Source organism: uncultured Brevundimonas sp. (genome assembly GCF_963977465.1).
GTDB lineage: Bacteria > Pseudomonadota > Alphaproteobacteria > Caulobacterales > Caulobacteraceae > Brevundimonas.
In genome coordinates this window covers 1-221545 of the sequence record NZ_CAXBOQ010000006.1, presented here as the reverse complement: position 1 = coordinate 221545, position 221545 = coordinate 1, and the positions used below count along the sequence as shown (strand labels likewise).

The window sequence follows — 221545 nt, the reverse complement described above, 5'->3', positions numbered from 1 at the left end:
GGAGCGCTGGCCCTGGTCGAAGATCTGCACATGGCCGGGGCAGTTCATCGGCTTGAGGCTCAGGGTTTCGCCCTCGACCGTTTCGCACACGAACATATTGGGCCGGTACTTGTCCCAATGACCGGACTTCTCCCAGAAGGTGCGGTCCAGCACCTGGGGCGTCTTGACCTCGACATAGCCGGCGGCATCGAGGCGGCGGCGCATATAGTCCTCCAGCACCCGCCACAGCACCCAGCCCTTGGGATGCCAGAAGACCATGCCCCGGCCCTCTTCCTGCATGTGGAACAGTTCCATCTGCCGGCCGATCTTGCGGTGGTCGCGCTTCTCCGCCTCCTCGACGCGCAGCAGATAGGCGTCGAGGTCGGCCTGCGAGGCCCAGGCCGTCGCATAGATGCGCTGCAGCTGCGGATTGCGATGGTCGCCGCGCCAGTAGGCCCCGGCCAGCTTGGTCAGTTTGAAGGCCTTGCCGACGAATTTGGTCGAGGGGAAATGCGGCCCGCGGCACAGGTCCTTCCAGTCGCCCTGGAAATAGACGCTGATGTCCTCGCCCTCGGGCAGGTCGCGGATGATCTCGGCCTTGTAGGTCTCGCCGATCGACTCGAAATGCTGGATCGCCTCGTCGCGCGGCCAGACCTCGCGGCGGATCTTCTGATCGCGGTCGACGATCTCGGCCATCTTCTTCTCGATCCGCGCAAAGTCGTCGGTCGAGAACGGCTCATCGCGGGCGAAGTCGTAATAGAAGCCGTCCTCGATGGCCGGGCCGATCGTGACCTGGGTGCCGGGGAACAGGGCCTGGACCGCCTCGGCCATCACATGGCTGGCATCGTGACGCAGGGTGTCCAGCGCCTCAGGCGCGTCGCGCATGATGATGCGCAGGGCCCCGGACCCGCCGACCGGGGCGTCGAGGTCCAGCAGTTTGCCGTCCAGCTCGATCAATGCGGCCTTCTTGGCCAGCGACGGCGAGATCGAGGTGGCGACGTCACGGCCCGTGGCGTCGTCGGGATACTGGCGCACGGCACCGTCGGGGAATTTCAGATCGATCATGGCTCAGTCTTCAACTGGTGGAACCGGGTCGTAACCCGATTGTCCGAAAGGATGGCATTTGCACAGGCGTTTGACGGTCAGCCAGCCGCCCCGTGCAGGTCCGTGTTGGATCAGGGCCTGGGCCGCATAGTCCGAACAGGTCGGCATGAAGCGGCACGATTGCCCGATCAGCGGGGACAGCGTCAGCTTGTAGCCCCGATGGGCCGCGCGGACACTGCGTTCGTAAAGGGTTTTGCCGGGGGCCATGTCGGACTGCTTATCCCCCGCGCAGGGGGATCGGGCAACCGACGTCAGGCCGCACCGGCGAGACTAGTTCGGGTGTCGGGGGCCTTGCGGGCCACGGCGGCATGAACCGCCTCCAGCGTGGCTTCGATCGCCACCAGGGTCGAGGCGTGCCGGGCCGGATAGTCGGCCACCTGTTTGAGGGCACGCAGGCCCTCGAACCGGCCGGAAGGACCCTCGCCGCCGGCCTTGAGCATGGTCAGCATGGCGTCCCGGGCGGCTTCGATGTCTGCGGCACCGGCCCCGATCACGGATTCGCCCAGCACCCCGGCCGCGGCCTGGCCGAGGGCGCAGGCCTTGATGTCCTGGGCGAAGGCGACGATGCGGTCCTGATCGTCCAGAACCACGTCGACCACGGCCTTCGAACCGCACAGCTTGGCCACCCGCTCGCCCGTGCCGTCGGGCGTGGGCAGGCGTCCGGCGTGGGGCAGGTTGGCCGCCAGTCTGAGGATATGGGCACTGTAGAGCGCGTCGATCATGCCACCCATATAGGCGATCAGGAGCCCTGGAGCGAGGTCCAGGTGCGGGCGGTCGTTGAGGCCGGTGTGACCCCGCCGGTGCGACTGCGCAGCCAGGCGATGTTGCGGTCGGCCTGCTCCGGCGGCAGGTCGCGGCGCAGCATCTGTTCGGCCTCGGCGATCTTGTTCTGCAGACCCATGGCCATGGCCAGGTTGAGTCGAACCTGCAGGCTGGCCCCCGGCTGGGCCACGGCCCGGCGCAGCAGGGTCTCGGCCGCGGCCGGATCCCCGGCGGTCAGCCAGCCGATGGCGACATTGTTGAGAATGTCGGGATTGTCGGGCGACAGGCGCAGGCCCTCGTTCCAGGCGATACGGGCGTCCTCGGGACGGCGCACTTGCTGGTAGGCGGCCCCCAGCAGCGACAGTGGCCGCCAGTCATCGGGGCGGATGGCGCGGGCCTGCTCCAGCGCGGCGATGCCGTAAAAGGCCTGGCCGCGGGCGATATGCGCCCGGCCCAGCTCCAGCAGGGCGTCATAGTTGGCCGGCTGGGCCACCAGCGTCCTGGATGCCGCCTCGGCGGCCTGGTCGTAGCGACCCAATTCCCGCAGGGCCTGGGCCGCTCTGGGACCAGCCACGGGGTCGGCGGGATTGATCTCCATCTCGCCGGTCCAGAACAGCGACCGGGCCAGCGGATCCATCCGCTCATAGCCGGCGCGGACCGCGGCCGAGGCAGGTGCGCGGACAGCCGGAGCGGCCTGCGCCTGTGGCGTAGCCGACGGGTCACCGGCAAGGGCCGGTACGACGCCGAGAGTCAGCGCCAGAATGGCGGAGACAGTTGCGGCCTTGGCGAGGGTGGGCGACATGAGAGTCATCCGTGAAAATTCCGGGCGAGCTCTCAAGACTCGCGCGTTCACGTCAACCTTTGGTTAATCGGCCCGACGACGGGCCGGAAAGGCGTCGCTGATGTCCGTCCTTCATCCCGAATTGCTGGTGGCCGGAGCCGCCGGGAGCCTGCCGGTGCATATCGTCCTCAAGGACGGGCCGCTGGACGGGCTCGGCGGTGCAGCGACCGCCGCCTGGGCCGGAGCCCACGAATTCACCGGCAAGACCGGTCAACTGCTGATCCTGCCGGGGCCGGACGGGGCAGTGGCCGGGGCCCTGTTCGGGGCCGGGGAGTCCTTCGACCCGAACTCGGCCCGCGCGCTGGCGGCGCGCCTGCCGGCCGGTCTGTGGCGGCTGGAAGGGGTGAATGGCACCGAGGCCGAGGCGGCGGCTCTGGCCTTTGCCCTGGGCGGCTACCGCTTCGATCGTTACCGGGCCCGGCCGGGGGGCGAACGGTCCCAGCTGGTCGCACCCAAGGGCATGGATGTGGCCGCCGCCCTGCGCATCGCCGCCGCATGCGCCCTGGCCCGCGAGATGGTCGACACCCCGGCCGCCGACATGGGGCCACTGCAGATCGAAACCATCGCCCGCGAGATCGCCAGTGAGAGCAAGGCGACCATCGCCGTGACCGAGGGTGAGGCCCTGCTGGAGGCCAACTATCCGGCCATCCATGCGGTCGGCCGGGCCGCCTCGCCGGCGCGCCAGCCCCGCATCATCGAGATCGGCTGGAACCTCGACCGAACCGACTTGCCGCTGGTGGCCCTGGTCGGCAAGGGGGTGGTGTTCGATTCCGGCGGCCTGAACATCAAGGGCGGGGCCGGGATGCGCAACATGAAGAAGGACATGGGCGGCGCGGCCCACGCCCTGGCCTTGGGGCGGCTGGTGATGCAGTCGAAGCTGCCGGTGCGGCTGGTGGTGCTGGTGGCGGCGGTCGAGAACGCCATTTCGGCCGACGCCTTCCGGCCCGGCGATGTGCTGAACAGTCGCAAGGGCCTGACCATCGAGATTGGCAATACCGATGCCGAAGGCCGGCTGATTCTGGCCGACGCCCTGTGCCGGGCAGGCGAGCATAAGCCGGACCTGACGCTGGACTTCGCCACCCTGACCGGCGCGGCGCGAATCGCCCTGGGGCCGGACCTGCCGCCGCTCTATACCGAGGACGACACGCTGGCGGACGAACTGCTGGAGGCCGGACGGGCGGTGCACGACCCGTTGTGGCGGATGCCGTTGTGGTCGGGCTATCGCGCGTCGATCGACAGCGAACTGGCTGATGTCCGCAACGATTCGGCGGCCTGGGCCCAGGCCGGATCGGTTACCGCCGCCCTGTTCCTGCAACGCTTCGCGCCCGAGACCGGAGTCTGGGCTCATATGGACATCTTCGCCTGGAACCCCCGGGCCCGGCCCGGCTGGCCCGAGGGCGGCGCGGCCCAGGCGATACGGGCCTGTCATGCCATGCTGGCGCGACGCTATTCCGCAGCGCGTTAACGGGGTTTTCGGTTTCCTGAGTCAATACAAGGGTTCAACAGTACGGACTTCGGTTTGACCGTTTTCGCTGCCGCCTCGGATCCTCGCACAACGCTCGCCCGGCCCGATCTGGCCGAGCAGGCGCTGGAAGGCCTCGTGCGCGCTGCAGCCTACCGGCCGGTGACCCCGATGCAGTGCGTCGTCGCCGTCACCCCGATACGAGCCACAGCCGGTGCGGACGGCGAACAGACAGATCAACTGGTGTTCGGCGAAGGCTTCGACTGCCTGGATCGCCAGCACGGCCATGTCTGGGGCCGCGCCCGTCGCGACGGCGTCGTCGGCTGGGTCGATGTCGAGACCCTGTCGGAGACAGTGACCTCCCCGACCCACCGCATCTGCACCCTGATCAGTCCGGTCTACGCCGCTGCGACCTCCGCCGACAGTGTCGCGTCCCTGCCGCTCAACGCCCTGGTCACGACCGGCGAGTCCGCTCACGGCCGCGTCGAGGTGCCGGGCGTCGGCTGGATCGCCGTCCGTCATCTGGCCCCTCTGGACCGGTTTGATGCCGATCCGGGCGAGGCGGCCGAGCGATTCGTCGGCACCCCCTTCATGCCGGGCGGCCGGACCGCCCTGGGCACCAACTGTTCCGGCCTGGTGCAACAGGCGCTGTATGCTTGTGGCCTGGGCGGACCGCGTTTTCGCGACGGTCAGTCCGATCTGGGCCGCCCGGTCGAGGCGGCGGCCCTGCGTCGTGGTGATCTGGTGGTCTGGGCTGACCATTCCGGTGTGATGATCGACGGCGAGCGGATCGTCCACGCGACCCGCCATCATGGTGGTGTGACGGTCGAAGCCCTGGCCGAGGCCGACGGCCGCGAACGGGCAGCCGGTTCGGATGCCCCCCTGTTTCGGCGGGTCACCCTCTAGAACAATAAAAAAGGCGGCCCGTGAGGACCGCCTTCCTGAAGTTTGAACCCTGAATGAAGTCAGGGTGCGACGGGCGTTGCCTGGACCGCAGCCGTGTCGGCGATACTGTCGGTTGGCGCTTCGGCTCCATCGGCCGGACCCGCAGTGGGCTCTTCCGCACCGGGGACCGGCGGCTGGCGTGCGGGGTCGGGTGCGGGAATCGGGAAGCCGGCCGAGCCCTGTGAACGCAGATAGGCGATCAGATTGACCCGGGTCGTCGTGTCCCGCAGGCCGGCGAACGACATCTTGGTGCCGGGAACGTAGCGTCCCGGGGCGGTGATGAAATGGTCCAGCGCGTCCAGCGACCAGGTCGGATCGACCGAGGTGTGCCCTGTCATCGCATCGGAATAGGCGAACCCGGCATGGCTGGCGACGGCGCGACCGACGACGCCGTAAAGATTCGGTCCGACGCCGTTGGCGCCGCCGGCGTTGATGGTGTGGCAGGCCTGGCACCGAGCGAAGGCGGCTTCACCGGCGGCGAGGTCGGCGGTCGGCAGGATCGTGCCCCAGTCCGGCGGCAACACCACCTCAGCAGGACCGCCGGCGGCCTCTTCCGGCGCGTCGACGAAATACCCCATTTTTTCAGGGGCATCGGTCTTATAGACCATACCGGCGACCTGCTGGACCACGAGGATGGCAAACACCGTCCCCAGGCCCGCGCCGAAAATCTTGTTCCACTTCAGATCGCCGCTCATAGCGTCGTCGCATCCCGTTTCTGGGCCCCTCCGGAAGATCGGTCACTGGCCGGTCCTGGGGGCTTATCCTTGCGTGGCCGTCTCTTACACGGTAGCGCGGCCTGCGCAAATGGCCCGAGCCTGTCCGGGCGTCGCAGGGTGAAAACAACCCCATGAACCCTCTGGTCCTGATCCCCGCACGGATGGCCGCGACCCGGCTGCCGGACAAGCCACTGGCCGATATCGGCGGGGTGCCGATGATCGTCCGGGCCTGGCGGCAGGCGGTCGCCTCGGGCCTGCCGGTCGCCGTGGCCGCAGGCGATCCCGAGATCGTCGCGGTGATTGAAGCCGCCGGAGGACGGGCCGTGCTGACCGATCCGAACCTGCCGTCGGGCTCGGACCGGATCCGCGCCGCGCTGGAGGCAATCGATCCCGAGGGCCGCCACGATGCGGTGATCAATCTGCAGGGCGACATGCCGTTCGCGGATCCGGGTCTGGCCACGGCCTGCGCCGCCCTGTTGCATGGGCAGCCAGACTGCGACATCGCGACGCTGATCGCGCCCGAGGCCGAGGTCGCGGACCGGTCGAACCCCGATGTGATCAAGGCCGTGGTCGCCCTGACCGAGGGAGAGAATCACGGGCGCGCCCTGTATTTCACCCGGTCGACCCTGTTCGGGGACGGACCCGTATGGCGTCATATCGGCCTGTACGGCTATCGGCGCGAGGCGCTGATGCGGTTCTGCGCCGCGCCGCCGTCGCCGCTGGAACGCCGCGAGAAGCTGGAGCAACTGCGGGCGCTGGAGATGGGATTATCGATCTGGGCTGCCGTCATCGCTGAGGCACCGCTGTCGGTCGATAATGCCGACGACCTGGCTGCGGCCCGGGCACTGGCCGCAGTGACCTAGATGTCGAAGCCGTCGATCCAGGCCTGCAGCAGGGTCCGGGCGATAGCCACGCGCGGCGGGGCCTTGATCGCCGGATGGGTGCCGGCCAGGACGGCGCGGGCTTCGTCGCGGGTCAGCCAGGCTACGGCTTCCAGTTCGGTCTGGTCGGGCGCGGCATTGTCGTCGGACACCTCGGCGATCAGGCCGATCATCAGCTGTGACGGAAACGGCCAGGGCTGGCTGGAATGGTAGCGGACCGCGGTCACCGTCAGGCCCGCCTCCTCCTCGATCTCGCGCGCACAGGCCTCCTCGATCGATTCGCCGGGTTCGAGGAATCCGGCCAGGGCCGACATCCGGCCCTCGGGCCAGGCGGCCTGACGGCCCAGCAGGCAGCGGTCGCCCTCGGGCGATTTGAACACCGGCAGCATGATGGTGACCGGGTCGACGCGCGGGAAATGTTCGACCCCGCAGGCCGGGCAAATGCGTTTCCAGCCGCCACAGGCGGTTTCCGATTCGATGCCGCAGGCGGCGCAGAAGCCGTGCCGACGACGCCAGTCGAACAGGGACTTGGCCACCCCGGCCATGGCGGCGTCGGCCTCGCTGAGCAATCCGCCTGCCTCGCGCATTTCATGAAAGGCCCCCAGACCGGCCACCGGGCCGGTGGCCGGGTCGATCGAGCCCTCGAACTCGACCGCAAACACCGGGGCCTGCTTCCACAGGCCGAGGAAAACGTCGCGGTCGGGGATCATGTCGCGCGCGTGTTTCAGGGACAACCAGACCAGGCGGGGGCCGTCGGCGTGATCCTCGATCAGCGGCCGCCCCTCCCACAGAACGAGGGCGATGGCCTCGGGATCAGCCTCCCGTCCGGCCAGCCAGTCGGGATCGTTGCGGAGATCGCCGGCCCGGTCGAGGGGATTGCCGGCGAAGGTGTTCAGGGCGGTAAGAGGCATGACCGCCTTCATAGCCTCAAGCGGTTGTTGGGGGGAGGTGTCTTGATTCTGGCCGCATGAACCGCGATATAGGCCTCGGAGATCGCGGGCGAAGGTTTCGCCAATCTGGTCAGGGCCGGAAGGCAGCAGCCACAACGAATTCCCCTTCGGGTCGCGGTCTCCACCTCCTCTCATTTTTGGGCGCTATCGGATGCGACGTGGTCGCGGGCTGATTGAGCGCGGTTTCGTGACCTGCGGCTCGGCGCGAGGGCCACCGGGTGGCCAGCCTCCTGGCAGGCCAGGACTGAATTCCAGTGCCTGCGGAACCGACAGGCGCATCGCCCGCTTCGTCTGCTCAACGGTTCCGGAGCGACACCATGAGTATTCTCGGCAAGATTATCGGCGGCATCTGGGATCGGGCGAAGGGCGGCCCGGGCTACAAGCCGGAAAAACCGGCCGACAACGCAGCGGCGGGAACGGTTACCGCGCCCTCGACACCGCCGCCGCCGGTCGACGCCGGCATGGCCACGTCCCCGCAGCCCCATACCGCGCAGACCGTCGACGTCGACGGCATCCTCGATTTCATGAACCAGCAGCGCGACCAGAAGCTGAACTGGCGCACCTCGATCGTCGATCTGATGAAGCTGACCGGCATGGACAGCTCGCTGTCCGAGCGCAAGGATCTGGCCCAGGAGCTCGGCTATACCGGCGACATGTCCGATAGTGCCTCGATGAACATCTGGCTGCACAAGCAGGTGATCCAGAAAATTCGCGACAATGGCGGCCAGATTCGCGATCTGACCGACTGATCCCCGGTCACGACAGCGGGAGGGGGTGCGCGAGCGCCGTCTCTCGCTGTATGACCTAGGCATGACCGACGTCGACGCGAATCCCGATGGCCCTCCGTGGGAGGAGGACGCTCCCGAGCGGGACGACAATACCGACGACATGTTCGGAGCCCCGGCGGCTGCACCGGCGGCCGAGCCGGCCACGGCGGCGATTCGGGTCACGGCACCCGTGTCCGACGACGGACTGGCCGCCCATGTTGACGACGGGGCCGCCTATACCGTGCTGGCGCGCAAATACCGACCGCGCACCTTTGAGGACCTGATTGGCCAGGAAGCGATGGTTCGCACCCTGACCAATGCCTTCTCCAGCGGACGGATTGCCCACGCCTTCATGCTGACCGGGGTGCGGGGGGTCGGCAAGACGACCACCGCCCGCCTGCTGGCCCGGGCCCTGAACAACCAGAACGACACCATTGACCGCCCGTCCCTGGCCCTGAGTGCTGACGGGCGGCACGACGCGGCCATCATGGCCGGGCAGCATATGGATGTGATGGAGCTGGACGCGGCCTCGCATACCGGTGTGAACGACATTCGCGACATCCTGGAGAGCGTGCGCTACGGGCCGGTCGAGGCGCGCTACAAGGTCTATGTGCTGGACGAAGTGCACATGCTGTCGAACCAGGCCTTCAACGCCCTGCTGAAGACGCTGGAAGAGCCGCCACCGCACGCCAAATTCATCTTCGCCACCACCGAGATCCGCAAGGTGCCGGTGACCATCCTCAGCCGCTGCCAGCGTTTCGACCTGCGCCGGGTCGAGCCCGAGGTGCTGGTCGGTCATCTGGAGCGAATTTCCGGGCGCGAGGGCATGACGATCGAATCCGACGCCCTGGCCCTGATCGCCCGCGCCGCCGAGGGCTCGGTGCGCGACGGCCTGTCACTGCTGGACCAGGCCCTGGTGCAGGGCGAACGTGGCGAGACGGTCAGGACCGAAACCGTGCGCGACATGCTGGGTCTGGCCGACCGCAGCCAGACCATCGCCCTGTTCGAGAGCATCATGGGCGGACGCACGCCCGAGGCGCTGGAGAATTTCCGCACCCTGTACGGCTATGGGGCCGATCCGGTGCAGGTGACCAACGACCTGCTGGAGCATTGCCACGCCGCCTCGGTGGCCAAGATGCTGGGCCCGAACGCCACCCGCCTGCCCAATGACCAGGCCCAGAAGCTGGCGGCCTTGGGCGCGGCGCTGTCGGCCGGGACCCTGGCCCGGGTCTGGCAGATGCTGCTCAAGGCTCTGGACGAGGTCAGACGCGCGCCCAGTCCGGCCGATGCGGTCGAGATGGCCATTGTGCGGCTGGCCTATGCCGCTGACCTGCCCGGACCGGAGGAGGCGCTGAAAGCGCTGCGTGACGGCGACCCGACGGCCGGTGGCGGGGGCGCGAGCCCGCGCGGCGGCGGCGGTGGTGGCGGTGGCGGGGCTTCGGCCCAGATGGCGGTGCGTCAGGCCGTGGCCCCGGCCTTGCCCGATCCGCAGACCTTTGAGGCTACGGTGGCCCTGATCGGCGAGAAGCGCGAGATCAGCCTGCAGATGGACGTGCAACGCTACGTCAAGCCGGTGGCTTTCAAGCCGGGAGCCATCACCTATGAGAGCGGTCCCGGGGCCCCGTTCGACCTGGCGCGACGTCTGGCCAGTCGGCTGAAGGAATGGACCGGGCGGACGTGGCTGATCGCCGCCAACGGCCAGGGCGGTGGCGAGACGTTGATCGAGGGCGAGAAGCGCGGCCGGGCCGAGGAACGGGCCGCGGTCGAATCCGATCCGTTCGTGATGGCGGTGCTGGAAACCTTCCCCGGTTCGGTTCTGGGTGAGATCAAGACCCTGGCCCCGGCGGTCGAGATGCCGGCCATCCCCGACGACGGGGAGAGCGACGAGGACTGACCCCGTCGTCTCCCCAATCGCGGTTCGGGGCTCAGATGATTTTCGCGGCGCTGTCGAAAGCCAGGCGCGGCGAGCGCGGGAACAGATTCTCGTCGGTGCCGTAACCGAGACTGAGTACGAAATTCGGTTCGATCGTGCTGTCCGGGAAGAAGGCGGCCTTGACCCCGGCCGGGTCGAACCCGGACATCGGCCCCGCGTCGAGGCCCAGCGCCCGCGCAGCCAGGATCATATAGCCGCCTTGCAGCGTGCTGTTGCGGAAGGAAGCTTCCCGGCGACCGGCGTCGTCGTTGAACATGGCCGCGACGCCCGGGGCGTGCGGGAACAGTTCGGTCAGGCTGTCCTGGAATTCGACCTCATAGCCGATGATTACATTGACCGGGGCCGCGGCGGTCTTGGCGCGATTGCCCTCGCTCATCAACGGCACGAGCCGGTCGCGGGCCTCGGGCGAGGTGACGAACACAAACCGGGCCGTGCTCATGTTCAGCGAGGTCGGCCCGAATTTGGTCAGGTCGTACAGCTGGTGAATCAGGGATTCCGGAACGGGTCGGTCACTCCAGCCGTTGCGGGTGCGCGCCCCGGTAAAGACTTGGTCCAGAACATTGACGGACACGGGTTGGTCACGCAGCGGGGAAGCATCATAGGCCATCGAAGCCCTCTCCTTATAAGTAACAGTACTAGATACAGATAGGAGCGGCTGTTTCGGGTGCAAGGGGGCACCGCGAAATTCCTTCCCGATTGGTCCACCGTGCCCTGTTGTCAGACAACCGAAGGGCCTATCTTGGGGCCATGACCGATTTGAATGCCCTGATGCAGCAGGCCCAGGCGATGCAGCAAAAGCTGCAGGACGCCCAGGCGAAAATGACTGAAACCACCGCCAGCGGGACCAGCGGCGGCGGTCTGGTGATCGTCGACCTGAAGGGGCCCGGCGACATCACCTCGGTGATCATCGACGACAGTCTGATGGTGGCGGGCGAGAGTGAGATCCTGGCCGATCTGGTCATGGCGGCCCACGCCGACGCCAAGCGCAAGCTGGATGAGGCCAACAGCGCCCTGATGCGCGAGGCCGCCGGGCCGATGGCCGGGATGAACATCCCCGGCATGCCGAAACTGTTCTGACTTGGCCGCCTCGGCCGGGCCGGAAATCGAACGACTGATCAGCCTGCTGGCCAAGCTGCCGGGGCTGGGTCCGCGTTCGGCCCGCCGCGCGGCCCTGGCCCTGCTGAAACGACGCGAACAGCTGCTGGTGCCGCTGGCGGCGGCGCTGCAGGAGACGGCCGACAAGGTCACTTCCTGCTCGGTGTGCGGCGCGCCCGATACCCGCGATCCCTGTTCCATCTGTTCCGACGGCGCGCGCGACAACGCGCTAATCTGCGTGGTCGAGGAGGCCGGGGCCCTGTGGGCCATGGAGCGGTCCGGGGCCTTTCGCGGCAAATATCATGTGCTGGGCGGCCTGCTGTCGGCGCTGGACGGGGTCGGTCCCGAGGCCCTGCGTATCGCCGAACTGAGCGGCCGGGTGCGCGGCGGCGAGGTGCGCGAGGTGGTGCTGGCCCTGCCGGCCACCGTCGATGGCCAGACCACGGCCCACTATATCGCCGAGCGGCTGACCGGGACCGGCAACCAGGTGGCGGTGACGTCCCTGGCCCGCGGTGTGCCGGTCGGCGGCGATCTGGACTGGCTCGACGACGGCACGATCGTCCAGGCGATGCGGGCACGACGGCCGGCCTAGGCTTTCACCGACTCCGGACTCGGGATTGCCAGTGGCACCGCGGAATGCGGACTCGCGGAACGTCTGCTTTGGGGGGAAAGCGGACGTTCTCCCTAGGTCGGTGGGGTGGGGGAGAGGGCGGCGGGTGGAGAAGCGGTCGTCGGGCCGACAGCCAGCACGCCGTCATATGCACCATCCTTCACGGGTCCGAGGATGACACCCCGCGCCTGCGGGTCATCAACGCCCCTCGTCCTCTTTAGACCGCATTCGGCCTCGCAGCCCCAACTCTCGCCGCCCTGCTGGGCAAAATGCAGGGTGAGAGTGTCCGTCGCGTGCAGATGTCCGGCTGCGGGGAGGCCGACATCAGGCCACGGAGTAAACGGAGTCTTGCGGGCATGAAGGTCGCCCACGAGGATCAATACCCGTGCATTAGGGCGGACGACCAGAGCGCGGCTCATGCCATAGGCCATCTCCAACTCCCCCCACGCTTGATCACGCCCCGAAATGCGAGACAACAGCGGCTGGAAGGGGTGGAGGGCGATGTCGTTGCCTTCGGCTCGAAGCCGCCAAAAGCCCAACATCATGTCCATCATAGCCTGACTGTTTCGTCCGTCGTCCCTGTCGGCGCGTCCGAAGTCCCCATATCGGAGTAGCCGCGCTGCGCTGGCGACATCGGGGGCCGCCATGACCCGGTCAAACAAGGGCCGGTCCGCCTCGGACATCTCCAACCCCACGGTGACGGGACCCCGTTGTGCAGCCTCGCAGACGATGCCTAGGAACGCTGCCGGTGCCTCCACCGTGCCGTGTGTTTCCCCGACGACGATAATCCGTTGAGGCTGCTCCAGCAGAACATCCGTCCCCACCGGAGACGCACAGGCTGGCGAAGCACCTGTTAACAAAGCGGCGGCGAGTAAAGCGATCATCTGTCTCTCCGATACGGGTCCCAACCCGGACGCTACAGAACCGCTAGAATGTCCGCTATGGGTCGAAAGCCGACCGTCGCCAAAGGGTGGTTAGGAGGCACTCGAAATGAACCCCTGAAGATCACGGAGGACGGCTGGATGGGGATTCAAGATCGCCGACAAGTGGTTGCCGCCTGTCGAGACGAAGGGGATGCCGTGAAGGCTTGCGAAATGCCTCATCGGTCGATGGTAGGGATCGTCTTCCGCCGCCCACAATAGGACCGGAGCTTTCAAGTCTATTACGGCTGAGCGCGCGCCATCCAACTCACTCAGGGTGTCGAAGCAGGCTCGCACAGCGGGTTCGTCTTCGGCCCTTACGGTGTTGGCAAGTGACGGTGCGGCTTGACGTGCAAACCCCATGAACTGATCGAATGTCAGTGGGCCAGTTGGGCCGTGCGGCAGGCCGTTTTCAATATCCCATCCGCCGACAGCCAATGAAGAGAGCCGGTGCGGGTAGTGCTTCGCCATGCCGACGGCGGCCCATCCCCCCATCGAATACCCGATGATGTGCGCGCGCTCGCTATCTATGGCATCGAGAACCGCCACCACATCGGCTGTGCGCTCGCTTTGCACATAGAGGCTCGGATTATCAGGCTTGTCGCTTCGACCCTCCCCAAGGGAGTCGATGCAGACGACTCGGTAGTCAGCCGCAAGAGCCGGTGCGATCCCTCCAGCTTGCCACCCGTCCGCCATCAGAAGTCCGTGCAGCAGAACGACCGTGGGGCCGGTTCCTTCGACCGAGTAATGAACGCGGTGACCACGACGTGTAACGTTGGGCATGGGTCTTTCCCCTCGGTCAGTTCACCCTCACCATAAGCTGAAGGCATACCGCCATGACAATGTCTGCAATGGGTCGGAAGGGGACCTTCGCCCAGGGGTGAGAAGCGGACGTTTCGCTACGGTCGAATTGGTAACCGCCACGCCGCGACCAAGGCCGCAGCTTTCCGCACTATGTCCAGTCGATGTTCGTCGCTGGTCTGGAACGCGATCCGATCTCGCTCGATCTCAGCGAGATATTCGATGACCTCGACATCTGACGACCCCGTTCGCACCAACTCCCAGAAGCGCGGTAGGTAGGCTCGATATTCGTCGTCAGGCCCATCGAGGTCATAGACGCCAATCGGGTCCCACTGCCGGAACAGCAAGCGGTCCAAGGCCTCATAGGCCCCGGCATCCTCGGCACTGAGTTTGGTCCCCATCAGACCAGTTTGCGTTTTGTCTCGAAGGTCCGCAATGGGTCGAAAGCGGACGGACGGTTTAGGCTGGGAAGCGGACCTTGGTCTGATACGGTCTCGCGATGGGACCCATAAATTCCTCGGCGGCATCCATCGGCTTCTACGGTGATGACCTTGATCCGTCGGAGGTCACGCATTGCCTCGGCGGTGAACCAACCATGGGCATCGCCAAGGGGGCGAGTTGGACTACCAAACTCGGCACTGAAGCGACCGCCAAAACTGGCTCTTGGCGGTTGGTGGCAGAAAGGTCCGCGCCTGCGGACCTCGACGGGCAGATCAAGCAACTGCTTTCCAGCCTCAACGATGATCTCGTGGCATGGAGATCTCTGGCGGGGCGTTATCGGGGGCGGGTCTTTTGTGGGCTTTTTCTGGCTTCGTTGAATGAGGGACTGACACTCCAGCCCGACACTCTGCTGTTGATCGGCGAGCGCGGACTTGTCCTCGATCTCGACATCCACGAGCAGACACAACCGGATTGAACGTCCGCAACGGGTCGAAAAAGTCGGTCCACGCCCGAACCTGACGCACCGGCGGCCTACACTCCGCCCGCCGCACCCCGCGGCAGCCTGTGCAAAGACCCCCGTGACCCCGTCTCACCGTCCCCGTCGATCCGCCCCCGCCCACCCCGCCCCGCCGGCCAATGTGGACCCGGTGGACTCAGTGGACCCTGTTTTTCAGTTCACCCCCGCCGGCGACTCCCGGTAAGGAACGGAGCATGAACGCCAATCTGATCCTTGCCGCCGCCGCCGCGGTTGTCGCCGTCATCGCCCTGTTCTGGGCCCTGATGGAGCGGCGTCGCGCCACGGCGGCCGAGACCCGGGCCTGGGAGCTGCGCGAACGCTATGCCGAGACCGAGGCCCGCATGCGCCTGTTCGAGGACCAGGCCGCGACCTCGACCGAACTGCTGCGCGCCCAGGCCGCCCAGTCCGCCAATACCGTGGCCGAGGAACTGCTGAAGCGCACCGACGAGACCTTCCGCAATCGCGAACTGATGGCGCAGCAGCGGATGGAGGCCCAGCTCAAGCCGGTGGCCGAAACGCTGAAGAAATTCCAGGACCATGTGACGGCGCTGGAGAAGACCCGCAATGAGGAGACCGGCGGGCTGAAGGAACAGCTTGCCCTGCTGATGACCGCCTCGACGGCGACGCGCGACGAGGCGCGGCGGCTGACCGAGGCCCTGCGCGGCAATACCGGGCGGCGCGGGCGCTGGGGCGAACAGACCTGTCGCAATGTGCTGGAGGCCGCGGGCATGGCCGGGCGGTTCGATTTCGAGGAACAGACCTCATCCGCCAACGAGGAAGGGCGGCAGTCGCGGCCCGACTTCATCGTGCGCCTGCCCGGTGGCGGCATGTTCGTGATCGACGCCAAGGTGTCGCTGGCCTTCGTCGATGAGGCCGATGGCGACGACGAGGCCCAGCGGACCGCCGCCTCGCTCCGCACGGCGACCAGTATGAAGACCCATGTGCGGCAGCTGTCGTCCAAGGCCTATCAGGACCAGTTCAAGCCCAGCCCCGATTTTGTGGTCATGTTCGTGCCGGGCGACGCCTTTCTGGCCGCAGCGCTGGATCACGAGCCCGATCTGATGACCACGGCGATGAGCTCGCGGGTGGTGATCGTGACCCCGACCACATTGTTCGCCCTGTGCAAGGCGGTCGCCTATGGCTGGCGTGCTGACGAGCAGGCCAGGAACGCCGAGGAAGTCGCGAAACTGGGCAAGGAGCTCTACAAACGCCTGTCGGTCATGGGCAGCCATGCCGCCGCTGTCGGCCGCGCGCTCGACACCGCCGTGGGCAAGTACAACCAGTTCGTCGGCTCGCTGGAGAGCCAGGTGATGGTCTCGGCCCGTCGGTTCGAGGATCTGCAGGTGGATCACGAGGGCAAGGAGATGCCGGTCCTGCCGGCGCTGGACCAGACTCCGCGCAGCCTGAGTCGACCCGAACTGCTGGCCGGGGCCGCTGATTCCAAGCCGATCGGGCAGGGCCTGAAACAGGACTGATCACGACGGGTTTGCTGCGCGGCTGGACATTTGTTTGTCGTTTAGCTAAATAACGACACATGAGTATCGTCGTTCCTTTCAACGCCCGGCCTGACCGATGTCTGGTGGTCAATTTGTCAAGCGAGCTTGCTTTTGTGACAAGGGTGCTTGACCTGATCGGTGGTTGGTGTAAAACACCCTTGTCAAATAGACGCGGGAACTTGTCATGAAAATTTCAACGGCCCTGGCTCGCCGGCCGGCCATTCGATACCTCGCCGCCGTCGCGCTGTGTGCGGCCGGTGGTGGTGTCGGTGGTGTGCTGGCAGGCACTTTCGGGTCAGCCAGTCCGGTCGGCGTCCTGATCGCGGCAGCCGGCGGCACTTTCGCCATGCTGATCGTTGCGGGTTCATCTGTCCTCTGGTGGAACACCCTCGATGAGGCGGCCCGCGAAGCGCACAAATGGGCCTGGTGGTGGGGCAGCACCGGCGGCCTTGCCGTCGGCGGCGTTGCCGTGATCACCCTGGTCGGCAGCGCCGGAAGCGACGCGGTTGTTGCGGCTCTGGGGTCCGATCCGGTCGACATCCTACTGGCCGGAGGGCTTGCCTGCGCCCTGTTCCAGATCATCGGCTACGCCCTCGCCTGGGCCGGCTGGTGGCTGGTCCGGCGATAGGGGTGGGCCATGAACAACCGCCTTAAGGTTCTGCGCGCCGAACGCAACTGGAGCCAGGCCGATTTGGCCGAACAGCTCGGGGTTTCGCGTCAGACCGTCAATGCGCTGGAGACCGGTCGCTACGACCCGTCCCTGCCGCTCGCCTTCAGGATCGCCCGGGTCTTCGATCAGACGATCGAGTCCATCTTTTCCGAATAATCCCGACTCTCAACCGGCTTTTCGCCATCAACTTCGAACAGGATTTCGCCATGACCTTCATGACCCGTCTCAAGACCTCCGCCAGTGATCTGGCCCGCCACGCCGTGGGTGCTGCCTTCGGTGTCGCGCTGACCGCCGCCCTGGTCGGCAGCCTGCCGACGACCGCCCTGGCCCAGACTCCGGCTGCCACCGTCAGCACGCCGGCCCCGCGGGCCGAGGGTGCCGGCCCGGCGCTGTGGGCTATCCGTGACGCCGACTCGACCCTGTATCTGTACGGCACGGTGCATGTGTTGCGGCCGACCACGGCCTGGGGATCGGATCACGTCGACGCGGCTTTCGACAGCGCCACACGGTTGATTCTCGAGGTCTCCAACCCGGATGATCAGGCGGCGGCCATGCCCCTGATCCAGCAGTACGGCATCTCGCCGGAAACCCCGCTGTCGAGTCTGCTGACTGTGGATGAGCTGGAAGCGCTCGATGTCGCCGCCCGGTCAATGGGGCTCACCGCCGCCCAGCTCGACCCGATGCGGCCGTGGCTGGTGGCTCTGACCCTGTCGGTCGCTCCGTTGACCAAGGCCGGTTACGATCCGCAATCGGGCGTCGACCTGCTGCTGAAGGCGCGCGCCGAGGCCGCGGGCAAGACGGTCACCGGCTTCGAGACCATCGACGAGCAGATCCGCATCCTGGCGGGCTTCCCCGAGGCTGGACAGCTGGACTTCCTGCGCAGCACGCTCGAGGATTTCGAGGATGCGACGGTCGAGCTGGACAAGCTGGTCACGGCCTGGGCTGACGGTGACGTCGAGGCCATCGAGACCATCGGGGTCGAACCGATGCGCGACGCGAGCGAGCTGATGTACCAGTCGCTGCTGGTCAACCGGAACGCCAACTGGGCCGGGCAGATCGAGACCCTGCTCGAGGGTTCGGGCACGGTGTTCATCGCCGTGGGAGCCGCCCACCTGGCCGGCGATGACAGCGTCCAGTCGATGCTGGCCGCACGCGGCGTCACGGTCGAACGTGTACTGAACTAACGCCCAGCTACCGCTAATACCGAGGACCCGGTCGCCGCATGGCGACCGGGTTTTTCGTCCGGCATGGGGTGTCGACAGGAGTGAGGTCGCCCGACGGACGGAACCGGCCGCGTCGCTTCCCGTTTTTGGTCCTAGGGATGCTACAGAGACTGAGTGACATCAGACAGGAGCACGACTATCCCCAGCGCCTCCATGGATCCCGCGCGAGATAGGGCTGCCGAGGGCGTGCGCGCAGCCCTTGCGGATGCGGCCCGAAGTCCGATCGTCACCTCGTTCTTCGATGAAGCCACCTTCACGATCAGCCATGTGGTGCGTGATTCCGGATCGAGCGCCTGTGCCATCATCGACAGCGTGCTCGATTATGACGCCGCGTCCGGGCGAACCTCGACGGGTTCCGCCGACACCCTGATCGCCCATGTTCGCGCCGAAGGGTTGACGGTCGAATGGCTGCTGGAAACCCATGCCCACGCCGACCACCTGTCGGCCGCCCCCTATCTGCAGGCCGCTCTTGGCGGGAAGATGGCGATCGGGCGGGAGATCGTTCAGGTGCAGCAGGCCTTCGGCGAGATTTTCAACGAGGACGCCGCCTTCCATCGCGACGGCAGCCAGTTCGACCGCCTGTTCCGCGACGGCGACAGTTTCGCCATCGGCGGGCTGGAGGCGACGGTGCTACATGTGCCGGGCCATACGCCGGCCTGCCTGGCCTATGTCATCGGCGACGCGGTCTTTCCCGGCGACACCCTGTTCATGCCGGACTATGGCACGGCGCGTTGCGACTTTCCCGGCGGCGACGCGCGGACCCTGTACCGGTCGATCCATCGGCTGACATCCCTGCCCGACGCCGCGCGCGTGTTCCTGTGCCATGACTACATGGCCCCGCCCGGGCGCACGACCTACGCCTGGGAGACCACCATTGGGGCCGAGCGGACTGGCAATATTCATATCCGCGACAGCGTCAGCGAGGACGAGTTTGTCGCCATGCGCACGGCCCGGGACGCCACCCTGTCGATGCCCAAGCTGATCCTGCCGTCGGTGCAGGTGAACATGAACGGCGGCCAGTTGCCGCCGCCCGAGGACAATGGCGTGCGCTATCTGAAAGTGCCGCTCAACCTGTTGTGACGCTCCGGTCAACCCGGGCCTGATGACCAGAAGGAAGACGCTATGGATATTCGCAAGATCGACGACCGGCTGGATGCCTCGCCCCAGATCATGCTCGAGGACATGAAGGCCCTCGCCGACCTGGGTTATCGCTCGGTGATTTCGAACCGGCCCGACGGCGAGGAGCCGGGGCAGCCCGATGCCGCGCAGGTGAAGGCCGCGGCCGAGGCCGAGGGGCTGACGTTCCGGCACATCCCGGTCACCGGAGCGAGCATGGGCCCTGAAGCCGTGGCTGCCATGCGCGCCGCCCTCGATGAACTGCCCGGACCGGTGCTGGGCTTCTGTCGCAGCGGGACCCGCACCACCTGCCTGTGGGGCCTGGCCAACGCCGGAACCCGTCCGGCGCAGGAGCTGATCGAGACGGCCCGCGCCGCCGGTTATGACCTGTCACCGCTGAAGCCGCGACTCGAGAGCTGACGCAAACGGCACCTTCCAGCCTACGCGGGGCATGTTCGGGGGCGGGCCCGGCGGCGCAATTCTAAACTGATGGTGCGGGCGGCCGGGGTCGAACCGGCACTCCTTTCGGAACTGGATTTTGAATCCAGCGCGTCTACCAATTCCACCACGCCCGCAGCGTCCGCGCGCGATTGCGCCGAACTCCGGCGGTGGTAGCCCGGTGAGTCCGATCCCGTCAACGCAGGATTGGCGGTTGCACCCGGCGCGTCTGACCAAAGCTTAATCCGGCTGTTGCATCCGTATGGCACCGCCGGGGCCTCTTTCGGGTATCGCAGTCAACACCGGAAGGCCGACATGTCCCGCAAATCTCCGCTCACCGCCCTGGCCATCCTGATGGTCGTGGCCTCGTGCGCCGGGCCGACGCTGGTCATGGCACAGGACCGGTTGCGGCCTGATCACTCAGTCGCTGGCGGCGGAGCGGGGCGCGTGGCGAGTCCGGCGGGCTCCATATCCGTCCATCGCGAAATTGACGCGGAAACTGACGTAACGGGGCGGGACCACAGCGTCCGGGTCGGCCGTCACCCCCAGCCGGGCGCGGCGCGTGCCACTTAGTGCCGCCTCACCGAAATGGCCGCCCTGCGGGTGTTCGGCTTCGACCACGCAGGACCGCAGGGTACCGTCCGGATTGGTCAGGCAGGTCAGGACGGCGAAGCCCCGGGCGAATTGGGTGTCCGGATAACGTACCTGCGGTCGCCGCACCCACTCCACGCCGCCCGGGAGGCCGTTGCGGCCGATGTCCTGGATCTCGGCATCCCGCGGGTCCACCAAGGGCCGGTCGCAAGCGGTCAGGGTTTCGTCGATAGCCGCGCTTGAGGCTGGCAGTTCGAGAACGTACAGCAGGTTTCGCCCCCCCTCTGCGGCCCCCGGAACGCGGACCTTCAGAGTTCCGCCCTCCCGCAGTTTACGGGCGAATTCGGCGGGGCGGCTGCTGACCGCGACGCGTGACTCCATGGCCACATTCCAAGTCTGCTCCCGGAGTTCACGATCGCCAAAGGCAACGTCCAGTGGCCGGGTTTCGTACTCGGTTGGGGGCAGGCCCGTGATCAGGGCTTCATAGGAGCGGTTGATGCATCGGACAGCGATTCCGAGGCCATTGTCGAACGGGGTGTAGGCCATAATGACCCGCTGGGCCGGATCGCGCAGGATGTCCCAGTCGCGAGCCTGTTGGGCCATCACGGGTTGGGCAAAGGCTGCGATTAGCCCCGCCAAAAGCATCACACGCATCAAACTGGTCTCCGGAACGGAGAACAACCCTTAGGTGAGTTTGTCGCGACGTCAACGCGAAAATCGGCGAGCCTGAGGCCCCCGCCGCGCTGCTTCAGCCCAGCGGGGCGACCGTCTGTTCGATGGCTCCGAAGATCGAGTGGTGGGTGTCGTCCAGCATCTCGATCCGCACGGTGTCGCCGTGCTTGAGGAAGGGGGTCTCGGCCTCGCCGCGCAGGATGGTCTCGACGGTGCGGACCTCGGCGATGCAGGAATAGCCCTGGCCGCCGTCGGTGATCGGCTTGCCGGGGCCGCCGTCGGTGTCGCGGTTGGACACCGTACCCGAGCCGATGATGGTGCCGGCGCACAGCGACCGCGTCTTGGCCAGATGAGCGATCAGGGTGCCGAAATCGAAGGTCATGTCGACACCGGCGTCGGCCTTGCCGAACGCCTTGCCGTTCAGCTGGACCGACAGGGTGCCGTGCAGCTTGCCGCCGTTCCAGCGCGGGCCCAGTTCGTCGGGGGTGACGAACACGGGCGACAGGGCGGAAGCCGGCTTGGACTGGACGAAGCCGAAGCCTTTTGACAGTTCGCCGGGGATCAGGTTGCGCAGCGACACGTCGTTGACCAAACCGATCAGACGGACATGGGTCAGGGCCGCCTCGGACGAAACGCCCTGGGGCACGTCACCGGTTACGACCACGACCTCGGCCTCGAGATCGCAGCCCCAGGACTCGTCGGCCAGCGGGATGGGGTCGCGCGGCCCCAGCATCGAGTCGGAGGCACCCTGGTACATCAGGGGGTCGGTCCAGAAGCTGTCCGGCATTTCGGCGTTGCGGGCCTGCCGCACCAAGGCGACGTGGTTCACATAGGCCGAGCCGTCGGCCCACTGATAGGCGCGGGGCAGGGGGGCGGCGGCCTCCCGTTCGTGGAAGCGGCCGCGCGGCACCGCCTCATGCTCAAGGCTCTCGGCCAGAACCCGCAGCTGGGGTTCGCAGCGCGCCCAGTCATCGAGCGCCGCCTGCAGGGTCGGGGCGATCAGGAAGGCGTCCGTGAACCAGTTCAGGTCCCGCGAAACAACGACGAGGCGGCCGTCCCGGCCGTGCTTGAGAGAGGCGAGTTTCATGCCTCTGGCTTAGGCGGTTTTGGACCGGGAGGGAACCGTTCGATGTCAGTGATGCGCGGGTCGTTCGACCGGGGCCGTGTGGCACAAGGTGTGGCGCGCCTTGCGGAGCTCGCCGAGACGCAGGGTCTTGTCGGACCAGTGGTCGTGGAAGGCCCCGATGGCGCTGCGCAGGGCGCTGGCCCGCTCGGCGTCGGTCATATCCCGGACGGTCGCGGGCGGCGAAGATCGCGCCGATCCGGTGGCAGGGTCACCGGCGCTGTCACCCTTGAGGACAATCCGGCTGTTCTGAAGCACGGTCAGGTGGGGGGCGCAGCTTCCGCCGGTCGTCGTTGTCGCGCGCTCATCCTGGGACTTGCCCTTGATGGCCTTGTCGAGGGCGGTCAGCGGCTTGTTGAGACCGTCTGTCAGGGTCAGGACGGGTCCCAGCCGGGCGTTGATGGCCTCGCGCAGGGCCTTAGCCCGGGCCAGCAGCTGATCACTGTTGGCTGCCATGGCCGACTGGCAGGCCGCACTGATTGCGGTCCAGATATCGTCGGCCGCATCGGGGTCCTTGCGGCCGAACAGGTCGCGGGCGAACCAGGTCAGGACGATGGCCAGGGCCAGCAGCAGCAGGAAGGCGGCCAGCAGCATCGGCGGCAGGCTGAAAAAAACGTCCGGCGTGACCGGGTCGAACCCCCCGCCGTTCTGAAACTCTGACGGATATTGCGTCATGCAGCTGATGCCCCCAGTTGTGCGACCGCATGTTGCCGCCGTCAGACTGAATGGCAATCGAAAAGGTTAACGCGGGTCGGTGAACGGCGTCAGTCGGGTGGCGTGATCAGGGCCCGCGCCTCGGCCGTCTGCTGCCCCCCGGCCACCCGGACCTCGATCTCGACGGCAATCGCGCCCTGCGGTTCATGGGACCAGAGGTAGCGGCGCTCGATCTCGACCTCGCGGCCGGAGGGGGCGAAGCCGGTGAAGGTGTCGCCCCAGGGGGTGATGCGCTTCAGCTCCGGCCATTTGAGCGCGCAGGCAGCGTCCAGTTCCTCGATGGCCATGCTGGACAGTTCGTCATCGGCAACAAAGGCGGTCACAGCCACCTCCTGACCCGGTCACAATAGGCCTGGTAGTCCGCGCCGAATTTGGCGCTCAGATAGCGTTCCTCGCGGGCGATGACAAAGCGGTCGACGGCCAGCAGGCAGGGGAACAGCAGGCCCAGGGCGAACCAGCTGTCCATGGCCACCGCCAGGCCGACATAGGTGATGGCGAAGCCGACGTAGATCGGGTTGCGGCTGAAGCGGAAGGGCCCGTCGGTGACCAGGGTGGTCGACGGTTTCCACGGCTCTACGGCCGTGTTGCGGCGGCGGAACAGGCCCGCGGCCATGCCGTCGAGCAGCAGGCCGACGATGATCAGGCCGATAGCGAGGCCGCGTCGGACTTCGAGCGGCAGACCGAGATCCGGGCCGTTCAGCCAGACGTGCAGGCCCCAGCCCATGGCGAGGAAACCGAAATAGATCAGAGGCGGCGGCACGGCGACGCCGGGATGGTCGCGTTGGGTCACGGGCGCAGGGCCTCGTCACCGTAGATGGCGACCCGGGCCGGATGTTCGGACGAGATGGCACCGCGATACATGCCCGAGGTATTCATCGCGAAGCCGGGTACACCGTCCCGGGCCATGACCACCACGCCGCCGTCGCCGCCGATGGTGCCGACGTCCGCGATCTCGGCCTCGCCCGCCACCTGGGCCGAGGCTCCGGCTGCGGTGCGGGTGCAGATGTCGCGGGCCACGGTCGAACGGATGAAATACTCGCCGGTGCCAGTGGCCGAGACGGCGCAGCCGTCGGCGTTGGAGGCATAGGTGCCCGCGCCGATTATCGGGGCGTCACCGACCCGACCCCATTGTTTGGCATTGGTGCCGCCGGTCGAGGTGCCCGCGGCCAGATTTCCCTGCCGGTCGAGAGCCACGGCCCCGACCGTGCCGAATTTACGCTCGTTCAGCGGCGGCATGCCGGGCTGGTCGGTCAGGGCGGCTCCCTGGTCCGACGGGACGGGTACACCCTCGGGTCGGGCCGGGATCGGCAGGCTCTGGTCGCGCAGGCTGCGCAGCAGCCCTTGCCAGCGCCGCTCGGTGAAAAACCAGCTGGACGGAGCCTGTTCCAGACCGTCGGAGGCGGCGAAGGTATCGGCTCCGTCCCCAGCCAGCATCACATGGGGCGACCGTTCCATCACCGCGCGGGCGGCGGCGATCGGGTGGCGGGTATGGGTCAGGCCGGCCACGGACCCGGCGTCGAGGTCGGTGCCGGTCATGATGGAGGCGTCCATCTCGTTGCGTCCGGCAGCGGTGAAGACCGCACCGCGACCGGCGTTGAACAGCGGATTGTCCTCCATCGTCTCGATCGCGGCCTGAACCGCATCGAGGGCCGAGCCACCGTCAGCCAGCACCTTGCCGCCGGCCTCGAGTGCGACTTTGAGGGCAGCACGGTAGTCGGCGTCCTGACTCGGCGACAGATTGGCGCGTTCGATCACGCCGGCTCCGCCGTGGATGGCGAAGGACCAGGCGGGGGCCTCGTGGGCCGTGGCGGTACCGGCGAGCCCGGCGGCCAGACAGAAGGCGAGGATGGCGGACTTCATGACGGGCCCCTCCCGGGCAGGACTGGTATGGCGGCGTATAGGGGGATCGTAGCGGCCTGTTGCGGCCGTTACGATCCCCCAACTCTGTTCCTAGGCGTCGACCTTGATGACGCCGCGCCGGATCTGATCCAGCTCGATGGAGTCGAACAGGGCCTGGAAATTGCCCTCGCCAAAGGCCTGGTTGCCCTTGCGCTGGATGATCTCGAAGAAGATCGGGCCGAAGGTGTCCTGGGTGAAGATCTGCAGCAGCAGGCCGTCCTCGTCGGAGCCGTCGATCAGGATGCGGTTCAGACGCATGCGGGCGACGTCCTCGCCGTGACCGGGCAGGCGTTTGTCGATCAGGTCGAAATAGGTCTCGATGGTGTCCTGGAAGGGGATGCCGCGCCGCTTCATCTCCTCGACGGTCTCGAAGATGTTGTCGGTGTGCAGGGCGATGTGCTGGATGCCCTCGCCGTTGTAGCGACGCAGGAATTCCTCGATCTGGGAGTTGTCGTCCTGGCTCTCGTTGAGGGGGATGCGGATGGCCCGGTCGGGAGCGATCATGGCCTGGGACAGCAGGCCGGTGGCCTGGCCCTTGATGTTGAAATATTTCTGCTCCTCGAAGGCGAAGACGTCGCCGTAGAAGCCCGACCAGGTGCGCATCTGGCCGCGATTGACGTTGTGGGTCAGGTGGTCGAGGCAATACAGGCCGACGTTGTTCTTGCGCTCGGCCTCTTCCCAGCCCTCGATCTCGTCCCAGCCGTCATACAGCGAGCCGGCGTCGCCATACTGGTCGACGATGTAGAGCAACGAGCCGCCGATGCCCTGCAGGATGTAGGGATAGCCGCCGCCCAGCGCGCCGCCGTCGGTGCCTTCGGCTGGCTTGGCACCGCGCGACACCGCGCCTTCATAGGCCGCCTTGGCGTCGTTGACCCGGAAGGCCATGCCGTTGGCCGAGGGGCCGTGGTCCCGGGCGAAGTCGGCGGCCTGGCCCTTGGGCGTGGCGTTGACCAGCATGGTGATGTCGCCCTGTTTCAGGCGGACGGCACCGGTGGCCGGGTTCACATGGGTGCGGGTGAAGCCCATCAGCTCCAGCCGGGACAGCATGGCCTCGGGCTCGGGGCCGGTGAATTCGACGAACTCGAAACCGTCGACACCGAGAGGGTTTTCCTGGTCGAGGCGGACGGCGGCATCGGATTGGGGCGCATCATGCATGGGAGCGTCTCCTGAAGGGGGTAGCGGCGCGGCACCGCTGTGTGGCGCGGAACCTAGTCATCCGCGCCGCCTTCGCCAACCCGCCAGCCGAACACGATCTGGAGCGTGCGTCCGTCGGCAACGCCTGCTAGAGGCGGAGTGACCACCCGAAAGGACCCCATGCTTCGCAAGATGTACGACTGGGTTTTCGCCCTTGCGCGAAGCCGACACGCGACTCCGGCCCTGGCGGTCGTTTCGTTCGCCGAGAGTTCCTTCTTCCCGATTCCGCCGGATGTGATGCTGTGCCCGATGATCCTGGCGCGGCCGGAGCGAGCCTATTTCTATGCCGGGGTCTGTACCGCAGCCTCGGTGCTGGGCGGCATCCTCGGCTATGCCATCGGCTATTACCTGAACGACGTCGGGCTGTGGGTGCTGAGCCTGATGGGTCACGCCGACGGACTGGAGCATTTCAAGAGCTGGTTCGCCGACTGGGGGCTGTGGGTCATCCTGATCAAAGGTCTGACCCCGATACCCTATAAGCTGGTGACGATCGCCTCGGGTCTGGCGGCCTTCAGCTTCCCGGTCTTCATGGCGGCCTCGGTGGTGACGCGCGGCGGACGGTTCTTCCTCGAGGCCTGGATTCTCAAGAAATTCGGCCCGGCGATGCTGGCGGTGGTGGAGAAGCGGCTGGCCCTGTTCTCGATCATCGGCGTGATCCTGCTGGTCGCGTTGATCGCTGCGGTCAAGCTGCTGTAGTGCTCCATCGACGGACCCCGCGCGGGCGTCTATGAAAAGGCCGATGACCGAACTTTTTCGTCTCCTGACCCGCTGGTGGACCGCGTTCGCGCTCGGCATATCGTTGGCGATGCTGGCGGCGGCTCATGCGTTTGAGCGGTTTGCCGGCCTGTCGCCGTGCAATCTGTGTCTGCGGCAGCGCGAGGTGCTGTGGGGTGCGGTGACTATCGCCCTGGCCGCCACCCTGTGGGCCCTGGTCAGTCGGGCCAGCCGCGGCACGCCAAGGATCGCGTCCTTTCTGCTGTTTCTCGTTTTCCTGACCGGTACGGTCACGGCGGTCTTCCATGCAGGCGGCGAGTTGCACTGGTGGGCGCTGCCGGCGACCTGCACGGCCGGGGCTGGTGGACTCGATCTCGAGGCGGCCCTGAACTCCCTCGCGCTGGGCAACGGGCCCGTGGCCCGGGTGGCCATGTGCGACGCCGTGGCATGGAGCTGGCTGGGCCTGTCCATGGCAGGCTGGAATGCGCTGATTTCGGCGGTCCTCGCCCTTATCAGCCTGCTGGCCGCCAAGCGGCCCAAGGATGCCCGTGGCCCCGCAAACTAACGCCGATGATCGCCGCATTCCCCTGCCCCGTCCGGGCCGGGGGGCGAGTCGCGCGCGTCGGGCCGAGATCCTGAGGGTCGACCACGCCGGGGAATACGCCGCCGTACACATCTATCGGGCCCAGCAGGCCGTGTTTCAGGGTCGTGCCGGGCACGAGGCCGTGGCCGCCGACATGGGCGAGATGGGCGAGCAGGAAGCGGTGCATCTGGCCCGGTTCGACGCCCTGCTGAACGCCGAACGGGTGCGACCGACGATCATGACGCCGGTCTGGCGGCTGGCCGCCCTGGGACTCGGTGCCGGCACTGCCCTGTTGGGCGAGAAGGCCGCCCACGCCTGCACCGAGGCGGTCGAGAGCGTGATCGAGCAGCACTATGCCGATCAGATCGCCGAACTGGCCGACCGGGATCCGGCCCTGGCCGCCGAACTGACCCAGTTCCGCGACGAGGAGCTGGCCCATCACGACCATGCGGTCGAACAGGGCAGCCGCGATGCCCCCGGTCACCGGCTGCTGAGCGCCGTGATCAAGGCCGGCTGCCGGGTGGCGATCAAGGTCAGCGAACGCGTCTGACCGGCCCGCATGCCGATGATCAGGGTCGGGCGGTGTCCAGATCGAAGGCCAGCAGCAGGGTCCGCTGTTTGTCGCTGAAATTGTCGTCGGACAGCAGATAGAGCCTGACCCCGGCGGGTGTGGCCACGGCGGCGATACCCTCGAAATTATCGACCGTGCCGGGGTGTTTCAGCTCGATCAGAACGGGACCGAGGCTGCCGTCCATGGCCATGCGGCGCACGCGAGCCCGCACGTCGGCGGGCGGACGGAAACTGCGCTCGACCGCGAACCAGCCATCACCGGCCGGGTCCCGGTCCAGGCCGGTGATGCGGTAGTCAGCATCGACCAGCAGGACATCAGGCGGGGCGACCACGAAGCGGCAGCCCGTGGGGGAACAGTCCCAGACGCCGCCGGACTCCCCGGTGGCGCGCCAGCCGCCCGGCGCGGCGCTGAGCCCCTCCATCCCGTCATTGGCTGGAAATCCATAGTCGGGTGCGGCGACGGGGACGGGGTCTCCACCCAGCCGGGTGAGGGGCCCATAGTTCCAGATGCGGTGGTCGCGCTCGAAACTGATCAGCAGGTCGCCGGTGGCGGTGATGACCAGGCCCTCGGCGTCGCCATCGACCTTGTCGGTGATCGAGCGGCCGTTGGTCAGTGTCAGTCGGCGCACGCGGGGCTGGTCCAGACCGGTCAGGCGGCCGCGTCGATCCAGCCGCAGCCGGGCCCGGACCAGGTCTCCGGCATCGGACACGCTGATCAGGTCGCCGTCGACGATCTTCAGATCCGACAGGCCGTGCAGGGGTGTGGTTTCGGGACTGATGACGACGATGCCGCCGGCAAACCGGACCCCTGCCGCCAGATGGGCCCCGGGCAGCAGGCCGAGGCCGACCGGGCGGGTCTGTGCGGCGACCGGGGTCCAGCCGTCGGCGGGCGTCGCGAGCCAAGGGGCGGCCGGAACCGCGGCGCAGGCGGCCAGGGTCAGGGCCGCAGCCAGGGCCCCGAAGCGACTGAACAGGTTCATGCCGCTCGCCGGGCGCGAGACCGGCCGGTGCGGCGTTCGACCGTCTTCGGTTTGGCGTCGAACAGTTCGGCCAGTTTTTCGATGATGACCCCGGCCAGCTGTTCGACATCGACGATGGTCACGGCGCGGCGGTACCAGCGGGTCACGTCATGGCCGATGCCGATGGCGATCAATTCGACCGGCGAGCGGGTCTCGATCTCCTCGATGACCTGACGCAGGTGCTTGTCCAGATAGAGGGCGGCGTTGGCCGACTGCGTCGAGTCGTCGACCGGCGAGCCGTCGGAGATGACCATCAGGATGCGGCGCGACTCTGGCCGGGCCGTCAACCGGTCGTGGGCCCAGGTCAGGGCCTCGCCGTCGATGTTCTCCTTGAGCAGCCCTTCGCGCATCATCAGGCCGAGGTTCTTGCGGGACCGGCGCCAGGGCGAATCGGCGGCCTTGTAGATGATGTGGCGCAGGTCGTTGAGACGGCCGGGCATGGGCGGCTTGCCGGCGCTGATCCAGGCCTCGCGCGACTGGCCGCCCTTCCACGCGCGGGTGGTGAAGCCGAGAATCTCGACCTTGACGCCGCAACGCTCCAGCGTTCGGGCCATGATGTCGGCGCACACGGCCGCGACCATGATCGGCCGGCCGCGCATCGACCCAGAATTGTCGAGCAGCAGGGTGACGACGGTGTCGCGGAACGGGCTCTCGCTCTCGGCCTTGAAGGTCAGGGGGGCGGTCGGATCAGTGATGATTCGGGTCAGGCGGGCGGTATCCAGCACCCCTTCCTCGAGATCGAAGGACCAGCTGCGGTTCTGCTGGGCCATCAGGCGGCGCTGCAGCTTGTTGGCGAGGCGGGAGACGATGCTGCTGAGGGCCGTCAGCTGCTGGTCCAGCAGGGCACGCAGCCGATCCAGTTCCATCGGATCGCACAGGTCGGCGGCGTCGATAACCTCATCATAGGCGGTGGTGAACACCTTGTAGGCGTCGATCACCCGGCCGTCGTCGCCGGTTTGCTGCCGATTGGGCATTGAGCCGTCGTCCAGTTCCGGCCCGTCCTCGGACGCGTCGCCGTCGGGATCGGCCGGGCTGCCGTCGGGGCGGGCATCGCGATCCTCTTCGGCCGACTGGTCGTCGGCGGTGCCCTCCATCGACTGGCCACCTTCGCCACCGGAGTCCTCCTCGTCGTCCTGATCGTCGGCGGCGTCCGGGTCCTGGGGATCGGGCTCCTCGTCGCCCTGGTCCTCGGACGCATCGTCACCGCGACCGTCGCCGGGATCCATGTCCAGTGCCCGCAGCACGTCGCGCAGTTTCAGGGCGAAGGCTTCCTGATCGTCGGCGCTGATCGCCAGGGCGTCCAGCTGGTCACCGGCGCGGGATTCGATATCGGTGCGGACCAGATCGACCATGGCCCGGGCCCCGTCGGGGGCGGGCAGACCCGTCAGGCGTTCGCGCACCAGCAGGGCCAGGGCCTCGGGCACGGAAACCTGTTCGGCGTCAGCAGCGCGCAGGGCCCCGCTCTTTTCCAGCCGGGTCAGCAGGGCGGCACCCATATTGGCACGCACCCCGGCGAGGGAGTGGGAACCGACGGCTTCGACCCGGGCCTGTTCGACGGCCTCGAATACCTCGGCAGCGCGGCTGTCGGCGGGGCGCAGGCGGCTGTGCAGGCCCTCGTCGTGATTGGCCAGGCGCAGCGCCAGCCGGTCGGCCTGGCCTCGCAGGGTGGCGCTGTCGGGCCCGGATGGGTCGCGGGGCGGATGCGGCAGGGTCAGGACACCGTTGGCCAGGCGCGGGCCGTCGGAGCCGAAGGTCACCTCCAGCTCGGACTGCTCCGCCAGCGCGCGCGCCGCATGGGCGAGCGCCCGCTTGAAAGTCTCGGCAGGAGTGTCGGCAGCGGCCATGGGCTTCGTTAGCGTGTCCTGCACAAGGGGTGAAGACATGGACGTCGTGGGCGAAGGCTTATTCTTGTCCGGCGCGGTGTTTGGCAGGGTTTTGGAAAAGCGGGGTGCCAACCCTGCCAACCTGCCATGGCATCCGGAAAGGCCGGTCGCACAGTCGAATGCCACCCGCGCAATTTACCACACCGGACGAGGGTGCCAGGTTCAGGACGGGATATTTTATGAAAACCCTGTGAAATCAGATAGTTGTGGCGGTGCAAAATGCTGGAAACAGGCCCGTTCGCCGGCCGCGCCGGATCAGGCGGCGTTGGCCTCGATGGCGGCTTTCAGCTTGTCTTGGTGGGCGCGCATGCCCGTGACGATCAGCTCGGCGGCCTCGCCGGCGTCGCCCCAACCCTTGACCTTGGTTTCCTTGTTCTTCTCCAGGTCCTTGTAGCGGGTGAAGAAGTGCTGGATCTGCTCGACCATAATGTTGGGCAACTGCCGGTAGCTGGCGATGTCGGTGTAATAGGGGTGCAGCGCGTCGACCGGGACAGCGAGGATTTTCTCGTCCATGCCCTTTTCGTCTTCCATGATCAGCACGCCGATCGGGCGCGAGCGGATGACGCAGCCGGGCACGACCGGGGTCGGGTTCAGCACGATCACGTCGCAGGGGTCGCCATCATCCGACAGGGTGTGCGGCACAAAGCCGTAGTTGCCCGGATAATACATGGCGGTGTGCAGGAAGCGGTCGACGAACAGCGCGCCCGACTCCTTGTCCATCTCATATTTGACCGGGAGACCGCCTTGCGGGATCTCAATGATCACATTCAGGTCCCAAGGCGGATTGGGGCCGACGGGGATGGCGTCGATGTTCATGGTTGAACCGTATTGTGCAACTGCGAAAGAGAGGCGGGCGTGATAGTCCGGGTCGAGCCGGGGAGCAAGGCTGACTTGCTCCTGAACGCATCGAGCGGCAGGACAATGGCGAAGCGCGACGCAAGGTGTGGACGATGACGATTCCGGATATCGCGGCCCTGAGCCTCTTCATGGTGTGCTGGCTCGGTTACGGGCCGCTGCTCAATGTGCTGGCGCGACGCAGCGGGACACTGAACGACGACATGGTTCTGGTCCGGCGCGCCTGGATGCGGGTCATGGTCCACCGCGAGGTGCGGATCGTCGACAGCCAGCTGATGGGCCATACGATCAATTCGGCCTCGTTCTTCGCCTCGACCAACCTGCTGCTGATCGCGGCGGTCGGCGGCATATTGTTCGGCGGGGAAGGCGCTCTGCGGGGCGTGGCCGCTGTCGGGGCGGAGGCGGTGCCCCTGCCTCTGCTGGAGGGCAAGCTGGCGCTGATTCTGGTCTGTCTGGCGCGGGGCCTGCTGGATTTCATCTGGTCGATCCGGCAGCTCAACTACACCCTGGCCTTGATCGGCGCGGCCCCGGAGCTTGGGGACGAAGGCGATCGCCTCGCCCTGGGCGAGGCAGCGGCGGCCCTGCTCAACCCGGCCCTGAGCGCCTTCAGCCAGGGGGTGCGCGGCTATTATTTCGCCCTCGCCTCGGCGGCCTGGCTGTTCGGGCCATGGTGGCTGGCGGCGGGGGTGGCATCAGCCTTCGCCCTGCTGATCTGGCGCCAGGCCGGTTCCCCGGCGGCGCGGGCAGTGCGCACCGCCCGGCGGCTGTTGGAGTTGAAATAAGCCTTGCCGGGCGGGCTGACGTCGAGCGGTCAAGACCGGGCGCGCGAGTCGTAACCTGCTGTGATCGCAGGTGCGAGAAGTCCTCTTGACGTATTGTGCGCTGCAACCTAACTTTCTTGACGACGCCTCCGGGCGTCATGCCCTTTCTGGGCGTTTCCTCCCTATAGACTTCAATGCCGCGCCCTCGGGTGCGGCATTTTTTTATGCGATGTCGGCACACAGACCGGCGATGACCCGTTGCAGGCCGCTGACGCAGCGCGACCAGCCCGGCCCCGGTTCACGGGTCGATTCGTTGAAATAGAGACCACGGTTCAGTTCGATCTGGATGGCGTGGTAGCCGTCGTCAGGCCGACCCCAGATCCGGGTTGAATAGCCGCCGGGATAGGGCTGGTTCAGTGCCACCCGCCAGCCCAGTCGCTCGAAAGCGGAGCGCAGATCCCGGGTCAGGCTGGTGGTGCAACTGGTGCCGTAGCGGTCGCCCAGCACCACGTCAGGGCCTGTCGCGCCGCCGTTGACCCGCGCCGGCATCGAATGCCAGTCGATCAGGACGGCGCGGCCGTGACGGGCGTGGGCCGCCTGCATCAGGTCCGCCAGGGCCGCGTGATAGGGCGTGTGAATGCGCGCGATCCGGTCCCGGGCCTCGTGCAGCGGCAGGATGCGGTCATACAGGGGCAGGCCATCGCCGCCGAGGCGTGGCAGGACACCGAAACCCGCCGAGACCTTGGCCGACAAGGGGCCGTCAGGGACATCGGCGATCAGCCGAGGGTCCAATTCGGCCGGGTCGCGGTTCAGGTCCAGATAGGCGCGGCCGATCTGGCCGGCGATGATCACGGCCCCATGGTCAGATCCGGCCTCAATCAGGCGGTCCACGAGGGCGTCCTCGGTGCCATGGAGGGCGTCAGGTGCCAGCGCCGCCCGGGCCCGGAGGTCCGCCGGGCAGAACCGGCCGGAGTGGGGTGAGGCGAAGACGAAGGGGCCGGGCGCGGTACCGGGCGGCGTGATGCGAAAGCCGCCGGCCAGGTTCGATTCGACGGCATCGCCGGCCGCGGCTGTCATCTCTGGGTTCATTGACGGCATGTGTGCATCATTCCCCGGACCGTACACAGATGGCATTCAGGGATATTGCTGTTTTTCATGGCCGGTTTACCGTTCGGGGCCTAGCGTCCGGGTTAAAGATCAAGGGACGACCGGGGTATGGCGCGAATTCTGCTGGCTGAAGACGATGGTTCGCTGCGGGGTTTCCTGACGCGGGCGCTGGAACGAGCCGGCCATTCGGTGGTCGATTGCGAGAACGGCGACGACGCCATCGACGCGCTGGACCAGGGGCCGTGGGACCTGTTGCTGACTGATATCGTCATGCCGGGAGCCGACGGGATCGAGGTCGCGCGTGTTGCCGCCGCCCGCCAGCCCGGCATCCGCATCATGTTCATCACCGGCTTTGCCGCCGTGGCCCTGACGGCCGCCCAGGCCTCGCCCCAGGCCAAGGTTCTGTCCAAGCCCGTGCATCTGCGGGACCTGGTGACCGAAGTCGAACGGATGGTCGCCGCCTAGATCTGTCCGGGGTTGGGTCCGGCGGACGCTCAAATTCTTTTGTAGGCGGATGCGGCGTGTTGGCTCTTGCAGTGCGCGAGGCGACCGGGTTATAGACCGCTCCTTCCCGTTCCGGACCTGTCCGGAACCGCTTTGGCGGATGCGTAGCTCAGCGGGAGAGCACCTCGTTGACATCGAGGGGGTCACAGGTTCAATCCCTGTCGCGTCCACCATTCCTTCCCTTCACATTGCAAGCGTTGAAGATGTGGCGTCCCCTGCCGGATGCTGGCCAGCCCGCGCCTGACGCACGCTCGCGACGTGCTGGCTAGTAGACCGGGGCCATGGTCCGGGGGATCAGGGCCGTAGCGGCACGCATGGTGCTGGCGACCAGGTGGCGACGATCCAGAAATTTGGTGTCCATTATCCGGCAGCGCTCGTGGGCAATCGGGTCGTCGCTGACGAAGATCGTATAACTCTGCTTGCTCCGCACGGCGTTGAAGGCGGCAGCGATCCGGTCCAGTTCGTCCGGCGTTGCCTTGGCGTGTGGAACACGAATATCGAATATCCAGTCCCAGGCCCCCACCTCGGCGCGTTGTTCGAGGAGGCTGATGACCGTGTCGGCGACCGTTGTGGTCCGGGGCTGCGGCAGGACGGTTACGATAATTCGTTTCCGCCCCTCGTCTAATTTGAATCTTGTGGACATGGGAACGGATTGCCATTGCGGCAGGCAAGAAAGGCTTAAGGCCGACGTACGCAATTTCCTGAACGGGCGATCTGGTCGGTACTTCAGAGAAGGACGTCGGTCGCCTGTTCCGTGTCGCCTTCCAATGGGCCCGGAGACAGCCCTGCTGGACCCTGGGATCCAGACAGGGACTCAGCGAGGCGCTCGTATTCCTGCGCCAGTCGAAGGTCGGCCGCCCGGGCCCCGGCATCGTGCCGTTCGGCGGCACGCTGTCTCCAGACGGCGGCCCGATCCCTGTATTCGTCCGCGTTCACTCGAAACCTCACGACGACGGCAAAGCTGCCTTCGGAGGTCCAACGACTCAACGGAACGGATTCATCCCACGGGCGGCGTCAGGGCTCGCTCCAACCGGCGGCCAGCAGGTCCGCTTCGGCGGCGGCGTCGAGGGTCTGGCCGCTGATCAGGGCGTCGACCTCGGCCAGGATGGCCGCAGGGGTTTCGGCCGAGGCCGTGCGCAGGGCGGTGTCGGGCGCGACCCAGGGGGTGATCACCCGGGCCTGCCAGTGGCCATTCTTGCGACAGGCCAGACCCGCGACGCCGTCGGCGTCGGCGGCAAAGGTCCGGCACCATTCGCCGTCGACGGTTCTGAAGGTCAGATTCACCCGGCGACCGGAGGCATCGACGCCGTCGCCGGCCATGCGTGTGTCCAGTACCCGGGTCAGGGCCCCGTCGGCGATCTGCGCGCCGGGTTGCAGGACGAGCCCGTCGGGCGCTGGGCCGGGGGCGAGCCAGCCGACGCCGATGCCGGCCGCGAAACCGGCTACGGCCAGACCGGCCCACAGGGCCGGGCGGCGCAGTCGCGGGGCGAACAGGTGCGCCGGCGTGAACCGTCGGGTCGCCGTCCCCGTCTTGCTGGAGCGGATGTGGGCCGCGAGGGCAGTATCGAGGGGGTCAACGACGATCGGAAAGGCTTCGCGTGCCACGCAACGGGCCCCGCGCAGGGCTTCGGCCCGGGCCTGCAGGGCGGGGTCCAGTGCCAGGGCGGTCGTGACCCGTTCGTGCTCGGCAGCGGTCAGTTCGCCGTCGACAAAGGCCATCAGGGTCAGGTCATCGACGGTCATGGGTTCACTCCCTGGGCGGCGAGGGTCTGGATCAGGGTCTGGCGGGCCCTGACCAGTCGGCTGGTCAGGGTTCCGGCGGGGACGCCCGCGACGTCTGCCGCCTCGGCGTAGGACAGGCCGTCGATCAGCACGAGGGCCACCGCCAGTTGCTGGTCGCGCGGCAGGGCGTGGATGGCGGTGCGTACGGCCATGGCATCGGCGCGCAGCGTTTCGCCGGCCATGCTGGCGTCGGCCACGGCTTCGGTCGCCTCGGTGGCCGGTGTGACCACCCGGCCCCAACGGGTGCGCGATCGCCCCTGATCGATGAACAGGCGTCTCATGATAGTGAAGGTCCAGCTGTCGAGACGCGTGCCGGGGCGGAATCCCGACCGTTTCGCCAGGGCGCGCTCGACAGTGTCCTGAACCAGATCATTGGCATCGACCTCGGAGCGGGCCAGGGCGCGGGCAAGCCGGCGCAGGCGCGGCAGCAGTGCAACAAGGCCTTCCTGAAACTCATCCAATGGCGATCCCGGGTCATAATGGATAGAACGGCGTCGGCCGGACGTTTCATCCATATCGGCCGTGCGACCAAGATTTTTCTGACACGGCCCGGCCGAACGGAGGCGCAAATGATCCGAACAGTCATGGTGGTGATCGCCCTGGTATTGTTGGGAACGGGCTCGCCCGCCCTGGCCCAGATCGGCCTGCCGTCGATGCCGGGACCCACACTGCCGACGGGTCGGATCGAGACCCTGCCCGGACGAGTGGTCGGACGCGTGGACGCCCTCGAGCGACAGGTTGACGCCGTGGTCGAGACGGTCCCGTCCCACCTGACCCGCCTGATCCGTCAGTCACGTGGGGCGCTGGAGGCCGATCCCCAGGGCTGGCCGGTCGTGCGCGGCGAGATCCTCGCCACCGATCCAGCGCCGGCCGTGCTTGAGCGGGCCCGGGCGAATGGCTTCTTTGTGCTGCGGGAAACCCGGCTGGAGGGGCTGGATCTGACGGTCGTGGTCCTGACCCCGCCGCGGGGTATGGCGCTGCGGGACGGGGTCGAACGCCTGGCGGACATGGATCCGCAGGGCAGCTACACCTTCAATCACATTCACGGCCCGGCCGGGGGTGTCGTCGCGGTCGCCGGGCGCGCGGCGGTGCCGAATCCGGGGCCGCCGTCCGGCCGACGGGTCGGGTTGATTGATACCGGCGTGGAGGGGGGCCATCCCAGCCTGTCGTCGGTGACCCTGACCCAGCAGGGCTTCGCCGGGCCCGTGCGGCCCGCGGCCCACGGTACCGCTGTCGCCTCGCTGCTCGCAGGTCGGGGGGCGGGGTTCGCCGGGGCGGCACCCGGCGCGGACCTGTTTGCCGCCGACGTCTACGGCGGGGCGGTGACCGGCGGTTCGGCCGAGGCCCTGGCCCGGGCGCTGGCCTGGATGGCGGTCCGCGACGTCAGGGTAATCAACATCAGTCTGGTCGGCCCCCGAAACCCGTTGGTCGAGGTGGTGGTTGGTCGACTGGTCGGACGCGGCTATCTGCTGGTCGCGGCGGTCGGTAATGACGGTCCGGCCGCGCCGCCGCTTTATCCGGCCGCCTATTCCGGCGTGATCGGTGTCACGGCGGTGAGCGGCCGCGATCGGGTGCTGCCCGAGGCCGGGCGCGGCGCGCAGGTGGATTTTGCCGCCCCTGGGGCAGACATGGCCGCCGCAACGCTCGGTGGGGGCTATGCCACGGTGCGCGGGGCCTCGTTCGCCGCACCGATCGTCGCCGGCCTGCTGGCAGAGCGTATGGAGGCCGGTGGTGCCGACCGGGCTGTGGCGGCGCTGACGCGCGAGGCCCGCGATCTGGGGACCGCCGGGGACGATCCGGTCTACGGCCGGGGACTGGTCGGGGCTGATCTCCGCGTCGCCCCCCGTGCTGTCGGTGCGCGCGGACGACTGACGCGCTGAAAGACATTCAAGCGACGGATGAAAACCGCATGGCCCGTCGTTGGGCTCAGTGAGGGCAACGTCTGCCTTCATTGAGTTTCAGGAGAATGCACCATGCGTAAGATCCTATTGCTGACGGCGAGCGCGACGTTTGCCTTGGTTATGGCCGGCGGAGTCCAGGCCCAGGTGGTCGGCGGCGCGACCGGCGGAATCACCGGAAGTGGCGGCGGTAGCCTCGGCGGTCTGGGCAGCATAACCGGGCAGGCCGCCGGTTCCGGCAGCGGCGCGTTCGGCGGCTCGATCGATCGTGGCATCGTCAGCGACCGTCTGGGCGACACCACCAGCCTGGCCGAACGGGCCCGCGCCCGGGCCGAGGCCCGGGCTGAACGGACCCGCGCGCGGGCCTCAGCCGCCGCGGCGCGCGCTGAACGGGCGGCTGCCGCTACTCGTGACCAGGCCCGCGACACCACATCCTCGGCCGCTGCCCGCGGGCAGGCGGCCGGTGCCGGGGCGCTGAATCGTGCCCGTTCGACCGATCTGTCGGGTGCCGTCGCAGGCTCGGGCTCGGGTCAGGTCGGCTCGGATACCGGTGTCGAAGCCGACGGTGGCCTGATGTCGGGTGTCGGGTCGGACACGGGCAACAGCTCGGCGCGCGGTGGCGCTTCGTCCTCCGGTTCGGCCTCGGCCAATCGTGGTGGCGTCTCAGTGTCGGCCAGCGGCAACGCTAATGCCTCGGGATCGACCGGCCCGGAATAGTCGACCGCCTCCCTTAAGGCGGATAGGCCCCGTCGCGCGAGCGGCGGGGCCTTTCCGTGCGCGGACTGCGGACGGCCCGGACTGGACGCACGGCGGGTGCGCGCGCCATAGAGGCGCAGGTTTTTCGCTGGAGTCCCCATGTCCGAACTGTTCGTCCGGCCGACCCGTGCCCAATGGGAGGCCCAGGCCGGCAAGGCCCTGAAGGGGCGTGCGCTGTCCGAGCTGACGCGAACGGATGCCGACGGCCTGGGGGTCGCCCCCCTGTATGCAGCCGACGATGCGGTCACCCCGGTGTTCGCGCCGCGCGCTGTGGATGCCGACGGCCGGGCCTGGGACTTGCGCACCCTGATCGAGGGGGACGCTCCCGAGTCGGTGAATGCCGCCGTGCTGGCGGATCTGGAGGGCGGAGCGGCCTCGGTGATCCTGTCGGGGGCCATTCTGTCGGACAGCGATCCGCTGGCGCGGGCGCTGGACGGTGTGGCGCTGGAGCTGGCGGCCGTCGGGCTGGACGCCGGACTGGACGGCCCGGTCGCGGCCGACGCGCTGGCGGTGGTGGGCAAGGGCTCGCCGCGGGCGAAGCTGCGCTTTCATCTGGATCCGGTTTCGGCCTTTGCCGCCGCCGGGGCCGCGCCGCGACCGATCGATGAACATCTGACCCTGGCGGCCAATACGGCGGCCCGGCACGCGGGGGCCTATCCCGAGGCCAGCTTCTTTCTGGCCAGCGGTCGGGTGGTGCATGAGGCCGGTGGCTCGGCCGGGCAGGAACTGGGCTTTGCCGCAGCCTCGGCCGTGGCCAGCCTCAAGGCCGGGGTCGCGGCGGGACTCAGCCTGGAGCGGGCGGCGCGGGGCACGGTTCTGGGCGTGTCGGTCGACGCTGAATATTTTGACGCCCTGGCCCGGGTGCGAGCGCTGCGGTTGATCTGGGGTTCGCTGGTCAAGGCTCTGGGGCTGGACGTGCCGGCGACGATCGAGGCGCGCTCGTCGCGGCGCATGCTGTCGGCGCGTGATCCCTGGCCCAATCTGCTGCGTCTGACGTCGGCGGGGTTCGCGGGGGCAGTCGGCGGGGCGGATGCGGTGGTGCTGGACGGATTCAGCCGCGCCTCGGGACGCCCGGATGCCCTTGCCCGGCGACTGGCGCGCAATACCCAGCTGGTGCTGATGGAGGAGGCCAACCTGGGGCGGGTCGACGATCCGGCCGCGGGGTCATGGTTCCTCGACGCCCGTACGCGCGATCTGGCCGAGGCAGGTTGGGCCGAATTCCAGCGGATTGAGGCCGAGGGCGGGGTGATCGCGGCCCTGAAGGCCGGTACGATACAGGCGCGGGTGGCCAGGGCGCGGGCCCTGCGCGAGGCCGATCTGGCCGAGGGTCGGGCCCAGCTGATCGGGGTCACGAAATTCGTCAATGCGGAGACGCGCGCGGCCCCGGTCGAGGCGGAGCCGGAGGCGACAGTGTCCAGGGGCGGTGACACTTGTTCGGCCCTGACCCCGGTGCGGTTCGCCGCGCCCTTTGAGACCACGCTCGCGGAGGCAGCCCGATGAGCGGCTTTCCCGACTTCACCCGCATCGATCTTGACCCCGGCACCGTCGGGCCGACACCGACCCGTGTGGACTGGGAGACCCCCGAGGGGATCGTCGTCGCGCCGGCCTATGGCCCGGACGCGGTCGAGGGACTGGACTTCACCGACGGTCTGCCCGGCTTCGCCCCCTATGTGCGCGGCCCCTATCCGACCATGTATGCGTCCAACCCCTGGACCATCCGGCAATACGCCGGCTTCTCGACCGCCGAGGAATCCAACGCCTTCTACCGGCGCAATCTGGCGGCGGGGCAGAAGGGGCTGTCGATCGCCTTCGATCTGGCGACGCACCGGGGCTATGACTCAGACCATCCGCGGGTCGCAGGCGATGTCGGCATGGCTGGGGTGGCGATCGATTCCATCCTCGACATGCGCACCCTGTTCGACGGCATTCCGCTGGACACGATGAGCGTGTCGATGACGATGAACGGGGCGGTGCTGCCGATTCTGGCCCTCTATGTCGTGGCGGCGGAGGAGCAGGGCGTGCCGCACAGCGCCCTGACCGGGACCATCCAGAACGACATCCTCAAGGAGTTCATGGTCCGCAACACCTACATCTATCCGCCCGGGCCCTCGATGCGGATCGTGTCGGACATCTTCGCCTGGACCGCGGCGGAAGCGCCCCGGTTCAACTCGATCTCGATCAGCGGCTATCACATGCAGGAGGCCGGGGCCTCGGCCGATCTGGAGCTGGCCTATACGCTGGCCGACGGCATCGACTATATCCGCGCCGGGGTGGCGTCGGGCATGGATGTCGACACCTTCGCGCCGCGGCTCAGCTTCTTCTGGGCCATCGGCATGAACTATTTCATGGAGGTGGCCAAGATGCGCGCGGCCCGCCTGCTGTGGGCCGAGCTGGTGCAGGCCGAGTTTGCGCCGAAGGACCCGAAATCTCTTTCGCTGCGGGCCCATTGCCAGACCTCCGGGTGGTCGCTGGCGGCGCAGGACGTGTTCAACAATGTGCCGCGCACCGTGATCGAGGCCATGGCCGCCGCCGGGGGACAGACCCAGAGCCTGCACACCAATTCGCTGGACGAGGCTCTGGCCCTGCCGACCGATTTTTCGGCCCGGATCGCGCGCAACACCCAGCTGTTCCTGCAGATGGAGACCGGCCTGACCGGGACCATCGACCCGTGGGGCGGCAGTTTCTACGTCGAACGGCTGACGGCCGATCTGGTCACCCGGGCCCGGGCCCACATCGCCGAGATCGCCGCCCTGGGCGGCATGGCCAAGGCCATTGAGGCCGGGGTGCCCAAGCTGCGTATCGAGGAGGCCTCGGCCCGGACCCAGGCGCGCATCGACACCGGCCAGCAGACGCTGGTGGGGGTCAATCGCTATCTAAACGCCGTTGCCGACGACATTCCGGTTCTGAAGGTCGACAATGCCGAGGTGCGGGCGCGTCAGATCGAGAAGCTGCAGAAGCTGCGGGCAGAACGCGACGAACCGGCGGTGCAGACGGCGCTGGCGGCCCTGACCGAGGGGGCCCGCGGCGACGGCAACCTGCTGGAACTGTCCGTGCGCGCGGCCCGGGCCTATGCCACGGTCGGCGAGATTTCCGACGCCCTGGAGGCGGCCTTCGGGCGGCATGTGGCCACGGTGAAGACCGTCACCGGCGTCTATGCCAAGGCCGCAGGCAAGGACCCGAAGATCAGCCGGGCCCGCGACATGGTCGCCACCTTCATCGAGAACGACGGCGGGCCACCGCGCATCCTGATCGCCAAGCTCGGTCAGGACGGTCATGACCGGGGCCAGAAGGTTATCGCTACCGGCTATGGCGATCTGGGACTGGAGGCCACGGCCGGATCCCTGTTCCAGACCCCGGCCGAGGCAGCGCGGGACGCGGTCGAGAAGAACGTGCACGCGGTCGGGGCCTCCTCATTGGCGGCCGGACATCTGACGTTGGTGCCCGAACTGAAGGCCGAGCTGGAGCGGCTGGGTCGGTCGGACATCATGATCGTAGTCGGCGGAGTGATCCCGCCATCCGACGTCCAGACCCTGATCGACATGGGCGCGGCGGCGGTCTACCCGCCCGGCTCGGTCATCGCTGACACGGCCATCGACCTGATCGACCGCCTTAACGTCCGGCTGGGGTATGCCCAGAAGTCCTGACGACGGATCGTCAGGGACGCTGCGACCCTAGGGGCGGTAGCGGTCCGGCAGGGCGGCGGCCTCTTCGGCCGTCAGCCGGCGCACAATCTCGACCCGACACGGTGCCGTGGGCGAAATCGAGGCCGAGACTGAAATCTGCGCATGGTCCCCGACGCACAGGCGCTGTGCCGGTCCGGGCATGGGGGTGAAAGCCAAGGCGTCTGCGGTGTCCAGATCCCTGCAATGGGCCGACGCTCTCAGTTCGAAGATGTCAGCACCGACCGCCCGGACATACAGCGACTGACTTTCGCCGGGGCGGAAGCTGATGACCTCATCCTGATAGAAGCACACCCGGTTGGAGGCCGCGTCCGGCAGGCGTGTGCCCGGTCCCGGGGCACAGGCCGACGGGACGACGATCAGGATGGCGGTGGTGATCGCGAGTATCAGGCGGGCCATGGGACTCTCCGGAGATCAGGGTCGCTGGTTGTCGGGCAGGGCGGCGATCTCGTCCGCAGTCAGGCGGCGATCCACGCGGGCGCGGCAGCTGGCCGGTTCGCCGCCCAGGCCGCGCATGGTGATGCGGGCGTTATCGCCGACACAGAGGCGACCGACACTGCTGTATTCGGACTGGATGGCCACGCTGCTGGCAAGATCGAGCTCCTGGCAGCGTTCGCGCGTACTGACCTCGAACACCTGATCAGAGCGGTCGCGGACGTAGAGGCTGCCGTGGTCGCCCTGGCGGAAATTGGACAGGGACGAGGCCCAGAAACACTGGCGCTGGCTGGCGGCTCCCGATGGATCGGTGCTCTGCTGGCCGGGCGCGCAGGTCGCCAGCGACGTCAGGGCGAAGGCCAGGGCCAGGGTCCGGGCCATGGGGATCGAGACGGTGGGCATGCACGTTCCTCGCAGCGGGTGTCGGAATTCAAACAAGCGCGTCCGGGCGGGGTTCTGCAAGGGGCTGGGTGCGGACCAGTCGTGCGGGGTCCACCTGTGTGGCCAGGGCCGCGGGCAGGGGCGAGGGCTGGGCGAGGACAAGGGCCGCGACATGTTCGGCCAGAAGCGGCGCGAAGGTGAAGGCGCGCGACCCCATACCTGTCAGCAGAAACAGGCCCTCGCGCCCGGGCAGGGCCCCGGCCAGGGGCAGGCGGTCCGGCGTGGTGGCTCGAACGGCGGCGTGTGCCTGAACGGGCCCTGCCGCCGCGATCCGTGTGGCGAGGCCGGGCAGACGCGCGCGCAGGGTTTCAAGATTGCGATGGTTGTCGTCATCACGAACGTCGGTGCCGGTGTCTCCGCGATCATGGGTGGCCCCGTACAGGACACCGTCGTTCGTCGGGATGGCATAGCCGCCCCAGGCGACCGCCGGGGTCGTCGGGCCGTCGGTCCAGTTCGCCTGACCCCGAACCGGCGCAAGCACAGGATGGTTCGGGCCCAGCAGCGCCGCCGATCCCCAGCCCGCCGCGATGATCACCGTGTCCACCGTCATTATCGGGCGTCCGTCAGCGGCCATCAGGCGCCAGCCGCCTGCGACGGGTTCGATGTGGTCGACGGCGGTGCCGGTCTGGACGGTATCGGCCAGCCAGGCGTTGAGAACACGCGCCGGGGCCACGGCCATGGCCGTGCGCATGTCCAGCCCCCCGGCAGGCACGGCCTCGCCCAGTCGGACGGTCGCGGTCGCCGCGGACAGGAGAGTCATCGCACCGTCCGGCCATAAAGGCTGCGCGGCGACCTTGGCAAAGCGCCGGGCATCCTTGGGGCCCTGTTCCAGTTGCAGCACGCCGCGGGTCAGAACGGCCCCGGGAATTGTGGCGTAGAGACTGGTGGCACGATGGAGGGCCTGGGCCCCCAGGGCGGCAATTACCGGATCACCGGCGTCGAGGCGGGGGGTGACCAGTGCGGCTGGAAAGCCGGACCCGCCGGCTCCGGGAGCGGATGTTTCGACCACCGTGGCGGCGACCCCCAGCACGGCCAGGGCCCGGACGAGGGCCGCCCCGCCGATGCCGGCTCCGATGACGGCGATGGAAGGCGGGGCTGGATCGGGCAGCGGGGCCGTCGGCAGGGTCGCTTCCAGCCGTTCGCGCTTGCGGCCGTGTCCCGGGCATTTGGCGACCGCGAAACCACGTTCGGACAGACCGCGCCGCACCGCGCCGGCGACGGTGAAGGTCGCCAGACGGGCTCCGGGCGCGGACCGGGCGACGATCGCGTCGAGCACGGCCGGTGACCACATGTCGGGATTGGTGGCCGGAGAGAAGCCGTCGAGGAACCAGGCATCGGCGCGCCCGCTCCAGGCGTCCAGCGCCCAGTCGACCTCACCCACGGCCAGATCCAGAGTAGCGCGACAGGCGGGCAGGTCGATGCGGTGAAAGCCGGGCGTGGCATCGGGCCAGGTCTCCAGCAGAGGCATGGTCACGCTCTCGAGTTCAGGCCAGGTGGCCAGGGCGCGTCGGGCTTCATCCGCCCGGAGCGGATAGCCCTCGATCGAGAAGATGTGCAGGTGGGCAGTCGGCGGGGCGGTGCGCTGCCACAGATCGAGCAGGGCGGCGATGTTCAGTCCGGTGCCGAAGCCGAGTTCGCCAACCGTGAACCGGGTCCGCCCGGCCCAGGCCTCCGGCAGACCACAACCGGCCAGAAAGACCGCCCGGCTTTCGGCGAGACCGTCCTGCTGCGAAAAATAGACATCGTCGAAGCGGCCGGATCGCGGCGACCCGTCTTCGGCCCAGATCAGACGGGGCGACAGGTCCGGGGTCGGGTCGTCATGCGGCATGGTCGCGCCTTACACCGCGGGGCAGGTCGCGCGCACGAAAAAAGGGGCCGCCGAGGCGACCCCTTTTCCGTTCCGGGCCCGAAGACCCGAAATGATTGCCTGTAAGCGTAAAGCTTAGTGGGCAGCCGGAGCCATGGCGGCGTCGGCCGCCGGAGCAGCTTCGGTCGTGGCAGCAGCTTCGCCGGCGGCGACAGCGGCGTCGGTGGCGGCGGCGTCGGCGGTGACGGCGGCGTCGGCGGCGGTGTCGGCAGCGGCCGTGGCGTCGGCAGCGGCGTCTTCAGCCTTGTCGGCGGCGGCCGGCTGGCAAGCCGAGACGGTGAAAGCGAAAGCGGCGGCGGCCGAAACGGCCAGCAGTTGACGGATGGTCATGTGGAATTCCTTCAGGACAGGGTCAAGCGAGGGCATGAATCCCCGCAGGAGGGAGATAACGGGTTTGTGAGCAGCTCCGCAAGCGAAATCTCACGCGTTCGTGATCACTTCTGGTCGGGCAAGAAAAAAGGGGCCGCCTGATGGGCGACCCCTTAAATCCGGTCCGGAGGTTGCCCTCCGAAATCGAGCAGAAAGCTTAGTGAGCAGCTTCAGCCGGGGCAGCTTCGGTCGGAGCGGCTTCGGTGGCGGCGGCAGCAGCAGCAGCGGAATCCGTGGCGGCAGCGGCGTCCATGGCGGCCGAATCGGCGGCAACGGCGGCGGTGTCGGCGGCGGCGGCGGCGGCGGTGTCAGCCGATTCAGCGGCCGGCTCGGCGGCAGGCTGGCAGGCGGCGACGGTCAGAGCGAAGGTGGCGGCAGCCGAAACGGCCAGCAGTTGACGGATGGTCATGATGTTACCCCTGAGTTGGAATCAAACGGGGGCAATCCCCGCTGTCCTTTCGGTAACGCGTTTGTGAGGTCGTACGCAAGCCCCCATTCAGCTCAGGGACTCTCCAGCGGCGCGGGCCACCGTGGTCGGATGAACAGCCGGAATCGGGCCGACGTCGGATCAGGCCGCGTCGGCGGGCATGTTGGACAGGGTCTCTTCCATCTCGAGGAACGACGGCTGTGACGGGGACGGAATATCGCCCCGGCCGATCTCCACCGAGATCTGGGCGGCATTGCCGTGCAGGTGGGCGACGAGGACCGAGCGGATGATCTTGTAGTAGCTGGAGTCTTCTTCGACGATCGATTGCAGACGCGCTGCGAATGGCCCGACCAGACCGTAGGCCAGGAAGACGCCGAGGAAGGTGCCGACCAGGGCCCCGCCGATCATCCCGCCCAGAACCTCGGGCGGCTCGGTGATCGAGCCCATGGTCTTGATGACGCCCAGCACGGCGGCGACGATCCCCAGAGCCGGCAAGGCGTCGGCCAGGCCCTGCAAGGCATGGGGGGCGTTGAGCGCCTCGTGGTGATGCTTTTCGAGCTGTTTTTCCATGGCGTCCTCGATCTGGTGAGGATCCTCGAGGTTCATGGTCATCATGCGCAGGGTGTCGCAGATGAAGTCCGTGGCGAAATGGTCCTTCAGGACCTTCGGATATTTCTGGAAAATCGGGCTCTCGGCCGGCTTTTCGATGTGACTTTCGAGGGCAATGACGCCCTTGGACTTCATCGTCTTGGTCAGCTGGAACAGCAGGCTCAGCAGGTCCTTGTAGTCCTGCCTCTTCCATTTCGGGCCGGCGAACGCCTTGCCCAGTCCCGACAGGGAGCTCTTGATCGTGGGGACGCTGTTGGAGATCATGAAGGCGGCGATACCGGCACCGCCGATCGCCATCATCTCGTGAGGCAGGGCGTGCAGGATCACGCCGAACTTGCCACCCGAAATAATGTAGCTGCCGAACACAAGGCCGAACAGCAGCACGATGCCGATAATCTGGAACATGGGGCGGTCCGGACGTCCTGGGACGGAAAGACCTGCACAATCGCCGTTAATGCTTAAGGGGCGGTTTCGATTCCCGGTAGATCAGAGCCGGGTTTCACCGCGCATGATCGCCGCATAGCCGTCGGCGGTCAGCTTGGTGTAGCCGGCCTTACCGCCACGCACATAGAGCTGGGCCGAGACCCTGGACGGGTCGAAGCCCTCCTCGACCAGATCAATCTTGCGATATTTGAAGGTTCCTGTGGTTTCGGCGCTCTTGAGCAGACGCACGAACACAGGGCGGGCGTAGGACGGCAGTTCCGCGTCGACCCATTCGGCAAAGGCGCGGGCGCTGAACCGACCCTCGACAATCAGGGCGACCATGCCGGCCTTGCCGTCCTGATCCGGCACAGAAACGCCATAGGCGATGACTTCCTGGACACCGGCGGCCTCGGACAGACGTTCCTCGATCTCGGTGGTGGAAACGTTCTCGCCCTTCCAGCGGAAGGTGTCCCCGATCCGGTCGACGAAATAGTAGTATCCGTCCGAGTCCCGACGCATCAGGTCGCCGGTCCGGAACCAGCGATCGCCGCGCTGGAAGACATCGGTCAGAACCTTCTTTTCCGAGGCGGCCTTGTCGGCATAGCCCGAGAAATTGTGCTGGATATCGTTGCCGATCATGCCAATGGCCTCGCCGGCCTCGCCCGGGCCGGTGAGCTGACAGAAGCCGTCGGCACCGCGCATCGGTTCCTCGGTCTCGATGTCGAAACGCACCAGACGGATGTTGATCCGGTTTTTCACGAAATTGGGGACCCGGCCGATCGCACCGGGCTTGCCGTCGAAATTGAACAGGGAGACGTTGCCTTCGGTCGAGCCGTAGAACTCCAGGATGTCCGGGATGGCGAACCGTTGCTGGAACTCTTCCCAGACATCGGGGCGCAGGCCGTTGCCGTACGCGAGCCGGAGCTTGTGGTCGCGCTCGTCCGGATGCTCGGGACAGTTGACCAGATAGCGGCACAGCTCGCCGATATAGACGAAGATTGTCGCGCCGGACGCCTTCACGTCGGGCCAGAAGGTCGTGGCGGAGAATTTCCGGCGCAGGATCAACCGACCGCCGTTCAGCAGGGCCGGCCCCACCCCGACCAGGCCGCCGGTCGAATGATACAGGGGCAGCACGTTGAAGGTGCGGTCCGAGGCGGTTGCTGCGGTAGCACCGGCGAAGGCACGCATATAGGTCCGGGCGCGCGAGTGGGGCATACGTGCGGCCTTGGGCAGGCCGGTGGTTCCCGAGGTGTAGATGTACAGGGCCGTGTCCCGATTGGTCAGGCCGGCGCGGATAGATCGGTTGGGTCGGACCGACGAACCCCCGCGCAACGGCTTGTCGAGACCACGCCGGTTGTCGGCCTCGGCCTCATCCTTCAGATCGATTACCCAGAGCATCAGGTTACGGTTGACGAAGGGCCGGGCCTCCTCGACCTGGGGCCAGCTTTCATTGTCGGTGACGATCTGGGACGCCCCGGAAATCTCCAGACAATGCGCCAGGGCGTGACCGGTCAGATTGGTATTGATCAGCGCCGTGGCCACGCCGATCTTGGAAAAGCCGATCCAGGCCGCCAGATATTCGGCACGGTTCAGCATCATCAGGGCGACGACGTCGCCCCGGTGCAGGCGGCGGCTCTGACCCCAGTGCCCGAAGCGGTTGGCGAGGGCGTCCAGCTCCCGATAGGTCAGGGTGCGGTAGTCGTCCTCGACGGCGATATTGTCCGGGAACCTGTCCACCGCCTCCTCGAAATCGTCACAGACGAGATCGGGACTGTCGAGCTGTATCGGCTTGATGCGCTGAAGCAGGCGACGCAAACCCTTTGCGAACTTCAGGTCGCGCCGGATGTTGGCCATCAGCTTCATGGTCGCGTCTGCCTCTTTGAATTGGATCGTCAGACGCCCGTGATGGACACCCGACCTGCTCGGGTCAACTGCGGGGGGAATTCCGTCGGTGATTCCCTGTGGCCCGGCACAAGATTATTGCGCGCCGTGGCGCCGTTGCGCCGGTGACGTCGGGTCAATCCGGTCCCTCGGGGGCTGCCGGTCCTGCAAACGGGAGGCGGTGGTGCGGCGCGTCGCAGATCGGTCGCCGCCGGCAGGCTGACGCCCGATCATCGGAGACATGAAGCCAGTCTGCTGAACCTCAGCAGCTTTCGGGCTCTCCAAGACATGGGCACGTAATCGTCAAGTTGATGGCCTGCCTTAACTGTGTCCGCAACGGTATTTCTTTGTGTCATCGGCAAAAAATCGGAACTCATGCCCGAGGTTCCGGTTCTTCATAGCGTACTATGGAGAATAACCATGTCAATTACATACCCTGATCACATCGTCGCCGACCGGCCTGTCGCAGGTAACGCTACCGCTGGTACGGCCCCCGTCGCCGAGAGCGCCCCCTACACGCCGGTCTACGCCCGCAGCGGCAAGGCCCGGAATGGACGCAAGGCAGTTAAAACCTGGATGATCCTGGCCCCGGTCGGTGCCTTGGTGCTGATCGGCGGTGGCGTGGCCATGGCCATCGGCGGCAACACTTCCGAACCGCTCGTCGCGCCTGTGCCGATTGAATCGATGCCTGCCGCTGCGCCGGTGGTGGCTGAAACCGCGCCGTCGGCCGTTGCGACCCCCGCTCCGGCCCAGGCTATTGCGCAGACTGCGCCGGCACCGGTCGCCAGACAGGCCGCCGAGCCGCGTAACCGTGCGCCAGCGGTTCGTCCGCGGGTCGAGGCTGCCCCCGTCGTGGCTCCGGTCGAGACCGTTGCGCCGCCCGCTGGTCCGCAGCCCTATCTGAGCGCCGCGGAGCCCGCCGCCGCTGCGCCGGCACCACCGACGCCGGTGCTGCCGCCGGAAACGGTGACCGGTCCGCCGATCGACTGAATGACCGGCAACTGAACAGCTTGAAGGCCCCGTCGATTCGCATCGACGGGGCCTTTGTCGTTTGGACGATGTCAGGGGCGGGCGGGAGACACGCGCCAGATCACATTGCCGACGTCATCGGCCACCAGCAGAGCTCCGGTTGCATCGGTCTGGACGCCGACCGGGCGCCCCATGGCCTCGCCGTCAGTATTGAGAAAACCGGTCAATATGTCCCGGGGCAGGCCGACCGGGCGGCCATCGACGAAGGTGACCGAAACCACCTTGTAGCCGCTGCGGGGTTCGCGGTTCCATGATCCGTGCTGGCCGATGATCGCCGCGTTGCGCCATGCCGGTACCAGCGCGCCTTCGTAGAAGGTCAGGCCGAGCGAGGCTGTATGGGCACCCAGGGCATAGTCGGGCTTGAGGGCGCGGGCGACCCTGTCGGGATTGCGCGGCTCGACGCGACTATCGACAATCTGGCCGTAATAGCTCCACGGCCAGCCGTAGAAGCCGCCGGGGGTGACCGAGGTCATATAGTCGGGCACCAGGTCGTCCCCCAGCTCGTCGCGTTCATTGACGGCCACCCAGAGTTTGCCGCTCTCGGGGTTCCAGGCCATGCCGACCGGATTGCGCAGGCCCGAGGCAAAGACCCGCCGCGTGCCGGTGGCGGGGTCGATCTCGAGGATGGCGGCGCGGTCGACCTCTTCATTGAGGCCATTCTCGCCAATGTTGGAGTTGGAGCCGACCCCGACGTACAGGCGCGAACCGTCGGCGCTGGCGACCAGACTCTTGGTCCAGTGATGGTTGCGACCGGCCGGCAGTTCGGCGACCGTCACCGGAGCCGTGGTGATCGACGTCTCGCCGGTACGGTAGGGGAAGGCGACGACAGAATCGGCATTGGCGACATAGAGCCGGTCACCGACCAGGGCCATGCCGAAGGGAGAGCTCAGGTTCTCGAGGAAGACGGTCCTGAGCTCGGCCGTGCCGTCACCGTCGGCGTCGCGCAGCAGGGTAATCCGGTTGGCGCTCGGCACCCGGGCTCCCGCCCGCTTCATCACCAGACCCTGGATCCAGTCGCGCAGGCCGCGGGTCTTTTTGGCCATCCGGGCAGGGGCGTTGGTTTCGGCGACCAGAATGTCACCATTGGGCAGTCGGTAGAGCCAGCGCGGGTGATCCAGGTCGTCGGCGAAGGGCGTGACCTGGAATCCACTGGCCGCGATCGGGGTCTGTCCGGCGGGCCAGCCTGTGGCCGGGGCGATGTTGACGGTCGGTAGCAGGGTGGTGCGGGGTGCCGGGAGGGTCGGGTTCGGACCGAACTGTTCCGCCTCAGGCACCCGGGCGCTGTCGGCGCAGGCTCCGGTCGCGAGGACGAGGGCTGCCACGATGACAAGGGGATAGCGGGACATGGAGGAACTCCTGCGGCGCTGCCGATACGGTGGGGTTCTACCCCGACGGCCGATGTTCCGCACGGTTCTTTCGCGCAACGGGTTGAGCCGGCGGTGATTGACGCCATATTCGACGCGGGAGCGGACAGGTGCCGCGAGGGGACGCTCAGACAGATGCAGCCGGTCATTGCCATCGAAGGTCTGACCAAGACCTATGCCTCGGGCCTGCAGGCTCTGAAACGCATCGACCTGGAGATAAGCAAGGGCGAGATTTTCGCCCTGCTGGGTCCGAACGGGGCCGGCAAGACCACGCTGATCAGCGTGGTCTGCGGCATCGTCACGCCGTCGACCGGCACCGTCCTGGCCGAAGGGTTCGATATCCAGAAGGACTACCGCAAAGCCCGGTCCAGGATCGGCCTGGTTCCCCAGGAACTGACCACTGACGCCTTTGAAACCGTGCTGGCGACCGTCACCTTCAGCCGCGGCCTGTTCGGCAAGGCCCCCAACCCAGCCTTTATCGAACAGGTGCTGCGCGACCTCAGCCTGTGGGACAAGAAGGACGCCAAGCTGCGCACCCTGTCCGGCGGGATGAAGCGGCGGGTGATGATCGCCAAGGCGCTCAGCCACGAGCCCGACATCCTGTTCCTCGATGAGCCGACGGCCGGGGTCGATGTCGAACTGCGCCGCGATATGTGGAACCTGGTACGAGGGCTTCGTGATCGTGGCGTCACCATCATCCTGACGACCCACTACATCGAGGAGGCCGAGGAGATGGCCGATCGGGTCGGGGTCATCCTCGCCGGTGAGCTGATCCTGGTCGAGGACAAGACGGCGCTGATGAAAAAGCTCGGCAAGAAAACGCTGACGCTGAATCTGCAGGAACCGATGACGGTAGTCCCGGTCGAGCTGGCGGACTGGTCGCCGACGCTGAAGGCGGACGGGCATGAGCTGGAATATGTGTTCGACTCCAACGCCGAGCGGACCGGTGTCCCCTCGTTGTTGCGCCGGCTCAGCGAACTGGGCGTGGCCTTCAAGGACCTGAACACCAGCCAGAGCTCGCTGGAGGACATCTTTGTCACCCTTGTCCATCAGGACCGGACGGAGACCGCGGCATGACCATCAACGGTTACGGCATCTGGGCCATCTACCGGTTTGAAATGGCGCGGGCCCTGCGCACCGTGTGGCAGTCGATCGTCACGCCGGTGATCACGACGGCGCTCTATTTCGTGGTGTTCGGATCGGCGATCGGCAGCCGCATGACCGAGATCGACGGCGTGCCCTACGGGGCCTTCATAGTGCCCGGGTTGATCATGCTGAGCCTGTTCACTCAATCGATCTTCAACGCCAGTTTCGGCATCTATTTCCCGAAATTCACAGGCACTATCTACGAAATCCTGTCCGCACCGGTGTCGCCGCTGGAGATCGTCGCGGCCTATGTCGGGGCGGCGGCGACCAAGTCCGCCATTCTGGGCCTGATCATCCTGGCGACGGCGACCCTGTTCGTGCCGCTGCACATATTGCACCCGGTGTGGATGCTGGCCTTTCTGGTGCTGATCTCGGTGACCTTCAGCCTGTTCGGTTTCATCATCGGCATCTGGGCCGACGGCTTCGAACAGTTGCAGATGATCCCGATGCTGGTGGTCACCCCTCTTACCTTCCTGGGCGGGTCCTTTTATTCGATCGACATGCTACCCCCGATGTGGCGCACGGTGACCCTGTTCAATCCGGTCGTCTATCTGATCTCGGGTTTCCGCTGGGCCTTCTTCGGCACCAGTGACGTGGGGGTGGTGATCAGCATGTCAGCGACGCTGGGGTTCTTTTTCACCTGCCTGGCGGTGGTCGGCTGGATGTTCAAGACCGGCTACCGGCTCAAGAGCTGACCGTTCTGCGGACACGTCCGGGTCACGAAACCGACCAACTCCGACGGCACCGTCAAGGGTGACTGTATTCATGACGCGCGCCGGTTGCTGGCGCGGGAGTAATCATGCCGACCCCAACCGATGACAAGGCCAGACCGACCGGGCGCCATTTCGTCCAGTGGGGAAGACCCCCGCAGACGGTGTTTCGGGTGGGACCCCTGCCGGGGCAGGGCCCGTCCGCGCGGCCGCCGGTCGATCCGGTTGCCGCCAGACCCCCGGCCAGCATCCTCAACGGATCATTGATCCCGCAACGTCGACCCGCCACCGACATGGCCTTGCCTCCGGTGGCCGCGAGGGTGGAGCCGCGTATCGATCCCGCGCCGCCCGTTCCCCCGTCGGTCGCGCCCGTCGAAGCGGGTCCGGTTGCGGCGACGGTCGCCACGTCCCCGCGCCGGTCAACCGGCCGTAGAGGAGTTTATCTGGCACTCGGGGCGGTCGCCGTTTCGGCCGTAACGATTTCCGCGGCGACCTGGCTGTTCACGCGGCCGGATCTGGCCCCTGAAGCCCCGCGACCGGAGAGCCGGGAGGCGGTCGTTATTTCGGTGCCGTCAGCGGTTGCGCCCGAGGTGCCGACGGTGATTGTGCCGGTACCGGACGCCAGTCCCGCCCCGGTCGCCCGGGCCCCGGAACCGGCAGGATCGGCGGAACCTGCGCGGCCTGCGCCGGAGGTCACGACGAGCCGGCCCTCGGCGGCAGGCACGGAGCCGTTGACGCCCGCCGCTGCGAGTCCGGCGCCGGTCGGCCCGCCGACCAGTCCGCCCGTGATAATTGCCGAGCCCATCGTTCCACCCCCGACGGTAGCGCAACGGCCATCGAACGATCCGGACGGACCGATCATCACCCGGCCGCAGACATTGGATTCAGTGGAGCCGCCGGTCAGCGAATAGTCAGATAGCCGCGCTCGACCATGCGGCGCATGGCTTCATAGGCCTCGGCCAGTTCCTCGTAGGCGGTGCGGTGCGCGGTCAGGCGGGCGGTCTGGTCCGGTGTCACCGGCGAACCGGATTCGGACAGACGCAGCGCCTCGGCGGCCCATTTCCCGCGCGCGGTGGCCGTCATCACCGCGAGGCGCTGGAAGGTGCCGGCGTCGACGCCGACCAACATCTGGCCGATGACCTCGCGATTGGAGACGAAGGCGGCATAGTCGATCTTCTCCAGCAGCCCGCGAACGCGGCGCTGTTCCTGGGGATCGGCATCCTGGGGCTCGAAATGATCGCGAGCCCGGCGATAACTGGTCGTTTGAACGGTCGACATGGCCCTACTCCTGGACGTCAGGAAGCAGGCTGCGCCACACGGGTTAACGGGTGGTTGCGGTTCCGGTCGGGGCCAGACGGATTTTTCGGCGGTCGGACGGGCCCGTGCCCCGCGGGCAGGCTATGGGGGCGTAGATCGTAGAATAGCAGAGGCGAACCTCGCGCAGCCAGTCGTCGTCGGCCAGGACCACGGTAACGGCGCTGCGCGGCAGGCCGGGGTTGGACCGGGCGAAGGCGTCACGGACGCTGCCGGCGGTCAGCCGTCCGGCCGGGATGGCTTCCAGATCGGGACGGTTCAGGCCGTTCCAGAGCGTCGCCGCCTGATCGAAATAAGCCTCGGGACTGGACCAGCCGCAGGTGCCGTGGGCGGCCCATTCATGCTGCATCAGGCGTGGCGACGGGGTCATGCAGAAATTGGCGCGCACGGTCGCGGGCTGCAGAGCCGGGGCAGGTCCGCAGTAGCGCGGATGACGGCGGGCCGGACCGTTGGGCCACAGGCCGTGCAGGGTCAGGCCGAAGCGATTGTCGCGGCACTGCAGGTCCGGGTCGGGATAGTCCTTGCCGCTGCGACAGGCCTGGGCCGACCAGCTGATGGCCAGCAGATAGTAGGCGGTGGCGACGTCGCGGACGATCTCGTCGGCGGGCGGCGCATAGGGGCGGGCCGGGGTCAGGCCGGGTGGAATTTCGCACCGGTCATCGCCGACGGTGACGGGGGCGGCCGGGGGCAGCGGGACCGCCCGCTCGCAGGCGGCGAGTCCCAGCAGCAGGGCGAGGGCGGCGGCGCGGGACAGCAGACGGATCATGGCTGTCCCGCGCGACCGGTCAGGCGGTGGGCTTGGGTCCGCGCGCCTCGGCCAGGCCGGCGACGACGCGGTCGAAGGTCTCGGCCACCTCGCCGGTCGGGGCCTTGCCCATCAGGCTGACCACGACGATGGCGATGAAGCTGAGCACGAAGCCGGGCACGATCTCGTAGATCAGGCTGCCGAGCACGGCCCCGTCGACCAGCACCGGCGCATAGGTCCAGAACAGAACCGTGGCGGCACCGACGATCATGCCGGCCAGCGCCCCGTTGCGGGTCATTCGCTTCCACGTCAGCGACAGGATCACCAGCGGCCCGAAGGCGGCACCGAATCCGGCCCAGGCCTGGGACACCAGTCCCAGAACGCTGTTGGAGGGGTTCCAGGCGAGGATGCCGGCGGCCACGGCCACGGCCAGCACGGTCAGTCGCCCGACCAGAACCAGCTCCTTCTGCGAGGCGTTCTTGCGCAGGAAAATGCCGTAGAAGTCTTCGGTCAGGGAGCTGGACGAGACCAGCAGTTGCGACGAGATGGTGCTCATGATGGCGGCGAGGATGGCGGCCAGCAGGAAGCCGGTGATCAGCGGGTTGAACAGCACGTCGGACAGCAGGATGAAGATGGTCTCGGGGTCGTCGACCACCAGGCCGGTGCGGCTGGCGTAGGCGAGGCCGGCCAGGCCGGTGCCCAGCGCACCGATCAGGGTGACCAGCATCCAGCTCATGCCGATATTACGCATGGTCGCGACCGAGCGCACCGAGCGGACGGCCATGAAGCGGACGATGATGTGCGGCTGGCCGAAATAGCCGAGGCCCCAGGCCATGGCCGAGATGACGCTGATCAGGGTGGCGTCCTTGAACAGATCCAGCAGACCGGGATCGATGCCGCGGATGGTCTCGGTCATGCCCTCGACGCCGCCGACATGGGTCAGGGCGACGAAGGGCACCAGGATCAGGGCCACGAACATGATGCAGCCCTGGACGAAGTCGGTCAGGCTGACGGCCATGAAGCCGCCCAGCAGGGTGTAGGCCATGACCACGCCGGCGGTGATGAACAGGCCCCAGCTGTAGTCGAGGCCGAAGGCGCTCTCGAACAGCTTGCCGCCGGCGACCAGGCCGGACGAGGTGTAGAGCGTGAAAAAGACGATGATGACGATCGACGAGATGACCCGCAGCAGGCGGGTGCGGTCGAGGAAGCGTTTGTCGAAATAGTCGGGGATGGTCAGGGCGTCGCGGGCCAGCTCGGTGTAGAGCCGCAGGCGCGGGGCGACGATCAGGTAGTTGGCGAAGGCGCCGATGAACAGGCCGATGGCGATCCACATCGACGAAAGGCCGCTGAGGTACATCGCGCCGGGCAGGCCGAGCAGCATCCAGCCGCTCATGTCCGAGGCTCCGGCCGAGAGCGCGGCCACGGCCGGGCCCAGCTTGCGTCCGCCGAGGATGTAGCCCGACACGTCGCTGGTCGATTCGCGATAGGCGTAGAGCCCGATCGCCAGCATCAGGACGAAATACAGGCCGAGGGTGATGAAGGTTCCGGTTTCCATGTACTAGGCGTAGCAGCGTTGCGGCAATGGGGACAACCCGGGGTGTTTCCTACCCCGCCGGCAGGCGCAGGGTGAAACAGGTCTCCCGCTCGTCGGAGGTGACCGACAGGCCAACGGGCCGCGCCGGGTCATGGCGGCGGTATGGAAGGGCGGGCGGAGCGCCGGGCCTTCGCCCGGAGAAATAAAAAAGTACCGTTTCGACGAAGTCCGACGCTCCGCGTGGAGAGTTTTCAGAAGCTTGCGTCGGGTGGCGATGTTTAGCGCCTTACCGCAGCGCCCCTGACGGGCGGGCCGTGCTCGCGACACGGTCCCCGGACCGGATGCGTATCCCCCGCATCCCTGACATCCAATCATCCCGATCAGACCCCGGGCGTCGCCTGCCTTGCGATGGCAGACCGGAACCGGGCCCCCGCTTCTCCACTCCCGCCGCACACCAGGTCGCAGGCCAGGCGGCCCTTCCTTGCGACGGGACACGGGGATTATGGCGCAGGTTGGAAGGGGGGCGGGAAATTTGCGGGTGGAATTCAGCAAAGGATTGATCGGGTTGAGGTTTGAGTAGCGTCGATAGGGGGATTCTTCGCCAACACCGCGCATCGCTTCCCTCTCCCGTCGGGAGAGGGCTTGAGCCTCCGCGAGCGCAGCGATCGGTCAGGCGAAAGGGTGAGGGGTTACGGTGCGCCGCCGGGACCACCGTACGCCCACACCCCAACCCCTCTCCCCCGGGAGAGGGGCTTGAGAAGGGCCGCACCGCTCGTGCCTGAACCGATCGCGCTATCGCGCGCCGCTGGGTCCCCCGGTCTGCGCCGCGAAGGCGCGGCTTGCCGGAGGATGACGACAGCACTGGGTCCCCGCCTTTGCGGGGATGAGCGGAAATTTGGGCGATGACCGGTGTCAGCCCCTACCGGAAGATGCAGGAGACGCCGGCCCAGAGGGCGGTGACGCGGGCAGAGGCGGTGGTGCCGGTCAGGATGCCGAAGATGTCGGTCGTGGCGAATTCGGGGCCGACGGTGTCGTTGATGACCTCGACGCCGGGCCAGGCGGCGCGGACCTCGGCCAGGGTCGAGCCGACGTGGATGTCGTGGACGGTGCTGAAGCCGGCCGGGGCGCGCTCGCCGGCCCACCAGCCGACGAATTTGCCGTTCTGGAAGGCCAGGGTGAAATCGTCGTCCCAGCGGGCGAATTTGAGGGGCCCGGCGCCGCATTCGTCATTGCCGTCGAGGGTGGGGGCGGTGCCGTCGTGCAGGCCGGTCATATAGCTGATCACCGTGTCCCGGGGCGCGCCGAAGCTGAGCTTGAGCCCGGTGCCGCCGCCGCCGGGATTGGCCGGCATGAAGCCGTTACCCTCGAGCAGGATGGCCGTCACGCCCGCGCCCGCCGGGTCGGCAGGGTCGGTGGCGGGGGCGGGGGCAGGATCGGCCAAGATCGGCGCGGCCGGAGCCTCGGCCGGGGCCTCGCCGCCGGGGCCGCAGGCTGTCAGGCCGAGGGCGAGCATCAGGGCGAGGGTGGACGTCGGGGCTGAAATGTTCATGGGGACGCAGCCTAGGCCGCCGGGGACGGTTTGTGAACCGGCGGTACGTGAGGGGTGCCTTCTCCCGGCGGGAGAGGGCTTGAGCGCACCCGAGCGTCAGCGAGGTTCTGGCACGAAAGGGTGAGGGGCTGGACCGGGGGCGATCCGCACCAGCCGACCCTCATCCGCCCCTTCGGGGCACCTTCTCCCAACGGGAGAAGGATGGAGGCGCGCACTGGCCTCTGCCCGTCCGGCACCTATATGCGGTCTCCCCCCAACGGAGCGCCGTCATGACCCAGACCCTGAAGATCGATTTTGTTTCGGACGTCGTCTGCCCCTGGTGTGTGGTCGGACTGGGCGGGCTGGAGGGGGCGCTGGAGACGTTGAAGGGCGAAGGAATTGAGGCGGAGGTGCGGATCCAGCCGTTCCTGCTGAACCCGGACATGGTCCCCGAGGGCGAGAACATCGTCGAGCATATCGGCAAGAAATACGGCTCGACCCCCGAACAGTCGGCCCAGTCGCGGCAGATGATCCATGAGCGGGCGGCCGAGGTCGGCTTCACCATGAACACCGGCCCCGACAGCCGCATCTGGAACACCTTCGACAGCCACCGGCTGCTGCACTGGGCCGGGGCCACGGCACCGGACAAACAGGGCGCGCTGAAGAAGGCGTTGTTCGAGACCCATTTCACCGACGGGCGCAATCTGACCGACCCGGAGGTGCTGGCCGATGCGGCGGCCAAGGCCGGGCTGGACCGGGCCGGGGCGGCGGCGGTGCTGGCCGAGGGGCGCTATGCCGACGAGGTGCGGGCCGAGACGGCGCTGTGGGTGTCGCGCGGCATCAATTCGGTGCCGGCGGTGGTGATCGAGGGGAAGTACCTGATTTCCGGGGGGCAGCCGGTGGCGGTGTTTGAAGAGGCGCTGCGGAAGATCGCGGGCGAGGTCGCGGCGGAAAGCTGATCCTTCTCCCCTTGTGGGAGAAGGTGCCCCCGTGAGGGGGCGGATGAGGGGTGAGACGCCGCTTCATCCGACAGGCTGCTGGTCGGCACGCACCGCAGATGCGGCACCAGCCCCCTCATCCGTCTCGCTCCGCGAGCCACCTTCTCCCACGAGGGGAGAAGGGCGCGGTGGCGCGGAGCCTTTGCCGTTCCGGGGGATTGAACGGGCCTGATTTCTCTGACCGGGACCGTCGATGTCGCACCACCGCCTGCACGATCTGTTTCGACGGCTGACGCGTCGGCCGAAGCTGTCGGACAAGGTGATCGAGGGGCTGGCGCGGGTCGGCTATGGGGCGCGGGGGTTTGTCTATCTGTCGGCTGGGGTGCTGACCCTGCTGGCGGCGACCGATGACGTCGACGAGGCGGCGGGATCGCGCGAGGCGATCGGCTGGCTGGCGCAGCAGCCGTTTGGAAAATTGTGGCTGGTGCTGCTGGGGCTGGGCCTGATGGCCTTCGTCGCCTGGAGTCTGGTGCAGTCGCTGTTGGACGCCGACCGGGAGGGCAACGACCTGCGCGGCCTGGCGGTGCGGCTGGGCCAGTTCAGCAACGCCGTGTTCCACGCCGTGCTGGCCTTCACCGTGTTCCAGTATCTGCACGCGTTCGGCGGGGCCGCCGCCGAGGCCGCCGAGCATGCGGCGCAGAACCGCGACAGGGTCGAGAGGCTGCTGGCCCTGCCGATGGGGCAATGGCTGCTGGTCGGGGCCGGGCTGACCATTCTGGCCGTGGGGGTGACCAATATGGTGCGGGCGGCGCGCGACGATTTCACCGGCTGCCTGGCCTGTTCCGACCGCCTGTGCCGCCGCCTGGCCCCGCTGGCGCGGGTCGGTTATGCGGCGCTGGGGTTCGCCTATCTGCCGCTGGCGGCGTTTGTGGTGCTGGCCGGACTGCGGGCCCGGCCCGGGGCCGTGACCAGTCTGGGCGAGGCGCTGGATGCGCTGGAAAAACAGCCCGGTGGCAGCTGGATGCTGGGCCTGACGGCGGTGGGGCTGATGGCGTTCGGGGCGTTCGCGTTCGTCGAGGCGCGGTGGCGGAAGATCAGGGCACCGAGGGGGTAGGTGGGCAGACCGGTCGCGCAGCGATGGGAAAGTGGCCGGGCGAGGCTGGGCTTCGCTTTGCATCTTAGTACAACCCAGGCCGCTCCATACAAAGTTCACGAATTCTGCGCTGTGCGCGATCGAGGCTTGGGGATTGTCTCGCTGCTACTTGGGCACGCCATCTAGTTCTAAGAAACTCATCCAAACGTTGGTTGTACGCAGGGCCAACCCGGGCAGCGGCGTGCGGAAGTGGGCACATATCGTCGCGAACTCGACTGCTACGGGAAAGACGCGCGAGGTTCACTAATGCTTCCTTGGCGTCCTGCAGTGTGTCTGGGTTCTGCGGAATGCGATTGACGGGAATCTCGAGAAATTCTGCGAGTCGATCTCGGTCGGCGATTATCCAAGCCTCGGTCTCCATTTCCGCCAATCGGACGACCAGATTGAGGTGCTGCGGTCCCCCGATCCATTCCTGGATCATTTGAATGGGACAGTTTTCCGCTCTGTCTCGGTCTGCAATTACGAGAATGCGCATACCTCGTGCGGCTTCATTCAATGCGCGGAGCCTATGCGCAATGAAACCGATTCCTTGTTTGCCAAGGCGGTTTGTAATCGTTGCTTCCGGATCGACATAACGGACGATCAGTTCGGCGAGTAATTCGGACGGAGCATCCTCAGAGACAATCGTCAGAGAGCCGGGCATTATTCGAGGCTGCTTAGAAGATCGAGTTGCTGCGGCCGAGTCCTTGGAAGTGCTACCTGTCCCACAGTTAGTCCGGCTCTAATCAATCGCGCCATATCGACATCGTCCGAAACCAACGTCGCAGATGTTCCTTCGTGACTCGCCTCTAGCAAGAGCACTTCAGATGCATCCACGCCTGGATCGGACAGTAGGTCCATGCTGTGCGTACTAATCAGGACTTGACGTTTTCGCTGCCTCTGCATGCGATAAATTAAGGGTGCCAACTTGGATACGATTGCCGAGTTTAATGACAACTCTGGTTCCTCCAATAGGAGGAGTGAATCGCCTTCAAGAAGAGACCAGAGAAGCCCAATCAGCCGCAGTGTTCCATCGGAAAACTGATCTTCCCTTTGCCATCCCGCATTATGCCTCCAGTGGGAATATAGAGCCGCCAAATGAGGTCGGCCTGTTTCCTCATCGCGTTCAAACTTGAGCTGCTGTAGCTGGGGAACCGCTATCTTGAGCGCAGATTCGATTCTCAAGAGTCGAGACTTTTGGCTGCGACCCGGCGTTCGAGCGACGCTTTCTAGAAAGCCTTGCCCAAATGGGTCCGATTCAATTCGCCCCTGAAGAAGCTCCGAATACCTGAGCAACTGGGGTACGAGGTGGAGATATGTGGTCCCCTCGAAGAACCTCACAATTTCTCGGAACGCGGCGTTCTCGTTGACTTGTTCGAGAAATGTTTGGGTGAGCCTTACCGGGTCCGCCACGTCCTTACGGTCAGGCCTTTCAAGAATAACCTTTCCATTCTTCCAGACTGTTTCCTCAGAGACGATTGGCTGCCGATATCCCCGGGTTTCCTGCCGGATAACCAAGCGATAGCGCCAAATGGTCGGAGCATCTGCCTCTTCAGCCAAGCTTACATCAATCGCGATTTCGGGGTCACGTCGTGCCGAAAGCGCGCGAAGTTTAGAAAGGCCGCCGCGATCCTTCACAGCCTTCTGTAAGCCGCCGCCTTCTGGCTTTGCGACATCTCTCAGAAAACGAAACGCATCAAGGAAGTTCGATTTTCCCGCAGCGTTTGGCCCGACTATGAATTGCCGGTCTCGGAGGGCTACATCCGCCTCCCGAAAGTTGCGCCAATTACGCAGTCTTATGCGATTTACGATCACGAACCCAGTTCCTAGCTTCACTCACCAATATGCTGGCGAGAGATCAGAAACCATAGCCAGTGATTGCGAGCGCTTCGCCATAACCTGTCGAGGTCCGATCTGCGTGAAAGAGTAGACGGCTCTAGGCTGTTGTCGCGAGATAACGCGGAAGGGAAAACTCGGTGTCTCCTCCGGCCAGTAATAAGTTCACTTGTCGGAGTCGAAACGACGATCCGTGACCTCGTTTATCGCAGTCGAAATGTCTCGCATTCTCGCAGGTCCTTCATGCGCAGCGATGTCGCGGGTGCGCCTTAGCTCTCCGAGCGACATTCTTGCCAACGCCATCAAGACCGGACGAAACGCAGAAGTTCGATCTTTGAATAATGACGGCCGAGCACCGTGCATAATCAAGAATTCCCGAGCGTCCGAGGGCGAACTAATGAATTGCTTCCTATCCATAAAGCCCGCGATTTCTCGCACCAGTATCGTGCGCTCGGGGTCAGAAATTTTTAGCTCTCCGAAAATTTCTGATGCGCTGCGTCGCACCCGACGCTTGGCCTGTGATTTGCGAAGCTCCTTCGGGTCGGGCGATTCCCCCAAAGCTGCGAGTTCATCCCTCACACGTGCAGAACCCCACCTTTCGATGAGAAGTGCGAGTGTGACGCGAAGAAGGTCCTCGTTAGTGCTGGGCATCACAAACCTAGAGAGTTCAGAATTTCCAGCGCTACCGCCGGAAAATATGAGGCGTTTCCAGCATAATTGTTGTCACCCCTCATCAGCTTCGGATAGCCCCTCGAATGCAGCATCTGGTTCGTATAAATCGGCCATCCGTTAGCACATGCCTCGGCATCAATCTCAGCCATTGCCCTTGCCTTTTCCGGTCCCCCATCATTACCGCCATCGTAAAATGCGTTGTTGATGACAACCCCACAGACGTTGATTTTGTGCCCTTTGTTTGATCGTTTGAAGTTGGAAATTGACTGCTTCAATAGCGGGAAACCGATGGTGGCAAAATATTCCGGCTTGACCGGTACAAGCACATTTCCACTAGCGTGATATGCTGCTGTCGTAAAAACAGATTCCGTCGGAGAGCAATCAATAATGACGAGATCTTTATGAGAGTAATTTGCGGATAGAAATTTTGCTAGGTTTTTAGGGTCTATCTTCACCGCACCAAGCAAATTGTCGGAAAAATCAAATCTGGAAGCGATCAATTCAAGCGATCGATTTGCCGCAGTTCCAATGATTTGAGTGACGCCGGTGGGAGGAAGGGGCGAAGGGCTGGAGGTAGTTGCGGACGGCGGCAGATAGCCAGCAAAAACCTCTACGATCGACGGCTTCTGTTGTTTGATGAAATCGGCGTACGTGTAGGGCATTAGTCCTTGACTAAGGTTGGCTTGTGGATCGAGGTCGATTGCTAAGACATCCAAGCCACGCCTTGAGTACGCAAAGCGGGCGAGAAGGGCCGATATCGTCGATTTTCCTACGCCCCCCTTGAGGTTGATCACACAAAGCGTTGTCGGCAGCTTAGACATCGTTTCCCTCCGCAAAAGTTCGCAACCATCATCACGAGGGCGGCGGGAAATACAACCTGTTATTGTGCCGTGTTCGACCTCTTCAGGACGGCGTCGCTTCTTCGCTTGCAGCTCTCGGATACGGACAGCTTTTACGTAACCCTCAAACCTTCACCTCCACCACACTCCCGCCCGCGCGGAATTTGGCGCTCATCTCCGCCATCCCCTTCTCCGCCTCATCCGCAAGCGACCCCCCCGCATCATTCTGCGCCTGGGCGTCCCTGCGGATGTCCTGGCTGATCTTCATGCTGCAGAATTTGGGGCCGCACATCGAGCAGAAATGGGCGGTCTTGTGCGCTTCCTTGGGCAGGGTGGCGTCGTGGTATTTGCGCGCCGTCTCGGGGTCGAGGCCGAGGTTGAACTGGTCTTCCCAGCGGAACTCGAAGCGGGCGCGGCTGAGGGCGTCGTCGTGCATCCGGGCGGCGGGGTGGCCCTTGGCCAGGTCGGCGGCATGGGCGGCGATCTTGTAGGTGATGACGCCGTCCTTGACGTCCTGACGGTCGGGCAGGCCGAGGTGTTCCTTGGGCGTGACGTAGCAGAGCATGGCCGTGCCGAACCAGCCGATCATGGCCGCGCCGATGGCGCTGGTGATGTGGTCATAGCCGGGGGCGATGTCGGTGGTCAGCGGGCCCAAGGTGTAGAAGGGGGCCTCGTGGCAGTGCTTGAGCTGCTCATCCATATTGGCCTTGATCTTGTGCATCGGCACATGGCCGGGACCCTCGATCATCACCTGGCAGCCCTTGGCCCAGGCGATTTTGGTCAGTTCACCGAGGGTGCGCAGCTCGGCGAATTGCGCCTCGTCATTGGCGTCGGCGATGCTGCCGGGGCGCAGGCCGTCGCCGAGGCTGAATGACACGTCATAGGCGCGCATGATGTCGCAGATGTCCTCGAAATGCTCATAGAGGAAGGACTCGCGGTGATGGCTGAGGCACCATTTGGCCATGATCGAGCCGCCGCGTGAGACGATGCCGGTGACGCGCTTGGCGGTCATCGGCACGAACGGCAGGCGCACGCCGGCGTGGATGGTGAAATAGTCGACGCCCTGTTCGGCCTGTTCGATCAGGGTGTCGCGATAGACCTCCCAGGTCAGGTCCTCGGCCACGCCGTTGACCTTCTCCAGCGCCTGATAGATCGGCACGGTACCGATCGGGACCGAGCTGTTGCGCACGATCCAGTCGCGGATGTTGTGGATGTTGCGGCCGGTCGACAGGTCCATGACGTTGTCGGCCCCCCAGCGGGTGGCCCAGACCAGTTTGTCGACCTCGTCATCGACGGAGGACAGGACGGCGCTGTTGCCGATGTTGGCGTTGATCTTCACCAGGAAGTTGCGGCCGATGATCATCGGCTCGACCTCGGGGTGGTTGATGTTGTGGGGAATAATCGCGCGGCCGCGGGCGATCTCCTGACGCACGAACTCCGGGGTCACGAAATCGGGGATCGAGGCGCCGAAGGATTCGCCGTCCCGGGTGTGGGGTGTGGGGGATGGGGTGTGGGCGACGGGGATGGTCGAACCGTCGGCGAGGGTGACGCTCTCACCGGGACCGCGGGCCGTCAGGCCCGCCTGTGCGTCAGGCGCGTCTGAAGACGCGCGGTCCTGACGGCGCAGATTCTCGCGGATGGCGACGTATTCCATCTCGGGCGTGATGATGCCGGCGTTGGCGTATTCATACTGGGTGACCGGGCGGCCCTCGACCCCCTTGAACACCTTGTGGTTGGAGGTGTCGAAGCGCGGGGCCAGGTTCTTGCCGCTGGCGTGGCCGTTGTCCTCGGGCTTGACCTCACGCGGGTTGAGCACGGGGGCGATGTCGCCGCGATCCAGCTGCCACGACGACTTGACCAGGGGCAGGCCCTTCTTGATGTCGATGGTCACCGTCGGGTCGGTATAGGGGCCGGACGGGTCATAAATGGTCAGCGGCGGCTCATTGGCCGACGGGTGCAGGGCCACCTCGCGGAACGGCACGCGGATGTCGGGGAACAGCTCGCCCGAGGCATAGACCTTGTGCGACCCGGCGCGCTCACCGGTCGGGATGGTGCCGGTCTCGCGCATGACTTCGTCACGGGCGTCTTTAAGCGGGAGGCTATCGCTCGCGACGCGGTCGCTCGCTGCTTGAGCCTCGTGAGCCTCGGACGATTTGGGGTGTGTGACGACGATGTTCATGGCGGCCTCTCTATGGAGGTCTGCCGGCGCCAGACGGGCCAGGCCGAAACCTGGGTCCCCGCCTGCGCGGGGATGAGCGGAATTTGGAGTCCGCCCGCGTTTCCCATCCCTTCGCCGGCATGACCCGGATCAGGTTCGACGGGTCAGGCGCATACGCCAATCTCAGCCGCTGACCTGCGACCCCCCGGAGAACTTCCCAGCCATACGCCGGAGCCGGGAGCAGTTCAACGGGGCCGGTTCATTCGCCGGGGCTGCCGGGGAAGCGCAGGGACTCGAACACGTCCCCGGATCCGGCCGGAGACGGGGTTCCGGCGAGGCGGCCCTTGGCGTCGTCATTGTAGCTGCCGAACGGCAGGCACAGCAGCCGGATCGCGAACACGGCGGCGGCCAGCAGGGCGAGGATGCCGAGACCCCAGGCGAGGGCACCCGATTCCAGCGCGGCCAGCATGACCCCCAGGGCCACCAGCAGGGCCCCGCCCATGAAGGCTAGATCCCTGAGCGCCACCCGCATCAGCTGTTTGCGCATGGTGGGGGTGACCGCCTTGCATTTGGGGCAGGGCACGATCAGGCCGCGGTCGAAGATGCGGTCCAGCTGGGCCTGGGCCAGCGCGCGCTGATCGCCGGAGCTGCGGTCCTTGCCGCTGAGGCTGAGGTCCTCGACCTCGGCGGTGGCCGTCTGGTCATAGTCATAGGCGGTGCCGCAGCGCCCGCAGGTCACGTGCTGGATGGCGCTCTCGTTCAGGGTGAATTTACTCATGGTCAGTCCCCTCCGGTCGAGGTCTGACACTGCCAACAACCGCGCGATCTGGCAAACCGCCGGTACGGCGGGTGTGGGGGCGGGTGAGGATTTCAGGGGAGAGAGAAGGGCGGCCCGGCCTGCGTCGGGGGGGCGTTGACAAAGCCGGGCCGCGGGGTCTCTCGGGAACAGGATCATCCGGGAGGTCCACCCCATAAACCGCCGTCGTCAGGATTGGTTCCCGAGCCGATATACAGGTTTTTTGACCCCTGACGGCCCGGCTGTGCGGGGCTCTCGGCCCCGTCGCCTACCTCCGCCCTTCATCGCCGGGCGGATCGGGTCTACGGACGGGGAACACCCCAGGAGCCCGCCATGCATCTCGCCCGTTTTCCCCGTATCCGTCTGGCCCATCTGCCGACCCCGCTGGAGCCGTTGCCGCGACTGAGTGAGGTGCTGGGCGTCGAACTGTGGATCAAGCGCGATGACTGCACCGGTCTGGCCGGGGGCGGCAACAAGACGCGCAAGCTGGAGTTCCTGCTGGGCGACGCCTTCGAGCAGGAGGCCGACACCCTGGTGACCCAGGGTGCGGTTCAGTCCAACCATGTGCGCCAGACGGCGGCGGCGGCGGCGGCCCAGGGGCTGAAATGCGAGGTCATCCTCGAGGCGCGCACCGGCTCGACGGCGTTGGACTATACCGGCAACGGCAATGTGCTGCTGGACCGGCTGTTCGGGGCCGGCATCCGCACCGTGCCGGGCGGATCGGACATGGTCGCCGAACTGGAAAAGACGGCGGCCGAGGTGCGGGCCCGCGGCGGCAAGCCCTATATCATCCCGGGCGGCGGCTCGAACCCGATCGGGGCGCTGGGCTATGTCGACTGCGCCCGCGAGATCGTGGTCCAGGCCGATGAGCTGGACATGCCGATCGACCGCATCATCACCGCGACCGGCAGTGCCGGGACCCACGCCGGACTGGTCGCCGGGCTGGCGGTGATGGGGGCCGACATCCCGGTGCTGGGCATCGGCGTGCGCGCACCCAGGGCGAAGCAGGAAGAGAATGTGCTGAAGCTGGCCCAGGCGACGGCGGCCCTGCTGGGGCGGCCCGACGCGGTGACGGCGGACATGGTGGTGGCCGACTGTGACTATGTCGGCGCGGGTTACGGCCTGATTGATGACGCGGTGATCGACGCGCTGAAACTGGCGGCGCGCACCGACGGCATCGTGCTGGACCCGGTCTATACCGGCAAGGCGATGAAGGGGCTGATCGCCCTGGCCGGGGCGGGCCGGTTCGAGAACGAGACCGTGGTCTTCCTGCACACCGGCGGGGCCCAGGGCCTGTTCGGCTATCAGGGCGAGATCGAAGGGGCGCTTTAATTCAGCGTCATTGGGCAGGGCCGAACGCAACCTGATTCCCGCTCATCCCCGCGAAGGCGGGGACCCAGGCTTTTGGGCGATCCGGTGCCGTCAGATTTCACCCGGCCGCTGACCTCGTCCATCCAGCCTCACGAAAGGACTGGGTCCCCGCCTTCGCGGGGATGAGCGGATTTTTTGGGCCCTACCCCGCCCCCGCCGCGATCTGCATCATCACCAGTCCGGTGAACCAGGCCGCGGCTGTGCCGACGATATAGCCGACCACGGCCAGCAGGACGCCGACCGGGGCCAGCGAGGGGTGGAAGGCGGCGGCGGCGACCGGGGCGCTGGCGGCCCCGCCGATATTGGCCATCGAGCCGACGCCGAGGAAGAAGCTGGGCGCGCGAATCAGGAAGGCCATGCCGACCATCAGCAGCACATGCACCAGCATCCACACCGCACCGATGACGAAATAGGCGGGCGAGTCGAGGATGGCCCCGATGTTCATGTTCAGACCGACGGTGGCGATCAGCACATAGACCAGCAGCGAACCGACCTTGGATGCGCCGGCTCCCTGCAGCTTGCGCGCGGCGGTGAAGGACAGGGCGACGCCGATGGCGGTGGCGGTCAGCACCAGCCAGAAGAAGCTGGAATCCAGCGACAGGCGTTTGGCGATCTCGAAATTGGCCCCGAACCAGCCGGACAGCGGGTCGGCCACGGCGTGGGCCAGGCCGACGGCGGCGAAACCGACGCCGAAGATGAAGACCAGATCCTTGAGCGCGGGGATGCGGGCGTGGGCCAGCTCATAGGCCTCGGCCTTGTCGCGGACCCGGTCGACGGCCGAGCTGTCGGCGCGCAACAGGCGGTCGACGCGGCGCTGATTGGCGGCGATCCACAGCACCACGGCCATCCAGATATTGGCGACGATGACGTCGACCGCGATCCAGATCGAGAAGGTGTCACGGCCCGCACCGTAGATTTCATACAGGGCGGTCTGGTTGGCGGAGCCGCCGATCCAGCTGCCGGCCACGGTGGCCATGCCGCGCCAGATGGCCTCGGGCCCGGCACCGCCCATCAGGTCGGGGGCGACCAGACTGGTCAGGAACAGGGCGATCGGGCCGCCGATCATCACGCCGATGGTGCCGGTGGCGAACATGATCAGCGCCTTGGGCCCGAGGCCGATGACGGCGGGCAGGTCGGCCGAGACGGTCAGCAGCACCAGGGCCGCGGGCAGCAGGAAGCGCGAGGCGATGAAATAGAGCCGCGAGGTCTCGGGATCGACCACGCCGAAGGTGGTCAGCAGCGAAGGCAGGAAATAGCACAGCAGAATGGGCGGAAAGATCGCGTAGAATCGCCGGACCGCACCGTTCTTCAGGTCGGCGCTCCAGAACACCAGGGCGAGGATGGCGGCCAGCAGGCCGAGCACGACAGCGTCGTTGGTGATCAGGGCTGTAGGCCCGGCGGGATCAATAGCCATACTTTTCTCCGGTCTTCTGGGGCATAAGGACAACCTCGCGGCATTTCGGCAAGTCGCGACGAGGAGAATTGACGATGCGGGTACTGGGTGTTCTGGGCGGTATGGGTCCGGCGGCGACCGTCGCCTTTCTGGCGCGGGTGCAGGCGCTGACTCCGGCCGAGGGCGATCTGGATCACATCCGCATGCTGGTCGACATCAACCCGCAGGTGCCCGATCGCAATCGTGCGCCCGAGGCGGCGGACCACATGCTGGGCGAGATGGCAGCGCGACTGCGCGAGGCCGGAGCCCAGATTCTGGCCATGCCGTGCAACACGGCCCACGCCCAGTCCACCAGTCTGCGGGCCATCGGCCTGCCGTTCATCGACATGATCGCCGAGACCACGGCGGCGGCCACCGCCGGCGGGGCCAAGAAGGTCGGCGTGCTGGCCACCCCGGGCGGCGAGGCCCTGTACACCACGGCCCTGGCCGGACAGGGTTCCAAGATCGTGCGTCTGGGCGGGGCCAACCGGCAGGCCTTCATGGCCTGTATTATGGCGGTCAAGCGCGGCGACACCGGCAAGGCCCCCAAGGCCGAGATGCGCCGGCTGGCCGCGGCCCTGGTGTCCGGGGGCGCGGAGGTGGTGATTTCCGGCTGTACCGAGGTGCCGCTGCTGCTGGGCCCCAAGGATGTGTCGGTGCCGCTGGTCGACTCCGCCGAGGTTCTGGCCAAGGCCTGTGTGAAGGCCTGCACCTGACCGTGCAGGTCGGTGCCCTGCTGGAACCGGGCGAGCATCTGGTGTGGTCAGGAGCCCCCGGAGCCCGGCTGTTCCTGTCGCGCCGTCAGGCCGTCACGATGGTCCTTCTCGGCCTGCACGGGATTCTCGCCCTTCTTTTGGTGCTGACGGTTCAGGGCCTGTTCGGTTTCGGGCCGGTTACGGTCGGGGCGCTGGCGCTGGCGGGCCTGTCGCTTCTCGTTCAGGGTTGGCGGTTCTGGAGCTGGTGGAGCCGACGCTACGGGGAACACTATGTGCTGACCGACAGCCGCCTTCTGGTGATCGACCGCGACGGTTCGCTGCGTTCGGAAACCAGCCTGCTGAAGGCCCATCTGTTTCGGCTGAGCGCTTCGTTCGGGGGCGGTTCGACCGTCGTCCTGGGCCAGGATGAGCCGCTGTGGACACCCACGTCGAGCCGGTCGCTGAACCTGAAGCCTTCCGCGGACGCGCCGCGACTGTCGGGCCTGGACGACGGCGGCAAGGTCTTCGCCCTGATCCGCAAGACGGCCGAGGCACGGGAAAAGATATGGACGGCGTCGGCGAATGTGGCCGACACCTGATTTCCCGGCTTGCGGCGTGTGACCGGTGCGCCCGATAAGGTTTGGGTGAAAACGCAAAGCCTGATCATCGATTGTGACCCCGGTGTCGACGACGCCCTGGGTCTGTTTCTGGCCTTCGGATCGCCCGGACTGGAGCTGCTGGCGGTGACCACTGTCGGCGGCAACGTTCCCGGGATTATCACCGCGCGCAACGCCCGGATCATGCGGCAGCTGGCCGGGCGCGAGGACGTACCGGTCCACGCCGGGGCCGACCGGCCGCTGGTGCGCGAGCCGGTGGCGGCGGCGGAGTTCCACGGCGAGGGCGGTATCGGCGACATGGTCCCGTTCGAGCCGCGTCTGGGCAATGCCCCCGGGGCGGCGGCGCAGGCCATCGTCGATCTGGTGATGGCGCGACCGGCGGGATCGGTGGCGCTGGCGGTGATGGGGCCGATGACCAATATCGCGCTGGCGCTGCGGCTGGAACCGAAGCTGGCGGCGCATCTGGGTCCGGTCTCGGTGATGGGCGGCGCACGGTCGGAGGGCGGCAACATCACCCCTTCGGCCGAGTTCAACATCTATGCCGATCCCGACGCGGCGGCCGAGGTGTTTGCCTCGGGCTGTGACCTGATCCTGTTCGGTCTGGACGCGACGCATCAGGTGCGGGCGACCGAGGCGCGGATCGCGGCGATCGAGGCGCTGGACGGCGCGGCGGCGCGGGCGGCGGGCGAGCTGCTGCGCTTCTCGCAGCGGGTCGAGCGCGAGATCGTCGGCTGGGACGCCGGGCCGCTGCATGATCCGTGCACCGTGGCCTGGCTGCTGGACCCCACGCTGTTCGAGCTGAAGCCGTGCCGGATCGATGTGGAGACGGTCAGCGACCTGACCCGCGGCCATACGGCGGTTGAGTTCCGGATCGACGCGGCCACGGCCCAGCATCGCTGGGCGGTCAGGGCCGACGGTCAGGGCGTGTTCGATCTGATCACCGAAAGTCTGGAGCGTCTGCCATGAGGATCACCGTCGTCGGCTCGATCAATCTGGACCATGTGGCCAGCGCCCCGCGCCTGCCGGGGCCGGGCGAGACGGTGACCGGGGCGACGCTGGCGCGGCATCCGGGCGGCAAGGGGGCCAACCAGGCGCTGGCCGCGGCGCGGCTGGGGGCCGAGGTGACGATGATCGGCCGGGTCGGCCGCGACGGTATGGCCGGTGAGGCGCTGGCCCTGCTGCTGGAGGCCGATATCGATGTGGCCGGGGTCATCACCGACGCTGAGGCCGCGACCGGGGTGGCGCTGATCGCGGTCGATCCGTCGGGCGAAAACCAGATTGTGGTGGCGGCGGGGGCCAACCATCGGGTGACGCCCGAACAGCTGCCGCAACGGATCGAGGGGCCGCTGATCCTGCAGCTGGAACTGCCGGTCGAGACGGTCGAGGCGGCGGTCGGGCGGGCGGTGGACTTCGTCTGCGTCAACCTGGCCCCGGCCGCGCCGGTGTCGGAGGCGCTTCTGCGGCGGGCTGATCTGATCGTCGTCAACGAGACCGAGGCGGCCTATTACGGCGATCTGCTGCACAGCGGCGGCGGCCGGGTGGTGGTGACCCTGGGGGCGCGCGGGGCCCGGCTGTTCCAGCGCGGCGGCCTGATCGCCGAGGCCAGCCCGCCCGAGGTCACGGCGGTCGACGCCACCGGGGCCGGCGACACCTTCGTCGGGGCCATCACCGTGGCCCTGCTGGAAGGGATGGAACCGGAGGCGGCGCTGAGGTTCGCGTGTGCCGCGGGGGCGATTGCGGCGACGCGGCCGGGGGCCCAGCCGTCGTTGCCGATGCGCGATGAGGTCGAGGCGATCCTGGAGGGTTGAGGGGGGTGACCGACACGCTGGACGTTACGCCCATCTACGGATGGGGTTGGGTTTTGGACGAGGCAACCTCGATCCCCGAGGTGCCCGCCCCGTTCACGATTCTTGCAGCCTCGTCCGGCGAGCGGATTTGGGAGGGTGTGGTCACGACTCCCGGTCACCCGTTCGAGGGCCATCAGGTCCTGCTGTCAAAGCGCCATGTCGAATGGGACGGTAACGTAAACGTCAAGGTCCGGGAGGTGCTTTCGGGTCGTGTTCTGGCCTCGGGATTTGCCCTTGTCGCGGAGTAGGACCCGCGATGAAGTCGAGGCGATTCCGGAGAGGCGAGGGTCCTCTTTTACTCACGTCATCCTCGGGCTTGTCCCGAGGACCCATCGTTGAGCGGGCTCCGGCCTTGGGTCAGTGGGTATTCTGGACGAGTGGCGAGGCTCCAACCGCCCGTGCGTCGGCGGAATGGGTCCTCGGGACAAGCCCGAGGATGACGGGGAGCGGGGTCGACAGTTGCTCGCCGTCGCGATTTGAATGTCTGGATTGCGGTGCCGATGCTGATGACCGGGCAAGACACGTTGGGACATTCCACCTTAAACCGAAGTGTATCGTTCGATTTCAGCCGGACAGGACCACGACAATGACCAGCATCGCCGAACTTACTCTCGACGCGGTCCGCGCTGATGGGGAAGCGTTCGATCTTCACATCTCGGTCGGCGCACCATTCGCAAGCGAACGGTTCGATGGCTGGGAATGCTCATTGACGTTGCACCCTCTTTTCGAGGCTCCGCTGGACGTCGCGGGCGAGGATTCGCTTCAGGCTTTAGCCCTTGCCCTGCGCACGGCCAGAGACTTGCTGGAGGACTTTACCGACAAGGGCGGAAGACTACTCATAGATGGCGAGGTTTTCCCGATAAACGCCTGGTTCGGCATGCCAGAGCGCACCGCCTGATAGCGGCGAGGTCTCGACCCTTCGTGCGTCGGAGGCATGGGTCCTCGGGACAGGCCCGAGGATGACGGGGGGAGGGGGCGGGTGGCTAGAACTCCACCACCAGCCGCACGACCTCGCCGTCGGCGAGACGGTCGAAGCCGGCGTTGATGTCGTCCAGCCCTATGGTGCCGCTCATCAGGCGGTCGACGGGCAGGCGGCCGGCGCGATAGAGGGCGAGGTAGCGGGGCAGGTCGCGGGACGGGACGCAGGTGCCGATATAGCTGCCCTTCAGGGTGCGTTCCCCGGCGACCAGATCGACGACATTGACGGCCAGGGCGGCTTCGGGCGGGGGCAGGCCGGCGGTGACGGTGGTACCGCCGCGGCGGGTCATCTGCCAGGCGGACTCCAGGGCCCGGACCGAACCGGCCATCTCGAACACGACATCCGCGCCGCCGTTCGTCAGGGCGCGGACCTGGTCGACGGCGTCGGGGTCGGCGGCATTGACCGTCAGGACCGGGCCGAGGCTGCGGGCCAGGGCCAGCTTGTCTTCCGACAGGTCGACGGCGACAACCGGGGAGGCCCCGCTGGCCAGCGCGCCGAGCACACTGGCCAGGCCGACGCCGCCGAGACCGACCACGGCGACCGACTGGCCGGCCCGGACGCCGGCGGTGTTCACCACGGCCCCGACCCCGGTCAGGACGGCGCAACCGAACAGGGCCGCCTCGGCGAAGGGCAGGTCGGCATCGACCTTGACCAGCGAGCGACGCGAGACCACGGCGCGTTCGGCGAAGGCCGAACAGCCGAGGTGGTGGTTGAGGTCGCCGTCGGTGCCGTGCAGCCGCGTGCCGCCGCCCAGCAACTCGCCCTTGCCGTTGGCGGCGGCGCCCGGTTCGCACAGGGCCGGACGGCCGCCGGCGCAGGGGGTGCAGTGGCCGCAGCTGGGCATGAAGACCATGACCACATGATCGCCGACGGCCAGGTCGGTGACGCCCTCGCCCAGGGCCTCGACCACCCCGGCGGCTTCATGGCCCAGCGCCATGGGCAGGGGGCGGGGGCGGTCGCCGTTGATGACACTGAGATCCGAATGGCACAGGCCCGCGGCCTTGATCGCCACCAGCACCTCGTCGCGGCCGGGCGGGTCCAGCGTCACGGTCTCGATCACCAGCGGTCGGCTGTCGGCATAGGGACGGGGCGCACCCAGGGTGCGGAGGACGGCGGCGCGGGTTTTCATGGACCGACGCTAGGCGCTTGACGCCGCCTTCGCCAAGCCCGAGCGTCTGGGCAATGAAGCGCGCCAATGCGCTCAGCCAGCGAGGCACCGCGTGCCGAGCGTTAGCGCACAAACATCAGGGGAGAATTCATGACGGGCACGATCGAGCGGACGAAGCGGAGCGACTACCGGCGTTTTCAGGCGATCTCGACGCGGTGGATGGACAATGACGTCTACGGCCACGTCAACAATGTCGTCTATTATTCGTGGTTCGACACGGCGGTGAACCGGCTGCTGGTGGTGGCCGGGCAGATCGACATTCACAAGGGCGAGGTCATCGGCCTGGTGGCCGAGACCGGCTGTCGCTATTTCGCGCCGACGGCCTTTCCCGACCAGATCGAGGCCGGGGTGCGGGTCGCCCATGTCGGTTCGTCGTCGGTGCGCTATGAGATCGGCCTGTTCCGCAACGCCGAGGACGAGGCCGCGGCGGTCGGCTATTTCGTCCATGTGTACGTCGACCGCGAGACCAAGAAGGCGGTGCCGCTGACGGAGGCGATGCGCGGGTTTCTGGAGAGTCTGAAGGTATGAGAGCGTCGGGTTGGGCTCTGTTGTTCGGCGTTTGCATGCTCAGCGTCGGCTGCGGCGAACTCGATCCGCGCGCCCGGGACGCGGCGCTGGCCGAGCAGTTTGAAATGGATCGAACCGGCTTTCAGGATGCCGTGGATCTGATGACAACCGAGCCGGTTATGCAGCGCGTGGATCGACGTTCGGACGGTTCCGTCTCCGCACAACCACTTGGCGCCGACCCGGCCCGCGTCGGAGCTCTGGCCGGTTTCATGGAGAAGCATGAAATCCTGACCGTCGAAGGGGGGCCGCCGAACACTTCAACCGTGGCATTCCGTATGTACAGTTCGGGTATTGCGGTCTCAGGCCAGCTCAAATCTATCCTGTACAGCCAGACCCCACCGGACGGACCCGTCGTGCAGGACACCGACGTGGAGATAGCCCAACCGAGCGACCAGTGGCGCGTCGTTTACCGCCGTTTGGCCGACGACTGGTACATTAAGAACAGCTGCTGCTGATCAGTCGTCCAGCCGGTCGCGCAGGGCCAGCACGGCGACCGTGGTCAGGACGCCGAGGGCGAAGGCGGCGAGCAGGCTGCCGCCGGCGACCTCGGCCCGGATGCTGAGGGCGCGGGCCACGGCGTGGTCGACGCGGTCGTCGCCATCGAGATCGTCATACTGGAAATTAGCGGCGTCGTAGAGAACGCCCTCGACCGTGCGGGTCTCGGCGGGATCGTCGATCGGGGGGACGGTCATTGGGCAACTCCGACAGGGGTAGACAGATAATCGATCGCAAGCTTGACGGTTCCCGGTAACGGGCCGTGGTGACAAATGGCCCGGTCCGGGCTAGATGCCCGCCTCACATTTTAGCCATATCAGACGACGGACTCATGGCCGGCCATTCCAAATACAAGAACATCATGCACCGCAAGGGGCGCGCTGACGCGGTGCGATCCAAGCTGTTCTCGAAATTGTCGCGCGACATCACCGTGGCGGCCAAGTCGGGCATGCCCGATATCGCCCTGAACCCGCGTCTGCGCCTGGCGGTCAACAACGCCAAGGCCGAGAGCCTGCCCAAGGACGTGATCGACCGGGCCATCAAGAAGGCGGCCGGTGGTGACATCGATACGATGGAGGAGGTCCGCTACGAGGGCCGCGGCCCCGGCGGGGTCGGTATCATCGTCGAGGCCCTGACCGACAACCGCAATCGCGCCAACTCCAACATCGGCACGGCGTTCAAGAAGAACGGCGGGGCGCTGAGCGAGATGAACTCGGTCGCCTTCATGTGGGACAAGGTCGGGCGGATCCACTATCCGGCCGAGGCCGGGACCGAGGACGCGGTGATGGAAGCCGCGATCGAGGCGGGGGCCCAGGACGTCGAGAGCGATCTGGTCAAGCCCGATATCTATGAGGACGCGCCGGGTCACGTCATCTGGACGGCCTTCGAGGATCTGAACGAGGTGGCGGAGGCCATGTCCAAGATCCTGGGTGACGCCAAGTCGACGGCCATCGTCTGGAAGCCGCAGTCCGAGGTGCCGGTCACCGGCGAGGCGGTCGGCACACTGATGAAGCTGCTCGACGCGCTGGACGCCGAGGACGACGTTTCGGTGGTGTTCTCGAACGAGGACATCTCCGACGAAGACATGGCGACCTACGGGGGCTAGGGGAACGGCCGCTACGGGGAGGGGTTAGGAAGCGAACTGCAACGCTTTCCCGGAGCCGTCCCCATGGACATCACCCAACTGATCCTCGACGACCACGCCGAGCAGCGGCGGTTGTTCTCGATCCTCGAACAGATCGACGCCGGGGATACGGCGGCGCTGACCGCGGTGTGGGGCCGGCTGTCGGCCTTCCTCGAGGCCCATGCCGAGGCCGAGGAGCGGTTCTTCTATCCGGAACTGCTGAAAGTCGGCGAGGCCGCCAACGATGCCGAGGGCGATGACGCCGGTCCCGAAACCGTCGATGCCATTGAGGATCACAACAAGCTGCGCGATGCAGTTCGGGCCGTGGCCGGCCACCGCGTCGGGACGAAGGCCTGGGTCGAGGCGGTCGGCAAGGCCAATGTGGTCAACTCGAAGCATATGGGTGAGGAGGAACGGCAGGGGCTGACCGACTTTCGCCGCAACGCCCCGCTGGAGACGCGTCACGCGCTGGGTGTGCGGTTCGCCGCCTTTGCCGCTGACCACATCACCGGGGTCAAGCCGGTCAACAAGGACCCCGAGACCTATGTCGAGAAACACGGCTGATCGCGGCTGCGGTCCCGGTTCGGTGCGGAAATCCAGCGGTGGATGAATCCCGTCCACTCTCGACAGAAGTCGCGAGTCTCATTAACCCTTGGTCAATGATTGGGAAGGCGCTGCCGGAGCATTGATGCCGGCACCTGCACTCGCTCGGGTCGACCCGGTCAGTTGGATGTCGAGGAGCGACCATGATGCTTTTGTCCAGAATTGATCGGGCCCTTTCAGGTGCAGCCGGCAAAGGCGACCGCGGTCGGCCGGCCCTGGTGTCAGAACAGCCGGGTCCCGCCGCGACCGAGGCCGCCTCGGGCATGATCGGTGAACGCTTTGAAACCATCCTCGGCAGTCTGGACCAGCTCGGCGAGCTGGCCGAACAGTTCCGGGCCTTTGAATCCCTTCTGGGCGAGGTGCGTGAGCCCCTGACCGAGGAATTCACCGCCCGACGCGACGCCCATATCGAATTGATCAACCTGCGCACGTCCCAGGTGGAAATGGCCGAGCGGGTTGAGGTCGTCACGGCCGAAAACCGTGCCCTGGTCACCGCGACGGCCGAGGCCGAGACCCGGATCGAGGAACTGCAGGCCTATGGCGACGAGCACGCCACCGGCCTGCAGGAGGCGCGGCTGGAGCTGGACCGCCTGCGGACCAACCTGTCGCAGTCGACGGCGCAGCTGGAGGCGCTGCAGGCGTCGGAGCGCAACAGCTCACAGCGGATCGTCGAACTGGAACATGATCAGGACGCCCTGCGCACGCAGCTGGCGACGGTCGATTCGGCGCGGGTCGAGGCCGATTCGGCCCGGGCCCTGGCCAGCCGCGATTACCGGCTGTCGGCGGATGAGAACGAAGCGCTGAAGCGGCGCATGGAAGAGGTCGTCGGCGAGGTGGCCAGCCTGGCGCGCGCCGCCGCGACCGTCGAGGCACAGCTGACGGCGGAACGTTCGCGTGCCGCCGCCGAACAGGCCGAGAGCGCCCGCGTGCTGCGGGCCATGGAAAACCAGGCCGAGAGCGCCCGGTCCGAATCGGCCGCCACCTTGGCGCGTCTGGACACGGCGACCGCCCGTTCGCTGCGGCTGGAGACGCTGAACGCCGACCAGGCCACGCGCCTGGCCGAGCTGCAGGCCACGTCGCAGACCGCAGAACGCCGCGGCGAGGAGCTGCAGACCAGTCTCGATCGGGCTCTTGAACGCATCCGCGGGCTGGAAGTCGTGGTCTATGAGGCGCGCGAGCGTCACGCCGCCATGGACAGCGCCCGCCACGCCGCCGTGGATCGCGCCGAATCCCTGACCAAGGCCGCCGCCGTCCACGAGAAGGCGCTGTCACGCAGCGAGGACCGGCTGACCAAGCTGCAGGCCAAGCTGAGCGCGGTCCAGTCGGCCAATGAGGCGGAGGTCGCGACCCTGAACGAACAGATCGCCACCCTGCGGGGTGAGCTTGAAGCCGCCCACGCCGATTCGGCCATGACCTCGGCCGCGCTGGACACCGCGCGCCGCGACCGCAGTGGCCGCGAGCGTGTGGGCCCGGACAGTGGTGGTTCAATCCAGGCCATCGCCAGCTAGGCGATGGCGTGGGTGCCCGAGCCTTAGGGGGAGGGCGGCGTGCGAGGCTGACTCAGACCACGCCGGGGCTTTCGTTCTGACGGGGGTTCCGGCGAGAGGCGGTAGCGTCGAGCCGCGAGGGCCGCCGCGTCTGAACCTGACGATCAAGGGCTTCAGTCAGATCGGAGAGTTGGGCGTCTGACAACTCTGTTCCTGTGCGCAGGATTTCGCTGCGCAGCGCATCATAGTGGCGCGGATGCAGGCCGTGGCCGGCCGGCCGAAATTCGGTCGTATTCGCCATAACGTCGATCTCCGATACGGTAGTCAATGCGCGGCCGTTGTGTCCGGTTCCGGACATAGGGAATTGTCCCTATCAAGCCTGCTGACGGCGGATGGCGTTGTTCGAGCCGCCGGGTCCGCGCCTGACGCAGGGGAACAGACCGCAGTCCTTGATCGATGCGCGCGGCCGGCGCTAGGCTGAAGATTCGTCAGCTGTCGGAGCGAATTCATGATCGATATGGGGCTGGTCTGGCCAGTGCTGGCGGCGATGACGGCCGGGGGGCTGATCGGGGTCGAGCGGACCTATCACGGCCATCCGGCCGGCTTTCGCACCCATATCCTGGTCTGTATGGCGTCGTGCCTGCTGATGCTGGCCGCGATGCACCAGAGCCAGTGGGCCTTTACCGCCCTGCCCGGACAGACGGTGGTCATCGATCCGACCCGGATGGCGCACGGCCTGCTGACCGGCATCGGCTTCCTGTGCGCGGGGGTGATCTTTCGCGAGGGGTTTTCGGTCAAGGGACTGACCACGGCGGCGTCGCTGTGGATGACCTCGGCCCTCGGCGTGCTGTTCGGCGTCGGCATGCTGCAGCTGGCCCTGATCGGGTCGGTGGCGACGCTGGCGGTGCTGGCCATCCTGCGCCTTCTGGATGCGCAGCTGCCGCATATCGGCGTGCTGGACGTGCATCTGCGCTGGAGCCGCGGCAGCGCGCCGGATGAGGTCGCCCTGCGGGCCATGTTGCGCGAGAACCAACTGAAATGCGTACAGATCGGCCATGTGCTGAGCCCTGACGGCCAGTTGCACGAGCAGCACATCAAGGCGCGTGGGCAGATGCCGCTGGACATCGATGCCCTGGTCCGGCGGCTGTCGGACACCGTGGGACTGGCCGGTTTCTCGGTGATTCCGCGCGACAATTGAGGCGGCGGCAGCGCTGGTCATTGTTCGGTAACCGCGTTTGGGGCATGAATGGAACGAATGACGAACGTTCCGATTCCTGCTGCGACCCGAATCCTGGGTCTGGACCCCGGTCTGCGCCGTACCGGCTGGGGCGTGGTGGTGGCCGAGGGGTCGCGGCTGCGCTGGGTGGCGCACGGGGTGGTCAGCCCGCCCGAGGGGGCACCGTTCAGCGAACGACTGCTGCATCTGCTGGAGGCGGTGGGTGAGGTCTGTGCCACGCACGGCTGTGACGAGGCGGCGATCGAGGAGGTGTTCGTCAACATGAATCCGGCCTCGACCCTGAAACTGGGCCATGCGCGGGCGGCGGTGATGCTGGCTCCGGCGCGGCACGGTCTGAGCGTGGCCGAATATGCGCCGAACCTGATCAAGAAGGCGGTGGTCGGGGCCGGTCACGCCGACAAGAGCCAGATCGCCTTCATGGTCAAACGCCTGTTGCCCGCTGCCGGAGACGTGAAGGCCGACGCGGCCGACGCCCTGGCCGTGGCCATCACCCATGCCCAGCTGCGGCGGATGAAGCTGCTGCCGATCCGGGGGGCGGCATGATCGGCCGTCTCAGAGGCATGCTGGCCGAGGTCGAGGAAGGGCATTGCCTGATCGACTGCGCCGGGGTGGGCTATGTCGTGGCCTGCGGGGCGCGGACGTTGCAGCGGCTGCCGGCCCCGGGCGACGAGGCGGTGCTGCATATCGAATCCAGCTGGTCGGCCGAGAACGGGCCGCGGCTGTACGGTTTCCTGACCCGCGACGAACGGCGCGCCTTCACGACGCTGACCGGCATCCAGGGGGTGGGGCCCAAGGCGGCCCTGAGCGTGCTGGACGTCCTGCCGCCCGCCGAGCTGGCGGCGGCGGTGGCCCGCGACGACAAGGCGGCGGTGGCCCGGGCAAACGGCGTCGGCCCCAAGCTGGCGCTACGCATCGTCCTTGAACTGAAGGGCAAGTCGCTGGGCGAGGTCAACTTCACGCCCGACAGCGCGGGTGGGCATGCCGAGGTCGTGGCCCCGGTGCCCAGCGTCACGGGCGAGGCGGTTTCGGCCCTGCTGGGTCTGGGCGTGGCCGAGGTCAATGCGCGCCGGTCTGTCGATCACGCCCTGACCCGTCTGGGCGAGGAGGCCGATCTGTCGGCGGTGATCCGCGCGGCCCTGCAGGAGCTGGGGCGGTGAGTTCCCTATTCCGTTCATCCCCGCGAAGGCGGGGACCCAGGTTTGAGCGGTGGCACCGTGCGTCGGGCTGCCATCCATCTGAAATCGGCACCGCTGATCACCCAAAGAACTGGGTCCCCGCCTGCGCGGGGATGAGCGGTTATTTGCATGACTGACGAGCGCATCATTTCGGCCGAACCGGCCCCCGGCGAGCCCCATGACCGGGCCATGCGGCCGCAGGTGCTGGCGGATTTCGTCGGTCAGGAACAGGCCAAGGGCAATCTGAAGGTGTTCATCGAGGCGGCGCGCGGGCGCGGCGAGGCGATGGATCATGTGCTGCTGTTCGGACCGCCGGGGCTGGGCAAGACCACCCTGGCCCAGATCGTGGCGCGCGAGCTGGGGGTCGGCTTCCGCACCACCTCGGGGCCGATCCTGGCCAAGGCCGGGGATCTGGCGGCGATCCTGACCAATCTGGAACCGCGCGACGTGCTGTTCATCGACGAGATTCACCGGCTGGCCCCGACGGTCGAGGAAATCCTCTATCCGGCGATGGAGGACCATGTGCTGGACCTGATCATCGGCGAGGGGCCGTCGGCGCGGTCGGTGCGGATCGACCTGGCCCCGTTCACGCTGGTCGGGGCGACGACGCGGGCCGGGCTGCTGGCCACGCCTTTGCGCGATCGGTTCGGCATTCCGTTGCGGCTGGAATTCTATACGGCCGAGGAACTGATGCGGGTCATCAGCGGGGCGGCGCGCAAGCTGGGCGTGGGCATGACCGATGACGGCGCGCGCGAGATCGCCGGTCGGTCACGTGGCACGCCGCGGGTGGCCGGGCGGCTGCTGCGGCGGGTGCGCGATTTCGCCGGGGCCGAGGGCGCGTCAATCATTGACGGGCTGGTGGCGGCGCGGGCCCTGGCGCGGCTGGAAGTCGACGAAGCGGGGCTGGATTCGCTGGACCGGCGCTTCCTGCGAGCCCTGATCGAGAACTATGGCGGCGGCCCGGTCGGCATGGACACGCTGGCCGCAGCCATCGCCGAGGCGCGTGACGCGGTCGAGGATGTGATCGAACCCTATCTGCTGCAGCAGGGCTTCATCCAGCGCACGCCACGCGGACGGATGGCCTGCGCCCGCGCCTATGAGCATCTGGGTCTGACCGCGCCGCCCAAGCCGCCCGTCGCAGGTGCAGGAGATTTGTTTGAATGACCCGCGCAGTCGTTGACCGGTTGAGGACACGGTCGGCCCTGATCGTTCAGGCCCTCGTGACCGCGGTCGTCAGCCTTGTGGCCATTCGCGTGGCGGGTGGGGCGGTACCGGCAATCACGGTGCAGGCCGCGTCGTTGGGTCTCGGTGCCCTGCTGGCGGCCGCGTTCGCCTTCACCTCCTGGCGACCCGGCCGGATCGGCACGCCCGCGATCCTGGCCCTGTCGTTGATTGCCCTTCTGGCGACCCTGAACGGCAGCGCCGGCGGAGAGGTCAGTCGCTGGCTCGTCCTCGGACCGGTGATGATCCAGCCGGCGTCGATCCTGCTGCCGCTGGTCGTCTGGATGATGGCGGAGCGGACCGCTGACTGGATGGCAGGCGGTTTGACCGCAGCTCTCGCCCTGATGCTGGCGGTCCAGCCCGACGCCGCCTCCGCCACCGGCCTGCTGCTGGCGCTCGTCGGCATCGTGGTTGCCCGGCGCAGGCTGTCCTCGCCTGAGGGGGCGGCCATCCTGTGCGCGTTCGGTGCCTGTGTCTGGGCGTGGACGCGGGTCGATCTCCTGCCGGCCGTCCCGACGGTCGAGCGGATCGTGGTCACTGCCCTTGTCGCCCAACCGGCCGTCGGGGTTCTGGCCGGGCTGTTGCTGGTCCTGCTGCCGCTGCCCTTCGCCGTGCGGGCTTTTGCCGGGGTTCACCCGAAGAGCGTGACGGCCATCGCCCTGTTCGGTCTGTGGATCGGTCTGGTCGGGGCCAATTTCGTCGGAAACTATCCGGCGCCGGTGATCGGGTATGGCGCATCGCTGGTGCTGGGCTGGCTGATGTCTCTGGGTATCGTGGCCCGACGGCAGCTCGCGCAGGCGATCCCCTCCTGACCCCTTCACCCGACCGGCAAAGCCGGTCATGCTGACGTTTCAGACGGAGGCGGCATGCGGCGAGGCGCGATACGGTTCGACAGGGTGATCGCGGTGCTGGGCGTCGCCGTTCTGGTGCTGGGTGGGGTATTGTTGTGGCTGGCCACCCATGGTCAGGTCCCCGGCGTTGTGCGTGAGCCGGTGTCGGAACGGGTGCTGCGTCAGGCGCGCGAGCAGCTGGGCCCCCAGGCCGAAGTTCAGTTGATCGAGGCCGGTAGCGGCCGGGTGGTGTGCGGCTACCTGGCGGCCGAACCGCGTGGCGCGGCGGTGGGCTTCGTCTCCCGGCCCAACCGGATGCTGCTGAGCCACGATCCGCTAAGTACGGAGTTCCGTGCCATGCTGGCCGCCGACTGCCCGAACTTTCCAAAACCGGCGAACCCGCGGGCCATCCCATGACCGACACCCCGACCGCCGGCCGTTTTGACGGACGCGATCATCTGCTGCCCGTGCGGGTCTATTACGAGGACACCGACTTCACCGGTCTGGTCTATCACGCCAACTATGTCCGCTATCTGGAGCGGGGGCGGTCGGACTGTCTGCGGCTGATGGGAATCGGTCACGCCGACCTGCTGGACGGCGACCAGCCGATGGCCTTCGTCGTCTCGACGCTGGAGCTGAAATTCCTCAAGCCTGCCCGCATCGATAACGCGCTGGTGGTGCGCACCACCTATCAGGCGATCAAGGGACCGCGGCTGCTGATCGCGCAGGCGGTGGAACGGGGCGGTGATGTCCTGTGCCGGGCCGAGGTGGTGGCGGTGTGTATTCATCTGGATGGACGGCCGTGCCGCCCGACCCGGGCCCTGGTCGAGAAGGTCCGGCCGTGGCTGTCGCCGCAAGCTTGACGGTTCATGAACGTGTCAGGTGTAAGCAGGTGACGGAATCGCCCGTCCCCGCTAGACCCCGGGGACGATGCCACACAAAGGTCACGCCAGCCCGCAGGATAGGGTCGCAGACCGTGCCGAGGATTGAACCATGACCGTGCCCGCCGACGCCTCGATGATCAATCCCGTGGCGCTGTTCATGACCGCCGACTGGGTGGTGAAGGTCGTGATGGTCGGCCTCGGCGTCGCCTCGCTGTGGTCGTGGACGGTCATCATCGACAAGGCGGTCCGGTTCGCCAGTCTGAACCGGCAGGCCGCGGCCTTCGAGCGTGAGGTGGCCTCGGGTCGCCCGCTGGAGGAGATCGCCAATCGCGCCGGTCCCGAGCCGGCCCACGCCCTGCCGCGCATGCTGGTGATCGCCATCACCGACTGGCGCGAGGCGCGCAAGGGCGGAACCCTGACCGAGAGTCAGGGCAATATGCTGATGGCCCGGATCGACCGGGCGCTGGATGCGACCATCGCCCGCGAAGGCCAGCGGATCGAGGAAGGTCTGGGCGTGCTGTCGGTGGTGGCGACCTCGTCGCCGTTCATCGGCCTGTTCGGCACGGTCTGGGGCATCATGAACGCCTTCGACGCCATCGCCACGGCCGGGAACACCAATCTCACCACCGTGGCCCCGGCCATCGCCGAGGCCCTGTTCGCCACGGCCATCGGTCTGGCGGCGGCCATTCCGGCCTATATCGCCTACAATAAATTCTCGATCGACGCGGGCAAGTTCACCGGCCGGCTGGAGAGTTTCGCCGACGATCTGCAGGCCGCCGTGGCCCGTCGTCTGGGCGGCCCCACCTCGCCTGCGCCGGCACCGACGCCCACCGTCGACACCAGCTTCAACCGGGGCGTCTGACCCATGGCGATGGGTGGAGCCGGCGGCGGCGGACATGTGCGGGGACGGCGACGGGCGCGCAAGCGGCCGCTGAGCGAGATCAACGTCACGCCGCTGGTCGATGTGATGCTGGTGCTGCTGATCATCTTCATGATCTCGGCCCCGCTGCTGACGGTCGGCGTGCCGGTCGACCTGCCCAAGACCGAGGCCGGGGCGGTGGAGCAGAGCCGCGATCCGGTCAGTATCTCGATCGACCGCAACGGCAACATCTTCGTCGGCGAGAGCGAGACCCGCTGGGAGCAGCTGATCCTGCGCGTCGCCGAATCGGCGGGTGAGGCGGGTCGCGAGACGCCGGTGTTCATCCGCGCCGACGGCGCGGCCCCCTATCAGGCCGTGGCCCGGGTGATGGCGCGGCTCAGCGCCTCGGGTTTTTCCAAGCTGAACCTGATTACCGACACGGCTCCCCAGGCCAGCGCCGCGACCGATCCGGAGGGCTGATCCCTTGCGCCGGCCCAGTCCCGCGATTCTCGGTTCCATCGCCCTGCACGCGGGGGTGGTCGCGCTTGCCTTCGTGACCTTCGAACATCGCGACGAGCTGAAGCCGATGATCACGTCGGTGCCGGTGACCATCGTGTCGGACATGGTCATCGCCGCCGCGGCCGCAGACAATCCGGCCGAGACCCCGAGTGACGAGGACGCCTCGACCGCCCCGGTCGCCGAGGTCGAGCCGCTGCCGACCCCGACCGAGCCGGTTCCGCCCGTGCCGACGCCCACTCCGACGCCGCGCCCGGCCGAGCGCACGCCACCGCGCGCAACCCCGACGCCGCCCCGGCCGACGCCAACGCCACCGCGTCCGGCACCGCGCCGGGAAGAGCCGACCCTCGACCTCGATGCGCTGGCCGGTGCGCCGCGCACCACGCCCAACCGTGGCCGGGCCCCGGCGACAGGCCAGCAGGGCAGCGGCTCCGCCTCGCAGGCGACCGGGCCGCAGTCGACGGCCTTCTTCAACCAGATCTACCCCAACTGGATCCTGCCCTGTGACATCCCGGGGGCCAATGAACTGCGGATCCAGATCGATGTGACCCTGTCCAGCGACGGACGGATCACCTCGGGCCCGACATTGGTGTCGCCGCGCTCCGATGCGGTCTATCGCGCCGCTGCCGACGGGGCGATCCGGGCGCTGCGCCAGACTGCGCCGTTCGATGTGCCGTCCGGCTTCGAGGGCGGGGCGTTCAGACCCATCTTCAACACCGAACGCGCCTGCCGCGGCCGCTAGCGGCGGGAATTCGGCCGGGTGGTGCCGCCGTCCTCAAAGTCGCCCCATTCGGGCCGATGACTGGTCATTCGGGCCCGGTCTGGCGATAAGGGCGGGTCGAACTGAATCTGCCGGAGTGAACCATGCGTCTCAATCGTCTTCTCGCAACGGTCGCGGTCCTGGCGATGGCGGTGCCGTGGGCAGCCCAGACCCAGGCCCAGACACCGGCACGGCCGGGCCAGCCCGTTGAGGTCGAGATCGATCAGGGCGTCCTGCGGCCGCTGCAGATCGCCATCGCGCCCTTCGCCGGCCAGAACGGGGCCGAGCTGGCGGGCGTGGTCCGGGGTGACCTGCGCCGGTCGGGCTATTTCGAACCGCTGGATCCGGCCAGTTTCGTCGAGACCGGCCTGACCCTGGCCAATGCCCCCAACTTCCCGCAGTGGACGGCGATCGGGGCCCAGGCCGTGCTGTACGGCAGCGTCACGGCCCGTCCGGACGGGCGCAACGACGTCGGCTTCCGGCTGTATGACCCGTACCGCCAGTGCCAGTTGGTCAGCTATCAGTTCACCGCCACGCCCGAGCAGTGGCGCCGGATTGCCCACAAGATCGCCGACGTCGTCTATCAGCGGATGACCGGGGAATCCGGCTTCTTCGACAGCCGGGTTATCTTCGTGGCCGAGAGCGGCACCCAGCTGAACAAGCTGAGCCGCCTGACCATCTCGGACCAGGACGGCTACAATCCGGTGTTCCTGACCCAGGGCGACGAGGTGATCATGTCGCCGCGCTTCTCGACCTCGAACCCGGACGAGATCACCTATGTGGCGCTGGGCCGGGACTACAGCCGGATCTATATCTACAACCTGTCGACCGGCCGGCGCGAAAGCCTGGGCGAGTTCGACGGCCAGGTGCTGGCCCCGCGCTTCTCCAACGACGGGACGCGCATCGCCTTCTCGATCATCAAGGGCGGCAATACCGACGTCTGGGTTATCAATCTGCGGACCCGGCAGTTGTCGCGCCTGACCTCGGACCCCGGCATCGACACCTCGCCCTCGTTCAGCCCGGACGGGTCGCAGATCGTGTTCAACTCTGACCGGACCGGCACGCCGCGCCTGTATGTGATGCGGTCGGACGGCTCGGGCCAGCGCCCGATCTCGCGCGGTGGTGGCCTCTATACCTCGCCGGCGTGGAGCCCGCGTGGTGACATGATCGCCTTTACCAAACAGTCAGGCGGACGGTTCTCGACCGGGGTGATGAATACCGACGGCTCGGGCGAGCGTCTGCTGTCGTCGAGCTATTTCGAGGAGGGGCCGTCCTGGGCCCCCAATGGCCGCTATGTGATGTTCGCGCGCTCGGCTCCCGGCGGTGACGCCCGGCTGTGGACCGTTGATCTGAGCGGGCGGGTCGTGTCCCAGGCGGGCTATTCCGGACGCGGTTCGGATCCGGCCTGGTCACCCCTGCTGGACGGTCCGCCCTCCAACATCGGCTTCAACCAGAGCCCGGACAGCTGTCCGAATTGATCAGGGTTGTCGGGGCGGAGCCCACGCCTGCTCAACAGTTCGTTATCGCGGGATCGCTGCGGGTGAATTGGCTGGATCGCCGTTCGTAGTCCACTATAGCCGAGCTTAAGTGCCAATTTTCAGAACCATGCCAGGAGACGACCGGATGAAAACCTCGACCCTTTTGCGGCTCGCCCTCGTCGGCGTCGCCGTCACCGCCATGGCCGCCTGTGCGCCGCGCCGTCCGGTTGAGGGCGCCGTTCCGGCGGCCCCGGCCGGTCCGCAATATCCGACCGCCCCGACCGGGCCGGTGACCGGTGCACCGGTCGGTTCCGTCATGCCCGGCTCGGAGCAGGACTTCGTCGTCAACATCGGCGACCGGGTCTATTTCGATCTGAACATGTACCAGATCCGCCCTGAGGCCTTCGCCCGTCTCGACGCCCAGGCCCAGTGGCTGCAGCGTTACCCGCAGGTGACGATCCGGATCGAGGGCAATGCCGACGAGCGCGGCACCCGCGAGTACAATCTGGCCCTGGCCGCCCGTCGCGCCGAGTCGGTCCGCAACTATCTGGTCGACCGCGGCATTCCCGCCGGCCGGATCGACACCATCAGCTACGGCAAGGAGCGTCCGATCGCCGAGGGATCGAACGAGGCCGCCTGGGCGCGCAACCGCAACGCCCACACCGCCATCGTCTCCGGCGCGCCGCGCTGACGCCAAACCTCCTCCCTGCCGCGGTGCGGCGGGGAGGAGTCGCCTTGCGGGTGCCGCAAAACGGTGGGACCGTTGATCCATGACGCTTAAACCTGACCTGTTCCGCTCGAAGAAGGCCGTGCTGACGGCCATCGGCCTGGCGCTGATTGCCGGGACGACCGTCGCCCAGACCGTGACCAACGAGCCGATCCAGTGGGACAAGCGCCGGCTGGAGCAGCTGGAACGCACCGTGCGTCGCGTCGACCGGGCCCTGAACCAGGCCAATGCGGCCGGTGAGCCCTTCATTCTGCAAACCGACCCCGAGGTTCTGGCCGTGCAGGGGCGGGTCTCGACCCTGGATCGCCGGGTCGATGACCTCGAGGCGACCCTGCAGCGGGTCAATGGCGACGTCGAGCGCCTGACCTTTCAGCTGGAAGAGGCGTCGCGAGACAATTCTGCCCTGCGGACGCGCCTGAACGATTTCGAGCGGCGGGTGAAGGCCATCGAGGATGCCGCCCGGGCCGACGCCGAGCTGAACGGGCCGGTTGTGGCCAATTCGCCGACCGGGAACGCCGCCGGAGATCTGGCTGCAGCCGTGCGTCTGGTCACCGCCGAGCCGGCCCGTGGCGGCCGTGCACTGGAGACGGTCGTGGTGACCTGGCCCGACACCCCCCAGGCGCGCGAAGCCAATGTGGCCCTGGGCGACATGCGGGTCGCGGCCCGTGATCAGGCCGGTGCGGTCCAGGCCTTTGCCGCCGCGCTGAGCGGCTGGCCGCGGACCCCCTGGGCCGCGGAGACGACCCTGAAACTGGCCTCGGCGCTGGAAGCCAGCGATCGCGACACCCAGGCCTGTGGCGCGCTGGGTGAGTTCACCCGTCGCTATGCCGAGGGCGCGACCCCGGCCCTGCGCACCCGTGCCACCCAGTTGAAAACCCGCGCCGGGTGCAGCTGACGCCGACCGGGGCCGACGCGACGACTCCGGCCGCGGGCCTGGCGTCGCGGGTCTTCGACCGGCTGGATGCCCGTCTCGAATTCAATGTTGAGCGGCCGGTGGTCCTGGCCCTGTCGGGCGGCGGTGACTCCATGGCGCTGCTGGACCTGGCGGCCCTGTGGGCGGCGCGACGCGGACGTCGCCTGCTGGCCGTCACCGTCGATCATGGACTGAACCCGGACAGCGGGCGCTGGAATGCCATCGCCGCCCGGGCCGCGGCCGCGGTCGGGGTCGAGTGGCGTGGCATCCGCTGGGAGGGCCCCCGGCCGTCGACCGGTCTGCCGGCGGCCGCGCGCGCCGCGCGGCATGCGCTGATCGCCGATGTCGCGCGCGAGGCCGGCGCGCGGGTCATGCTGTTTGCCCATACGTCGTCCGATGTGGCCGAGGCCGACTGGATGCGCGCCCGTGGCTCGAGCCTGGGCCGTATCCGCGCCTGGGCCCCGTCCCCGGCCTGGCCGCAGGGGCGGGGGCTGATGCTGCTGCGCCCCCTGCTGCCCGAGAGCCGCGAACGGGTGCGAACCTATCTGGCGGAGCGCGGGCTGGGCTGGGTCGAGGATCCCGGCAATGTCGATCCACGCTATGCCCGCAGCCGGGCCCGCCAGGATCTGGCGGCTGTCGGCGCGGTCCCGGTACCGCCCCCCCAACCCCGGGCCATTCGAGGACCGGCCCCGAAGGTTTCGGCGATCGGCATTGTCCAGCTGTCGCGGGCGGCCAGCGCCAGAACCCTGGCCACGGCCGCGGTCTGCGCCGGAGGCGGCAGCCGTCCGCCGCGCGGCGAACGATTGACCCGGCTGCTGGTACGGCTGGCGGCGGGTGAGGATTTCACCGCGGCGATGTGCGGCGCGCGGATCGAGGCGCTGGGGCCCCGGGTGACCCTGATGCGTGAGGCGGGGGAGTTCGTGCGGTTTCCGCCGACGCCACAGGTGGCCAAGGCGGGCGGCCGGCTGATCTGGGACGGACGGTTCGAACTGGCGACGCTGGCGGCGGGGACCCGGGTGGTGGCCGCCGCGGGTCGACTGGCGCAACTTTCGCCCCAGGATCGCCTGAGCCTGACCCGCCTGCCGGCCGCCGTCCGGCCGACCCTGCCTGTCCTGATCCGGGAAGGGTCGACTGCACCGGTTCTTGCAGGGCGGGCCGGTGACGCACGGTGTCTGGTCGGCGAGCGCCTGGCCCTGGCGTTGGACGAAACGACGCATGAGACGGGCCTTGGCGACGCGCTGCATGGCGCAAAGCCTCCGGACCCCCTATTTTCTCTCTGAACCATCCCAGACCGGCCCGGCACCTTCGCCGAACCGGCTTGCAAGACAAGCGACCGAGGACCGAATGAACCTTCGCAACATGGCCATTTTCAGCGCCATTCTCCTGATGCTGCTGGCCGCGACCCTGCTGTTCGACCGGGAAGGCGGCCTGACGCCCGGGGCCGGAGGCGCGGCCGCGGCCAAGCCGGAGGTCATCAACTATTCGCAGCTGGTCACCGCCGTGCAGGGCGAACAGATCACCGATGCGGTGGTCAAGGGTGACGAGATCACCGGCACGCTGAAGGACGACAGCAAATTTACCACCATCACCCCCTATCCCAATCTGGAACTGGTTGAGTCGATCCGGGCCTCCGGTGCGCAGGTCGACGTCAAGACGACCAAGTCGCCGTGGTGGATGGGCGCGCTCAGCCTGCTGCTGCCGGTCGGTCTGATCATCGTCTTCTGGCTTTTCATCATGAACCGGATGCAGGGCGGCGCACGCGGGGCCATGGGCTTCGGCAAGTCCAAGGCCAAGCTGCTGACCGAGCACAAGGGGCGCAAGACCTTTGAGGACGTCGCCGGGGTCGATGAGGCCAAGGAGGAGCTGTCCGAGGTCGTCGAATTCCTGAAGGACCCGGGCAAGTTCCAGCGTCTTGGCGGCAAGATTCCCAAGGGGGCGCTGCTGGTCGGACCTCCCGGTACCGGCAAGACCCTGCTGGCCCGTGCCGTGGCCGGGGAGGCGGGCGTGCCCTTCTTCTCGATCTCCGGCTCGGACTTCGTCGAGATGTTCGTCGGCGTCGGTGCCAGCCGCGTGCGTGACATGTTCGAACAGGCCAAGAAGAATGCGCCCTGCATCATCTTCATCGACGAGATCGATGCGGTCGGTCGTCATCGCGGCGCCGGTGTCGGTGGCGGCAATGACGAGCGCGAACAGACGCTGAACCAGCTGCTGGTCGAGATGGACGGCTTCGAAGCCAATGAAGGCATCATCCTGATCGCCGCCACCAACCGGCCTGACGTGCTGGACCCGGCTCTGCTGCGTCCCGGTCGCTTCGACCGCCAGGTGGTGGTGCCCAATCCCGACGTCGGCGGTCGCGAGAAGATCCTGCGCGTCCACATGAAGGATGTGCCGCTGGCCGCGGACGTCAACGTCAAGACCATCGCGCGCGGTACGCCCGGCTTCTCCGGGGCCGATCTGGCCAATCTGGTCAATGAGGCGGCGCTGATGGCGGCGCGCAAGGATCGCCGCATGGTCACCCATCGCGATTTCGAGGACGCCAAGGACCGGGTGCTGATGGGGGCCGAACGCAAATCCATGGCCATGAGCGACGAAGAGAAGCGGATGACCGCCTATCACGAGGGCGGCCACGCCATCGTCGCCATCAACGTCAAGATGGCCGACCCGGTGCACAAGGCCACCATCGTGCCGCGCGGTCAGGCCCTGGGCATGGTCATGCAGCTGCCGGAAGGTGATCGCTATTCGCTGAAATACCAGCAGATGATCGACACCATCGCCATTATGGCCGGCGGCCGGGTGGCCGAGGAGCTGATCTTCGGCAAGTCCAACATCACCTCGGGCGCCTCGTCCGACATCCGTCAGGCGACCAAGCTGGCGCGCCGGATGGTGACCCAGTGGGGCTTCTCCGACGTGCTGGGCACGGTGGCCTATGGCGACAATGAGCAGGAGGTCTTCCTCGGCCATTCCGTGGCCCGCAGTCAGAATGTCTCCGAGGAGACGGCACGGATCATCGACGCCGAGGTCAAGCGACTGGTCACCGACGGCTGGAACGAGGCGCGCAAGATCCTGAAGAAGAAGGCCGGCGATCTCGAGAAGCTGGCCCAGGCCCTGCTGGAATACGAGACCCTGTCGGGTGACGAGATCCGCGACCTGCTGGAGAAGGGCATCGCCCCCGAACGGGACGAGGCCAAATTCCCCGTCAGCGGCCCGTCGGTCTCGGTGCCGATCACGCCGGCCGCGGAACCGGCAGTGGAGACCGTGCCGACCGTTCACTGATACGGGGCGTTGTTCCCGGAGAGGCGCATGGTTCGACTATGCGCCTCTCATTTTGACGAACCAGTTTGTATTACAAACAGGTCTATGCAATATCCCAACCGTCGATGTACGGAGGGAGCGACATGACACAGGTTGAAATTCCGGCGGGAGACCGTCTGCACGGGCTCGATGCCCTGCGCGGCACGGCCCTGTTGCTGGGGGTCGTGCTGCACGCGGCCCTGGCCTATTTCCCGGTCACGATCTGGATCGTGCCGGACACGGACAACTCGCCGGTCGCCAGCGTCCTGTTCTTCGCCATCCATCTGTTCCGGATGACCAGCTTTTTCCTGATCGCCGGTCTGTTCGCCCATATGACGCTGCACCGGCGCGGGACCCTCGGTTTCATCAGAGATCGGCTGAGCCGAATCGCGGGGCCGCTGTTGGTCCTGTGGGCCCCGATCTTCGCGTCGTTTGTCGCGGTGCTGATCTGGATGGCGGCGATCCGCAACGGCGGGGTGATCCCGACCGACGGTCCGCCGCCGCCGGCGATGACGGTCGGTAACTTTCCCCTGACCCATCTGTGGTTCCTGTGGGTGCTGCTGATTTTCTACGGTGCGATGACGGTGCTGCGCGCGCCGTTCGCCGCTCTGGATCGTGGCGGCGGCTGGGGACGGGTCGTCGACCGCGTCACCGGAGCCCTGATCGGTCCGTGGACCCCGGCCCTGATGGCCGCGCCGCTGGCGGTTGCCTTCTGGCTGACACCGGACTGGATTCCATTCTTTGGCATTCCGACGCCGGACACCGGACTGGTTCCCAACCCTGTGGCGCTGACGGCCTTCGGCACCGCCTTTGGTCTCGGCATTCTGCTGGACCGCCGCCGCGATCTGCTGGGCCGCATCGAGCGGCTGTGGCCGGTGTTCACCGTGGTGGCGCTGGGAGTCGGAACCGGGGCTCTGGTGCTGGCGGGCGGACCGGTGCCGCAACTGGAGCCCGTGACCGATCCGGACCTTAAGGCCGGGCTGGCGGTGGTCATGGCCCTGGCCGTGTTCGCCTCGACCTTCGCCGTCCTGTCCCTGGCCCTGCGCTTCGCCTCGGGCCGCAGCGCCGTCCGCCGCTATCTGGCCGACGCCTCCTACTGGATCTATCTCATCCATCTGCCTCTGGTCATGGTCGGACAAGTGCTGCTGGTGAATGCGGTCCTGCCGTGGTTCGTCAAGTTCGGTCTGGTGATCGGCGGCACGATGGTCGTCAGCCTGCTGACCTACGAACTGCTGATCCGCCACAGCTTCATGGGCCGCTGGCTGAACGGTCGACGTGTCCCGTGGCGTCGGGTGCCCGAAGCCGCGCCCGTCCCCGCCGAATAGCTTGCCAATATCGGCTGGCTCGTTCACCTCCGGGTGGCGAGCCGGTCCCGGAGAATCGCCCATGCCGACCAAGTCCGCCAAACCCCGCCCGCATTCGCCCGAAGACGATCTGGCCTTCATGCGTTCGATTGTCGAAGGCGGCTGGCGTCCACCCCTGACCCTGGCCATCTGCTACCTGGCCGGCGGCCTGCTCTACGGCCTGCAGTGCCTGTTCCATATCGGTCAGGCGACCGGGTTGATCGACTGGCCCGATCTCGCCAATCTGGCCTTTGTCGTCGGGATCACTGTCAGCTTCCTGTTGGTCCTGACCTGGGCCATCCTCAGAGACCGCCGGGAGGGCCCCGCCAATCGCGGACCGCTGGCCGCCCGCACGCTCAGCGCGGCCTTCAGCGCCACCGGCATGGCCAACGCCGCCGTGCTCATCGTCTTCGGCGTGGGGGCTGTGCGGGATCAGGATTTCGCCATCTGGCTCTACTACGCCTCCATCGTCTTCGCCCTGCAGGCGGCGGCCTGGTACATGGCGTGGACGCTGAAGCGGAAGGGCTGGATGCTGGCCACGGCGCTGGGCGGCTGGGCCACGGCGGTGGCGCTGGGCGTGCTGGTGCGCGAGCCCTTGTGGTATCTCGGGGTCTGCACCGTCGCTCTGTTCCTGCTGTTCGCCCTGCCGGGCTGGATCATGTTCCGCGACGCCCGCGCCGCGTCGACGGCCGGCTGAATCCGCCATGGGAGTCGGCGACCTCGGCAAGATTGATGACGTCATCCACGGCCGCATGCGGCTGGGGGTCATGGTCTATCTGGCGGACGCCGAGAGCGCGGAATTCACCGAGCTGAAGACGGCGCTGGAGGCGACCCAGGGCAATCTGTCCGTCCATCTGAAGAAGCTGGAAGAGGCGGGCTATGTCGCCATCGACAAGAGTTTTCATAACAACAAGCCCCTGACCCGGGTGACGATCACCCGGGCCGGGCGGACCGCGTTCGGGGCCTATCTCGAAGCGCTGGCCGGGCTGATCGGCGGAGGCAGCACATGAGCCGGCCGCAGGTCATGGGCATCGTCAATGTCACGCCGGACAGCTTCTCGGACGGCGGGCGGCTAGCCACGGTCGAGGCGGCGGTGGCGCACGGCCTGCGGCTGGTGAAACAGGGGGCCGACAGTCTCGACATCGGCGGCGAGAGCACCCGTCCGGGGGCGGCACCTGTCAATGCCGCCGAGGAGATGGCCCGGGTCCTGCCGGTGATCGCCGGGCTGCGTGCTCGCTGGGCCGGAACGATCAGTATCGACACCATGAAGCCCGAGGTGGCGCGGGCGGCGATCGGGGCCGGGGCGTCGATCTGGAACGATGTGACGGCTCTGGGCGGCGCGCCGGACAGCGCCGCCGTGGCCGCCGAGCTCGGCTGCACGGTGGTGTTGATACATATGCAGGGCGAACCGCGCACCATGCAGGCCAACCCTCACTATACCGACGTGCTGACCGAGGTGACGGACTGGCTGACCGACCGGGCGGAGGCGGCGATGGCGGCCGGGGTGGCGCGCGGGCGGATATGGCTGGATCCGGGCATCGGCTTCGGCAAGACCGCGGCGCACAATCTGGCGCTGACGGCCGGGCTGGACCGGCTGGTCGCGACCGGGTTTCCGGTGCTGTACGGGGCCAGCCGCAAGCGGACGATCCAGTCGATTGATCCGTCGGCGGTCGAGGCCGGGGACCGGCTGGGCGGGTCACTGGCCCTGGCGCTGGAGGCGGCGCGGCGCGGCGCGGCGGTGATCCGGGTCCACGACGTGCGCGAGACGGTGCAGGCCCTCGCGGTTCAGGGGGCCGTCTGCGCGTCGATGAACTGATACAGCATGATCAGATTGCCGCAGGTATCGTTCAGTGTCGCCCCGCGGACCTCGCCCATGTCCTGCGGCGGACCGCGGAATTCGACACCCAAGCCGGTCAGGCGCCCATAGTCCGCGTCGATATCGGCGACTTCGAAGCCCGTCCACGGAATGCCCTGTTCGACCATCCAGGCCTGAAACGCCGCGAACTCGGGCCGCTGGCTGCCGGGCTCGATCGACAACTCGGTCCCGTCCGGTTCGGCGGGCGAGACCACGGTCAGATAGCGGACCGGTCCCATCGGGATGTTGCGCTTCACCTGGAAGCCCAGTTTGTCGACATAGAAGCGCTCGGCCGCATCCTGATCGGGCACGCCAATGCTGGTCAGTTTTATCCGGATCATGCGTCAGTCTCCCCCGTGCCCGGCCGATTGTCGAGGCGAACAGGGTCAATTACCAGGGCAGGGTCCGTCCAGATGTACCGCCGGGGAGGCGGGAAGTCCTTGCGGGCGCGCACAATCCATCTTGCCGAAACGGCGCGGATTGGCCATCCAGCCCGGATGACCCTGCCCCTCGGACGTGTCCTGATCATTGCCGGCTCCGATTCCGGCGGCGGGGCGGGCCTGCAGGCCGACATCAAGGCCGTGACCATGCTGGGCGGTTATGCGGCCACGGCCGTCACCGCCATCACCGTGCAGAACACCCTGGGGGTCCACGGCGTACATCCGTTGCCGCTGGACCTGATCGAGGCCCAGGCGCGGGCGGTTCTGGACGACATCGGGGCCGATGCGATCAAGACCGGCATGCTGGGCACGGTCGAGGTGGTCGAGCGGGTCGCGGCCATTCTCGACAGCTCGGACGCGCCGGTGGTGGTTGATCCGGTGATGATCGCCAAGGGCGGCGCGCCGCTGCTGCAGGCGGCGGGCATCGCCGCGGTCCGGTCGTTGATGGTGCCGCGCGCGGCCCTGCTGACGCCCAATGCGCCCGAGGCCGAGGCCCTGACCGGGATCACCGTCGCTGATCTGGACGGCCAGCGCCGGGCGGGCGCGGCCCTGCTGGCCCTCGGGGCGAGGGCGGTGCTGATGAAGGGTGGCCATGTGCCCGGCGACACGGTCATCGATCTGCTGCTGACGGCTGACGGCGAAACCCGGATGGAGGGGCCGCGGCTCGACACCCGCCACACCCACGGCACCGGCTGCACCCTGGCCAGCGCCTGCGCCGCCGGGATCGCGCGGGGTCTGCCGCTGGACACCGCCGTGGCCGAGGCCCGCGTCTATGTGTTCGAGGCCATCCGCCGCGCGCCCGGGCTCGGCGGCGGGCACGGGCCGCTGGATCACGGCTGGCCGCTGAGGGACCGGAAATGAGCGATCCTGAGACGAAGCTGGCGGCCATCGTCCGCAACAATCCGCAGCTGATGCAGGTGCTGACGACAGTGCGGGGGCTGGACCTGCCGGACTGGCGGGTGTTCTCCGGGGCGGTCTATCAGGCGGTCTGGAACGCGCAGACCGGTCGGCCGGTCGGCTATGGCATCAAGGACTATGACCTGGGCTATTTCGACCCGGACACCAGCTGGGACGCGGAGGACGTCGTGATCAAACGGGTCGCCGCCGCCTTCGAGTCGCCGCTGCGGGATCTGGTCGAGGTGCGCAATCAGGCGCGGGTGCATCTGTGGTTTGAGGAGAGGTTCGGCGAGTCCTACGAGCCGCTGACCGGCACCGACGAGGCCCTGTCGCGCTTCGTCGCCCCGGCCTTCGCCGTCGGGGTGCGGCTGGAGGCCGATGACACGGTCAGCGTCGCCGCCCCGTTCGGGCTGGAGGATGTGTTTTCGATGACCCTGCGGCCCAATCCGGTGCGAGGTGTGGCGCGCGGCTGGCAGCGCACGGTGGAGAATGCGCGGGGTCGCTGGCCGGAGTTGACGGTCGTCGAGCCGTAACGTTTCCCGTATTCCCGAACATCGGGAGGGAGGGGGTTGCCTATTCCTGGCGCGGTGCCAGCCGCAGATAGATCCCCCGATCGACCTTCTCCATATGCCTGAGTGGGTCGGCGGACTCGAATCCGTGTTGTTCGTAAAGCCCATGGGCGTCTGCCGTGGCCAGACCCCAACGGCGCAGGTCCCGCAGACGGGGTTCGGCCATGACGGCGTCCATCAGGGTCTTGCCCAGACCCCGACCGCGCGCCCCGGCGTCGATGAAAACATCGCACAGCCAGGCGAAGGTGGCCCCGTCGGTCACCACCCGGGCGAAGCCGATCAGTCGATCCGACTCAAACAGGCCGAAACAGATCGAACTCTGGCAGGCACGCTCGAATGTCGGCCACGGGATGGACGCGCCCCAATAGCTCTCCTCGGCAATCCAGCGCCAGGCGATGCGCAGGTCGTCTTCGGTCAGTTCGGTGCGCAGTTCGGGCATGGGTCCGCCTTTTCGGAGTGTCTGCCGTAGCGTATCTGAAGCGTCATGCGCCAGTGGACCGTCGATGCCTTCGCCTCCGCCCCGTTCCGGGGCAATCCGGCCTGTGTGGTCGAACCGTTCGAGGTCTGGCCCGAGGCCGGCTGGATGCAGGCGCTGGCGATGGAGAACAACCAGGCCGAGACTGCCTTCCTGCGACGCACGGCGGATCCGGCGCGGTTCGACCTGCGCTGGTTCACCCCGGCGACCGAGGTCGACCTGTGCGGTCACGCGACCCTGGGCGCAGCCCATGTGCTGGTGGCCGAGCTGGGATTGATGGCGGTGCGGCTGACCTTTGATACCCGTTCGGGACCGCTGCTCGTTCGCCGGTTGGACGACCGCTATGAGATGGATTTTCCCGCCGATCCGCCGCGCCGCACGCCGGTGCCCGAGGGACTGGTCGAGGCGTTGGGCGTCGTGCCGGTCGAGGTGCGGGCCGGGCGTTATCTGGTGGCGGTGCTGGCCGATGCCGCGGCCGTGCGGGCGGTGAGCCCGGACTTCCGGCGGCTGGCGACGATCCGGGGCGAGGCGGGCGAGGCCGGCCATGTGATCGTCTGTGCTCCGGCCGACGCGGCCGACGGAGTCGATGTGATCGACCGTTTCTTCGCTCCCGGCTGCGGGGTGGATGAAGACCCGGCCACCGGCTCGGCCCACTGTCTGCTGGGACCGATGTACGGCGAGATCCTGGGGCGGTCGGTCGTTCGCTTCCTGCAGGCCTTCCCCGGGCGCGGTGGGGATATCGAGACAGAGGCCGCCGGCGAGCGCGTGCTGATCCGGGGGCAGGCCGTGACCGTGCTGGACAGCGTGATCCGGGCCTGACCACGGAAAAGGGCGCGACCCTTGCGGATCGCGCCCTCTACATCCGGGGAGGATGGTCGGCGTTTAGTGGCGGCGACCGTTCCGGTCGTTGCGGTCGTACCGGTCATGCCGGTCATGCCGGTCATTACGGTCGTAACGACTATTGCGGGTCTGACGGTCGTTACGCTCGATGCGGATCTGCCTCGACAGGCGATCGAAGCGGCGATCCAGGTCGGCCATTTCGCGACGGGTCAGGCCGTTACGACGGTACTGCGACTCGAGGCGAGCGATGTTGTTGAACTCGCGGCGCAGGCTGACAGCCTCGCGGCGGGTCAGCGACCCGTTGCGGACACCGAGGTCGATGCGACGGTCAAGGGTGGCCTGACGACGGTTGATCGCCTGCCAGCCCGACTGGTTGTAGCTGCGGTTGTAACCGGAGTTGTAACCGTAGGCGGGGCTCGTACCGAAGCTGATGGTCAGGCCGGACTGGCGCGCCGGGCCGTACGACTGGGCCATGGCGGGCACGGCGACCGAGGCGGCGGCCAGGACGAGGGCGGGGAGAAATACTGTCTTGATCATCGGGTCTGTCCTTCCGTAGGTCGCAGACCGGGGGGACTGCGTTGGATTGAACAGTACGCCCTGGCCGCTGAGCCTGGCCTGAACGGCGCGGGTCATCTGAAGTTCATGTTCCCGAGCCGGTACAGATGACGGTCGCCGTTTGCGTGAACGGACTGCCCATGACGATCAATTCTGCCTAGGGTGGACGTTCAGCCGCCGTTCAGAGGCTGAGGCCTAGACCCGTATTCATGACCCGCATCCGTGTTCTTATCCTCGCTGTCCTGATGACCGCCGCGCCAATGGCCGATGCGGTCGCGCGGGACTTTGACCAGTCGCGTGGCCAGCGCGAGGAGTCGCGACAGCGCCAGGCCGAGCCTGAACGCGAGCAGCGCATCAGCCTGGCGGAGGCGGAACGCAGTGTGCGCGCCGGCCGCCCCGGGCGGTATCTGAACGCCAGCGACCGCGGCAATGTCATTGTCGTGCGCTGGGCCTATCCGGACGGCCGGATCGCCGACATTACCGTGGACGCGCGCAGCGGCCGCATTATTGGAGAACGCTGAATGCGCGTGCTGCTCGTCGAAGATGACGTTGATCTGTCCCGTCAGCTGAAGGGCGCGCTGGGCGATGCCGGCTATGCGGTGGATCACGCCGCCGACGGCGAGGAGGCGCATTTTCTCGGCGATACCGAACCCTATGATGTGGTGGTGCTGGATCTCGGCCTGCCCAAGATCGACGGCGTGTCGGTGCTGGAGCGCTGGCGGCGCGACGGCAAGACCACGCCGGTGCTGATCCTGACCGCCCGTGGGGCCTGGTCCGACAAGGTGGCCGGCTTCGATGCCGGGGCCGACGATTATCTGACCAAGCCGTTCCATACGGAAGAGCTGCTGGCGCGACTGCGGGCCCTGCTGCGGCGCTCGGCCGGCATCGCCTCGGCCACCCTGGCCTGCGGTGACCTGAGACTGGATCCGCGCGCGGCCCGGGCCAGCGTCGGCGGCGAACCGCTGCGTCTGACCTCTCTCGAATACAGGCTGCTGCACTATCTGATGATGCATCAGGGCCGGGTCATCAGCCGGACGGAGCTGGTCGAGCACCTGTATGATCAGGATTTCGACCGCGATTCCAATACCATCGAGGTTTTCGTCGGTCGTCTGCGCAAGAAGATCGGGGCCGATCGCATCGAGACGGTGCGCGGGCTGGGCTACAGGTTGACGCCGCTGGCCGGCGAGTCGGTCGCGGACTGATCGCGTCGCCATGACCGGCAGCACGGACGTTGAACCGGACGCGCCGGCGGTAAAGGAGTCCTGGGGGCGTTGGTTTGGACGTCCGGGCCGGTCCCTGACCCGCCGCCTGATCTGGCTGGCGTCGGCCTGGATTGTGATCGCCCTGGTGGTGACGGGCCTTGTCCTGACCTCCCTGTTCCAGGAATCCGGCCTGCGCCGGTTGGGCAATACGCTCAGCGACACCATCGACGAGGTGGTGGTGGCCTCGAACGTCAGCGGCGACACGGTCGTCACCTCGGAAATCAAGGATGCACGTTCGCTGCGACCGCTGTCCGGGAAATACTGGGCCGTGGCCGAGCCTGTCGCCGACGGGCGGCTGCGGATGCTGGTCCGCTCGGACTCCCTGGCCGGGGCTGACCTGATCGTTCCGGTCGATCTGCCGCCGCGGCTGAGCGCCGCCTTCGGTCAGACCATCACCTATGACGCAGCCGGTCCGCGCGGAGAGCCGCTGCGGGTCGCGGCCAGTATGAAACAGATGCCCGGCCGAACCCGGCCGGTGGTGTTTATGGCCGGGATCGATCGGTCGGATGTCGAGAATGATACGCGGCAGTTCGCCACCGTAACCTGGGTGGTGCTGCTGGTGATGGGCTTCGGTCTGGCGGCCGCGGTGCTGATCCAGGTCCAGATCGGCCTGCGGCCGCTGTATTCATTGCGCAACGAGATCGCTGATGTCCGCAAGGGCAAGACGGCGCGGATCGTCAACCGCTACCCCCTCGAGATCCAGCCGCTGGCCGACCAGGTCAACCGGTTGCTGACCCACAACCAGGAGACGGTCGAACGCCAGCGCACCCATGTCGGCAATCTGGCTCATGCGCTGAAGACGCCGCTGTCGGTGATGCTGGCCGAGGCCGGAACCGCCGAGGGGGCGCTGCCCGACATGGTGCGTCGCCAGTCCGATATCATGAAGGCTCAGGTTGATCACCACCTGCGTCGGGCGCGTGCGGCGGCCCGGGCCCAGCTGATCGGCGAGCGGACCCCGATCGCCGGGGTTATCGACGAGATGGCGGTGATGCTGGAGCAGGTGTTCGAATCCAAGGGCGTCGAGATCGACTGGCGGGCCCCCGACGAACTGGATTTCCGCGGCGAGCGGCAGGACCTGCAGGAAATCCTCGGCAACCTGATCGAGAACGCCTGTAAATGGTCGACGCGGCGGGTGCGGGTCGTGGCGACGCCGTCCGGCCCGGGGCAGATGACGGTGGTGGTCGAGGACGACGGTCCGGGCCTGCCCGAGGACCAGCGTGACGAGGTGCTGAAGCGCGGCTCCCGGCTGGACGAGAGCGCGCCCGGCTCGGGTCTGGGTCTGTCGATCGTCGATGAACTGGTTCGGGCCTATGAGGGGCGGCTGACGCTGGCGTCCAGTGCCATGGGCGGGCTCAAGGTCATCGCCGAACTGCCCGCCGCCGAGACCTGAATTGGACGGTGCCGACCTCGGGATTTGGGAAGCAGATATTAACCCTATACCGGCAGATTGACGCACCCGGAGCTGATTCCGGTCCTGGGAAGTCGGCATGGCCGAACAGGCGTCCATCAATCGGATCATGGCCCCGCTGCTCGAGCGATGCGCTGACCCCATGCTCAAGCAGCTGCAGAAGGCTGTCTCGGCCATGCCGGGTGAGCGCGCCCGTCAGCTGGAAGGTCTGCTGATGGATGAAGTGGTCGACCGCCAGCGGCGCGCGTTGGTGCTCGGCCCCATAATGTCGATGTTCCGTCCCCGGTCCGACGGCATCGAGGGCGTCGTCTTTCCGGCCGGGGTCCTGCCACGACTGTGGAAGCTGGCCAGCGCCAGGGAACCGGCCCTGTTGCCGCGTCTGGACAAGGAGGGGCCTCATGCGATCCGGGTGGCTGACCGAATCTGCCTCGCCGCTGCCGCTGCCGTACGCGACCAGCCCGAGGCTGTCTGGCCCGAGTCGCTGTCGTCACCGGCGGAGCGAAGCCGTGGCCTGATTGATCTGGCAGCGAGTCTCGACCTGATCCATCTGGCCCGAAAGGGCCTGTCGTCCCTGGACACCTGGCTGAAGCGGCCGGACGGGGATCAGGTGGCGGAGCTGCGCCTGATGATCCGCGACAGCGCGGAAATCGTTACCGACGGGGCGCAACGGGTCCTTGAAATCCTGTTCTCCCATCTGGACGACGCCGTCCTGATCCTGAGAATTCTGACCCAGGCCTCGGGTTCGGCCGGGCGGGAATCCTTTCTGAGCGCATCGGAACTCGCCGGCTTCGTCGATCGCCTTATCGCCGGGGTGATCGGGCGCGTCGAACGGGTCGGGGCTTTCAAGTCGGGCGCGGCACCGATCGAGCCCGTGATCGAGGATATTGCCTGGTGTTCAGCGGTTCTCGCCGAACTGGAGGCGAACCTGCAGCTTCAGCCAGACAGCGCATGGGGCCGCTCGGCGCGGAGCGCCCGGGTGGCGATCTCCAAACGGCTTTGCACCCTGCTACGGACCAGTGAGAAACTGCTGGATGGTGCCCTGCCGCTGGTGCGCGTGCGCATTGCCGGCGGCATGAGCCGTGAGGCTCCGGATCTCGAGGCCCCGTCGGAAGGCGAAGAGGTCGACGCGGCCCGCGAACTGATGCGGCTGGTTGGAGCCGTGCGCGGCCCTGCCGGCGTGTTCGGTTGTGAGTCGGAGCGCAAGCAGGTCGTTGAAATTCTATCCCAGAAGCTGAGCCGCTACGCGGAGGAAGCGATCGGAGCCGTGAATACCGGCGAGCTCGCCAACCCTCGGCACGCGCTGGATCTGGTCAGCCTTTCGGCTGATTTCCTGACCCTGCTCGACGAGGAGGAGGCGGCCCGCACCATACGGCGGCGCGCGGCAATCGCGAGCCGACCCAAGAGGCCCTCGGGTGCCGCCAGGGCGGTCGCCTGACCGGCTGCGACCTTGTCACCCGGCCAATGTCGGGTGAAACACTTTCCCTCCTGCCCCCCGGCCTCTAGACCATCCGGCCATGACGGTATTCTGGATCCTGACCGGACTGCTCACCGCGCTCGCCGGCCTTCTTGTGCTGGGCGGTGCCCGTCGCGGTGTCGGCGGCGAGTCCACGGGCATGGCGGACCTTGCACGCCGCGAGTTGGACGAGCTGGACAGGCTCAAGACGCGCGGGCTGTTGAATCCCGAGGCCTGGGCGGCGGCGCGGGCCGAGGCCGGACGGCGCTGGCTGACCGGCCGGCCCGATGTCGTGTCCGCCAGCCCCCGATCTTCGGACCCCCGCGCGGTTCTGGTCGGACTGGTCGTGGCGGGCACCTGTGCGCTTGGTCTGTATGTGCTGACCGGTGCGCCGGGGCAGGCGGATCAACCCTTTCAACGGCGCGTCGATCAGTGGGCCGCCAACCTCGAGTCGCTGGAACCGCCGCAACTGGCTGCCGTCGTGGCCCGGGTGGTTCGGGATCATCCTGATGACCATCAGGCCCTGGTCATGCTGGGCACGGCCCGTTTCGAGGCGGGCGACCCGATCGGTGCGGCCTCGGCCTTTCGCCGGGCGCTGGAGATCCGGCCTGAGGATGCTCAAAGCTGGGCACGACTGGGCGAGAGCCTGGTGCGGGCCCAGGAGGGGGTGGTCGGCGGTGACGCCGAAGCCGCCTTCCGAGAGGCGCTGAAGCGCGATCCCGGACAGCTGGGCGCGCGGTATTTCCTGGGTGAGGCGGCGCTGGCCCGGGGCGACCGTGAGGCTGTCCGGACCCTGTGGGAACCGTTGATCGCCGCGCTCGACCCGGCCGATCCGCGCCGGATCGACCTGGAGGCCCGTCTGCCGCTGGCCGGTGCCGGAGCGGCCCGATGACGCGTTGGACCCGGCCGGACCGGACGCTATACGTCGGCGGCTGTTTCCCCCGACACGGGCCCTTCCGACCATGAGCTGGCTTCCCAAGTCCCCGAAGGCGCGGCGTCGCCTCTGGGTGGTCGCTACTGTCGCGCCGATCCTCGCCCTGGCCGTCGGCCTGTCGCTGTGGGCCATGCGCGACACGGTGACCTTCTTCTTCTCGCCGTCCGAGGCCACGCCCGAAAAGGCCCCGGCCGGGCGGGTGGTGCGTCTGGGCGGGTTGGTGGTCATCGACAGCGTCCGCCACGAGCCGGACGGGGCCGTGGTGTTCGTGGTCACCGACAACGCGGCTGATACCCGGGTGACCTATCACGGCAATCTGCCGGACCTGTTCCGTGAGGGGCAGGGCATCGTCGCCCAGGGGGCTTTCGCACCCGATCGCAGCTTCCGCGCCACCCAGGTGCTGGCCAAGCATGACGAGACCTATATGCCGCGCGAAGTGGCCGACAGCCTGAAGGCCAACGGTGAATGGCGTCCCGCGCCCGGAGCCGCCACGCAATGATCGTTGAATTCGGGGCCTTTGCCCTGATCCTTGCCCTGTGCCTTGCCGCCCTGCAGACGGGATTGTCTATCGCCGGGCGGATCCGGCGCAGTCCGGTGCTGGCCGGCGCGGCGCAGGGCGCGGCGCTGGCGTGCGCAGGCACAGTCGCCGTGGCGTTTGCCGTGCTGATCCACGCCTTTGTCGTCAGCGATTTCTCGGTAGCCAATGTCGCGGCCAACAGCCACACCGACAAGCCGATGCTCTACAAGGTCGCCGCCGCCTGGGGCAGCCACGAGAGCTCGCTGGTGCTGTGGTGTCTGGTGATGACCGGGTTCGGCGGAGCCCTGGCCCGGGCGCGCGGTCTGCCGTTCGGCCTGAAGACCTCGGCGGTCGGGGTGCAGGGCGCGTTGGGCACCTTGTTTCTGGCCTTTGCCGTATTCACCTCCAATCCCTTCGCGCGCCTCGACCCGGCTCCGTTTCAGGGGGCCTCCCTGAACCCGCTGCTGCAGGACCCGGCGCTCGCCTTCCATCCGCCGCTGCTCTACGCGGGCTATGTCGGTTTTTCGGTCTGCTTTTCCCTCGCGGTCGCCGCCCTGATCGAGGGGCGCGGGCAGGCCAGTTTCTGGCCCGCCTGGGGGCGCTGGGTCCGGCCCTGGGCCTTGGCCAGCTGGGGTCTGCTGACCGTCGGCATCACGCTCGGGGCCTTCTGGGCCTATTACGAGCTGGGCTGGGGCGGCTGGTGGTTCTGGGACCCGGTCGAGAACGCCTCCTTCATGCCGTGGCTGGCGGGTACGGCCCTGCTGCATTCGGCGGTGGTGACCGAGCGTCGGGGGGCTCTGGCCGGGTGGACCGTATTCCTCGCCCTGCTGGCCTTCACCTTCTCGATGCTGGGGGCCTTCCTCGTACGATCCGGCGTTCTGACCAGCGTTCATGCCTTCGCCGTCGATCCGGAGCGGGGCATGATGCTGCTGGCCATCCTCGGCCTGACAGCGGGGCTGGCCTTCGCCCTGTTCGCCTGGCGCGCGCCGCAGTTAAAGGGCGGCGGTCTGTTCGCCCCGATCAGCCGCGAGGGGGCGCTGGTCCTCAACAACCTGTTCCTGACGGCGGCGGCGGTGACCGTCCTGCTGGGGACCCTGTATCCGCTGATCCTCGAGGCGGCGACGGGGGCGACGATCTCGGTGGGGCCGCCGTGGTTCGCCATCACCTTCACGCCGCTGATGGTCATCGCCTTTCTGATCCTGCCGGCCGGGCCGTTGCTGGCGTGGAAGCGCGGCGATGCCCGGGGCGCGCTGCAGCGACTGGCGCTGGCGGCGGGGCTGGCCCTGCTGGCCGGTCTGGCGGGCTGGACCGCGTTCGAGCCGCGCAAGGCGCTGGCCGCCGCGGGTCTGGGCCTCGGGGCCTGGCTGATTCTGGGGTCACTGGCCGAGGTGGTCGAGCGGGTGCGCCTGTTCCGGGCCCCGCTGGCCGAGGTAGGTCGTCGCGCGCGGGGTCTGCCGCTGGGGGCCTGGGGCATGACCCTGGCCCATGCCGGTCTGGGGGTCTTCGTTATGGGGGCGGTGGTCGAGACCGGCTACCGGGTCGAGGCGGCGGCGGTCGTGGCTGTGGGCGGCGAGGTCGGGGCCGGCCCGTGGCGCGTCCGGTTGAACGGTGTCGAGGTGATCGAGGGTCCCAACTATCTGGCTGAACAGGGTCGACTGACCGTGACGCGACCCGACGGGTCCGCTGCCCGGAAAATCGTGGCCGAGCGGCGCTTCTTCCCGGCCGGCGGGCAGACCACGACCGAGGTCGGGCTGGATTTCCGCGGGCTGGACGACGTCTATGTGGTGATGGGTGAACGTCGGGCCACCCCCGCCGGGGAACCGGCCTGGACCGTGCGGGTCTGGTGGAATCCGTGGGCGCGGCTGATCTTCCTGGGGCCGGCGATCATGGCGCTGGGGGCGCTGTTGTCCTTGCTGGACCGGCGTTTGCGGGTCGGGATCGGCTCGCGGAGCAAAGGCCGATGAGGCGCGCGCTGCTGATCGCGCTAGCCGCGGTGGGTCTGATGGCCGCTGAACCGGCGGCGGCACCCGACCGGCCCTTGCCCGACGCCCGGCAGGAGGCCAGGGCCCGTGCCCTGTTCGCTGATATTCGCTGCGTCGTCTGCCAGCACGAGTCGATCGCCGACAGCCCTGCGGGCATCGCCGGGGATATGCGCCGGCTGGTGCGCGAGGAGATTGCCGAAGGTCACAGCGACGCGGCCATTCGCGAGGATCTGGTGCGGCGCTACGGCGATTTCGTCCTGTTCCAGCCGCCGGTGCGGCCGGGCACCTGGCTGTTGTGGTTCGGCCCCCTGACACTGCTGTTGCTGGCCGGCGTGGGCCTGATTTTCGCGGGGCGACGGCGACGTCCCGAGGTGACCGCGCTGTCCGCTGACGAAGAGCGGCGATTGGCCGAACTGATGCAGGATCAGGCTGTTTGCCCTGATCCTGACGCATCTTCGCCCAATGACGGGCACCAGGGCGGCCCAACCATCCAGCCTTGACGGTTTGGTTACAGGCCAGTCCGTCCTATATTCACCGATGAACGGGTGCGCGGCACCCGCCTGAAAGGATCCACGCCCGAGATGATGAAGCGTAAGGAGTTCATTCTGGGGGCCGCCGTCGGCCTGACCTTTGCTGCCGTTGCCACGGCCGGTGGTGTCATTCAGTGGCCTGGTGCCCATGCCGAGCCGGCCCGGATCGCCGGCCAGCTGGTCCCGTCCGCCGGTGCCGCGGGTCTGGCCTTCGCGCCGCCGCAGGGGGCACCGCTCAGTTTTGCCGACATTTTCCAGCAGGTCGCCCCGGCGGTCGTGCAGATCGACGTGAAGACGCGGGTGCCAAGCGGGCGTCGGGGGACGATCACCATTCCCGGCTTTGGCTCCGTGCCGATCCCCGGTGCCCCGCGCGGCAGCCAGGATCCGGACGCCGAAGACGAGGGCGCGACGGCTATGGGGGCCGGGTCCGGCTTCCTGATCTCGGCCGACGGTTTCATCGTCACCAACAACCACGTCATCGAAAATGCCGAAGAAATCACGGTCAAGCTGAGCGACGGCCGTGAGCTGCCGGCGCGTCTGATCGGGCGGGACGAAGCGACGGACCTGGCCGTGATCAAGGTGTCCGGCGGGGATCTGCCGTTCGTCACCTTCGAGGAAGAGGCCGAACCGCGCGTTGGTGACTGGGTTGTCGCCGTCGGCAATCCGTTCGGTCTGGGCGGCACGGCCACAGCCGGCATCGTCTCGGCCAAGTCGCGCGACATCGGTGGTACGGACAATCCCTATACCGACTTCCTGCAGATCGACGCCGCCATCAACCGTGGCAATTCCGGCGGCCCGACCTTCGACATCTACGGCCGCGTCATCGGCGTGAACTCGGCGATCTTTTCACCCACGGGCGGGTCGGTGGGTATCGGCTTCGCCATCCCGGCGTCGCTCGCCAAGCCGATCACCGACCGGTTGATGCGCGGCGAAACGATCGAGCGCGGCTATCTGGGCGTCGAGATCGGTGATCTGGATCCGTGGCGCGAGTCCATGGGTCTGCCCGACACCGCCCGCGGGGCCTTCGTCAACAGTGTTACGGCCGGCGGTCCGGCCGCCCGGGCCGGCCTGCAGGCCGGGGATATTGTCGTCGGCCTGAACGGCACGCCGATTGTCAGCTCCAGCGACCTGACCCGTCGTGTGGGTCGGGCCAAGGCCGGTGACACGCTGCGCATCGAAATCCTGCGCAACGATCGTCGCCAGACGCTGAATGTCCGCTCGGGCACGCGCCCGTCCGCGGCGGAACTGCGCGCCGGCAACGGTGCGGCCGAACCTGACGCACCGCCCGCGGCCGCGACCCCCAGTGGTCAGGTCGTGGCCGGTCTGACCCTGGCCCCGATGACCGCGGCCTTGCGCCAGCGCTACAATATCCCGGAGGCGGTCGACGGTGTCGTCGTGACCGGTGTGGCCGCCGGGGGTGACCGCCGCTTCGAGCCGGGCTTCGTCATCATGCGGGCCGGTACCGCACCGGTGCAGAGCGTCGCCGATGTTCAGGCCGCGGTGACCGCGTCGCGGCAAGCGGGCCGCGACAATGTCTTCCTGTTGATCCGCACGCCGCAGAGCAATGTTCCGGTCGCGCTTGAGCTACCGAAATCTGACTAAGCCGTAACTGACCAGATCGCCGCCGATGCGCTAGTGTCGGCGGCGAATCTGAATTCCGGGGGCTGATCGATGCGTATTCTGGTGGTTGAAGACGACGCCGAGGCGGCCACGGCGATGGTGCGCGGCCTGACCGAGGCCGGCAATGACGTGGTCCACGCGGTGGACGGGGCTTTCGGCCTGCTGGAAGCGCAGAAGGGCGGTTACGATGTCTATGTCGTCGACCGGATGATGCCTCGCCTCGACGGTATCGGCATGGTCGAGACCCTGCGCAAGGACGGCGACCAGACACCGGTGCTGTTCCTGTCGGCCATGGGCGAGGTTGAGGACCGCGTCGTCGGGCTCAAGGCCGGCGGCGACGACTATCTGGTCAAACCCTATGCCTTTGCCGAACTGATCGCCCGGGTCGACGCCCTGGCGCGACGGCGCGAGACCGGCGGGGTCCAGACCGTGCTCAAGGTCGGCGATCTGGAGATGAACCTGATCGCCCGCACCGTGCATCGCGGCGAGACCGAGATCGACCTGCAGCCGCGTGAGTTCCAGCTGCTGGAATTCCTGATGCGTCACGCCGGTCAGTCGGTCACCCGCACCATGTTGCTGGAGAAGGTCTGGGAATATCATTTCGACCCACAGACCAATGTCATCGATGTTCACATCAGCCGGCTGCGGGCAAAGATCGACAAGGGCTTCGACCGGGCGATGCTGCAGACCGTCCGTGGCGCGGGTTACCGGCTGGAAGCCTGACGGCCGGTGAAGGTCCCGTCGCTCTTTCGGCGGACGCCGTTCCGGCTGACGCTGCTGTTTCTGGCCCTGTTCGCGGCAGCGGCCAGCGCGGTGCTGGCCTATGTCTATTTCGCCTCGGCCGCCGAGGCCCAGGCCCGGGCCGAGGCCGATGTGCGGGCCGAGACCTCGGTGCTGACCGCCCTGTACCGGACCCGTGGCGTCGACGTGCTGAACCAGGCGCTGGTCGAGCGCGTCACCAAACGCAGCGCCTATCTGTATCTGCTGATGCGGGCCGACGGCAGCAAGATCACCGGCGACCTCAGCGTGACCGAACGCACCCCCGCCGGGAGCACGAACGCGCAGCCGACCAATGTCTCGCCGATCGAGAACTACCGCGGTGGCGAGCAGTGGGCGACCTTCCGCTTCACCGACACCGATGCGGCGGGCAATGTGGTGCGCAATCAGGCCCTGGGCGTCCAGGTGACCCTGTCGGGCGGTGAGATGCTGCTGGTTGCCCAGGATCTGGGCGACACCGAGAAATACCTGTCACGCCTGACCCAGGCCCTGTGGGCGGCGATGGGCATGGTGCTGCTGCTGGGTGCCGGTGGCGGACTGATCCTGAGCCGCAACGTCGAACAGGCCATGGGCCGATTGAACCGGGTCGTCACCGCCGTACAGGAGGGCGATCTCAAGGCCCGGGTCGAGGTCCGTCGCAGCGGCGACGAACTGGACGAACTGGGGGCCGGACTCAACGCCATGCTGGACCGGTTGCAGGCCTCGATGGCCTCGATCCGTCACGCCGGGGACGCGATCGCCCATGACCTGCGCTCGCCGCTGACCCGGATGCGGGCCAAGCTGGAGGTCGCCCTGATCGACGCCGAGGCCGGCAAGATCGACGGCGTCGACGCGCTGCAGCTGTCGCTGAGCGAGGCCGACGAACTGCTGAAGACCTTCAACACGGTGCTGGCCATCGCCCGGCTGCAGGCCGCGGCCGGACGCACGCCGGATCCCGAGAAATTTGACGCCGGATCCCTGGCGGCCGACATGGCCGAGCTGTACGAGCCGGCGGCCGAGGACAAGGGACTGGAGTTTTCGGCCGAGATCGAGACCGGGCTGATGATCGAGGCCAACCGGCCGTTCCTGGCCCAGGCCCTGGCCAATGTCATCGACAATGCCATCAAATACACTCCGGCCGGCGGGGCGGTCATGCTGCGGGCGCGCAGGCGCTCTTCCGGGGACATCGAATTCTCGATCACCGACACCGGCCCGGGCGTGCCGGACGTCGATCGTGACCGGGTGGTTGAGCGGTTCGTGCGTCTGGACAACAGCCGTTCCGAGCCGGGCTCGGGACTGGGTCTGTCACTGGTGGCGGCGGTGCTGGAGGCCCACGGTGGCCGCGTCCAGCTGGACGAGGGACCCGGTGAATACGGCGGCTTCGGCCCCGGCCTCCGCGTGGCGCTGATCCTGCCGGCAGCGGCGGCGTGACCGGACCCCTGGGACCGCGGCTGAAGCCCTGCGGTCCGGTGCGTGATGTCGAGGCGACGGCGCGCGTCCACGAGCGGCTGACAGAGGCCGCCGTCGCGGACGGCTGGAGCGGGACGCTGGAGGCGGCCTGGCCGGCGCTGGCCCCGGTGTTCGCGGCCTCACCCTATCTGCTGGGGCTCGCCCGACGCTGGCCGGCCCGGTTGCGCACCATTCTGGAGATCGATCCGGCCGCGCGGCTGGAGGCCATTCTGGCGGAGACGGTCGCGCTGGACGGGCCACCCGAGGGGCTAAAAGCTCCGCTGCGCCGGCTGAAGGCTGAACTGCATCTGCTGACCGCCCTCGCTGACCTCGGTGGGGTCTGGGATCTGGATCAGGTGACCGGTGCTGTGTCGCATTTCGCCGACGCTGCGGCGCAGGCAGCCCTGACCGCAGTGGCGTTCGAACAGCGCGAGGCGGGAAAGCTGCTCGCCGCGGCCGACGACCCGTGTGGTCCGGTCCCCGGCCTGTTCGGTCTGGCCATGGGCAAGCATGGGGCGTTCGAGCTCAACTATTCCAGCGATATCGACCTGTCGTTGTTTTACGAACCGACGGCGCTGGAAGCGGCCCTGGCCCCGGGTGTCGAGGCGCAGAAATTCGTCAACCGCGCGGCCCAGGTCCTGGCCGGCCTGCTGTCGGAGCGGACAGCGGACGGCTATGTGTTCCGCGTCGATCTGAGGTTGAGGCCGGACCCGTCCTCGACCCCGCCGGTGGTCGCCGCGCCGATGGCGCTGGCCTACTACGAGTCCGTCGGCCAGAACTGGGAGCGGGCGGCCTTTATCAAGGCCCGCGCCGTTCTGGGAGACGCCGGCGCAGCGGCCGAATTCCTGCAGGCTCTGACGCCGTTCGTCTGGCGCCGCAGTCTCGACTTTCCGGCCATTCTCGACATCCAGTCGATCAAGCGCCAGATCCACGTCCACAAGACCGGCGACGGTCTGGAAGCGGCCGGTGCCAATCTGAAACTGGGACGTGGCGGCATTCGTGAGATCGAGTTCTTCGTCCAGACCCAGCAGTTGATCCTGGGCGGGCGCGATCCTGTCCTGCGCGCGCCGCGCACCGTCGATGCCCTGAAGGCCCTGAGCGAGGCCGGACACATTGCCGCTGACGTCGCGGCCGAGCTGACGCAATCCTATGTCGAGTTGCGGGGCCTGGAGCATCGCGTGCAGATGCTGGAAGACGAGCAGACCCACAGTCTGCCGCAGGAATCTGCCGGTCGTACAGCTGTGGCGGCCTTGGCGGGTGAAGGCGATCTGGCTCGTTTCGATGCTGGCGTCGAACGTCTGTTGTTGGGGGTCAACCAGCGCTACGGCCAGTTGTTCGAGGGCGGCGAAGATCTGTCGTCGCCCTACGGCAGTCTGGTCTTCACCGGGATCGAAAACGACCCCGGCACGCTGGAGACCCTGGCCCGTATGGGGTTCAGCGAGCCGGTCATGGTGGCCGACACCATCCGCAGCTGGCACCACGGGCGGATTCCGGCGACCCGCAGCGCCCGGGGTCGCGAGCTGTTCACCCGTCTGGCCCCGCAACTGCTGACCGCCGTGGCGCGAACCGGAGCGGCCGACGCCGCCTTCCGGCGTTTCGCCGTCTTCTTTGCGGGTCTGAGCGCCGGGGTTCAGGTTCAGGCCCTGTTTCTGGCTCAGCCGCAGCTGTTCGAAATGGTGCTGGGCGTGCTGGCCTTCGCCCCGCGGCTGGCCCGGACCCTGGGCCGGTATCCGGCGGCGCTGGACAGTATTCTGGACGCCCGCTTCCTGCAGGACCTCGACGCCGAGTCCGGCCTGATGACGCATCTGATCGCCGAGGTCGCGGTCGCCGAGGATTTCGAGGCGGCGATGAATGTCGTGCGACGGGTCCATCGCGAGCAGATGTTCCGGATCGGTGTCCAGACCCTGACGGGCCGGGCCGGAGCGGCGGCGGCCGGGCGCGCCTATACGGCCCTGGCTGACGGGGCGATGCAGGCACTGGGTCCGGTGGCCATGGCCGAGGCGGTACGGATGGGCGGTGCGATGGCGGGAGGCGTGGCTGTCGTGGCCATGGGCAAGGCGGGCTCGCGCGAAATGACCGCGGCGTCGGACCTGGACCTGATCACCGTCTATGAGTCACCGCCCGAAGCGACCTCATCGGGTCGGGGCTGGAGCCCGGAGGTCTTCTACTCGAGGTTTACCCAGCGGCTGATCGCGGCCCTGTCGTCGCATACGGCCGAGGGCGGCCTGTATGAGGTCGACATGCGGCTGCGGCCGGGCGGCTCCAAGGGGCCGGTCTCGGTCCGTCTGGGCACGCTGGCGGACTACTACGCCAAGGACGCCGATACCTGGGAGTTCATGACCCTGACCCGGGCGCGGGTGGTCTGGGCCAGTGACGCGGCCTTTGGTGAGCAGGTCGCGGCGGCGATCGAGGCGGCCCTGCGCCGCGCTCGCCCCGACGCGGATGTGGCCGGTGATGTGCGGCGCATGCGTGACCGGATGGATCAGGGACGACCCGCGCGTGGGGAATGGGACCTCAAACTGGCGCGCGGCGGTCAGGTCGACGCTGAATTCGTGGCCCAGTACCGTCAGCTGATCCGCGCGGCGACCGGAGAGCCGCTAACCGTTTCGACGCTGGAGGCCCTCGCCGACGACCCGCAGTTGGCGGATGCCTGGCGCATGCAGCAACGTCTGGCCCAGGTGATCAGCTGCGCCTTCGAGGACCGGCCGGACCCGGAAACCGAGCCCGAAGGCTTCCGCCAACGCCTGGCCGAGGCGGCCGCGGAACCGGATTTCGAGACGCTGAAACACCGTCTGACCGAGGTTAGAGAGGCAGCGCGGGCGGCCTTTGAGACAGTTCTTCCGACTCCCGGCGACGGAACCTGAGCTGCGCAGCGTTAGACACTTCAGACGGGGAAAACTGCGACCGCCAGTTCTGCGGTCTCTGGAGACTGATCGTTATGAAGAAGACTTACATGCTGGGTGGCTTTGCTGCTCTGACTCTCGCGGCCGCCGGTGGTGTGGCCTTGGCGCAGCAGGCCCCGGCCGCTTCGCCGCAACGCCATGCCCGTGCCGACACCAACGCCGATGGCCGCATCAGCCAGGCTGAGTTCGTGCAACAGCGCGTCCAGCGCCTGACCGCGAGCGACGCCAACCGGGATGGCACGGTGACGGTCGAAGAACGCCAGGCCGCCATGCAGGCGCATCGCGCCGAACGGAACGGTGCGCGCTTTGCCCGCCTGGATTCCGACAGCAACGGTTCCATCAGCCGCAGTGAGTTCGACGGTGCCCATGCCGCGCGCGGCGAAGGGGCCCGGGACGGCGCACGCGGCGATCGCAGCCGCGGTCATCGGGGTGGGCGACAGGCCAACCGCGGTGGCGACATGGCGCACCAGGGTGGGCGTCACGGAGCGGACCGTGGTCCGGTCGTGATCGCCGAGGCGCAGGCCAAGGCAACCGAAGCCTTTGCCCGCCTCGACGCTAACAGCGACGGCTATGTCACGGCCGAAGAAGGCCGGGCCGGACGCCAGCAGATGCGCGAGCAGCGGCGCGAACGGATGGGCGAGCGGCGGGCGAACAGACAGGCATCGCCTGCGCCGTCCGCTTCGGAGTAGGATGATGTCGGGGAAGGCGGTTATCGACCGACCGGCCCTTTCGGTCAGAAACGAAAGAGTCCGGATTGGCTGGTATCGACGACCCCGACGAGGATCTGGTGCGCCGCGTGGGTCAGGGCGACCCCGCGGCCATTCAGACGATGGTGGCGCGCAAGCTGCCGCGTATGCTGGCGCTGGCGCAGCGCATGCTGGGCGACCCGGTCGAGGCCGAGGATGTGGCCCAGGAGGCGATGCTGCGGGCCTGGCGACAGGCCCCGCGCTGGACGCCGGGCAAGGCCAAATTCGATACCTGGTTGCACCGGGTGGCGCTCAACCTCTGCTACGACCGGCTGAGGCGACGGCGCGAGATTCCGACGGATACCCTGCCCGAGCGCGCCGACGATTCGGCATCGGCGGACCGGGGGCTGATGGCCGTGGAAACGGGCTTGAGGGTCGACGCTGCCCTCGCCCGGCTGCCCGAGCGGCAGCGCGAGGCCATTGTGCTGTGTCACTATCAGGAACTGACCAATATCGAGGCTGCGGCCTTGATGAAGGTCAGTGTGGATGCGCTCGAAAGCCTGCTTGCCCGCGGGCGACGGGCCTTGCGGGTGGCTCTGGCCGACCTGGCACCCGAGGGTGCCCAGGGCCGGATTGAGGGAGGACGATGATGACCCTGGACCGTTTGACTGTCCTGGCCGACGCCTGGGGCGGGGACCTGCGTCGCTGGCCTGTGGCTGAGCAGGCCGCGGCCGAGCGTCTGCTGGCTGTCGACCCGGCTGCGCGCGCCCTACTGGATGAGGCGACGGCATTCGACGGCCTGCTGTCGACCTCGCCGCAGCCTCGCGCCTCGGCCGTGCTGCGCGACCGGGTGATCGCCGCTGCAACCCATGCCGGTCTCAAGCCGCGTCCAGCCCGGCGGTTCTGGCTGGACCGGCTGGTGCTGGCATCCGGAGCCGGCTGGGCGGCGGCGGCCTGTGCCGGTGTCGTCGCCGGTCTGAGCCTGACAACCCACATCACGGCCGATGTTCAGGCCGATGCGGTCCTGTACCAGGCGACCCTGGCCGGGATCGATGACACGGAGTTTCTGGGGTGAGCCCGAAAGCATTGAAGATTGCCCTGGCCGCATCGGTCGCGCTGAACCTGTTCGCGGTTGCGGCCGGTGTGACGGTGATTGTCGGTCAGGCCCGGATCGAGAGCCGGGTCGAATCCCAGCACCGGGGAACGCGCGTTCCGTTCCGGACGATGCTCGAGTCGATGGACCCGAGCGTCCGTGACCGGGTCCGTCAGGAGCTGCGCGCGACGGCCATGGCCTCGCGTCCCGATTTCAACGAGGCCCGGACGGCCCGGCGTGCGGCCATAGCCGCTGCGGAGGCCGAGCGCTTTGACGCCGATGAGGTCAGCACCCTGCTGGAGCAATCGCGCACTGCAGAGCTGCGTGGTCGGTCCCGGCTGGAGGCCGGAGCCGTCACGGTGCTGGGCACGCTGGATATCGATGACCGGCGAGCGCTGTCGTCCATCCTGGCTCGCAACGGCGGACGAAGCGGGCGGCATGGCGGGGATCGCGGGGATCGACGCGAACCGCCGGCGGCACCGGTCGCGCCCTGAGGCGACGATCAGGCCGCGCGGGCCTGCGGGGCCTGCTGATGGTCCGGACGTTCGACCGGCAGGGCGAAGCTGACCGTTGTGCCCTTGCCCGGCTCGCTCTCGATCAGCAGTTCGCCGTGATGCAGCTCGATCAGTGACTTGGTCAGGGCCAGGCCGAGGCCGGTGCCCTGGGTGGTCTTGGAGTGCTGGCCCTCGACCTGTTCGAACGGGCGGGCCAGTCGGGCGACGTCCTCGGGGGCGATGCCGATGCCGGTGTCGGTCACGGCGACGCGGATACGGTTCCCCTCACTGCGCAGGGCCACGGTGATGTCGCCGCCCTCCGGGGTGAATTTCACGGCATTGGAAATCAGATTGAGCAGTACCTGTTTCAGCCCGCGGTGATCGGCATCGATCTCGGGCAGGTCGGGCGCGTCCAGATGGACGGTCAGGCCGCATTCCTGGACCTTGCCGCGCATCAGCCGGATGGCGTCCTCGCAGATCTCCTTCAGCGCCACCTTCTCATAGTGAAGCGTCAGCTTGCCGGCCTCGATCTTGGCCATGTCGAGAATGTCGTTGATCAGGCTCAGCAGGTGTTGGCCGGATTTGAGGATGTCCGTCGCATAGCCCTTGTAGCGCTGGTCCCCCAGCGGGCCGAACATCTCGGCCTCCATGATCTCCGAGAAGCCGTTGATCGCGTTCAGCGGCGTACGCAGCTCATGGCTCATATTGGCGAGGAACTCGGACTTGGCCAGGTTGGCGGCCTCGGCCCGGGTCATGGCGACTTCGTATTTGCGCGCCAGCTGCGACAGCTTTTCCTGGCTGGTCTCCAGCTCATCGACGGTCGCCTGCAGTTCGTCAGCGGCCTTCTTGCGTTCGGCTTCCTGGCGCTTGATCGCGGTGATGTCGGCGGCCGTGACGACAGAGCCGCCTTCGGAGGTGAACCGCTCTGAAAGCTGTAGCCAGCGCCCGTCGTGCAATTCGACTTCACGGGCACCGGCCCGGCCGCCGGGCGCGGGATGGTCGCCCTTGATGGCGAGCGCGGCGATACGGTTGAGATCGTCCTTCAGCGCGCCGCGCCGCACCACACCGGCCTCGAAGCCGAAGGCGTCCTGGAAAGCTTCGTTCCACAGGATCAGCCGGTTGTGCTTGTCGAACAGGACGAAAGCGTCCGAGACGCTCTCGATGCCGTCACGCAACCGGCTCTCGGCAGCCTGGGCCTGGGCCTTGGCGCGGCGGGCCTCGGTGATGTCGAGGGCGACGCCGAGGATGCTGGAGAAGCCGGCTTCGCCGCGCATGCCGCGCGACTGGCCACGGGCATCGATCCAGCGTGCGCGGCCCTGTTCGTCAGCGACGGGGAAGGTGACCTCGAAGGCCCCGAAGGTGGCGGCCTGGCGCAGGGCGTGGTCGACCGCCTCGCGGTAGCGGGGGTGGATGCGCTCGCGAACCGCCACCCCCGGGACAGGACCGGCCGTTTCGAAGCCCAGCAGCACGGCCATGAAGTCCGACAGATTGACCTCGTCCTCTTCCAGATCCCACTCCCAGACGCCGCAGCGGGCACCCTCGACGGCGACGCGGAAACGGCGTTCGGAGGCGGCCCATTCGCGGCTTGCCCGCGCCTGTCGACGCTGCATCATCAAGACCAGGCCGAGCACGGCCACGCCGAGGGCCAGGGGCGCGATCAGGATCCAGGCATCGCTGAGCAGGATATTGGCCCCGATGTCGACGGGGGCCGAGGCGACAGCGATCAGTCCGGTATCGCCGACCGCGGCGGCGGCGCGGATCACACTGCCGTCGTCAAGGCCGACGGGCACGACCTGACCGTCCGCCTGGATCGGTGCTGCGGTCAGACCGAGCCGGTCCTGGCCGGCGGCGGCCGCGGGATTGCCGGCGATCATGACGGACTCCGCGTTCGTCAGCAGCCACAGATCGACACCCATCCGGCTGGTCAGCGGCGGCAGGCTGACCCGGCCGACGATGGCCGAGCTGTTCGGACCGGGGGTCTGGATCAGCAGGGACTGGCCGTCCGCGGACAGCCGTGGCGTGTCGGACTCGTCGGTGGTGGTGCTGAAGGCGGCCGAGTCGGCGCCGGTCGCGGCCAGGACCCGTCCGTCAATATCGATGACGGCAAAGGCCGTGTCGGGCGCGATGGCGCGGGCCTGTTCGACGGCGTCGACGGGACGGTCGGGGCGCAGGTCGAGGACCTCGGCCGCAGACTCGATCCCGGTGCGGGCGGGACCCAGCCTCGCGTCGAGGTCATAGGCCAGCAGGCGGGCCTCATGAGTCACGGCCTGGGTCCGCAGGGTGTCGATTTCCTCGCCCGGGCGGGCGATCTCGCGGGCGAACAGCAGGACATAGGCCGCGACCGCCAGGGTCAGGGAGAGGATCAGCACACGGACCCACGCCGGCGCGCTGTCGCGTCCGTCAGAGGCCCTTCGCCCCTGATTGGTTATGCGGCGCTCATTGCCCCGCAAGGCGCTCTCCCGGACGATTCGACGACGAAGGCCCGAATCTAGGCTGCGTCGCGGATTCGTGTCGAGCCTTGGTTAACGCGGATCAGGCCGCTTGCGACGTCGCCGCCTCGTTTCCCTGGGGGGAGATCAGGGTATCGGTCACCGATTTGAGCAGATCGCGGGCCGTCTGGGCCAGGTTCCGGGACTCCGGCGGGGCGTCCTCGGGGGACTCATCGACGGCGGCCACCAGCTGTTCGGCCAGGGCCATCAGGGCGGGGGCCGCGGCGATCAGGCGAGCCTGGTACTCGATACGCTGGGGGTCACGGTCATACTCGGCCCCGGGCACGCGCCAGCCACCCCAGTCGGCAGAGTCCGTGACCACGACGGGATAGGTACCGGGGTGAGGGTGGTGAAGGCATTCATCGGCCTGCTGCCACTTGTTGCGCGCGCGCAACAGCCGCCAGTGTTCGTCGGCCTGGCCGGCAGCGGAGTCCTCAACCGGCAACATCAGCTCATGACCGAGGAATTCGCGGCCGAGCCCGACGTCATACGTGACCCGGACCGGTTCCTCGAAACCCTTGGCCCAGACAGGCTGAACCTGCTCGACCTGCGCCCATGCGCCGACACATTCGACCCAGACCTTCTGGCCCTTCTGGAATTGCGCGCGTGCCATGACCACTCCCTAATTCACCGCCGCACTATGCGTGCGGGCAGTGAACAGGGGGTTCCGGCGAATGGTGAATCGTCGGTGAAGGCCGGATCTTGCCAGCGTGCCTTACTGGCGCGAGATTTCTTCCAGGGCTTCGCCGGCGTATTTCTCCTTCACCCGGATCGACAGGTCGCCCAGCGACACCACACCGGCGATGCGACCGTTGTCGTCGACGACCGGAAGCCGGCGAATCTGTTTCGAGCCCATGGCCTCGAGCACCGACTTGGCGTCATCGTCCTCGCGCACCGTTTGCGGATCGCGACTGATGAACTGGAGGACCGGAGCGCTCGCAGATGCGCCGGTGGCAATGGCCCGGACCGCCATGTCACGGTCGGTGATCGTGCCAATCAGCTGATCGCCGTCGACGACCGGCATAAAGCCGAAATCGCCTGCCGCCATGCGGGAGGACACGGACTGGAGACTGTCGTCGGGACGGGCGATCTGGACGTCCCGGCTCATGAGGTCACGGATTTTCATCGGGGGCTCCTGTAATGGGTTCGGGGACAAAACCCTCCGGACTGGCACCGGTTCCGCTTTCGTCCGTCGGCCTGGAGCGTTAAGCGGGGCGGCAGAGACGGAGTATTTTCATGACCACCACCGCCAATGCCGCCAGCACCATTCTGACCCGGTTGGGCGTCCCGTCGTCTGTCTGGGATGGCACTCTGGCGGTGCGGTCGCCGATAGACGGCCTCGCGGCCGGGGCTGTGGTCGAGGCCGATGAGGCGGCGGTCGAGGCGGCCGTGGTGCGCGCCGGTCAGGCGTTCGACGCGTGGAAGCGGGTGCCGGCTCCGCGTCGCGGCGAGCTCGTCCGGTTGCTGGGCGAGGAACTGCGGGCGGCCAAGGACGATCTGGGGATGCTGGTCACGCTCGAAGCCGGCAAGGTGGTGTCGGAGGGTCTCGGTGAGGTCCAGGAGATGATCGACATCTGCGAATTCGCGGTCGGCCTGTCGCGACAACTGTACGGCCTGACCATGCCGTCCGAGCGCCCCGGTCACCATATGCGCGAGACCTGGCAGCCGATGGGCCCCGTGGTCGTGATCACCGCCTTCAACTTCCCGGTTGCGGTCTGGGCGTGGAATTCGGCGCTGGCGCTGGTGTGCGGTGACCCCGTTATCTGGAAACCGTCTGAGAAGACGCCGCTGACGGCTTTGGGGGTCCAGGCCGTGTTCGAACGCGCCGTGGCCCGTTTCGGCGATGCGCCCGAGGGGCTGGCGCAACTGCTGATCGGCGGCCGGGAGGTCGGTCAGGCGCTCGCGGGTGACGCCCGGGTCGCGCTGGTCTCGGCCACCGGCTCAACGCGGATGGGCAAGGCCGTGGCCCAGACCGTGGCCGGGCGGCTGGGTCGGTCGCTGCTGGAGCTGGGCGGCAACAACGCCATGATCCTGACGGCCAGTGCTGATCTGGAGCTGGCCGTGCGGGCCATCGCCTTCTCGGCGGTCGGCACCTGTGGCCAGCGCTGCACCAGCCTGCGCCGCCTGCTGGTGCATGAAGATGTGGCGGATGCCCTGATCGCCCGCCTCGCGAAAGCCTATGACACCTTGCCGGTCGGCGACCCACGCGACGACGGGGTGCTGGTCGGGCCGATGATCGACGAAGCGGCGGTGCAGGGTTTTGAGGCGGCCCTGGCCCAGGCCGTGGCCCAGGGCGGCGAAGTCGTCGCCGGCGGCACCCGGGTCGAGCGCGACGGCTTCTATGTGCGGCCCGCCATCGTGCGCATGCCGGCCCAGACCGAGATCGTGCGCCACGAGACCTTCGCCCCGATCCTCTATGTGATGACCTGGCGCGAATTCGACGAGGCGGTGGCGATGCAGAACGACGTGCCCCAGGGCCTGTCCAGCTGCGTCTTCACCGACAGCGTGCGCGAGGCCGAGCAATTCCTGTCGGCTTGGGGCTCAGACTGCGGCATCGCCAACGTCAACATCGGCCCGTCGGGTGCCGAGATCGGCGGGGCCTTCGGCGGCGAGAAGGAGACCGGCGGCGGGCGCGAGAGCGGTTCGGACGCGTGGAAAGCCTATATGCGCCGCCAGACCCAGACGGTGAATTTCTCCAGCGAACTGCCGCTCGCCCAGGGGGTCAAATTCGAGGTCTGACCCGCACGGCGGATGCGGTTTCTGCATTGCGAATGATAATGCGATTGACTCGCAATGACGGGTCTGCTGAAAGCGGCGTCTTGTTTCACCGACAGATCGCAGATCCCCGATGTTCAGACGTTTCGCCTGCGCCACCAGCGCCCTTGCCCTGTGTTCGGCCGCCTCCGGCACCGCCCTGGCCCAGTCCGCCCCGCAGGCGACCGCACTCGATGACGTCGTCGTCACCGCCGCCCGCACGGCCCTGCCGCGTTCCGCCCTGCCGGCCACCGTCGAGCTGATCGACCGAGCTGCGGTCGAGCAGCAGTCGGCGCTGGGCGCGTCGGCGGTGGAAACGGTGGCGGCGCTGATCCCGTCCTTCTCGCCGACGCGACAGAAGCTGTCCGGTTTTGGCGAAACGCTGCGCGGCCGGTCGCCGCTGTTCCTGGTTGACGGCATTCCGCAATCGACCCCGTTGCGCGACGACAGCCGGGACGGCTTCACCATCGACTCCTTCTTCATCGACCGGGTCGAGGTGATCTTCGGCTCCAATGCCATCCAGGGCATCGGCGCGACCGGTGGGGTGATCAACTATGTCACCGCCGCCACGCCGCGTGAGGCGGCCGGCTTCAGCGGTCGGGTCCAGGCGCTGACCACGTTTGATGCCGACACGTTCGGCGACAGTGCCGGCTACAAAGTGGCGGCCATCGGCGGTCAGGATTTCGGGCGTTTCGACCTGACCGTCGGCGCGGCCTATGAGGCACGCGGCGTGTACTACGACGGCGAGGGACGACGGATCGGTTTCGACGGTACCCAGGGTGAACTGCAGGACAGTGTCAGCTGGTCCCTGTTCGCCAAGGGCGGCGTCGATCTGGGCCCGAACCGCCGGCTCGAGGCGATGGTCAATCATTTCACGCTCGAGGGCGACGGCGACTATGTCACCGTGGCCGGCACCCGCGCCACCGGCCTGCCGACCTCGGCGGTGCGCGGGACCCCGCCGGGACTGCAGCCGTCCAACGAGGTCACGTCGGCGGTCCTGGCCTACAGCGACGCGGGTGTATTCGGCGGAACCCTGCGGGCCCAGCTGTTCGCGCATGACTACGCCGGTGTGTTCGGTGGCGGCACCTTCGGCACCTTCCAGGACCCGGCGATCGCGCCGGTCGGCACCTTGTTCGACCAGTCGGGCAACAACTCCGAAAAGCTGGGATTCAAGGTCGAGTGGGAGGGGCCGGTCGCGCCGGTCACCGGTTTGCGGGCCCTGGTCGGGCTCGACGGCCTGCGCGACACCACCAATCAGGAACTGGTCCTGACCGGCCGCGACTGGGTGCCGTTGACGCAGTACGAGAGCCTCGCGCCGTTCCTGCAGCTGAACCAGCGACTGGCCGACGGTCGGCTGCATCTTTCGGGCGGGCTGCGCTTCGAGAGCGTGACCCTGAGCGTCGATGACTTCCAGACCCTGTGGACCTACGGGCCGCAGCAGGTGGCCGGGGGATCGCCCGGCTTCGAAGAGCTGCTGGCCAACCTCGGCGCTACCTATGAACTGACGCCCGGCCTGCTGGTCTATGGGTCCTGGGCCCAGGGCTTCAATATGGCCGACGTCGGCCGGGTGCTGCGCGGCATCAACACGCCGGGACAGGACGTCGACACCTTCCTCGACATCGCTCCGGTGGTGACCGACAATTTCGAAGCGGGATTGGAATACACCCGCGGCGGCTTCGAGGGCTCGGCGGCAGTGTTCCGCTCGAACACGGACAAGGGCTCGCGGCTTGTGCTGGTCGGCGGCGTCTATGAGGTGGCGCGCGAGGCGACCGAGATCCAGGGGCTGGAACTGACGGCCCGCTATACGGTCAACGCCGACCTGCGCTTCGGGGGTGCCTATTCGCACCTTGAGGGACGCAGCGACACGGACGGGGACGGGGTGGTGGATCGGGATCTGGACGGAGCCAATATCTCGCCGGACCGGATGCTGCTTTGGGCCGAGGCCGATCATGGCGACCTGTCCCTGCGGGTCCAGGCCCAGCGGCTGTTCGCCCGTGATTTCGAAGGCCAGGTCGCCGAGAACAGCTTTGAGGGCTACGGCCTGATCGACGCCATCGGCGTCTGGCACGCCGGGTTCGGTGACGTCAGTGTCGGCGTGCAGAACCTGCTCGGCGAACAGTATGTGACCTATTATTCCGACGTGCAGAGGCCGGGCGACAACCTGTCCTACTACGCCGGCCGGGGGCGTACGGTGACGCTCGGCCTGACCCGGCGGTTCTGACCATGATGGGGGTGCTGCGCACGGTCCACGCCTGGGCGGGAGCGATCCTGTCGCTGCTGCTTCTGGTGCTGGGCCTGACCGGTACCCTGCTGGTGTTCGAGGACGACTGGCTGCGGCTGACCGTGCCGGAAGCCCGGGCCGAAGTCCTGCCCACGGCCGCCCGGCTCGGGGCCGTGGCCGAGCGGCTGGAGGCCGAGCACAGCGATCTGCGGTCCGTCAATTTCGCCGGGGCCGGGGTCGGTATCCAGCGCCTGTATATGCAGGAGCACCGCTATGGCTATGCGGATGAGTCAGGTGGAACCCTTGTCACGTGGCACGGCGCGGCCCGGCCCGAAGCCTTTGTGTTCGACCTGCATCATGAGCTGATGGCGGGCGAGACCGGTGAGCTGATCGGCGGCATCGCGGCGCTGGCGGCCGTGCTGCTGGTGCTGACCGGTCTGGTGGTCTGGGCCCCGGCCTGGCGGGCGACGCGGCTCAGGGTCTGGCCGCGGTCCAAACGGCGCGCGGACATGGTCTCCAGCCATCGCAATCTCGGCCTGATCACGGCGTTGCCGGCCCTGATCTTCTGCCTGACCGGGGCGGGACTGATCTTTTATGATCAGGCGCGCGCCATCCTGGCACCCGGTGCCCCGCCACCACCCGAGGCTCCGGTCGTCGGCAGCGGAGACATCGACTGGCCCGTCGCGCTGGCCGCGGCCCAGGCGCGGTTTCCCGCGGCCAAACTGCGCATGGCCGGCTGGCCGTCGGCCCCGGGCAAGCCGGCCTCGATCCGGCTGAAACAACCCGGGGAGTGGCATCCCAACGGCCGGACCACGATCCTGATCGATCCCGCCACCAGCCGGGTGGTGCAGGTCACCGACGCCCAGCAGCTTCAGTCCGGGCTGCGCGCGACCAATGCCCTGTATCCCATCCACGCCGCCTCGATCGGCGGCTGGCCCTATCGCATCGTGACGGCGCTCAGCGGCCTGGCCCTGGCCCTGTTGGGCGGGGTCGGGACCTGGTCATTTCTGGTCAAGCCGCGTCGCAAGCGGCGCGCGCCCCGGACGGATGTGACCTAGGGCCGGTTGCGTTCAGGCAGGCTCTCCGCCGCCCGCACCAGCCCGACGAATTCGGCCCGCTCGCCATAGGGGTCGTCACCCCGCGCGCCCAGCGCCTGTTCGACGATCGCGCTCCAGTCGTAGCCGGGAGCCATCCACGGGTCGTCACGCAACTTCTGGCCGAAGGCCGCCACGGCGATGGCCCAGCGGGTACTTTCAGGCGGCTGGGCACTGACGCGACCTGTCGCGTCGGCGTTGGAGATGACCCGCTGCATCAGACGGGACCCCGTTTCCCCCGGCAATTTGTAGCGCACCTGGACGAAGCCGACCTCGCCGTCCGGATCCCCGCCGCCGACGCTGATCGACCGGTTAGCGTCATAGCGGCGCTCGGGAATCTGGCTGGGCCCGCCGACCGGGGTGATCTCGTACAGGGCAGTGACGGCGGCCCCGGAGCCGACCTCGCCCGCGTCAACGCGATCGTTGGCGAAGTCTTCCTCGTTCAGAAGTCGGGTCTCATAGCCGATCAGCCGGTACTCGCTGACGCGGGCCGGGTTGAACTCGACCTGGATCTTGACGTCATCGGCGATGGGGAAGGCCCCCTGGTCGAAGCGCGGGCCGAACAGCCGGCGGGCCTCGTTCAGATCGTCAACATAGGCGGCGATGCCGTTGCCGGCCTGGGCGATGGCCTGCATCCGCGCGTCCTGATAGTTGCCGCGCCCGAAGCCGTAGACCGATAGATAGATGCCGTCGCCGCGGCGGTCGGCGACATAGTCCTCCAGCCGCTTGTCGTCGGTGACGCCGACGTTGAAATCGCCGTCGGTGAACATCAGGATGCGGTTGACCCGGTCTTCGGCGAAACCGGCCCGGGCCTGGTCATAGGCGTTGGTCATGCCGGTGGCCCCGGCGGTGCCGCCCGAGGCGAAAAGGCTGGCCACCGCACAGCGCAGCTTCAGCTGCCGGTCTCCCGGCGTCGGGGCCAGGGTCGTGCCCGCGCCCTCGGCATAATAGGTGACGGCGACACTGTCCTGGGGCCGCAGCCGGTCGATGACCAGATTCATCGATTTCTGCGCCAGCGCCAGCTTGTCAGCACTGCCCATCGAGCCGGACACGTCGACCAGGAAGGTCAGGTTCAGCGGACGACGCTCGCCTTCGGGCAGCTCATAGCCCTGCAGGCCGATGTGGATGATCTGGCGGCCCGGTGACCAGGGCGAGGCGGCGACGGCCGTGCTGATGGCAAAAGGCGTCGTCGCCGAGTCCGGCCGGGCGTAGCCATAGTCGAAATAGTTGACCAGTTCCTCGACCCGGACCGCGTCGCGGGGCGGGGCCACGCCGTCGTCGATGAAGCGGCGGACATTGGCATAGGCGGCGGTATCGACGTCGATCGAGAAGGTTGAGACCGGGGCGTCGGCGACGCGCTGCACCGGGTTGGGCGTGGCGTCCGGATAGCGTTCGGTGTCGACCGGTCGGGGCAGCGTGATCGGGGCGGGCGAGGTGACAGCGGCCGTCGCGCCGGGGGCGACCCGGGATCCGGTCACCACCACAACCTCCCTGGCTGAAGCGGCAGGTAGCGGTGGTGGCGGCGGCGGTGGTGGCGGTGGCGTTGCCATCGCGGCGGTCCCGGTGAACCCGCGAACCGGTCGTGCCGGCCCGCTTGTCGGCAGGGTGAAGCCGAAGGCGGCACAGGCCGCCGGGGACACGACGCCGTCGCCGGGCTTGTCGGCACCCGGCTCCGGGACCTGGGCGGTGACGGGCAGGGCGGGAACGGCGAGGCCGAGGCTGAGGGCGACGGCAAGAACCGGCTTGAGCGGGCGGGTGGTCATCGGGGCACTCCTGCAGCGTTCGTGCCCATGAGACACGGTTGGATCGGGCAAAACTGTGGCGCTTGGCCCGCCTTCGGTGGCGTTGGGCTGGCAGATCGGCGCAGACCGCCCCACTATTGGAACCAGCAAGGGACACGTGATGGAAGAGACGACGGGAATGGGACTGGGCCATGCGGTGGCCCTGCTGGCTGCGATGGTGGTGGCCGCCACCCTGTTCCGGCGTCTGGGGCTGGGGGCCGTGCTGGGCTATCTGGCCGCCGGGGTGCTGATCGGACCGTCGATGCTGGGCGTCGTGCGTGACCCCGAGTCCGTCCTCCATGTCGCCGAGTTTGGTGTCGTCATGTTCCTGTTCATCATCGGCCTGGAGATGCGACCGGCGCGTCTCTGGAACATGCGACGCGAGATTTTCGGAACCGGTGCGGTGCAGGTCGGCCTGTGCGCCCTGCTGCTGACCGGCGTGGCCATGGCGGCGGGTCTGGCCTGGTATGCGGCGTTGATCGCCGGCTTCGGCTTCGCCCTGTCCTCGACCGCGATCGTCATGCAGATGCTGGAAGAGCGGGGCGAGAATGCCGACCCCGCCGGGCAGCGGGTCGTCTCGGTCCTGTTGTTCGAGGACCTGGCCATCGTGCCGCTGCTGGCCATGGTGGCGGTGCTGGCGGGCGCGTTCGGCCGGACGGTCGAGACCGGCAATCCTGTCTGGTTGACGATTGCCCTGGCCTTCGGTGCTGTGGCCGTGGTGATCGTGGCGGGGCGATGGGTGGTCAATCCCTTCTTCCGTCTGCTGGCGCGCTACGGCGGTCGTGAAATCATGACCATGGGTGCGTTGTTCGTGGTGTTGGGGGCCGCCTACGCCATGCATCTGGGTGGGTTGTCGATGGCCATGGGGGCTTTCCTGGCCGGGGTGTTGCTGTCGGAATCGACCTTCCGGCACCAGCTGGAGGCCGATGTCGAGCCGTTCCGCGGCCTGCTGCTGGGCCTGTTCTTCCTCAGCGTCGGCATGTCGCTGGACCTGGGTGTGGTGATCGCCGACTGGCCACTGGTTCTGGGTGGTCTGGTCGCCTTCATGGGGGCCAAGGTGATCGCGGTCTATGTGGTGGCCCGGTGGCGTTCGGGTCACGGCGAGGGCCTGCTGCGTGCCGCCCTGATGGGCGAGGGGGGCGAGTTCGCCTTTGTCCTCTATGCCGCGGCCCTGGCGGCCGGCCTGTTCGATCCACGCACGGCGTCGATCCTGTCGGCTGTGGTCATCCTGTCGATGGCGGTGACGCCGCTGCGGGTGCTGATCGCCGACCGGCTGAGACCGCGGGACGCGGTCTCGACCGACGGGATCGACCATGCCGAGGACCTGCGCGAGCGCGTGTTGATCATCGGCTTCGGCCGCTTCGCCCAGGTCGTGTCACAGCCGTTGTTGGCCCGGGATGTCGATGTCTCGATCATTGAGATCGACGTCGAGATGATCCGGGCGGCCGGCAATTTCGGATTCAAGGTCTTCTATGGTGACGGCGCGCGGCTGGATGTACTGCGGGCCTCGGGGGCCGGGCAGGCCGAGACCATCCTGGTCTGTGTCGACAAGCCCGATGTGGCCGACCGGATCGTCGAACTGGTCAAGGCCGAGTTCCCGCTGACCAAACTGTTCGTGCGCGCCTATGACCGGGGCCATTCGCTGCGTCTGATCGAGGCCGGTGTCGACTTCCATATTCGCGAAATGTTCGAGTCCGCCCTCATCTTCGGCGAGCAGGTGCTGATTGATCTGGGGTTTTCGGACGAGGAGGTCAGCGAGACCATCGAGGACGTCCGCCGTCGCGATCAGGAACGGCTGGCGCTGCAGGTTGCAGGCGGGCTGACGGCGGGGCGGGCGCTGATGCGGGGCAATATGCCGACGCCGCAACCGGCCCCCTATGTCACCCCCCGCCGCGAGGGGCAGTTGCTCAACGAGCCCCCGGCGATCACGACCGAAGAGGCCGGGACCGAAGCCCAATGACAAAAGGGGCGGCCCCTTGCGGAGCCGCCCCTCAGGTCGATCAACAGATCAGGGCTTACTGGGTGCCCTGATTCCGCGCGTTGATCAGGGCGATGCGCGCCTGCAGGCTCTCGTCCTGCGACACCGCCGTCGAAATGGCGTTGAAGCGTTCAATGTCGAGGCCGGAGTTCTGGACGGCGGACGCCATCTCGGCCTGCTGCTCGGTCGTGGGGGCTCCGCCCTCGACCTGGGCGGCGACGGTCTGGACCACGGTCATGGCCGCGGCGAACTGGCCCAGCTCCTGATCATTGACGCCGGCGGCCACCGAACCCGGTGCGGGGGCGGGGGCCGTCACCACGGCGATACGCGCGCGCAGGGCCGGGTCCTGGGACACGGCGGTGGCGATGGTGTTGAACCGGTCGATGGCCAGGCCGGAGTTCTGCACCGCGGCGGCCATGGTGGCCTGCTGCTCGGCGGTGGGCGTTCCCTCGACAGCGGCGGCGACGGTCTGGACCTCGCCCATGGCGGCGGCGAAGGCGCGCAGATCGGCGTCGCTGATGCCGTCGGCAGCTTCCTGGGTCATGACGGCGGAGGCCGGAAGGGCCGGGGCCGCGACGGATTGGCCGGCGGCGGCGAGGGCGACGAACGAGACGGCGACGAGAAGGGTGTTACGCATGGAAATCCTGACTGTTGCTCACGAACCGACGGGGCTGACGTCCGACTTGCCGAACGGCGTTTCCATCGGCCTCTGATAGAATGTGATTTGAATACAAAGGTTAGTGGGGAGGTCCTTAGGGTAGCGGCAGCCCGCTTCAAGCGCAAATCAGGCCGAAGCTGGGCGCGGCGCGGCTGGAAAACCGTCACGATTTCGGGTCACTAGGGCCGCCGATAGTCGCACCGCCATGTTCCCGCCCTCGCTGAATCAGCTGCAGATCGCCGCGACGGAATCGGCCGGTCGCCCCGTTACAGATTGGACCTGGCAGTGCCGGGCTCGCCCCTCTCGCCGACACCGACCATGGAAAACCCGCCGCGATGATAGTCTCCTCCCTGTTGATGTACGGCGTCACTGCCGGTGCCTTGGCCGAAGCCGCCGCAGATCGGGATCAGGTGGTTCAGCCGCAGACCCCCCCCACCGCGACGGCTCCGGTAGATCCGGAAACCTATAATCTGAGTGATGTGGTCATCACGGGTCAACGGCAACGGGGGACCGTCCTCGGCGATATCGAGCCGGAACTGGTTCTGGATGCCCGCGACATCCGGGCTTACGGGGCCAATAACATCACCGATCTGCTGGACGCCCTGGCTCCGCAGACGGGCAGCGCCCGGGGGCGTGGCGGCGGTCGGCCGGTTGTCCTGCTGAACGGCAAGCGGATCTCCGGTTTCCGGGAAATTCGTGCCATTCCGACCGAGGCGATCGAACGCGTCGAAATCCTGCCGGAGGAGGTGGCCCTCACCTATGGCTATCCGGCCGATCAGCGGGTGGTGAATTTCGTTCTGCGTGAACGTTTCCGCGCCCTGACCACCGAGGCGGGCGTGTCTGCGGCCACCGCCGGTGACCGCACCACCAGCCAGATCGCCAGCAATGCCCTGCGTATCCGTGGCGACGAACGCTGGACCCTGGACATCCAGTACCAGCACGCCACGCCGCTGTACGAGAGCGACCGCGACATCGACCGGCCGCTGGGGAACACGCCCTATGACCGGATCGGCAATGTCGGCGGCATACCGGCGGGCGGCGAGATCGATCCGGCCCTGTCAGGTCTGGCGGGATCGCTGGTGACCGTGGCCGGGGTTCCCGGGGCGGCGACCACGGGCATCCCCACGCTGGCGGATTTCGCGGCCACGGCCAATACGCCGAACACCAATGATGACCAGGCCTTCCGCACCCTGTTGGCTCGCTCGGATTCCGGGTCGATCAACGGGGCAGTGACGCGCACCTTCGGTGACGTGATGGCCACGGTGAACGCCACGGTGGAGGCCAGTGACAGCCGCAGCTATCTGGGCCTGCCGACGGCGACCTTCGCCCTGCAGGCCGCCAATCCCTATTCGCCGTTCAGCAACGACGTCAGCCTCTATCGCTATATCGACACCCTCGGGGCGAAGGCGCGGGATTCCGAAAGCCTGTCGGGTCATCTGGGCGGCTCGGCCAACGGCAATCTGGGCGGCTGGCGCTGGACCGTCACCGGCAATCTGGATCAGACCCGCAGCGAAACCGTCACCCAGCGCGGGCTGGATGTCACCGCCCTTCAGAGCCGCATCACGGCGGGCGACCCCGGCTTCAATCCCTATGCCGCGCTGGCCGCGGCCGATCTGGTCCGGCTTCCGGACGACCTTTCGCGGTCAACGTCACGTACCGTTGATGCCGAGGCGGTGTTCAACGGAACCCTGTATGAGCTCGCCGCCGGGGATGTGAGCGCCACTTTCACGGGCGGCGTCGAGAGTATCTCCCTGGACTCGCGCAGCGAGCGTTCGGGCCTGGTTCAGGAGAGCGATGTCTCGCGTCAGACCGGCAATCTGCAGACCAGTCTCAACCTGCCGATCGCCAGCCGTCGCAATGAGGTGCTGGCCGCCCTGGGCGATCTGTCGGCCAATTTGAACCTGCAATACGAGGACCTGTCGGACTTCGGAGGCCTGACCACGATCGGCTATGGCGTGACCTGGTCGCCGGTCGAGCCGGTCCGCTTTATCGTCAGCTATACCGACGAGGACGGGGCCCCGACGGTGCAGCAGCTGAATGATCCGACGATCTTCACCCCGGGCATCGCCACCTATGACTATGCCACTGGCCAGACCGTCGACGTGATCCGGGTCACGGGCGGCAACAGCGCCCTGACTGCCGACAACCGCCGCGTCCTGAAGCTGGGCGTGAACTGGAAACCGCTCGAGGAGACCGACCTGCGGGTGTCGGCCGACTATGTGCGCAGCAACACCCGCGATCAGGTATCGGCCTTCCCGTCGCTGAACCCGGACATCGAGGCGGCCTTCCCCGATCGCTTCACCCGTGACATCGACGGCCGGCTGACGTCCATTGATGCTCGCGCGGTGAATTTCGCGCGCGCCGACCGTCAGGAAATCCGCTGGGGCTTCAACTATTCGCGGGCCATCCGCGACTCCAGCCCGCCGCCGGAGATCACGCCCGAAATGCGCGCCCGCTTCCAGGAGGAGCGGAGCCGTCGCATCGCCGCGCGAGACCGCGAGGAAGGCCGCCAACCCCAGGCTGCGGCCGGTGATCAGCCGGCCCGGCCGGCAGACGCGGCCGGTGCGGACGGCGCGCCGCCCGCGGGTGACGGCGGCCCGCGCGGTCGCGGCGAAGGCGGCCAGTTCCGCGGGCCCGGCGGCGGTGGGCCGGGTGGTGGTGGTGGTGGCGGCGGTGGCGGTGGCGGCTTCGGCGGTCGCGGTGGTGGTGCGCGCGAGGGGCGACTGCAGCTGGCCGTCTATCATACCTGGCGGTTCCAGGATGAGATCCTGATCCGTGACGGCCTGCCGGTCCTCGATCTGCTGGACGGCGCGGCCGTCGGCAGCCGCGGCGGCCAGCCCCGGCACGAGGTCGAGCTTCGGGCGGGCTATTCGCTGAACGGACTCGGCGCTCGCGTGAACGTCGACTGGAAGGCCGCGACTGACGTCAACGGCACCCTGTCGTCCGGCGACCTGCACTATTCGGACCAGGCGACGGTGGGCTTGAGATTCTTCGCCGACCTGTCGGCCCGACCCGAGCTGATCAACCGCTTCTTCTGGCTGCGCGGTTCGCGGATCAGCCTGGACATCGACAATCTGTTCGACAGCCGTCTCGAGGTGCGGGACTCGCTCGGCAATACGCCGGTCGGCTATCAGCCCGACTATCTCGACCCGACCGGCCGGACGATCAAGATCAGCTTCCGCAAGCTGCTGTTCTAGGGCGTAAACGCTGGACGGCGAAATTCCTTCCATAGTTCGCTATGAGGGGGATAGCGCCGTCCCGCCCTGATCCTGAACACCCGAGACCATGTCGCCATTTCCCGCCCACAGACTGTCGGTTGCGCCGATGATGGACTGGACCGACCGGCATTGCCGGGCGTTCCATCGTGCCCTGACCGGCCGGGCCCTGCTCTATACCGAGATGGTCACGGCCCCGGCCATCCTGCATGGCGATGTCGAGCGGCTGCTGGGCTTTGACGCGGTCGAACATCCGGTGGCGCTGCAGCTGGGCGGGTCCGATCCGGCGCAACTGGCCGAGGCGGCCCGCATCGGCGCGACGTATGGCTATGACGAGATCAATCTGAATGTCGGCTGCCCGTCGGACCGGGTCCAGTCGGGCCGGTTCGGGGCCTGTCTGATGCGCGAGCCGTCGCTGGTGGCCGAGTGCATGACGGCGATCCGCGAGGCGGTCGACGTTCCGGCCACGGTCAAATGCCGCATCGGCGTCGATGATCAGGACCCCGCCGTCAGCCTGTTCGAGACCGTCGACGCCTGTGCCGCCGTGGGTATCACCACCTTCATCGTCCATGCGCGCATGGCCTGGCTGAAGGGCTTGTCACCCAAGGAGAACCGCGATGTGCCGCCGCTGGACTATGATCTGGTGCGGCGACTGAAGCGCGAACGGCCGTCCCTGACCGTCTGCATCAACGGCGGCATCCCGTCGCTGGATGCGGCCGAGGCCCATCTGGATTCCAGTGATGGCGTGGCTCTGGACGGGGTCATGCTGGGCCGAGCCGCCTATCACGAGCCGGCCATTCTGGGCCAGGTCGACCGCCGCCTGTTCGGCGAGGCCGTCACCGACGTCGACGCCTTCGCCGCCATCGACCGCTATCGCCCCTATCTGGCGGCGCGGCTGGACGAGGGCGTGCATCTGGCCGCCATGGCGCGCCACATGCTGGGGGTGATGCACGGCCGGCCCGGTGCGCGGGCGTTCCGGCGCATCCTGACGGTCGAGGCGATCGCACCGGGGGCCGGGCTCGAAGTTGTCGATCGCGCGGTCGAGGCTGTACGCGAGGCCGAGGCCCGGCGTGATCGCGCCGACGAGGCCGCGTGACGACCCTGCCGCTCAATGACATTCTGATGCTGCTGGCGGCCCTGACCGGGGCCGGTCTGGTCGGCGGACTGATCGCCGGCCTGTTCGGCGTCGGTGGCGGCACGGTGATCGTGCCCGCCCTCTTCTATGCCTTCTCGATGCTGGGTCTGGGCGGCGAGGCCAACCTGCATACCGCCATCGGCACCTCCCTGCTGACCATCGTCGCCACCTCGTGGCGGTCGCTGCGGGCCCATCGCAGCCACGGCGCGGTGGACGAGGTCGTGCTGCGCACCTGGACGCCCTGGGTGGCGGCCGGCGGACTGGTCGGGGCCGCCATCGCCGGGATCACCTCGATGGAGGGGCTGGCCATTGTCTATGGCGTCTGCGTGCTGGTGGTGGCGGTCCAGATGGGGCTGCTGCCGGAGCGGTTCGTGCTGCGCCCGGACCTGCCGACCGGCTGGGGGCGACGCATCGTCGCCACCGTGATCGGCCTGCTGTCCGCCATGATGGGCATCGGCGGCGGCAGCTTCGGCGGCATGACCATGGCGCTGTGCGGGCGGCCCATCCACCAGGCAGTGGCGACGGCCTCGGGCTTCGGCCTGGCCATCGGGGCGGCGGCCAGTGTGGGCTTTGTCGTGTTCGGCTGGGACGCGCCGGGGCGACCGCCCTGGTCACTGGGCTACGTCAATGTGCCGGCGGCGCTGGTGATGGGGCTGCTGACTACGCTCGTGGCCCCCTATGGGGCGCGACTGGCGCACCGGCTCGACAAAGGCGTGCTGCGCAGGGCCTTTGCCGTCTACCTGCTGGTGACCGCCGCCTCGGTGATGCTCAAGGCGCTTTAAGGCTGCAGGGTCAGGGTCGCGGGCGTGGCCTGGAAGCCCGACAGGCGGCCCAGATAGCTCATGCCCAGCAGCGAGTTGGGAAGACCGGACTCGACGACGAGGGCGGCGACCCGTTCGACCCGCGCACCGGCGACCGAAACGCTCTTGAGCTCGACGGCGGCAGCGCGCGCCGGACCCGAGGCGGTGGTGACCGTGGTGCTGAAATCCGCAGGTTTCAGGCTCAGACCCAGGCGCAGCGCGTCCTCACGGGTCAGGGCCACGACGCTGGCTCCGGTATCGACCAGGACGCGGATGGCATGCCCGTCGATATTGGCCTGGGTCCAGTAATGACCGTCGGCGGCCCGCACGATCTGGGCGGCGTCTCCGGAGGCCGACGGGGCTAGGGCGACATAGGCCGAGGCGGCCTGGGCCTCGCCGTTGTCATCGAGATGATTCAGCCAGAAGGCCGCGCTCAGGGACGAGGCGACTGCCAGGGCGACGACGGCGACAGAGGAGAAATCGAAGCGGACCATGCAGAACTCACGCGACAGAACCGCTTCTGCGGCCGTCCTCACCATGGAGACGGCGGGTTGGGATGGCGTGAATCGATGTGGCTGATCATTGGTTAAGATCGGCCGGAACCAGCGCTCAGGACGGAATCAGCTTGGCCGGGTCGATTCGGGCGCGGCGTTCGGGCAGTTCGGCGGTGACGGCGGCGCGCTGTTCGTCGCTCATCGCGCTCCAGCCCCCGATCTCGCCCAGGGTCCGGAAGCAGCCGAGGCAGAGGCTGGACGCCCCGTCAACGATGCAGACCTTGATGCACGGGGTGGCGATGGAGGGGGGCGGTTGGGTCACGTTAGATGACGGCCTTGCGAATATTGCTCTGGAGACGGAACATAAAACTTGAAATTTACGCCGTTCCTGCTACGGTTGTCGTGACGCGAAACGACTATGACGGTGAGATTCCCGATCAGCACGACGCGTCTCTTTTCATCTTACTGCGAAAGGAGACGCCAAGATGAACAATAAGGAGCGCAACCTCCAGCACGCCTTGATGTCCTTTGCCCTGATGGGCGGGATGCTGGTGAACACGAAGAACAACAACGGTGCCGGCGACCGCGTGGTCAGCCATCCGTCCAACTTCGTACCGATCAAACTCAAGGGTGCGCGCAGCTAGCTGCGACGAACCTTCGATTGACAGAGCCCCGGACCGCAAGGCCGGGGCTTTGCAATTGGGGCTCTGACCGCTAGCCCTGCGCGTCAGCGCAAGGAGCGGACATGGGCGATCTGATCAGACAGGAACGACACGGACCGGTGATGGTCTGGACCCTGAACCGCGCGGACCGGCTCAATTCCCTGCCGGACCTCGGTGACGGTGAAGCCTTCGCCTCGGCCTGTGAGGCGGTTAATGCCGATCTGTCGGTGCGCTGTGTCGTGCTGACAGGGGCAGGGCGGGCCTTTTCGGCGGGCGGTGACCTGAAGGCGATGCGCGACCGGCGCGACATGTTCGCCGGCTCAGGCGCTGAGATACGCGAGCGCTATCGTCGGGTGGTGCACCGTATCGTGCGCTCGCTGTACGGACTGGAGGTCCCCCTGATCGCGGCCGTGAACGGACCGGCCATGGGGCTGGGCTGCGACATCGCCGGTCTGGCGGACATCCGCATCGCTTCGGACGCGGCCAGTTTCGGTGTGCCCTTCCTTAAGCTGGGCATCCTGCCCGGTGACGGCGGTGCGTGGCTGATGCCGCGCAACATCGGCTATGCCCGGGCGGCCGAGATGCTGTTCACCAGCCGGGTGCTGGACGCGGCGACCGCGCGGGAGTGGGGGCTGATTAACCGTGTCGTTCCGTCCGGCCGCCTGATGGATGAGGCGATGGCGACGGCCGGCGAGGTCGCGGCCCAGGCCCCCCAGGCGTTGCGTATGACCAAGGCCCTGCTGCGCCAGGGCCGCGACGCGACCTTCGATCAGATTCTGGAAATGACGGCAGCCATGCAGGCCCTGGCCCATTTGACCGATGACCATCTGGAAGGCGTCAACGCCGTGCTGGAAAGGCGCCCGGGGGCGTTTACCGGGGGCTAGGATTTAGGCCAAACGTCAGGGCGAACATGGCAATGCATACAAGGCTGGACAGGGTCAGGGCGGTACCCAGGGATGCGTCGAGCGCCAGAGCGTAACCTGCCGGCGCAACGGCCTGGAGATAGCGTGCGGGCGTCAGCAGCAGCGCCTGCCGGACCGCATAGCGCTCGGGTCCAAATACTTGCAGCGGCAGGACGCCCGATGCAACGGACAGCAAACCGTTCCCCGCGCCCTGTCCCACCGCCAGCAGCGGAGCCAGACGTACGCCGCCCAGCACGGCCAGTACCGCACCAGTCGGATGAAACATGCAGGCCCATCGTACGGTTGCGACCGGATGTGTCCGGTGCAGGACGATGAGATCAACCAGGCGCGCGCCGATGGCGCTGGCGGCCATTAATCCGGCGGCCCAGGCGGCCTGTTCGACTCCGAGTCCGAGTTGACCCAGCAGACGCGGCAGGTGTGCACCCATGGCGGTCGAGACCATCCAGCCGCCAGCGAAGACACCGGCGATCTGGACCATGCGGCGATCCCAGCGGATCGGGTCCGTCGATGCGGCGATCGACGCCTTGAAGGGACGAGCGCGAGGTAACCCAAAATAGGTCAGGGGCAGACACAGGACGAGGTGGCCGAGCGCCCACACGATGCAGGCAGCACGCCAGTCCCACGCTTCAGTTATAAGCCGGCTGAGCGGCCAGCCGAGACCGCCACCAAGTGCGCCGAGCAGGGAGACCGCAGTAATCGGCTTGCGTGCTGCCGTTCCGTGCAACTCCACCAGAAAGGCGAAGGCCGTGCCGTAAAGGCCCGTCGCCATACCCACGCCCAGGGCCGCGACACCGGTGAGAAGCACACTCGACGTACCGGCGACTGCCATCGTCAATAGCGCAGCCGGGAAGAACACATGCGCCCAGCACAGCACACGCCGCCCGCCATGACGCTCTATCAAGCGACCCGCACGGGGTGTCAGGACGGCCGAAATCAGGAAGGCAACTGACAGGGCGGTAAACAGACTCGTCGGGCGTAGACTAAGGTCCTGCGCCATAGGGTCGGCGAGGACGCCGAGCAAATAGTAGCTGGAAGCGAAGGCCACGATCTGGCCGAGGCCGAGAATGAGGACGATGAGATTCGCGCGAAGGAACATGCGCCGCAATGGGCGGATTGCCCTTGGGCCGAAAGCGACATATCGACCGCTGTATGTTCGGAAACCTCACACCGTCAACGGCGCTTCCGTCGCTGAATGCGTTGCGTGCATTTGAGGCTATGGGACGGACCGGCTCGGCGACGCTGGCGGCAGCCGAGCTGAATGTAACGCACAGCGCAATCAGCCGACAGGTGAAGGCTCTGGAGGCGGCGCTCGGCACACGATTGTTCGAGGGACCCCGGCACCAGTTGCGTCTGACAGAAAAGGGCAAGGCGCTGAGCTTGGGCCTGGGGACGGGCTTCGACGCACTGACCGAAGCCGTCCGCATCGTGCGCGACGTGGACGAGGTCCACGTCGCGATCCATCCCAGCCTGGCGGTCAAATGGTTGATCCCCCGTCTGGCGAGGTTCGAACAGGAATGCCCCGGCGTGACGCTTCATCTGTCAGATCTCGCGTCGGCGGCAACCCGGCAACGGGGAGCTGATCTGGTGGTGCGCTATCTGGACGGCCCGGCGTTGGAAGGAGAGACCGTTGAACACCTGACAGACAACCGGGTCGGACTGGTCTGCGCGCCCGCCGTGGCGGTCGGCGACCTTGGGGCTGCGCCCCGGTTAGCGGCGAGAACCCATATTCGAGGTTGGTCAGACTGGACGGTCGCAACGGGCCGGCTTGAACACAGCGGGCCTGTGCGCACCCTGACGCATCTGCATTTCGTTCAGGATGCAGCGTTGGCGGGCCTTGGCTTGGCCGTTCTGCCTGAAGTCGTCGTTGCAGACGATCTGGCAGCAGGCCGACTGGTCGCGCCGTACGGCTTCGCGCCGGATGGTGGGGCATTGGTCGCAATTCGGATGGATGCCGAAAGTCGCCGCGCGGCCCGACGAACGGTCCACTGGCTAAGAGAGCAGGTGCGCGCCACGGTGGCGCCGGCGCGGTGATCGGGCGATTTCACCGGGCGCTGACCCTGCTGGCAACAAAAGGGCCGGTCGGACGATATCCGGCCGGCCCTGATTGTCTCGCCGTGATCAACTGATCCTAGCGCGTCGGAGCCCGCATGGCGCGGTCGGCGGGCACGCCGATGCTCGGGGCGCGGGCCGCACCGGCGGTCTCGCCGGGCTTCATGAATTTGACCAGCACCCGTTGACCGATCAGCAGGGGAGCCTCCCCGGCGCTGACCACGACCTCGATCACCCGCTCATCGCTTCGCTGCGACGGATCGTCCGAAGCCAGCTTGCGGGCACCGAAGACTGCCGAGCGGCGCATCACCTCACCGATATAAATCTTGGTCGGATCACCCTCGGGGGTGATCTCGACGGCCTGGCCGACGGCGATGTTGGGGATGTCGCTCTCGACGATTTCGGCGCGGGCAATGCGCGGCGCGTCGGGTTCGAGATCGAACATGTTCGACACGTTCAACGTCGAGGCCCCCGCACCGGGATTGGCATAGCGGCGCACGATGCGGCCGCTCATCGGCGCGCGAATGATCGTCAGCTCCAGATTATAGGCAGCCTGGTCGCGACGGGCGCGGGCGGTCTGGACCGCGGCCTGCTGGCTGGCCAGTCGCGCCTGCGCCGTGGCGATGGCGTCCCGGGCCTGGTCCATGCGTGACGCCGCGACAAAATTGGATGCCACCAATTGTTGCAGGCGGTCGTGTTCGCGCTGGGCGGTCCGGATGTCGACCTGGATAAGGCGCAGCTGGCTCTCCGCCTGGGCGACATCAGCATTGGCGCTGCGCAGGGCCAGACGGGGCTCGTCGTCCTCTTGCCGGGCGAGAATCTGACCGGCGGCAACGCGGTCGCCCTCCTGGACCAACACGTCACGAACCACGCCGCCGCGGCGGGCCGCAATCTGGATGATGCCGCCCTCGACATCGACCTTGCCATTGGCGATGGCCGCATAGGGGCTTTCGACCTTGGTCGCCGCAGCCTGTTCTTCCTCGGCCTTCTTCGCCTTGCCGGCGCTCTGCATGAACAGGAAGCCGACGACGATGATGACGATCAGCACCAGGCCGATCCAGAGCCATTTTTTCTTCAGAAAGGCGGGCATGACGAAGTGTCCTTGAAGTCGGGATTCAGTGCGACGCCAGGGTGGCGTCGGGATTGGGGGTGCGGCGCTGGTCGTCGAGGATCTTGCCGTCTTCGATGTGAATGACCCGGTCCGCCCAGGCCTCGAGACGCGGGTCGTGGGTCACGCAGATGACGGCTGCGCCGTGGGCGGTGGCAGCACGGCGGAGCAGCTTGATAACCACCTGGCCGTTTTCGCCGTCGAGGGCCGATGTCGGTTCGTCGGCGAACAGAATCTGGGGGTCCTTGGCGAGCGCGCGGGCGATCGCCACGCGCTGCTTCTCGCCGCCGGACAGGGACGAGGGGCGTTGGTGCAGGCGCGGGCCCAGACCGACCTCCTCGAGTGCCTCCCTGGCCCGCTTGCGGGCAGCGCCGGGCGTCAGGCCCTGGTATTTCAGTACCACCTCAACCTGCTGCAGGGCCGTCAGGGCCGGGAACAGGTTGAAGCCCTGGAAGATGAAGCCGCAGTTATCGAGGCGGAATTTGTCGATCTTGCCGGCGTTCAGCTTCCACAGGTCGTCGACCCCGAGGGTGGCGACCTTGCCTTCCTCCGGCCGCAACAGCCCCGACAGGGCGGCAACCAGGGTCGACTTGCCGGAACCCGAGGGGCCCATGACCATGGTCAGGTCGCCGTGGCGGGCATCGAAATCCAGACCCTTCAACACCTCGACATAGGTGCGACCGGTCTTGAAGCGTTTGATCAGGCCCTTGGCCTCTATGGCAAAGTCGCCGTGCTTGCCGTGGGATTTGGTCGGGCTCATCGCAGCAAATCCGCCGGTTGGCTGTTTTTAAGAACGCCCATCGACAGCAGGCCGGAGCCCATGGCGATCAGGATCAGGCCGCCGCCGACGACCAGCAACAGGCCCATGGGCAGGGCGATGATGACGGCATTGGAGGCGGCGAACATCGCGACCAGCCACGTCAGGCCGATCGCCGCGGTGACGCCGAGAATGCCGACCCAGAAGCTCAGTTCGACGACGATCCGGCGCAGCGAGCCCATGCTGACGCCCAGGGCGCGCAGTGAGGCAAACTCCTTGATGTTGGCCATGATGGCCCCCTGCAGGGTCTGCCAGGTGATGGCCACGCCGATGATGGTGCCCAGCACCACACAGCCGCCGATGATGATGACAAGGATGCCTTCCTCGAACATCGCTCCGGCGTTGGCGTCGGCCAGTTCCTGGCGCGTCCACGCCTTCCACTGGCCGTTGCCCATGGTGTTGAGTTGGGCCGCGACGGATACGGCCCGGGCCGGGTCGCGCAGCTTGACCATCAGGGGGCCGACCCGCGGGCCGGTGTCGGCCTGACCCAGCATCCGCAGGGTGTCGCGCGACATGACGACGGTGGACTGCATCATGTTGGGATAGCCGCGCAGCACGGCGATCACGGTGACCGTCTGGCCATTGTAGAGGGCCTTGTCGCCCAGTTTGACGCCCAGTGGCTTCAGCGCGGTCTCATCGATCGCGACCGTATAGGGCTGGCGCAGGGCGTCGATCAGTTCCTGGGAATAGTCGGTCGGAATGGTCACCGCGTTCGGGGTGGTGTCGATGATGCTGGCCTGCACGAACTGTTGTTTGGGCGCGCCGCGACGGGCCCGCTCGGCCTGACTCATGGTCGGGTCGACGTTCTTGATCGACTGGAACGACCCGCCGGCCCCGTCGAGAGGCTGAACCTCGACCACATCGGGGTGATTGTAGGCGAGAGGGATGAAGCGGCGCGGCACACCCGAAGGGCCGCCGATCAGGCTCTTGGCACCCGGCTGCATGATGATGATGTCGGCGCTGGATCGTTCGATCGTGGCCGTGAATCCCTTACCGATGCCGATGAAGACACCGGTCATGGCCAGGACCAGCAGGCCGGACAGGGCCAGGGCCATGACGGCAGCCATGTAGCGGCGCCATTCGTACAGGAGCGTGGAAAGTGCAAGCGACATCGAACTGGATAAACCCCCGAGGTAGCCCGCTATGTGCAGGGGGACAGACCATGGGCCAAGTTAAATCGGGGTAACGCTCAGGTCGCACCCGCCCATGGTGAGGAAGGGTTGACCGTAGACGACCCGCATTCATCCGGCGTAATCAGGAGCGATGGTGCCGCGATACGACGCGCATCCAACGGGAGTCCGGATTCTGATGTCATTGCCCTCATTTCGCCTGACCGCTTCGCTTGCCGCCATCGGCGTCGCGTCGGCGATGGTTTCGACCCTGCCCACGTCTGCGCGGGCCGACGAGGGCATGTGGACCTTCGACAATTTCCCGATTCAGGTCGTCAACGACAAATACGGCACGCATATCGACCAGGCTTGGCTGGACCGGGTGCGCGGCGCGGCGGTGCGCATCCGCGGCTGTTCGGCCTCGTTCGTCTCGGGTGAAGGCCTGATCCTGACCAACTGGCACTGCGTGGTCGGCTGCGTGCAAGAATTGTCGAGCGCCGAAAACGACTACGTCAAGAATGGCTGGATGCCGGCGACCCGCGAGGAAGAGGTGACCTGCCCGGGTCAGACGGCCGAGGTTCTGACCGACATCATCGATGTGACCGACCGGGTGCTGGGCTCGGGCGAGGGCCTTGAGGGCGCGGAGTTCAACACCGCGCGCGCCGCCGAGACCCGGGCGATCCAGCAGGAAAACTGCGCCGAAGACGCCAAACTGACCTGTCAGGTGATCAGCTTCTACCGCGGCGGGCGCTACGCCCTGTACAAGTTCCGCAAGTATGACGATGTGCGTCTGGTGTTCGCACCCGAGAATCAGGCGGCCTTCTTCGGCGGCGATCCCGATAATTTCAACTTCCCGCGCTACGCCCTCGATGCCGGTTTCCTGCGCGCCTACGAAGACGGCAAGCCGGTCGAAACGCCCAACCATCTGGTCTGGAACCCGAACCCGCCGGCCGAGGGTGACGTCACCTTCGTGGCCGGCAATCCGGGCTCGACCTCGCGCCTGCTGACCCAGTCCCAGCTGGAACGCCTGCGTGACCAGCAGCTGCCGCTGCAACTGATCCAGACCTCCGAGCTGCGTGGCCGTTTGCTGCAGTATGCCGGCACCAGCGAGGAGGCTGGTCGGGTCTCGTTCGATCCGGTTTTCGGTCTCGAGAACCGCTTCAAGGTCTATTTCGGCCAGCAAGGCGCCCTGACCGATCCGGTCTTCATGGGCAAGAAGCGGGACGAAGAGGCCGAACTGCGCGAGATCGTCGCGGCCGACCCGGCCCTGCAACAACGGATCGGCGATCCGTGGGCCGAGCTGCAACAGGTCCAGAGCGTCGCCCGCGATCTGTTCGTTCCCTACTATCAGCTTGAGGCCCGCGCCGGCGGCGGTTCGACCCTCTACGACTATGCGCGCACCCTGGTGCGGGCGGCCAAGGATCAGGCCAAACCCGCCGACCAGCGCCGCATGAACGCCGCGGCCCTGGCCTCGCTCGGCAATCGCCTGGCGACCGAGGTGCCCATCTCGGCCGATCTGGAACAGATCTATCTGACCTTCTGGCTGTCCAAGACCCGCGAATACCTGACGGTCGACAATGCCCAGGTGAAGTCGCTGCTGGGCCGCGAAAGCCCCGAGGCCCTGGCCGAGCGGCTGGTGTCCGGTACGCGGCTGGGCGATCCGGACTATCGTCGCTGGGCGCTGAACCTGACCCCGGCCCAGATGGCCGAGGCCGATCCGCTGCTGGCCCTCGTCGTTGCCAATGATGACGCGGCCCAGGCGGTCGGTGACCAATGGGCCGCCGCCGTCAACGCCCCGACCGCCCGTGCCGCCGAACGCGTCGCCCAGGCCCGGTTCGCGGCCTATGGCTCCAACCAGTACCCGGACGCCACCTTCAGCCTGCGCCTCAGCTATGGTCAGGTGAAGGGCTGGACCTATCGCGGCGTGACCGTGCCGGCCTTCACCTACATGGGCGGCCTGTATGAGCGGGCCACCGGTGCGGTGCCGTTCAATGCGGCCCAGGCCTTTCTCGACAACAAGGCCGATGTGAACATGGACACCGTCTATGACTTCGTCTCGACCAATGACATCATCGGCGGCAACTCGGGCTCGCCGGTGATCAACGCCGACGGCGAGGTGATCGGTGCCGCTTTCGACGGCAACATCCACTCCCTTGGTGGTTCCTACGGCTACGACGGCGAGCTGAACCGTACCGTCACCGTTTCGACTGCGGCCATCACCGAGGCGCTGCGCAACATCTATCGCCAGCCGCACCTGCTGGAAGAGCTGGGCGTACGCTGACCTGTCTCCTCCCTGTTGGCGAAGCCAATGGGGAGGGGGACCGCGAAGTGGTGGAGGGGCTGGTTCCCCATCCACACTTCGTGGGCTAGCGTTAAATCCTGAACCAACCGGAGGGGCCCCGCCCGGCGTCGACCCCTCCACCCCTTCGTGGTCCCCCTCCCCGTCGCGGGCGATGGGGAGGAGACAAATCCATGCGTTACCTCGCCCCCTCCCTTGCCGTCCTCGCCCTGTCCCTCGCCGCCGCTGCGCCGGCGCAGGCCGAGGAAGGCATGTGGACCTTCGACAACTTCCCGATCGCTCGGGCCAATGCGACGCTGGGCACCAATATCGATCAGGCATGGCTGGACCGGGTCCGGCTGTCGTCTGCCAAGTTCGGCGGCTGTTCGGCGGGCATCGTCTCGGCCGAAGGCCTTGTGATGACCAACAACCACTGCGTCGCCAGCTGTGTCGCCAATCTGTCGACCCAGGCCATCAACTACGCCGAGACCGGCTTCACCCCGCGCTCGCGTGAGGAGGAACTCAAATGCCCCGGCGGCACGGCCGAGATCCTGACCGACATCGCCGATGTGACAGAGCGGATGCACAAGGCGGGCGAGGGCCTGTCGGGTCAGGCCTTCACCCAGGCGCGCGACGCCGAGAGCGGACGGATCGAACAGGAGGCCTGCGCCAGCGACACCGGTAAGCGTTGCCAGGTGGTCAGCCTGTACCGCGGCGGCCAGTTCAAGCTCTACACCTACAAGAAATACACCGACGTCCGTCTGGCCTTCGCGCCCGAGGACCGCGCCGCGACCTTCGGCGGTGACCTCGACAATTTCAGCTTCCCGCGTTTCGCCATCGATGCCGCCTTCATCCGTCTCTACGAAAACGGCCAGCCGGCGGTGACACCGACCCATTTCACCTGGAACGCCGCGACCCCGGTCGAGGGCACGCCGGTGTTCGTCTCGGGCAGCCCCGGCTCGACCCAGCGCCTGCTGACCCAGGACCAGCTGATGACCATCCGCGACGTGGTCCTGCCGATGGACCAGCTGCTGGCGTCGGAGCTGCGCGGCCGGATGATCCGGTTCTCCGAGGAGAGCGAGGAGAACGCCTTCATCGCCATGGACCCGATCTCCAGCGTCGAGAACAGCTACAAGCGTGGCCTCGGCCGCATGCGGGCCCTGATCGATCCGGCCTTCATGGCCGGACGGGCCGAGGCGGAGGCTGATTTCCGGGGCCGAGCTGCGGCCGGAGCTACGGCGGACGACCCCTGGGCCGATCTGGCGACGGTACAGCCGATCCAGCGCCAGCTCTACCCGGCCTACAGCCTGCTGGAAGCGCGCGCGGGCGGTGGCTCCAGCCTGTACGGCTATGCCGAGACCCTGGTCCGGGCCGCGGCGGAACGGGCCAAGCCGTCCGACCAGCGCCTGCCCGAGTTCGCCGACTCCCGTCTGTCGAGCGTCGAGTCCCGGCTGATGGCCGAACGCCCGGTCTATCCGTCGCTGGATCAGGTGCGGCTGGAATGGTGGCTGTCCAAGACGCGCGAATGGCTGACCGTCGATGACCCCCGCGTCCGCGTCCTGCTGGGGCAGGAGTCGCCCGAGGGGCTGTCGGCCCGGCTGGTCGAGGGGACGACCCTTGCCGACCCTGCGGTGCGCCGGGCGTTGTGGGACGGCGGGCTCGCCGCCGTGCGCGCCTCAAACGATCCTCTGATCCAGTACGCGCTCAAGGTCGATGATCAGGCCCGCGCCGTTCGCTCGGACTGGGAAACCCGGGTCGAGGCCCCGACCGCGCGCGCTTCGGAGCAACTGGCCGCGGCGCGGTTCGCCGCCTATGGCGACGCCGTCTATCCGGACGCCACCGGCACCCTGCGCCTGACCTACGGCCGGATCGAGGGTACGGACGTACCGGGCCAGCGCTTCGGGGCCTTCACCACCTTCAACGGCCTGTGGGACCGGGCCACCGGCGCGGCCCCGTTCGACGTGGCGCCGAAACTGCTCGCGGCGAAGGACCGGATCGACGGCGATACCGTGCTGAACATGGCGGTGTCGTCCGACACCATCGGTGGGTCGTCCGGCTCACCGGTCGTTAATGAAGCGGGCGAGATCGTCGGAGCCAATTTCGACTCGACCGTGCTGAGCCAGCGCAACGCCTATGGCTATGACCGCAACGTCAACCGCTCGGTCATTGTGACCACCGGCGCGGTGACCACGGCCCTGCGCGATGTCTACGGCATGCAGCGGTTGGTGGCGGAGCTGGGGGCCGACTGAGTAGGTAGGTTGTAGGGCTTAGGGCTTAGGGAGAACGTCTAAGCCTCAAGCCCTAATTCCTGCGACCTAGAGCTCAGCCATCTGCCGCTTGGCCGTGTCGAAATACTGCCAGCCGGTCCACAGGGTGACGATGGCGGCGGCCCAGATCAGCACATAGGCGAAGGTCTGGAAATGCGGTTGCCACTCGAGCGGGAAGCCGAAGCCGTCCCAGAGCAGGATCAACTGTTGCGCGCCCAGGGCCACCATCTGCAGGGTGGTCTTCCACTTGGCCAGCAGGGTCACCGGCAGATGGACCTTGCCGGCCATGGTCTCGCGCAGGGCCGAGACGGCAAATTCGCGAAACAGGATCAAACCGCAGGGAATGGCGATGAAGGTCAGGGAGCCCGAGGTCAGCAGGCCGAGGATCGCGCCCGTGACCAGGATCTTGTCGGCGATCGGGTCGAGAATCGCGCCCCAGCGGGTCGTCGAATTCCAGCGCCGGGCCAAATAGCCGTCGACCCAGTCGGTCGAGGCGGCGATCACGAAGATCCAGAACGCGGCCCGATAGAGCGCGAACTGGTCGTCCGGGCTCAGATAGGCTGACAGCACCGGAATACCGGTGGCCCCCGCCAGGATCAGGAACATGATCACCCCGGCAAACAGACGGATGCCCGTCAGGATGTTGGGGATCGGGTTGGCGTGGGTGCGGGTCATCTGCGTTTCCGGTCGGCTTGCGTCCGGTTTGCCATGCTTCGCGAAGACTGGCGAGGGTCGACTCAACCCAGCGGTTCGAACCGCGGCTGGTCCGTCAGGGCCGTGAGCACGCCGTCGGCGATGCCGAAATGCAGGCCCGTCAATTCCAGTTCTCCGGCCGCCTCGCGCTCGGCGATCCATGGGAAGGTGCGCAGATTGTCCAGCGACAGCCGGACCACCGCTTCTTCGGCAATCCGTTCAGCCTCAGCCGGGGTAGCGGATTTGGTCGCAGCGCGTACCGTATCGGCTCCCTGAGCGACCCAGGGGGCGACAAAGTCCTGGCAGTTGTCGGGTGCCCCGGTCCGCATCGCGTTGACGCCGCCGCAGTGGGCGTGGCCCATGACCACGATCCGCTTGACCTTCAATACCTTGACGCCGAACTCCAGCGCGGCCGAGACACCGTGTAGCTGGCCATCGGGCTCATAGGGCGGCACCAGGTTGGCGACGTTGCGAACCACGAACAATTCGCCCGGGGTTGCGTCGAAGATGGCGGCGGGATCGGCGCGGCTGTCGGAACAGGCGACGATCAGGGTGTGCGGTTCCTGACCTTCCTCGGCGAGGGCGATGAAGCGGGCCCGCTGCTCGGGCCAGGTCGTGTCGCGGAACCGGCGATAGCCGGCGGTCAGTTCGTCGGATGCTGCGGTCATGAATCGGCTTCTAGGGCAGCTTCAGGGTTTGCGGAAGTAGGCATGAATACGTTCGGCGAGCGGCTGGTTGATGCCGGGAATCTTTACAAGGTCGACGACAGCCGCCCGGGACACCCCCTTGGCAGAGCCGAACGCATGCAGCAGCGCCTTTTTGCGCCCGGGCCCGACCCCTTCGATGTCGTCGAGCGGGTTCTTCTTGATGTCCATCGAGCGACGGGTGCGATGGGCCCCGTTGGCAAAGCGGTGGGCCTCGTCGCGTAGCCGCTGAACATAATAGAGGGCCGGTGATTTCAGCGGCAGCATGAAGGGCGGCTTGCCCGGCATGAAGAACCGCTCCATCCCGGCGTCGCGATCCGGTCCCTTGGCGATACCGACCACGGCGATGTCCTCGACCCCCAGATCGGCCAGCACCGCCAGAACCTCGGCCAGTTGGCCCGCTCCGCCGTCGATCAGCAGCAGGTCGGGGCGGATCACGTCCTCGCCCGACGCCTCGTCCTTGACCAGTCGGCCGAACCGACGGCGCATCACCTCGCGCATCATGCCGTAGTCATCCCCGGGGGTCAGGTCCTCGCCGCGGATGTTGAACTTCCGGTATTGCGACTTCAGGAAGCCGTCGGGCCCGGCAACGATCATGCCGCCGACGGCGTTGGTCCCCTGGATATGGGCGTTGTCATAGACCTCGATCCGTTCCGGCCGGACCTCCAGGCCCAGAACTTCGCAAATCTCGTCAAGAATCTTGCCCTGGGCCGAGCTCTCGGCCATCCGCCGGCCCAGCGCCTCGCGGGCATTGGTCAGGGCGTGGTCGACCAAACCCAGCTTGTCGCCGCGCTGGGGGCGGGCGATTTCGACCTTGTGATCGGACTTGAGGCTGAAGGCCTCCTCCAGCAGCTCCAGTTCGTGCGGCCGGACATTGGACAGGATCAGGCGCGGGACCGGCTTGTCCTCGTAGAACTGACCCAGAAAGGCGGCGAGGATTTCCGGATCGGTGTCGCTGCGGTCAACGCGCGGGAAATAGGCGCGCCCGCCCCAGTTCTGACCGGCGCGGTAGAAGAAGACCTGGACGCAGGCCTGACCGCCCTCGCTGAACAGGGCGAAGACGTCGGCCTCGGCGATGCCGTCGGCGCTGACCGAATTCTCCATGGCGATGGTCGACAGCGCCCGGATACGGTCGCGGACACGGGCGGCCTGTTCGTAGTCCTGCACCTCGGCCGCCGCCGTCATCTCGTCCGACAGGCGCGTGATGACGGCGCGGGACCGCCCCTTCAGAAAGGCCGAGGCCTCGTCGACCAGCGCCCGATAGTCTTCCAGCGAGATCAGGCCGGTACAGGGGGCCGAACAGCGCTTGATCTGGTGCAGCATGCAGGGACGGGTGCGGCTCTCGTAGACGCTGTCGGAACAGGTGCGCAGCAGGAAGGCCCGCTGCAGGGTGGTCAGGGTGCGGTTGACCGCCCAGGTCGAGGCGAACGGGCCGAAATAATCGCCGGGCGTGGTGTGGGCCCCGCGATGCTTTTTCACCTGGGGCGCGCGGTGGTCCTTGCGGATCATCAGCTCGGCAAAGGATTTGTCGTCGCGCAGCAGCACGTTGAAGCGAGGCTTCAACCGTTTGATGAAGTTGGATTCGAGCAGCAGGGCCTCGGTCTCGGAGGCCGTGACCACCAGCTCCATCGACCGGGTCAGCGACACCATCAACCCAATGCGTTGGGTGTGGAACCGGCCCTGGGCGTACTGAAGAATGCGCTTCTTCAGACTGGCGGCCTTGCCGACATAAAGGCAGGTGCCGTCCTCGCCATACATCCGGTAGACGCCCGGCTTGTCCGGCGCGCGTCGAGCCTCGTCCCGGATCAGGTCGGCGGCGGTCAGCGCGGGCGCTTCGGCAGGCACATCGGTGATCGTCGGCTCGGTCATCCCGTCCGATATAGGCTCAGGAACGCCGCACCAGAAGGACACCGGCCAGAACCAGGGCGACTCCGGCGATACGGCTCAGGTTCAGCGGCTGTTTTGGCACCCCCATGACGCCGAAATGATCGAGCACGAGGCTGAGCAGCAACTGACCGGCGACCATCAGGGTGATGGTGGTGGCCACGCCCAGTCTGGGCACGCCCCAGGTCGCGGCAACGACGAAGATGGCCCCGTACAGGCCGCCGACCCAGGCATACCAGGGCAGGGCCCGCGAGGCGGCCATGTCCGGCCGGCTCTGCAGCATTACGGCCAGTATGCCCAGCGCGGCCGTGCCGACGGCGAAGGAGACGAAGGCTGCGTTCACCGGCGAACCGACGGCAGTCATCATCTTGGCGTTGGTCGGAGCCTGAAGGGCCGTGGCGGCCCCGCCGAAGACGACGGCGAGCATGGCGAAGAGCGTGGGGTTCATGGGTTTCGCTAGCGTTGAAAAGGGAAGGTTACCAGTCCGGATCGCTGGTTTCGCCGTTCAGCACCTCGGAGAGCCGGGTCCGACTGGCGCGATGCGTGTCGGCGGGCAGGGCGTCGGGGGCGAACCAGCCGGTCTCGGCGATCTCACCGTCGGGGGCGCGGTCGGTCAGACTGAAGCTGTCGATACGGTAGACCAGCACGTGGTCGCCGGGAAAGAACCGTTCGTTGGAATGGGCCGATATCAGCCGTGGGCGGCCCTCGACGATCAGGCCTGTCTCCTCGCGCATCTCGCGGATGACCGCCTGTTCCACGGTCTCGCCGCGGTCGACGCCCCCGCCGGGCAACCACCAGCCGTGCAGATAGGTGTGCCGCACCAGCAGGACCCGGCCCTCGCCGTCGACGGCCACGCCACGCACGCCCAGCGTCATACCCCGGCTGATCCGCGACCAGGCGAAGAACAGCGGACGGGTGAAGGGTTCGACGTGGGTTCGCCAATTGCTCATGCTGCCGCGAGGATAGGCCGCGCCGGTTGCGCTTGAACAGGCGGGCGGGGGGCTTTATTGCGGCGCACGAACAGGAGTGTTTTCATGCTGGCTCTCGGAATCATCTTCGGCTTCATCGCCGTCATCGCCATCATCAATTTCGTCGAGTTCGGCCGGATTGACTGACACTCGCGCCAGTCGCGGCGCGGCGCTGGTCACCGGCGGATCGAAACGGATCGGCCGGGCGATCTGCCTTGCGCTGGCCGCGGCCGGCTATGACGTGGCGATTCATCATCGCGATTCCGCGGCCGATGCTGAGACGGTGGCGGCCGCCGTGCGTGATCTGGGCCGGCGTGCGGTGCTTCTGGCCGCCGACCTGACCGACGAGACGGCGACCCGGGCCCTGGTGCCGGCAGCGGTCGCGGCGCTGGGACCGCTGACGGCGCTGGTCAACAATGCCTCGGTGTTCGAGGACGACCGGGTCGGGTCGCTGGACCGCGCCACCTGGGACCGTCATCTCGACACCAATCTGCGCGCCCCGATCGTGCTGGCCGAGGCCTTTGCCGCCCAGGCCCCGGACGGATCGGCCATCGTCAACCTGCTGGATCAGCGGGTGCTGAAGCCCGATCCGCGCTTCTTCTCCTACAGCCTGTCGCGCAATGCCCTGTGGTGGGCGACGCAGACCCTGGCCCAGGCCCTGGCCCCGACCATCCGCGTCAATGGCGTCGGCCCCGGTCCGACCCTGCCGTCGGTGCATCAGACCGCCGCCGATTTCGCGGCCGAGGCGGGGGCGACCCTGCTGCAGCGGCCGGGCAGCCCGGAAGCGGTGGCCGCCGCCGTGCGCTGGCTGCTGGACGCCGACATGGTCACCGGCCAGATGATCGCCGTGGACGGGGGGCAGCACCTGGCGTGGCGCACCCCCGACATTCTGGAGTAGCGTCGCATGAGCTCGTCCCCCACGGTCACGCCGTTTCCGCTCGGCGACGCCTTCCAGCGCGAGGGGCTGAGCGTGTTCGTGCGCGGCCTGCGTCTCGACGTCGGCATCGGCGTCTATGATCATGAACAGGGCCGGCTGCAGACCCTGGTCATTGACGTGACCCTGGAGATGGGCCCCGTCGTGGTCGAGCATCTGGCCGACACCATCAACTACGAGACCGTGGCGGCGGCGGCCCGAGCCATCGCGGCCGCGGGCCATGTCGGCCTGGTCGAGACCTTCGCCGAACGGCTGGCCGTGGCCTGCCTCGAGGATGCCCGGGTGCGGCGCGTGGCCGTCCGGATCGAGAAGCCCGGGGCCCTCGACGGGGCCGAGGCCGCCGGCTGCGCGCTCGCCTTCAGCCGCTGACGGTTGCGCGGCGCAGGCCGGAGCGGCATTGTCGGCCCCAGACCAGAGGACCAAGCCTTGGCCGAACCCGGCGACCCCCACCAGCCCGACCCAGACCCCGTCGTCACCCCCGAGCCGGAGCCGCAGGCCACGCCGCCGGTCGACGTCGAGATCACGGCCGGGTCAGACCCCGAACCGGCTCCCGAGCCGACCCCCGAGCCGGAACCCGAGCCCGAGCCCGAGCCCGAGCCCGAGCCCGAGCCCGAGCCTGTGAGCCCGCGCGCCGCGCTGCACGACGACGACGCCCATGTCGGCTTCGCCTCGGCGGCGTCGCTGGTCGGGCAGACCCGGCCGGCAGAGCCGCAGCCCGAGCCCGACCCCATGCCCGAACCTGAGCCTGAGCCTGAGCCCGAACCCGTCGTGGTCGCCCCGGCGGTCGACACCGGCTCGACCTTCGCCCTGTCCGAGTCGTTCACCCGACGGCGTCGGACGCCGGCGGACGTGCCCGGGAGCACAGGGCTGTTCACCATCTACGCCCTGATCCTGTTCGCCGTCCCGACCTTCGGCGTTGCCGCCCTGATCGGCCTGCTGGCGGTGACCGGGCGGCCGCTGCCGGACGACGCCGTGGCGCGCAGCCATCTGATCTTCCAGCAGCGCACCCTGTGGGCGGCGGCGGTGATCGCCGTGCTGGGGGCGATTCTGATCGTGGTCGGCGTCGGCGTCTTCATTCTGTTCGCCCTGGCGGTCTGGCTGCCGGTGCGTGGCGCGGTCGGCCTGTGGGATCTGAAAGCCGGCCGGGCCGTTTCCAATCCTCGCAGCTGGCTGATCTAGGAGCGACCATGTCCGCCGTCCCCCCCGAATCGCGTTTCACCGCCGATACCGCCAACGGCTCCGAGGGCAAGGTCGCCGCCCTGGCCGCCTGGGTGCTGTTCATCCTGTCGATCCCCAGCGCCAACATCCTGGTGCTGGTCGGTCTGGTCGTTGCCTATGCCGGGCGGGACAGCGCCACCGGCATCGGCCGCGCCCATATCGAGGCCCAGATCCAGCTGTTCTGGTCGGTGTTCTGGTGGACCATCGCCTGCTGGATCGCCATCGCCGTCAGCGCCGTGGCCTCGCTGGCCCTGATCGGCATCCCCTTCCTGTTCCTGTTCTTCCTGCTGTGGTTCCTGATCACCGTCTGGTTCACGGTCAAGAGCGTGTTCGGCCTGCTGCGCCTGCTGCAGGACAAGGCCCCCTGATGGCGGGCTCCAGCCTGATCGACCGGCCCGAGGCCATGCGCTTTGAACAGGCCGTCACCATGCCCGACGGCGGCACGGCGCTGGTCTGGGCCGACTATGCGGTGCAGGGCACGACGCGGTCCCTGCTGCATGTCGAGGCCGATGCGGCCCTGCGCGGCACCGGCGCGGCCGGGCGCTTCATGCAGGCCGTGGCCGATCACGCCCGGGCCGAAGGGCTGACCCTGGCCCCGCGCTGCAGCTATGCGGTCGCCTGGTTCAAACGCAACCCGGATCAGGGCGACGTGCTGGCGCAATAGCGCTCACTCCCTAGTGCAGCCGTTTCACAATGGCACGGATGGCCTCGGCCTTGGCCGGGAGGTCCGAGGCCAGACGCGAGGCCATTTCGCGGGTCCCGACCGGATAGGCGTCGCCGCCGTCGGCGATCTCGCGCGCCAGATCAGCCGCGTCCTGCAGGGCGGTTTCCAGCGCATGCACCTGATCCAGCGCCAGGGCGCGCGCTTCCTGTAACAGGCTGCGCACCCGGGCCGAGGTGCTCTGCTGAGCCCCGCCGGCACGGGATTTCAGGGCCGGAGGGGCCTCGACCGGGGCCGACGCCAGCACCGCGGCCTCGACGGCGGCGGCGCGATCGGCGCTGGCCTCGACGAGACGCAGGTCCGGCTTGGTCGACGCGATCTTGCGGGGCGTCGTGACCCGGGATGAGGCCGACTTGGCCATGGGAAGCTCCGTTCCTGACCGAGCCGGGGATCCGGCGGTCACCCCGGGTTCTGCAAGGGGTGTGCCGGACGGGGCGAATGTCCCCGCAAGGCCCGGTGCGCGGGGGAAAATAGTGTGGCGCGCGGTCGTCAGGGCGGCGCGAACCGGCCGGGAGGGGCGGTCACGGGCATTATAAATCAGGTTTGAGGGGTGCGAGGTTTTTGGGGGTGAAGTACGGATCCGGGCCCCGTTGTCCTTCTCCCACGAGGGGAGAAGGGAGGGTCTTGGACGCCGCTACTTCGTCCGGTTGACCACCGCCCGCAAGCTATCAGCGCGTTTGGGCAGGTCGTCGGCGAGGCGGGCGGCCATGTCGCGGGCCCCGACCGGATAGGCGTCGCCGCCGTCGGCGATGTCGCGGGCCAGGGCGGCGTCCAGCGCCTCGACCTGTTCCAGCGCCAGGGCGCGGGCCTCGGCCTGCAGACGCCGCACGCGCTCGGACGGCGTGGCGGCCGGCCGCATCAGGTCATAGACCTCGGACTCGGCCCCGACGAGGCGCAGGTCGGGCTTGGTGTCATTGGCAGTGCGGGGCAGGGGCATGGGTCTCTCCGTTGGAGATCATAACGGGACAGGTCCGGGGGCGTTCCCGGGGCGCAAACGCAGACCGGGGAGTGTGGCGGGGGAGTCACTGTGGGCGGTTGGTTCCGTCTTCTCTCTCGCCCGTCTTCCTTCTCCCCTCGTGGGAGAAGGTGGGCGGCGCAGCCGCTCGGATGAGGGGGTGTTTGAGATCGCTCACTGTCCGCCGTCGCGTTCCGGTCCGGCAGCCCCCTCATCCGTCTCGCTCCGCGAGCCACCTTCTCCCACGAGGGGAGAAGGGCGCGGTGGGTCGGGAGAAGGATCACAGGGACTACGGCCAGTCCGCCGCCACCCCGTCCGGCAGGCCGACATCGTCGCGCCAGGCGTCGCTGTTGGCCTCCAGCGTCACCGCGTCCAGCACATCCAGCTCGCGCAACCACCCCGCCGAATTCCAGAACCGCCCGGTCCAGCCATACCGGCGCGCCCAGTCGCGGTCGCGCGCCGCGGTCTCGTCGCCCAGATGCTCGGCCCGCCACGCCAGCACAAACCCCACATGCCACAGCGGCACCCCGTCCAGCGGCCGCCCCCGCATCGCCTCGGCCAGTTTCACCGCCACCGCCCGCGCCTCGTCCCGCCGCAGCTGAAAGGCCTCCATCCGCCCGCGCGCATACCGGTCCCAGCCCTCGGGCGGTTCCGGCACCGGGTCCGGCCCCCTGCGCCGTTCCCACCCCTCCGAGGCCCGCCGCCGCCACAGATTGGCCAGCCCCACATCAAACCGCCGCGCCAGCGAGGCCCCGGTCTCGCCCCGCTCCCACGCCCGCCGCACCTCATCCCAGGTGTCCCGGTCCCTGATTTTGGCCTGATACCATCTGCCCATATCGCCAGATTAGACCCCCGCTCCGTCAAGGTCGGACGCAGGGGTAGCGGGTAGAGCGTAGGGCTTAGGGCTTAGGCTTGGGGCACAGGGCGCGCGCGCGCCCACCGTCTCCTCCCCACGCAGTGGGGAGGGGGACCCCGAAGGGGTGGAGGGGAGATGACGCCGCACTGCCTCCCTCTCCCGGCGGGAGAGGGCTTGAGCGCACGACGGCGCGCGCCGTCGTCCTGGCGCTCAAGGGTGAGGGGCTCCCCCGCGCCCCATCCGCACGACCCGACCCTCATCCGACCCTTCGGGCCACCTTCTCCCACCGGGAGAAGGGACAGGGAGTCGGCCCCGAAAGCCCGGCCAGATCGTCGGCCCGGATCTTTGCCCGGACGGCGGGGGCGGTGCGGCACCAGGGGGAGGAAACGGCGGTGAGTTGTGGTCAGGCGGGAATCCAGCGCATCGTGCATCCCATGAGCGATGATGACGACGAGTTCGAAGAAGAAGTGTCCCGCGACGAGGTCGCGACCGGTCCCGGCGAAGCGGCAGACCCGGCTTGGCTGGTCGAGGCCAAGATGCCTGCTGACCTGCGTGCCAAGTATGAAATCTATAGCTATCGCAGTGCGGCGACCATTCTGGCGGAGAGCCACCCGACCGAGTTCCAGGAATTGTGTGAGGCGCTGCGCGAGTTTGAGATCACAAAGACCATGATCCGTACCGCCGGAGGCAATGAGTCCGACATTCCCAAGCTGCTGTCAGCAGCCCTGCGGCCAAAAGGCTGGCACGAAACGATCATCCGCGGCGATCTGCTGGTTAAGCTGATTTCGCGAGTCCAGGTCGGCGTTCAAAAGAACGGAAAGCCAAAGACCGAACAGCGGACGCGAACCATCCGTCGGGAGAAATATCTCGACGGCCACAAGGTCGATTATGTGAAGGGCCGTGTGGCCTTCGATCTTGAATGGAACAGCAAGGACCAGACGTTCGACCGTGATCTCTATGCCTTCAGCGCCTTTGCGCAGACCGGCGTGATTGACGTTGGCGTGTTGGTCACGCGCGGGGGCCAGGAAATGACCGAGTTTATCAAAAGCTTGGGCCAATCGCTCACCAAGGAAGGCGAACCGGAATTCACCAAACGGGGCGTGCCGCGCATGGTCGGGGCCAAGTATGGTGCCAGCACCACATGGATGGGCAAGCTGCTCTATCGCATGAATGCAGGCCGCAACGGTGCTTGTCCGGTCTTGGTGATCGGCATAACGCCCGCGTGTGTGGTCGACTAGGTTCCTATCCAAGGGTGCAGCCTCTGGAACAATACCAGAACTGTGCATAGGTTTGCCGTGGGTGATTCCGGGGCGTGGGGTTACCCTTAGGTACGTGGCGCCTGATTCGATCCGGGGCGCGGAGTCATCGATGGCCTACGACGCAGAACAACCCGATCCGAACGAAAACCTGCGGGCCTTCGCCAACGGTCGGAAATTTCGGACCATCCTCGCCGACCCGCCGTGGCAGTTCCAGAACCGCACCGGCAAGGTCGCGCCCGAGCACAAGCGGCTGAACCGCTATTCGACCATGGACCTGAAGGCGATCTGCGACCTGCCGGTGGGCGAGGTCGCGGCCGATACGGCGCATCTGTACATGTGGGTGCCGAATGCCCTGCTGCCCGAGGGATTGGAGGTCCTGAAGGCCTGGGGCTTCAACTACAAATCCAACCTGATCTGGCACAAGATCCGCAAGGACGGTGGCTCTGACGGGCGCGGCGTCGGCTTCTATTTCCGCAATGTCACCGAAATCCTGCTGTTCGGGACGCGCGGCAAGAATGCCCGAACCGAGGCCCCCGGCCGCAGCCAGGTCAACATGATCCAGACCCGCAAGCGCGAGCACAGCCGCAAGCCCGACGAACAGTATGAACTGATCGAGGCCTGCAGTGCGCCGGACTATCTGGAACTGTTCGCGCGCGGCGAGCGCCCGGGCTGGACCGTCTGGGGCAACCAGGCGGACGAGACCTATGCGCCGACGTGGAAGACGTATTCGTACAACTCGTCAGTGGCGGCGGAGTAGCTACTTTGTCGTCATCTGACCGGCCAGCTTTTTGTACGCGGCGCTGTGAGCAGGTGCTGTCGCTTCCACCAAGGAGCGAAACCGCGCGATAGCAGCCCGCACACGTTCCTGATTCTGGAGCCCGTATGTGAAGGCATCATCTAGATGGATGGAAAGGGGGGCGTTCTTGTCAACCACATCTTTCCAGAACTGCTGGGCCTTCGCGGGTGACGTCTTAAGCCCATAAGAAAGCTTAAACAAATTTGGTACGCGTTTTCCGTAGAATACTTCAACACTTGCTGCCAAAGCCGCCACAAACAGAAACGTTGACCCTCGGCGCCTGAAGAATGTCAGTTGAGCTTCCTCACCCTGGGTCAAGCCGCCGGCATCGTCGCGAGATTTCTGAACGAGCTCTAGTTTTTTGACCTCTACCGCCTTTAGAAGTGAGTAAGCAAAGACAATGTGCTGGGCTGTCGTCTGTTCATTGAAATAGCGCGCATAGAGAGTGTCGCTGCTCCAGATATCGCTTCTTTGATTATAGGCTACGGTTGCATCCCCGTGAACGGCTGCGAGGGCTTGGCCGACTGTGTACGAGGACAGCAAATTTGGACGTCGACGGATAGCATCGCTTGCCCCGCCGCGGCGACCTCCCTCATATTCTGCTTGAGGGATGTGTTGCATGTTTTCTTTTAGGCGTCTCTGAATCGGATCAGTACTTCGAAAGTCGGAGGCAGAGACCTTATTCTGGCTGTTGTTGAACCTGATGACGTCATAGACGAGCTCTTGATCGTCAGTTTTGATGAACCTTACGGCTACTTTTGCAGTCGGAGGCGGGGCCTTATCCAATGACGCCACCGCGCCAGTTGTCTGCGCGCCATTAACAATGGACATGCCAGAAAATTTAAATCGAACCTTACTATTTCTGAGTTTTACTCCTTGCTCGTAAGAATTGACTAGAATAGTCAGTCCATTGTTGAACACCCAAAAATTTTCAGGGTCATGCTCAGCGGTTTTTTTAATGCCGTGATTAATATTGGCATCCGATGTTATGGAGCCTAGGTAGTCTCTGACATTTGCCGAAAATAATTTAACGCCGTGTTGTTGATAGGCTCGCCGAACGAATTGCAGGGGCATGGCGGTAACGAACGCTGACCAGGAGTCTTCACGAATCTCAAAGCCGTTATCGACGACGATTGAAAAGTCATCATTCACCAGAATCGGTGATTTGGTGTCATTGTACCATTCCAGAAATTGATCTGATCCAACCTCTAAGACAGATACGTCTACTTTCTTGTGTGGGAACTGATGCCTGAGTGCTGCAGTAGCAGACGCTTCAACCGTACGAAGTTCATTAGCCACATTCGTAGACTGAGGTAGGTTATGAATGTACCAGAAATGTACCCTTCTAATCCCGCCATCTTCGATGCCCTTTCTTAAGTCCTCGGCAGACGGTTTGAGACGTTCGGGTAGTTCTTCCAAGTCTCTTTGAAGCAGCCAATTGGCCGCGGTATTCAGATCGCTGGCCTTGTTGGCCGGAGCCTCAGATTTCGGTCTACTTGACACATAGCACTGCGCAACAACCGCGTACTCGTTATCACGGTCGATAAAAACAATATCACATTTTTTATCGTCGCTTCCGTCGGTTATTGCATCTGCGGCTACGCTCAACAAATCTTCGATGTTAAATCGTAATCCCAACGCAAAGAGCCCCAATGCATTGTCGCCAAAAGCGGCCAGATCGCTCCGCGCCTGAAAAGCTGACAGCCAAGGCGGGGAATCTGTTGCTGCAGGTGTTCCCGATTTGGAAGCGGGCTTGGCGGGTTGTACCGGAGGTTTCGATCGCCGAAGAGTGAGCTTTGCCATGACGCTACTTTAGCGATAGTCGATGGGTTGTCACCCCTCCATATCCGCCCCCCGTAACCCCTCACCCTTGCGCGCCAGGACGACGGCTGAGCCGTCGTGCGCGCAAGCCCTCTCCCGCCGGGAGGGGGTGGGGCGGACGATGCCCCTCCACCCCTTCGGGGTCCCCCTCCCCATCGCGGGCGATGGGGAGGAGACGGGTCTCCCCCCTACAACCGTCCCTTCCGGAACCGCTCCTGCGCCTCGGCCTGCGCCTTCTTCCGCCACTTCTTCGGCGCCGACCGATCCACCGCTTCCCCGGCCCCGGTCATCACCTCATTGGCGAACTCCAGGTCGAGCATCTTCATGCGCTTGATCTCGTCGCGCAGGCGGGCGGCCTCCTCGAACTCGAGGTTTGAGGCGGCCTCGCGCATGCGGCCCTCGAGGTCGCGCAGGGCGGTCTGGAAATTGGCGCCGGTGAAGGGGCGGGCCTCTTCGGCCACCACGGTCGAGACCAGCACGCGGTCCTTCTCATAGGGGCTGGCCAGGATCTCCTTGATGTCGCGCTTGACGCTCTCGGGCGTGATGCCGTGTTCCAGATTGTAGGCGCTCTGGCGTTCGCGGCGGCGGTCGGTCTCGGCGATGGCGCGTTCCATACTGCCGGTGACGCGGTCGGCATAGAGGATGACGCGGCCGTCGATGTTGCGGGCGGCCCGGCCGATGGTCTGGATCAGGGCGGTCTCGGAGCGCAGGAAGCCCTCCTTGTCGGCGTCGAGGATGGCGACCAGGCCGCACTCGGGGATGTCGAGGCCCTCGCGCAGCAGGTTGATGCCGATCAGCACGTCGAAGGCCCCCAGCCGCAGGTCGCGGATGATCTCGATCCGCTCCAGGGTGTCGACGTCGGAGTGCATGTAGCGGACCCGCACCCCCTGTTCGTGCATGTATTCGGTCAGGTCCTCGGCCATCTTCTTGGTCAGGACGGTGACCAGGCTGCGATAGCCGGCGCGGGCCACGGCCTTGACCTCATCGATCACGTCATCGACCTGGTTGCGGGTCGCGCCCGTCACCGGGCGGATTTCCACGGGCGGGTCGATCAGGCCGGTGGGGCGGATCACCTGTTCGACGAAGACGCCGTCGGTGCGGTCCATCTCCCACGGGCCGGGGGTGGCGCTGACGAACACGCTCTGCGGGCGCATGGCGTCCCATTCCTCGAATTTGAGCGGCCGGTTGTCGATGCAGCTGGGCAGGCGGAAGCCGTATTCGGCCAGGGTCGATTTGCGGCGGTAGTCGCCGCGGAACATGCCGTTGATCTGGCCGATGGTGACATGGCTCTCGTCGACGAACAGCAGGGCGTCGTCGGGGATGTATTCGAAGAAGGTCGGCGGCGGCTCGCCCGGGGCGCGGCCTGTCAGCCAGCGGCTGTAGTTCTCGATGCCGGCGCACGAGCCGGTGGCCTCCATCATCTCCAGGTCGAAGCGGGTGCGCTGTTCCAGCCGCTGGGCCTCCAGCAGTTTGCCGTTCTCCAGCATCCAGTCGAGCGTCTCCTTCAGCTCGGCCTTGATGCCGTGGGTGGCCTGGTTCAGCGTCGGGCGCGGGGTGACATAGTGGCTGGCGGCATAGACGGTGATCTCGGTCAGGTCGGCGGTCTTGGCCCCGGTCAGGGGGTCGAACTCGTGGATCGACTCGATCTCGTCGCCGAACAGGCTGACGCGCCAGGCGCGGTCCTCCTGGTGGACGGGGAAGATCTCGATGGTGTCGCCGCGCTTGCGGAACATGCCGCGGTCGAAATTCAGGTCGTTGCGCTTGTACTGAAGGGCGATCAGGTCGGCGCGCAGCTTGGCCTCGTCGATCTGGCCGCCGACCTTGAGGCTGAAGGTCATGGCCGTATAGGTCTCGACCGAGCCGATGCCGTAGATGCAGCTGACGCTGGCCACCACGATCACGTCGTCCCGCTCCAGTATCGACCGCGTCGCCGAATGGCGCATGCGGTCGATCTGCTCGTTTATCGAGCTGTCCTTTTCGATGTAAGTATCTGTTCTGGGTACATAAGCTTCCGGTTGATAGTAGTCGTAGTAGCTGACGAAATACTCGACCGCATTGTCGGGGAAGAAGCTCTTGAACTCGGAATAGAGCTGGGCCGCCAAGGTCTTGTTGGGGGCCAGGATAAGCGCCGGGCGCTGGGTCGCCTCGATCACCTTGGCCATGGTGAAGGTCTTGCCCGAGCCGGTCACGCCCAGCAGCACCTGATCGCGGTCGCCGGCCTCGGCCTGGGCCACCAGTTCGGCGATGGCGGCGGGCTGGTCACCGGCGGGGGTGTACTGCGTCGCCAGCCGGAACGGGGTGCGGACGCGGGCCTCGGGCCGGGCCGGGCGGTGCGGGGCCCAGTCGCCGGGGCTGGACGGAGCCTCTTCCGGCGTCAGGCGCGGGCCGGTGACCGGGGCGAACATCGGCGCGGCCGCGGACTTTCTGGCCGGGGTGTGGACCGGCTTCTTCAGCGGCGCATCGCCGGAGCCGGGTCGGGGGCCGCCAGCCTTGGGGGTCGAGGAACGGTTCATGAACAGAACCTAGTGTCCCGCACGCGCCGGTGCCAGTGGGGGCGGTGGATCAGGCGGCGTCGGGCGTGTCGCCGTCCTCGCTCTCGGGCGGCAGCAGGTCGGACGGGTGCGACAGTTCTTCGGCCGCATCATTGGCGGAGGGATCGGCAGCGGCAGCCGGGCGCGGGGCGGCGCGCGGGCGTTTCAGCCCCATCGCCTCCAGCCCGTCGTCGCCGGACTGGCCGAACAGGCTGCGCACGCGCAGGTCGGTCTGGGGGAAGGGGATCTCGATGCCGGCCCCGTCCAGCGCGTCGGCGATGGCCCAGGTATAGGCCGCGTGCATGGCCGCCGGGCGTTTGACCGCGTCCAGTGTCGGCCAGACCAGCAGCTCGAAATTGAGGCTGGAGTCGCCGAAGCCGGTTAGCCAGACCTGACTCTTGCGGGTGTCGGTCTCAGGCAGGGTGAAGGGGCTGGCCCGGGCCGCGGCCAGCACGGCGTCGCGCACCGCCGCGCGGTCGGACTCATAGGCGACGCCGAACGGGATGTGGATGCGGCGGGTGTCGCCCTTCAGTGTCCAGTTGGTGACCGTGCCCTCGATCAGTTTCGAATTGGGCACGACCACGTCGATATTGTCGTTGTTGCGGATGCGGGTGGCGCGCGGGCCGATCTCGGCGATGATGCCGCGCACCCCCTCCAGTTCGACATAGTCACCGACCGAGACCATGCCGTCGAAGATGATGAACAGGCCCGAGACGAACTCCTTGACCACCCCCTGCAGGCCGAGGCCGATGCCGATGCCGATGGCCCCGGCGAACACCGCCAGCGACGACAGGTTCAGCCCCGCCGCCGACAGGCCGAACAGCACGCCGCTGACGACGATGCCGTAGCCGGCCAGCTTTTCCAGCAGATACAGGGCCCCGGTGGCGCGATGGGCCCGGACCCGCAGCCGGCGGATGCCGCGCGTCACCGCCCAGGCCAGCACCACGGCGGCCCCGATCATCACCGCGCCGGTGATCACACCGCCGAGGGTCAGCGAAATGTTGCCCAGCTTGAACAGCGGGGTCGCATCGAGGGCGGTCAGGTCAGGCAGCATCGCGCCACTGTGAGGCCCGCAGCGGGGGCGTCAAGGGCGGGCGGATACGCCCGGCGGCCGCCGGATCAGCGGCGCGCGCGATCGACCCGCACCTCCAGCTCGACCCAGCGGCGGCTCAGGTCGCGCAGCTCGTCGCGCAGGCGGTTGGCCTCGGTACGGCTGAGGCTGCCGTTGCGTTCGCCGGCGCTGATGCGGGCCTCGATCTGGGCCGCGCGCGGGTCGTTGCCGTAGCTGTCGCCATAGCCGCCGTCATAGCCGCCGCCGTCACCGACGCGGCGGTTCAGCTCGGCCAGGCGGGTGGTCAGGTCCTGTTGTTCGCGGTCGCTGAGGCCGTCGCGGCGATAGCCGTCCTCGACCCGCACCAGGGCGTCGAAATCGGCGCGCAGCCGCACCGCCTCATAGCGGCTCAGGCGGCGGTTGCGCTCGGCGGTGTCGACGCGGGCATGGAAGGCGCTGCGCTGCTCGACCAGCGGTTGCCAGCCCCAGGTCTGGCCGTCGCCGCGCTGATCGGCCACCCGCTGCGACAGGGCCTCATAGCGGCTGCGCAGGTCGTTGCGTTCGTTGGCGGTCAGGCGACCGTCGGCGGCATAGCGGTCTTCCAGCCGCACCAGCGCCTGATAGTCGGCCCGCAGCCGCGTCGCCTCGCCGCGATCCAGCGAGCCGTCGCGCACCCCGGCGTCGATGCGGGCGTCCAGCGCGGCGCTGCGCTCGGCCATCGGCCGGCGACCGCGGTTCCAGTCATCCTCCAGCCCCGGGCTCTGACCATAGTTGTCGCCGAACACCGCGCCCAGCAGCGCACCCAGCACGCCGCCCGAAGCGGTTGTCCCGCTGCTGTAGCCGTCCTGGGTATCGTCGGGATACAGCGGGCCGGTGCGCGCCGTCGCGCCGTAGCAGGTCAGCACCCCGTCGCGATTGGTGATGTCGCCGCGGCAGTCATCGGCGCGGATCGTGCTCCAGCGCCAGCCGCCGTCGGTGCGGCACTGGGCCGAGATATAGCCGTTCTCCAGGGGCTGCACATCGCGGCACGAACTGGTGAAACTGCCCGAGGGCGTGCCGTAGCGGGTGCTGCCGTAGGGGGTCTGGGCCGCGGCCGCGCCGGCGGCCGACAGGGCCAGGGCGCTGACGGCCAAGGTGGTCAGGGTGCGGGCGTAAACGGTCATGGCAAGGGTCTCCGGTGAACGGGGTTACCGGGAGAACGGGATGCGGCGGGGAAGGTTGCGGTGGGGGCGGACGCCCTTCCCCGGCGGGAGAGGGTGTCCCGTCGCTTTTCCGGTTCCCGTCTGGCCCGTGCCCCGCTAGCGTCGCGCCATGACCCAGACTCCTGTTCCGGTGCCGCCGCCGAACCGTATGCGCGCCCTGCTGTCGTCGCTGAGTGTGCGGGTGCTGGCGGCGCTGGCCCTGGGCCTTGCGGCGGGCGCGGCGGTGCAGGTCTGGGGCGTTCCGGGCGGGGCCGGGACCACGGGGATGATCGACGCGGTGGGGCAGCTGTGGCTGAACGCCCTGCGCATGACCATCGTGCCGTTGGTGTTCTCGCTGCTGGTGGTCGGCATCGCCACCATTTCCGACGCGGCCCATACCGGGCGGCTGGCGCGGCGGGCGCTGGTCTGGTTCGGCGTGCTGATCGCGGCGGCCAGTGTCTATGCGGTGCTGGCGGCCTACGGGCTGCTGGCGCTGTGGCCGATCGATGCCGAGGGCGGGGCGCGGCTGCTGGCGGGGATCCCGCCGGCCCCGGACAATATCGGCGCGGTCGCGCCGTTCTCGGAATTCGTCAAGACCATCGCCCCGGCCAATGTGGTGCGGGCCGCGGCCGAGGACGCCATCCTGGGGCTGGTCGTGTTCGCGGTGTTCTTCGGCTTTGCCCTGACGCGCCTGCCGGCGCGGCTGAAGGTGCCGCTGGTGACGCTGTTCGAGGCGGTCAGCGAGGCGATGATCATCGTCGTGCGCTGGGTGCTGCTGGCCGCGCCGGTCGGGGTGTTCGCCCTGGCCATGGGGGTGGGATTGAGCGCCGGGGTCTCGGCCGCCGGGACCCTGGCCCACTATGTGTCGATCGTGTCGCTGAGCGTGATCGGCATGATCCTGCTCTGCTATCCGCTGGCGGTGGTGGCCGGTCGGGTCGGCCTGGCCAAATTCGCCCGCGCCGTGGCCCCGGCCCAGGTGGTGGCGGTGTCGACCCAGTCGTCGCTGGCCAGCCTGCCGGTCATGGTCGAGCGCGCCGTCGATGAGCTGGACGTCAGCCGCCAGACCGCCGGTCTGGTGCTGCCGCTGGCCGTGGCCCTGTTCCGCATGACCAGCCCGGTCGCCAACCTGGCCGTGGTCATCTATTGCGCCCACCTGTTCGGGCTGGAGCCGTCGCTGGGCCAGATCGGCGCGGCCATGCTGACGGCCATATTGATCAGCATCGGCTCGGTCGGCCTGCCCGGCCAGATCAGCTTCTTCGCCAGTGTCGCCCCGATCTGCATCGCCATGGGGGTGCCGCTGGAGATGCTGCCGCTGCTGCTGGCGGTCGAGGTCATCCCCGACATCTTCCGCACTGTCGGCAATGTCACCGCCGACCTGACGGTGGCGCGCATCGTCAGCCAGGGCGAGGGGGTGGCGGTTTCGGTTGAGTGACGTCGCATTCGCCACTTGACCGCGTGTAACCTCTAGGTGATATGTAACCTCAGGGTGACACGGGGGCGCAGATGGCTGAACAGAGCGAAATGACACGGCGTGATCGGGCGCAGCGGTCGCGAGCGCGACAGTTGACCGGCCTGTCGGTCGGCATGGTGGGGATGGTGATGGTCGCGACGCTGGGCGTCTGGCGGTTGATGCACGGCACCGGCGACCGCTACGACCTGATGTTCCCTGCCATTGCGGCGCTGATGGCGTGGATGGTGCCGGCGGTCGTCATGGGCTGGGACGGCGGGTCGCGACGGGAGCGAAAATGGCTGGAAGACGAGCTGACCCGTGAGTGGCGCGGGCGGGCCATGGCGCTGGGCTTTCTGGTGCTGCTGGCCGGGATGAGCGGCCTGTATCTGGTCGGACTGTGGCGGCCCGATCTGGCGATGGTCGGCTTTCCCGCCGTGCTGATGGGCAGCGGCATGATCGTGGGCCTGCGTTTCGCCTGGCTGGACCATCAGGCGGAGGCGGACGATGCGTGAAGAAGCCGATCCGCTGGACGACCGGGCACTGGTCGGGGCCGAGCACGATCGCCAGCGGCGCTATGTTCTGGGCGTCGCCGGCCTGACGCTGGGGGCGGGTTTGGCGCTGGCGAGCGGTCTGGTGCTGGCGTTCGTCCCGGCGACGGAGGTGCCTTTGCCGCTCTGGGGCGTCTGGACGGGGCTGGTGCTGTCGGCGATCGCGCTGGCGGTGTCGATCCGGACGCTGCGCCGCGCGCAACCCGACGGGACGACCGACCGGCTCAGGGCCGGCGAAGCGCATGGCGACCGGCTGCAACGCGGGCGCAATCACGGCCTGCTGTACATGCTGTTGCCGATGGCACTGATGTTGATCATCGGGATGCCCGCCGCGTGGACATTGACGACCGGGCAGGTCGCGCCGGGAAACTGGATCCTCTGGTTCACGGCCCCGATGGCCGGTCTGCTGCCGATCGTTCCGGGTCTTACGCTCGCCGGCATCGGCACCCGGCTCAGTCCGAAGATGCGGCGTCATCTGGATGATGAACAGACGCAGATTCATCGCCGCAGGGCCCTGTCGCTGGGCTATCTGATCGTTCTGGGTGGGGCCACGGGTCTGTATCTGATCGGACTGTGGCGGGTCGAGATCGCCGTCACCCTGGTGCCGTTGATGCTGGCGGTCGGCGTTCAGGCCGCAGCGGTTCGTTTTGTTCTGCTGGAACGCAAGGCCGAACGCCATGGGTGATGCGCGGCTGGGCACACACCTGAAGGCGGCGCGGACGGCGGCCGGGCTGACGCAGGTCGAGCTGGCCGGACTGGCCGGGGTGTCGCGCAAGACCATCAACACGGTCGAGAATGGCGTGTTCGTGCCCTCGACGACGCTGGCCCTGTCGTTGGCCCGGGCCTTGGGAACGACCGTTGAGGCCCTGTTCTTCCTGACCGACTGAGGCGGCCCGGCCTTGCCGGTTCAGCTCTGACTTGACTCCCTCATACAGTATGTCGCATACACTGTGCGTCACACACTATGTGACGTGAGTGGAGAGTGGCGTGGCTGTCGATCCTGAGCTGTTTGAATCCATGCGGCTGGAGCTGCGGCGCGGGTCGCTGGTGCTGGCCGTGCTGGCCTGCCTCAGGACCGAACGGTACGGCTATACGCTGCGCCAGGCGCTGGCCGCCGACGGGCTGGAGATGGAGGAATCGACCCTCTATCCGCTGCTGCGCCGGCTGGAGAGCCAGGGGCTGCTGAGCAGCGAATGGCGCGAGGAGGAGAGGCGCAGGAAGCGCTTCTACGTCCTGTCGCCGATGGGCACGGCCATGCTGGCCGCCCTGACCGACGAGTGGCGCGGCATCAATGCCTCGCTGGACCGAATTCTGTGATCGAGAGGAGGGCACGATGACCCTGGTCGAAACCTATCTGCGGGCCGTCGCGGCCCAACTTCCGGCCGATACCCGGGACGACATCGTCGCCGAGCTGCGCGACGAACTGCTGACCCGGATGGAGGCGCGCGAGGCCGAGCTGGGCCGTCCTCTGAGCGAGGCCGAGCAGGAGGCGGTGCTGCGCGAGCTGGGGCATCCGCTGGCGGTCGCGGCCCGCTTCGGCAGTGGACCCCAGCAACTGGTCGGTCCCGAGCTGTTCCCGTGGTGGATGTTCGGGGTCCGGGCGGCCCTGACGGTGTTGGTGGTGATCAGCGTGATCGGCGTGGTGGTGCGGGTGCTGATCGGCGACGCCGATGCCGGCCAGGCCACGGCGCAGGCCTTCCATGGCCTGTTCACGGGCGCGATCACCGTGGTCGGGGTGGCCACGATCGTCGCCTGGATCATCGAGCGTCAGAGTGAAAAGCCGCGCTTCCTGACCCAATGGCGGGTGCGCGATCTCGGCGTGTTTGAGGTGGGCCTGTTCGGGCGGGACTGGAACGCCCGGACCGGGACCACGACCGGTGCCATGACGGGCTCCGGCACGATCGGCCGTTCGACGATGTCGCCCACGGCGCGGGCCATCGCCAGCGCGGCGGCCTGGAGCGTCTTCCTGCTGTGGTGGACCGGCGTGCTGGGCGGCGAATTCCGGCCCCAGGATCTGGGTGGTCTGGTTGTCGCGGACGGCGTCGACTACGGCCGGCTGGTCGCCGATCTGGTCGGGCAGGTCTATCCCTTCGTGGTCGCCTGGGTGGCAGCGATGATCGTCTTCCATCTGGCCCGGGCTGCCTTGCATCCCGGTCCGCGCACCACGGCGGCGGGTGATCTGGTGTTCGCCTGCGTGGGCCTGGGCTTCACCCTGTGGATCTGGCTGTATTCGCCGCTGGGCTCCGTGGTGGCGGTCGACAGCTTCGCGGAGGTCGAGAGCCGCGTCCGCCAAATGTTCCATACACGCGAACTGGTTGTGCCGACCGTGGTGATGATTGGCGTGGCCACCAGCATCGTCGGTGAGGCCTTCAACGTTCTGGGCGCGGCGCGGCGACTGGCGCTTGGCCGGTAAGGCAACGTATGAGGACGGCAGCGATTCCCCGGTTCAGGCGTTGAGTCCCGGCGGCAGGATCCGCGACCGTGGGGCAGACGCGTGACACTTCAACAGGGACTGGCCTTCGGGCTGGTGGGACTGACCATCGCCGGCTTCGTCTGGGGGCGGTTCCGCTATGATCTGATCGCGTTGGCGGCTCTGGTCGTCGGCATGGTCGTGGGCGTCATTCCGGCCGAGGCGGCCTTTGACGGCTTCCGCAACGACATCACCATCATCATCGCCGCCGCCCTGGTGGTGTCGGCGGCCTTTTCGCGCTCGGGCATCGTCGAACTGGCCTTGCGGCGACTGCTGCCCCTGCTGAAGACGGAAAAGAGCCAGGTACCGGTGCTGACCGGGGCGGTGACCCTGCTGTCGATGGTGACCAAGAATGTCGGGGCGCTGGCGATCCTGCTGCCGGTGGCCCTGTCGGTCAGTCGCAAGACCGGAAGTTCGCCGTCGCGCCTGCTGATGCCGATGGCTTTTGGGGCCATGGCCGGCGGCATGGTGACCCTGGTCGGGACCTCGCCGAACATCATCGTCGCCGGCGTGCGCGCCGACATGCTGGGCGAGCCATTCGCCATGTTCGACTATGCGCCGGTCGGCCTGGCCCTGACCGGCATCGCTCTGGCGTTTCTGGCCTTCGGTTACCGGTTGCTGCCGAAGGACCGGCAGGGCGCGGTCAACCTGTCGGACTCGCTGGCGGCCAACGCCTATACCACCGACCTGAGGGTGCCTGACGACTGGGCCCCGGGCTCGATGACGGTGAAGGCCCTGACCGCGGCGGGCGGCGGGGCGGTGCGCATCCTCACGGTCATCCGCGACGGGCGGCGCATCAACAAGCCGCGGGGCAATGTCGTGGTCCGCGCCAGCGATCTGGTCGTGCTGGAAGGCCGGGCGAGTGCGCTGGACGATTTCGTCGAACGATCGCAACTGCGCCTCAGCGGCGATCATCGGGAGATCGTGCGGGCGGAGCCGACCGAGGATATCCGGGTCATTGAGGCGGTGGTGGGCATGAACTCCCCCCTGCTGGGCCAGACCCTCGCCGCCTCGGACCTGCACGGTCAGTACGGCATCAATATGCTGGGCGTGTCGCGAAGCGGCTACCCCGTGACCCAGCGCCTGCGCAACACCCAACTGCGACAGGGCGATATTGTCTTGCTGCAGGGCAGCGAGAACAGCCTGCCCGAGGCGTTGGCGGATCTCGACCTTCTGCCGCTGGCCGAACGGAGCCTGGCGCTTGGCAGCGGGCGCAAGCGGTTCATGCCGGCCATCGTGCTGACCATCGCCATGCTGCTGGTCGGCTTCCAGATCGTGCCGGTGGCCGCCGCCTTTTTCGGCGCTGCGGTGCTCATTCTGGCCCTGGGTGGGCTGAAGATGAAGGAGGCCTATCGGGCGCTGGACGGACCCCTGCTGGTGCTGATCGCCGCCATGATCCCGGTGTCTGCGGCCATCCAGACCACCGGCGGGGCCGATCTGATCGCTAATGCCCTGGGCGGACTGTTCGAGGGCATCCCCGGACTGGCGGCGGTGGCGGCGCTGATGTTCGCGGCCATGGCGGTGACGCCGTTCCTGAACAATGCCGCGACCGTGCTGATCCTCGCGCCCATCGGGGCCACGCTGGCGACGCGGCTGGGCTATGTGCCGGACGCCTTCCTGATGGCCGTGGCGGTCGGGGCGGCGTGCGACTTCCTGACTCCGGTCGGACACCAGTGCAATACGCTGGTGATGCGGCCGGGCGGCTATCGCTTCGGCGACTATGCCCGGCTGGGGACGCCGCTCAGTCTGCTGGTGTTGCTGGCCGGGCCGCCGCTGATTCTGCTGTTCTGGCCATTGTAGATTGGGCCGCGGTCACAAGGCTCCGCCTTGTCGATCCGACGCGGCCTGACCCATTGATGTCCGAAAACCGCGAGACATCGGCGGGGCGAAGGTTCAGTCTGAGGTCATGGAAACGTCGCTGGATCAGGAGGCCTGCTATCGCGCCGTCGTCACGCGCGACGCCCGTTTTGACGGGCGTTTCTTCGGCTGTGTGAAGACGACCGGGATCTATTGCCGTCCGGTCTGTCCGGCGCGGACCCCGAAGCGCGGCAACATGCGTTTTGTCGCTACGGCGGCGGCGGCCGAGGAAGCCGGGTTCCGGGCCTGCCTGCGCTGCCGGCCCGAGACGGCCCCGGATCTGGGCGCGTGGCGCGGCACTTCCAACACCGTCAGCCGGGCCCTGGCCCTGATCGAGGCGGGGGCGCTGGACGAGGCCGATGTCGATGCCCTGGCCGGACGGCTGGGCGTGGGCGAACGCCAGCTACGGCGGCTGTTCCGCCAGCATCTGGGCGCGGCCCCGGTCAGTGTGGCCCAGACCCGGCGTGTGCTGCTGGCCAAGGCCCTGCTGCACGAGACCGACCTGACCATGGCCGAGGTGGCCCATGCCGCCGGTTTCGGCAGTGTGCGGCGCTTCAATGAGACCTTCCAGACCCTGTACGGACGCCCGCCTTCGGCCCTGCGCCGACGGGCCGAGCGGCCCTCGGACGGCGGGGTGCGGCTGAGTCTGGCTTATCGCGAGCCCTGTGACCTCGGGGCGCTGCTCGCGGCCCTGACGGCGCGCGGGGACACGGTGGTCGACGGACGCTGGACACGAGATCTGACGATGGCGGTCGACGGCACGAGCGGGACGGTCAGCGTCAGCCCCGGTGCGCCCGGGCGGCTGACGGTGGCGGTCGAGGCCGGCGACCTGAAGGCCCTGCCCGGGGTGCTGGCGCGGGTGCGGCGGGTGTTCGACCTGTCGGCAGACCCGCAGGCCATTGCCCGCGATCTGTCGGCCGATCCGCTGCTGGCCCCGCTGCTGGCAGCCCGGCCCGGTTTGCGGCTGCCGGGGGACTGGATCGACACCGGCGAGGACGCGCCCAGCGACCGGCTGGACGGAGCCGGCCCGGCCTTGATGCGACGGGCCGAAACCTGGCGGCCGTGGCGGGCCTATGGCGCGCTGTATCTGCACATGGCCGGCATCACCGAGACTGAACTGACATCCCTGGAGAGCGATCATGGCCGCCAAGCTGCCTGAACAATTGACCCTCGACCGGATCACCACCCCGGTCGGCGAACTGCTGCTGGTCACCGATGGGGACGGGGCCGTGCGGGCGCTGGATTTCGACGATTTCGAGGGCCGGCTGATGCAGTTGCTGACGCGCCATTACGGGCCGGTGGTGCTGACGCCGGGACGGGCACCGGCGACGGTGCGGGCGGCGATCGACGCCTATTTCGCCGGCGACCGCTCGGCGCTGGACGGGGTCGCGGTGCGCACCGGCGGCACGGCGTTCCAGCGTCAGGTCTGGGCCGCCTTGCGCGCGATCCCGGCGGGCGAGACGCGCAGCTATGGCCAGCTGGCCGCGGCCATCGACCGGCCGAAGGCGGTGCGGGCCGTGGGTCTGGCCAACGGGGCCAATCCGGTCGGGATCATCGTCCCCTGCCACCGGGTGATCGGGGCCAACGGCACGCTGACCGGCTATGCGGGCGGGCTGGCGCGCAAGAAATGGCTGCTGGCCCATGAGGGCGCGACGCTGATCTGAACCGCCCCCTTGCATTCACCTCCTACAGGACTACATTGTACCTGCTTATGCTAACTTTGAGCATAAGCCCCGCAAGGAGGCGGATATGGCTGACGGCCACGACACCCGGATGTTCGGACTCTCGGATTCCACGGCGCGCGAAACCGCGCCGGTCTGGGACAAGGTCAAGGATTTCGTCACCCCGATGGAGTGGCCGGCCCAGGCCGAGTTGATCGTCGAGATCAACCGGCTCAAGCGCGAGCGCGACGCCGTCATCCTGGCCCACAACTATATGACGCCGGAAATCTTCCACGGGGTCGGCGACTATGTCGGCGACAGTCTGGGGCTGGCCAAGGAGGCGGCGCGGTCGAAGGCGAAGGTGATCGTCCAGGCGGGCGTGCATTTCATGGCCGAGACCTCGAAGATCCTGAGCCCCGAAAAGACGGTACTGATCCCCGACCTGCGCGCCGGCTGTTCGCTGGCGGCCTCGATCACCGGGGCTGATGTGCGGCTGATCAAGCAGCGCTATCCGGGCCTGCCGGTGGTCACCTATGTGAACACCACGGCCGATGTGAAGGCCGAGACCGATATCTGCTGCACCAGCGCCAATGCCGTGCAGGTGGTAGAGTGGGCGGCGAAGGAATGGGGTGTCGATCGCGTCATCCTGATCCCCGACGAATTTCTGGCCAGGAATGTCGCGGCGCAGACGAACATCGGCATCATCGCCTGGAAGGGCCGCTGCGAAGTGCATGAGCGTTTCACAGGGGCCGACATCGCCGAGATGCGGGCGGCCTATCCCGACGCCGAGATCCTGGCCCATCCGGAATGCCCGGAGGATGTGCTGGCCGCCTCGGACTTCGCCGGCTCGACCGCAGCCCTGATCGACCACGTCACGGCGCGCCGCCCCAGACAGGTGGTGTTGCTGACCGAATGTTCGATGGCCGCCAATGTCGCCGGCGAGGTCGAGGGCGTCCAGTTCATCGGCCCGTGCAACCTGTGCCCGCACATGAAGCGGATCACGCTGGAGAACATCCGCGACTGCCTGCTGAACATGCAGTTCGAGGTCACGGTGCCCGAGGCGATGATCGCTCCGGCTCGACAGGCAGTGCAGCGGATGGTCGACCTGCCGCCGCCGCTGGTTCCGGCGCGCTATGACATGATCAAGGCCCGTCACCATGTCGCTGTGGAGCTGATCTGATGCACTATGTGCCCCCCGTCAGCGCCGTGGCGTCGATCGACCCCCGCAGCCTGCGGCTTCTCGCCCTGCTGGCCTTGTGGCTGCGCTCGGAAAAGGCCACGTCCCCGGGATGACAGATAACAACACGCGCCGCCCCGGTCCCTGGGATCCCAAGCCGGAGCCCGCCGGTGCCGCGCCCGGCGCAACGACGACGGCCCGCACGCCTGCGGGCGTGGCGGGTCCGCCGGCGGTTCAGGGCCAGTCGCTGGTCTGGGCCCTGATCTCGACGGCCCTGCTGGCGGGCCTCCTCTGGTATTTCACCCGCAGCTGGGTGGTGGCCGTGGCCGCCATCTGGGGCCTGCTGGTGCATGAGTACGGCCATGTGCTGGCGATGAATCGCTACGGCATGGGGCCGGCCAAGATCTACATCATCCCCTTCCTCGGCGGCATGGCCCGGGGCCAGCGTATGCCCGAGAGTGAATGGGAAGGGGTCAAGGTGTCGCTGGCTGGCCCCCTCTTCGGTCTGTTGGCGGCCATCCCGTTCTTCATCCTGTTCCTCGTGCTGGGCGGCAAGGTCTGGCTGCTGGGTGCCGTGGTGATCGCGGCGATCAATCTGATCAATCTGGCTCCGGCCCCGCCGCTGGACGGGTCGCGAGCCCTGGGGCCGGTGCTGGCCCGCATCCATCCGATGGTCGAGAAGGGGGCGATGATCGCCATGGGCGCGCTGGTCGTGTTGTGGGGCATCTCCAACGGCAGCTATATCTTCGCCGCCTTCCTGGCCCTGGCGCTGTTCGGCCATCTGAGGCGCGGGGCCTGGCGTCCCGAGGGACGGCCGCTGAGCGGGGCCGAGGCCGGCTACAGCGTCGGCCTGTTCGTGCTGGCCGCGGTGGCCTGTGCCGGGGTGACGATGGCGGCCCTGATTCCGCTGACCGACGGCACGGTGACGGGGGCCCTGACCATCGCCGGCAACTATCTGGGTTTCGGCCGGTGAGCCGCATCCATCACGACGGTCCCGTGATCGTCGGCGGGGGACTGGCCGGGTTGTCGGCGGCGTTGGAGGCTGCCCCGCGCAAGGTGCTGGTGATCACACCCGCGCCCCTGCTGGAGGCCTGTTCCTCGGCCTGGGCCCAGGGCGGTGTGGCCGCGGCCCTGTCGGCTGATGACGCCCCGGCCCTGCATGCGGCCGATACCACGGCGGCGGGGGCGGGTTTGGTCGAGGCCGAGGCGACCCGGACCCTGACCGGCGACGGGCGGGCCACGGTGGAATGGCTGGCCCGGCTGGGCGCGCCGTTCGATCGCGATGCGGGCGGCGGGTTTGAGGTCAGTCTGGAAGCCGCGCATTCGCGGGCCCGGGTGGCCCGGGTCGGCGGCGACGGGGCCGGACGCGCCATCCTGTCGGCCCTGGTCACGGCGGTGCGTGCCGCCGACCATATCGAGGTCTGGGAGGACGGACACCTCCAGGCGTTGATCCAGGACGCCACCGGCCGGGTGCGGGGCGTGCTGATCGCGCGCGGCGACCGGTCGGTCGAGGTGCTGGCCCCGGCCGTGGTGTTGGCCACCGGCGGGTCGGGCGGGCTGTTTGCGGCCACGACCACCCCGGCTGCCCTGCTGGGTGAGGGTATGGCCCTGGCCTGGCGCGCGGGCGCCGAAATCCTCGACCCCGAGTTCGTGCAATTCCATCCGACGGCCATGGATGTCGGCCTTGATCCGATGCCGCTGGCCACCGAGGCCCTGCGCGGCGAGGGCGCGCGGCTGATCGATGGTGAGGGCCGGTTCCTGCTGGGCGATGACCCGGCGGCCGACCTGCAGTCGCGTGACATCGTGGCCCGGGCCGTCCATGCGGCGCGTGTGGCGGGGCGGGGGGCCTTTCTCGACTGCCGGACCGCGGTCGGTTCGAAATTCCCCCATGAATTCCCGGCCGTGTTCGCCGCCTGTATGCGATCCGGGCTGGACCCGCGCGAGACGCCGATCCCGGTCGCCGCGGCGGCCCATTATCATATGGGCGGGATCGCCGCCGGATCGGACGGACGCACCAGCCTGCCGGGTCTCTATGCCGTGGGTGAGTGCGCGGCGACGGGCGTGCACGGGGCCAACCGTCTGGCCTCCAACTCGCTGCTGGAGGCGGCCGCCTTTGGACGGCGCACCGGTCAGGCTGCGGCGAGCGAATTCGGCGGGCAGGGGGCACTGCTGCCGGTGCGGGCGGGAGCTGACCTGCCGGAATCGGCCCTGGCCGAGCTGCGCCGCGGCATGAGCGATTGGGCCGGGGTGGTGCGCGATACAGCGGGCCTTACCGCCCTGATCGCCCTGATCGACCGACTGGACGCCAAATGGCCCGGGGCCGCGCCGGTGACGGCGGCACGCCTGATCGCCGAGGCCGCCCTGGCCCGGCGCGAAAGCCGCGGCGGCCACTGGCGCTCGGACTATCCGCAGACCGAAACCCGGGCCCGCCATACGCGCGTCCAGCGTGAACAGGCGGCCATGGCTCCGCACCAGATCGAGCTCGTACAATGATCCGCCGGCTTCCCGACCTGTTGATCGAACCCGTCGTGCGCATGGCCCTGGCCGAGGACCTGGGCCGGGGTGGTGACGTCACCGCCCAGGCCTGTATTCCAGAGGATGCGCGGATGAAGGCCGTATTCGCCGCGCGCAAGCCAGGCGTGCTGGCCGGGATCGACTGTGTGCGGCTGGCGGTGCTGGCCATGGACCCGCAAGCGACGATCGTCCTGAAGATGCGCGACGGTGAGGCGTTCGCCGCCGGAGCGGTGCTGGCCGAGGTCGAGGCCGACGCCCGCGCCTTCCTGGCGGCCGAGCGCACGGCGTTGAACCTGCTGGGACGGCTGTGCGGCATCGCCACCCTGACCCGGGCCTATGTCGAGGCGATCAAGGGGACGCGCGCGCGCATCGTCGACACACGCAAGACCACGCCGGGGCTACGGGCGCTGGAGAAGCACGCCGTGGTCTGTGGCGGCGGAGCCAACCACCGCTTCGGTCTGGATGACGCCATCCTGATCAAGGACAACCACATCGCCGTGTGCGGCGGGGTGTCGGCGGCGGTGCGCCGGGCCCGGGCCGCGGTCGGCCATCTGATGAAGATCGAGGTCGAGGTCGACAGTCTGGACCAGCTGGATCAGGCCCTGGCCGAAACGCCCGACGTGATCATGCTGGACAACTTCAGTATCGAGGACCTGACCGAGGCGGTGCGGCGGCGCAAGACCAGCCCGTTCGGGGCAGTGATCCTCGAGGCCTCGGGTGGCGTCAATCTGGACACAGTGGCGGGGATCGCCCGCACCGGCGTCGATGTGATCTCGGTCGGGGCGCTGACCCACTCGGCTCCGGCACTGGATATCGGCCTGGACATCGGCTGACCGGCTGAAGGTGGCCCGAATCCGGGGCCCGAACGATCAGGCGGTGGGCTGAGCCGGGGTCGCGGTCGTTGCGGCCGGGGTGGTCGGCACGGTGGCGGCCGGGCGCGGGGCAGGGGTGTTCGCGGCCGAGGCACCGGTCTGGGCCGGGCGGGCGGCGGGTGTGGCGACCGGCGGCGTGGCGACGGCAACCGGTGCCGGCGTCGGACGGGTAGCCGGGGCGGCCTCGGCGCGCTCGGCGGCGGGTGCCAGACCTTCCTGGGCCAGGACCAGGGTGTAGGCCACGGCCTGACCGGCCTGACGGACCGACTCGGTCGGATCAATGCTGGCCTGGATCAGGCGCGGCTGGTCATCGTTGGACGACGGGCGGGTGGTGTAGTTGAAGGCCGCGCTGGAACCCGAACGCCCGCCGAAGCGATAGAACAGGTGGCTGCCGACCTGATTGACCCGGATCAACGAGTTGCGCCAGCCGGGCGAGACGCCGGTGGTGTGGAAATGGGTCGCGTTGCCGACGCTGGCGAAGACGCTGCCGGACAGGGCCTTGGAGGCGACGTCACGGGCCCTGTTCCACGCGACCGGATTGACGCCACGGCGCATCGAACCGTTGCAGGTGAAGCTGAACTGGCAACCCGAGCGGCGCGCGGCCCCCTGGAAGACGACGCCACAAACACTGTTGGGGAAGGCTTTATGGCGGGCCCGGTTGAGCACGACCTGGGCCACGGCCTTCATGCCGTCGCGGCCTTCGCCGCGGGCTTCATAATAGACGGCCTGGGTCAGGCACTCGAGATCACGCGATTCGTCGAGGGCATTGCCGAGGCGGAAAGGACGGGCGGCCGAGACGGCCGAGGTCAGGCTGACCTGGCGCAGGCCCGAGCCGGGCTGGGTGCGGAGCTGTTCGAGCCGGGCGGTGAGCAGTTGGGCCTGACGATCGCGCTGGGCCCCGCCGGCGACCGTATAGGGATCATGGCGACGCGCGATGGACAGGGCGCTGGCATCAAGGCCCCCGGCCGCGGCCGACAGGGCTTCTTCGGTGAATCCGGCGGCCGTGGCCCCCTCGATACGCTCCGCCTGGGCGCGTACCGTCGTCGCTCTGGCCGCCGAGCCGCCCACATAGGCGCCGCCGACTGTCAGTCCCACCAGTGCACCAAAGGCCACTGCTGCCGTCACGGGCCGAATACGGGCTGCGCGATCGGCGTGCAAGGACACACGCTGGTGCGAGGGATGCGACAAAGGCTCTATCCTGTTCCGCAGGGCGCAATGCCGCCCCTGAAATTCTCAATTCGGTACTGGTCGACCCACCTGAGCAAGTCGTGGTCCAGCGCCGGATACCGACAGTTATCGAAAGGTAAACCGTCGGGGACGCGCCTTAAGCCAGCCGTTTATGGCCTCAATGTGTTCGATTCGCAAGTTTTGGGTGCGGTGCAACATCGCGGCACTCCCCCGTGAGTTGAGTCGTGCAAATCTCCCCCCGGGCGGACTCCGGGGCGAAGTGAACGATACCAATACTGTATCAGGTTGAACGGATCTGCTCAGCTTGAGCTCAACGGAGCCCGCATGGAGATGCTGCGTTGCACGCTTTGTTGCCAAACGTGACTTTCATGTACGGCTGCGGCGCGATGAATTCTGTGGATTGGAACCCTGCGGGCCGCCGATACGTTGCAGCGGCACTGATTCACAGGAAGACCGTCATGATTCGACTGACCGCCGCCGCTGCCCCTCTCGTCGCGCTTGCCGCCCTTGGCTTGGCCGTGTCCGGCTGCGGGACCACGATGGAACAGAAGGCCGCCACCGGTGCCGTGGCCGGTGCCGTGGTCGCCGGGCCGGTCGGTGCCGCCGTCGGCGGCGTGGCCGGTGCCATCATGGCCAAGGACGACAAGTCGGAATAGCTCGCCTGCGCCGCCCCCTGGAATTGGCCCCGAATCGGCATCTCGAGTGGGCGAAACGGTACGGTGACGGGGTGGATTCTTTTGCCCCAACCTTGATTTTTGCTGTGGTTTCCGCTTAGGCACGCCGCCGGGCTGAGCATCGCTCGCCCGTTCGCGGCCATTTTGCCGCCTGTCACTATTTTGGGATTTACCGACCTCCGCATGAGAGATCTGAAACAGACCGCCTTCACCGACCGGATTGCCACCCAGCAGGAAGCCAAGAAGGCCCTGCTCGCTCGCTTCAAGCCCAAGGCGGCGGCTCCGGACCCTGAATTCGACAAGCTGGCCGCCAAACGTGCTGCCGAGAAGGAAGCCCTGCGCCAGCAGCACGAGCTGGAAAAGGCTGAGCAGCGACGCGAGCGCGCCGAAAAGGAGGCTGTCCGCCTGGCCACCGAGCGTGAAGCCGAAGAGGCAGTCGAGGCTGAGAAGCGCGGGGCCCGCAAGGAACGCAAGGCCGTGTCCAAGGCCGACCAGAAGGCCGCCCGCGACGCTCGCTACGCTGCCCGCAAGGCTCGTCAGCGCTAATCATCGTCCGGGGGCGCGTGCCCCCGCGACCGACTCAGCCGGTTGAGGCGGCGTCGACCGGTGTCAGGTCGCCGAGGATCCGCCCCAGCTGGTCGACCGAATAAGGTTTGCGCAGGAACGGCCAGGGCGCGTCCGTCAGGGCCGCGTCCACAGCTCCGCCGGCATAGCCCGAGGTCAGGACGATCCGCATGTCGGGATGGTTGCGGGTACAGGTCCGGGCCAGTTCGACCCCCGTCATGCCGCCCGGCATCACCACATCGCTGAGCATGATGTCGAACCGCTCGGTCTCAAGCACCGCCAGCGCCTCGGGCCCGGTCTCGACGGCCTGGACCTCCAGGCCCAGCCCTTTCAGCAGCTCCATCGCCACATCGGCCACGCCGACGTCGTCCTCGACCAGCAGCAGCCGGCGCCCGGCCGCCACCGGCCGGGTCGGGCTCATCATGGGTGCATCAACGGCAGGGCTGTCGACGGCCAGCGGCGGCAGGTAGATGCAGATTTCCGTACCCTCGCCGACGGTCGAGGTGATCCTGGCCCCGCCGCCACTCTGGCGAGCGAAACCATAGACCTGGCTCAGGCCGAGGCCGGTACCCTTGCCGACCGCCTTGGTGGTGAAGAAGGGTTCGAACACCCGGTCGATGACGTCGGGGGCCATGCCGGTGCCGGTGTCCGATACGGTGACACAGACGTATTCGCCGGGTGGCAGCTCATGGACCTCCCCGGCGGCAACCTTGCGGATCCGGGTCTGGATCACAACCTCGCCGCTATCGCCGAGAGCGTCGCGGGCGTTGACCACAAGATTGAGCAGGGCGGCCTCGAACTGGCCGGGGTCGACACTGACCCGGACGCCGCCGCGGCGCAGTTTCAGCTTGAACTCGATCGCCTCGCCGACGGCGCGGCGCAGCAGCGGGTCACTCTGGCGGATCAGGGCGTTGAGATCGGTCGGTTCCGGCCGCAGCGTCTGGCGGCGTGAAAAGGCCAGCAGCTGGTGGGTCAGGCCTTCGCCGCGTCGGGCGGCGGCCAGGGCGGCCTCGCCCAGCTTCTTGCGCTTGGCCGCATCGTCGGGCGAACGCAGGATGATGTCGAGCGCCCCGATCACCACGGTCAGCAGATTGTTGAAGTCGTGGGCCACACCGCCGGTCAGACGACCGACCGCCTCCATGCGCTGGGCGTGCATCAGATTGGCCTCGGCCTCAGCCTTTTCGGCCAGGGCCGCGCCGACGCGTTCTTCCAGCAGTTCATTGATGCGTTTCAGGTCGTCCTCGGCGCGTTTGGCGTCGGTGACGTCGAGGCTGGCCCCGACATAACCCTGGAACTCGCCGGTGGCGTCGAAACGGGGAATGCTCTCGCAGCGAAGCCAGCGCAGGCCGAGGTCGCCGTGATCGATACGCAGCAGGCCCTCGAACCGGGCGCGCGACTTCATGGCCTTGATGAAGGCCTCGGAGAAGGAATCGATATCGTCCGGATGCGCCAGCTTCTTCCAGCGGGCCCCCATCAGTTCGCCGGTATCGACGCCGAAGACCCTCCGGTAGTGGCGGTTGGCGAAGGTGATGCGGGTTTCCGGATCGGTCATCCAGATAAACACCGGGGCACTGTCGGCAACGGTGCGGAAACGGGCCTCGGACTCGGTCAGGCGGTTTTCAGCCTGAACCCGCGCCGTTTCGTCCCGGAGCGTCAGAACGGCCCCGATACGGGCACCGTCAAGGCCGGTCACGGGGCGGGCATTGCCGACGGCGACCACTTCGGTGCCGTCCGGACGGCGAATGCGCCAGCGGGCGTCGGTTACGGTCTCGCCGTCACGCACGGCCCGGGTCAGAGGCAGTTGCTCCGTTGGATAGGGGTGGCCGTCCTCGGTGAACAGCTGAAACGTCCGGGTGTAGTCGTCTGGACCGCTGCCCAGGACCTTGATCCCGTGCTGCCGCTGTGCCGCTTCGTTGATGAAGACGATCCGGCCCTCAGGGTCGGTGACGATGACGCCCTCGGCCAGCTGGCCCAGGATGGCGTCCCGTTCGGCGGCACTGGCGGCGAGCCGGGCGTTCGATTCGCGGATGTCGGTCACGTCGACATTGACCCCGATCATCCCCTGGAAGTCGCCGTTGCTGCGGTGGTAGGGGCGGGCCTCGGTCCGAAGGACGCGCCATTCGCCGTCATGACGGCGAATGCGGACCTCTACCTCGAACGGGATCTGGCGACGGTGGGCGTCACCCGCCACGCTCCGCAGCCGGTCGCGGTCATCAGGATGGGTGGCCTCCAGGACGTCGAAGTTCTCGACCTTGCCGGTGACGCCCCAGAACGCACGCTGCACGCGGTTCAGATGAGTGCAGCCGCCCGTCGGGTCGCTCATCCACAGCATCACCGGGGCGTGCTCATTGATCATTTCCAGCCGTCGTTCGCCGTCGTCGAGACGGGCGTCCGAGGCGCGCAGGGCTTCGATCGAGTGGTCGAGGCGCAGCAACGTCCGGCGCAGGGCCGCGGCGACCACCGTCGCGAAGATGCCGACGAGGATGAAATTGACGGTGGCGACCCGTGCCAGGGGGCTGGTCATGTCCACGCCGGCCCCGTTCGGACCGACCAGCAGCCAGCCGCCCGCCAGGGCTGTGGCCGTGGCAGCGAACCCCGCCGTGCGCCCGCCGGCCAGGGCCGCCAGGATGACGGCCGGCAACAGGATCATGAAGCCGGTGATGTTGCCGTAGAAGGCCGAGAAGGCCCAGCGCACCGCGAGCAACGCAAGCGCGGCGGCGATGCCGATCAGAATGTTGAGGCCGAACGATTTCGGGCGCACCCGGGCCAGCCACACCATGGCGGCGTCCGTGTCCGTTACGCGTTTGAACAACGCAACTGCGTTCATCCGGCCCCCGCCCGTCGCCCAAGCGACGCTATACAACGCCTGAGACAGCCCGGTGTTCCCGGGCCCGAAATTTGCCTTCAGACGCTTGGCGTTCAGCGCGTGAGACACCACCTGAAGGGCTGCAATATCGACTTATAAAGCCACGGGAGCAAAACATGGCGACGACCATCGACACGGGCCTGACCAAGACCGAGCGGACCGACGTGGCACGTGAGCTGACGAAGGTTCTGGCGGACAGCTATGCCGTCTATCTGAAGACGCACGGTTATCACTGGAACATTCGCGGCCCGGAATTCTTCGCCCTGCACACGCTGCTGGAAACCCAGTATCGCGAAATCTGGGAAGCCCTGGATATCATCGCCGAGCGCATCCGGGCGCTGGGCGAGTTCGCCCCCCAGGGCTATGCGACCTTCGCCAATCTGACCGCGATCAAGGACGGTGATCCCGAGAAGGACGCCCAGGCCATGCTCAAGGAGCTGATGGTCGACCACGAGACCCTGATCGCCACCACCCGCGCCGCGCTGAAATCGGCGGATTCGGACGGCGACGATGTGTCGGTCGACCTGCTCACGACCCGCCTCGCCGCCCATGAAAAGGCCGCCTGGATGTTGCGCTCGACACTCGGAAGTCGCTGACCGGGGGGCGGTCAGCCGGTGCCTTTCGCCCGAAAAGCGCCGTCAAATCCTGTCAGTCTGGTATCTTGCGCAGGACGACCCCTGTCACGGATTCCAACTTGGCTGACATCGACTGGACATCGACGTTGAAAGTGACGCGCCGCATGGCCGCGGCGATTCCGGCTGCCCTGGCCGTGTTCGGCGTGGCCATGGCCGCCGGCTCCACGCCCCGCCCCGATGACGTCCAACGCGCTGAAGCTCTGGCGAGGCTGGCCGGCGGCGGCCCGGGCGAGGCCGGGCTCGACCCGGCCACCCTCGCCGTCGCGATCCGCCACGATCCGAACAATCCCGATGGTCCGCCTCAGGATTTGCCCACCGCGACCCTGACCAGCAAGCTATCCCTGATGCTTGGTCCGGCAGAACTGCGGGCGCAGCAGATCAACGCCGCGATCCCGGCCGACGTCGGGCTGCTGCGGGCCGTGCGCCCCTTCCGGTTTCGGTCCGCCAGTGACGAGGACCGCAGCCGTGCCCTGCGTTGTCTTACCCAGGCAGTCTATTACGAGGCGGCGCTGGAGTCTGAGGTCGGACAGGCGGCTGTGGCCCAGGTGGTGCTGAACCGCGTGCGGGATCGCAACTATGCCAACACCGTTTGCGGTGTGGTGTACGAAGGGGCCGAGCGGGTGACCGGCTGCCAGTTCAGCTTCACCTGTGACGGCGCTCTGGCGCGAACGCCGATTGCCGGCATCTGGACCCGCGCGCGGGCTGTGGCCGAGCGGGCGCTGGATGGCCATGTCGCGACCAATGTCGGCACGGCGACCCACTATCATGCCAACTATGTCCACCCGTGGTGGGCCCCGTCGCTGAACAAGCTGGCCACGGTCGGGACGCACATCTTCTATCGCTGGAAGGGTTTTTCCGGCGAGCCGTCAGCCTTCCGTCAGGCCTATGCCGGGCGTGAACCGAAGATCGATGAGGCCCGGTTCGCCCGCCCGCGCCTGCTGACGGTGAGCGACGAGGCTGGCGAAGTTGCGATCCTGCCCGAAGCTCCGACCACGGTGATGGTTGACGGTCATCCCCGCGTCGTCGGCATTGCCTCGCTGGGGGGGCGACGTCAGCCGGACAAGGACGAGATCGCCGCCATTAATGCCCGGCTGGCCGCGTTCGAAGCCCCCGCCCCGGAGGTCACACCTCCGCCGCCCGGCGTGACGGCGATGGCCGTGGAAGAAGTGGGCCGACCCGTTCGCTGATTGATGTCCGGCCCGGTCTCGCTGCAACGGTTGGGGCCACTCTGCATTATCTCTCATCCCCTCGGCGCTGCGCGCCTCTTCAAGGCCCACCGGTGTCGACAGACAAAGTGACGATCAGACAGTCCTGGACCGAGGCGGCCCGCATGGCGGCGCTGCACGCCTATGACGTGCTGGACACCGAGGCCGAGGCTGAATTCGATGATCTCGCCACCCTGGCCGCGCGGATCTGTGACGCGCCGACGGCCCTGGTCAGTCTGGTCGCGGAGGGCCGGCAGTGGTTCAAGGCCCGCGTCGGGCTGGAGGCCCGCGAGACCGGACGTGACGTTTCCTTCTGTGCCCACGCCATGCTCGGGAACGAGGTCATGGTCGTCGCCGATACGGCGACCGATCCGGTGTTCAGCGACAATGACCTGGTCACCGGTCCGCCCCACATCCGCTTCTATGCCGGGGCACCGCTGGTTACCGCCGAGGGCCTGCCGCTGGGCACCCTGTGTGTGCTGGACAGCGAGCCCCGACCGCAGGGTCTGACGGCGTTCCAGACCCAGTCGCTGGAGGTGCTGGCGCGCCAGGTAATGAACCTGCTGGAGCTGCGCCGCGCCCTGAAGGCCCGCGACGAGAGCGAACAGACGACCCGCCGCGCCCTGGCGGCCTCGGAATATGTCGGGGCCTGGGACTGGGATGTGGCCTCAAACCGGATCGTGGCCGATGAACGCTTTTGCGAGATGTACGGCGTCGACCCGGTCGCCGGTCAAGCGGGAGTCCCGCTCGAGGTCTTCACCCGCGCCCTGCACGCCGACGACGCCGACCGGGTCGGTGCCGAAATCGAAGCCACGCTGGAGAGCGGCAATCTGTACGTCAGCGAATACCGGCTGACGGTGCCGGGACGGCCGCTGCGCTGGGTGATCGTGCGCGGACAGGTCTATCGCGACCATGACGGCACCCCGAACCGCTTTCCCGGCGTAGTGGTCGACATCACTGACCGAAAGGCGCGCGAGGCCGAGCTGGCCGATGCCGTGACGGCCCTGGCCCGAAGCGAGGCGCGCTTCCGGGCCATCGCCGACTCCATGCCCCAGATGGTGTGGTCGACCCGGCCGGACGGCTTCCACGATTATTATAATGCTCGTTGGTACGAGTTCACCGGCATGGAGTCCGGGTCGACCGACGGCGAGGCCTGGAACGGCATGTTCCATCCCGGGGACCAGGACCGCGCCTGGGAACTTTGGCGGCACTCGCTGGAGACTGGCGAGCCCTATGAGATCGAATACCGGCTGCGCCGCCACGATGGCGTCTATCGCTGGACGCTGGGCCGGGCCATGCCGATCCGCGACGAGGCGGGCGAGATTGTGCGCTGGTTCGGCACCTGCACCGACATCGACGACCTGAAGCGGATGGACCAGGCCAAGGAGCTGCTGAGCCAGGAGCTTAGCCACCGCATCAAGAACATCTTCGCCGTGGTCTCGGCCCTTGTCGCCCTGTCGGCGCGGCAGTTCCCCGAGGCCAGGGAATTTGCCGCCTCACTGCGGACGCGCATCAACGCCCTGGCCCGGGCCCATGAGTTCGTACGCCCGCATACCGAAACGTCGCGACCCACGGTCGGCAGCATGACCCTGCACGCCTTCCTGCAGTCGCTGTTCCAAGCCTACGCCGACGCTACCGGCGCAGCGCGCATCCGCATCTCGGGCGATGACGCGACCTTCGACGATCAAGCTGCAACCTCGGTGGCCCTGCTGTTCCACGAGCTGGCGACCAATGCCGCCAAATACGGGGCCCTGTCGCTTGAAGGCGGCCATGTCGACCTGGTGACGCGCGCCGCTGACGACCGGTTCATCCTGACCTGGACCGAGCACGGGGGGCCGCCGGTCAAGGGCGTGCCCGAGCGCGCCGGGTTCGGCTCGTCGCTGGCGACCCTGTCGGTCGAGGGACAGTTGGGCGGGCGGCTGGAACGGGACTGGGCTGCGGCCGGATTGCGAATGACCGTGGACCTGCCCGCCACGGCCCTGTCACGCCGACGTGCGGCACAGAATGTCGCATCCGCAACTTAACGCGAAACCCGGCATATGTTTCGGCGTTGATGAAGCAGTGAAAGTTTTTGAATCCCCGCAGAGTTTTAAAACCAGGCCCATGTCCGCCCGTATCCTGATCATTGAGGATGAAGCCCTTGTGGCCATGGAACTCCGCTTCGTGCTGGAGGATCTGGGTCATGAGGTCGTCGGCACGGCCGCAGACGCCGAAAGTGCCCGTGAGCTGGCGCAGGCCGTCGATATCGATCTGGCCCTGGTCGACATCCATCTGTCGGACGGGCCGACGGGCATGGCCCTGGGTCGCGAGCTGGCGCAGGCCATGGGCATCACCGTCCTGTTCGTCACCGCCAACCCGGGCATGGTGCGTGAGGGTGTGGCCGGGGCCATCGGCGTGCTGTCCAAGCCGGTCGACGAACGCGCGGTGCAGTCGGCCGTGTCCTATGCGCTGAGCCGCCGGGCCGGCCGTGTCGCCGAATACCTGCCGCCCGACCTGCGCCTGTTCGCCTGAGCCTCGCTACCAGACGCCGATCTTCTCGGCCTCGTGGTGGCTGATCGGTTTGTGGGCCGCCTTGTGATCCTCCTCGGCGAGGAAACGCACCGCCTCCAGTGCTGCCATACAGCCCATGCCCGCGGCCGTAACCGCCTGGCGATAGATGTCGTCAGTCACGTCGCCGGCGGCATAAACGCCTTCGATGGCCGTGGCCGTGCTGCCTGGCTTGACCACCAGATAGCCGCCGGTCTTGGTTTCCAGCTGGCCGGTGAACAGCTCCGATGACGGGGCATGACCGATGGCGATGAACACGCCGTCGGCGGCGACCTCGCGAGTTTCACCCGTCTTGGCGTGCTTCAGCCGGACGCCGGTGACATTGCTGCCGCCGTCGGCGGTGACTCCCAGAATTTCGTCGATCTGGTGGTCCCAGATAACCTCGACCTTGGGATTGGCGAACAGCCGGTCCTGCAGGATGCGTTCGGCCCGGAACTCGTTCTTGCGGTGGACCACGGTCACCTTGGCGGCGAAATTGGTCAGGAACAGCGCCTCCTCGACCGCGGTATTGCCACCGCCGACGACGATCACGTCCTTGCCGCGATAGAAGAAGCCGTCGCAGGTCGCGCAGGCCGAGACGCCGAAGCCCTGATAGGTCTGCTCGCTTTCCAGTCCCAGCCATTTGGCCTGGGCCCCGGTCGAGATAATCACGGTTTCGGCCAACATCTCGGTGCCGGAATCCAGCTTCAGCCGGAACGGGCGCGACGACAGGTCGGCCGAGACGACGATATCCTCGATCACCTCGGTGCCGACGTGTTCGGCCTGGGCCTTCATCTGCTCCATAAGCCACGGTCCCTGAATCACCTCGGCGAAGCCGGGATAGTTCTCGACATCGGTGGTGATGGTCAGCTGGCCGCCGGGCTGCAGGCCGGCGATGATCACCGGCTCCAGCATGGCGCGGGCGGCATAGATGGCGGCGGTCCAGCCGGCGGGGCCGGAACCGATGATGGCGACGCGGACGGTACGAGGAGTGTTCATGCCCTCCATTTAGGCGCTGATTCCCCCGCGCGCGATGGTATGGTGACAACGAAGTCGCATTCGAGCGGAGATTGTCATGCCGGAACGTAGTTTTCTCGGGGTCGCCCTGGCCATCGGCACCGGAGTCGGCGTCGCCCTCGGCTCGGTCCTCGGCAATATGGCGCTGGGGATCGGCGTCGGAATCGCCCTTGGTCTGCTGATCGGACTTGCGCTGGACTGGCGCGACGCGCGGCGTCGGAAAGGCGACGGCAGCCACTGACGCCAGCGCGACATTCATGACGAAGCCCGGCTCCCCCAAACCGACCAACAGCGATGCCGGGATGCGCGATATGCGCGGCCTGGTGCGCCGGGCGCTGGCCCTGTCGCGTCGCGGCGTCGATCACAAGGGTGTGGCCGCCAACGTCTATGAAAACGGCGGCATGAGTGGCCGCTATCTGATCATGACGGTGATCTCGGCGGCCATCGCCACCCTCGGCCTGATGCTGGGCTCTCCGGCCGTGGTCATCGGGGCCATGCTGGTGTCGCCGATGATGGGGCCGATCGTAGCCCTGGGATTTTCGCTGACCCTGCTGGACTGGGATGAGCTGAAACGGGCACTGTTCGCGGTCGGCATCGGCTTCTTCGTGGCGCTGGTGGTGGCCCTGCTGCTGACCTGGGTGTCGCCGCTGAAAGAGCCGACGGCCGAGATTCTGGCGCGCACCCGCCCCAATTTCTTCGACCTGCTGATCGCCGTGTTCTCGGGTGTGGCCGGAGCCTATGCCGTGGTGCGCCAGCGGGGCGAGACCATCATCGGCGTGGCCATCGCCACCGCCCTGATGCCGCCTATCGCCACCATCGGCTTCGGCCTGGGGACCGCCGACTGGCGCGTCGCCGGCGGGGCCTTCTTCCTGTTCATGACCAACCTGGTGGCGATCGCCCTGGCCGCGACCCTGACGGCGGGTTTCTTCGGCTTCCGGCCCCGGCTCGGGGAACGTCCAGCCCCGTGGCGGGGACTGGCCGTGCTGCTGGTTTTTGCTGTGCTGGCCGCCCCGCTGGTGGTGTCGCTGCGGTCGATCGGGCTGGAGAGCAAGGCCACGGCCGAGACCCGAATCGCGGTGGCTGAAATCTTCAGCGGCGCGGATTCGCGGGTCACCCTGCTGGACGTCCGCAGCGACCATAGCGAGACCACGGTCTCGGCCCTGATCAGCACCCGGACCCTGATCCCCGACGCCCAGTCACGCCTACAGGCGCGCCTGAATGCCGCGCTGCATACCCCGGTCAAGGTCACGCTGGACCAGATCGTCGTCGCCGACCCGCGGGCGGCGTCCCGGGCGGTCCAGGCCAGTCCGGTGTCGACCCCCACGGCCGCCCAGACGCTGCGAGCCCGGCTGACCGACGCGGTGCCCTTTGCCACCGATGCAGTGATGACCGACGATTCCGGTACCAAGGCCATCGTGCTTTTGCGGCCCGACGCGGGCCTCGACCTGGCCAGCGCCTATGCGCTGGAAAAGGGTCTTCAGGGGCGGTTCGACGGGGTTGCCGTTTGGGTCACGCCACCGCTGGCGGCGCTGGATACGGTCGATCTGGGCGATCCCGATGCCGTACAACTGGCCGCCTGGGCTCTCGGGCGCTGGCGGGCCCGGCCGCGGGTCAGCTTCTGCCGTCCCGAGCCGGCTCCCGAAGTGGACGAAGGGGCGATCGCCCCGCCGGGGGCCCAGGCCCGATTCGTCGCCGCCCTGACCACCATGGGGGTGGCCCTGGCCGAGGCCGACGGCCCGGCCTGTAACCGCAGTGACCGCAACCTGGCCCGGATCGCCCTGGGCTAGAGCGAAACCGGTTCAGTTGGACCAAGCCCCGTCCGGCTCGGATTTCGCTTCAGCTTGAGGCTGGGTCATTTGTTGGATTCGGGTCGCTTCGACCCGAAACACCAATGGTCTAGCGCGCCGCCATGGCATCGAGGACGGCGCGGGCGGCCAGATCGGTCTCGGCCAGCGGCTCATAGGTCCAGACCGGCAGGGTGGCCCCGAACGGCCGGGTCGCGCCCCGGTCTTCCAAATCGGCGTGCAGCCGGGCGAACTTGCCGCCCGGCTTGCGCGGCACCATCGGCAGGATGTGTACGGGTCGTCCGGTGGCGGCGGCCTCGGCGGCCATGTTGGCGCTGTCCTCGGTGACCAGCACATGATCGGCCGCGCCGAGGAAGGCGAAATAGGGGTTGGGGCCGTGCTCGTCCCAGATCAGGCCGGGCAGTTTGTCGAGCCGGTCGATCATCACCGCCCGGGCCGGGGTCGGGGTGCGGCGCGAGAAGGTCAGCAGCAGCGAGCCGCCGGCGGCGCGGATCGCGCGGGCAATCCGGTCGGCCAGATCGGCGGCGTGAGCCTCGGTCAGGTCAAAGGCGGCCGAACGCCCGCCGACCAGTACCGCGACGTGCGGGCGGGGCAGGGGGCTGAGAGTGTCGGCCATTTCGGCGGCGGCGGCGGCGACGCGGGCCGGGGTGACGCGGTGGGGCGAGCCGGTGATGCGGAAGACATTGTCCCCCGCCAGCTCATCATGCGCCGGGGCCACGACCATGTCGAAGCGTGACGGTGACAGGCGCGGGTCCTGAGTTTGGACCACGAAGGTGCGACCGCCGGAGCGGCGACGGACGGCGAGGCTGAGCGGCAGGGTGGCGCGGCCGGTGGCGATCCACAGATCGGGCCAGCTCTCGTCGGGGCCGGGAACGACGGAGTCCGACGACGGGTCCAGCAGGGCCGGGGTCTTCAGCAAGACCGGCAATTTGTCGGCCCGGGGCCGCCAGTGGATGCGTTTGATCGTGATGACGGCCGGGGTCAGGCGCTGGACGGCTTCCGCCAGTCCCAGCGCCTGATTCTCGATGCCGGCCCGGCCGTCGGAGACGACCCAGACCGTGAGCGGTCGCGCGGGTGCGCCTATTTCCACTCGACCTTGAGGATTTCGTAGGCCTTGACGCCGCCGGGGGTGTTGACCTCGACCACGTCGCCGACCTCTTTCGAGATCATGGCGCGGGCGATCGGCGAGGAGACGGAGATCCGGCCCTGTTTCACATCGGCCTCGTGTTCGCCGACGATCTGGTAGCGGCCCTCTTCCTCGGTGTCCTCGTCGACCACGGTGACCGTGGCGCCGAATTTCACCTGATCACCGGACAGTTTTGACACGTCGATGACCTGGGCGCGGCTGATCTTGTCCTCGATGTCGGCGATCTGCCCCTCGATCCACCCTTGCCGCTCCTTGGCGGCATGGTATTCGGCGTTTTCGGACAGGTCGCCGTGCGCACGCGCCTCGGAAATTGCCGCGATGACGCTCGGCCGTTCGACCGACTTCAATTGTCGGAGTTGATCGTCGAGGACACGGTAGCCCTCGCCCGTCATAGGCACTTTTTCCATAGTGTCGTGAGTTTCTTGTTTCGCCCGACTGAGAGACTTACTCGGCACAGATAGTCGCTGGGCGCTAGCGACCGGCCAAAGAGGGTAGGGCACCCCGCGCCAAGACTCAAGCCACCGGATTGCGGGTCCGCGACCGGACCTGACGAATCAGGCTCCAGGCCAGCCAGGCGATGGCCGCCAGCCCCAGCCCCATGAACAGGGTCGAGACGATCAGGATGCCCGCGGCCATGAAGGCCAGGCAGAAGGCGAGCGCGGCGAGCAGGGCCGCGACGATCTGTGGGATTTGCACGCGCATGGCCGGTTAACGCCGGGCCCGCTCCCCGGTTGCAGATCACCGGTCGGTCAGCCGTAGCTGTAGGGCCCGCCGCGCTCCAGCGCCCGCTGCCAGGCGGGGCGGGCGTGGATCGTCTTGAGGAAGGCCGTGATGCGCGGCTTGTCCGGCCCGAACGGCACCCGGCTGCCGGCGGCCTCCAGCGGGAAACTCATCATGATGTCGGCGGCGCTGAACGCGTCGCCGGCGAACCATTCAGACCGGCCCAGTTCCGCCTCCCAGTAGCCGATGTGGCTGACGATCTGCGGATCGATGAAGCTCTGTTGCACCTTGCCCGCCACGGCCTTGACCACGCCGCGGATCAGCAGGGGCGAACGCTTCGGCAGTTGGCTGAACACCAGTTTCAGCAACAGGGGCGTCATGGCCGAGCCCTCGGCATAGTGCAGCCAGTAGGTGAAGCGGCGCGCCGCGTCCGTGCCGGACGCCGGTTTCAGCCGCCCGTTGCCGTGGACCTCCAGCAGATAGTCGATGATCGCCCCGGTCTCGGCCACGCGAACGTCGCCATCCTCGATCACCGGCGACTTGCCCAGCGGATGGATGGCCTTCAGCGCCGCCGGGGCCAGGCTGGTCTTCGCATCGCGCTGGTAGCGTTTCACCTCATAGGGCAGGCCCAGCTCCTCGAGCAGCCACAGCACCCGCTGCGAGCGGGAGTCGTTCAGGTGATGGACGATGATCATGACGGCGCTCCGGAAGGTTGCGTCACCATGGGCGGGTGACGCAACGTCCGGCAAGCGTCTTCACCTCTTCGGCATAAGGCTTTCGGCCGCGACGACCATGGCCTCGACCCCGGCGGTGACCGACGGCTCGGGCACGATCCGGAACAGCGGCGAATGGTGGCCGGCGGCGGTGTCCAGTTCGGCTTCGGGCGTACCGCCGACGCTGAAATAGACCCCTTTCACCCCGCTCTCGGGCGTGACGAAATAGGCAAAGTCCTCGGCCCCCATGCCCTTGCGCGGCTCATCGATCATCCGGGCCTCGCCCATGGCCCCGGCGATGGCGGCGCGGACCCGGGTGGCGGTCGGGGTGTCGTTGATGGTCGGCGGGGTGGTCTCGGTGGTCGAGCGCACCACGACCGGCATCCGGTCCTCGGGTACGCCCAGGGCGACGGCCGTGCCGCGGGCGACGCGGTCGATGCCGTCCAGCAGCAGGGTGCGCACCTCGGGACTGTCGGCCCGGACGGTCAGCTGCATGTCGACCCGCTCGGAGATGATGTTGTGCTTGATGCCGCCGTGGATGGCCCCGACCGTGACAACGGCTCCCTCCAGCGGGTTGACGGTGCGGCTGCGCAGTGACTGCAGATTGACGACGATGGTCGAGGCGACCAGCACCGGATCGACGCCCAGATTGGGATAGGCCCCGTGGGTGCCGACGCCGTGCACGGCGATGTCGACGCTGTCCGAGCTGGACGCGGTGATGGCCAGCGGCACCGAGATGCGCCCGGCGGGCACACCGGCGGCGACGTGAAAGGCCAGGGCGTAGTCCGGCTTGGGAAAGCGGGTGTAGAGGCCGTCCTCAACCATGGCCCGGGCCCCGAAGATCCGCTCCTCGGCCGGCTGGGCGATCAGCACCAGGGTGCCGGACCAGTCGGTGCGACGGGCCATCAGCTGGCGGGCGGTGCCGATCAGGGCGGTGATGTGCACATCGTGGCCGCAGGCGCGCATGTGCTTCTCACCACGGGGTTGTCTTTTTGCCGAATTGCAAGTGAAAGCTGCTTTCGTCGCGCTGAGATTCCAGCGATATGTTTAGGCGAGCCCGGTTCGACGTCCGCTATTGGAAAAATACCCAAGGTCCGCTTTCGACCGAGGCTGTATAAAAATGCGGCGAACTGAATTTAGAGCAAGGGGTGTGAAATCTCTACGGTTGTACGATGATGAGTATTGGTCTGTGGGGGACGGAAAATGTGGATCGTAATCGCTGTCGTTGTGGCCGTCGTCGGGTGGATCGCCTTGACGATAGGGAAAACCGCATCGCTCAACAATGACCCCGTTCAGAAGGAACTGTGCCACCTCATTCTTGAGATGATGGCCAACGGCGCGACGTCCGACGCGCAGATGATTTTTGTGGTCAGTCAGGCACGTTGTCTCATGACGGCGTTCGTTGATCCGAGCCAGCATCAGACGCGCTTGGCTCACGCTCTCTCGATGGCGAAGCCCTTGCTGAATGAAGAAGGGTTCCAACTTGCGCGAAACATCGTGCGCGGCATTGCCTGACGGGCACGGCTCGAAAGTAGCAAGCAACCGAAACGGAGAGTGGCGGTGGGTGATGGTGGACCACGCGGATGCCTTTACGTCGTGATTGGCGTTGTGGTCGTTTTCGCCATCGCGAAATGTACGGCTGACCAACAAGGACCGGCAACGGGAGCCTCCTGTTTGGAACGTCTGGAAAAGATGGAGAGACGCTTCGACAGCGCGGAATTTGAGCGCATCCAGCGTGATTGCCGACCAGAACGAAACTACCCGCGATGACATAATCCGAAATGGCAACAGCCCGTGGCGACTGGAAAGACGTGTTAGGAAAGGCATCCATAATCATCACCGCACCCCACCCCTCGCGCGTACGCGGAAGCGTCAGCAGTTCTGCCATAGGCGATTGTTCGCTTCCCACGGTGGGTTCAGAAGTGAAAAGCACAAACAGTCACGTTACGCAGGCGTGCATGACCGGCTTCTCGACCCCGTCACTGTCGACCTGATGCACGGTCGAGGCATTGGCCAGGCCACTGGCCTCCTGTAGCGGCAGACCGTCCATGTCGGCGCGGATCATGACCGTGGGACCCTCGCCGTTGCGCAGCACCGCGACCACGCCGGTACCGCCGACGCCGGTGGTGACGTCATAGCCGAGGGCGCTCAGCTGGGCCGCCATGATGCCTGCGGTGCGGACCTCCATCCCGGACAGTTCGGGATGACGGTGGAAGTCGTCGAACAGGGCGGCGAGGTTGGCGGCGTAGTCCTGCTGCACCGCGGCCTTCAGCCTGCTGTCCTGGGCCGAGGCGGGCAGGGCGGTGGCCAGGGCAAACACGGCGGTCGCCGCCGCCAGAGTGGTCCGCAATCGCATGGTCTAAGCCCCCGCCAGTGAATGTCCGGCCACCGTTGCCCATCGCCGGGCGGGGGTCAAACCGCGTCGGGCTTTGGTGCCGGGCCCGGGTCGGCTATGGCTGCAGCCATGAGCACCCCCGAACCCCGACTGACCTCCTTGGCCCATGGTGGCGGCTGCGGCTGCAAGCTGGCCCCGGCCGTGCTGCGCGACATCCTGTCGGGCATGCCGCAGGCGGCGGTGTTCGCCAATCTGATGGTCGGGACCGAGACCAGCGACGACGCCGCGGTGTGGCGGCTGAATGACCAGCAAGCCCTGGTGGCGACCACGGACTTCTTCATGCCGGTGGTCGACGACCCGTTCGACTTCGGCCGCATCGCCGCCACCAATGCCCTGTCCGACGTCTATGCGATGGGGGCGACGCCGATCTTCGCCCTGGCCCTGGTCGGCATGCCGGTGGCCACCCTGTCGACGGCGACCATCGGGCAGATCCTCGCCGGCGGAGCCAGTGTCTGCGCCGCCGCGGGTATTCCGGTGGCGGGTGGCCATTCGATCGACAGTGTCGAGCCGATCTACGGCCTCGTCGCCCTGGGGCTGGTGCATCCCCATCAGGTCCTGACCAATCGCGGGGCCCGGGCCGGGGACGTACTGATCCTGACCAAGGGTCTGGGCGTCGGCATCCTCAGCGCCGCCTTCAAACAGGAAAAGCTGGCTGATGCCGGCTATGCCGCCCTGATCGGCTCGACCACGCAGCTGAACACCCCGGGCGCGAAGCTGGCCGGGAGGACCGGGGTTCATGCCGTCACCGACGTCACCGGCTTCGGTCTGCTGGGCCACGGGCTGGAGATGGCACGCGGCTCAAACCTGACGGTCGAGATCGAGGCCGCTGCCGCCCCGCTGCTGGACGGGGTCGAGGTCATGGCCCGCGACGGCATGCGCACCGGGGCCTCGGGCCGCAACTGGGCCAGCTATGGAGAGGGCGTGGTCCTGCCCGAGGGCTTTGACGCCTGGCAGCGCGACCTGCTGACTGACCCCCAGACCAGCGGCGGCCTGCTGATCGCCGTGGCGGCGGATCAGGCCGGGGCGGTGCTGGATCTGGTGCGGGCCGACGGCTTTGACCGGGCGGCGGTGGTCGGGCGCGTCATCGAAGGCCCGGCCGTGGTCCGGGTCATCGGCTGAATGATCCGGTGCACCACCGACCTGGGTCCGGCCGCGCGCGACGGCTTTGACGCCATCATCGATGTGCGCAGCCCGGCCGAGTTCGCTGAGGACCATGTGCCCGGCGCCATCAACCTGCCGGTGCTGGACGACGCCCAGCGGGCCATGGTCGGCACCACCTATGTCCAGACCTCGAAATTTCTTGCCCGACGCGCAGGCGCGGCCATTGTGGCGCGCAATATCGCCGACCATCTGGAAGGCGGGCTGGCCGACCGCGACGGCAGTTTCCAGCCGCTGGTCTATTGCTGGCGCGGCGGCCAGCGCTCGGGGGCCATGGTCACGGTGATGGATCAGGTCGGCTGGCCGGTGACCCTGCTGGAGGGCGGCTACCAGACCTGGCGACGGCAGGTCGTGGCGGACCTGTATGACGCCCCCCCGGCGCTGCGGATCGTGCTGATCGACGGCCCGACCGGCTGCGGCAAGACCGAGATTCTGAAGCGGCTGTCCGCCCATGGGGTCCAGACTCTTGATCTGGAGGGGCTGGCCAATCACCGCGGCTCGCTGTTCGGGGCCATGCCGGATGGCCAGCCGTCGCAGAAGGCCTTCGAGAGCCGGCTGTATGACGCCATCCAGCGGCTGGACCCCACCCGGCCGATCGTGGTCGAGGCCGAAAGCAGCCGCGTCGGCGAACGCACCGTGCCGCCCGGCCTGTGGGCCGCCATGGGCACCGGTCAGGTGATTACCCTGTCGGCCCCGCTGGCGGCGCGCGCCCGTCATATCGTCGAGACCTATGTCGAGATCGCCGCCGATCCCGAACGGCTGGACCGGGCCCTCAGCCGCCTGCCGCGTCATCACGCCAAGGCGACGATCACCGAATGGCGGGCTATGGCCGCGCGCGGCGAGATCGAGCCGCTGGCGGCGCAGTTGATGGAAGCCCACTACGACCCCGCCTATGCCCGCACCAGCGACCGCCGCGACCGCACCGTGCTGGGCACCGTCGCCCTGACCACCCTGGACGCCGAAGATCAGGCGCGAGCGGCGGGGGTGATTGCGGAGATGGTGGCCGGGCTGGAGTGAGGCGGCGCGCGGCAAGGGACACTCAAATCAGTGCGAAGCCGATACCGGCTGCGGCGGTCAGCACAACGACAATCCACGGTGGGCACTTCCACGCCGTGAGCAGGACAAAGCCAACGAGCGCCACAGCAAAGTCGGCCGGGCTCAGAATCGCGCCTGTCGCCACAGGATTATACAACGCCGCAGCCAGAATGCCGACGACAGCCGCGTTCGCGCCGCGCATCGCCGCCTGGGCCAAGGGGCGACCGCGCACAACATCCCAGAACGGCAGCGCGCCTGTCACCAGCAGAAGGCCCGGCGCAAAGATCGCCACAAGACAGATCGCGGCACCAGCTATGCCGTTGGGCGATGGCTCCATGGCGGCCCCGAGAAAGGCGGCGAATGCGAACAGGGGACCCGGCACGGCCTGCGCTGCGCCGTAGCCGGAGAGAAATTCGCCGGGACTGATCCAGCCGGGCCGCACCACCGCTTCGTCCAGCAGGGGCAGGACGGCATGACCGCCGCCGAACACCAGCGCACCGGCGCGGTAAAAGGCGTCGAACAGCGCCACCCCCTGCGACCCTGTCGCCATCGCGGCCAGCGGCAATCCGCCCAGAAGGACAAGGAACGACGCCAAGGCGATAAGGCCGGCTGGCCGGGAAATCGGGAAGGTCAAATGGCTTGCGGGTGAAACACCCGTCGCCCGGCAAAAACCGATTCCCGCCAGGCCACCCACCAGAATCGCCGAGATCTGGCCTGCTGCTCCGCCCAAAAAGACGACAATCAGAATAGCCACGAGCGCGATGGCCGCCCTCTGCTTGTCTGGCGTCAAGGAGCGGGTCATTCCCCATACCGCCTGGGCCACAACCGCCACCGCGACCAGCTTCAGCCCGTGAACCAGGCCCGCTCCGACACGCCCCTCAAAGTAGGCTGCGCCGATGGCGAACAAGACCAGCAGCACGGCGGACGGTAGCGTAAAGGCGCACCATGCTGCGAGCCCTCCCAGCGGTCCCGCCCGCAACAAACCCAGCGCAAACCCGACCTGACTGGACGCTGGCCCTGGCAGGAACTGACACATCGCGACAAGATCGGCATACCCGGTTTCGTCGATCCATTTGCGTCGTTCGACCAGTTCATTCCGGAAATAGCCGAGATGCGCCACAGGCCCCCGAACGACGTCAGGCCAAGCTTGAGAAACGTGCGGAAAACCTCACCTGGCGACCCCGCCCTTGGTGCTCGCGGTTGCTGGTGCGTCACGTCTGGCCCTTCACCGATTTCTGCAGCCACGACGTTTCTCGATCACTCGCCGGTGCATCTCCGGACAGGTGTGTGCTCATACCGTTTGAAGATGGAACTGTCTGCCATGGGTCGAAAGCGGTCTGGCTGCGAAGGGCGAAAAGCGGACGCCTGCGACGGCCAAGGAGGATCGAGCCAGGTTCAATCCACAGTCGACAAACGCCAGACACCTTGTCATCCTGGACGCCGCCAAAGCGGCGAACCGGGACGTCGTGATCCCCTTGTCCGGGGGTCGGGTTCCGCCACGCTGGATCCTGACCTGTCTCCCGGATAGGGGCTGACGCCGCTTCCGGGAGGATCAATTTCTTGCGGTCCAGCGTCCCGGATCACCGCTGCGCGGTGTCCGGGATGACAACGGCGCAACCCTGCAGCCCGAAGGATGATGACGCCTCCCCCGCAAACCCGTGGCATCCCCGACACCCTCACGACCGAACGCGCTGCTCCGACGTTCGCGATCCCGCCCCCTTCTGGCGATGCGGACAGCCGGGCCAGCAGCAGGGTCGGCGCTTGCCGGCCTTCAGGTCGGAACACGCCCGCTCGACATGCTGGCGGCGGGTCTCGAGCCGTTTCACCGACTCGATCCAGCAGATCCATTCATTGCGGGCCAGCGGGGTGATGTCCTCCCATGCCGCCCGCAACGCCGGGTCGGCGACGAGGCGGTCCCTCAGGTCCTCGGGCAGGGCGTGCACGACTCCGGCACTGATCGGCAATCCGGTCATGGGGGGCAGCTCCGTCCGGCCAACGGACCGCACCCTATCGGCCCCACCCGAACCGGCCAAGACCGTCGGGCCGGACCGGGTCAGCGCAGGACCAGGGCGGCCAGTCCCGTCACCGCCAGCAGTCCATGCAGGACCAGCATCAGACCCAGCCACGAGCGGAACGGTTGTTTGCGGGTCTTGTGGCGGAGCAACCGCTGGCCCAGCCAGGCGCCCGTGCCGCCGAACAGGGCCGCCCACAGCAGGGTGCGTTCGGGTACCCGGCGGCCGTGATTCCGCGCCCGCACCTTGTCGAACCAGAACAGGCCGAAACTGCCCAGGCTGGCGGCTGACAGCCCGGTCAGGACAAGGGTGAGAACCGGCGGGAACGTCATGGTCTGTGCTCTGTCCGTACCTCTGCCGCGCCCGGTAGGGGGGGTGGACGTCCCGGGTACCACGCCGCGCGTCCAGCGGCGTCACGCCTCCGCCACCCGGCCCTCGCTGATCAGCCCGGCGGCGCGTCGAACGGCGCGCGCTCTGTTCACCTCCGTACCGAACAATGTGCCGACCGTGTTTCGCTGTTCGCCGGATAACCGGGATCATTCAACGCGGGGCGGCGTTGTTCAAGCCAGGGCGGTCAGCCCCCGGGGAATAAACCGCCATGGAAAAGAACCTGCTGCGGCTGGTGTACAGAAGCGATTCCTGCATTGCCCACGAGGACGTGACAAGGCTCGACGCGATATTCAAAACGTCAATCCGTAACAACAAGCGTGACGGCATCACCGGCGCACTGGCGCTGCCGGATGGAACGTTCGTTCAGGTGATCGAGGGCGACAAAGACAAGGTGGATCTGCTGATGAAGCGCATCCGGCTCGACACCCGGCATGAGAGCGTCACCGTTCTGGGAGAGTGGGCAATTCAGGCCAGGTTGTTCAGGGGTTGGGACATGGCGCGCCCCGATCCGACGCCGCTGACCCAGCAATCCTTCCGGATCATCACTGAAGACGGAAGCGGCGCACAGGTGACGACCATCCTGCTGGACCTGATGAGTAAGGCCGAACATTTGTATCTCGCCCGATAGGCAGAACGATCAGGCCCGCCCGACAGGTCGAAATCGTCACCAACTGACCGGTTCGATTCCCGCTCTGGCCGGCGTCTTCCCTTCTGCAGTCGACCTGCGGTTCAGGATTCGATCATCGCCGCGATCAGGTCGGCGGCCCGCACCGCGCCGTCCTCAGAGCGGGCGGCGTCGCCGAGATCGGAGCATCGCGCCAGTATCGTCAGGTCGTTCAGCAGGGTTTCAAGCGCGGGGACGATCCGTTCCGGGCGATAGCCGGATCGCTTGAGCGTCGCGCCGCAGCCGATACGCACGACCCTCGCCCCGTTGTCGAACTGGTCGCCCAGATGCGGCACGATCAGCTGGGGTCGGCCCGCCCGCAGCGCCTGCTGGGTCGTGCCGACTCCGCCCTGATGAACCACGGCGGCGCAACGCGGGAACAGCAGGGAAAAGGGGGCGTAGGGCACCGCCACCACATCCGGGCCGTCGGCGATGGACAGGTCACCCTCGGGACCGACGAGGAACACGGCGCGACGGCCGAGCGTGCGGGCCGCCGCCAGACTCTGGACATAGAAGTCGCCGGGCATGTTCACCACCGCACTGCCCAGGGTGAACACGATTGGTGCCGGGCCCTGATCGAGAAAGGCGGTCAGCGCGGGCGAGAGCGTACCCGGTCCGCCCGCATCGTTGTCATAGGCGGCATAGCCCGTGACCTCGAAATGAGGCGGCGCATCCGGCTGGCGTGGGCTCAGCAGCGGCGAATACAGACCTAGCGACAATTGTCCGGCCCGGACGCCGTCGAACACCGGATTCAGGTCTGTGGGGCCGAGGCCGAGGCTGTGCCTCACCGCATTGATGGGGCGTTTCCACTGCGCCGTCGTCGTCCGACCCAGCGCCAGCGTCGCCCGGTTCAGCCACAGCCTCGGTCCGCTCCGGGCCGGTGCCAGCCACGGCGCGCGTGGCAGGAAGGGCGGGTCGAAGGCCGACATGACGACCGTCGGCTGCAGGGCGACCGCCACGAAAGGAACGTTCAAGCGCTGCGCGGCCATGGCGGCACCGGCGGCGAAGGTCGATCCGGCAATGGCTACACAGCCCTCAGCCGCCGCGAGCAGTTGGCGGGCACCCGATTCCAGATAGGGCAGCATGATCCACTCGAACAGGAAACGGTCGGAGCGGGCGACGGCGCGGGTCATCTCGGCCAGCGACAGGCCCAGATCCGCGCTCAGCCGGCCAAAGCCGGGCCCCACGGCATGAAAGCCCAGGCCCTCGGCCTCGACCTTGGCGCGATAGTCCTCCGACGCGGCGATCTCGGCCCGAAAGCCGCGCGCCTGCAGCGCCTTACCCACGGCGATGAAGGGATGAAGGTCACCAAGGGAGCCGGCGGTCGCCAGAACGATACGACCGCCGTCACCCATCAGCGGTAGTCTTGGATCGGCCGCACATCCAGCTCACCGGCCTTGATGGCCCCGATGGCCTGGGCGGCGGCCAGGGCCCCCGCGGCCGTGGTGTAGTAGGGGATCTTCATCATCAGGGCGGTGCGACGCAGGGAGAAACTGTCCTGCAGCGACTGCTTGCCCTCGGTGGTGTTGAACACCAGCTGGACCTCGCCGTTCTTCATCGCGTCGACGATGTGCGGCCGGCCTTCCAGCACCTTCTTGACGTGGCCGACCTCCAGCCCCTGCTCGACCAGATAGCTGTGGGTACCGCCGGTGGCGAGGATGGCGAAGCCCTCGGCGATCAGGGTCTTCACCGCCTCGATGATGAAGGGCTTGTCGGCGTCCTTGACCGACACGAAGGCGCAGCCGGAGACGGGCAGGGTGGTGCCGCCGCCGATCTGTGACTTGGCGAAGGCACGGGCGAAGGCGGGGGCCATGTCAGCCTCGCCGTCGCGCTTCCAGTCCAGACCCATGACCTCGCCGGTCGAGCGCATCTCGGGACCGAGGATGGTGTCGACCCCGGCGAAGCGGGCGAACGGGAAGACCGCTTCCTTGACCGCAATATGGTCATAGGGCCGGTCGACCAGGCCGAACGATTTCAGCGGCACCCCGGCCATGACCTTGGCGGCGATCGAGGCGACCGGGTGGCCGATGGTCTTGGCCACGAACGGCACGGTGCGGCTGGCGCGCGGATTGACCTCGAGCACGAAGATGCGCGGTTCGGCGCTGTGCGGCTCCTCGATGGCGAACTGGACGTTCATCAGGCCGCGCACCTTCAGGGCCCGGGCCATGGCCTCGGTCTGGCGCTTCAGCTCGTCGACGATTTCGGGCCGCAGCGAGAAAGGCGGCATCGAACAGGCGCTGTCGCCGGAGTGGACCCCGGCCTCCTCGATGTGTTCGAGAACACCCGCCACGAACACCGTCTCATCGTCGCACAGGGCGTCGACATCAACCTCGGTGGCGCGGTTCAGATAGTGGTCGATCAGCACCGGGTCCTTGCCCGAGACGCGCATGGCCTCGCCGACATAACGGTCCAGCTGCTCTCGGTCGTGGACGATGACCATGCCGCGCCCGCCCAGCACATAGGAAGGCCGCAGCACGACCGGATAGCCGACCTCATCCGCCTTCTGCGCGGCCTCTTCGGCGCTGCGGGCCAGGCCGTTGGGCGGCTGCATCAGGCCGATGTCGTGCAACATGACCTGGAAGCGTTCGCGGTCCTCGGCGAGGTCGATGGAGTCGACGCTGGTGCCGAGGATCGGCACCCCGTCCTCCTGCAGGGCATGGGCCAGTTTCAGTGGCGTCTGGCCGCCGAACTGGACGACCACCCCAATCAGATTGCCGTTCGAGCGTTCGACGTCGATCAACTCCAGCACGTCTTCGGCCGTCAGCGGCTCGAAATACAGCCGGTCCGAGGTGTCGTAGTCGGTCGAGACGGTCTCGGGGTTGCAGTTGACCATGATCGACTCGACGCCGATGTCGGCGAAGGCAAAGGCCGCGTGGCAGCAGCAGTAGTCGAACTCGATGCCCTGGCCGATGCGGTTCGGCCCGCCACCGAGGATGATCGCCTTCTTGCGGTCGGTCGGGTTGGATTCACACTCGGGCACCTGACCCAGGGACCCGGTCTCATAGGTCGAATACATATAGGCGGTGGCCGAGGCGAATTCGGCGGCGCAGGTGTCGATCCGCTTGAACACCGGACGGACGTTCAGGCCGCGCCGGGCCTTGCGGACGCCGGACTCGGTCGTGCCGGTCAGCTCGGCGAGGCGGGCGTCAGAGAACCCCTTGGCCTTCAGGCGGCGGAACTCGATGGGATCGGTCGGCAAACCCTTGACCCGCAGATGCCCCTCTTCTCGGACGATCTCGGCGATCTGGCGCAGGAACCACGGCTCATAGGCACAGGCGGCGTTGATCTCCTCGACCGACAGGCCGTGGCGGAAGGCCTGGGCGATAACCAGAATGCGATCCGGCGTGGGCTGGCCCAGGGCGCGCAGCACGGCGGCGCGGGCCCCGGCGTCGTCCTCGGCTCCGGCGACACCGTCGATCTCGATCTCGTTGAAGCCGGTCAGGCCGGTTTCCAGCCCGCGCAGGGCCTTCTGCATCGATTCCTGGAAGGTACGGCCGATGGCCATGACTTCGCCGACCGACTTCATCGAAGTGCTCAGCGTCGCCTCGGCCCCCGGGTATTTCTCGAAGGCGAAGCGCGGGATCTTGGTCACCACATAGTCGATCGAAGGCTCGAAGCTGGCCGGGGTGACCCTGGTGATGTCGTTGGTGAGCTCATCGAGCGTGTAGCCGACCGCCAGCCGCGCAGCGACCTTGGCGATGGGGAAGCCGGTGGCCTTGGAGGCGAGGGCCGAGGACCGCGACACGCGCGGGTTCATCTCGATCACCACCATCCGACCGTCGGCCGGGTTGATGGCCCACTGCACGTTCGAGCCGCCGGTCTCGACGCCGATCTCGCGCAGCACGTTGATCGAGCCGGTCCGCATGCGCTGATATTCCTTGTCGGTCAGGGTCAGGGCCGGAGCCACGGTGATGGAGTCGCCGGTGTGCACCCCCATCGGGTCGATGTTCTCGATCGAGCAGATGATGATGCAGTTGTCCGCCGTGTCGCGGACCACCTCCATCTCGTATTCCTTCCAGCCCAGCACCGACTCCTCGACCAGCACCTCGGTGGTCGGGGACAGGTCGAGGCCGTGAGCGACGATCTCGTAATATTCCTCGACATTGTAGGCGATGCCGCCGCCGGTGCCGGCTAGGGTGAAGCTGGGCCGGACGATGGCCGGCAGGCCGACGAAGGCCAGGGCGTCGTCAGCCTCGGCGATGTTGTGGATCGCCTTGGAGCGCGGGCTCTCGAGGCCCAGTTTGTCCATGGCGTTGCGGAATTTCTGGCGGTCCTCGGCCTTGTCGATGACGTCGGCCTTGGCCCCGATCATCTCGACGCCCCATTTCTTCAGCGCCCCCGAGGCATCCAGCGCCAGGGCCGTGTTCAGCGCCGTCTGCCCGCCCATGGTCGGCAGCAGGGCGTCGGGGCGCTCTTTGGCGATGATGCGCTCGACGAACTCCGGCGTGATCGGCTCGATATAGGTGGCGTCGGCCACCTCCGGGTCGGTCATGATGGTGGCGGGGTTGGAGTTGACCAGAATGACCCGGTAGCCCTCGGCCTTCAGCGCCTTGCAGGCCTGCACGCCCGAGTAATCAAACTCACACGCCTGCCCGATCACGATCGGCCCCGCGCCGATAATCAGTATGGATTTCAAATCTGTACGTTTGGGCATGGCAGTTCGATCAGTTCGTCACGACCGCGCACTCCCAGCCGTCATAGTCCAGCTGGAAGGCCGCGGCCCAGGATTGCATCATGGAAGAAACGGGCGCGAACGAGGCTTCGTCCACCGCCATCGTGGTTTCGAGGATCGTGCAGTCGCCGTCACCCCGGGTCAGGAAACCGGCCCGGCGCGCGACCTCGTTCAGGTCGTCGTGGTCACCCTCGCCGTAGAAATAGAACAGGGTGTGGCGCGGCGTGATCCCGGAATCCCCGTGCTCCGCCAACGTCGCGCGGATCATCGCATCCCGGTCTTCGTGGCTGGTCAGGGCGTCGGACAGGGCCTCGGATCCTCGCGCGCGGACGTCCGACGGCGCGCGGCGCGCACCGTTGGCGTACTGGTTGTCGGTTAAGCGGTCCGTTTAGAGACGCAGTCGCCGCGCGACAAGCGCTTATCCGTCCGGCAGGCCGTCGATCCACACGGGAAGGGCCGCGATGGTGTCCAGCATGGCAAAGCGCGGATGGCTCTCCGGTGCTTCGGCCAGTTCGTGGTCCCAGGTCACATGATAGGGGATGTGGACGGCGAAGGCCCCGGCCTCCAGCGCCGGCAGGACATCCGACTTCATCGAGTTGCCGGCCATCACTGCCTGGTCCGGCCCGGTTCCGTGGCGGGTGAAGGCGCGGTCGTAGGTGGTGCGATCCTTCTCGGAGACGATCTCGACCCCGCTGAACAGCTCGCCCAGACCCGAGGCCGCCAGCTTACGCTCCTGGTCCATCAGGTCGCCCTTGGTGATCAATACGAGGCGGTAGCGCTCGGCCAGGCCGGCCAGGGTTTCGGCCACTCCGGGCAGGGTTTCGACCGGATGGGCCAGCATCTCGCGTCCGGCGGCCAGAATTTCACGCAGGGCCCGCGGCGGCGGATCGCCGTCGCACAACTCCATCGCCGTCTCGATCATCGACAGGGTGAAGCCTTTCACCCCGTAGCCGTAAAGTCGCAGGTTCCGGCGCTCGACCTCGGCCAGACGCGCGGCGATGGCGTCGTTGTCGTGGTCGGTCAGCAGGTCGAGGAACCGCGCCTGGGTCAGGCGGAAGATGGTCTCGTTGTGCCAGAGGGTGTCGTCGGCATCGAGGCCGACCGTGGTGATGGTCATGGATGGTCATTCACCCGGGACGGTGGCGCGCGCAAGAGCGGAAAATCCCGTTCGCGCGTTACCAGAAAACCGGGCCCCGGCCGGACCGGGAAGCTGCCGGTCGAAGGTTCCCAAGCTTAACCATTGCAATCTCTGGATTCTGCAAGCTCAGCGGCACATAGATCGTGGAGGTCAGCCGTGGCGGGATTTTTCTGCATGGTAAAATGCCGTTGACCCCGTCTGTTGGTGATCTCTTGGTAAATGCAGCGCACCATCCATAGGTAGTATCGTGTGGTCCCAACACAGGAGGTCATCATGACCTATCCCCCGGGGGCCGGACCGAGAGAACCGGCCAAGGTTTCGTTTGACGAGTCCCAATCGGCCCCGGGTAACCCAGACCGTCGTGCCTACGGCTCCGCCTGCGAGAGTCTGACCTTTCCCTTCGTGACGCGAGCCCGACGGGAACTGTCCATCACCCTGGCAGCCCAGCCGGTCTATGAGCTGGACCGGTTTGTTCCGGTCGGTCGCCGGCTGAGGCGCATCGTCCGTCACCGGGGCGGTGAAGCGGCGCTGGTGGCCATGGGCAACCGGACCCTGGAGCAGGCTGATCTGAAGCGGATCGACCTGCAGACCATGGCCCACGGCCTCGATCTGCTGCATCCAACGCTCGACGAGACTGTCGTCCTGCCCGCCTTCTGGCGCACGGTGGCGACCACCCAGGGCCGGTTCGCCCTGGCCTATGCCGGACTGCAGTTCGACGGTCGACGCGGCACCCTGCTGGTCGAGGTGACAGGCGGGCCCGAGACGGCCTCGCCTGAGGCCCTGGCCGAGACCATCGCCCATTTCGAGACCCAGAAGCTGGGCGTGATCCTGCACATGGCTCCGGACATCGACCTGGCCCGACGCCTGGCCGATGCGCGTGCCGGCTGTCTGGCGATCGATTTCGCCGGTGTCGACCATGACAGCAGCCGGTCCTGGGCGGCGGCCGAGACCCTGATCACCACGGCACGGGAGTCAGCGCCGCGACTGCTGCTGTTGAATCTGCGGCCTGAATGGGCCCGCGCCGCAGCGGCGGTCGGGGCCACCCATGCCGTCTTCGCCCAGATGACGGCCCGAACCGTCTGAAGCGTTGACGCCGGCAGCCGCGGCGGGCCTTGTGGGGTATGCAGACGACCCTTCCCGCCCGGCTGTACGACGATTTGGATGCCTGGGCGCGCGAGCGCACGGGGGTGTTCGGACGCGCATGGTTGTTCATCGGCCATGAGGCCGAGGCGGCCACCCCCGGCGACTGGATTGCCAGCGACATCGCGGGCTACCGGCTGCTGGCGGTTCGGGGCAGGGACGGGGTCCTGCGCGCCTTTCACAACGTCTGCCGTCACCGGGCCGGACCGCTGGTGTCCGGCGCGCGCGGTCACTGCGACGGCGAACTGGTCTGTGGCTACCACGGCTGGCGTTACGCCCTCGACGGCCGGCTAAGGGCTGCCACGGGCTTTGGCACGGCAGAGGGGTTTGACCCGCGGGACTACGGCCTGTTCGCCGTGCGGCTGGAGATCTGGCGCGGTCTGGTCTTCGTCGTGCTGGACCCCGAGGCCGCGCCGCTGGCGGATTTCGTTGCGCCGCTGGAGCGGCTGCTGACGGCGCGCGGTCTGGACATCAGCCCGCCTCTGATCCGGCGCACGCATGACCTCGCCTGCGACTGGAAGGTCTATGCCGAGAACTATCTCGAGGGCTATCACATCGACGCCGTCCATCCTTTGCTGGCCGAGGAACTGGGGCCGCGCGCCGACTATCGGACCAGCATCGACGGTGATCTGGTGGTGCAGCAGGTCGTCGGCGTCAGCGACGGGCCGCAGGGCGGTGTGTGGGGCTGGCTGTGGCCCAATCTCGGGATCAACGTCTATCGCGACAGCGCCATGATCGAACGCATCACCCCGACCGGGCCGGGTCGCGTCAGGCTCGATTACCTGTTTCTCGGCGACAACGGACCCGAGGCGCTGACCGAGATCCTGGCGGCTTCGGATCGATTGACCGCCGAGGACGCCGCCATCTGCGAGGCCGTGCAGGCCAACCTCACGGCGGGGCAATACGAACAGGGCGTGTTAAGCGAGGAACACGAGCGCGCAGTCGGGTGGTTCCAGGATCGGATCGCGGCGCTGCATGTGACGCCCTGACGGGCGATCCGCCGGGGGGCGAATAATGGATAAGCAACGCAAGCTGGGCTGGGGCCTGGCCGCTCTTCTCGTAGCCGGGAATATGATCGGCTCGGGGATATATCTCCTGCCCGTCGCCCTCGCACCCTTCGGCAGTTCGAGCCTGATCGCCTGGGTATTGGTCGCCCTCGGGGCCCTGGCCCTGGCCGCCGTGTTCGGCGGGTTGAGCCGCATCCATCCGGGCGCGGACGGGCTGTCCGGCTATATCGAGAAGGGGCTGGGCCGGTTCGCCGGCTATGTCGCCATCATCGCCTACTGGCTGGCCAATGTCGCCGGCATCGTCGGCATCGCGGTCGCTGCTGTCGGCTATCTCGCAGTCTTCTTCCCGGAACTGAGGGGAACCTGGCCCGGTGCCTGGGCCAATGTCGCCCTGATCTGGATCATGACGCTGCTGGCCATGTTCGGTCCGCGGTTGATGGCGCAATTGGGTGGACTGGCGCTGCTGATCGGTCTGGTGCCGATCGCGGCGGCGATCGGTCCGGGGTTACTGGCCTTCGACCCCGCGATCTTCGCCGCCTCGTGGAATCCGTCGGGGCAGCCGCTGCTCTCCAGCCTGCCTGCGTCCCTGGTGCTGATCTTCTGGGCCTTCCTCGGGGTGGAATGCGCCGGTGTCATCTCGAAGCAATTGCGCGACCCGGCCCGCGATGTCGGTCGAGCCAGCCTGGCCGGCGTCGGTCTGGCCGCCATCGTCTATATTGCCGCGGTGGTGGCGGTGTTCGGCATCATCCCGGTCAATGAGCTGGCGGTTTCAACCAGCCCGTTCGCCGATCTGGCCGGGCGTCTCGTCGGTCCTGTCGCCGTCGCGATCATCGCAGCCTGCGCCGTGGTCAAGGCCTCTGGCACGGTCGGCGGCTGGATCACCATCAACGCTGAAACCGCGCGGTCGGCCGCCCGCAAGGGTTATCTGCCGCGCATTTTCGGCACTGGACTGATCGCACCCAGGGCCAATTTCGTCATCCATGGCGTGCTGATGAGTCTGATTGCCCTGGCCACCGCCCAGCCGACTCTCGGCGGACAGTTCGCCATCCTGGTTACGGTGACGACGGTTCTGGTCCTCGTGGTCTACATCCTGTGTTGTGCCGCCTTGATTGTTTTGACCCGCAGCGTCGGTTTGAGGATCGTCGCGCTCGTCGGAATGATCGTGCCGGCTTGGGCGACGGCGACCACCGAACCCTGGATGCTGCTGGTCGCCGTGGGCCTGGTGGCGGTCATCGGACTGGGCTGGCCGCTGGTTCGAGGATCGGTTGATCCAGATGCGCTTCCTCTCTAGCAGAACTGGCACCGGCGCAGGGCTGCCGTGCAATCTGGCACCGGGCCTCTATGATTGCGTCGTGCTGAGTCTGCGGCACGGGCCGCCGTGGTCTGGCTTCAGGTCTGGCTTGAGAAGGTAGATCCATGACGATCCCGACCCCGACCGTTTCCGGACGCCAGCTGGGCTGGGGCCTGGCCGCGCTGGTCGTGGCCGGGAACATGATTGGATCGGGCCTGTATCTGTTGCCCGCCACCCTGGCACCGACCGGAAGTTCCAGCGTCGTCGGCTGGGTCGTGGCCGCCATCGGCGCGGTGATCCTGGCCATGGTTTTCGCGGCCCTGGGCAGGCTGCAGCCGGACGCTGACGGTTTGTCGGGCTTCGCTGAACGGGGTCTGGGCCGGTTCTTCGCCTTCCAGACGGCGCTGGCCTTCTGGACCGCCTGCCTGGTCGGCAATGTCGCCATCGCCGTCGCCGCCACCGGCTATCTCGGCTATTTCTTTCCGGTGCTGGCCACACCGGTCGGGGCGGTGTTTTGCAATCTGTTCCTGATCTGGCTGACCACGGCGGCCTATATCATCGGCGCGCGCACGGCCGCCCGCTTCGCAGCCCTGGCCCTGATCATCGGCCTGGCCCCGATCGCGGTCGCAGTGGTGGCAGGGGCCATCGCCTTCGACCCGGCGATCTTCGCAGCGTCCTGGAGCCCGTCGGGCGCGCCCCTGGCCCGCAGCGTTCCGGCCTCGCTGGCGATCATCTTCTGGGCCTTCATCGGGATCGAGAGCGCCGCCGCCCTGTCGGCCCGGGTCAAGGACCCGGTGCGCGACGTCGGCCGGGCGACCATCGCCGGTGTGCTGCTGGCCGCAGGGGTCTATATCGCCGCCTCGGTGGCGGTGTTCGGGGTCATTCCGGCCGGCGTGCTCGCCCAGTCGTCCAGCCCCTATGCCGATCTGATCGCCCGGGTGTTCGGGGCCTCGATCGGCGGGGTGGCGGCGGCGGCCATGGTGATCAAGGCTACCGGCACGCTGAGCGGCTGGGTCATGCTGGGCGGCGAGACCGCGCGGGCCGCGGCCAAACAGGGATTCCTGCCGTCCGGCTTCGGCCAGGGTGACCGGACGCCGATCGCCAATCCGCTGCTGGGCGGGGCGATCATGTCGGCCGTCGCCGTGATCTCGAACCAGCCGACCCTGGGCGGACAGTTCGGAATCCTGGTCGGCCTGACATCGGTGCTGAGTTTGGTCATTTACGGTTTTTGCGCCGTCGCCCTGTTCCGTCTGGCCGGGCGGCCGCGCGACCGGGTCGTGGCGATCCTGGGACTGGTGTTCAGCGTGGCCGCGGTCGCAGCGGCGGCTCCGGGCTATATCCTGCCGACCCTGGCTTTCTTTGCCTTGACCAGCCTGGCCTGGTTGTGGGTACGCCGAAACCGGCGGGAGCCGGATCTCGAGGCCGGCGGAACGCCGCAGACCTGAAGTCGGACGTTGACCGCGCGTCCGGGCATCTTTAGTGACGCCGCCGTTTGTCCGCCCGGATTCGGTGTAAGGAACGCGCCATGACCAAGCTTCTCACAGGTGCCACTGGCGTCCTCGCCCTGGCCGACGGCACCATCCTGCAGGGGATCGGTGTCGGCGCGACCGGTACGGCGCTGGGCGAGGTGGTCTTCAACACCGCCATGACCGGCTATCAGGAAATCCTGACCGACCCGTCCTACATGAGCCAGATCCTGGCCTTCACCTTCCCGCACGTCGGCAATACCGGGGTGAATCTGGAGGATGTCGAGCAGATCGGCGGCGGGGCCGAGACCTCGGCCCGGGGCGCGATCTTCCGCGACCTGCCGACCGATCCGGCCAATTGGCGAGCGGAACTGCCCGGCGGCGGCGATCTGGACGGCTGGATGAAGCGGCGCGGCGTGGTCGGCCTGTCGGGAGTCGATACCCGGGCCCTGACGGCCCGCATCCGCGACGGCGGCGCGCCGCATGCAGTCATCGCCCACGATCCGGACGGCAAGTTCGATCTCGAGGCCCTGGTGGCCCGGGCGAAGGCCTGGACCGGCCTGGTCGGACTGGACCTCGCGAAAGACGCCTCGACCCTGCAGTCGTTCGACTGGGACGAGGGTCTGTGGGACTGGCCGGAAGGCTATGCCCGGGTCGACGCCTTCGGCAAGTCGGTGGTGGTCATCGACTACGGGGTCAAGCGCAACATCCTGCGGGCGCTGGCTTCCACAGGCGCGAAAATCACCGTGGTCCCCGCCACGACCTCGGCCGAAGAGGTTCTGGCGCGCAATCCCGACGGCATCGTCCTGTCCAACGGGCCCGGCGATCCGGCCGCGACCGGCGTCTACGCTGTGCCCGAAATCCTGAAACTGGTCGACAGCGGCAAGCCCCTCTTCGGCATCTGCCTCGGTCATCAGATGCTGGCCCTAGCGCTCGGGGCGAAGACCATCAAGATGGACCAGGGCCATCACGGAGCGAATCACCCGGTCAAGGACCTGACCACGGGCAAGGTCGAGATCGTGTCGATGAACCACGGCTTCACCGTCGATCGCGACAGCCTGCCGGACGCGGTAGTCGAGACCCATGTCAGCCTGTTCGACGGCACCAACTGCGGTATCGCCCTGAAGGACCGACCGGTGTTCAGCGTGCAGCATCATCCTGAAGCCTCGCCCGGCCCGACTGACAGCCTGTATCTGTTTGACCGGTTCCGCGACCTGATGGGGCCGCGCGGCTAGTCAAAGGCGAACCGGACGGCGACGCTGACGAGCGCGGAGTCCGCATCATGCGAACGCATTAGCACCGACACGTAACGCACGGACCCCAGTCGGCGGTTCGATGCCGCGGCTATGGCATTGGCCTGAGCGCGTGCGCGGGCGACGCCGTCTGCCGTGGCGGCATTCCAGACCGCCTCGCCGGGATCGCTGGCCGCATTGAGGCCCAGCATGGCCAACAGTGGTCCCATTGTTCCGAACTCCGGAGCATTCAGACTGTCTTGCAGGTTGGTGACGCCGGCCGCAATCAGGGCGTCGATGAAGGGTGCAAGTCGCGCTTCATCCGGACGAATCAGGGAGACGCGCACCGTCGAAGTCACGGTCGGGCCGGTTTCGTCTACGTCGGCTGGACCAGCGCCCGCAGGTTCCAGCGAGCGTGACCGCACAGCCATCAGGTAGTCGTTCGCGGCGACGTCCTCAGCCACGCGGTAGTTTGCCGCGGCGACGTCCAGTTGAACGTTGAAGCGGTTGGCGACCGCGCGCACCCGCTCCAAACTGGTGTTGCGCTCGGCCACGGCCTCGGTGGCCGTTGTCCCGGTGCCCATGATGGTCAGCGTCATCGGCGCGGCGCTCGCGGCTGGCAGGGACGCGCGTCCCTGGGCGGTGACGAACACACCAGGAGCTCCGGCCATCGATTCGGCGACACTCTGTCCGAATTGATCAACGGCGGCGGCTACAGGTCCCGCCAAATCCTGCGCTGTGGCGGGCATGGCGACAGCAAAGGCCGCGGCGATGCCGCAGAAAATGGTTTTCATGGATTTCCCCCCAAGGATGCATGTTTACACAACCATGGCTGGGCCACGCTGACCAGACGCCTATGGCGTCAGACAAGGCGCGTGTGTACGCGGACCGACATGTCTGAATACCTAGGATGGGCCCGGCTCAGGGCAGGGGCGCGAAGCTCCGGTCTTCGCAGCGCAGTTCACCCGCCTTGCGCACCGCCGTCAGGGTGGCGGCGAGCCAGTATCGGGCATCCTCGTCACGGTTCGCCAGGCGGCGTTCCCGGGCCCGCATCCGACGGGCGGCGGCATTGTCGAGCAGGCGCGCGTGCAAGGCGCGGGGCGTGAGCGGGGCAACGGTGGGGGAGCCGGGGACGGCGACGGCGTCGGGGCCGACGGGCTCCACCGCCGGGCGGGCGATGGCGATGAACATGACAGTCCGGTCTTTCTGGCTGGCGGGCCCTGCGCCTTCACGCCGACATCGCCGGGGCCCGCACTTTTCTGGCGCGGGACACTGAAAATAACCCACAGCGGTGTGGGTTGTTCCGTGTATAGATAAAAAATACGCTAAAAATCAGATGGTTATGGACACGATCCGGACAAAATGGTTAGCGAAACCTTAACGCAGCCAAGTCTGACGCCGCCGCCGTTTCCGCGCTATAGACACGCGGTGCGTTTCGATGACCGTTTCCTGGAAGAACTGAAGGCCCGCCTTCGCCCGTCCGATGTCATCGGCCGGTCGGTGAAGCTCAAGCGTCAGGGACGGGAGTTCGTGGGGCTGTCGCCGTTCACCAAGGAGAAGTCGCCGTCGTTTTTTGTCAATGACGACAAGGGCTTCTTCCACGACTTCAGCTCGGGCAAGCATGGCGACGTGATCACCTTTCTGCAGGAAACCGAGCGGCTGAGCTTTCCCGAGGCGGTCGAGCGGCTGGCCGCCGAGGCCGGGATGCAGATGCCCGCAGAGGACCCGCAGGCGGCCGAGCGTGAGCAGAAGCGCCAGGGGCTGACCGACTGGATGGATCTGGCCCAGAAATGGTTTGCCGCCAATCTGCGCCGCTCCGTCGGCAAGGCCGCGCGCGAGGTGCTGGAAAAGCGCGGCCTGCCCGAGGATCAGTGGGAACGCTTTGGCCTCGGCTATGCGCCGGAAACGCGCGGGGGACTGAAGGACGCCCTGGTCCAGCGCGGTGCCAAACCCGCCGAATTGGTCGAGGCGGGAATGCTGATCGCGCCCGAGGGCGGCGGTCAGCCCTATGACCGGTTCCGCGACCGGCTGATGTTCCCGATCCTCGACGCCCGCGGCCGCATCGTCAGCTTCGGCGGCCGGGCCATGAATCCCGACGACCGCGCCAAATACCTGAATGGCCCCGAAAGCCCGCTGTTTCACAAGGGGTCGACCCTGTACGGCCTGCCCGAAGCGCGCCGTATCCTCGGAGCGGAAAGCAAGTCTGACCGGGCCATCGTGGTGGTTGAGGGCTATATGGATGTGATCGCCTGCCAGCGAGCCGGCATCCCGGCCGTGGCCCCGATGGGTACGGCCCTGACCGAGGAACAGATGGACCGGTTGTGGCGGGTCTCGTCCGAGCCGGTGCTGTGTTTCGACGGCGACGGCGCGGGGCAGCGCGCCGCCTATCGCGTTATCGAGCGCGCGCTGCCGCTGTTGAAAGCCGGACGGTCGTTCCGCTTCGCCCTGCTGGAGGGAGGTCAGGACCCCGACGACATACTGCGTGACAAGGGCGCGCCGGCCCTGCGTCAGGCGCTGGATGAAACCCGGCCCTTTGCCGAAGTGCTGTTCAAGCGCGAGGTCGAGGTCGAGCCCCTCGACACGCCCGAGCGCCGCGCAGGCATGAAGGGGCGTCTGCGCCAGGCCGCCGCGGCCATTCAGGACAAGGATCTGGCCGAACAGTACCGCCGTGAACTGTTCGACCGGTTCGACGCCCTGTTTCCGGCCCGGGCCCAGCGGACCGCGTCGCGTGGTCAGACCATCAACGGCCGCTGGAAGCCGGGCCCGCCCCCCATGCTGGGTCAGACGGCGGAGGGGGCACAGGCCATGCATTCGCTGACGCGGTCGATTGAGCCCGTGGCCGCCGCCCTTGCCCATGGGGCCATCGATGATCCCGAGCGGATGGACGATTATCTGGAGGCCATCGCGGCCCACGGCTTCGGTGAACCGGCGCTGGACGGCCTGGCCCAGGAACTTGTGCGACTGCGGTTCGCCGACCAGGAAAACGGCCAATCCCTTGACAGTGCGGCCGTGCGACGCCATCTGGCCCTCTCGGGTCACGATGCTTTAGTGCGCGAGGTCGAGAAGGCGGCGGCAAAGTCCGGCGCGCCTTTCCTGGCCGCGAATGCGCCCCTCGCCGAAGCACGGACCCGGTGGTCGCAGGCGTTCGACGCTCTGACCCGCGTTGCGGCGTTGGAGGACGCCTTGGTTTCGGCACGCGCAGTGCCGGGACAGGATGAGGCTTTCCGCCGGCTAAAGGCCGAGCGCGATGCTTTGCGCCGTGCGATCAAAGCCGGGACGATATGGGAAGACGACGCGGGTTCGTAACCAACGAACTCGTGACGCGTTGTATTTTTGCCGACGGGATTGATCACCCCGGCTGGCGCGGAGACAGAATTTAATGACTACCCAGACCGAAACGCAGGAAACCGAAGCCGCCACCGACGGGCCGCTGCTCGATCTGACCGATGCCGGCGTCAAGAAATTCATCAAACAGGCCAAAACCAAGGGCTATGTGACGATGGAGGAGCTGAACAAGGTTCTTCCGTCCGACGAGGTGACTCCCGACGCGATCGAGGACACCCTGGCCATGCTGTCGGAGATGGGCGTCAACGTCGTTGAGGCCGAGGAGGACGCCGCCGAGCCGCAGAGCACGGATGTGGCCGCCGCCGCCGGCACCGCCGTGGCTGAGGCGCCGGCGAAATCCGCTTATGATCGGACGGATGATCCGGTGCGGATGTATCTGCGCGAGATGGGGTCGGTGGAGCTGCTGAGCCGCGAGGGCGAGATCGCGATTGCCAAGCGGATCGAGGCCGGGCGGGATGCGATGATCTCGGGCCTGTGCGAGAGCGCGCTGACGTTCGAGGCCATCATGGTCTGGCGCGACGAGCTGGCCAACAACCGCATCCTGCTGCGCGAGGTCATCGACCTCGACGCCACCTATGGCGTGATCAACCCCTCGTCCCTGCCCGGCGCCGCCCAGCCCGAGCCGGAAGAGAAGCCGGAGGCCGAGAAGGTCGAGGGTGAGGCGGACAAGCCCGAGAGCGATGACGAGGATGACGACGATTTCGACGACGGCGGTGGCCTGTCGATCTCGGCGCTGGAAGCCGAGCTGCGTGACGGCGTCATGGAGGTGCTGGACGCCGTGGCCGGTGATTTCGGCGGCTTCCGCAAGCTGCAGGACAAGCTGGTCGAGGCCCGGCTGAAGGGCGAGATCCTGTCGGCCAAGGACCAGAAGGCCTATGTCGGCCTGACCAAGGCCATCTCCGATCGTCTGAAGACGATGAAGCTGAACAACAACCGTATCGAGGCCCTGGTCGAGCAGCTGTATGCGATCAACAAGCGGCTGATGGGGCTGGAAGGCCGGCTGCTGCGCCTGGCCGACGGCTACGGCATCTCACGTCCGGAATTCCTCAAGGCCTATTTCGGGGCCGAGCTCGACCCCAACTGGGCCGACAACGTGCGCGACATGGGCGTGCGCTGGACCAAATTCGCCGACAAGGAAGCGGCCCAGATCGCCCGCATTCGCGGCGACATCGCCGCCGTGGCCAGCGAGGCCGGCCTGCCGATCGACGACTATCGCCGCATTGTCCAGACGGTGCAGAAGGGCGAGCGCGAGGCCCGTCAGGCCAAGAAGGAAATGGTCGAGGCCAATCTGCGCCTGGTCATCTCCATCGCCAAGAAATACACCAACCGCGGCCTGCAGTTCCTTGATCTCATTCAGGAAGGCAACATCGGTCTGATGAAGGCGGTCGACAAGTTCGAATACCGCCGCGGCTATAAATTCAGCACCTATGCGACCTGGTGGATCCGTCAGGCCATCACCCGCTCCATCGCCGACCAGGCCCGCACCATCCGCATCCCGGTGCATATGATCGAGACCATCAACAAGATCGTCCGCACCAGCCGCCAGATGCTGCACGAGATCGGCCGCGAGCCGACCCCGGAGGAGCTGTCGGAAAAACTGGCCATGCCGCTGGAGAAGGTGCGCAAGGTGCTGAAGATCGCCAAGGAGCCGATCAGCCTCGAGACCCCGATCGGCGACGAGGAAGACAGCCACCTGGGCGATTTCATCGAGGACAAGAACGCCATCCTGCCGATCGACGCGGCCATCCAGTCCAACCTGCGTGAGACCACGACCCGCGTGCTGGCGTCGCTGACCCCGCGCGAGGAGCGGGTGCTGCGCATGCGTTTCGGCATCGGCATGAACACCGACCACACGCTGGAAGAAGTCGGCCAGCAGTTCAGCGTCACCCGTGAACGCATCCGCCAGATCGAGGCCAAGGCGCTGCGGAAGCTGAAGCATCCGAGCCGGAGCCGGAAGCTGCGGAGCTTCCTGGATAGCTAGGGGGCCCTTTCCTTATGTGGCCCCTATCGCGTCATGCCTTCTCCCCTCGTGGGAGAAGGTGTCAGGCGAAGCCTGACGGATGAGGGGGCGGTCGGTCCGCATGGCGGCGGACGGCGTCGAACACGATGTTGGGGTTGGTCAACACAGCCTCGTTTCCGAATCTCAGAACCGTGAAGCCCCGCTGCTTCAGGTCGGCGTCGCGAAGCCGGTCGCGCGCCTCGCGCAGACGGTGAACGCCGCCGTCCAGCTCGATCACCAGCTTCAGCTCATAGCAGCAGAAGTCCGCGATCCACGGCCCGATCCTGACTTGCCGGCGAAACTTCAAGCCCTCGAAACGCCGATCCCGAAGGAACTTCCACATCGCCGTTTCAGCGAATGTCATCCTCGCCCGGAGGCGTCGCGTCTGGTCCGCCATACCCCTCATCCGTCTCGCTTCGCGAGCCACCTTCTCCCACAAGGGGAGAAGGGTAAACTACGGCGGCCGGCCCCGTGCGACCTGTCCCGGATAGCGCCTGCGGCGCTTCCGGGATGACAAGGACCGGCGCTCGCTGTTGAGGATTCTCCCGCCGCATCCGATGCAGCCTCGAAGACTCCGGCGTCTCAACGCGCCTCTCTGAGCATTGCGCCTCCACCCCCACCCAACCCTCCCCCCTCCGCCAACGGGAGGGCTTTTTGTGTTGTCCCGCCTCGCCCTGTACCGCCTCAGTCCCGGATCGTACCGGTCTCCGCGCGACAACCCGCGCCAAACCGGGACAGATGCGACCGTTGTCGACGTGGGCGCATGTCACACTGCGCCCATGACCGAAGACACTGTTCGCACCCGCAGAAACTTCCCCGCCGAGACCTGGGCGGTCGTCCGCGACGCCTATCTGGGCGGGGAAACGGCCGAGTCGATCGCCCGGCGCCTCAATATGTCGATCAACACGATCCGCAAACGCGCCGGCCGCTGCGGCTGGACCCACGCCGCCCACGCCCGGGCCATTCAGCGCGCCGTTGACGCGGGGCCGACGGCACCGATCGACCTGGCCCAGGCCCGGGACGCCGCCGTCGCCCATGCCGCCGCGCTGCTGACCGAGGGACGGGCCCTGGAGGCCAGCGCGATCCTGCGAGCCGCCGAGGCCCTGGGGCGGGCCGGCGGCAGCGAGGCCGGAGGGCTCGCGGCCGGGGCCGGGCCCGGGCCAGAGGTCGACGCGTCGGAATCGGACGCGGCGGTGGACGAGACGCTGCGGCAGATATCCGACCACATCGATCGGCTCGCCGTCGAACGCGCCAGTCAGCTGGCGCTGGATCTGCTGACCGACGAGGGCCCGCCCCAGGCCGTGTACGGGGCCTTCGCCTTCCGCTGGCGGGCGATGATGCTGGGACCGGCGGTCGCCCTGGCCGACTATGCGCAGGGTCTCCAGGGCGGCTGGGCCAGCCGCTACTGGGACGCCGAGGGCCGGCTGATCCCGCAGGACCCTGTCCCGCCGACGCCCGACCCGGGCATGGTCCGCCAGCATCTGCGCCTGTGCCGGGGGGCGGCGGGGGGCGATGAGGGGGGCGGTGACTGGGTATGGCCGCCGAGGGACTGGGAGCTGCGCGACGGGGAGGGGGCGTGATTATCGCCAAGTGCGGTCATACGGAGCCGCGGTTGTCGGATATTGTCTAACCCTCGTCAGCAATGGGGAGCTTGATTTCCCGCATGATTCGGTCGGTTTCGGCCAGGATTTTGATGATCTTTTGATAATGGCCGATGTCGTCCCACGACAGGGTGCGACCGCGCCGGTCCTTGAGCCATTTCTGGGCGGGCTGGTAGCCGCCGATGTAGAAGCTCCAGGCGACCTCGGGCACGCTGTCGAAATACTGGTCGGGATTGATGTGGACCTGACCACCCTCGAACTTCGGATAGCCCGCAGCGACCACGTCGTCGCCTTCGCCGTGATAGGGATAGGGCGTGTCGCCGACGGCGGCGGCCTCCATCAGGTGCAGGCGGCGAAGCGCCTCGCCTTTGTCGCTGACGTGGCGGAACACTTCGGGCGACGGCGGATAGGGGATGCGTGGGAAGTCGATCTTGAGGAATTCGGCGTAGGTCGAGCGATAGTCCGGCGAGTGCAGAACACCGTATATGTAATCGAACACCTTGACCTCGCTGGGCCGGGTGTCGCCGGTCGCTGCTCGGAAGTCGTCTTCAGCTCTGGCCTGATCGGCGGGGTCGATCCCGGCGGCCTTGCAAATGGCAACGTAGAGCTTGGGGTCGAAGTTGAGGCGAAGCGTTTGGTCGAGAGTGCCTTCTTGGGGATGAAGGTATAAAGGTGCGATCTGCGAAATGCCTTTGTTGCTGTAGAAGCCCCGGTTGTCGAACATGTGAGGCGTGACCAGCACGTGATTGTAACCAGCTTCACCGGCCACCGCCTGTCGCGAGTAAATCAGGCCAAGATTGGGTACGTCCGCGAAATGACGCATGTATCTCTCGCGGCCCCAATCGACCATATCAGGGCGATAGTAAATCTGCCTGACGTCGAATGGTCGGTAGAGGATGGGGCGCAGGTCGTCGGTCAGATCAAGGTTTGCGATGGTTTGACGAGCCGGTCCAAGTTTCCATCCTCGAGTGTCTCCTGCAGGATACTTTCCCGATTTTTTTGTTCCAAAGAACGCCGAGCGAACCTGATTGTCGGATTGGTCTCTGGCCCGAAATCGTTCGAGCTTGTTTACGAGTGACCGCTGATCGAAATCGATTACTAAGCTGTCGCGCGCCGTTACGATGCCCGTAACGTTGGTCGGAAGCAGTTCGTCGAGCCCGACGCCTAGATTATATGCAGCCTGACCAGGCCCAGCGTCCGCAGCAAACATGAAGAAGGGAGCATTGGGCTTGATGTTTTCCCAAGCAGAAGAATTTAGGCGCAGCGTCCAGAGACGGTCATACTTGCTTTCGCGGGAGCCCCAAAAGTCTGCGCGCCGGACTTTCGCAAAGCCATTTGTCGCTTTGGTACCGCCTTTCACGGCGATGACGACTGAGACGCCCTGTTGGATGTCGAACACGTTCTTGTCCGGGCCACCGTCTGGTGCGCGTTCTCTCTTCGGCGTGTTGCCGTGGAGGTCGAGCACAGAAATGCTGTCGAAAGTTTTGAGCAGATGCCAACGCATCGCTCGGAAGGTCGGGTTGTCGAGGTAGCCGTGGTTTGTAATGAAGCCCAGCACGCCGCCTGACGGATTCTGCGCGATGGTGTGTTCGGCCATGCGGATGAACTTGACATAGTCATCTTGAAGCCAGTGTTTGCGCTCACCGAAGTGCTGGCCATCGACGTACTTGTAGTTCTCGATCAGATTAGTGATCCAACTACCGTTATTCTGAGAAATGCCCGAGTAGGGCGGGTTTCCAATCACGCACATAATCGGCGTTTGGCGCTTGACCGCGCTGGCCCCGCGGGCTTCTTCCGCCAACGGCTGAAAGAACAGGTCGCGGACCTCGCGCTCGGCTGGCTCCAGCGAGTTGGTCAGCCAGACGGACAGACGTGGCGGCTTGGCGCTGGGTTTGTAGCCACTTTCGGTCAGCTGCATGTCGAGCTTCATGTGGCACATGGCGTAGCTGGCCATCAGCAGTTCGAAACCGTGCAGACGCGGCAGCAGATCCTGTTCGACGTAGCCGGACCATTTGCCGGGCGCGCGCTCCTTGACCCTGTCGGAGATCAGCTGAACCGCCTTGGCCAAGAAGGTGCCGGTGCCGGTGGCCGGGTCGAGAATCTGAACCTTGTGAACCTGTCGCTTTTCGGTGACCGGCTTGCCGGACTTGGGATGGTTCTGACCCGTGTCCCAATCGACCGTCACCTTTGAGGTATCCGCCAGTCCATCGGCGAGGCCGAACTCGGTCTTCAGCACATCGTCCACGGCGCGGACGATGAAATCGACCACGGGCTCGGGCGTGTACCAGACCCCCCGGCTCTTGCGCTTCTTCGGGTTATAGGCGGCGAGGAAGTCTTCGTAGAAATGGATGAAGGGGTCGTTGCGCGCGGTGAAATGACCGAAGTCGCGGAACAGGGATTGCGGGTCGCTGGCGCGCATGACCTGGACCAGATCATCGACGATGTAGGTCAGGCGCTTGGGCAGGGCGGGGCCGGCGACGTATTCGAACAGACCCTTCAGGAATGGATTGGAGGCCGGGAGCTTCTCCATCGCTTCCTGACGGCTGAAAGTCGCCAGGTCGTCATCATGAAAGCGGGCAGCGAACATGCCGTAGGTAATGGTTTCGGCGTAGAGGTCAGCGAACTCGTCCGGCTCCAATTTCGGAAGCAAATTGGCCTTGAAGCTCTTGAACTGGCCGCCGAGCCCCGAGCGGAATTCCGGGTCCTCCTTCAGCGCCAGCGCAACCTCGTCTTTGATAATCGCCGCCTTGGCCGCCATCATGTCCGCAAGCTTGGAGGCGGACCGGATGCTGATGGGTTTCTGTTCGGCGAACAGCCTGAGCTGGCGTTCCAGTTCGTCGAATTTTTCCGGGACAGGGCGAAGTCCCAAGACAAAGTCGGCAATCGAGACGAAGTGAACGGATACGCCTTCTCGGATGAACTCGAAGTCGACGCCGTTGGTGTAGATAAGGTTGGGGTAGGCGGCCTCGTAGCGCTTACGCTGCTCGACCGAGTAGCCCTTCAGCTTGATGACGTCCTTGTCGATGTCCTTGGCTTCGGCCCAGCCGATTGGAACGCCATCACGCTGAAACATGAAGTCGGGCACGCCGCCTTCGGACTGTTTCGGTTCATTGATGACTGTAAGCGTCGGATCGATGCCCTGGAACAGGTCGTTCAGCGCGGGACGGTAGCTGTGTTCAGTGGCCTGGCCGCTCTTGAACTGGGCGATGACCCTATCGAGATATTCAGAAATCAAGAACTCGCCCTCCGCTGTCACGAACAGGCTAGCTGCTCCCGGATCGTCCTGTCACTCGAAGAGTGCGCCGCGCGGCAGAGTGGACAGTCTTCAGGCCCGCTTAGACTCAAGAACGGGGTGGCGCGGCCTTTCCCCTCCACCGCTGCGCGGTCCCCCTCCCCATCGCGGATGGGGAGGAGACGGGGTGGGGCGGTGGGGCGGTTCCCCCTCCACCATGCTGCGCATGGTCCCCCTCCCCCTGTGGGGGAGGA

221 protein-coding genes, 2 tRNA genes, 1 other RNA gene, 1 pseudogene and 1 riboswitch (1 of these 226 cut by a window edge) are annotated in these 221545 nt (G+C 67.2%); of the genes and pseudogenes, 132 read left to right on the top strand and 93 right to left on the bottom strand.

Annotated features, from left to right (window positions below; genetic code table 11):
* The 4 genes in view from thrS to AAC067_RS14080 are tightly spaced (at most 44 nt apart) and all read right to left on the bottom strand, a layout consistent with a single transcriptional unit that may run on beyond the window.
* Positions 1 to 1044 carry the 5' portion of a threonine--tRNA ligase gene (gene thrS / locus AAC067_RS14095; RefSeq protein WP_339933484.1) on the bottom strand. Its footprint begins 879 nt before the window's first position, so the window shows 1044 of its 1923 coding nt (coding positions 1–1044); the start codon lies at positions 1042 to 1044; its stop codon lies off the left edge, out of view.
* A gap of 3 nt (positions 1045 to 1047) precedes the next feature.
* Positions 1048 to 1290, bottom strand: coding sequence for a membrane protein insertion efficiency factor YidD (yidD, locus tag AAC067_RS14090; RefSeq protein ID WP_339933483.1), 243 nt, complete (start codon positions 1288 to 1290; stop codon positions 1048 to 1050).
* 44 nt (positions 1291 to 1334) lie between these two features.
* Complete coding sequence (locus AAC067_RS14085; RefSeq protein ID WP_339933490.1) at positions 1335 to 1805, bottom strand: iron-sulfur cluster assembly scaffold protein; 471 nt, start codon at positions 1803 to 1805, stop codon at positions 1335 to 1337.
* 17 nt (positions 1806 to 1822) lie between these two features.
* Positions 1823 to 2647: a tetratricopeptide repeat protein gene (locus AAC067_RS14080; protein WP_339933482.1), complete on the bottom strand. Its 825-nt coding sequence runs from the start codon at positions 2645 to 2647 to the stop codon at positions 1823 to 1825.
* Between the two features lie 100 nt (positions 2648 to 2747).
* Between AAC067_RS14080 and AAC067_RS14075 the strand changes: the two genes are divergently transcribed.
* Together AAC067_RS14075 and AAC067_RS14070 are read left to right on the top strand one after the other, a co-directional pair.
* Positions 2748 to 4151 (top strand): leucyl aminopeptidase family protein, encoded by a 1404-nt coding sequence (locus tag AAC067_RS14075; protein ID WP_339933481.1) that lies wholly within the window; start codon positions 2748 to 2750, stop codon positions 4149 to 4151.
* A 54-nt stretch (positions 4152 to 4205) separates the two neighbouring features.
* On the top strand, positions 4206 to 5054 hold the full coding sequence (locus AAC067_RS14070) for an NlpC/P60 family protein (protein ID WP_339933480.1): 849 nt from the start codon (positions 4206 to 4208) through the stop codon (positions 5052 to 5054).
* Between the two features lie 59 nt (positions 5055 to 5113).
* Here the strand turns inward: AAC067_RS14070 and AAC067_RS14065 are convergent, their stop codons facing one another.
* The gene (locus AAC067_RS14065; protein WP_339933479.1) at positions 5114 to 5788 is read right to left on the bottom strand and encodes a c-type cytochrome; all 675 of its coding nucleotides are present in this window, start codon (positions 5786 to 5788) and stop codon (positions 5114 to 5116) included.
* Positions 5789 to 5940: 152 nt separating this feature from the next.
* Between AAC067_RS14065 and AAC067_RS14060 the strand changes: the two genes are divergently transcribed.
* On the top strand, positions 5941 to 6672 hold the full coding sequence (locus AAC067_RS14060; protein ID WP_339933478.1) for a 3-deoxy-manno-octulosonate cytidylyltransferase: 732 nt from the start codon (positions 5941 to 5943) through the stop codon (positions 6670 to 6672).
* On the opposite strand, the gene nudC is transcribed toward AAC067_RS14060, so the two are convergent.
* A complete protein-coding gene (gene nudC, locus AAC067_RS14055; RefSeq protein ID WP_339933477.1) occupies positions 6669 to 7601 on the bottom strand; it encodes an NAD(+) diphosphatase in 933 nt (310 codons plus the stop codon). The genes AAC067_RS14060 and nudC overlap by 4 nt on opposite strands.
* Before the next feature lie 74 nt (positions 7602 to 7675).
* Between nudC and ffs the strand changes: the two genes are divergently transcribed.
* From ffs to AAC067_RS14040, 3 genes are all read left to right on the top strand, one after another.
* An RNA gene (gene ffs / locus AAC067_RS14050) (signal recognition particle sRNA small type) lies at positions 7676 to 7769 on the top strand.
* A gap of 188 nt (positions 7770 to 7957) precedes the next feature.
* Complete coding sequence (locus tag AAC067_RS14045; protein WP_339933476.1) at positions 7958 to 8389, top strand: DUF3597 domain-containing protein; 432 nt, start codon at positions 7958 to 7960, stop codon at positions 8387 to 8389.
* 61 nt (positions 8390 to 8450) lie between these two features.
* Positions 8451 to 10301 (top strand): DNA polymerase III subunit gamma/tau, encoded by a 1851-nt coding sequence (locus AAC067_RS14040; RefSeq protein ID WP_339933475.1) that lies wholly within the window; start codon positions 8451 to 8453, stop codon positions 10299 to 10301.
* Positions 10302 to 10332: 31 nt separating this feature from the next.
* Here AAC067_RS14040 and AAC067_RS14035 read toward each other — a convergent pair whose 3' ends face one another.
* Positions 10333 to 10947: a malonic semialdehyde reductase gene (locus AAC067_RS14035; protein ID WP_339933474.1), complete on the bottom strand. Its 615-nt coding sequence runs from the start codon at positions 10945 to 10947 to the stop codon at positions 10333 to 10335.
* Between the two features lie 140 nt (positions 10948 to 11087).
* Here AAC067_RS14035 and AAC067_RS14030 point away from each other — a divergent pair, with 140 nt between their 5' ends.
* Both AAC067_RS14030 and recR read left to right on the top strand, forming a co-directional pair.
* Positions 11088 to 11417: a YbaB/EbfC family nucleoid-associated protein gene (locus AAC067_RS14030; protein WP_339933473.1), complete on the top strand. Its 330-nt coding sequence runs from the start codon at positions 11088 to 11090 to the stop codon at positions 11415 to 11417.
* A 1-nt stretch (position 11418) separates the two neighbouring features.
* Positions 11419 to 12027: a recombination mediator RecR gene (recR, locus tag AAC067_RS14025; RefSeq protein WP_339933472.1), complete on the top strand. Its 609-nt coding sequence runs from the start codon at positions 11419 to 11421 to the stop codon at positions 12025 to 12027.
* A 92-nt stretch (positions 12028 to 12119) separates the two neighbouring features.
* On the opposite strand, the gene AAC067_RS14020 is transcribed toward recR, so the two are convergent.
* The 3 genes from AAC067_RS14020 to AAC067_RS14010 all read right to left on the bottom strand — a co-directional run bounded on the left by AAC067_RS14020 (position 12120) and on the right by AAC067_RS14010 (position 14167).
* The gene (locus AAC067_RS14020) at positions 12120 to 12929 is read right to left on the bottom strand and encodes a hypothetical protein (protein WP_339933471.1); all 810 of its coding nucleotides are present in this window, start codon (positions 12927 to 12929) and stop codon (positions 12120 to 12122) included.
* 90 nt (positions 12930 to 13019) lie between these two features.
* The gene (locus AAC067_RS14015) at positions 13020 to 13748 is read right to left on the bottom strand and encodes an alpha/beta fold hydrolase (protein WP_339933470.1); all 729 of its coding nucleotides are present in this window, start codon (positions 13746 to 13748) and stop codon (positions 13020 to 13022) included.
* A 116-nt stretch (positions 13749 to 13864) separates the two neighbouring features.
* On the bottom strand, positions 13865 to 14167 hold the full coding sequence (locus AAC067_RS14010) for a hypothetical protein (protein ID WP_339933469.1): 303 nt from the start codon (positions 14165 to 14167) through the stop codon (positions 13865 to 13867).
* A 98-nt stretch (positions 14168 to 14265) separates the two neighbouring features.
* Here AAC067_RS14010 and AAC067_RS14005 point away from each other — a divergent pair, with 98 nt between their 5' ends.
* The 7 genes from AAC067_RS14005 to AAC067_RS13975 all read left to right on the top strand — a co-directional run bounded on the left by AAC067_RS14005 (position 14266) and on the right by AAC067_RS13975 (position 19649).
* Positions 14266 to 14682 (top strand): DUF4279 domain-containing protein, encoded by a 417-nt coding sequence (locus AAC067_RS14005; RefSeq protein ID WP_339933468.1) that lies wholly within the window; start codon positions 14266 to 14268, stop codon positions 14680 to 14682.
* Between the two features lie 236 nt (positions 14683 to 14918).
* Complete coding sequence (locus tag AAC067_RS14000) at positions 14919 to 16199, top strand: DNA recombination protein RmuC (RefSeq protein WP_339933467.1); 1281 nt, start codon at positions 14919 to 14921, stop codon at positions 16197 to 16199.
* A gap of 205 nt (positions 16200 to 16404) precedes the next feature.
* Entirely contained in the window at positions 16405 to 16848 is a 444-nt protein-coding gene (locus AAC067_RS13995; protein WP_339933466.1) for a hypothetical protein, read from the top strand.
* A gap of 9 nt (positions 16849 to 16857) precedes the next feature.
* Positions 16858 to 17046, top strand: coding sequence for a helix-turn-helix transcriptional regulator (locus AAC067_RS13990; protein ID WP_339933465.1), 189 nt, complete (start codon positions 16858 to 16860; stop codon positions 17044 to 17046).
* Positions 17047 to 17096: 50 nt separating this feature from the next.
* Complete coding sequence (locus AAC067_RS13985; protein ID WP_339933464.1) at positions 17097 to 18074, top strand: TraB/GumN family protein; 978 nt, start codon at positions 17097 to 17099, stop codon at positions 18072 to 18074.
* Between the two features lie 192 nt (positions 18075 to 18266).
* Positions 18267 to 19193, top strand: coding sequence for an MBL fold metallo-hydrolase (locus AAC067_RS13980; RefSeq protein WP_339933463.1), 927 nt, complete (start codon positions 18267 to 18269; stop codon positions 19191 to 19193).
* A gap of 42 nt (positions 19194 to 19235) precedes the next feature.
* Positions 19236 to 19649: a TIGR01244 family sulfur transferase gene (locus tag AAC067_RS13975; protein ID WP_339933462.1), complete on the top strand. Its 414-nt coding sequence runs from the start codon at positions 19236 to 19238 to the stop codon at positions 19647 to 19649.
* Positions 19650 to 19719: 70 nt separating this feature from the next.
* On the opposite strand, the gene AAC067_RS13970 is transcribed toward AAC067_RS13975, so the two are convergent.
* The 8 genes from AAC067_RS13970 to hppD form a co-directional block, all read right to left on the bottom strand.
* Positions 19720 to 19804: transfer RNA gene (locus tag AAC067_RS13970), tRNA-Leu, on the bottom strand.
* Between the two features lie 283 nt (positions 19805 to 20087).
* Positions 20088 to 20912 (bottom strand): hypothetical protein, encoded by an 825-nt coding sequence (locus tag AAC067_RS13965; protein WP_339933461.1) that lies wholly within the window; start codon positions 20910 to 20912, stop codon positions 20088 to 20090.
* 94 nt (positions 20913 to 21006) lie between these two features.
* Positions 21007 to 22017, bottom strand: coding sequence for a fumarylacetoacetate hydrolase family protein (locus AAC067_RS13960; RefSeq protein WP_339933460.1), 1011 nt, complete (start codon positions 22015 to 22017; stop codon positions 21007 to 21009).
* A gap of 45 nt (positions 22018 to 22062) precedes the next feature.
* Positions 22063 to 22728 carry a hypothetical protein gene (locus AAC067_RS13955; RefSeq protein WP_339933459.1) on the bottom strand — a complete coding sequence of 222 codons (666 nt, stop codon included), beginning with the start codon at positions 22726 to 22728 and terminating at the stop codon, positions 22063 to 22065.
* An 89-nt stretch (positions 22729 to 22817) separates the two neighbouring features.
* Complete coding sequence (locus tag AAC067_RS13950; RefSeq protein ID WP_339933458.1) at positions 22818 to 23090, bottom strand: hypothetical protein; 273 nt, start codon at positions 23088 to 23090, stop codon at positions 22818 to 22820.
* Positions 23087 to 23557, bottom strand: coding sequence for an isoprenylcysteine carboxylmethyltransferase family protein (locus tag AAC067_RS13945; RefSeq protein ID WP_339933457.1), 471 nt, complete (start codon positions 23555 to 23557; stop codon positions 23087 to 23089). Before AAC067_RS13945 ends, AAC067_RS13950 begins: the two co-directional genes overlap by 4 nt.
* Positions 23554 to 24627, bottom strand: a complete 1074-nt coding sequence (locus AAC067_RS13940; protein WP_339933456.1) for an isoaspartyl peptidase/L-asparaginase — start codon at positions 24625 to 24627, stop codon at positions 23554 to 23556. Before AAC067_RS13940 ends, AAC067_RS13945 begins: the two co-directional genes overlap by 4 nt.
* A 90-nt stretch (positions 24628 to 24717) precedes the next feature.
* Complete coding sequence (gene hppD, locus AAC067_RS13935) at positions 24718 to 25821, bottom strand: 4-hydroxyphenylpyruvate dioxygenase (RefSeq protein WP_339933455.1); 1104 nt, start codon at positions 25819 to 25821, stop codon at positions 24718 to 24720.
* A gap of 159 nt (positions 25822 to 25980) precedes the next feature.
* Between hppD and AAC067_RS13930 the strand changes: the two genes are divergently transcribed.
* The 3 genes from AAC067_RS13930 to AAC067_RS13920 are packed head-to-tail and all read left to right on the top strand — an operon-like array spanning position 25981 to position 27707.
* A complete protein-coding gene (locus AAC067_RS13930; protein ID WP_339933454.1) occupies positions 25981 to 26556 on the top strand; it encodes a YqaA family protein in 576 nt (191 codons plus the stop codon).
* A 43-nt stretch (positions 26557 to 26599) separates the two neighbouring features.
* Positions 26600 to 27139 carry a disulfide bond formation protein B gene (locus tag AAC067_RS13925; RefSeq protein WP_339933453.1) on the top strand — a complete coding sequence of 180 codons (540 nt, stop codon included), beginning with the start codon at positions 26600 to 26602 and terminating at the stop codon, positions 27137 to 27139.
* The gene (locus tag AAC067_RS13920; protein ID WP_339933452.1) at positions 27123 to 27707 is read left to right on the top strand and encodes a demethoxyubiquinone hydroxylase family protein; all 585 of its coding nucleotides are present in this window, start codon (positions 27123 to 27125) and stop codon (positions 27705 to 27707) included. The genes AAC067_RS13925 and AAC067_RS13920 overlap by 17 nt, the downstream gene beginning before the upstream one ends.
* Before the next feature lie 19 nt (positions 27708 to 27726).
* Here the strand turns inward: AAC067_RS13920 and AAC067_RS13915 are convergent, their stop codons facing one another.
* The 3 genes from AAC067_RS13915 to ppa all read right to left on the bottom strand — a co-directional run bounded on the left by AAC067_RS13915 (position 27727) and on the right by ppa (position 31445).
* A complete protein-coding gene (locus tag AAC067_RS13915; protein ID WP_339933451.1) occupies positions 27727 to 28707 on the bottom strand; it encodes an esterase-like activity of phytase family protein in 981 nt (326 codons plus the stop codon).
* Positions 28704 to 30590 (bottom strand): cobaltochelatase subunit CobT, encoded by a 1887-nt coding sequence (gene cobT, locus AAC067_RS13910; protein ID WP_339933450.1) that lies wholly within the window; start codon positions 30588 to 30590, stop codon positions 28704 to 28706. The genes AAC067_RS13915 and cobT overlap by 4 nt, the downstream gene beginning before the upstream one ends.
* A 294-nt stretch (positions 30591 to 30884) precedes the next feature.
* The gene (gene ppa, locus AAC067_RS13905) at positions 30885 to 31445 is read right to left on the bottom strand and encodes an inorganic diphosphatase (RefSeq protein WP_339933449.1); all 561 of its coding nucleotides are present in this window, start codon (positions 31443 to 31445) and stop codon (positions 30885 to 30887) included.
* Between the two features lie 134 nt (positions 31446 to 31579).
* Between ppa and AAC067_RS13900 the strand changes: the two genes are divergently transcribed.
* A complete protein-coding gene (locus tag AAC067_RS13900) occupies positions 31580 to 32266 on the top strand; it encodes a DUF599 family protein (protein ID WP_339933448.1) in 687 nt (228 codons plus the stop codon).
* A gap of 201 nt (positions 32267 to 32467) precedes the next feature.
* Here AAC067_RS13900 and AAC067_RS13895 read toward each other — a convergent pair whose 3' ends face one another.
* Entirely contained in the window at positions 32468 to 33322 is an 855-nt protein-coding gene (locus AAC067_RS13895) for an N-formylglutamate amidohydrolase (RefSeq protein ID WP_339933447.1), read from the bottom strand.
* A 138-nt stretch (positions 33323 to 33460) separates the two neighbouring features.
* On the opposite strand from AAC067_RS13895, the gene AAC067_RS13890 reads away from it, so the two are divergent.
* Positions 33461 to 33817, top strand: coding sequence for a response regulator (locus tag AAC067_RS13890; protein ID WP_300448772.1), 357 nt, complete (start codon positions 33461 to 33463; stop codon positions 33815 to 33817).
* Positions 33818 to 33954: 137 nt separating this feature from the next.
* Positions 33955 to 34029, top strand: a tRNA-Val gene (locus AAC067_RS13885).
* A 92-nt stretch (positions 34030 to 34121) separates the two neighbouring features.
* Here the strand turns inward: AAC067_RS13885 and AAC067_RS13880 are convergent.
* From AAC067_RS13880 to AAC067_RS13870, 3 genes are all read right to left on the bottom strand, one after another.
* Positions 34122 to 34499, bottom strand: coding sequence for a hypothetical protein (locus AAC067_RS13880; protein WP_339933446.1), 378 nt, complete (start codon positions 34497 to 34499; stop codon positions 34122 to 34124).
* A gap of 371 nt (positions 34500 to 34870) precedes the next feature.
* Positions 34871 to 35599 carry a hypothetical protein gene (locus AAC067_RS13875; protein ID WP_339933445.1) on the bottom strand — a complete coding sequence of 243 codons (729 nt, stop codon included), beginning with the start codon at positions 35597 to 35599 and terminating at the stop codon, positions 34871 to 34873.
* Positions 35596 to 36099: an RNA polymerase sigma factor gene (locus AAC067_RS13870; RefSeq protein WP_339933444.1), complete on the bottom strand. Its 504-nt coding sequence runs from the start codon at positions 36097 to 36099 to the stop codon at positions 35596 to 35598. The genes AAC067_RS13875 and AAC067_RS13870 overlap by 4 nt, the downstream gene beginning before the upstream one ends.
* Positions 36100 to 36207: 108 nt before the next feature.
* Here AAC067_RS13870 and AAC067_RS13865 point away from each other — a divergent pair, with 108 nt between their 5' ends.
* From AAC067_RS13865 to scpA, 4 genes are all read left to right on the top strand, one after another.
* Positions 36208 to 37518, top strand: a complete 1311-nt coding sequence (locus tag AAC067_RS13865; RefSeq protein ID WP_339933443.1) for a S8 family serine peptidase — start codon at positions 36208 to 36210, stop codon at positions 37516 to 37518.
* A 93-nt stretch (positions 37519 to 37611) separates the two neighbouring features.
* On the top strand, positions 37612 to 38253 hold the full coding sequence (locus AAC067_RS13860; protein WP_339933442.1) for a hypothetical protein: 642 nt from the start codon (positions 37612 to 37614) through the stop codon (positions 38251 to 38253).
* A 138-nt stretch (positions 38254 to 38391) separates the two neighbouring features.
* On the top strand, positions 38392 to 39792 hold the full coding sequence (locus AAC067_RS13855; protein ID WP_339933441.1) for a methylmalonyl-CoA mutase family protein: 1401 nt from the start codon (positions 38392 to 38394) through the stop codon (positions 39790 to 39792).
* Complete coding sequence (gene scpA / locus AAC067_RS13850; protein WP_339933440.1) at positions 39789 to 41936, top strand: methylmalonyl-CoA mutase; 2148 nt, start codon at positions 39789 to 39791, stop codon at positions 41934 to 41936. Before AAC067_RS13855 ends, scpA begins: the two co-directional genes overlap by 4 nt.
* A gap of 27 nt (positions 41937 to 41963) precedes the next feature.
* Here scpA and AAC067_RS13845 read toward each other — a convergent pair whose 3' ends face one another.
* The 7 genes from AAC067_RS13845 to AAC067_RS13815 form a co-directional block, all read right to left on the bottom strand.
* Positions 41964 to 42371 carry a hypothetical protein gene (locus tag AAC067_RS13845; protein WP_339933439.1) on the bottom strand — a complete coding sequence of 136 codons (408 nt, stop codon included), beginning with the start codon at positions 42369 to 42371 and terminating at the stop codon, positions 41964 to 41966.
* A gap of 15 nt (positions 42372 to 42386) precedes the next feature.
* Positions 42387 to 42809, bottom strand: a complete 423-nt coding sequence (locus AAC067_RS13840; protein ID WP_339933438.1) for a DUF6491 family protein — start codon at positions 42807 to 42809, stop codon at positions 42387 to 42389.
* Between the two features lie 28 nt (positions 42810 to 42837).
* Positions 42838 to 44676 (bottom strand): tRNA (5-methylaminomethyl-2-thiouridine)(34)-methyltransferase MnmD, encoded by a 1839-nt coding sequence (mnmD, locus tag AAC067_RS13835; protein ID WP_339933437.1) that lies wholly within the window; start codon positions 44674 to 44676, stop codon positions 42838 to 42840.
* A 114-nt stretch (positions 44677 to 44790) separates the two neighbouring features.
* The gene (locus AAC067_RS13830) at positions 44791 to 45045 is read right to left on the bottom strand and encodes a hypothetical protein (protein WP_339933436.1); all 255 of its coding nucleotides are present in this window, start codon (positions 45043 to 45045) and stop codon (positions 44791 to 44793) included.
* Positions 45046 to 45241: 196 nt separating this feature from the next.
* Entirely contained in the window at positions 45242 to 45493 is a 252-nt protein-coding gene (locus tag AAC067_RS13825) for a hypothetical protein (RefSeq protein ID WP_339933435.1), read from the bottom strand.
* A gap of 159 nt (positions 45494 to 45652) precedes the next feature.
* Positions 45653 to 46525 (bottom strand): flagellar motor stator protein MotA, encoded by an 873-nt coding sequence (gene motA, locus AAC067_RS13820; protein WP_339933434.1) that lies wholly within the window; start codon positions 46523 to 46525, stop codon positions 45653 to 45655.
* An 81-nt stretch (positions 46526 to 46606) separates the two neighbouring features.
* The gene (locus tag AAC067_RS13815) at positions 46607 to 48406 is read right to left on the bottom strand and encodes a long-chain-acyl-CoA synthetase (RefSeq protein WP_339933433.1); all 1800 of its coding nucleotides are present in this window, start codon (positions 48404 to 48406) and stop codon (positions 46607 to 46609) included.
* 438 nt (positions 48407 to 48844) lie between these two features.
* On the opposite strand from AAC067_RS13815, the gene AAC067_RS13810 reads away from it, so the two are divergent.
* On the top strand, positions 48845 to 49414 hold the full coding sequence (locus tag AAC067_RS13810) for a hypothetical protein (protein ID WP_339933432.1): 570 nt from the start codon (positions 48845 to 48847) through the stop codon (positions 49412 to 49414).
* Positions 49415 to 49485: 71 nt separating this feature from the next.
* Here the strand turns inward: AAC067_RS13810 and AAC067_RS13805 are convergent, their stop codons facing one another.
* Positions 49486 to 50799, bottom strand: a complete 1314-nt coding sequence (locus AAC067_RS13805; protein WP_339933431.1) for a sorbosone dehydrogenase family protein — start codon at positions 50797 to 50799, stop codon at positions 49486 to 49488.
* A gap of 153 nt (positions 50800 to 50952) precedes the next feature.
* Between AAC067_RS13805 and AAC067_RS13800 the strand changes: the two genes are divergently transcribed.
* Complete coding sequence (locus AAC067_RS13800; RefSeq protein WP_339933430.1) at positions 50953 to 51894, top strand: ABC transporter ATP-binding protein; 942 nt, start codon at positions 50953 to 50955, stop codon at positions 51892 to 51894.
* Positions 51891 to 52658 carry an ABC transporter permease gene (locus AAC067_RS13795; RefSeq protein ID WP_339933429.1) on the top strand — a complete coding sequence of 256 codons (768 nt, stop codon included), beginning with the start codon at positions 51891 to 51893 and terminating at the stop codon, positions 52656 to 52658. The genes AAC067_RS13800 and AAC067_RS13795 overlap by 4 nt, the downstream gene beginning before the upstream one ends.
* Before the next feature lie 454 nt (positions 52659 to 53112).
* Here AAC067_RS13795 and AAC067_RS13790 read toward each other — a convergent pair whose 3' ends face one another.
* The 5 genes from AAC067_RS13790 to AAC067_RS13770 all read right to left on the bottom strand — a co-directional run bounded on the left by AAC067_RS13790 (position 53113) and on the right by AAC067_RS13770 (position 57815).
* Complete coding sequence (locus tag AAC067_RS13790) at positions 53113 to 53478, bottom strand: hypothetical protein (RefSeq protein WP_339933428.1); 366 nt, start codon at positions 53476 to 53478, stop codon at positions 53113 to 53115.
* Positions 53479 to 53573: 95 nt separating this feature from the next.
* Positions 53574 to 53951 (bottom strand): hypothetical protein, encoded by a 378-nt coding sequence (locus AAC067_RS13785; RefSeq protein ID WP_339933427.1) that lies wholly within the window; start codon positions 53949 to 53951, stop codon positions 53574 to 53576.
* Positions 53952 to 53994: 43 nt separating this feature from the next.
* Entirely contained in the window at positions 53995 to 54753 is a 759-nt protein-coding gene (locus AAC067_RS13780; protein WP_339933426.1) for a ribonuclease T2, read from the bottom strand.
* Positions 54754 to 54772: 19 nt separating this feature from the next.
* Entirely contained in the window at positions 54773 to 56287 is a 1515-nt protein-coding gene (gene putP / locus AAC067_RS13775) for a sodium/proline symporter PutP (RefSeq protein ID WP_339933425.1), read from the bottom strand.
* An 898-nt stretch (positions 56288 to 57185) separates the two neighbouring features.
* Complete coding sequence (locus tag AAC067_RS13770; RefSeq protein ID WP_339933424.1) at positions 57186 to 57815, bottom strand: hypothetical protein; 630 nt, start codon at positions 57813 to 57815, stop codon at positions 57186 to 57188.
* A 269-nt stretch (positions 57816 to 58084) separates the two neighbouring features.
* On the opposite strand from AAC067_RS13770, the gene AAC067_RS13765 reads away from it, so the two are divergent.
* Complete coding sequence (locus tag AAC067_RS13765; protein ID WP_339933423.1) at positions 58085 to 58753, top strand: DsbA family oxidoreductase; 669 nt, start codon at positions 58085 to 58087, stop codon at positions 58751 to 58753.
* A 232-nt stretch (positions 58754 to 58985) separates the two neighbouring features.
* Positions 58986 to 59846, top strand: a complete 861-nt coding sequence (locus tag AAC067_RS13760; RefSeq protein ID WP_339933422.1) for a DUF1206 domain-containing protein — start codon at positions 58986 to 58988, stop codon at positions 59844 to 59846.
* A gap of 64 nt (positions 59847 to 59910) precedes the next feature.
* On the opposite strand, the gene AAC067_RS13755 is transcribed toward AAC067_RS13760, so the two are convergent.
* The 5 genes from AAC067_RS13755 to AAC067_RS13735 form a co-directional block, all read right to left on the bottom strand.
* On the bottom strand, positions 59911 to 60528 hold the full coding sequence (locus tag AAC067_RS13755) for a hypothetical protein (protein WP_339933421.1): 618 nt from the start codon (positions 60526 to 60528) through the stop codon (positions 59911 to 59913).
* Positions 60528 to 61679: an AAA family ATPase gene (locus tag AAC067_RS13750; protein WP_339933420.1), complete on the bottom strand. Its 1152-nt coding sequence runs from the start codon at positions 61677 to 61679 to the stop codon at positions 60528 to 60530. The genes AAC067_RS13755 and AAC067_RS13750 overlap by 1 nt, the downstream gene beginning before the upstream one ends.
* A 671-nt stretch (positions 61680 to 62350) precedes the next feature.
* Complete coding sequence (locus AAC067_RS13745) at positions 62351 to 63193, bottom strand: ParA family protein (RefSeq protein WP_339933419.1); 843 nt, start codon at positions 63191 to 63193, stop codon at positions 62351 to 62353.
* A gap of 142 nt (positions 63194 to 63335) precedes the next feature.
* Positions 63336 to 65279, bottom strand: a complete 1944-nt coding sequence (thiC, locus tag AAC067_RS13740; protein WP_339933489.1) for a phosphomethylpyrimidine synthase ThiC — start codon at positions 65277 to 65279, stop codon at positions 63336 to 63338.
* 199 nt (positions 65280 to 65478) lie between these two features.
* A riboswitch (TPP riboswitch) is annotated at positions 65479 to 65587 on the bottom strand.
* A 41-nt stretch (positions 65588 to 65628) separates the two neighbouring features.
* On the bottom strand, positions 65629 to 66147 hold the full coding sequence (locus AAC067_RS13735) for a hypothetical protein (RefSeq protein WP_339933418.1): 519 nt from the start codon (positions 66145 to 66147) through the stop codon (positions 65629 to 65631).
* Between the two features lie 351 nt (positions 66148 to 66498).
* Here AAC067_RS13735 and AAC067_RS13730 point away from each other — a divergent pair, with 351 nt between their 5' ends.
* Positions 66499 to 67497, top strand: coding sequence for a D-cysteine desulfhydrase (locus tag AAC067_RS13730; RefSeq protein ID WP_339933417.1), 999 nt, complete (start codon positions 66499 to 66501; stop codon positions 67495 to 67497).
* A gap of 181 nt (positions 67498 to 67678) precedes the next feature.
* On the opposite strand, the gene AAC067_RS13725 is transcribed toward AAC067_RS13730, so the two are convergent.
* Positions 67679 to 68950: a DUF819 family protein gene (locus tag AAC067_RS13725; protein WP_339933416.1), complete on the bottom strand. Its 1272-nt coding sequence runs from the start codon at positions 68948 to 68950 to the stop codon at positions 67679 to 67681.
* Between the two features lie 74 nt (positions 68951 to 69024).
* On the opposite strand from AAC067_RS13725, the gene AAC067_RS13720 reads away from it, so the two are divergent.
* From AAC067_RS13720 to AAC067_RS13695, 6 genes are all read left to right on the top strand, one after another.
* A complete protein-coding gene (locus tag AAC067_RS13720; RefSeq protein WP_339933415.1) occupies positions 69025 to 69684 on the top strand; it encodes an amino acid racemase in 660 nt (219 codons plus the stop codon).
* Positions 69685 to 69686: 2 nt separating this feature from the next.
* Positions 69687 to 70262: a hypothetical protein gene (locus AAC067_RS13715; protein ID WP_339933414.1), complete on the top strand. Its 576-nt coding sequence runs from the start codon at positions 69687 to 69689 to the stop codon at positions 70260 to 70262.
* Positions 70263 to 70307: 45 nt separating this feature from the next.
* A complete protein-coding gene (locus tag AAC067_RS13710; RefSeq protein WP_339933413.1) occupies positions 70308 to 71246 on the top strand; it encodes a nucleoside hydrolase in 939 nt (312 codons plus the stop codon).
* On the top strand, positions 71243 to 72088 hold the full coding sequence (locus AAC067_RS13705; RefSeq protein ID WP_339933412.1) for a ribokinase: 846 nt from the start codon (positions 71243 to 71245) through the stop codon (positions 72086 to 72088). The genes AAC067_RS13710 and AAC067_RS13705 overlap by 4 nt, the downstream gene beginning before the upstream one ends.
* A 5-nt stretch (positions 72089 to 72093) precedes the next feature.
* Complete coding sequence (locus tag AAC067_RS13700) at positions 72094 to 72375, top strand: hypothetical protein (RefSeq protein ID WP_339933411.1); 282 nt, start codon at positions 72094 to 72096, stop codon at positions 72373 to 72375.
* 338 nt (positions 72376 to 72713) lie between these two features.
* Positions 72714 to 73025, top strand: a complete 312-nt coding sequence (locus tag AAC067_RS13695; protein ID WP_339933410.1) for a hypothetical protein — start codon at positions 72714 to 72716, stop codon at positions 73023 to 73025.
* An 85-nt stretch (positions 73026 to 73110) separates the two neighbouring features.
* Here the strand turns inward: AAC067_RS13695 and AAC067_RS13690 are convergent, their stop codons facing one another.
* Complete coding sequence (locus tag AAC067_RS13690) at positions 73111 to 74235, bottom strand: zinc-dependent alcohol dehydrogenase family protein (RefSeq protein ID WP_339933409.1); 1125 nt, start codon at positions 74233 to 74235, stop codon at positions 73111 to 73113.
* 129 nt (positions 74236 to 74364) lie between these two features.
* Here AAC067_RS13690 and AAC067_RS13685 point away from each other — a divergent pair, with 129 nt between their 5' ends.
* Together AAC067_RS13685 and AAC067_RS13680 are read left to right on the top strand one after the other, a co-directional pair.
* Positions 74365 to 74802, top strand: a complete 438-nt coding sequence (locus tag AAC067_RS13685; RefSeq protein ID WP_339933408.1) for a thioesterase family protein — start codon at positions 74365 to 74367, stop codon at positions 74800 to 74802.
* 35 nt (positions 74803 to 74837) lie between these two features.
* Positions 74838 to 75296 (top strand): hypothetical protein, encoded by a 459-nt coding sequence (locus tag AAC067_RS13680; RefSeq protein ID WP_339933407.1) that lies wholly within the window; start codon positions 74838 to 74840, stop codon positions 75294 to 75296.
* On the opposite strand, the gene AAC067_RS13675 is transcribed toward AAC067_RS13680, so the two are convergent.
* Positions 75297 to 75533: a hypothetical protein gene (locus AAC067_RS13675; protein ID WP_339933406.1), complete on the bottom strand. Its 237-nt coding sequence runs from the start codon at positions 75531 to 75533 to the stop codon at positions 75297 to 75299.
* Between the two features lie 134 nt (positions 75534 to 75667).
* Here AAC067_RS13675 and AAC067_RS13670 point away from each other — a divergent pair, with 134 nt between their 5' ends.
* From AAC067_RS13670 to AAC067_RS13660, 3 genes are all read left to right on the top strand, one after another.
* Positions 75668 to 76441: a YebC/PmpR family DNA-binding transcriptional regulator gene (locus tag AAC067_RS13670; RefSeq protein WP_339933405.1), complete on the top strand. Its 774-nt coding sequence runs from the start codon at positions 75668 to 75670 to the stop codon at positions 76439 to 76441.
* 63 nt (positions 76442 to 76504) lie between these two features.
* Positions 76505 to 77023, top strand: coding sequence for a hemerythrin domain-containing protein (locus tag AAC067_RS13665; RefSeq protein WP_339933404.1), 519 nt, complete (start codon positions 76505 to 76507; stop codon positions 77021 to 77023).
* A gap of 182 nt (positions 77024 to 77205) precedes the next feature.
* Positions 77206 to 78570: a hypothetical protein gene (locus AAC067_RS13660; RefSeq protein ID WP_339933403.1), complete on the top strand. Its 1365-nt coding sequence runs from the start codon at positions 77206 to 77208 to the stop codon at positions 78568 to 78570.
* Between the two features lie 52 nt (positions 78571 to 78622).
* Here the strand turns inward: AAC067_RS13660 and AAC067_RS13655 are convergent, their stop codons facing one another.
* Positions 78623 to 78907: a hypothetical protein gene (locus tag AAC067_RS13655; RefSeq protein ID WP_339933402.1), complete on the bottom strand. Its 285-nt coding sequence runs from the start codon at positions 78905 to 78907 to the stop codon at positions 78623 to 78625.
* 150 nt (positions 78908 to 79057) lie between these two features.
* Between AAC067_RS13655 and AAC067_RS13650 the strand changes: the two genes are divergently transcribed.
* The 19 genes from AAC067_RS13650 to folP all read left to right on the top strand — a co-directional run bounded on the left by AAC067_RS13650 (position 79058) and on the right by folP (position 95599).
* Positions 79058 to 79747 carry an MgtC/SapB family protein gene (locus tag AAC067_RS13650; RefSeq protein ID WP_339933401.1) on the top strand — a complete coding sequence of 230 codons (690 nt, stop codon included), beginning with the start codon at positions 79058 to 79060 and terminating at the stop codon, positions 79745 to 79747.
* Between the two features lie 57 nt (positions 79748 to 79804).
* Entirely contained in the window at positions 79805 to 80329 is a 525-nt protein-coding gene (gene ruvC / locus AAC067_RS13645) for a crossover junction endodeoxyribonuclease RuvC (protein ID WP_339933400.1), read from the top strand.
* The gene (ruvA, locus tag AAC067_RS13640) at positions 80326 to 80943 is read left to right on the top strand and encodes a Holliday junction branch migration protein RuvA (RefSeq protein WP_339933399.1); all 618 of its coding nucleotides are present in this window, start codon (positions 80326 to 80328) and stop codon (positions 80941 to 80943) included. The genes ruvC and ruvA overlap by 4 nt, the downstream gene beginning before the upstream one ends.
* A gap of 147 nt (positions 80944 to 81090) precedes the next feature.
* Entirely contained in the window at positions 81091 to 82125 is a 1035-nt protein-coding gene (gene ruvB / locus AAC067_RS13635) for a Holliday junction branch migration DNA helicase RuvB (RefSeq protein ID WP_339933398.1), read from the top strand.
* Positions 82122 to 82994, top strand: a complete 873-nt coding sequence (locus AAC067_RS13630; RefSeq protein ID WP_339933397.1) for a hypothetical protein — start codon at positions 82122 to 82124, stop codon at positions 82992 to 82994. The genes ruvB and AAC067_RS13630 overlap by 4 nt, the downstream gene beginning before the upstream one ends.
* A 54-nt stretch (positions 82995 to 83048) precedes the next feature.
* Entirely contained in the window at positions 83049 to 83429 is a 381-nt protein-coding gene (locus tag AAC067_RS13625; protein WP_339933396.1) for a hypothetical protein, read from the top strand.
* Positions 83426 to 83875, top strand: coding sequence for a YbgC/FadM family acyl-CoA thioesterase (locus AAC067_RS13620; protein WP_339933395.1), 450 nt, complete (start codon positions 83426 to 83428; stop codon positions 83873 to 83875). Before AAC067_RS13625 ends, AAC067_RS13620 begins: the two co-directional genes overlap by 4 nt.
* A gap of 130 nt (positions 83876 to 84005) precedes the next feature.
* Complete coding sequence (tolQ, locus tag AAC067_RS13615; RefSeq protein ID WP_339933394.1) at positions 84006 to 84758, top strand: protein TolQ; 753 nt, start codon at positions 84006 to 84008, stop codon at positions 84756 to 84758.
* A gap of 3 nt (positions 84759 to 84761) precedes the next feature.
* Complete coding sequence (locus AAC067_RS13610) at positions 84762 to 85235, top strand: ExbD/TolR family protein (RefSeq protein ID WP_339933393.1); 474 nt, start codon at positions 84762 to 84764, stop codon at positions 85233 to 85235.
* A gap of 4 nt (positions 85236 to 85239) precedes the next feature.
* Entirely contained in the window at positions 85240 to 86013 is a 774-nt protein-coding gene (locus tag AAC067_RS13605; protein ID WP_339933392.1) for a hypothetical protein, read from the top strand.
* A gap of 122 nt (positions 86014 to 86135) precedes the next feature.
* Entirely contained in the window at positions 86136 to 87509 is a 1374-nt protein-coding gene (gene tolB, locus AAC067_RS13600) for a Tol-Pal system beta propeller repeat protein TolB (protein ID WP_339933391.1), read from the top strand.
* Between the two features lie 145 nt (positions 87510 to 87654).
* On the top strand, positions 87655 to 88200 hold the full coding sequence (gene pal, locus AAC067_RS13595) for a peptidoglycan-associated lipoprotein Pal (protein WP_339933390.1): 546 nt from the start codon (positions 87655 to 87657) through the stop codon (positions 88198 to 88200).
* Positions 88201 to 88279: 79 nt separating this feature from the next.
* Positions 88280 to 89131 (top strand): tol-pal system protein, encoded by an 852-nt coding sequence (locus AAC067_RS13590; RefSeq protein WP_339933389.1) that lies wholly within the window; start codon positions 88280 to 88282, stop codon positions 89129 to 89131.
* Positions 89122 to 90429, top strand: coding sequence for a tRNA lysidine(34) synthetase TilS (tilS, locus tag AAC067_RS13585; protein WP_339933388.1), 1308 nt, complete (start codon positions 89122 to 89124; stop codon positions 90427 to 90429). Before AAC067_RS13590 ends, tilS begins: the two co-directional genes overlap by 10 nt.
* Positions 90430 to 90493: 64 nt before the next feature.
* On the top strand, positions 90494 to 92422 hold the full coding sequence (gene ftsH, locus AAC067_RS13580) for an ATP-dependent zinc metalloprotease FtsH (protein WP_339933387.1): 1929 nt from the start codon (positions 90494 to 90496) through the stop codon (positions 92420 to 92422).
* 122 nt (positions 92423 to 92544) lie between these two features.
* Positions 92545 to 93765: an acyltransferase family protein gene (locus AAC067_RS13575; protein ID WP_339933386.1), complete on the top strand. Its 1221-nt coding sequence runs from the start codon at positions 92545 to 92547 to the stop codon at positions 93763 to 93765.
* A gap of 61 nt (positions 93766 to 93826) precedes the next feature.
* Positions 93827 to 94480 (top strand): hypothetical protein, encoded by a 654-nt coding sequence (locus tag AAC067_RS13570; protein WP_339933385.1) that lies wholly within the window; start codon positions 93827 to 93829, stop codon positions 94478 to 94480.
* A 7-nt stretch (positions 94481 to 94487) separates the two neighbouring features.
* Entirely contained in the window at positions 94488 to 94793 is a 306-nt protein-coding gene (locus tag AAC067_RS13565; RefSeq protein ID WP_339933384.1) for a transcriptional regulator, read from the top strand.
* Positions 94790 to 95599 carry a dihydropteroate synthase gene (gene folP, locus AAC067_RS13560; protein ID WP_339933383.1) on the top strand — a complete coding sequence of 270 codons (810 nt, stop codon included), beginning with the start codon at positions 94790 to 94792 and terminating at the stop codon, positions 95597 to 95599. Before AAC067_RS13565 ends, folP begins: the two co-directional genes overlap by 4 nt.
* Here folP and AAC067_RS13555 read toward each other — a convergent pair.
* Positions 95569 to 95979, bottom strand: coding sequence for a VOC family protein (locus tag AAC067_RS13555; protein ID WP_339933382.1), 411 nt, complete (start codon positions 95977 to 95979; stop codon positions 95569 to 95571). The two genes, folP and AAC067_RS13555, sit on opposite strands and share 31 nt — an antisense overlap.
* Before the next feature lie 156 nt (positions 95980 to 96135).
* On the opposite strand from AAC067_RS13555, the gene thiD reads away from it, so the two are divergent.
* Entirely contained in the window at positions 96136 to 96939 is an 804-nt protein-coding gene (gene thiD / locus AAC067_RS13550) for a bifunctional hydroxymethylpyrimidine kinase/phosphomethylpyrimidine kinase (protein WP_339933381.1), read from the top strand.
* Complete coding sequence (locus AAC067_RS13545) at positions 96936 to 97508, top strand: nucleotidyltransferase family protein (protein ID WP_339933380.1); 573 nt, start codon at positions 96936 to 96938, stop codon at positions 97506 to 97508. Before thiD ends, AAC067_RS13545 begins: the two co-directional genes overlap by 4 nt.
* Positions 97509 to 97548: 40 nt before the next feature.
* On the opposite strand, the gene AAC067_RS13540 is transcribed toward AAC067_RS13545, so the two are convergent.
* Positions 97549 to 97983, bottom strand: coding sequence for a GNAT family N-acetyltransferase (locus AAC067_RS13540; RefSeq protein ID WP_339933379.1), 435 nt, complete (start codon positions 97981 to 97983; stop codon positions 97549 to 97551).
* A gap of 45 nt (positions 97984 to 98028) precedes the next feature.
* Here AAC067_RS13540 and AAC067_RS13535 point away from each other — a divergent pair, with 45 nt between their 5' ends.
* Entirely contained in the window at positions 98029 to 98838 is an 810-nt protein-coding gene (locus tag AAC067_RS13535; protein WP_339933378.1) for a PhzF family phenazine biosynthesis protein, read from the top strand.
* Positions 98839 to 98901: 63 nt separating this feature from the next.
* Here the strand turns inward: AAC067_RS13535 and AAC067_RS13530 are convergent, their stop codons facing one another.
* Positions 98902 to 99396 (bottom strand): hypothetical protein, encoded by a 495-nt coding sequence (locus AAC067_RS13530; RefSeq protein ID WP_339933377.1) that lies wholly within the window; start codon positions 99394 to 99396, stop codon positions 98902 to 98904.
* Between the two features lie 227 nt (positions 99397 to 99623).
* On the opposite strand from AAC067_RS13530, the gene AAC067_RS13525 reads away from it, so the two are divergent.
* From AAC067_RS13525 to AAC067_RS13450, 16 genes are all read left to right on the top strand, one after another.
* Entirely contained in the window at positions 99624 to 99935 is a 312-nt protein-coding gene (locus tag AAC067_RS13525; protein ID WP_339933376.1) for a hypothetical protein, read from the top strand.
* Positions 99936 to 100616, top strand: coding sequence for a response regulator transcription factor (locus AAC067_RS13520; RefSeq protein WP_339933375.1), 681 nt, complete (start codon positions 99936 to 99938; stop codon positions 100614 to 100616).
* A 10-nt stretch (positions 100617 to 100626) separates the two neighbouring features.
* A complete protein-coding gene (locus AAC067_RS13515) occupies positions 100627 to 102066 on the top strand; it encodes a sensor histidine kinase (protein ID WP_339933374.1) in 1440 nt (479 codons plus the stop codon).
* Between the two features lie 97 nt (positions 102067 to 102163).
* The gene (locus AAC067_RS13510; RefSeq protein ID WP_339933373.1) at positions 102164 to 103519 is read left to right on the top strand and encodes a hypothetical protein; all 1356 of its coding nucleotides are present in this window, start codon (positions 102164 to 102166) and stop codon (positions 103517 to 103519) included.
* A gap of 79 nt (positions 103520 to 103598) precedes the next feature.
* Positions 103599 to 104429: a c-type cytochrome biogenesis protein CcmI gene (gene ccmI / locus AAC067_RS13505; protein WP_339933372.1), complete on the top strand. Its 831-nt coding sequence runs from the start codon at positions 103599 to 103601 to the stop codon at positions 104427 to 104429.
* A gap of 70 nt (positions 104430 to 104499) precedes the next feature.
* The gene (gene ccmE / locus AAC067_RS13500) at positions 104500 to 104970 is read left to right on the top strand and encodes a cytochrome c maturation protein CcmE (RefSeq protein ID WP_339933371.1); all 471 of its coding nucleotides are present in this window, start codon (positions 104500 to 104502) and stop codon (positions 104968 to 104970) included.
* Positions 104967 to 106952 (top strand): heme lyase CcmF/NrfE family subunit, encoded by a 1986-nt coding sequence (locus tag AAC067_RS13495; protein WP_339933370.1) that lies wholly within the window; start codon positions 104967 to 104969, stop codon positions 106950 to 106952. The genes ccmE and AAC067_RS13495 overlap by 4 nt, the downstream gene beginning before the upstream one ends.
* Complete coding sequence (locus AAC067_RS13490; protein ID WP_339933369.1) at positions 106949 to 107470, top strand: cytochrome c-type biogenesis protein; 522 nt, start codon at positions 106949 to 106951, stop codon at positions 107468 to 107470. The genes AAC067_RS13495 and AAC067_RS13490 overlap by 4 nt, the downstream gene beginning before the upstream one ends.
* Before the next feature lie 81 nt (positions 107471 to 107551).
* Positions 107552 to 109102: a trypsin-like peptidase domain-containing protein gene (locus AAC067_RS13485; RefSeq protein WP_339933368.1), complete on the top strand. Its 1551-nt coding sequence runs from the start codon at positions 107552 to 107554 to the stop codon at positions 109100 to 109102.
* Between the two features lie 69 nt (positions 109103 to 109171).
* Positions 109172 to 109843, top strand: a complete 672-nt coding sequence (locus tag AAC067_RS13480) for a response regulator transcription factor (protein WP_339933367.1) — start codon at positions 109172 to 109174, stop codon at positions 109841 to 109843.
* A gap of 6 nt (positions 109844 to 109849) precedes the next feature.
* Positions 109850 to 111307 (top strand): HAMP domain-containing sensor histidine kinase, encoded by a 1458-nt coding sequence (locus AAC067_RS13475; RefSeq protein ID WP_339933366.1) that lies wholly within the window; start codon positions 109850 to 109852, stop codon positions 111305 to 111307.
* Positions 111304 to 114189, top strand: a complete 2886-nt coding sequence (locus AAC067_RS13470) for a bifunctional [glutamine synthetase] adenylyltransferase/[glutamine synthetase]-adenylyl-L-tyrosine phosphorylase (protein WP_339933365.1) — start codon at positions 111304 to 111306, stop codon at positions 114187 to 114189. Before AAC067_RS13475 ends, AAC067_RS13470 begins: the two co-directional genes overlap by 4 nt.
* A 74-nt stretch (positions 114190 to 114263) precedes the next feature.
* Entirely contained in the window at positions 114264 to 114917 is a 654-nt protein-coding gene (locus AAC067_RS13465; RefSeq protein ID WP_339933364.1) for an EF-hand domain-containing protein, read from the top strand.
* Positions 114918 to 114982: 65 nt separating this feature from the next.
* Positions 114983 to 115564 carry an RNA polymerase sigma factor gene (locus tag AAC067_RS13460; RefSeq protein ID WP_339933363.1) on the top strand — a complete coding sequence of 194 codons (582 nt, stop codon included), beginning with the start codon at positions 114983 to 114985 and terminating at the stop codon, positions 115562 to 115564.
* A complete protein-coding gene (locus AAC067_RS13455; RefSeq protein WP_339933362.1) occupies positions 115561 to 115989 on the top strand; it encodes a hypothetical protein in 429 nt (142 codons plus the stop codon). The genes AAC067_RS13460 and AAC067_RS13455 overlap by 4 nt, the downstream gene beginning before the upstream one ends.
* Positions 115986 to 116501: a periplasmic heavy metal sensor gene (locus AAC067_RS13450; protein WP_339933361.1), complete on the top strand. Its 516-nt coding sequence runs from the start codon at positions 115986 to 115988 to the stop codon at positions 116499 to 116501. The genes AAC067_RS13455 and AAC067_RS13450 overlap by 4 nt, the downstream gene beginning before the upstream one ends.
* Positions 116502 to 116509: 8 nt before the next feature.
* Here the strand turns inward: AAC067_RS13450 and AAC067_RS13445 are convergent, their stop codons facing one another.
* The 3 genes from AAC067_RS13445 to AAC067_RS13435 form a co-directional block, all read right to left on the bottom strand.
* Positions 116510 to 118870: an ATP-binding protein gene (locus AAC067_RS13445; protein WP_339933360.1), complete on the bottom strand. Its 2361-nt coding sequence runs from the start codon at positions 118868 to 118870 to the stop codon at positions 116510 to 116512.
* A 163-nt stretch (positions 118871 to 119033) separates the two neighbouring features.
* Entirely contained in the window at positions 119034 to 119603 is a 570-nt protein-coding gene (locus AAC067_RS13440) for a hypothetical protein (protein ID WP_339933359.1), read from the bottom strand.
* A gap of 102 nt (positions 119604 to 119705) precedes the next feature.
* Positions 119706 to 120116, bottom strand: a complete 411-nt coding sequence (locus AAC067_RS13435; protein WP_339933358.1) for a CBS domain-containing protein — start codon at positions 120114 to 120116, stop codon at positions 119706 to 119708.
* Between the two features lie 110 nt (positions 120117 to 120226).
* On the opposite strand from AAC067_RS13435, the gene AAC067_RS13430 reads away from it, so the two are divergent.
* From AAC067_RS13430 to AAC067_RS13420, 3 genes are all read left to right on the top strand, one after another.
* Positions 120227 to 121729, top strand: coding sequence for an aldehyde dehydrogenase family protein (locus tag AAC067_RS13430; protein WP_339933357.1), 1503 nt, complete (start codon positions 120227 to 120229; stop codon positions 121727 to 121729).
* Between the two features lie 109 nt (positions 121730 to 121838).
* Entirely contained in the window at positions 121839 to 123965 is a 2127-nt protein-coding gene (locus AAC067_RS13425) for a TonB-dependent receptor (RefSeq protein WP_339933356.1), read from the top strand.
* 2 nt (positions 123966 to 123967) lie between these two features.
* Positions 123968 to 125023 carry a PepSY-associated TM helix domain-containing protein gene (locus AAC067_RS13420; RefSeq protein ID WP_339933355.1) on the top strand — a complete coding sequence of 352 codons (1056 nt, stop codon included), beginning with the start codon at positions 123968 to 123970 and terminating at the stop codon, positions 125021 to 125023.
* Here AAC067_RS13420 and AAC067_RS13415 read toward each other — a convergent pair.
* Positions 125020 to 126822, bottom strand: coding sequence for a von Willebrand factor type A domain-containing protein (locus AAC067_RS13415; protein WP_339933354.1), 1803 nt, complete (start codon positions 126820 to 126822; stop codon positions 125020 to 125022). The genes AAC067_RS13420 and AAC067_RS13415 overlap by 4 nt on opposite strands.
* 139 nt (positions 126823 to 126961) lie before the next feature.
* On the opposite strand from AAC067_RS13415, the gene AAC067_RS13410 reads away from it, so the two are divergent.
* On the top strand, positions 126962 to 128800 hold the full coding sequence (locus tag AAC067_RS13410) for a monovalent cation:proton antiporter-2 (CPA2) family protein (protein WP_339933353.1): 1839 nt from the start codon (positions 126962 to 126964) through the stop codon (positions 128798 to 128800).
* Positions 128801 to 128855: 55 nt separating this feature from the next.
* On the opposite strand, the gene AAC067_RS13405 is transcribed toward AAC067_RS13410, so the two are convergent.
* Positions 128856 to 129455 (bottom strand): DUF4168 domain-containing protein, encoded by a 600-nt coding sequence (locus AAC067_RS13405; protein ID WP_339933352.1) that lies wholly within the window; start codon positions 129453 to 129455, stop codon positions 128856 to 128858.
* Positions 129456 to 129811: 356 nt separating this feature from the next.
* Between AAC067_RS13405 and AAC067_RS13400 the strand changes: the two genes are divergently transcribed.
* The 3 genes from AAC067_RS13400 (at position 129812) to AAC067_RS13390 (ending at position 134608) form a co-directional block, all read left to right on the top strand.
* A complete protein-coding gene (locus tag AAC067_RS13400; protein ID WP_339933351.1) occupies positions 129812 to 132673 on the top strand; it encodes a TonB-dependent receptor plug domain-containing protein in 2862 nt (953 codons plus the stop codon).
* 88 nt (positions 132674 to 132761) lie between these two features.
* Positions 132762 to 133787: a tRNA dihydrouridine(20/20a) synthase DusA gene (gene dusA / locus AAC067_RS13395; protein ID WP_339933350.1), complete on the top strand. Its 1026-nt coding sequence runs from the start codon at positions 132762 to 132764 to the stop codon at positions 133785 to 133787.
* Positions 133784 to 134608 carry a sulfite exporter TauE/SafE family protein gene (locus AAC067_RS13390; protein WP_339933349.1) on the top strand — a complete coding sequence of 275 codons (825 nt, stop codon included), beginning with the start codon at positions 133784 to 133786 and terminating at the stop codon, positions 134606 to 134608. Before dusA ends, AAC067_RS13390 begins: the two co-directional genes overlap by 4 nt.
* Here AAC067_RS13390 and AAC067_RS13385 read toward each other — a convergent pair.
* Together AAC067_RS13385 and AAC067_RS13380 are read right to left on the bottom strand one after the other, a co-directional pair.
* Complete coding sequence (locus tag AAC067_RS13385) at positions 134605 to 135120, bottom strand: TIGR02281 family clan AA aspartic protease (RefSeq protein ID WP_339933348.1); 516 nt, start codon at positions 135118 to 135120, stop codon at positions 134605 to 134607. The two genes, AAC067_RS13390 and AAC067_RS13385, sit on opposite strands and share 4 nt — an antisense overlap.
* A 115-nt stretch (positions 135121 to 135235) precedes the next feature.
* Positions 135236 to 135442 (bottom strand): DUF1289 domain-containing protein, encoded by a 207-nt coding sequence (locus AAC067_RS13380; protein WP_339933347.1) that lies wholly within the window; start codon positions 135440 to 135442, stop codon positions 135236 to 135238.
* Positions 135443 to 135605: 163 nt separating this feature from the next.
* Here AAC067_RS13380 and AAC067_RS13375 point away from each other — a divergent pair, with 163 nt between their 5' ends.
* Positions 135606 to 135764 carry a hypothetical protein gene (locus tag AAC067_RS13375; protein WP_339933346.1) on the top strand — a complete coding sequence of 53 codons (159 nt, stop codon included), beginning with the start codon at positions 135606 to 135608 and terminating at the stop codon, positions 135762 to 135764.
* 101 nt (positions 135765 to 135865) lie between these two features.
* Positions 135866 to 136666: a crotonase/enoyl-CoA hydratase family protein gene (locus tag AAC067_RS13370; protein WP_339933345.1), complete on the top strand. Its 801-nt coding sequence runs from the start codon at positions 135866 to 135868 to the stop codon at positions 136664 to 136666.
* On the opposite strand, the gene AAC067_RS13365 is transcribed toward AAC067_RS13370, so the two are convergent.
* Complete coding sequence (locus AAC067_RS13365; RefSeq protein WP_339933344.1) at positions 136653 to 137801, bottom strand: MFS transporter; 1149 nt, start codon at positions 137799 to 137801, stop codon at positions 136653 to 136655. The genes AAC067_RS13370 and AAC067_RS13365 overlap by 14 nt on opposite strands.
* 53 nt (positions 137802 to 137854) lie before the next feature.
* Here AAC067_RS13365 and AAC067_RS13360 point away from each other — a divergent pair, with 53 nt between their 5' ends.
* Positions 137855 to 138736, top strand: a complete 882-nt coding sequence (locus AAC067_RS13360; protein ID WP_339933343.1) for a LysR substrate-binding domain-containing protein — start codon at positions 137855 to 137857, stop codon at positions 138734 to 138736.
* Between the two features lie 97 nt (positions 138737 to 138833).
* Here the strand turns inward: AAC067_RS13360 and AAC067_RS13355 are convergent, their stop codons facing one another.
* The 3 genes from AAC067_RS13355 to AAC067_RS13345 are packed head-to-tail and all read right to left on the bottom strand — an operon-like array spanning position 138834 to position 141791.
* On the bottom strand, positions 138834 to 139844 hold the full coding sequence (locus AAC067_RS13355; protein ID WP_339933342.1) for an HlyD family efflux transporter periplasmic adaptor subunit: 1011 nt from the start codon (positions 139842 to 139844) through the stop codon (positions 138834 to 138836).
* Positions 139845 to 139869: 25 nt separating this feature from the next.
* Positions 139870 to 140622 (bottom strand): ABC transporter ATP-binding protein, encoded by a 753-nt coding sequence (locus AAC067_RS13350; protein ID WP_339933341.1) that lies wholly within the window; start codon positions 140620 to 140622, stop codon positions 139870 to 139872.
* Positions 140619 to 141791, bottom strand: coding sequence for an ABC transporter permease (locus AAC067_RS13345; protein WP_339933340.1), 1173 nt, complete (start codon positions 141789 to 141791; stop codon positions 140619 to 140621). Before AAC067_RS13345 ends, AAC067_RS13350 begins: the two co-directional genes overlap by 4 nt.
* Before the next feature lie 196 nt (positions 141792 to 141987).
* Between AAC067_RS13345 and AAC067_RS13340 the strand changes: the two genes are divergently transcribed.
* Together AAC067_RS13340 and AAC067_RS13335 are read left to right on the top strand one after the other, a co-directional pair.
* Complete coding sequence (locus AAC067_RS13340) at positions 141988 to 144069, top strand: S46 family peptidase (RefSeq protein ID WP_339933339.1); 2082 nt, start codon at positions 141988 to 141990, stop codon at positions 144067 to 144069.
* 191 nt (positions 144070 to 144260) lie between these two features.
* Positions 144261 to 146315 (top strand): S46 family peptidase, encoded by a 2055-nt coding sequence (locus tag AAC067_RS13335; RefSeq protein ID WP_339933338.1) that lies wholly within the window; start codon positions 144261 to 144263, stop codon positions 146313 to 146315.
* 66 nt (positions 146316 to 146381) lie between these two features.
* Here AAC067_RS13335 and pgsA read toward each other — a convergent pair whose 3' ends face one another.
* The 5 genes from pgsA to AAC067_RS13310 form a co-directional block, all read right to left on the bottom strand.
* Entirely contained in the window at positions 146382 to 147008 is a 627-nt protein-coding gene (gene pgsA / locus AAC067_RS13330) for a CDP-diacylglycerol--glycerol-3-phosphate 3-phosphatidyltransferase (protein WP_339933337.1), read from the bottom strand.
* A gap of 62 nt (positions 147009 to 147070) precedes the next feature.
* Positions 147071 to 147694 carry a carbonic anhydrase gene (locus tag AAC067_RS13325; protein ID WP_339933336.1) on the bottom strand — a complete coding sequence of 208 codons (624 nt, stop codon included), beginning with the start codon at positions 147692 to 147694 and terminating at the stop codon, positions 147071 to 147073.
* A 21-nt stretch (positions 147695 to 147715) separates the two neighbouring features.
* Positions 147716 to 149599: an excinuclease ABC subunit UvrC gene (gene uvrC / locus AAC067_RS13320; protein WP_339933335.1), complete on the bottom strand. Its 1884-nt coding sequence runs from the start codon at positions 149597 to 149599 to the stop codon at positions 147716 to 147718.
* A gap of 16 nt (positions 149600 to 149615) precedes the next feature.
* Positions 149616 to 150062, bottom strand: coding sequence for a DMT family transporter (locus tag AAC067_RS13315; RefSeq protein ID WP_339933334.1), 447 nt, complete (start codon positions 150060 to 150062; stop codon positions 149616 to 149618).
* A gap of 28 nt (positions 150063 to 150090) precedes the next feature.
* Entirely contained in the window at positions 150091 to 150564 is a 474-nt protein-coding gene (locus tag AAC067_RS13310) for an NUDIX domain-containing protein (RefSeq protein ID WP_339933333.1), read from the bottom strand.
* Between the two features lie 157 nt (positions 150565 to 150721).
* On the opposite strand from AAC067_RS13310, the gene AAC067_RS13305 reads away from it, so the two are divergent.
* Genes AAC067_RS13305 through AAC067_RS13285 form a run of 5 tightly spaced genes read left to right on the top strand, consistent with a single transcriptional unit; the run spans position 150722 to position 153398 of the window.
* Positions 150722 to 151480, top strand: coding sequence for an SDR family oxidoreductase (locus tag AAC067_RS13305; RefSeq protein WP_339933332.1), 759 nt, complete (start codon positions 150722 to 150724; stop codon positions 151478 to 151480).
* 6 nt (positions 151481 to 151486) lie between these two features.
* Positions 151487 to 151885: a dihydroneopterin aldolase gene (folB, locus tag AAC067_RS13300; RefSeq protein WP_339933331.1), complete on the top strand. Its 399-nt coding sequence runs from the start codon at positions 151487 to 151489 to the stop codon at positions 151883 to 151885.
* Positions 151886 to 151942: 57 nt separating this feature from the next.
* Positions 151943 to 152695 (top strand): hypothetical protein, encoded by a 753-nt coding sequence (locus AAC067_RS13295; RefSeq protein ID WP_339933330.1) that lies wholly within the window; start codon positions 151943 to 151945, stop codon positions 152693 to 152695.
* An 8-nt stretch (positions 152696 to 152703) separates the two neighbouring features.
* Positions 152704 to 153102 (top strand): hypothetical protein, encoded by a 399-nt coding sequence (locus AAC067_RS13290; protein ID WP_339933329.1) that lies wholly within the window; start codon positions 152704 to 152706, stop codon positions 153100 to 153102.
* Positions 153102 to 153398 carry a GNAT family N-acetyltransferase gene (locus AAC067_RS13285; RefSeq protein WP_339933328.1) on the top strand — a complete coding sequence of 99 codons (297 nt, stop codon included), beginning with the start codon at positions 153102 to 153104 and terminating at the stop codon, positions 153396 to 153398. The genes AAC067_RS13290 and AAC067_RS13285 overlap by 1 nt, the downstream gene beginning before the upstream one ends.
* Positions 153399 to 153408: 10 nt before the next feature.
* On the opposite strand, the gene AAC067_RS13280 is transcribed toward AAC067_RS13285, so the two are convergent.
* From AAC067_RS13280 to AAC067_RS13270, 3 genes are all read right to left on the bottom strand, one after another.
* Entirely contained in the window at positions 153409 to 153816 is a 408-nt protein-coding gene (locus tag AAC067_RS13280) for a hypothetical protein (protein WP_339933327.1), read from the bottom strand.
* Positions 153817 to 154089: 273 nt separating this feature from the next.
* Positions 154090 to 154392 (bottom strand): hypothetical protein, encoded by a 303-nt coding sequence (locus AAC067_RS13275; protein ID WP_339933326.1) that lies wholly within the window; start codon positions 154390 to 154392, stop codon positions 154090 to 154092.
* A 307-nt stretch (positions 154393 to 154699) separates the two neighbouring features.
* Positions 154700 to 155245: a hypothetical protein gene (locus AAC067_RS13270; protein ID WP_339933325.1), complete on the bottom strand. Its 546-nt coding sequence runs from the start codon at positions 155243 to 155245 to the stop codon at positions 154700 to 154702.
* A 455-nt stretch (positions 155246 to 155700) separates the two neighbouring features.
* Here AAC067_RS13270 and AAC067_RS13265 point away from each other — a divergent pair, with 455 nt between their 5' ends.
* Positions 155701 to 156504, top strand: coding sequence for a BglII/BstYI family type II restriction endonuclease (locus AAC067_RS13265; protein ID WP_339933324.1), 804 nt, complete (start codon positions 155701 to 155703; stop codon positions 156502 to 156504).
* 130 nt (positions 156505 to 156634) lie between these two features.
* Positions 156635 to 157282, top strand: a complete 648-nt coding sequence (locus AAC067_RS13260; protein ID WP_339933322.1) for an MT-A70 family methyltransferase — start codon at positions 156635 to 156637, stop codon at positions 157280 to 157282.
* Here AAC067_RS13260 and AAC067_RS13255 read toward each other — a convergent pair whose 3' ends face one another.
* The 4 genes from AAC067_RS13255 to AAC067_RS13240 form a co-directional block, all read right to left on the bottom strand.
* Positions 157283 to 159124, bottom strand: coding sequence for an AIPR family protein (locus tag AAC067_RS13255; RefSeq protein ID WP_339933320.1), 1842 nt, complete (start codon positions 159122 to 159124; stop codon positions 157283 to 157285).
* Between the two features lie 206 nt (positions 159125 to 159330).
* On the bottom strand, positions 159331 to 161547 hold the full coding sequence (gene uvrB / locus AAC067_RS13250) for an excinuclease ABC subunit UvrB (RefSeq protein WP_339933488.1): 2217 nt from the start codon (positions 161545 to 161547) through the stop codon (positions 159331 to 159333).
* Between the two features lie 157 nt (positions 161548 to 161704).
* Complete coding sequence (locus AAC067_RS13245; RefSeq protein WP_339933318.1) at positions 161705 to 162727, bottom strand: mechanosensitive ion channel domain-containing protein; 1023 nt, start codon at positions 162725 to 162727, stop codon at positions 161705 to 161707.
* 65 nt (positions 162728 to 162792) lie between these two features.
* Complete coding sequence (locus AAC067_RS13240; protein WP_339933316.1) at positions 162793 to 163887, bottom strand: hypothetical protein; 1095 nt, start codon at positions 163885 to 163887, stop codon at positions 162793 to 162795.
* Between the two features lie 148 nt (positions 163888 to 164035).
* On the opposite strand from AAC067_RS13240, the gene AAC067_RS13235 reads away from it, so the two are divergent.
* The 13 genes from AAC067_RS13235 (at position 164036) to nadC (ending at position 176415) form a co-directional block, all read left to right on the top strand.
* A complete protein-coding gene (locus tag AAC067_RS13235; RefSeq protein ID WP_339933314.1) occupies positions 164036 to 165337 on the top strand; it encodes a dicarboxylate/amino acid:cation symporter in 1302 nt (433 codons plus the stop codon).
* Between the two features lie 71 nt (positions 165338 to 165408).
* The gene (locus AAC067_RS13230; RefSeq protein ID WP_339933312.1) at positions 165409 to 165867 is read left to right on the top strand and encodes a hypothetical protein; all 459 of its coding nucleotides are present in this window, start codon (positions 165409 to 165411) and stop codon (positions 165865 to 165867) included.
* A complete protein-coding gene (locus tag AAC067_RS13225; protein ID WP_339933310.1) occupies positions 165860 to 166588 on the top strand; it encodes a hypothetical protein in 729 nt (242 codons plus the stop codon). Before AAC067_RS13230 ends, AAC067_RS13225 begins: the two co-directional genes overlap by 8 nt.
* A complete protein-coding gene (locus tag AAC067_RS13220) occupies positions 166581 to 166790 on the top strand; it encodes a helix-turn-helix transcriptional regulator (protein ID WP_339933308.1) in 210 nt (69 codons plus the stop codon). Before AAC067_RS13225 ends, AAC067_RS13220 begins: the two co-directional genes overlap by 8 nt.
* Before the next feature lie 100 nt (positions 166791 to 166890).
* On the top strand, positions 166891 to 167220 hold the full coding sequence (locus AAC067_RS13215) for a PadR family transcriptional regulator (protein WP_339933306.1): 330 nt from the start codon (positions 166891 to 166893) through the stop codon (positions 167218 to 167220).
* Between the two features lie 16 nt (positions 167221 to 167236).
* Entirely contained in the window at positions 167237 to 168316 is a 1080-nt protein-coding gene (locus tag AAC067_RS13210; RefSeq protein WP_339933304.1) for a hypothetical protein, read from the top strand.
* An 81-nt stretch (positions 168317 to 168397) separates the two neighbouring features.
* Positions 168398 to 170173 (top strand): SLC13 family permease, encoded by a 1776-nt coding sequence (locus AAC067_RS13205; RefSeq protein ID WP_339933302.1) that lies wholly within the window; start codon positions 168398 to 168400, stop codon positions 170171 to 170173.
* Positions 170174 to 170279: 106 nt separating this feature from the next.
* Positions 170280 to 171389 (top strand): Ada metal-binding domain-containing protein, encoded by a 1110-nt coding sequence (locus tag AAC067_RS13200; RefSeq protein WP_339933300.1) that lies wholly within the window; start codon positions 170280 to 170282, stop codon positions 171387 to 171389.
* Positions 171370 to 171894: a methylated-DNA--[protein]-cysteine S-methyltransferase gene (locus AAC067_RS13195; RefSeq protein WP_339933298.1), complete on the top strand. Its 525-nt coding sequence runs from the start codon at positions 171370 to 171372 to the stop codon at positions 171892 to 171894. The genes AAC067_RS13200 and AAC067_RS13195 overlap by 20 nt, the downstream gene beginning before the upstream one ends.
* Positions 171895 to 171979: 85 nt before the next feature.
* The gene (gene nadA, locus AAC067_RS13190) at positions 171980 to 173071 is read left to right on the top strand and encodes a quinolinate synthase NadA (RefSeq protein WP_339933296.1); all 1092 of its coding nucleotides are present in this window, start codon (positions 171980 to 171982) and stop codon (positions 173069 to 173071) included.
* Between the two features lie 109 nt (positions 173072 to 173180).
* Positions 173181 to 174041: a site-2 protease family protein gene (locus AAC067_RS13185; RefSeq protein ID WP_339933294.1), complete on the top strand. Its 861-nt coding sequence runs from the start codon at positions 173181 to 173183 to the stop codon at positions 174039 to 174041.
* Positions 174038 to 175561: an L-aspartate oxidase gene (locus AAC067_RS13180; protein WP_339933292.1), complete on the top strand. Its 1524-nt coding sequence runs from the start codon at positions 174038 to 174040 to the stop codon at positions 175559 to 175561. The genes AAC067_RS13185 and AAC067_RS13180 overlap by 4 nt, the downstream gene beginning before the upstream one ends.
* On the top strand, positions 175558 to 176415 hold the full coding sequence (gene nadC, locus AAC067_RS13175) for a carboxylating nicotinate-nucleotide diphosphorylase (protein ID WP_339933290.1): 858 nt from the start codon (positions 175558 to 175560) through the stop codon (positions 176413 to 176415). Before AAC067_RS13180 ends, nadC begins: the two co-directional genes overlap by 4 nt.
* Positions 176416 to 176451: 36 nt before the next feature.
* Here the strand turns inward: nadC and AAC067_RS13170 are convergent, their stop codons facing one another.
* Entirely contained in the window at positions 176452 to 177549 is a 1098-nt protein-coding gene (locus tag AAC067_RS13170; RefSeq protein WP_339933288.1) for a cell wall hydrolase, read from the bottom strand.
* A 551-nt stretch (positions 177550 to 178100) separates the two neighbouring features.
* Here AAC067_RS13170 and AAC067_RS13165 point away from each other — a divergent pair.
* Both AAC067_RS13165 and AAC067_RS13160 read left to right on the top strand, forming a co-directional pair.
* Positions 178101 to 178298 carry a hypothetical protein gene (locus AAC067_RS13165; RefSeq protein ID WP_339933286.1) on the top strand — a complete coding sequence of 66 codons (198 nt, stop codon included), beginning with the start codon at positions 178101 to 178103 and terminating at the stop codon, positions 178296 to 178298.
* A gap of 201 nt (positions 178299 to 178499) precedes the next feature.
* Positions 178500 to 178862 carry a DUF6481 family protein gene (locus AAC067_RS13160; RefSeq protein ID WP_339933284.1) on the top strand — a complete coding sequence of 121 codons (363 nt, stop codon included), beginning with the start codon at positions 178500 to 178502 and terminating at the stop codon, positions 178860 to 178862.
* A 34-nt stretch (positions 178863 to 178896) separates the two neighbouring features.
* On the opposite strand, the gene AAC067_RS13155 is transcribed toward AAC067_RS13160, so the two are convergent.
* Positions 178897 to 181707 carry a PAS domain S-box protein gene (locus tag AAC067_RS13155; protein ID WP_339933282.1) on the bottom strand — a complete coding sequence of 937 codons (2811 nt, stop codon included), beginning with the start codon at positions 181705 to 181707 and terminating at the stop codon, positions 178897 to 178899.
* Between the two features lie 155 nt (positions 181708 to 181862).
* On the opposite strand from AAC067_RS13155, the gene AAC067_RS13150 reads away from it, so the two are divergent.
* From AAC067_RS13150 to AAC067_RS13135, 4 genes are all read left to right on the top strand, one after another.
* A complete protein-coding gene (locus AAC067_RS13150; protein ID WP_339933280.1) occupies positions 181863 to 182342 on the top strand; it encodes a Dps family protein in 480 nt (159 codons plus the stop codon).
* Positions 182343 to 182440: 98 nt separating this feature from the next.
* The gene (locus AAC067_RS13145; protein ID WP_339933278.1) at positions 182441 to 183568 is read left to right on the top strand and encodes a cell wall hydrolase; all 1128 of its coding nucleotides are present in this window, start codon (positions 182441 to 182443) and stop codon (positions 183566 to 183568) included.
* 107 nt (positions 183569 to 183675) lie between these two features.
* Entirely contained in the window at positions 183676 to 185610 is a 1935-nt protein-coding gene (locus AAC067_RS13140) for a PAS domain-containing protein (RefSeq protein ID WP_339933276.1), read from the top strand.
* A 79-nt stretch (positions 185611 to 185689) separates the two neighbouring features.
* Positions 185690 to 186097, top strand: a complete 408-nt coding sequence (locus AAC067_RS13135) for a response regulator (RefSeq protein ID WP_339933274.1) — start codon at positions 185690 to 185692, stop codon at positions 186095 to 186097.
* 6 nt (positions 186098 to 186103) lie between these two features.
* Here the strand turns inward: AAC067_RS13135 and trxB are convergent, their stop codons facing one another.
* Positions 186104 to 187111 carry a thioredoxin-disulfide reductase gene (gene trxB / locus AAC067_RS13130; RefSeq protein ID WP_339933272.1) on the bottom strand — a complete coding sequence of 336 codons (1008 nt, stop codon included), beginning with the start codon at positions 187109 to 187111 and terminating at the stop codon, positions 186104 to 186106.
* A 76-nt stretch (positions 187112 to 187187) separates the two neighbouring features.
* Here trxB and AAC067_RS13125 point away from each other — a divergent pair, with 76 nt between their 5' ends.
* Together AAC067_RS13125 and AAC067_RS13120 are read left to right on the top strand one after the other, a co-directional pair.
* A complete protein-coding gene (locus tag AAC067_RS13125; RefSeq protein ID WP_339933270.1) occupies positions 187188 to 187370 on the top strand; it encodes a hypothetical protein in 183 nt (60 codons plus the stop codon).
* 16 nt (positions 187371 to 187386) lie between these two features.
* Positions 187387 to 188916, top strand: a complete 1530-nt coding sequence (locus AAC067_RS13120) for a DUF389 domain-containing protein (RefSeq protein ID WP_339933268.1) — start codon at positions 187387 to 187389, stop codon at positions 188914 to 188916.
* 109 nt (positions 188917 to 189025) lie between these two features.
* Here AAC067_RS13120 and AAC067_RS13115 read toward each other — a convergent pair whose 3' ends face one another.
* From AAC067_RS13115 to AAC067_RS13095, 5 genes are all read right to left on the bottom strand, one after another.
* On the bottom strand, positions 189026 to 190024 hold the full coding sequence (locus tag AAC067_RS13115) for a mitochondrial fission ELM1 family protein (protein ID WP_339933266.1): 999 nt from the start codon (positions 190022 to 190024) through the stop codon (positions 189026 to 189028).
* Positions 190015 to 190488: a transcription elongation factor GreA gene (gene greA, locus AAC067_RS13110; protein ID WP_339933264.1), complete on the bottom strand. Its 474-nt coding sequence runs from the start codon at positions 190486 to 190488 to the stop codon at positions 190015 to 190017. Before greA ends, AAC067_RS13115 begins: the two co-directional genes overlap by 10 nt.
* Positions 190489 to 190594: 106 nt before the next feature.
* Positions 190595 to 190783, bottom strand: coding sequence for a hypothetical protein (locus AAC067_RS13105; RefSeq protein ID WP_339933262.1), 189 nt, complete (start codon positions 190781 to 190783; stop codon positions 190595 to 190597).
* Positions 190784 to 190830: 47 nt separating this feature from the next.
* Positions 190831 to 191496: a glutathione S-transferase gene (locus AAC067_RS13100; protein WP_339933260.1), complete on the bottom strand. Its 666-nt coding sequence runs from the start codon at positions 191494 to 191496 to the stop codon at positions 190831 to 190833.
* 60 nt (positions 191497 to 191556) lie between these two features.
* A complete protein-coding gene (locus AAC067_RS13095) occupies positions 191557 to 192480 on the bottom strand; it encodes an amidohydrolase (RefSeq protein ID WP_339933258.1) in 924 nt (307 codons plus the stop codon).
* A gap of 237 nt (positions 192481 to 192717) precedes the next feature.
* Here AAC067_RS13095 and AAC067_RS13090 point away from each other — a divergent pair, with 237 nt between their 5' ends.
* Positions 192718 to 193029: a hypothetical protein gene (locus AAC067_RS13090; protein WP_339933256.1), complete on the top strand. Its 312-nt coding sequence runs from the start codon at positions 192718 to 192720 to the stop codon at positions 193027 to 193029.
* Between the two features lie 424 nt (positions 193030 to 193453).
* Here AAC067_RS13090 and AAC067_RS13085 read toward each other — a convergent pair whose 3' ends face one another.
* Positions 193454 to 193870: a hypothetical protein gene (locus AAC067_RS13085; protein ID WP_339933254.1), complete on the bottom strand. Its 417-nt coding sequence runs from the start codon at positions 193868 to 193870 to the stop codon at positions 193454 to 193456.
* A gap of 108 nt (positions 193871 to 193978) precedes the next feature.
* Here AAC067_RS13085 and selD point away from each other — a divergent pair, with 108 nt between their 5' ends.
* Entirely contained in the window at positions 193979 to 195028 is a 1050-nt protein-coding gene (gene selD, locus AAC067_RS13080; RefSeq protein WP_339933252.1) for a selenide, water dikinase SelD, read from the top strand.
* Positions 195029 to 196084: a tRNA 2-selenouridine(34) synthase MnmH gene (gene mnmH / locus AAC067_RS13075; protein WP_339933251.1), complete on the top strand. Its 1056-nt coding sequence runs from the start codon at positions 195029 to 195031 to the stop codon at positions 196082 to 196084. It abuts the gene before it with no gap.
* Between the two features lie 22 nt (positions 196085 to 196106).
* Here mnmH and chrA read toward each other — a convergent pair.
* From chrA to AAC067_RS13060, 3 genes and pseudogenes are all read right to left on the bottom strand, one after another.
* Positions 196107 to 197317, bottom strand: a pseudogene (chrA, locus tag AAC067_RS13070) (chromate efflux transporter).
* A gap of 461 nt (positions 197318 to 197778) precedes the next feature.
* On the bottom strand, positions 197779 to 198075 hold the full coding sequence (locus AAC067_RS13065) for a YdeI/OmpD-associated family protein (RefSeq protein WP_339933249.1): 297 nt from the start codon (positions 198073 to 198075) through the stop codon (positions 197779 to 197781).
* Between the two features lie 80 nt (positions 198076 to 198155).
* The gene (locus tag AAC067_RS13060; protein WP_339933247.1) at positions 198156 to 198446 is read right to left on the bottom strand and encodes a DUF1294 domain-containing protein; all 291 of its coding nucleotides are present in this window, start codon (positions 198444 to 198446) and stop codon (positions 198156 to 198158) included.
* Between the two features lie 266 nt (positions 198447 to 198712).
* Here AAC067_RS13060 and AAC067_RS13055 point away from each other — a divergent pair, with 266 nt between their 5' ends.
* Complete coding sequence (locus tag AAC067_RS13055; protein WP_339933245.1) at positions 198713 to 199132, top strand: BLUF domain-containing protein; 420 nt, start codon at positions 198713 to 198715, stop codon at positions 199130 to 199132.
* A gap of 101 nt (positions 199133 to 199233) precedes the next feature.
* Here the strand turns inward: AAC067_RS13055 and AAC067_RS13050 are convergent, their stop codons facing one another.
* The 4 genes from AAC067_RS13050 to AAC067_RS13035 all read right to left on the bottom strand — a co-directional run bounded on the left by AAC067_RS13050 (position 199234) and on the right by AAC067_RS13035 (position 204957).
* A complete protein-coding gene (locus AAC067_RS13050; protein ID WP_339933243.1) occupies positions 199234 to 200523 on the bottom strand; it encodes a nucleotide disphospho-sugar-binding domain-containing protein in 1290 nt (429 codons plus the stop codon).
* Entirely contained in the window at positions 200523 to 203822 is a 3300-nt protein-coding gene (gene carB / locus AAC067_RS13045) for a carbamoyl-phosphate synthase large subunit (protein ID WP_339933241.1), read from the bottom strand. Before carB ends, AAC067_RS13050 begins: the two co-directional genes overlap by 1 nt.
* Positions 203823 to 203832: 10 nt before the next feature.
* Positions 203833 to 204108: a hypothetical protein gene (locus tag AAC067_RS13040; protein ID WP_339933239.1), complete on the bottom strand. Its 276-nt coding sequence runs from the start codon at positions 204106 to 204108 to the stop codon at positions 203833 to 203835.
* A 150-nt stretch (positions 204109 to 204258) separates the two neighbouring features.
* Positions 204259 to 204957, bottom strand: a complete 699-nt coding sequence (locus tag AAC067_RS13035) for an HAD family hydrolase (protein ID WP_339933237.1) — start codon at positions 204955 to 204957, stop codon at positions 204259 to 204261.
* Between the two features lie 294 nt (positions 204958 to 205251).
* On the opposite strand from AAC067_RS13035, the gene AAC067_RS13030 reads away from it, so the two are divergent.
* The 5 genes from AAC067_RS13030 (at position 205252) to carA (ending at position 211117) form a co-directional block, all read left to right on the top strand.
* On the top strand, positions 205252 to 206061 hold the full coding sequence (locus AAC067_RS13030) for a hypothetical protein (RefSeq protein ID WP_339933235.1): 810 nt from the start codon (positions 205252 to 205254) through the stop codon (positions 206059 to 206061).
* Between the two features lie 38 nt (positions 206062 to 206099).
* Positions 206100 to 207107: an aromatic ring-hydroxylating dioxygenase subunit alpha gene (locus AAC067_RS13025; RefSeq protein WP_339933233.1), complete on the top strand. Its 1008-nt coding sequence runs from the start codon at positions 206100 to 206102 to the stop codon at positions 207105 to 207107.
* A gap of 25 nt (positions 207108 to 207132) precedes the next feature.
* Positions 207133 to 208416 (top strand): amino acid permease, encoded by a 1284-nt coding sequence (locus AAC067_RS13020; RefSeq protein WP_339933231.1) that lies wholly within the window; start codon positions 207133 to 207135, stop codon positions 208414 to 208416.
* Between the two features lie 125 nt (positions 208417 to 208541).
* Positions 208542 to 209861, top strand: coding sequence for an amino acid permease (locus tag AAC067_RS13015; protein ID WP_339933229.1), 1320 nt, complete (start codon positions 208542 to 208544; stop codon positions 209859 to 209861).
* Positions 209862 to 209941: 80 nt separating this feature from the next.
* The gene (gene carA / locus AAC067_RS13010; protein WP_339933227.1) at positions 209942 to 211117 is read left to right on the top strand and encodes a glutamine-hydrolyzing carbamoyl-phosphate synthase small subunit; all 1176 of its coding nucleotides are present in this window, start codon (positions 209942 to 209944) and stop codon (positions 211115 to 211117) included.
* Here carA and AAC067_RS13005 read toward each other — a convergent pair.
* Together AAC067_RS13005 and AAC067_RS13000 are read right to left on the bottom strand one after the other, a co-directional pair.
* Positions 211114 to 211908, bottom strand: a complete 795-nt coding sequence (locus tag AAC067_RS13005) for an SIMPL domain-containing protein (RefSeq protein ID WP_339933225.1) — start codon at positions 211906 to 211908, stop codon at positions 211114 to 211116. The two genes, carA and AAC067_RS13005, sit on opposite strands and share 4 nt — an antisense overlap.
* Before the next feature lie 127 nt (positions 211909 to 212035).
* Positions 212036 to 212305, bottom strand: coding sequence for a hypothetical protein (locus AAC067_RS13000; protein ID WP_339933223.1), 270 nt, complete (start codon positions 212303 to 212305; stop codon positions 212036 to 212038).
* 237 nt (positions 212306 to 212542) lie between these two features.
* Here AAC067_RS13000 and dnaG point away from each other — a divergent pair, with 237 nt between their 5' ends.
* Together dnaG and rpoD are read left to right on the top strand one after the other, a co-directional pair.
* A complete protein-coding gene (gene dnaG / locus AAC067_RS12995) occupies positions 212543 to 214420 on the top strand; it encodes a DNA primase (RefSeq protein ID WP_339933221.1) in 1878 nt (625 codons plus the stop codon).
* Positions 214421 to 214493: 73 nt separating this feature from the next.
* Complete coding sequence (gene rpoD, locus AAC067_RS12990; protein ID WP_339933219.1) at positions 214494 to 216440, top strand: RNA polymerase sigma factor RpoD; 1947 nt, start codon at positions 214494 to 214496, stop codon at positions 216438 to 216440.
* A 61-nt stretch (positions 216441 to 216501) separates the two neighbouring features.
* On the opposite strand, the gene AAC067_RS12985 is transcribed toward rpoD, so the two are convergent.
* Entirely contained in the window at positions 216502 to 216855 is a 354-nt protein-coding gene (locus AAC067_RS12985) for an endonuclease domain-containing protein (protein ID WP_339933217.1), read from the bottom strand.
* Between the two features lie 382 nt (positions 216856 to 217237).
* On the opposite strand from AAC067_RS12985, the gene AAC067_RS12980 reads away from it, so the two are divergent.
* The gene (locus AAC067_RS12980; RefSeq protein WP_339933215.1) at positions 217238 to 218038 is read left to right on the top strand and encodes a hypothetical protein; all 801 of its coding nucleotides are present in this window, start codon (positions 217238 to 217240) and stop codon (positions 218036 to 218038) included.
* A gap of 46 nt (positions 218039 to 218084) precedes the next feature.
* Here AAC067_RS12980 and AAC067_RS12975 read toward each other — a convergent pair whose 3' ends face one another.
* Positions 218085 to 221294 (bottom strand): type ISP restriction/modification enzyme, encoded by a 3210-nt coding sequence (locus AAC067_RS12975; protein ID WP_339933213.1) that lies wholly within the window; start codon positions 221292 to 221294, stop codon positions 218085 to 218087.
* Between the last annotated feature and the right edge of the window lie 251 nt (positions 221295 to 221545).

Excerpts from the sequence above, each read along its gene's own strand:
- yidD (WP_339933483.1), bottom strand. The coding sequence starts at position 1,290 with ATGGCCCCCGGCAAAACCCTTTACGAACGCAGTGTCCGCGCGGCCCAT.
- AAC067_RS14085 (WP_339933490.1), bottom strand. The coding sequence starts at position 1,805 with ATGATCGACGCGCTCTACAGTGCCCATATCCTCAGACTGGCGGCCAAC.
- AAC067_RS14080 (WP_339933482.1), bottom strand. The coding sequence starts at position 2,647 with ATGTCGCCCACCCTCGCCAAGGCCGCAACTGTCTCCGCCATTCTGGCG.
- AAC067_RS14075 (WP_339933481.1), top strand. The coding sequence starts at position 2,748 with ATGTCCGTCCTTCATCCCGAATTGCTGGTGGCCGGAGCCGCCGGGAGC.
- AAC067_RS14065 (WP_339933479.1), bottom strand. The coding sequence starts at position 5,788 with ATGAGCGGCGATCTGAAGTGGAACAAGATTTTCGGCGCGGGCCTGGGG.
- AAC067_RS14060 (WP_339933478.1), top strand. The coding sequence starts at position 5,941 with ATGAACCCTCTGGTCCTGATCCCCGCACGGATGGCCGCGACCCGGCTG.
- nudC (WP_339933477.1), bottom strand. The coding sequence starts at position 7,601 with ATGCCTCTTACCGCCCTGAACACCTTCGCCGGCAATCCCCTCGACCGG.
- AAC067_RS14045 (WP_339933476.1), top strand. The coding sequence starts at position 7,958 with ATGAGTATTCTCGGCAAGATTATCGGCGGCATCTGGGATCGGGCGAAG.
- AAC067_RS14040 (WP_339933475.1), top strand. The coding sequence starts at position 8,451 with ATGACCGACGTCGACGCGAATCCCGATGGCCCTCCGTGGGAGGAGGAC.
- AAC067_RS14035 (WP_339933474.1), bottom strand. The coding sequence starts at position 10,947 with ATGGCCTATGATGCTTCCCCGCTGCGTGACCAACCCGTGTCCGTCAAT.
- AAC067_RS14030 (WP_339933473.1), top strand. The coding sequence starts at position 11,088 with ATGACCGATTTGAATGCCCTGATGCAGCAGGCCCAGGCGATGCAGCAA.
- AAC067_RS14020 (WP_339933471.1), bottom strand. The coding sequence starts at position 12,929 with ATGATCGCTTTACTCGCCGCCGCTTTGTTAACAGGTGCTTCGCCAGCC.
- AAC067_RS14015 (WP_339933470.1), bottom strand. The coding sequence starts at position 13,748 with ATGCCCAACGTTACACGTCGTGGTCACCGCGTTCATTACTCGGTCGAA.
- AAC067_RS14010 (WP_339933469.1), bottom strand. The coding sequence starts at position 14,167 with ATGGGGACCAAACTCAGTGCCGAGGATGCCGGGGCCTATGAGGCCTTG.
- AAC067_RS14005 (WP_339933468.1), top strand. The coding sequence starts at position 14,266 with ATGGGACCCATAAATTCCTCGGCGGCATCCATCGGCTTCTACGGTGAT.
- AAC067_RS14000 (WP_339933467.1), top strand. The coding sequence starts at position 14,919 with ATGAACGCCAATCTGATCCTTGCCGCCGCCGCCGCGGTTGTCGCCGTC.
- AAC067_RS13995 (WP_339933466.1), top strand. The coding sequence starts at position 16,405 with ATGAAAATTTCAACGGCCCTGGCTCGCCGGCCGGCCATTCGATACCTC.
- AAC067_RS13990 (WP_339933465.1), top strand. The coding sequence starts at position 16,858 with ATGAACAACCGCCTTAAGGTTCTGCGCGCCGAACGCAACTGGAGCCAG.
- AAC067_RS13985 (WP_339933464.1), top strand. The coding sequence starts at position 17,097 with ATGACCTTCATGACCCGTCTCAAGACCTCCGCCAGTGATCTGGCCCGC.
- AAC067_RS13980 (WP_339933463.1), top strand. The coding sequence starts at position 18,267 with ATGGATCCCGCGCGAGATAGGGCTGCCGAGGGCGTGCGCGCAGCCCTT.
- AAC067_RS13975 (WP_339933462.1), top strand. The coding sequence starts at position 19,236 with ATGGATATTCGCAAGATCGACGACCGGCTGGATGCCTCGCCCCAGATC.
- AAC067_RS13965 (WP_339933461.1), bottom strand. The coding sequence starts at position 20,912 with ATGCGTGTGATGCTTTTGGCGGGGCTAATCGCAGCCTTTGCCCAACCC.
- AAC067_RS13960 (WP_339933460.1), bottom strand. The coding sequence starts at position 22,017 with ATGAAACTCGCCTCTCTCAAGCACGGCCGGGACGGCCGCCTCGTCGTT.
- AAC067_RS13955 (WP_339933459.1), bottom strand. The coding sequence starts at position 22,728 with ATGACGCAATATCCGTCAGAGTTTCAGAACGGCGGGGGGTTCGACCCG.
- AAC067_RS13940 (WP_339933456.1), bottom strand. The coding sequence starts at position 24,627 with ATGAAGTCCGCCATCCTCGCCTTCTGTCTGGCCGCCGGGCTCGCCGGT.
- hppD (WP_339933455.1), bottom strand. The coding sequence starts at position 25,821 with ATGCATGATGCGCCCCAATCCGATGCCGCCGTCCGCCTCGACCAGGAA.
- AAC067_RS13930 (WP_339933454.1), top strand. The coding sequence starts at position 25,981 with ATGCTTCGCAAGATGTACGACTGGGTTTTCGCCCTTGCGCGAAGCCGA.
- AAC067_RS13925 (WP_339933453.1), top strand. The coding sequence starts at position 26,600 with ATGACCGAACTTTTTCGTCTCCTGACCCGCTGGTGGACCGCGTTCGCG.
- AAC067_RS13915 (WP_339933451.1), bottom strand. The coding sequence starts at position 28,707 with ATGAACCTGTTCAGTCGCTTCGGGGCCCTGGCTGCGGCCCTGACCCTG.
- cobT (WP_339933450.1), bottom strand. The coding sequence starts at position 30,590 with ATGGCCGCTGCCGACACTCCTGCCGAGACTTTCAAGCGGGCGCTCGCC.
- ppa (WP_339933449.1), bottom strand. The coding sequence starts at position 31,445 with ATGAACATCGACGCCATCCCCGTCGGCCCCAATCCGCCTTGGGACCTG.
- AAC067_RS13900 (WP_339933448.1), top strand. The coding sequence starts at position 31,580 with ATGACGATTCCGGATATCGCGGCCCTGAGCCTCTTCATGGTGTGCTGG.
- AAC067_RS13895 (WP_339933447.1), bottom strand. The coding sequence starts at position 33,322 with ATGACAGCCGCGGCCGGCGATGCCGTCGAATCGAACCTGGCCGGCGGC.
- AAC067_RS13890 (WP_300448772.1), top strand. The coding sequence starts at position 33,461 with ATGGCGCGAATTCTGCTGGCTGAAGACGATGGTTCGCTGCGGGGTTTC.
- AAC067_RS13880 (WP_339933446.1), bottom strand. The coding sequence starts at position 34,499 with ATGTCCACAAGATTCAAATTAGACGAGGGGCGGAAACGAATTATCGTA.
- AAC067_RS13875 (WP_339933445.1), bottom strand. The coding sequence starts at position 35,599 with ATGACCGTCGATGACCTGACCCTGATGGCCTTTGTCGACGGCGAACTG.
- AAC067_RS13865 (WP_339933443.1), top strand. The coding sequence starts at position 36,208 with ATGATCCGAACAGTCATGGTGGTGATCGCCCTGGTATTGTTGGGAACG.
- AAC067_RS13860 (WP_339933442.1), top strand. The coding sequence starts at position 37,612 with ATGCGTAAGATCCTATTGCTGACGGCGAGCGCGACGTTTGCCTTGGTT.
- AAC067_RS13855 (WP_339933441.1), top strand. The coding sequence starts at position 38,392 with ATGTCCGAACTGTTCGTCCGGCCGACCCGTGCCCAATGGGAGGCCCAG.
- scpA (WP_339933440.1), top strand. The coding sequence starts at position 39,789 with ATGAGCGGCTTTCCCGACTTCACCCGCATCGATCTTGACCCCGGCACC.
- AAC067_RS13845 (WP_339933439.1), bottom strand. The coding sequence starts at position 42,371 with ATGGCCCGCCTGATACTCGCGATCACCACCGCCATCCTGATCGTCGTC.
- AAC067_RS13840 (WP_339933438.1), bottom strand. The coding sequence starts at position 42,809 with ATGCCCACCGTCTCGATCCCCATGGCCCGGACCCTGGCCCTGGCCTTC.
- mnmD (WP_339933437.1), bottom strand. The coding sequence starts at position 44,676 with ATGCCGCATGACGACCCGACCCCGGACCTGTCGCCCCGTCTGATCTGG.
- AAC067_RS13830 (WP_339933436.1), bottom strand. The coding sequence starts at position 45,045 with ATGACCATCCGTCAACTGCTGGCCGTTTCGGCCGCCGCCGCTTTCGCT.
- AAC067_RS13825 (WP_339933435.1), bottom strand. The coding sequence starts at position 45,493 with ATGACCATCCGTCAACTGCTGGCCGTTTCGGCTGCCGCCACCTTCGCT.
- motA (WP_339933434.1), bottom strand. The coding sequence starts at position 46,525 with ATGTTCCAGATTATCGGCATCGTGCTGCTGTTCGGCCTTGTGTTCGGC.
- AAC067_RS13815 (WP_339933433.1), bottom strand. The coding sequence starts at position 48,406 with ATGAAGCTGATGGCCAACATCCGGCGCGACCTGAAGTTCGCAAAGGGT.
- AAC067_RS13810 (WP_339933432.1), top strand. The coding sequence starts at position 48,845 with ATGTCAATTACATACCCTGATCACATCGTCGCCGACCGGCCTGTCGCA.
- AAC067_RS13805 (WP_339933431.1), bottom strand. The coding sequence starts at position 50,799 with ATGTCCCGCTATCCCCTTGTCATCGTGGCAGCCCTCGTCCTCGCGACC.
- AAC067_RS13800 (WP_339933430.1), top strand. The coding sequence starts at position 50,953 with ATGCAGCCGGTCATTGCCATCGAAGGTCTGACCAAGACCTATGCCTCG.
- AAC067_RS13795 (WP_339933429.1), top strand. The coding sequence starts at position 51,891 with ATGACCATCAACGGTTACGGCATCTGGGCCATCTACCGGTTTGAAATG.
- AAC067_RS13790 (WP_339933428.1), bottom strand. The coding sequence starts at position 53,478 with ATGGGCTCGGCAATTATCACGGGCGGACTGGTCGGCGGGCCGACCGGC.
- AAC067_RS13785 (WP_339933427.1), bottom strand. The coding sequence starts at position 53,951 with ATGTCGACCGTTCAAACGACCAGTTATCGCCGGGCTCGCGATCATTTC.
- AAC067_RS13780 (WP_339933426.1), bottom strand. The coding sequence starts at position 54,753 with ATGATCCGTCTGCTGTCCCGCGCCGCCGCCCTCGCCCTGCTGCTGGGA.
- putP (WP_339933425.1), bottom strand. The coding sequence starts at position 56,287 with ATGGAAACCGGAACCTTCATCACCCTCGGCCTGTATTTCGTCCTGATG.
- AAC067_RS13770 (WP_339933424.1), bottom strand. The coding sequence starts at position 57,815 with ATGAACATTTCAGCCCCGACGTCCACCCTCGCCCTGATGCTCGCCCTC.
- AAC067_RS13765 (WP_339933423.1), top strand. The coding sequence starts at position 58,085 with ATGACCCAGACCCTGAAGATCGATTTTGTTTCGGACGTCGTCTGCCCC.
- AAC067_RS13760 (WP_339933422.1), top strand. The coding sequence starts at position 58,986 with ATGTCGCACCACCGCCTGCACGATCTGTTTCGACGGCTGACGCGTCGG.
- AAC067_RS13755 (WP_339933421.1), bottom strand. The coding sequence starts at position 60,528 with ATGCCCGGCTCTCTGACGATTGTCTCTGAGGATGCTCCGTCCGAATTA.
- AAC067_RS13745 (WP_339933419.1), bottom strand. The coding sequence starts at position 63,193 with ATGTCTAAGCTGCCGACAACGCTTTGTGTGATCAACCTCAAGGGGGGC.
- thiC (WP_339933489.1), bottom strand. The coding sequence starts at position 65,279 with ATGCGCGAGACCGGCACCATCCCGACCGGTGAGCGCGCCGGGTCGCAC.
- AAC067_RS13735 (WP_339933418.1), bottom strand. The coding sequence starts at position 66,147 with ATGAGTAAATTCACCCTGAACGAGAGCGCCATCCAGCACGTGACCTGC.
- AAC067_RS13730 (WP_339933417.1), top strand. The coding sequence starts at position 66,499 with ATGCATCTCGCCCGTTTTCCCCGTATCCGTCTGGCCCATCTGCCGACC.
- AAC067_RS13725 (WP_339933416.1), bottom strand. The coding sequence starts at position 68,950 with ATGGCTATTGATCCCGCCGGGCCTACAGCCCTGATCACCAACGACGCT.
- AAC067_RS13720 (WP_339933415.1), top strand. The coding sequence starts at position 69,025 with ATGCGGGTACTGGGTGTTCTGGGCGGTATGGGTCCGGCGGCGACCGTC.
- AAC067_RS13705 (WP_339933412.1), top strand. The coding sequence starts at position 71,243 with ATGAGGATCACCGTCGTCGGCTCGATCAATCTGGACCATGTGGCCAGC.
- AAC067_RS13695 (WP_339933410.1), top strand. The coding sequence starts at position 72,714 with ATGACCAGCATCGCCGAACTTACTCTCGACGCGGTCCGCGCTGATGGG.
- AAC067_RS13690 (WP_339933409.1), bottom strand. The coding sequence starts at position 74,235 with ATGAAAACCCGCGCCGCCGTCCTCCGCACCCTGGGTGCGCCCCGTCCC.
- AAC067_RS13685 (WP_339933408.1), top strand. The coding sequence starts at position 74,365 with ATGACGGGCACGATCGAGCGGACGAAGCGGAGCGACTACCGGCGTTTT.
- AAC067_RS13680 (WP_339933407.1), top strand. The coding sequence starts at position 74,838 with ATGCTCAGCGTCGGCTGCGGCGAACTCGATCCGCGCGCCCGGGACGCG.
- AAC067_RS13675 (WP_339933406.1), bottom strand. The coding sequence starts at position 75,533 with ATGACCGTCCCCCCGATCGACGATCCCGCCGAGACCCGCACGGTCGAG.
- AAC067_RS13670 (WP_339933405.1), top strand. The coding sequence starts at position 75,668 with ATGGCCGGCCATTCCAAATACAAGAACATCATGCACCGCAAGGGGCGC.
- AAC067_RS13665 (WP_339933404.1), top strand. The coding sequence starts at position 76,505 with ATGGACATCACCCAACTGATCCTCGACGACCACGCCGAGCAGCGGCGG.
- AAC067_RS13660 (WP_339933403.1), top strand. The coding sequence starts at position 77,206 with ATGATGCTTTTGTCCAGAATTGATCGGGCCCTTTCAGGTGCAGCCGGC.
- AAC067_RS13655 (WP_339933402.1), bottom strand. The coding sequence starts at position 78,907 with ATGTCCGGAACCGGACACAACGGCCGCGCATTGACTACCGTATCGGAG.
- AAC067_RS13650 (WP_339933401.1), top strand. The coding sequence starts at position 79,058 with ATGATCGATATGGGGCTGGTCTGGCCAGTGCTGGCGGCGATGACGGCC.
- ruvC (WP_339933400.1), top strand. The coding sequence starts at position 79,805 with ATGACGAACGTTCCGATTCCTGCTGCGACCCGAATCCTGGGTCTGGAC.
- ruvA (WP_339933399.1), top strand. The coding sequence starts at position 80,326 with ATGATCGGCCGTCTCAGAGGCATGCTGGCCGAGGTCGAGGAAGGGCAT.
- ruvB (WP_339933398.1), top strand. The coding sequence starts at position 81,091 with ATGACTGACGAGCGCATCATTTCGGCCGAACCGGCCCCCGGCGAGCCC.
- AAC067_RS13630 (WP_339933397.1), top strand. The coding sequence starts at position 82,122 with ATGACCCGCGCAGTCGTTGACCGGTTGAGGACACGGTCGGCCCTGATC.
- AAC067_RS13625 (WP_339933396.1), top strand. The coding sequence starts at position 83,049 with ATGCGGCGAGGCGCGATACGGTTCGACAGGGTGATCGCGGTGCTGGGC.
- AAC067_RS13620 (WP_339933395.1), top strand. The coding sequence starts at position 83,426 with ATGACCGACACCCCGACCGCCGGCCGTTTTGACGGACGCGATCATCTG.
- tolQ (WP_339933394.1), top strand. The coding sequence starts at position 84,006 with ATGACCGTGCCCGCCGACGCCTCGATGATCAATCCCGTGGCGCTGTTC.
- AAC067_RS13610 (WP_339933393.1), top strand. The coding sequence starts at position 84,762 with ATGGCGATGGGTGGAGCCGGCGGCGGCGGACATGTGCGGGGACGGCGA.
- tolB (WP_339933391.1), top strand. The coding sequence starts at position 86,136 with ATGCGTCTCAATCGTCTTCTCGCAACGGTCGCGGTCCTGGCGATGGCG.
- pal (WP_339933390.1), top strand. The coding sequence starts at position 87,655 with ATGAAAACCTCGACCCTTTTGCGGCTCGCCCTCGTCGGCGTCGCCGTC.
- AAC067_RS13590 (WP_339933389.1), top strand. The coding sequence starts at position 88,280 with ATGACGCTTAAACCTGACCTGTTCCGCTCGAAGAAGGCCGTGCTGACG.
- ftsH (WP_339933387.1), top strand. The coding sequence starts at position 90,494 with ATGAACCTTCGCAACATGGCCATTTTCAGCGCCATTCTCCTGATGCTG.
- AAC067_RS13575 (WP_339933386.1), top strand. The coding sequence starts at position 92,545 with ATGACACAGGTTGAAATTCCGGCGGGAGACCGTCTGCACGGGCTCGAT.
- AAC067_RS13570 (WP_339933385.1), top strand. The coding sequence starts at position 93,827 with ATGCCGACCAAGTCCGCCAAACCCCGCCCGCATTCGCCCGAAGACGAT.
- AAC067_RS13565 (WP_339933384.1), top strand. The coding sequence starts at position 94,488 with ATGGGAGTCGGCGACCTCGGCAAGATTGATGACGTCATCCACGGCCGC.
- folP (WP_339933383.1), top strand. The coding sequence starts at position 94,790 with ATGAGCCGGCCGCAGGTCATGGGCATCGTCAATGTCACGCCGGACAGC.
- AAC067_RS13555 (WP_339933382.1), bottom strand. The coding sequence starts at position 95,979 with ATGATCCGGATAAAACTGACCAGCATTGGCGTGCCCGATCAGGATGCG.
- thiD (WP_339933381.1), top strand. The coding sequence starts at position 96,136 with ATGACCCTGCCCCTCGGACGTGTCCTGATCATTGCCGGCTCCGATTCC.
- AAC067_RS13545 (WP_339933380.1), top strand. The coding sequence starts at position 96,936 with ATGAGCGATCCTGAGACGAAGCTGGCGGCCATCGTCCGCAACAATCCG.
- AAC067_RS13540 (WP_339933379.1), bottom strand. The coding sequence starts at position 97,983 with ATGCCCGAACTGCGCACCGAACTGACCGAAGACGACCTGCGCATCGCC.
- AAC067_RS13535 (WP_339933378.1), top strand. The coding sequence starts at position 98,029 with ATGCGCCAGTGGACCGTCGATGCCTTCGCCTCCGCCCCGTTCCGGGGC.
- AAC067_RS13530 (WP_339933377.1), bottom strand. The coding sequence starts at position 99,396 with ATGATCAAGACAGTATTTCTCCCCGCCCTCGTCCTGGCCGCCGCCTCG.
- AAC067_RS13525 (WP_339933376.1), top strand. The coding sequence starts at position 99,624 with ATGACCCGCATCCGTGTTCTTATCCTCGCTGTCCTGATGACCGCCGCG.
- AAC067_RS13520 (WP_339933375.1), top strand. The coding sequence starts at position 99,936 with ATGCGCGTGCTGCTCGTCGAAGATGACGTTGATCTGTCCCGTCAGCTG.
- AAC067_RS13515 (WP_339933374.1), top strand. The coding sequence starts at position 100,627 with ATGACCGGCAGCACGGACGTTGAACCGGACGCGCCGGCGGTAAAGGAG.
- AAC067_RS13510 (WP_339933373.1), top strand. The coding sequence starts at position 102,164 with ATGGCCGAACAGGCGTCCATCAATCGGATCATGGCCCCGCTGCTCGAG.
- ccmI (WP_339933372.1), top strand. The coding sequence starts at position 103,599 with ATGACGGTATTCTGGATCCTGACCGGACTGCTCACCGCGCTCGCCGGC.
- ccmE (WP_339933371.1), top strand. The coding sequence starts at position 104,500 with ATGAGCTGGCTTCCCAAGTCCCCGAAGGCGCGGCGTCGCCTCTGGGTG.
- AAC067_RS13495 (WP_339933370.1), top strand. The coding sequence starts at position 104,967 with ATGATCGTTGAATTCGGGGCCTTTGCCCTGATCCTTGCCCTGTGCCTT.
- AAC067_RS13490 (WP_339933369.1), top strand. The coding sequence starts at position 106,949 with ATGAGGCGCGCGCTGCTGATCGCGCTAGCCGCGGTGGGTCTGATGGCC.
- AAC067_RS13485 (WP_339933368.1), top strand. The coding sequence starts at position 107,552 with ATGATGAAGCGTAAGGAGTTCATTCTGGGGGCCGCCGTCGGCCTGACC.
- AAC067_RS13480 (WP_339933367.1), top strand. The coding sequence starts at position 109,172 with ATGCGTATTCTGGTGGTTGAAGACGACGCCGAGGCGGCCACGGCGATG.
- AAC067_RS13465 (WP_339933364.1), top strand. The coding sequence starts at position 114,264 with ATGAAGAAGACTTACATGCTGGGTGGCTTTGCTGCTCTGACTCTCGCG.
- AAC067_RS13455 (WP_339933362.1), top strand. The coding sequence starts at position 115,561 with ATGATGACCCTGGACCGTTTGACTGTCCTGGCCGACGCCTGGGGCGGG.
- AAC067_RS13440 (WP_339933359.1), bottom strand. The coding sequence starts at position 119,603 with ATGGCACGCGCGCAATTCCAGAAGGGCCAGAAGGTCTGGGTCGAATGT.
- AAC067_RS13435 (WP_339933358.1), bottom strand. The coding sequence starts at position 120,116 with ATGAAAATCCGTGACCTCATGAGCCGGGACGTCCAGATCGCCCGTCCC.
- AAC067_RS13430 (WP_339933357.1), top strand. The coding sequence starts at position 120,227 with ATGACCACCACCGCCAATGCCGCCAGCACCATTCTGACCCGGTTGGGC.
- AAC067_RS13425 (WP_339933356.1), top strand. The coding sequence starts at position 121,839 with ATGTTCAGACGTTTCGCCTGCGCCACCAGCGCCCTTGCCCTGTGTTCG.
- AAC067_RS13420 (WP_339933355.1), top strand. The coding sequence starts at position 123,968 with ATGATGGGGGTGCTGCGCACGGTCCACGCCTGGGCGGGAGCGATCCTG.
- AAC067_RS13415 (WP_339933354.1), bottom strand. The coding sequence starts at position 126,822 with ATGACCACCCGCCCGCTCAAGCCGGTTCTTGCCGTCGCCCTCAGCCTC.
- AAC067_RS13410 (WP_339933353.1), top strand. The coding sequence starts at position 126,962 with ATGGAAGAGACGACGGGAATGGGACTGGGCCATGCGGTGGCCCTGCTG.
- AAC067_RS13405 (WP_339933352.1), bottom strand. The coding sequence starts at position 129,455 with ATGCGTAACACCCTTCTCGTCGCCGTCTCGTTCGTCGCCCTCGCCGCC.
- AAC067_RS13400 (WP_339933351.1), top strand. The coding sequence starts at position 129,812 with ATGATAGTCTCCTCCCTGTTGATGTACGGCGTCACTGCCGGTGCCTTG.
- dusA (WP_339933350.1), top strand. The coding sequence starts at position 132,762 with ATGTCGCCATTTCCCGCCCACAGACTGTCGGTTGCGCCGATGATGGAC.
- AAC067_RS13385 (WP_339933348.1), bottom strand. The coding sequence starts at position 135,120 with ATGGTCCGCTTCGATTTCTCCTCTGTCGCCGTCGTCGCCCTGGCAGTC.
- AAC067_RS13375 (WP_339933346.1), top strand. The coding sequence starts at position 135,606 with ATGAACAATAAGGAGCGCAACCTCCAGCACGCCTTGATGTCCTTTGCC.
- AAC067_RS13370 (WP_339933345.1), top strand. The coding sequence starts at position 135,866 with ATGGGCGATCTGATCAGACAGGAACGACACGGACCGGTGATGGTCTGG.
- AAC067_RS13365 (WP_339933344.1), bottom strand. The coding sequence starts at position 137,801 with ATGTTCCTTCGCGCGAATCTCATCGTCCTCATTCTCGGCCTCGGCCAG.
- AAC067_RS13360 (WP_339933343.1), top strand. The coding sequence starts at position 137,855 with ATGTTCGGAAACCTCACACCGTCAACGGCGCTTCCGTCGCTGAATGCG.
- AAC067_RS13355 (WP_339933342.1), bottom strand. The coding sequence starts at position 139,844 with ATGCCCGCCTTTCTGAAGAAAAAATGGCTCTGGATCGGCCTGGTGCTG.
- AAC067_RS13350 (WP_339933341.1), bottom strand. The coding sequence starts at position 140,622 with ATGAGCCCGACCAAATCCCACGGCAAGCACGGCGACTTTGCCATAGAG.
- AAC067_RS13345 (WP_339933340.1), bottom strand. The coding sequence starts at position 141,791 with ATGTCGCTTGCACTTTCCACGCTCCTGTACGAATGGCGCCGCTACATG.
- AAC067_RS13340 (WP_339933339.1), top strand. The coding sequence starts at position 141,988 with ATGTCATTGCCCTCATTTCGCCTGACCGCTTCGCTTGCCGCCATCGGC.
- AAC067_RS13335 (WP_339933338.1), top strand. The coding sequence starts at position 144,261 with ATGCGTTACCTCGCCCCCTCCCTTGCCGTCCTCGCCCTGTCCCTCGCC.
- pgsA (WP_339933337.1), bottom strand. The coding sequence starts at position 147,008 with ATGACCCGCACCCACGCCAACCCGATCCCCAACATCCTGACGGGCATC.
- AAC067_RS13325 (WP_339933336.1), bottom strand. The coding sequence starts at position 147,694 with ATGACCGCAGCATCCGACGAACTGACCGCCGGCTATCGCCGGTTCCGC.
- uvrC (WP_339933335.1), bottom strand. The coding sequence starts at position 149,599 with ATGACCGAGCCGACGATCACCGATGTGCCTGCCGAAGCGCCCGCGCTG.
- AAC067_RS13315 (WP_339933334.1), bottom strand. The coding sequence starts at position 150,062 with ATGAACCCCACGCTCTTCGCCATGCTCGCCGTCGTCTTCGGCGGGGCC.
- AAC067_RS13310 (WP_339933333.1), bottom strand. The coding sequence starts at position 150,564 with ATGAGCAATTGGCGAACCCACGTCGAACCCTTCACCCGTCCGCTGTTC.
- folB (WP_339933331.1), top strand. The coding sequence starts at position 151,487 with ATGAGCTCGTCCCCCACGGTCACGCCGTTTCCGCTCGGCGACGCCTTC.
- AAC067_RS13290 (WP_339933329.1), top strand. The coding sequence starts at position 152,704 with ATGTCCGCCGTCCCCCCCGAATCGCGTTTCACCGCCGATACCGCCAAC.
- AAC067_RS13285 (WP_339933328.1), top strand. The coding sequence starts at position 153,102 with ATGGCGGGCTCCAGCCTGATCGACCGGCCCGAGGCCATGCGCTTTGAA.
- AAC067_RS13280 (WP_339933327.1), bottom strand. The coding sequence starts at position 153,816 with ATGGCCAAGTCGGCCTCATCCCGGGTCACGACGCCCCGCAAGATCGCG.
- AAC067_RS13275 (WP_339933326.1), bottom strand. The coding sequence starts at position 154,392 with ATGCCCCTGCCCCGCACTGCCAATGACACCAAGCCCGACCTGCGCCTC.
- AAC067_RS13270 (WP_339933325.1), bottom strand. The coding sequence starts at position 155,245 with ATGGGCAGATGGTATCAGGCCAAAATCAGGGACCGGGACACCTGGGAT.
- AAC067_RS13265 (WP_339933324.1), top strand. The coding sequence starts at position 155,701 with ATGAGCGATGATGACGACGAGTTCGAAGAAGAAGTGTCCCGCGACGAG.
- AAC067_RS13260 (WP_339933322.1), top strand. The coding sequence starts at position 156,635 with ATGGCCTACGACGCAGAACAACCCGATCCGAACGAAAACCTGCGGGCC.
- AAC067_RS13255 (WP_339933320.1), bottom strand. The coding sequence starts at position 159,124 with ATGGCAAAGCTCACTCTTCGGCGATCGAAACCTCCGGTACAACCCGCC.
- uvrB (WP_339933488.1), bottom strand. The coding sequence starts at position 161,547 with ATGTTCGCCCCGGTCACCGGCCCGCGCCTGACGCCGGAAGAGGCTCCG.
- AAC067_RS13245 (WP_339933318.1), bottom strand. The coding sequence starts at position 162,727 with ATGCTGCCTGACCTGACCGCCCTCGATGCGACCCCGCTGTTCAAGCTG.
- AAC067_RS13240 (WP_339933316.1), bottom strand. The coding sequence starts at position 163,887 with ATGACCGTTTACGCCCGCACCCTGACCACCTTGGCCGTCAGCGCCCTG.
- AAC067_RS13235 (WP_339933314.1), top strand. The coding sequence starts at position 164,036 with ATGACCCAGACTCCTGTTCCGGTGCCGCCGCCGAACCGTATGCGCGCC.
- AAC067_RS13230 (WP_339933312.1), top strand. The coding sequence starts at position 165,409 with ATGGCTGAACAGAGCGAAATGACACGGCGTGATCGGGCGCAGCGGTCG.
- AAC067_RS13225 (WP_339933310.1), top strand. The coding sequence starts at position 165,860 with ATGCGTGAAGAAGCCGATCCGCTGGACGACCGGGCACTGGTCGGGGCC.
- AAC067_RS13220 (WP_339933308.1), top strand. The coding sequence starts at position 166,581 with ATGGGTGATGCGCGGCTGGGCACACACCTGAAGGCGGCGCGGACGGCG.
- AAC067_RS13210 (WP_339933304.1), top strand. The coding sequence starts at position 167,237 with ATGACCCTGGTCGAAACCTATCTGCGGGCCGTCGCGGCCCAACTTCCG.
- AAC067_RS13200 (WP_339933300.1), top strand. The coding sequence starts at position 170,280 with ATGGAAACGTCGCTGGATCAGGAGGCCTGCTATCGCGCCGTCGTCACG.
- AAC067_RS13195 (WP_339933298.1), top strand. The coding sequence starts at position 171,370 with ATGGCCGCCAAGCTGCCTGAACAATTGACCCTCGACCGGATCACCACC.
- nadA (WP_339933296.1), top strand. The coding sequence starts at position 171,980 with ATGGCTGACGGCCACGACACCCGGATGTTCGGACTCTCGGATTCCACG.
- AAC067_RS13185 (WP_339933294.1), top strand. The coding sequence starts at position 173,181 with ATGACAGATAACAACACGCGCCGCCCCGGTCCCTGGGATCCCAAGCCG.
- nadC (WP_339933290.1), top strand. The coding sequence starts at position 175,558 with ATGATCCGCCGGCTTCCCGACCTGTTGATCGAACCCGTCGTGCGCATG.
- AAC067_RS13165 (WP_339933286.1), top strand. The coding sequence starts at position 178,101 with ATGATTCGACTGACCGCCGCCGCTGCCCCTCTCGTCGCGCTTGCCGCC.
- AAC067_RS13160 (WP_339933284.1), top strand. The coding sequence starts at position 178,500 with ATGAGAGATCTGAAACAGACCGCCTTCACCGACCGGATTGCCACCCAG.
- AAC067_RS13155 (WP_339933282.1), bottom strand. The coding sequence starts at position 181,707 with ATGAACGCAGTTGCGTTGTTCAAACGCGTAACGGACACGGACGCCGCC.
- AAC067_RS13150 (WP_339933280.1), top strand. The coding sequence starts at position 181,863 with ATGGCGACGACCATCGACACGGGCCTGACCAAGACCGAGCGGACCGAC.
- AAC067_RS13135 (WP_339933274.1), top strand. The coding sequence starts at position 185,690 with ATGTCCGCCCGTATCCTGATCATTGAGGATGAAGCCCTTGTGGCCATG.
- trxB (WP_339933272.1), bottom strand. The coding sequence starts at position 187,111 with ATGAACACTCCTCGTACCGTCCGCGTCGCCATCATCGGTTCCGGCCCC.
- AAC067_RS13125 (WP_339933270.1), top strand. The coding sequence starts at position 187,188 with ATGCCGGAACGTAGTTTTCTCGGGGTCGCCCTGGCCATCGGCACCGGA.
- AAC067_RS13120 (WP_339933268.1), top strand. The coding sequence starts at position 187,387 with ATGACGAAGCCCGGCTCCCCCAAACCGACCAACAGCGATGCCGGGATG.
- greA (WP_339933264.1), bottom strand. The coding sequence starts at position 190,488 with ATGGAAAAAGTGCCTATGACGGGCGAGGGCTACCGTGTCCTCGACGAT.
- AAC067_RS13105 (WP_339933262.1), bottom strand. The coding sequence starts at position 190,783 with ATGCGCGTGCAAATCCCACAGATCGTCGCGGCCCTGCTCGCCGCGCTC.
- AAC067_RS13100 (WP_339933260.1), bottom strand. The coding sequence starts at position 191,496 with ATGATCATCGTCCATCACCTGAACGACTCCCGCTCGCAGCGGGTGCTG.
- AAC067_RS13095 (WP_339933258.1), bottom strand. The coding sequence starts at position 192,480 with ATGCGCGCCTGCGGCCACGATGTGCACATCACCGCCCTGATCGGCACC.
- AAC067_RS13090 (WP_339933256.1), top strand. The coding sequence starts at position 192,718 with ATGTGGATCGTAATCGCTGTCGTTGTGGCCGTCGTCGGGTGGATCGCC.
- AAC067_RS13085 (WP_339933254.1), bottom strand. The coding sequence starts at position 193,870 with ATGCGATTGCGGACCACTCTGGCGGCGGCGACCGCCGTGTTTGCCCTG.
- selD (WP_339933252.1), top strand. The coding sequence starts at position 193,979 with ATGAGCACCCCCGAACCCCGACTGACCTCCTTGGCCCATGGTGGCGGC.
- mnmH (WP_339933251.1), top strand. The coding sequence starts at position 195,029 with ATGATCCGGTGCACCACCGACCTGGGTCCGGCCGCGCGCGACGGCTTT.
- AAC067_RS13065 (WP_339933249.1), bottom strand. The coding sequence starts at position 198,075 with ATGACCGGATTGCCGATCAGTGCCGGAGTCGTGCACGCCCTGCCCGAG.
- AAC067_RS13060 (WP_339933247.1), bottom strand. The coding sequence starts at position 198,446 with ATGACGTTCCCGCCGGTTCTCACCCTTGTCCTGACCGGGCTGTCAGCC.
- AAC067_RS13055 (WP_339933245.1), top strand. The coding sequence starts at position 198,713 with ATGGAAAAGAACCTGCTGCGGCTGGTGTACAGAAGCGATTCCTGCATT.
- AAC067_RS13050 (WP_339933243.1), bottom strand. The coding sequence starts at position 200,523 with ATGGGTGACGGCGGTCGTATCGTTCTGGCGACCGCCGGCTCCCTTGGT.
- carB (WP_339933241.1), bottom strand. The coding sequence starts at position 203,822 with ATGCCCAAACGTACAGATTTGAAATCCATACTGATTATCGGCGCGGGG.
- AAC067_RS13040 (WP_339933239.1), bottom strand. The coding sequence starts at position 204,108 with ATGATCCGCGCGACGTTGGCGGAGCACGGGGATTCCGGGATCACGCCG.
- AAC067_RS13035 (WP_339933237.1), bottom strand. The coding sequence starts at position 204,957 with ATGACCATCACCACGGTCGGCCTCGATGCCGACGACACCCTCTGGCAC.
- AAC067_RS13030 (WP_339933235.1), top strand. The coding sequence starts at position 205,252 with ATGACCTATCCCCCGGGGGCCGGACCGAGAGAACCGGCCAAGGTTTCG.
- AAC067_RS13025 (WP_339933233.1), top strand. The coding sequence starts at position 206,100 with ATGCAGACGACCCTTCCCGCCCGGCTGTACGACGATTTGGATGCCTGG.
- AAC067_RS13020 (WP_339933231.1), top strand. The coding sequence starts at position 207,133 with ATGGATAAGCAACGCAAGCTGGGCTGGGGCCTGGCCGCTCTTCTCGTA.
- AAC067_RS13015 (WP_339933229.1), top strand. The coding sequence starts at position 208,542 with ATGACGATCCCGACCCCGACCGTTTCCGGACGCCAGCTGGGCTGGGGC.
- carA (WP_339933227.1), top strand. The coding sequence starts at position 209,942 with ATGACCAAGCTTCTCACAGGTGCCACTGGCGTCCTCGCCCTGGCCGAC.
- AAC067_RS13005 (WP_339933225.1), bottom strand. The coding sequence starts at position 211,908 with ATGAAAACCATTTTCTGCGGCATCGCCGCGGCCTTTGCTGTCGCCATG.
- AAC067_RS13000 (WP_339933223.1), bottom strand. The coding sequence starts at position 212,305 with ATGTTCATCGCCATCGCCCGCCCGGCGGTGGAGCCCGTCGGCCCCGAC.
- rpoD (WP_339933219.1), top strand. The coding sequence starts at position 214,494 with ATGACTACCCAGACCGAAACGCAGGAAACCGAAGCCGCCACCGACGGG.
- AAC067_RS12985 (WP_339933217.1), bottom strand. The coding sequence starts at position 216,855 with ATGGCGGACCAGACGCGACGCCTCCGGGCGAGGATGACATTCGCTGAA.
- AAC067_RS12980 (WP_339933215.1), top strand. The coding sequence starts at position 217,238 with ATGACCGAAGACACTGTTCGCACCCGCAGAAACTTCCCCGCCGAGACC.